The following is a 230,686-nucleotide window of genomic DNA, read 5'->3' as shown; positions in this document are numbered from 1 at the left end:
TTATTGATGGTTATCTTTTGTTCACTCATGATTAAGCTTTAGAATTTTCTTAATTAAAAATTTAGGATGCGCAATGTAATAAAATATGTCTTTTTTAAGATTACTAGTAGCTTTCCTTTTCGTTAGGAAAGTCGCCAGATTTAACATCTTTTACGTAATTGGCAACGGCTTCATTTACAATATCTCCCACTTGAGCATATTGCCTCAAAAACCTTGGTTTGAATTCTGCGGTGATTCCCAACATGTCGTGCATTACTAACACCTGACCATCTGTATGCGGCCCAGCACCAATACCTATAGTTGGAATTTTGATTTGTTCTGAAACTCGTTTGGCTAACTCGGCCGGTATTTTTTCTAAAACAATACCAAAACAGCCACACTCCTCTAGCAACTTAGCGTCAGAAATAAGCTTTTCTGCCTCTTCTTCTTCTTTAGCACGCACCGCATACGTACCAAATTTATAGATAGACTGTGGCGTAAGTCCCAAATGCCCCATTACAGGCACACCAGCACTGAGCACTCTGGTAATAGACTCTTTTATTTCAGCACCACCTTCCATCTTTACCGCGTGCGCACCAGACTCTTTCATTATTCTAATGGCAGAGCGCAATGCTTCTGAAGAATTACCTTGATAAGAACCGAAAGGAATATCTACCACCACAAAAGATCTGTCGACAGCTCTAATCACCGAGCTGGCATGGTAAATCATTTGGTCTAAAGTGATGGGGAGGGTAGTCTCATGGCCAGCCATTACATTTGAAGCCGAGTCTCCCACCAAAATAATATCCACTCCAGCACCATCTATCAATTTGGCCATAGAATAATCATAAGCAGTAAGCATAGAGATTTTCTCTCCTCGCTCTTTCATGCCTTGAATTTGGTGTGTGGTTATCTTCTTTATTTCTGATTTATGAATGGACATGCCTATAAAATTAAAGGGGTAAATATAATCATTCACCCCTTTGTGATATGTTTTGAATCGATGTTCTACTTTTCGTTATAAACGTGGACATCTCTTTGCGGAAAAGGGAAAGAGATACCTTCTTTATCGAACTCCAATTTTACTTTTTCTATCATATCGAAGTTCACATTCCAGAGTTCAGAAGTGTCTGTCCAGGCTCTTACCTGAATATCTACACTACTATCTCCAAGGTTTGTAACACGAACAAATGGAGCAGGATCTTTGTGAATACGCTCATCTGCAGCTAGCAGGTCTTGAATAATCTTTTTTGCCTTTTCAAAGTCATCAGCGTAGTCAATTCCAAATACCTTATCCCATCTCCTTTTTTCTTCATGAGAGAAGTTGGTGATATTAGAATTTGCAACAGAACCATTTGGAAGGTAGATAATCTTATTATCTGTGGTTCTAAGTATTGTATTGATGATAGTAACTGAATGAACAGTACCAGACTCTCCATTTACCTCCACAAAATCGCCTGCTTTAAATGGCTTAAGCGTAAGAATAAGCATTCCACCAGCAAAATTACCCAAAGAACCCTGTAGTGCTAAACCAAGCGCTAAAGACAAACCACCTAAAATGGCAACTAGGCCCGCTGTATCCGCTCCAAATCGCTTTACAACTGCTATTAACAGCACAGTGGTTAATCCAATTTTGACAACTCCGAGCAAGGTTGGGATTAGAGTAGGATCTACATTTTTCTTGGTTAAAATCTTTCTGAGAGTAGAAACCAACCTTTTGATAACCCATAGACCAACTATGAGTATAACGAAGGTTAAAAGTAGGTTTAAGGCGAAAGCAATTATTGCTGCGCTATGCTCATTCCAGAGTTCTTGTAAATCAAAGTCCATCTTATATGTTTTAGTTTAAGAAAAATTAGTACAAATAGGCGCCAAACTCCTCCTCTGTCAACTTCACGTGGATATGTTCTTCTATAGTTGTTCCCAACTCGAATCCTTTATAGTCTACAGCTACAGGAAAACGCTTATGAGTTCTGTTAACTAGCACGGCCGTCTGAATGTTCCGAACTGGCATTTTCAAGAAAGGATCGAAAGCATAAATCATGGTTCTACCCGAGTTCAACACATCATCTACCACAATTAGGGTGAAGTCTTGAACATCGGGTTCTGCAGAATAGCTTACAATGGGCTGACGCTTAGCATCTTTATCAATGTCTATTCTAATAAGCTCAACTGGTATCTCAGAAATGGCATTCATTTCTTTTTGAATCAGCTGGGCAATTTTCTCTCCATTGTTGGCTATTCCTGCTAAATAGATTTTTTCTGCATCGTGGTTATTCTCATAAACCTCATAGGCCATTCTTCGAATGATCTGCTCGATCTGAGACTTCTCCAAGATGCGCTTCTGATTTGTAGACATAAATGCTATTCTGGAATTGGCATTACCTTGCTATCCTTAAAGGTAGAGAGGATGACCATTGACTGCAAGTTGTCTACCACAGAAATATCACTCACTTTTTCTAGCATTAACTGCTGATAAGAGGCAATATCCTTGGCAATTACTTTCAACACAAAGTCGCCAGAACCTGTAACGTGATGACACTCAATAACTTCTTCGATTTTATTGATGGCCTCCATGAAAATCTCAATATTGGACTTGTTATGTCCTTTTAGAGTGGCATATACAAAAGTGCTCACCCCCATACCAATTTTGTCAGTATCTAGCTTGGCATGGTAGCTTTTAATAATTCCTGAATTTTCTAGCTTCTTCACCCTTTCTAAGGTAGGAGCTGGCGAAAGGCCAATTTCTTTCGAAAGCTGAGCATTCGTGATTTTAGCATTCGACTGTAAAATGTCGAGTATCTTTCGGTCGATTTTATCTAGTTTCAGATTCACGATTTATATAATTAGATGCAAAATATAATTCGGTACAAATGTATAAATATCGAAGAATATTTTATGCACTTCAAGAGATATTCGTCTCGCAGAATTATGTCCGTTTTTTGATTTCCTTCTTTAAGTCTCTGGCTTTCTCGTTAAGACTCTCTCTTCGCTTGGTGTTGTCGCGAATGATATCTATGCGGTCCATCGCGCTCTCATATTGACCAGATTCAACCTCATATTCGGCCAAATAATACTGAGAATACAAATAGTACCCAGAGTCTTCCTCATCTACCAGACTCTCTGTAAAGTTGATGACATTTTGAAAATGAGTAGCGGCAACATCATCGTGCTTTTTCATTTTGTTGAGATGCCCCAAGTAAAAACTTGCGTATCGTCCACTGATTTCTTCATACCCCGCTTGTCCTTGCTCTATTCTGTTTAGAATTTCGGTAGACTCAGCTGCGGCTTTGTCGTACTGACCAACGGTATAAAGCATTCTGGCATAAAACCGATGAAAGTAGGCGTTGTCCGGGTATTTTTGATGAACATATTCACCAAGTCTTAGCGCATCAAAGGTTTCATTAGTTTCAAAGGCCTTTATGCGCATTAGAAAATAAGTAGCCTCAATTCTCGTATAGAAGGCATTTTTGGCCACTTCATTGAGTTGCTTTAGGCCAAGCTCTTTGTCTCCTTTAGGAAAAAATAACAGCACAGGCCTTAACATAGGATAGGTTTCTCTGATCCAAATGGAATAATAATTAAAGAGCGCATCTCCAAAAAGAATCTCTGGGCTAAAGCTCTCATTACCCTGGGTTATTTCAAGGTACTTCAAGGCATTTTTGCCGGCACTAGCTGCCCTCATCCAGTTTTTCTTTTCTGAGTGATAGCGACCAACAAAACCGTGTGCTCCTGCCAAAAAGAAAGCTGCTTCTATGTTAGATTCATCTGCATCGTAAATAGCCTCAGCCTTGGTAATGGTAGTATCCATGTAGGCCAGAAATTCATCGCCTAAAGGTGACTCTTTATCCAAATTGGGCATCATTTGCCACCAAGTACTTATCCCGAACAGGAAGTATGGTAGTGGATGATCTGGGTAGTTGTACTTCATCCAATTAAACTCTACCTCAGCTTTGTGAAACTTGAAGTTGTACATATTGTCTACAGCATCTGTAATCTGAAGCTGCAGAGCCATATTCAACAACAGATATTGTGTAGAATCAGAAGATTGTTGAACAGTTGATGCCCGAGACACGCCTCCGCCCAGCAAACACAAAATCAGAAAAGACCTTAACGCTAAATTCTTCATACTCAATATTCAGGCAATATTACTGCCGCTTATTCCAATAGCCATACACTGACACAAATTTCTTATTGGCTTCGTCCTTAAATCGTACTTTTACTGCAAATAGTTTCGAATGCCAAGAGAATACAGCAAACTAGAATTACAGGTTAGAGAATTAACCAACTTCAACAGAGCCCTGTTTTTCATTGTGGTTTGTGCCATTTACTTCGTGCTAGTATACGTGCAGCAGACCTTTATAGTAAACGAGATTGCTGCATTTAAATTTTTAGAAGGACCACAAGCGCTCATCTTTCGAATTATAGCAGGCTTTAAGCTACTATCAATCCCCATTGTATATGGCCTGAAGTTTACTATTGTAGGTTTTATTCTTTGGGTGGGCTGTTTTATGTGGGGCTACAATGTGCCTTATAAAAAGTGCTGGACAATAGCTATGATTGCTGAAGTGGTATTCTTTGTACCTACATTAATCAAGATCTTCTGGTTTATGTTTGTACAAACCGACCCTAATTATTGGGAGTACACGGCCTTTTACCCTCTTTCTTACATGAGTTTCTTCGACTATAATGAAGTGCGAGAAAAGTACTGGTATGTGAACCAACAACTCAATGTTTTTGAAATCGTCTATTGGGTAGTACTGACTTATGGGGTAGATTTTGCCGCTCGTAAGAAAAAGTCTGTAGCCAATGCCATAGTGGCCACCTCTTATATTCCTCTGTTTTTACTATGGCTATGGTTCTACATTGGTGTTTACGAATAGTACTCTAGGGTTTTGGATTAATAATTTTTAACCGTTGCCCTATCATATTTTTACTATTTTCACGCCTCAAATAGCTTTTAAATGACAGATTTTAAGAAGACTAATAACCTTGTGGGTTGGGGTGTATTTTTGGTTTCCCTAATTACCTACGTGCTCACCGTTGAGCGAACCGCTAGTTTCTGGGACTGTGGAGAATTTATTGCCATAGCTTACAAACTAGAGGTGTCTCACCCTCCGGGAGCTCCGCTCTTTATGCTTATAGGTAGACTTTTCTCTTTTCTGTCTTTTGGTGATGTAACTAGAGTGGCTTACTGGGTTAATATGGCCAGTGTACTTTCTTCGGCCTTCACTATTCTGTTCTTGTATTGGACCATAGTGATGCTAGGTAGAAAGATAATTTCTGCAAAAATAGGTGAAGAGACTCCAACTCAGAAGTTGCTTTTATTGGGCTCTGGTGCTATTGGAGCCTTAGCTTTTTCATTTACAGACTCATTCTGGTTCTCTGCTGTAGAGGGCGAAGTCTATGCCATGTCTTCTTTCTTTACCGCAGTGGTATTCTGGGCTATTCTAAAGTGGGAATTGGTAGACGATGAAAGTAGAGCTAATAAATGGCTGCTTTTCATTGCTTATATGATCGGACTTTCAACTGGAGTTCACCTGCAAGTTTTAGTTACGCTTCCGGCCTTAGGTCTAGTATATTACTTTAAGAAATACAAGAAGCCTACTTGGACTGGCGGTATTCTGGCTTTAGCGTTTAGCTTGTTTCTAGTACTCTTCATCAACTCTTTTATTATTCCAGGGCTACCGAGTATTGCTGGTAAATTTGAGATCACCTTTGTAAATGCGTTTGGACTTCCTTTTGGTTCTGGTGCATTGTTCTTAACCATCATTGTTATTGCGCTCATCATATTTGGGCTCAGATATACTGTTAAGAAGGAAATGGTGAACCTGAACACACTCATTCTTTCCATGGCGTTTGTGCTCATTGGCTATACTTGTTACGCTGTAATTTTAGTTCGTTCTAGAGCAGATCCGCCAATTGACCAAAACAACCCTGAAGACGTAATGACCTTTGTGTCTTACCTAAAGCGGGAGCAATATGGAAGCCGTCCGTTAGTTCATGGTCAGTATTTTAATGCGCCAATCACAGACTACGTTGAAGGTGCTCCTGTATACTACAAGGCAGAAGACGGATACAAGATCTCTGACTACAAAATGGATTATGAATATGACCCAGCTTACACCACCCTCTTACCTAGAATGTGGAGCTCTGCCCCAGGTCATGACAGAAAATATATGGAGGTAACTGGAGTTACTCCAGGTGAAATCCCGAGCTTTGGAGACAATCTGAGGTTTATGTTTAGGCATCAGATTGGACATATGTACCTAAGGTACTTCATGTTCAATTTTGCTGGAAGAGAGAGTGATATTCAAGATGCAGATTGGCTCAGCCCTGTTTCTAGTAATAAGGGCGTTCCTGAAACTATCATCAATAACAAGGGTAGAAATCAATATTATATGATTCCGCTCATCCTTGGCCTAGTGGGCTTCTTCTTCCAATTCAACAGAGACCCTAAAGGTTTTTCGGCAACACTAATGCTTTTTGTATTAACTGGTGTAGCCTTAGTAGTTTACCTGAACTCTCCACCAATTGAACCAAGAGAACGAGACTATATTTACGCAGGCTCATATTACGCTTTTGCCATTTGGATTGGGTTATCTATGCTGGCCATAGGTGGCGCACTAGCCAAGCGAGGAAAAGCACTGGCAATAGGCACTTTAGCCCTCGGGGCTATAGCACCAATAATTTTGGCTGCTGAAAACTGGGACGATCACGATAGATCTAACAGATACTTCTCAGTAGACTCAGCGAGAAACTTCTTAGCCTCAGTGGCACCGAATGCCATTCTGTTTACTGGTGGAGATAATGACACCTTCCCGCTTTGGTACATTCAGGAGGTTGAAGGATTCCGAACCGATGTTCGTGTAGTAGTATTGAGCTACTATGCCACCGACTGGTACATTGAGCAGACAGCAACCAAGATGAATGAATCGGAGGCATTCCCTTACTCTTTGACTATAGATAACTATAGACAGGGAACCAACGATGTACTTTATGTAAACGAGCTACCGCAGTTTGCTGGCCAAGCCATAGACCTAAAAGAGTATATTGATGTGGTTAGAAGAGATGTTCCTCAATTCAAGAGAACTTTTGCTTCTGGAGCCGAAGTGATGCTAATACCTGCAGAAACTTTGACTATGCCTGTAGATACTGCTACGGTTTTGGAAAAAGGCCTCGTTCCTGAAAGCCTAAAACCTTATCTGGTAGATAGAATGTACTTCGACTTTAAAAGAAATTCTCAAGGAGAAGTTGCCTCTAGAACTGTAGATAAAGGCCAAATGATGTTGTTCGACCTGATTGCTCAAAACAACTGGGAGAGACCTATTTACTTCAACTATACTTCTGTGAACGCATTGAATTGGGAAGCAGAGCCTTATTTGGTACAAGAAGGTATGGCTTACAGACTTTTACCAGTTCAAAAGCCTCAAAACATGAGAGACTTGGTAAACACGGACCTCATGTACGATAACGTGATGAATAAAATGCAGTTCAGAGGTTTGGACGATCCTAGTGCCAACCTCAATGAAGACTACAGAGGTTTTGTTCAGAATCATAGATCAATGATTACCACTTTAGCTGAGGGCTTGATCATAGAAGGCGATTCTGCCAGAGCTAAAGAAGTCCTTGACTTTGGTATGGAGAAAATGCCTGTTGAAGCTGTACCATACGATGTATCTACTGTAGGTTTTGTAGAAGGATACTTCAAAATTGGTGAAGACGAAACAGCTCTGAAAATGGCTATGGAAATGGCCGAACAGTTCAATTCAGAGCTTACCTACTTGCAAAATAAAATGAGATACAACGACTTTAGTTTTAGGTCTAAATCTCAAGGTTTGAGATACATCCAATTACTATTAGAAGAGTTTGGTAAAACCGATGAAGCCACAAAAGTTGGAGACATGCTACAAGAGCAACAAGTACGTATGCAAATTGACAGAAGTACATTTTAATAGATAAGAATCAAAAAAAGGGTCTCTAGCTTGGCTGGAGACCCTTTTTTTATGTCTTTCAAACAACCCACCCTATTCGGAAGGTTCAGAAATACCATCTAGCTCGGTTTTCCAATATATAGCTGCATAACACTCAGAATGTAGCTGCTTATCGAAATTGAAGTTTTCAAAAATCATTGTGGCAGCATTCAGTGGTTCTACTCCATTTTCTAGCATTACCTGCTCAATTCTGAACCAAGCTTTGTGCAACACCTCTTCGGCTTTAGCCACTCCCAAATCTTGAACTAGCTTTTCGTAACAATCCTTCATAAGGTGAAAGGTTATTCTCGACTCAAAAGAGCTATATCCTTGGCCTTCACTTGGCTCCATTACTAAAAAACTCATGTGTGTATGATTTCTTTAACTAGTCTTTATTTAGCCCCATGGCCTCTAAACCTTTTTGAAAGATTAACCTTGCATAGTCTGATGAGGTTTTAGGCATAAGGCCTTCATTAACCAATCGCCTATTTTCACTCTTAACAAACTCTTCCATTGATTCTCGCTGGCTTTCATAAAGCTTAAGAACGAGCGGTTTACCGAGTTTTGTCTTCTCGCTTACTTCTTGATTTGCCATACCTGGGTGTTATCATAGAAATGTCTGTGGTGCTCATTTACCAGATGACAAGTTTTCTATGCCAATTTTGTATCATTGTATTCGTGTATTCAAACGATAAAGTTATAGATAATTATCTATGTTTTCAACCGTATTATAGATTTTTTTCTAAGTAAATTTCAATGTCAATCATAGTCAGAAGACTCAACGATTTCATAAAGTTTAAGAATCTATCGATCAGGAAATTTGAAATGGAAGTCGGTATGTCTAATGGCTCGTTGAGCAAAGCCATCAAAAATGACACTGATATTCAAACTAAGTTTCTAGAAAATATATTCGAGAAATATCCAGAAATAAACCCCAGTTGGCTCTTAACTGGTTCTGGACACATGACCGTTACATTAGATACTTTGAATGAACCAGAGGAAGTCTATTTCAAACCCGATAAAAATGAACGGCTATCAGAGATACTGTCCCTTCCGAGTAAAACCGAAGAAGAGCACATTCTGAAAACAGAGGTATTAAAACTCAGAGAAAATCTAGAACGAGCGCGGAATGCAAACGATGAAAAGTTGCTCAAAGCTTTGAAAAAACTCTTAGCGAAACAAAACTTGCAATAGGCTATTTCTCAAGAATTAGGAATAAATCTAGGGCAGCATCTCCATCTTCCATCATAACATAGTCGTTATGTGTAATCTCAGCCACTAGACCCGAATCCGAAGTATTGAGCTTGTTCCTATTAACTCTATTCAAGATGTCATACGGTATTCTAAGCAAAGGTGCTGGCAGTCTATATTGAAGGTTGAAAATATCGAAACGCGTAATTCTTCTCACCGACTCTTTATTCTGCTCGTAATACTTCATCACCTTCTCATTTCCTCCTACACCCTTCATGGTAACCTTCGGAAAAATCTGAGAAGCCAGCTGAGTAAGTTGTTCTGCTGTATATTCTCTTACATGCCAAGGGTTTCGAGTAAGAGTTTTTTTAATGTTCGGAGTAGTTAGCACCGCTATACCTCCGGGCTTCAGCACGCGATAAATTTCTTTTAAGAACGATTTGTCATCTTTTATATGCTCAATTACCTGAAAGCTCACTACAGAATCGAAGCTATTATCCTCAAGTGTTTGGAAAGGAGGAAATACTGCCTGTTGAAAATCTACCTTAGGGTGTTTCTCCTTTAACCTATCTATGACTTCCTGAATTTTATCTAGCGCTAAATAGCTTTGGGCCAGAGGACTCAAAAGCTCAACCCCTCTACCTTCTCCACAACCGAGCTCTAGCAAATCGCCCTTAACATAAGGTTTAGCCAAATAATAGGCCTGTAATAATCGTTGATGAATGGGATTATCTGAAGGAATACTGTCTGATGCTATTTCGGTAGTATAGGTAGCCATGTTGAAACTTTGGCCAAAATTAGGGGAATCTCTCGAATTCACTCAAATTTGTTCCTCAGAAGCTCATTTCTCTTAAATTTGAATAAGCTTAATTATGAAATTTTTCATCTCTTGTCTTTTATGTATTTGTAGCCTAGGTGCCTTTGCTCAGCAGCGCATGAGCTCTGGAGAGTTGAGCTATCTATATAATCAAGAGCATGAATTTTTAGTTAGACACCAAATAGCAGCCAAAGACAATCAGTATAAAGTATATTTTAATTTCATGCTGAATAATGGCAATGTTAGAATATCTGACTACCAATTAAGCTATGATTTACGCAGCAGCTACATAGATGAAAAAAGCCCTGGTAGCAGCGTAAGAATAGACACCTCTCAGGTAGTAGATGTAGATTTTAGACAATACACCTACGAGCTAGACTTCGAAAAAGGGGAGAATGACAATCTATTGGTGATAGATATTTATAATGGTGTTAAAGATGAACACTACTACTATGATATCCCGTTGGTAAATGGCGAACTTAAACCAACTCCTTTTCTAATATTCGAAAAAGAGAAAAACATACCCTTCTTCGCTAAATATATAAATAGAAACCACCCAATTCGCTTAATGAATCCTTTTGGCGATTCATTGAACTACGAAATCACTGGAGTTGAGAACAACAGAGCAGTGGCATTCCCACCGTTTTATGAAAACGAAACAAATGAGCCTAGCATTAATCCACTAGACACTCTATACGGAACTAATGAATGCGAAGTCTTTGAGTTCTACAACGAAGGGTACTATACAATAAAAGCCTCCAGCCATCCCGAGTTGCATTATAAAATTCTGGTTACCGATGAATACTTCCCATATTTTGGAGATTACTCAGCGCTCGTTCAGCCATTGATTTATGTAAGCACAACAGATGAATACAAAGAATTGAGAAGACCTGATGACACCAGGAAAGCATTCGAAGAATTCGTTAGCAACACACTCTCTAGCAATGAAAGGGTAGCCAAAGACTTTGTAAAGTACTACTATAGAAGAATCCGAAAGTCTGCCCGACTTTTTACTGAAGATAGAGCTGGCTGGAAAACCGATAGAGGCATGGTTTATCAGATTTTTGGTAACCCAATTCAGGTATTCAGAAATGAGAATACCGAGCTTTGGGTTTTCCCTTCAGAAGAAGGCGGAAGAATTCGTTTTATCTTTGACATCATCCAAGAGGATGGTATAACTAAATACAAACTCATTAGAGGAAAGCGCTACAAAGAGACATGGATGTATGCCGTATCTCAATGGCGAACTGGGAGAATTATTGAATGAAGCCAAATCAATCAGCTGATTTTATCTATGGCACAAGAGCCGTAATTGAGTCTATTGAAGCAGGAAAGGAAGTAGATAAAATTTTACTTCAGAAAGATCTTAAAAACGAACTCATCCTAGAGTTAATGAGTTTAGCCAAAGCTCATTCTGTTCCGGTACAAAAAGTACCTGTAGAAAAACTGAATCGGTTAACTAAAAAGAATCATCAAGGTGTGGTTGCCTACCTTTCATCGGTAGTGTATGCCTCACTAGACAATGTTATATCCGAAGCGTACAGCAAAGGTGAAACACCCCTTTTAATTATTCTAGATAGAGTAACAGATGTGAGAAACATTGGCGCAATTGCTAGAACAGCTGAGTGTGCTGGTGCTCATGCTATAGTTGTGCCAAGTAGAGGCACTGCTCAACTGGGGGCTGATGCTATGAAGACCTCAGCCGGAGCACTCAACCATATTGCTGTTTGTCGGGTTGAAAATCTGAAAACAACTATTAAAGAGATTCAGGCCAACGGTATTTCAGTCATTGCGTGTTCAGAAAAAGCCGATAAACTAGTATATGAGGCTGACCTAACAGCACCTACCGCAATAATGATGGGTTCAGAAGAAGATGGAATATCTCCTGAATATATGAAACTAGCTGATGGTCATGTAAAACTACCCATCAATGGGCAAATTGAGTCACTAAATGTATCGGTTGCCAGTGGAGTTATAATCTATGAAGTTCTAAGACAAAGAGGTTAGGAGCTTAGCCAAACTGAGCTCCCTTTTCTTTGGCATCACTTAAGAATTCTCTGAACTTTTTCTCAGCGTCCTTCTTACAAATAAGGATTACGTTATCTGATTGAGTGATTAAGTAGCCGTCTAAGTCTTGAGCTACAATTAATGTTTCTTTAGGCCCTTTTACATAGCAATTCTTAGAATCGTAAAGCAAGGCAGTCGCATCAACTACATTATTGTTTTTATCCTTGTCTTTTGTCTCGTGAAGCGAATCCCAGCTACCGAGGTCCGACCAGTCAAACTCTCCCTTGACCATGTAAACATCTTCGGCTTTTTCCATTAAGCCATAGTCTATCGATATACTTTTACACTGAGCATATGCCTCATCTATGAAAGATTGCTCATCAGAAGTATAATACTTGTCATTACCTTCTTCAAAAATGACAGCAACATCTTTCAGGTATCTATGAAAGGCTTTGGTGATGGTGTCTATAGACCATATAAAAATGCCTGCATTCCATACAAAGTCGCCACTCTCTATAAATTTCTGGGCCAGTTCAAGCTCAGGCTTTTCTGTAAAGGTCTTTACCTTTTTCACTTTTTCCTGAGGACTAGAATGGTACTGAATGTATCCATAGCCAGTCTCAGGTCTGCTTGGCACAATACCTAAGGTAATCAACTTCTGACTTCCCTTTGCAGCATCTATTGCAGTAGTCAGATTTTGCTCGAAAATGTTATCCTTGAAAACTACATGGTCAGATGGTGCAACAATCATTACACCCTCAGGATCTCTTTGTTTTATCTTAAAAGCAGGGTATGCGACTGCTGCTGCAGTATTTCTTCCTATAGGCTCAAGTAGAATCTGGTCATCACTCAGCTCCGGAAGTTGCTCTTTTACCAAGTCATAATAGCTCTTATTGGTAATAACATAAATATTTGAGCTAGGGCAAATATTTAAAAACCTATCATAGGTCATTTGGATTAAAGACCTTCCGGTTCCTAAAACATCTAAAAACTGCTTAGGTTTATTTGCACGACTATAAGGCCAGAACCTGCTTCCGATTCCGCCTGCCATGATTACTACATAGTTTTGTGTCATTTCTATACTATTCCCTCATTTAGAAGATCACTGATATGCAGAAAACCAACTACCTTATTTTGCTGGTCTACTACAATTAACTGGTTGATGTCATATTGACGCATCATGTTGAGCGCTCTTAAGGCATACTCTCCTGTATTAATAGTTTTAGGGTTGCTGGTCATCACTTCTCCTATGGTTAACGAAGAAAAGTCATCATGATTTTCCAGCATTCTGCGAAGGTCGCCATCCGTAAAAATTCCGACCAATTCATTTTGAGCATTTACCACTGCGGCTGCTCCCAATCTCTTCTTTGAAATTACTAAAATACTGGCTTTAACCAAGTCTGTTTCTTGAACAACGGGCAATTCATTCTTTGGATAGATATCATCTACCTTTAAGTATAGTTGCTTGCCAAGCGATCCTCCAGGATGATATTTGGCGAAATCCTCAGAAGTAAACCCTCTAGCCAATAGTAAACTCACCGCCAGAGCATCTCCAACGGCCATGTGAACCGTGGTACTTGTGGTTGGTGCCAAGTTGTTTGGATCTGCCTCTTCCGATATTATTGCTCTTATGCAACGGTCGGAGTGTTTCGCTACAAAACAATCTTCATTGCTTACTAAGCCAATAACTTTTGCTCCCGTTCTCTTTAATAAAGGAATAAGCACCTTTATTTCTTCAGTGTTGCCACTTTTAGAGATACACATAACCATGTCTTCTTCTCTAATCATGCCCATATCGCCATGAATGGCATCGGCAGCATGCATAAACATGGCGGGAGTACCTGTAGAATTTAGGGTAGCTACAATTTTATTGGCAATGATGGCGCTCTTCCCCACTCCTGTAATAACTAACCTACCTTTCATGGAAAGAATGTCATTGACAACCGCCTCAAATTCATCGTCAATGTAGTCTGCAACTTTTTTAATGGCCTCTGCCTCTTTGTAAAGAGTTTCTTTGGCTATTGTTTGAATATTTTTGCTTAAATTCAATTGAAACGCAGGTTAAATTTGTGCGACAAATATAAGTAATGGTCTCATTCCAAATGGGTTTAGACAGATTAATATGGTAAGTGTCGAAGTCTTAAGGTCGAAACTCAAAGAAGTTTTCGGCTACGATCAGTTCAGGGGAAATCAGGAAAAAATAATTCTAAACTTATTAGCAAGGAAAAACACCTTTGTGATTATGCCCACAGGTGCGGGTAAATCTATGTGTTACCAGATGCCAGCTATTGTGCAAGAGGGAACGGCCATTGTCATCTCTCCGCTGATAGCTCTGATGAAAAATCAGGTGGATCAGATGAATGCTGTAGGTGTAAATGCTAGATTCCTAAATTCCACCCTTTCAAAATCAGAAATTAATAGAATTAAAAAAGCCACCTTAGCGGGTGAGCTCAAGCTACTTTACATAGCTCCAGAATCATTGACCAAAGAAGAAAACGTTGACTTTCTAAGGCAAGCCAACATCTCTTTTGCAGCCATCGATGAAGCGCATTGTATTTCGGAATGGGGTCATGATTTCAGGCCAGAATACCGAAGAATCAAGTCTATCATCAATCATTTAGGTGATATTCCAATTATTGCGCTTACTGCAACAGCTACTCCAAAAGTTCAGCTAGATATTCAGAGAAACCTTCAGATGGAAGACGCAGACTTATTCAAGTCTTCTTTCAACAGAGAAAACCTCTATTATGAGGTTCGACCTAAAAAGGGAATCAAGAAACAGCTCATTAAGTTTATTCGAGAGAATCAAGGCAAATCGGGCGTTATCTACTGCTTGAGCAGAAAAAAGGTAGAAGAAATTGCCCAGTTCCTTCAAGTGAATGGCTTTAAAGCAGCACCTTATCACGCAGGATTCGATCCTGCCGTGAGAATGAAAAATCAAGACGATTTCTTGAATGAAGAAGTAGATGTGATTGTGGCAACCATCGCATTCGGAATGGGAATTGACAAACCAGATGTTCGATTCGTAATCCATTACGATGTGCCAAAGTCTTTAGAAGGCTACTATCAAGAAACTGGTAGAGCAGGTCGAGATGGGCTTGAAGGTCAGTGCGTCATGTTCTACAGCTACAATGATATTCTGAAGCTAGAAAAGTTCAATAAAGACAAGCCTGTAACCGAAAAGGAGAATGCAAAAATTCTTCTGGAGGAAATGAGTTCTTATGCCGAATCGGCTGTATGCAGAAGAAAGCAGCTGCTCCACTATTTTGGAGAGGAGTATGACGACACTGCCTGCAAGAAATCTGGCATGTGCGACAATTGTCGATATGAACGAGAAAAGTACGATGGACAGGAGTATGTAAAAACCGTTGTTCAGGCAGTAGAACAAACCGGTCAAAGGTTTGGCATTGGTCACTTGGTCAGTGTAATTCGAGGCTCTAGCAATCAATATGTAAAAAGTTATGGGCACGATAAGTTGCCTGTGTATGGTGTGGGAAAATCTGAGGATGAAAGTCTTTGGAAGTCTATAGTTCGTCAAACCTTACTTAACGAATTTGTTGAAAAAGACATTGAGAACATTGGCACACTGAAACTCAGTAAAAAAGGCCTCAACTTCTTAGAGAAACCTTATTACGTAGAATTTACCAAAGATTTAGACTATAGCGATGTAGACCAAACCGAAGAAGAAAGCAACGAAACACCGGCATCTCCAAATGCAGGCAATTCATTCGATAAAGTGCTTTTCGACTTACTAAAAGCCGAAAGAAAGAAAATAGCAAAGGAGAAAGACCTCCCTCCCTATGTAATTATTCAGGATCCATCTCTACAAGAAATGGCAACCACCTACCCTACCACCGATGAAGCATTGGCCAATGTCAATGGTATTGGAATGGGTAAGGTTCAAAAGTTTGGTCAGTCCTTCCTTAAGATCATCAAGCAATATGTTAAGGATAATGAGATTGACATTGAAGACGTAGTAGTTATCAAATCTTCTGGAAATAAATCCAAGAACAAGATTTACATTATCCAACAGGTGGATAGAAAGATCGACTTAGAAGAGGTTGCCGAACAGAAAGGATGGAGTATGTCTACTCTTATTGATGAAATGGAGATAATCTGTTTCGCAGGCACTAGGCTGAATCTAGACTATTACTTAGAGTCATTTATAGACGAAGATCTACAGGCAGACATTATAGACTACTTCTTAGATGCAGAATCGGACAGTATTGCGGACGCTTTAGATGAATTTGATGGTGAAGACATCACTGAAGACGATATGCGACTTATGCGTATTAAATTCCTTTCGGAGCATGCAAATTAATGTAAATAGCAAACTGCATTCTCTCTGATTAATTACCTTTGTTGCCTTTACAAAAAGCTGTATTCATGAGAATTCTTGTTTTAGGAAGTGGCGGTAGAGAACACGCCTTCAGTTGGAAAATTGCTCAAAGCCCTAAGTGTGAAGCCCTTTTCGTTGCTCCCGGTAATGCCGGAACAGCAGAGGTTGGTACAAACATCGATTTGAACGTAAATGACTTTGATGGCATTGGCAACTTTGTAAAACAAGAGAATATAGACTTAGTAGTTGTTGGCCCAGAAGACCCATTGGTAAAAGGCATTGCCGATTACTTTAAAAATGACTCTGAGCTTGCTAATGTTGGCTTAGTGGGTCCCTCTAAAGAAGGCGCTCAACTAGAGGGTAGTAAAGATTTCTCTAAGCAGTTTATGGAAAGGCATAATGTGCCAACTGCTCGTTCCAAAACCTTCACCAAAGAGAATTTGGAAGAAGGCTTAAATTACGTTTCTAGCCATCCGCTCCCTGTAGTACTTAAAGCCGATGGCCTTGCTGCAGGTAAAGGAGTAATTATAGCCGAAACACATGAGCACGCTAGAGAAACGCTCAAAGAAATGTTAGTTGACGCTAAGTTTGGTGATGCTTCTAGCAGAGTGGTGATTGAGCAATATCTTGATGGAATTGAGCTTTCAGTCTTCGTCTTGACTGATGGAGAAAATTACAAGATTCTACCTGAAGCCAAAGATTACAAAAGAATTGGCGAGCAAGACACTGGTCTTAACACTGGTGGTATGGGAGCTGTAACTCCTATTCCTTTTGCTAATGAAGAGTTTCTCTCTAAGGTGGAAGAAAGAGTGGTAAAACCAACCGTAAATGGACTAAAATCTGAAAACATAGACTACAAAGGCTTCATTTTCATTGGGCTGATGAATGTTGGTGGCGATCCATATGTGATTGAATATAATGTGAGAATGGGCGACCCTGAAACTCAGGTAGTGCTCCCAAAAATCAAGTCGGACTTGGTAGATTTACTTGAGGCGACTGCTAAAGGAACCCTTGGCGATATCGATTACACTACTCACCCTGAAGCTTTCACTACTGTGGTGATGGTTTCTGGTGGTTACCCAGGAAGCTACCCGAAAGGACTAGCCATTTCGGGAATTGATACTGTAGATACCGCTACCGTTTTTCATGCCGGCACCAAGTTAGACGATAGCAATACCGTACTCACCAACGGTGGTAGAGTGTTGGCCATTACTGGAAAAGCTGATTCGGTGGAAAAAGCACTGGAAAATGCTTATAATGGTGTCAACAAAATTTCTTGGCAAGACGAATATCACAGAAAGGATATTGGCCAAGACATTCTAAGATTAATCAATAATTAAGGTCTAAAGCCGTTAGGCAATACATATATGAGTTGTAGTTGTGGAACAAGTGTGGAAGGAAAAACAGCAGGTTGTAATAACAATGGTGGCTGTTCCACTGGCGGCTGCAATAAACTCAACACCTTCGATTGGCTCTCTAACATGCACGAGCCAGCTCAGGAAAAATTCAACATTGTTGAAGTTCGTTTCAAGAATGGCCGCAAAGAGTTTTTCAAAAATGAAAACCACCTAGAACTAGTTACAGGTGAAGCTGTAATTGTAGACGTTCCTGGCGGACACCATTTAGGGCATGTTTCTCTTCAAGGCGAATTGGTTCGCTTACAGATGAAGAAAAAGGGTGTTGAAAATAATGACGATATCAAGCAAATCTATAGAAAGGCTACTCTTAAAGATCTAGAGAAATTCGATCAGGTAAGGAAGAGAGAAATGCCTGCTCTATATAGAACTCGAAATATTATTCTTGAACAGAAGCTCAACATGAAACTCACCGATATTGAGTTTCAAGCGGATAATACCAAGGCTACTTTCTACTACTCGGCCGATGACCGTGTAGACTTTAGAGAACTAATCAAGGTATTGGCTTCCGAGTTTAAGATTCGAGTAGAAATGAGGCAGATCAGCCTTAGGCAAGAAGCCAGTCGTTTAGGTGGAATAGGCTCTTGTGGAAGAGAACTTTGCTGCTCTACTTGGTTGACTGATTTCAAAAGTGTTTCTACCTCTGCTGCCAGATATCAGAATCTTAGTCTTAATCCCAGCAAGCTTTCCGGCCAATGTGGAAGGCTGAAATGCTGCTTGAACTACGAGCTAGACACATACATGGAAGCTCTGGAAGATATTCCGGAGGTAACCAAGATTAAGACTAGCAACGGAGAAGCCAGACTTCAAAAGACTGATATCTTCCGAAAAATCATGTGGTTTAACTATGGTGATGAAAACACATGGCATCCAATCCCTGCTAACCGAGTAAAAGAAATTATTGAGCTGAATAAGAAAGGAGAAACTCCTGATACACTTACTGAAGACAAATTAGAGTTAGCTCCTGCGGAGACCTCAATTAATAGCGACTTAGAGCGAATGGATGAGCGCTTTAAGAAGAAAGACGCTAGAAAGAAAGGCAATAAACGCAGAAAAGGAAAAGGTACTGGACAAGGACAAGATGCTCAGCAAAAGCAGCAGGGTCAACCCCAACAACGTAAAAGGAAACCTAACCCACAGCAAAAACAGGGACAAGCCAAAGGAGCACAACCTAAAGCTGAAAATAAAGGACAAGGGCCAAATCAGGGGCAAGCCAAAAGCCAAAACAAGCGAAGAAAGAATCGCAACTTCAAAAAGAAGAACAATCCGAATAATGACAAAAGCGCATAAGATTCTATTCCTCTTTTTATTGGCCGTTGTTTGGTCTTGTGACTCGGAGCGAGTTTTTGAAGACGATCAGAGTTTAGAGAATCACTCTTGGCATATGGATAATATGCCTCAATTCACTTTTGAGATTGACGACACAAATGGGAAAAACATCTATTTCAAAATGAGGAATGATCTGGAGTACCCTTTTCAGAACATCTATCTCACCTACTACTTGTTAGATGAAGCAGGCGAAGAAATAGCCAGCGAATTAGTCAATATTGAGCTCTTCGATGAAATAACCGGAAAGCCACAAGGTAAGGGAAACAGTATCTATCAAAGTTCAGAAGCTATTCTCACCAACTACTCATTCCCTAAAGCAGGAGAATACACCTTGAAGTTCGCTCAATATATGCGAAGTGAATCCCTAGCCGGAGTTCATTCTGTGGGGGTAAGAATAGAAGAAGGCCTTTAGCCCATGGTTTAAAAGACGGGCTTAGCCATCGTTGGTGTTGTCACCAACGAGTTGAAAATGCGATCACCCCTCCACCAACTCAATAAATCGACTGATTTTGTCTTTAACATTCGCACCGTTTTGCCAGTAATCTCGGGAATGCATTAAGCGATACGGCCATGATTTAGCACTGAGTTGGGCAGGCCTATAAACAAATGTCTCCTTCACCGAAGTACTGATGTAGAATGAGTTATCATCCGTGAAAATCAGACCCAAATATTTATTCCTTCGCATTAGAGCAATATCCGCATAAACAGAATCTGACTTCATTTTTACTGGTAACTCAGACTCTAACGCCATCAACTTATTCTTTAAATACCACTCTTGTTCAAAGCCTTTGTCAATCATTAGGGTGATATCCATTTCTTTATCAGAAACTTGCTTGGCATATTTCAAATAAGCTTTAAGTAGCTTCGGCCCCTCATTTTTAGTATCCTCCACTTTCAGCTGACTTGGAGAAATAGAAGTAATTACAATTACTTTCTGCCTAGCTCTACTAATCGCTACGTTCAACCTATTCTCTCCACCAGCCTGATTCAGACTACCAAACTGCACATTGAATTTGCCTTTGGCATCGGGTGCATAAGCCGTAGTGAAAATGATTACATCGCGTTCATCGCCCTGAACATTTTCAATATTCTTGACGAAGAGATTGGCTTCGCCCATAATCCCTTCCTCTTCCAGCAAATCAATAACCAAGCCTTGTTGAACTGCATTAAACGTGACTACACCCAAGCTGTACTCCGTTCGCTTTCTCAGATATGATTTAACTACTTCAACTACTTGCTGCGCTTCCACCAAATTGCTTTGCTTCTCCCACTCGCCCTTCACCTTAATGTACTCAATAGAAGGTTCCGTGCCATTTGCTACTTCAAAATGAGGTAGCATGCTCAGTTTATTCTGGTAGAAATGTTGATTCGAAAACTGAATCAACTCCTGAGATTGGCTTCTATAATGTCCTCTTAAATGGACTTGCATCAAGAAGTTTCTACTCAACTCTAGAAGCGATTCCACCTCCATGGCCATATCTTCAGATTCATCTTCCCAACGCACCCGATATAGATCATTAGGTCTTAACTGCTGATCGTCACCGGCAATTACCACTTGCTTTCCACGGTAGATTGCAGGCAATCCTTTTTCTGCAAAACACTGGCTGGCTTCATCGAAAATTACCAGATCGAAAACTGGCTCCATTGGGAATATAGCCGAAACGGATTCAGGAGATGCCAACCAACAAGGCACAATGTTGAAGAGCTCTTGATAGAAGTGGTTAATGACTCTGCGAATAGGCCAAATTCTCCTCTTCTTGGTTACCTGATGAAGTAAATCGCGATAAGTAACCATGTTATTAAGTCGATTGAACTCAACTCCTTCGTAGGTTCGTTCCTTTGCCTTTTGTAAGAGAATCTGATTACTGGCCTCGGCCTTTAGCTCTACCGCCTCTTGCAACTCAGAAATTAGCTTGTCGAATTTCAAGGTCGAAACAGCTCTGAGAATTGGGTTCTTACTCTCAATATGATCGATCCAAGCAAGTCTTAAGCTATTATCGAAAATCCTTAGGACTTCCTTCTTATTCTCTAAATGAAGATCTACTAACCGATCTACAATAGCTAGTTCATGTTCAGAGAATGATTCTCTAAGTTTATCCAACTCACAAAGCGTTTCAAAATCTCGTTTAATGGATTTCCGAAGCGATTTTAAAAAGTCTTCATCCTGTAAGAGCCTGTCAATCTGTGGCGGCTCAATATATTTATTCCATTTCTTGCGCTTGCCAGGCAAAGACTCAAGTGCTTCTCTAAGCTCCTTAATTTTCGACCTAAACTCTTTAGCAGAAAGCTTATTCAGTTTGAAATATTCATTGAAGTTGGCGAATGAATTGAACCTCAACTTTCCATTGATCGCCATTTCCAAGTTATCAATCCACTGATTGATTTCTTCTTGAGAAAGCGTTTTCGGAACCGAATCAATCCAGCCCACACTTTTCAGCTTGGTGAGTTGGTGTTGAAGATTTAATCGGTTATCAATTCGTTCGGTAAGCACCTGCAACGCGGCCTTATCATCGCGCAAACCATTGGCCACTAAGATTCTCGCAAGCCTTAACTTTTCCTTAGAGAACCTCCATTTGAAAGACTTCCAAGCCGATGCCTTAGCATCAGACCTTTGTTTTAATATTTGCTGAACTTCACCAATCTCATCTGCCGGAATAGTCTGTTCTACTCCATTTCCCTCGAAGCACTTATTCAACAGGTTTCGTGTATTCTTCAACCAAAGCAATTCCGTTTGAGCATTCGGAAAAGCAGTCATTGGCTTAAACAGCTTATAGATCTCTTCGTTCTTCAGGTAAGAATTGATCTCCTTGAGTCTTTCCAAACTCTCACTAATGGTTCGGCAAGCATCATAATCAACTTCCTCTCCTATGATGGTAGAAACCTCCTTCGCCAGGGCCTTCGCTTCCTTAGGAATCTCTTCAAGGTAAACCAGAATCTGTTGAAGATCACTCGCTTTAAAGCCAGCAAAACTCACCCTATCCGACCATGGATGTTCGTCAGAATCGAGCTCATTGGCATAATCAAAGTACAAGTCGAGCTTATTCAGAAACTTGTCGAGCTGTTTAAAATGGAAGTTCGAATACTCCTGAACCATGGAGATGCTGGCTTCCTCTGGACTGGAAGTCAGGTAAAGCTCCTTCACCGAAAGACCACACTCAGACTCATCGAACAATGCCGACTTATATTCTTCCAGCTGATCAGCATTTTCCTCGATTGTCAGACTAGCCTGCCTAAATTGCCTATCGAGTTGAAGCGCATCCAGGTTATTATTACTCCGTTTGTACTCTTGCAGCCTGTCAATCTGCCGAGCAATTTTGTCGTAAATCTCCTTTCGATCTGACTTAAAATCATGAACTAATGCAGCAAATTCATGAATATCATTCTGCTTTAGCCGATTATAGACTACGTCCAATGCCGCTCGTTTTTGACTGACCACCAACACCTTCTTGCCTCTAGCGATAAAGTCAGCAGCCAGATTACAAATAAGCTGAGATTTTCCTGTTCCTGGAGGTCCCTGAACCACAATTGAATTACCCTTCTTAACGGCCTTCAGGGCATTTTCTTGATAAGCATCCAAGGGGAAAGGCGTGTAGGTTTCGTCTTCCTTAACAGAATGCAGAAAAAAGGATTCCGGATCGAAGTCATTGGAATCAGCAACCTGAGTACTTAGAATTCTGTCTTCAAAAAAACTATCTAAAGAATCATATTGACTCTCTTCTAGCATAAAATCATAGTCAGGAACTAAATAAGAATCGGCCTGAGGGAAAAGCCCGAGAACAGCCTGCATTTTAAGCCCTAACTCACCGACATCGTAATTCTGAAGTAACTGATCTTTCACCAAATTGGCGAAAGGTTCTAGCTGTTCAGCATAAAACTCTCGGCTAAATGGAATATCTATACTGCTGCCTGAAATCTGTTCGTAAAGCTGATTTTTGAAAGTAGTAGCATGCCTGTCGTAGTCATCAAAACTATGTTCTACCAACTCTTCTTCTAGCTTAATTTCATTGTAATGACTGAAAGCCAACAACAAACTTTTGTTGAAACTGATATTAACATCCTTCTTTAGGCTCAATGTCCAATGCTCCTTTTCAAGCTGAAGCTCTACCGGAAAGAAGCAAAGTGGGGCACGAAGGATTGTTCCATCATTGAATTTACCTTCTACAAATGGCCAGCCTACATACATATCTCTTGCACCAGATTCCTCAAAGAGAAATTTCTCTCTACGATTGAGCTTCTTCAGTCGGCCAGCTATTTTGTTGGAAAGCTCATCTCTGGCGTCAGACTGAGGCACCAGCTTCACCTGATTCTTCTTGGTGATCAGCTGCTCCATAATTTGCCAGGAAGGCGCTCCATTGACATGGTCGAGATCGTGCAGGTCGATAAACTGCTCTACATTCAGCTTCAGCAATAACAACGACCTGTTGTTCCCAGAAAGGTTAGTGAGTCTTTTAAGGTACGATTGGAGGATTTCCTTCATTGGTGCTGTTAATGGAGTTACAGACTTATCCGAAAATAGGGAATTATCGGTGATTAGTTAATCAGTTAATCAGTTAATCGGAAAACGGAAAGAGGTTGGTCTATCCTAATTTCTTACTATTTAAATAATAGGAATAATATCCCCCTATGATCTGAGCTGTCTTGTGAATATCTGGCCCAACCCCTGTTAAAAACACCTGTTTCTTTTCACCATACTTATCAATTGCAGTTAACCTGTAATCCATGCTGTGTTTAGTTGGAACCTCTTCGATATACATATTGACAACATATTTGAAAGATATATAAGTATTCTTAGATTCAATACCCATATGATTGATAATGACCTTAGGTCTTTTGTCTAGTAAGGGAAGTGCAATGAATCCGCAAATACCCAGCATAATTAGCCCTAGCCAGACCAAATCAATTAAAACCACATTATGCCCCAGAATAAATTTCGCCAAAAAGAAAACCACGGCAAATAAATACATTGCACCTATGACCTTTACTCCATTAAGTATGTACTTCTTTGAATTATACAGTCTTATCTGTTTAGGTTTAGAATCTACTGAAAGGTCTACTGGGATTTCTATATACTTAACTCCGTTAATTTTATCCCAAAAATTTCTATCTCTTCCCTCTAGCATTGATTCATTGCTACACCAATTGACTCTTGACAGAGATCCAGCTTTCTAATTGAGGCTCATTCAACTCTAAAGAGGCCAATCTATCCTTTAAAACCTCCTTTTCCTCATAAGTGAGATGTACCGAATGACTTCCTTTGAGAATAGTGTGAACTATTTGCAGCGTGCTTTGATCTGCATCTTCCAATAACAGCTTAATTTTTTCCTGAATTTCTGCTCTAGACATATTGTGGTACTTTCTACTAAGATAGTGATTAGTCTTCGGTGAATCAGTTAAACGGAAAACAGAAATCAGTGATCAATGTCTTACTGATTTCTGATCAACTGTTCAACTGTTTACTTCTCACCAAAAGGCGAATCCGGTTCTTTGGCGAAGACGTTAAAAACAATCTTATCCATTCTGCCCGGCATCCACTTATTGAGGAAAACAGCGAGCTTTCCTTGAGAGGTAAAGACGATGTCTCTTTTTCTTTTCTGAATGGCTCTGATGATACCATTTGCTACTTCTTCAGCAGTCATCATTTTGCCTTCATCTCGGGGAGATTCACCCTGAGAGGTGCCGTCTGCCGTAAGGGCTGCATTGCGGATATTGGTTCCAGTAAAGCCTGGGCAAGCGACTAAAACATGAACCCCTCTGTGCATTACTTCGGTGCGAAGCGATTCAAAGAAGCCGTTCATAGCATATTTAGAAGCCGTGTAGGCAGTTCTGGCCGGAGTACCGCGATAACCATTGATAGACGAAATACCGACTATCGAACCTTTAGATTTGAGAATATGAGGTAAGGCATATTTGGTGGCGTAAAGTGTTCCGTAGAAGTTAATATCCATCACCTTTTTGAAGACATCGAGTTCAATTTCTTCTAGCAATGCCCTCATACTGATTCCCGCATTGTTGATGAGGATATCCAAACCTCCGAATTCTTTGACAGTTTCATCGATTAAGAACTTGTTGTCAGCCTCGCTGGCAACATCCAGTTTCAGGCAAAGATTAGGTGCATTCAGCTGATCAAGTTCCTCAGCTACTTCATTCAACCTAGCTTCATTGCGCCCCGTGATTACGACCTTACTTCCCATTTTTGCAAACGAAACTGCTAAGGCCTTTCCAATTCCCGATGATCCACCTGTGATGATGACTACTTTGTCTTTCATGATTTGTAGTTGAATTACAAAGATATTGTCAATCTTTAGACTCGGGCAATTTATGCCGCAGTTGTTATTCTATTATGAGGTTGAAATATCTGACTTGCTTCCTTTTTATTCTTCTTGCTCAGGAGGCATTTGGGCAAATCATTATTAGAGGAAGGGTCATAGCATCCGATGATGGATTGCCACTACCCCATGTTGCCGTATTTAGTGATTCCATAAAAAATGGCACCTTAACTAACATACATGGTGAGTTTGATATACAAATGGAATTAGGTGACATTCTGATATTTGACTTTATTGGATTTGAAAGGCAAAAAATCCAAATAAAGGAGAATAAGTTCTACGAAGTAATTCTAGTACCCGATTGCATTATAGATCATTTTGACAATAAACTACTCCATTTCGGCAGTGGACTTGATCTGGCCAATGATCAGTTCGGTCTCTCAATGGACTATACGAGCCGATTTCAATTACCTATTGATCTCAAAGCATCAGCGTCATATTACTGGAATAGTCAAAGCAGTAACCTTAATACAAATCTTTCCATTCTAGACATAGTCCATAGCTGTGAGTTTGAATTAGAGGCGAATTTCAGATACCAGGCGGTAGACATAGACAATTATAAATTTCAAAATTCGACTGCTTCAATTGAACCGAGGTTTGATCTTTGGGCTCCAAGTATTGGCTTTGGAATTAATCAGTTTCAAAATGAGGGTTCACTTTCAAGCAACGCAGGCATACTAGTTGGTCTGAAGAGAGAAATTTTCATAGGAAGAAAATATATTCCAATAAGCCTATCTACAACCTTCTGGCAGAATAAGCCTGAAGTCAATATTTCGGCCGAGTACTATTTCTTCAGAAATATCAGATTTAAAGTCGGTTATCAAGGGTATGGCGACTTCAATTCAATAATAGGATCGCTTGGTATTAATATAAGAACTTGGACAAAAGCCTTTTAACCCTCAGCAGCTTTATACTTATTGAAGTTGTCTATGGCAACGAAGTAATCTGGATCTTCAACTACATTGACATCGCAAATGCTTTCGGCTTTCTTGATCATTCGGATACAGTCTTGGCTCAAATGCCTTAGGTGAAGGTTCTTACCCTCTTTCTGATACTTTTCAGCTAGTTTATTGATGGCTTCAATAGCCGACTGATCCATAATTCTGGATTCCTTAAAGTCTATGATAACCTCATTTGGATCTTCCTTCACCTCGAACTTTGAGTTGAAGAGACTTACCGAGCCGAAGAATAGTGGCCCATAGATTTCGTAATGCTTAATACCGTGCTCATCGATAGATTTTCTAGCTCTAATTCTAAGTGCATTTTCCCACGCGAAAACCAATGCAGAAACAATCACTCCAGCAAAAACAGCGATAGCTAAATCGAAGAGAACTGTCAAGCCTGTTACCAAAACAATCACAATGACATCCGACTTCGGTACTTTATTGACAATCTTGAAGGTACTCCAAGCGAAAGTGCCAATAACCACCATAAACATCACCCCTACCAAAGCAGCGATTGGAACCATCTCTATATATTCGGACCCGAAAAGGATAAACGCCAAAAGCGCAACAGCAGCCACCACTCCAGAAAGTCGGCCTCTACCTCCAGATTTCACATTAATGATACTCTGACCGATCATGGCGCAGCCTCCCATTCCACCAAAGAATCCGTTGGTTAGGTTAGCCAAACCCTGAGCAATACATTCTCTGTTACCGTTTCCGCGAGTTTCGGTCAGCTCGTCCAATAGGTTTAAGGTCATTAGAGACTCAATCAAACCAATAGCCGCTAGAATTAGTGCATATGGAAATATGAACTGAAGTGTTTCCCAGTTCAAGGAAATTAAAGGAACATTAAAAGTTGGTAATCCTGCTTTGATACCATCTCCCCCACCATCTTGAATAAAGCTTTTTACGGTTGCGGTTTCAACACCACCAAAAATTACAATGGCAGAAACCACCAAAATAGCCACTAGAGCAGCCGGAATACCTTTATTGATTCTCGGTAGCACAACCATGATGGCCATGGTGAGCAAGACCAAACCTAGCATAATCAATAGAGAGCTACCTGTAAGCCATTCGCCACCAGATTTGAACATGCCCAACTGAGACATGAAAATGACAATGGCCAAACCGTTCACAAAGCCCATCATTACTGGGTGAGGCACCATTCTGATAAATTTTCCGAGCTTAAAGACACCAGCCGACATTTGAATGATACCCGTAAGAATTAGCGTAGCGAAAAGGAATTGCAATCCTTGCCCTTCTCCCATGGCTTCTCCTTCGGCCACCAGGCTCACCATTACTACAGCCAAAGCTCCTGTAGCTCCAGAAATCATTCCTGGGCGACCACCGAAAACTGCTGTGATTAAGCCCATCATAAAGGCTCCGTAAAGACCGATGATTGGAGAAATACCTGCCACAAAGGCGAAAGCAACTGCCTCAGGCACAAGCGCTAACGCAACAGTAAGTCCTGAGAAAATATCGCTCTTCGCACTTACTCTATTCTTATCAATGATTGAAAATGCCTCTCTGAATGTCATGCCTCTGAATTTGAACCTGCAAAGGTATGGCTTCTTGTGGGAATCACAGCCCTGAGTGTAAAGACTTTGTGAAAACGATGTCACGTCTAGGTCGTGAGCAGGAAGAAGAAAGTCTGGAGCTGACTTGAAACCAAGCAATTACTTCTTTCCTTTTTAAGCGGAGATGAATACGGCTTGTTATCTTTGCACACATGAGTAAAGGGAGAGGAAATAACAAGTTTGTTAAACGTGGAGAAATACTTGAAATTTTGATCAAGGATTATGCTTTTGGTGGAAAAGGCATAGGTAAAATTCAAAACGAACATGGTGAATTTGTGATTTTCGTACCTAATACTCTGCCGAGCCAAAAAGTAAAAGCTCAAGTTCAAAAGGCGAGCAAAACATTTGCTGAGTGTAAGTTACTAGAGGTTCTGGAATCATCTCCCGATGAAACTGAAGTGCCATACCAAGAAATACCAGGCGCACCATATATAAAATTACCGGTAGATCTTCAACACAAATACAAGAAACAAAGTACGCTTGAACTCTTTAGGAGAATTGGTAAGGTTGAAAGCATAGAATCTTACTTCGATGAATTCGTAAGCTCACCAAGCAACTTTCATTATCGTAACAAAATGGAGTATGCATTCTCCGCCATTGGATATGATCATGAGAAAAAAACCGATGTAGACGAGTTTACATTGGGGTTCAAAAAAAGAGGAACTTGGTGGTGTGGAGATGACCTCAAGAAAGACTCTGGTTTGTTCGATGAAGCTTTAGAGAACAACCTGAAGTTCATAAAAGAGTATTGTCAAAAAACTGGCCTGAGCCCGTGGCACGGCCCAAAAAAGGAAGGGTTTTTCCGTTTCCTTGTGGTTAGGAAATCATTCAAGACCAATCAACTGCTATTCAACCTGGTTACTACTTCAACTGAATTAGAGCGTTTCGACTTAAAGCAATTTGCCGAATTCTTGGTTTCCCTTTTTGGCGATAGAGTTGCAGGCCTTTTACACACTACAAACGATGAGGTTGCTGACAGAACCATAGCCACAACGGGTGAAATAAAGTTGGTTTATGGAGAAGATAAAATTGTGGAAGAACTGCTCGGGCTAAACTTCGAGATTAGTATGAAGAGCTTTTTCCAGACAAATCCTCAGTCGGCCGAAAAGCTCTACTCAAAGGTTCTAGAATACGCTCTTGAACGCAAGGACACTATCGATGGCCATATTGTACTCGATCTTTTTTGCGGCACAGGCACCATTGGCCAAATTCTCGCCTCCAAAAGCGATAATGCGCAAATAGTTGGAGTCGACATTGTTGAGTCTGCTATTAAGGATGCCCGAGAAAATGCCAGCAGAAATAACATAAGCGGTCTTAAATTCCATGCTTCTGATGTTGGGAAATTCCTAAAAGAGCATCCAGAATATCAGAATAAGATTGGCACTGTAATCCTAGACCCTGCAAGGGCTGGAGTTGCTCCAAAAACCTTGAAGAAGATTATTGATCTTGGTGCCAAAAGAATGGTTTATGTTTCGTGTAACCCAGCTACTCAAGCCAGAGATATTGAGCAATTAGCAATTGCTGGCTACGCACTACAAAAATTCAGCTTAGTAGATCAATTTCCTCACACCAGCCATGTGGAGAGTGTGATGTTGTTGGAGAAACAAGCCTAAAACAATACCGTTAAATGCTTTTTTGCACCACAGGGTAATTACTTGATTCACATTTCACCGAACTCATCATCACTCAGCTTAGTTAATAGACAAACCATTATTAATTATGAATCAACTTACTTTTAGAAACGGAGATAAAATAGATGCAATTGGTCTTGGCACATGGAAATCTGAGCCAGGAGATGTTTATAAAGCTGTTAGGGAAGCCATTAAAATAGGTTATAGACACATTGATTGCGCATGGATATATCAAAATGAAGCTGAAATTGGACAAGCATTTAAGGATGCCTTTGCCGATGGTGATGTAAAAAGAGAGGAGCTCTTTATTACTTCTAAGCTGTGGAATACCTTCCATCACCCAGACGATGTGGAGAGCAATATTCAAGAAACCCTAAAGAATCTTCAGCTAGACTATTTAGACTTATACTTGATGCACTGGCCAGTGGCTATGAAAAAAGGAGTTGGATTTCCTGAAAGTGCCGATGACTTTGTAAGCTTGGAGGAAATTCCTCTCATTGACACTTGGCAGGCCATGGAACAGCTAAAAGCCAAAGGGCTAACCAAACACATTGGTGTGTCTAACTTCAACATACCCAAAATTCAAGGGCTAATAGATGCAGGTGGCTCTGTTCCAGAAATGAATCAAGTAGAATCTCACCCTTTACTCGCTCAAAAAGAGCTCTTGGAGTTCTGTAAAAAGCATGAGATTCTGTATACCGCCTACTCGCCACTTGGCTCACGAGATAGACAAGGCCAGTCTGGCAATGAACCAGATATGTTTGAACTTGCTGTGGTAAAGGCTATTGCTGAAAATCACGATGTACACCCAGCACAGATCTTAATTAAATGGGCCGAGGGAAGAGGCACTATTGTAATTCCTAAATCAGTTAATCCAAAAAGACTTAAGGCCAATCTAGAATCTGCGAATATTCCGTTGAGCGAGCTAGAAATGATGGAATTGAATAAACTGGACAAAGGCTACCGCTTCATTGACGGATCTTTCTGGGAAAAAGAAGGTGGCCCGTACACTGTTGATAGTCTATGGAATGATTAATTGACACTTCATGGCACGAGGTTTGGCTTTCATTAAGCATTAAAAAAACCTTTTTAGTCATGAAAACATTTAGCAAAAAGCTTTTTTCCGCTTTAATAGCTTGCTTGATAGTATTTTCAAGCTGCTCTGAAGATAATGGGGAGTCTAATCCAACAGCTCCCCAACTTCCTCCCCAACAATCTATGTCTGCCAATATGGGAGGTTTTCCGTCAAATGGAGAAGGTTCTATGGCCAACAGTGGTGAAGCAAGAACTCACTTCAATTTTGCCGCAGGTAATGTATTATTCTGGCAAACGCTTCTTAATGTACAGCTAGCCATACCAGTTGCTGCATTTCAAGAGGCATTCAATCATTCATTTGAATATCTTGACTCTGATGGTATATGGAAATCAGAATATGATGTTTCCGTAGCTAATAAGAGCATAACAGCCACACTTTATGCTGACAGATCTGGAAACCAGATAGAGTGGGAAATGTACCTTTCTTTACCTGGAGAGTTCGACAACTTCCTTTGGTTTAGCGGAGAATCAAACCTAGATAATTCTGGAGGGACTTGGGTGTTATACAGAAGCCCTTCTGAACCTAGAGCCGCCTTACAAATAGATTGGCAGAAGGAAAATGATGCTGTTATCAAGTCAACTTATACATTGATAGATACTCAGGCTGATAAGTCGGGAAGCTTCATAGAATATGGATTGAGTTCTGAAGCAGCCTTTACTCATTATTATGAAGTATCAGTAAAGAGCGAGAGCTCGGAAGACTATGACGCATTGATTTACTATAACCAAGAAACCAGAATCGGTAGCGTTACTTCGGTTTCTTACTTTGGAGACAATGGCAAAAGGTGCTGGAATAGCAGCTTTGAAAATACCGATTGCCAAAACTAACCTTCCCTTACTACCTTAAAACAAGAACCCCTGACTAGACAAGTCTAGTCAGGGGTTGGTAATCAAAAATCTATAATTCTTTTAACTATATTTTCTTGACATTCACGGCATTAACGCCTCTTCTGCCTTCTTCAGTTTCGAACTCAACTTTATCGTTCTTGTCGATGGCATCTACTGTACCAGACACGTGAACGAAGACATCTTTTCCAGTTTCATCGTCAACGATAAAGCCAAAGCCTTTGTCTTCGTTGAAGAATTTTACGGTACCTGTTTTCATTGTAACTTGTAATAAATAAATTAATTAATGGGTCAAAGCTAGTAATTAGTTTGACTCTGCCTACAAAATGTTGATGAAAAGACTGTTAATTGTTCGTCATGCCAAGTCAAGCTGGGACTTTCCGCATCTGTCTGATTTTGAGCGCCCTTTGAATAACAGAGGCAAAAGAGATGTGCCAGACATGGCTCAAAGACTGGCTAAAACAAGTCTTAAACCCCAACTTTTAGTATCGTCCCCAGCGAACAGGGCCCTGACGACAGCCAAGGGTTTTGCAAGCCAGTTAGGCTTTTCAAGCGGTGAAATTATTCAGAATAAAGAGCATTATCATGCTTCAAGCCGTGAATTGAGAGCTTTAATCAGAGAATTTGACGATCGATACGATTTTATCATGATGTTCGGTCATAATCCTGGACTTACCTATTTAATCAACGAATTATCTGGTGTTCAACTTGATAACCTACCAACCTGTGCTATTTGTGGAATTGAGTTTGAGATAGATTCATGGCAAGAGGTAAAGAGAGGAACTGGAAAGAAGTTTTATTATGATTTTCCTAAGTCATAAGAACCCTGAATTTAACAATTCCAAATTGCTCCAGTTAGATCAAGTATTAACAAGCTTTATTGCATCCAATATTCCTATTCACAGAAATATTTTCATTAAAATGGGGTGACTTTTTAATTTTGTAATCACTAATAGGTAGTTAACCTATTTTAAACAAAAAAACATAACATGAAACGACTTCCATTAAACCTCATTTTATCCCTCCTCTTACTATTTTCTGTAGTCAATTGCGAGGACAGACAAGAGGATGAACCAATTATTCTCAATAAAGAAAATTATCAGGCTTTTGCTGATATCTATTCACAAAACTTGAATACCATAGCTTCTCGTCTGAGAGCCGCTAGTTCAACATTTGCTGATTCCAAATCTGTTATATCGGTAGTTGAAAACAACTTAGAAGAAGATGTCATAGCAAGCTTCAGAAACAACTATGTGAATTATATCTCTGATAATGACAGATCTTCAACTGAAGGGGGTTCAACTCAACAGTTCAACTTGGAGAACCTTAGTGAAATTCGAAGAGAATATGTCCAAGAAATTTTGGGTTCGGTTGAAAACTATAATAATCCAGAAGACTATATTGCTTGGTTGGATAATAAATTCCATGAAATCTATGACTCTGAAGATTTAGAGTTAGAGGATAAAGACTTTCTCTTGACTTATATAACAGTCTATAATATTTCTTTGTCTTTTTTAATAGATAACCCAGATCTTATCCCTCAGACAACTAATGGAGAATCTGCAGTAAGTCCATTTCACCTAAATGATCCCAGATCAGGTTTCAGAGATTGGTTGGATCGAAATCTTAAATGTGTTGCAGGTGTTGCAGGATCAGCCATAACTGTTGGACTTGGGGGTTGTGCTGCTCTGGGTCAAACATTAGGAGGAGTGGGTGTGCTCGGTGGACCAGCAGGTGCTGCAAGTGGTTTCGCTACTGGATGCATAATCGGTGGGGCTATTGGAGCCATTGGTGGAGGACTTGTAGGTTACGCTACATTTTGTTAAATAACAAAGGTTATTATTATGAAAAATTCAACTGTTAGAATTCTCAAACTTCTTTTACCATTCATTTGGTTACTGGCGGTTGTTTTATTTGTATCGTACAAATTGATAACAGAATATAACGAGTTGGAGAGTTGGAAAATAATATGTCTTAGTGTTGGAGGAACACTCATATTATCTATGCTCCTTGCCTTTGTTGGATTAAACATTTTTTTTAAGAAGAAAGGAACATCCTGACAACTATATGGTTTGCAGGCAATTATGTATTCGGGTTATTCAACTAACCCGAATACATAGTATTACAAAATAAACTCGCTCAAGTCCTTGTTCTGCACAAGACCATTCAACCTTTCCTGAACCATTTCTTTGGTCACTACCACCTTAGCATTAGGTGGAATTTGTTCTGGAATATCAAAGAGGATGTCATTCAACAGCCTACTCATTACCGTGTGAAGTCTTCTGGCACCAATATTTTCAACCTCCTCATTAATATGGAAGGCAATTCTAGCAATCTCTTGTAGGGCTTCATCTGTATATTCTAAGCTCACGTCTTCCGAGCCAATCAAAGCCATGTACTGCTTGGTAAGCGCATTCTTAGGCTCCTTCAATATCTGATAAAAATGCTCTTGAGTTAAACTATTCAATTCAACTCTGATCGGGAATCTACCTTGAAGTTCAGGTATAAGGTCAGAAGGCTTTGCTACATGAAAAGCCCCGGCAGCAATAAAGAGAATGTGATCAGTATTGATTACCCCATACTTGGTATTCACTGCACTTCCCTCAACAATTGGAAGTAAATCTCTCTGCACACCTTCTCGGCTTACATCAGGCCCACTGCCTCCTCCTTTTTTCGATGAGCCAGCAATTTTATCAACCTCATCGATAAATATCATTCCAGTGTTTTCAGCCTTCTTAATGGCTTCATCCTTCACCTCATCCATATCGATAAGCTTGGAGCTCTCCTCTTCTAAGAGAAGCTTCTTGGCCTCTTCAATGGTCACCTTACGCTTTTTGCTGCGCTTTGGTAACATATTCTGAAGCATGTCTTGTAGGTTAATCATGGAAGCTTCGTCCATGCCTCCACCAACCATACCCAGACCATTGGCCTGCGGTGCCTGAATTGAAATTTCTATTTTTCGATCATCAATTTCACCAGAACGAATCTTTTCTCTGAACCGCTCTCTAGTTCTTTCATTCAGTTCAGCATCGGTCATTTTCTCTGCCTCTTCAATCTCCCCATTAGGCTGAGTCACTGAAGGACGAGAGTTTCTTACTGGCGGAATAAGTGCATCGAGAATAATGTCTTCAACAGCTTGTTCAGCCTTTACCTTAACCTCTGCCTTTTTAGTTTGCTTAACCAGTTTCACCGACTGCTCAACTAGGTCACGAACCATGCTTTCCACATCTCTACCCACGTAGCCTACTTCGGTAAACTTAGAGGCCTCCACTTTGGTAAAAGGAGCATCCGCAATTTTGGCTAATCGTCTGGCAATTTCTGTTTTACCAACTCCAGTAGCACCAATCATCAGTATGTTATTCGGAACAATTTCGCGCTGCATATCGCTTTTCACGTGCATTCTTCTCCACCTATTCCTTAGCGCAATGGCCACATTTTTTTTAGCCTCATTTTGGCCAATAATATATTTATCAAGCTCCGCCACAATTTGACGAGGCGTTAGAAATTTCTGATCAATCATTTGTTTTCTTTTTAATTAATCCGTTCAAATCCATATTGATTTGAAGTGTATTGCTGCCACCTGCAGCATGATAAAGTGCCCTACTAAAGGCGAATTCGAACCTTTTGGTTCGGAACATAAAGCCAAAGGAAAAACCAGCCCCTCCATTAACTCCATTCTGATTCTTTAGCTCTTGCCTTATTAAATGGTTGTAGCCAAAGCGCGCCTGAAAATTGGGTGAAAGCAACAACTCTGCCCCAAACACCAGCCTTCTGAATAATTCTTCAGAAAAGCCCGGTTCGTTGTCTTCATCGCCCAGTATAGTATTACTGGAAGCATCATAATAAACTACGTCTGCGCGGTTTAAGTTGCGCGCTGCCAAAGAAAACCTAAAGGGCATAAACTCTGGTTTATAGCTTAGACCCAATTGAACATCTAGCGGCAATTGACTATTGTTTTCATCTAGATAATCAGACATCAAAAAGCCCAAATTTCTTACCAAGAACCCAACCGTAAAGTCTCTTTCAGGGTGCTTGAAAGTTCCACCCAAATCTAACAGCAACGCACTAGCTTGATAAGAAGCGAGATCAGAGGCGGCTACTTTTAAATTACCCCCTACAGAAAAGGGACCGAATTGCTGTGAGTTCCCAATTGAAACCACATATTCATGGACTTTAAAATCACCATTTAAAAAGCCGTCTTCATCGTAGCTTTCTACTTCTCCATAATTGAGGTAGCCAACGTTTAAAGACCAAGTTCCATAATTTTCGAAGGTTCTAACATAACTCACAGAAGTGTTGGCTATATCAGAAAAGTATCCCAAACGGGAAACCACCAACCTATTATGCATCTCCTTATCTAGAAAGGCAGGGTTATAAATGGCTTGGGCGGCATCTTCCCATCCAGAAGTAAGGTTAACACCCCCCAAAGCAGACAATCTAGCATTAGAAGGTAAATTGAGATATTCAAAGGCACGTGTTCCTCCCAACTGAGCCATTGCCCATTGAGGAGCAATAGAAAGTAAAGCTAAAAGAAGGAACAGGCGTTTATTCATATCGATTGATTAACGCAAAATACGCCTTTCTCAGTCTTCTAATACAAATTGCATTGGTTTAGTAACTTTCTGATCTAGCAAAGCTATTTCTAGCACCTCTTCGGCTTTTTCTACAAAATGAAAGCTAAGCCCTGCAATGTACTGCTCACCAATTTCATCAATGTCTTTTTGATTTCTCTCAGAAAGAATGATTTCCTTGACTCCAGCCCTTTTTGCTGCCAAAATCTTTTCTTTTACTCCACCAACCGGAAGCACATTTCCTTTCAGAGTAATCTCACCGGTCATAGCAATTTTATTTTTCACCTTTCTTTGGGTGAACAAAGAAGCCAATGCAGTAAGCATGGTAATACCCGCACTTGGACCATCTTTAGGCACTGCTCCGGCAGGAATGTGAACGTGTAAGTCGTACTTCTCAAAAACGCGGTAATCAATACCCAAATCTTCAGCATTAGATTTAAGGTAAGAAATGGCCGCCATGGCCGACTCCTTCATCACATCTCCCAATTGCCCTGAAAGAATAAGTTTGCCTTTTCCTCTGCTCAAGCTAGATTCAATAAATAAAATCTCACCCCCAACAGCAGTCCAAGCTAAGCCCGTAACCACTCCGGCAGACTTATTATCTTGATAAATTTCCTTATCAAAACGCTTCCCTCCGAGTACCTTTTCTATAAACTCAGGGGTAGCCTTCTTAGGATATTCTTCTTCCATTGCCACAGATTTGGCCACGGAGCGAACTACTGAGCCAACCACTCGTTCCAAACTTCTCACACCACTTTCGCGCGTGTAGCCTTCAATAAGGAACTGAAGGGATTTTTTATCGAAGTTGAAATCTTTGGCCTTTAAGCCGTGTTCCTTCTTCTGCTTAGGAATTAAGTGCCTTTTGGCAATTTCCATCTTCTCTTCAATGGTATAACCACTCACTTCAATAATCTCCATCCTATCTCTCAAAGCAGGCTGAATGGTATCTAATGAATTAGCAGTAGCAATGAAAAGCACCTTTGATAGGTCGTATTCTACCTCGAGGTAGTTATCTACAAACTCTGCATTCTGCTCAGGATCCAATACTTCTAGCAATGCAGAAGAAGGATCTCCTCTAAAGTTTGAATTGACCTTATCTATTTCGTCTAATACAAAAACAGGGTTGCTGTATTTTGATTTCTTGATGTTCTGGATCACCTTACCCGGCATTGCACCTACGTAAGTTTTTCTGTGACCACGAATCTCAGCTTCATCATGAACGCCACCAAGTGACATCCTGACATATTGTCTACCTAGTGCTTTGGCAATTGATCTACCCAAGGAGGTTTTTCCAACACCTGGAGGGCCATACAAACAAAGAATTGGCCCTTTCAAATCGTTCTTCAATTTAAGAACTGCTAGGTATTCCAAAATACGATCTTTCACCTTCTCCAGACCGAAGTGATCGTTATCCAACACCTTCTTAGCCTTCTTCAGGTCAAGGTCATCTTCAGAATATTCTTGCCATGGCAAATCAACCATCATCTCAGCATAATTCATGGCAATTGGGTACTCCGCTGCCATGTGATTCATGCGTAGAATTTTGTCTAATTCTTTGTTAAAGTGCTTACCTATTTTTTCTGGCCAAACCTTCTTTTTACCTCTTTCTCTTAGGGCTTCAACTTCACGCTCAGGACCATCTTCGCCCAACTCGTTTTGAAGCACTTTCATTTGCTGGCGCAAGAAGTAATCGCGCTGTTGCTGATCTATATCGGAATGTACCTTATTCTGAATTTCACTCTTTAATTCCAGCATTTGCATTTCCTTCATCAGGTATTGCAAAAGCTTAGTAGCACGTTCTATTCCGTCATTAATTTCCAGTAAAACCTGCTTCTCCTTAGCCTCAGCATTGATATTTGAAGAAAGAAAGTGCACCAAGAAACTTGGCTTCTCTATGTTTTCTAGGGCTACCTGAGCCTCTTTCGGAATTTCAGGGTTAAGCGCCATTATCCTATTGGCCGAATCTCTTATGGACTGAATGATAGCCTTTACCTCCTTACTCTGGCGCTTAGGAAAGTTCTCATTAAGATACTCTACCTTTGCTTTGAGAACTGGGCTTTCAGATACTAACTCTTTTACCTCAAAACGTTGCTTACCCTGCACGATGATGGTTGTATTACCATCGGGCAGAACCAACATTTTCACCACTTTGGCAACCGTCCCTACGCTAAAGAGGTCAGTACTTTTTGGGTCATCTACCTTAGGATTCTTTTGAGTAAGAATACCTATTATTTTATCGCCCTTATAGGCTTGTTTAACTACTCTTATAGATTTTTGACGACCAACAGTAATTGGTATCAAAACACCTGGAAACAGTACAGTATTTCTAACGGCAAGAATTGGTAATTCATCAGGCAAGTTCATGCCTTCTGTAGATTCATCCTCATCTGGGGCTATCATTTGAATTAGCTCCTCTCCGTCTTCCGTCATTTCAGCAGCAAGAATGTTTCCTATCATTTGTCGGTCTATCTTCATAATCAGATGTCAACATGACACGTTGTGTCATAGAATTAAAGGGCATACCCAAATTGCAAGCGCTATGCCAAAGCAGCTTTTGGCAGTATACAGCCTTTTGATTGTTCTAAAATGCTACGTATCTTACATATAAATACTTTCGCCAACACTCGACTAAGGTTCCATTATGATTAAACGAGGTTCTATTCTTGTACTCGTTTTATTCTGCTTTACCCCTTTAGCAGTTAATGGGCAATTCTTCGGTAAAAAAAAGAAGCGCAAAACAGAAAAGGTTGAGCTTAGCTCAGACTCCGTAAGCATTGACATCACCAATCTAGTTTTCAAAAACATCAATGGCGACCCAGTATACTATGATAAAAAGCTTCAATCGAAAATTGAAGAGTTAGATAAAGCCCAGAAATGGGAAGAACTCTACCCACTACTCACTGAATACGTGTCTAACTTCGGCACACAGAATTTTGCCCATCAAACTTATTATCTCTGGCGGCTGGCCAAACTCACAGAAATTTTCGGGTCTCCAGCACAAGCTAAACCGCTCTATGCTCTTGTACTAAAGCACCACAGAAAAGGCTTGAACATTTCTGAAGTACTCGCTAGATACGACTCGCTAGACGGAAACAAAAAACAGTATTTTGTGCCACTAGACTATTATTACGACTTAGTTGAATTTAGAAGGCAAGTTGACACGCTGATTCCACCAAGGGGAGTTTTAACTACTATGGGACCTATGGTCAATTCAGGCCATGAAGATTATGCACCTATGGTATCTAAAGGAGACTCTTTGCTAATTTTCACTTCAAAGCGGAACAGTGTTAATACGGGCATTAACAAATACATTAATGAAGACATTTTCATTACCAGCCTACAGAATAACAATTGGGGAAAGGCCGAAATGTTCGAGCGTATTAACTCCAGATACAATGAAGGGTCTGGCTACTTAACTAGAAGTGGAACTGAGTTATTTTTCTCCAGGTGCGAATCTCCCGAAGGCTTTGGTAATTGCGACCTTTACTATTCGCAACTTCAAGGAGACACTCTTTGGACCGAACCTGAAAACCTTGGAGAAACAGTAAACTCTGACGGCTGGGATTCTCACCCTACGCTAAATGTTACTGAAGACACACTCTATTTCTCTTCAGACAGAAGAGGTGGTTTTGGGCTAGCAGACATTTACTACTCGGTAAAAAGAGGAAAGGGAAAATGGAGCAAAGCCATGAATTTAGGCCCAATTGTAAATACAAGACTTAATGAGGTAAGTCCGTTTTTCCATCCACAGCACAATGTGCTCTATTTTAGCTCGAATGGTCACTTATTAAACTTCGGTGATTACGACATATATAAAAGCTACAAAATTGAAGGAGCTTGGTCCGAGCCTGTCAATATTGGGCCACTTGTAAATGGAAAGGGCACTGAGTTTTACTTCTCCATAGATAACAAATCTGAATACATTTATTATGCTCGGTCTGAAGAGGAGAGCATGAAAAATCTAGATCTATATTCTTTTCCACTGCCAATGGAAGGACAGCCCTTGGCCACCACTCGGTTTACTGGCAAAATACAGACGCTAACGGGTAAAATTCCTCAAAATGCGGTGGTATCCATTATAGATTTAGATGAAGGAGTGGAAGTAGCACCCAAGTTTGCCAGAGAAGATGGCACCTTCGAATTCGACCTTATTAATAATAGAAATTACCTACTCATTGTTCAGGGTGATGATATTTTCAGACTGGAAAAGCTATTCTTTCTAGATGGAGATATGGAATACACCGGAATTGTTGAAAGAGTGGCCAGCACCATTGAGTTTGCCTCATTAGAATTTAAGAATGGAAGTGCTGAAATTCTTCCAGAAATGCACACTGACCTTCAGAAGGTGATTGACTTCCTAATAGATCACCCAACTTTTAATCTAAACATTTCTGGCCACACAGATTCTAGCGGTAATGCACTGCTTAACCTGAAGCTTTCTCAACAGCGAGCGGATGCTATCAAGCGCTACATTTCAAATACTGGAAATATTGAAGAAAGCAGAATCTTTGCGATTGGTTACGGAAGTGAAAAACCGATTGTGAAGGAAGAAAAAACCGATGAAGACCGTAAACTAAATAGGCGAGTCGAGTTTGAAATATACCGCGACCCGCCTAAAGATCAAATAAACTCAACGGGAAATTAAATCTGATTATCCGTAATTAGTTATAAGCCGTAGCACCTACAGTAACCAACCTATAAAAGAGCCCTTCGCCTTTTCTATGTAGCTGGAACACAATGCGAAACACCCTTTTTCCACATAGCGCCCCTTCAATAGCATGGTGAGTATTTGGTCTTCCTGAGGCCTTATACTTTACAAGAAAGGATAGGTTCTAGGCTTTTATGATTGAGCCACTGCGAAGTGGTGTTCTGCTCCTACAGCTATTTATCCAAAAATGCTGGTCTTGAACTCAAAGCAGACATTTTACCCCAATCTTGTCCCGTTCTACTTCGAAGTCGTCCAAACAAAATTTTCCCACCGTTCAATTTACTTTTAAAATATTCATGATAAATAAAACAACTATTATTAATAAATAACATTAAAACAACACTTACTTAAATTTCATGATCTGTACGTATAACTAGAAAACTTCTTTTTGATTGGCTTATAATCATTTTTGGATGCGTATGACAATAACAGGCCTATTTGTAAGTGATTTATTTTCATAGATAGACAATAAAGTAGGTATTATTATTAAAAAAAATCATACTACTATTGCTATCATACAATATTATAAATAAATTTAATGACCATTAAACAAAATTTACAATGAAAAAAATCCTATCAATCCTGCTATTATTCTGTTCTTGCACATTGGTTTTTGCTCAAGCTGAGCTTAAGAAGGCTGAAGATGAGATTGAATGTTCCTTACCCGATAACTGGAGATGTGGATCTAGAATGGCTGATATACTCGATGGAATAGACTACCATGCTATGACCATAGTTACTCACAAGGAATGTATAAATAGTAGTCCTGCAAATGCATGTAATACTAGCAATCAGGATTTACTTTAATTTCTCACTAAAAATTTTAAAAATGAAAAAACTCTTATCAATTACTTTATCAATTGCTCTAGTCATTATCTTTTCGATCAATACATCAAATTCCGAGGAATATGACACGGATTGGCTAGTTGGAACATCAATGGCAAGGTCAATGTATTTTGGGGGTAATGGGGGGCTGCTTGGAATCATCAACTTTCAGAACTGCTGTGCTCCAACTTCAAACGACAATGCATGCGCACTGAACGCACAATCAGATGCCGAAGGTTGTAATAGCGCTAGGATGCGGGACGATCTTATTCAGCTACGCTATGTCGACTAAGTATTCAGTTAAAGGCCTCAAATGAGGCCTTTATATTATTCGTAAAAATCTTACCAAAAAATTCAATACTGGCTTATGAAACACCTTATAACTGCAATGATTATTCTCTTCATCCTTGGCTGCAATCAGAATAGTTCAAAAAACGTTCTTGATTCTTCAGTTCAAGAAATTGATATTGATTTGACAGCTGTAAAAGACTTTTATCTTCTGTCTAATATAATTTCATCCATTGAATACCTCCCATTAAAAGTTCCGCAGGATCATTTTATAGGAAGCATTGACAAAATAATATTCCATAATTCTGAGTACTACCTGTTAGACAAAATGCGTCAGTCTATCCACGTGTATGACCAGGAAGGTCTATTTAAAAGAAGGGTATTCAATCAAGGGCCAGGTCCAAAAGAATATTCCAGAATTGACTTCTTTGATATAGATGATAAGTCCGATCAACTGGAGATCATGGATATTGGAGCCAGAAAGGTTGTCACGCTTGACTTAGAAGGCAATTTTCTAGAGACTTTCAGAGCTCCGATTGTATGCAGGGATTTCGTAGTTACTCAAAACAGTGGTTACCTTTTCTATTGTCCAGATGAAAGCAATCATGTAAATAATGTAGATTATCCACCAGGGGTCTATTATTTAGATTCCAATGGATCAAAATTTGAACATTTGGTTGATATTGGGGGAATAGACTTTAGCCCCTTAATCACCCCTAATTCCTTTTTCAAAAATGAACATCATATTGAATTATTTAGTCCATACTCAGATACGACCTATCAATTTCACGATAACCAAATAATTTCAAGATCATTCATTGATTACTCTTTAGACAGTGACTTTGAAATGTTAAAAAATCCTAATTGGACAAATCAACTCCAAGAAGTTAATACACCCTTATTAAAAATATATCCAATAAGCTTAGGTGATTTTAAGAGTTATTTGTTTTCAAATAATGGCGAAATGAATTTTATGATTTTTGATGGCAACGAGCCAGTTTTATCCAAAGAGTTAATCAATGATATAGATGCCGGACATCCAATTTTAGTTGACTCATATTATTTAAATAGCTTCACTCTAATAGGTCACTTATCTGAAAAAAATATTGAGGCCATTGATGATTTCTCTGGAAAAAGCCAGAACTATCTACATGAACGCAATATGACATTGAAAGAAGAGAGAGCTCTAGACAGAAAGCGAGCCATTTCTTATTTAAACTCAACACTAAATGACAATCAATACATGAGTCCAGTCTTGGTTATTTCTAAGTTAAATATTGAATAATTTCAGAATATCATTCCCAAAAACAAGTACCATTAAAACCAGCAAGAAGATCATTCCCACTTTCTGAGCACCTTCTAAGAATTTATCAGACGGAGCATTACCAGAAATCATTTCGTAAAGCAAGAACATAACGTGCCCACCATCTAGCGCAGGAATTGGCAACAAGTTCATAAAGGCCAGAATCATTGAAATAAAGCCTGTAGTGTACCAGAATTGGTTCCAGTCCCAAGTTTTAGGGAACATGTTTACAATTCCGATTGGTCCGCTCAATGAACGCGGATTTACATCTCCACCAAACATTCTACCTAAGGCTTTCGCGTTCAAAATCACCGCGTTAAATGCTTTGCTAGTTCCTCTAGGTATGGCTTCACCTATAGTGTAATCATCTCTTTGGTAAGGGTTGGTCAAAACAAAACCAATCTGACCTCTCTCATCTACAGGCAAATCATACTCAAATGATTGTCCATTTCTCAAAATTTCAAAAGTAGCTGTCTCTCCAACAAGTGCTTCTAACTTCACTCTTAAGTCACTCAAGAAAAGAACTTCTTCTCCATTCACACCCACAATCCTATCTCCTTTTTCTAAAGGAATATCAAACCCATCTTGTAAGCCTTCCACTTCAATAGCCCTTCTAGGCTCAATGAAGTTCAGCTCGAATGTTTCATCATTCAACTTGTTGATAAAACCATCTGGCACAGGAAGATCGAAAACCTCTCCATTTCTTTCTACAGTCCAATAGGCATTAGAAGCCAATAGCGTCTCACCACTCCAGATATCAGAAACTCTGTCGTAATCTTCGCCATTAACTTTCAAGATTTTGTCTCCCGTTTCAAAGCCAGCTTCTTGAGCTATCTCTCCTGCAATAATGCCCTCTTGCTTGGTTAGATCTGCTGGCAAGTAGGTTTCGCCCAAATTATAGGTAAGAATAATAAAGGCAATTACACCTGCAATTACATTCACTATAATTCCGCCTAGCATTACAATAAGTCTTTGCCAAGCTGGCTTAGAGCGAAACTCCCACGGCTGTGGTGGCTGAGCCATTTGCTCTTTATCCATAGACTCATCAATCATTCCTGAGATTTTCACAAAACCTCCTAAAGGAATGGCACCAAGTCCGTATTCTGTTTCACCTTTCTTAAATGAGAAGAGGGTTGGCGGGAAACCAATGAAAAACTTCTCCACCTTCATTCCAAACATTTTGGCTGTGAGCATATGCCCGCCTTCATGTATCCCTACTAATATTGATAGTGCCAGCAATAGCTGAGCTACTTGAACTATGGTTTCCATTAAATATTAAATGCTTTTGCTAATTCTCTAGTTTGTTTGTCCGAGAGGACGTAATCATCATACGAAGGCTTTTCAATAAAAGATACCTTTTGCATGCATTCTGCAATCAAGTCAGACATTTCCAAAAAGCCAATTTCGTCATTTAAAAACTTCTCAACTGCTACCTCATTGGCGGCATTGAGAATACAAGGCATATTACCACCTTTATTCATGGCATCGAATGCCAACTGTAAATTTCTGAAGGTTTTAGTATCTGACTGCTCAAAGGTTAACTCAGGATAATCTAAAAAGTTGAACCTTGGAAAATCAGACTTCAACCTCTCAGGATAACCCAAGGCGTATTGAATTGGCAGCTTCATATCTGGCAAACCCATCTGAGCCTTCATGCTTCCATCTTCAAACTGCACCAATGAGTGAATTATAGATTGTGGATGCACAATCACCTCAATCTGATCATGCCTCAGGCCGAAAAGCCACTTGGCTTCAATCACCTCAAGACCTTTGTTCATTAAGCTTGCTGAATCGATAGTGATCTTAGCTCCCATTTCCCAGTTAGGGTGTTTGAGTGCTTGAGCCTTAGTAACATTAGCCAATTCCTCTCTGGTCTTCCCTCTAAAAGGGCCACCAGATGCAGTAAGGATAATTTTTTCAATCGGGTTATGAAATTCGCCCACTAGGCACTGAAATATTGCCGAGTGCTCAGAGTCTACTGGGTAAATATTCACCGCTTTCTGTTGTGCTAAGCGAGTAATTAAATCACCCGCCACCACCAAAGTCTCTTTGTTGGCTAAGGCAATGTGCTTACCAGCTTCAATAGCAGCAATAGTAGGCTTTAGCCCAGCATAACCCACCAAGGCAGTTAGTACCATGTGTACCGACTCCATCTGAACTACAGAACAGAGTGCTTTGGCACCAGCATATACCTTTATATCTAAAGAGTCGAGGGCATTGAAAACTTTATCATAAAGGTCATCATTACCAATAACAACCACATTAGGCTTAAAAGCCTGCGCTTGTTGAATCAGTAAATCCGCATTATTTCCAGCCGTCAGTACTTCAACTTCAAACTTATCTCTATGAGCGCTAATTACCTCTAGGGCTTGTGTACCAATGGAGCCAGTTGAACCCAATATGGCGATGTGTTTTTTCTCTGAAGTCAAGGAGAAGAATTTTATCTTATAGTTTTATGCTGCCTTCATTTGGTCTAAAGACTTTAGCAGCCCTGCAAATTTAGACCTTTTTCAAAGTGTACCAAACCTGATTGAAAACCAGCAAACACCAACCCTTATCTGATGGTTATTCCTTTAACCTTAATTAACAGCAACCTGAAATCCTTACAGTGACGGGTGCGTATTTTTGATTGTTATGGCATAAAAAACTTACAAAATGTCAGCTTCATTGGCCTTGTATGTTTTTTGTGAATTGAAGCGAGAGAAAGGAAAAAACATTATGAAAAATAACTTCAAAATTATTCTGATTGCCTTCCTAAGTGGTTTAGGAGGAGCATTTCTGTATCAACAGATTATACAGACCAATGAAGTAACAGAAGTAATTCGTGAGGTTCCCACTTACCAACAGGTAAGTAATAACACTATGGATTACGAGCCCAGATACTCAGATAGGGCTGCACTTCCGGTAGACTTCAGAAGCGCGGCAGAAAAGAGTGTACACAGTGTGGTATATATTAAAAATCTTCAGCGCGGAAGAAGAAGCACTTCATTCATGGACTTCTTCTACGGAAGAGAGTCTACATCTAGTGAGGTAGCAGTAGGTAGTGGCTCGGGAGTCATCTATTCCGAAGACGGATACATAATTACCAACAACCATGTTATTAAAGGAGCTGATGAAATTGAGGTTCAGCATGAAAAAAGAACCTACAGAGCCGTTTTAGTTGGAACCGACCCTGATATGGACATTGCTGTTCTAAAAATTGACGCTAAAAATCTTCCTGCTGTAGACATTGCTAGAAGTAGTTCAGTAAAAGTGGGTGATTGGGTTTTAGCAGTGGGTAATCCATTCAACCTAACCTCTACTGTCACCGCAGGTATTGTAAGTGCACTAGGTGGCGATGCTAATGCAGTGCGAGAAAACTTCCCAATTGAGCAATACATTCAAACTGATGCTGCCATTAACCCAGGTAACTCTGGTGGTGCTTTAGTAGATATTAATGGAGACTTGATTGGCATCAACACTTCTATTATTTCTAGAACTGGGTCTTACGCTGGTTATGGGTTTGCAGTACCATCAGACATTGTGGTAAAGATTGTTGAGGACCTAAAAAAGTATAAGGTGGTTCAGAAAGCCTTTACTGGTGCCGAAGTGCTAGATATTGATGAAGACTTAGCAGACAGAGTAGGCACAAGAAACTTAAAAGGTGTGCTGATCGAAAATATTAGAAGAGACGGTGCTGCCGATGATGCAGGCTTAAGATCTGGAGATATTATTAGAAAAGTGGACAACAAGACTGTTGGCAGCAAATCTAGCTTTGAAGAGGTTATCTCTGCTAAGTCACCTGGAGATAAAGTTGCTGTTCAGTACGAAAGAAGCGGAAAGCTGTATGAGACTGACATGGTGCTTGAAAATGTATATGGCGACACTGAAATTCTTGGTGCAGACGCTCTATCTAAAGAAGATTTCTACTTCTCTAATTATTTGGGAGCAGAATTAAGAAGGCTTACCACCTCAGAGAAAGAAAGTTTACGAGCCAGAACGGGGGTTGTAGTTTCAAAGATTGATAAAGAAAAAGGCTTTATGAGAAGATTAGACCTTAATGAGGGGGATGTAATTCTTGCCATCAATAGAAGAGGCGCACAAGACCCTGAAGCCGTAGCCAAGTATATTCAAAACTACTATGGCAGAATCTACTTCGAGATAATCGACAACAGTGGAAATCAGAGAACATTGACTTATAGGTTTCAATAAGTCATAGCAATCAAAAAAACCCTGATCATAAATTATGGTCAGGCTTTTTTATATGGTTAAGAATCTACCCTTCGACAATTATATTCTTAAACTCCTTTCTATAGGCCGAGGGGCTTTTGCCAGTAAACTCCTTAAAGGATTTATTAAAGTGAGAGAAGTTATTAAAACCACTCTCAAAACTAACTTCAGTGATTTGTAGAGAGGTTTCGGCTAGGAGTTTTGAGGCATGAACCACCCTATATTCATTCACGAATTTGGTAAAGGTCTTTCTAGAAATCTTCTTGAAGTATCTACAGAAGGCAGGAACCGTCATGTTTACTTCTTCAGCAATTTCATCGAGTGAAATATGTTCTTTATAGTGCTTTCTCACATAACCATAAACTTCATTCATTCTGTCATTATCCTTTGCATCTACCGTCATGGCCACACCATCTGCATTGAGCACCGTATATTCTTTCGAAAGATAAAGCTCCTGAAGGATGTTAATAAGTCCCATTAGTCTACCAAACTGATCTTTATGAGCAAGATCCTCAATCTTTTTCCCTACCTCTTCTTTGGTGCCACCATGAAAAGCCAATCCCTTTTTAGAAAGCTCCAAGAGCTTTTTTATGCCATTCATTTCAGGTATTTCAAAGAATGTATCTCCTAAAAAGTCTTGCCTGAATTGAACAACCGTTTCAGAGCTATTCCCTGTAAGTCTATCAGTAAAACCGTAGTGAGGTAGGTTCGCACCCATTAACACCAAGTCACCATCATTGAAGTAAGACATGTGCCTACCAATATGACGCTTTCCTGTTCCTCCCTTCACATAGATAAGTTCAACCTCTGGATGAAAATGCCAGTTGGCCAAAGTATTCTCACAAGACTGATTATACTGCCGAACCAAAAAGCTACTCCCAAAAGCTGGGTTAATCTGTTCTAAAGATGGTTTGTTTGGCATAGACGTACTCGTTTCCTAAATAACTATACAAAATTACTCAATAGCCCTTCAAGCAATATATGCTAATTTAACTCTTTTATGTGCTAAAATCACAATACCCTGATTTCAAAACATTCATTAGGTTAATTTAGAACATAAACACACCAATCTGGCAGTAGTCTAGCCCAGCTCAGCGCTATACCTTTGTAATCGTAATTGGTTTAAAACTGAAAACAATTAGCAAAATGAAGACAATAAATAAAGTAATGTTGACAATTGTAATGGTTATGATTTCAACAATTGCCATAGCTAATGAGAGACCAACTGTTAAGGTAAAGAGTGTAGAAGCGAAAACCATAGCAGTATTGGCTACTGGTTATGGAGAGGTAAAAACAGATATCACGCTTAAAAGCGGAAACGGTAGAGTTTTCTATAGAGAAACTGTAAAAGGTGGTGAAAACTATGCTAAAAGACTAGATATGTCGGAAATGCCGAACGGTGAATACACCTTAGAAATAGAGAACAAAAATTCTTTCACGGCCATTCCAGTAAAGCTAGAGCTAAACACTGCAGTAGTTAATTCTAAAGATGAAGTCACTATTGTAAAACCAACCCTTAATGTTGTAGGAGATAAGCTCAACGTAGCTTTTGCTGACCAAAACACTGAAGAAGTTTGGGTTTCAATCTTTGACAACAACTCAAACAGGTTGGCATATGAAAAAGTATCTACCGAAAACAGGAAAAGATTCGACCTTTCTAGATTAGAAAAGGGCGACTATACAGTTCTCATGTTTACAAAAGGGAAGAAATTCATACAATCAGTATCTCTAGAGAAATAATCGAAGAGATTTTTAAAACGAAGAAGGGGCTCAAGAGCCCCTTTTTTTGTCTTAAACCATTTTCATTTTCATCTTCTTCTTGAGTTCCTCAATGGCCTGGCCAAACTTCTGGTCTATGTCCATCATGTCACTCACCGATTGCACAGCATGAATGACTGTACTGTGGTCCCTGCCTCCAAAGTGGTAACCAATAGATTTTAATGAATGATTGGTGTATTCTTTACAAAGATACATGGCCACCTGACGGGCAATTACAATTTCCTTCTTACGGGTCTTATCCTTTAGGTCTTCAACACTAATCTGGAAGTACTCTCCTACCGTTTTCTGAATGTAATCTACGCCAACTTCAGACTCAATATCATGAACAATATTCTTAAGCGTCTGCTTGGCCAACTCTAAATTAATGTCTGTCTTATTCAGTGTGGCATGTGCAATTAAGGAAATTAACACACCTTCTAGCTCACGAACATTGGTATCTACAGAATAAGCCAAATACTCAACTACATCATCCGGAATATAGATTCCGTCCGACTGCATTTTACGCATGATGATGGCCATTCTAGTTTCGAAGTCTGGCATTTGCAAGTCAGCCGTCAGTCCCCACTTAAACCTAGAAAGCAATCTGTCTTGCAATCCTTTCAAGTCTCTAGGAGCTCTGTCGGAAGACATGATGATTTGCTTGCCGTTCTGATGTAAGTGATTGAAGATATGGAAGAACATCTCCTGCGTTTTTTCCTTTCCAGAAAAGAACTGCACATCATCAATAATCAAAGTATCTACCTGCAGGTAATAATTGGTAAAACTCTGAATACTGTTGTTCTTAATAGCATCAGTGAATTGCGTGGTGAACTTTTCTGAAGAAACATATAAAACGAAGTTTCCAGAAGTAGCCTCACTTACCTTATTTCCTATGGCTTGCACCAAGTGGGTTTTTCCCAAACCAACACCACCGTATATCATCAATGGGTTAAAGGAAGTTATACCCGGCTTTTCTGCCACAGCAATACCAGCCGATCGAGCTAGCCTGTTACAGTCTCCTTCTATATAATTGTCAAAACTGTAGTTTGGGTTAAGATTGGAATATCTTGAGTTTTTATCCAAAGAAGGCATTTCGAATGGATTTACCACCTCTTGCTTACCATTGGCATTATCCCAACTATTGTTTTTATGCTGTCTCTGGTTTGGTAGAGTCACTGAGTATGCCTGATTCTGCATACTTCCACTATCCACAATAACCGAATACTCTAGTTTACCCCCAGGTCCTAATTGATTTTGTATACACTGCCTCAACAAGTGCACATAATGCTCTTCTAAGTATTCATAGAAAAACTGACTTGGAACCTGAATAGTAAGGGTTTCTTGGTTTAAACTCAATGGTCTTATAGGCTCAAACCATGTCCTAAAGCTCTGATCGCCAACCTGTCCTCGAATAAAATCGAGGCAATCATCCCATACCGAAGTTTCGCTTTTTACCATCAACAATTCAAACTTATGACCCTCATTTTCTTTTGAAGGGGAACAAAATTGAAAAAAAACAGACAGAATGGAAAGCTGATTAGAGCTTTGGGCGGAAAATAGTTTTCCCCACTAATCCACATGTTATCCACATTTCGTTTTGTTAATAACTGACACTGAGATAGTCATCGTACAATTCCTATCCACAAAATCACCCATCAGAAAATTTTAGTCCGCTAGCTTAAAAAACGTATTTTCGCACAAGTAAAGTGTGATATATGAGTAGTGGATTATTTCAAGAATTTGAAAAACAAACTGCTGAAGATTGGACGGAAAAACTTCGAGGCGACCTACGCGGACAACCAGTAGAGTCGTTATTGTGGAAAACCCAAGGAATCTCTGGCAGGCCTTTTTATACGGCAGAAAACCTTGACTTCGAACCATTTAATTACAGCCGCTTCAGTGATGAGCCCACCCTTTTTGGCGATCGCTACTGGGTCAATTATCAGCCAATTGTGGTTGAAGACGACAAAGCAGCGAACCAAAAGGCTTTGGGTGCATTAGAAAATGGCGCAACCGGAATAGTCTTTCAGCTTTCTGCAGCACCAGACTGGGGCTTACTGCTAAAAGATATCCAGCCTGCTTACTGCAGTCTGTCTTTTGTTTTGTCAGAAGCAATTCAAACAGCAGATTTCATAACTTCTTACAGTCAATACTTAAGTAAGGCCGATGTAGATATAGAGAAGGTTTCAGGCTTCATTTCAACTGCTCATTCTAGATTAGCTTCTACAGGGAAGCTCAAGTCTTTAGAGGTTGCCGTTGTTAAAGAAGAAAACACAGCCCTATCACTAGCGCTAACTTTAGCTGAACTCATTGAAAAGGTAGATCAGCTAACCAGCAATGGGGCTCAGGTAGAAGATTGTGTCAGCAACACTTTTTTTAGACAGACAATTTCAAACGATTTCTTTCTGGAAATTGCCAAACACAGAGCACTGAGAAAGCTTGCCCAATCGGTTATTTCAGCCTACGGAATTAATGAGCCATCGGTACAAATCATTAGCCAAGCTGGCCCTTGGACCGCAGAAATTGACGACCCACATAGTTTTATGCTGCATGCTACTACCCAAGCCATGTCGGCCATAATAGGAGGAACGGACGGGTTGATCGTTCAGCCATTCTATAACATCTTCCCAGAAAAGCATTCTCTGGCAGAAAGAATAGCCAGAAATATCTCTTCCATTCTGAGCGAAGAGTCTTACCTCAATAAAATGGTAGATCCTGCCGCTGGCTCTTACTATATAGAAGAGCTAACTCACACTTTATATAATGACGCACTGACTCTTCTACAAAAAATTGAAGACAATGGCGGATTGAGCAAAACGGATGTAGAACAGTTGAAAAGTGAAGCCCAATGAGACCGGATTTAAATAACATTAAGCCAACCCAAAAATCTGCTAAATCTACTGAAGTGTGGAAGTCTGCCGAAGGAATTGACATTCCTTCGAGCTTAGAAGGCATTGAATTCAAGTCCATTGAACACCTTGGCTTTGGAGCAGGGGTTCCGCCCTATTTGAGAGGGCCATATAGCTCCATGTATACCGTTAGACCTTGGACAATCCGCCAGTATGCTGGTTTTTCTACAGCTGAAGAATCAAACGCATTCTACCGAAGAAACCTCGCTGCTGGCCAGAAAGGACTTTCTGTAGCCTTCGATTTAGCCACTCATCGTGGTTACGATTCAGACCACCAAAGAGTAGTGGGCGATGTAGGAAAAGCCGGTGTAGCCATCGACTCCATTTTAGATATGGAAGTCCTTTTCGACCAAATTCCGCTAGATAAAATGTCGGTTTCCATGACCATGAATGGTGCGGTAATTCCGATTATGGCCTTTTACATTGTGGCTGCCGAAGAACAAGGCGTGAGTAAAGACAAACTTTCAGGCACCATTCAGAATGATATTCTGAAGGAGTTTATGGTGAGGAATACCTACATCTACCCTCCCCTGCCTTCTATGAGAATTATTGGAGATATTTTCGAATACACCTCCAAGAACATGCCTAAATTCAACTCTATCAGCATTTCTGGCTATCACATGCAAGAAGCTGGAGCAACTGCAGATTTAGAGTTGGCTTATACTTTGGCCGATGGTCTTGAGTATTTGAGAACAGGTATTGAGGCAGGCTTAGATGTAGACGAATTCGCTCCAAGACTTTCATTTTTCTGGGCTGTTGGCATGAATCACTTCATGGAAATAGCCAAAATGAGAGCAGGCCGATTGCTTTGGGCAAAAATTGTGAAGCAATTCAACCCAAAAAATCCTAAGTCTATGGCTTTGAGAACGCATAGCCAAACTTCTGGCTGGTCGCTAACGGAGCAAGACCCTTTCAATAACGTAGCCAGAACCTGTGTGGAAGCCTTAGCCGCAGCCATGGGCCATACGCAATCGCTACACACCAATGCTTTGGATGAAGCCATTGCTTTACCGACAGATTTCTCCGCAAGAATTGCTAGAAACACACAAATCTACTTGCAGAAGGAAACTGGAATTACAAGAGTAATTGACCCTTGGGGCGGCTCTTACCATGTTGAATATTTGACAGATCAGCTAGTGAAGAAAGCTTGGGCACTGATTGAAGAAGTAGAAGAAATGGGCGGAATGGCCAAAGCCATTGAGCAAGGTCTTCCAAAGATGAGAATTGAAGAGGCTGCCGCTAGAAAGCAAGCCAGAATTGATTCTGGAAAAGACACCATTGTGGGTGTAAACAAATATGCGGTAGATGAGAAAACCGATATTGAACTACTTGAAGTAGACAATACTGCAGTTCTAAAATCTCAAATTGCCCGCCTCGAGAAATTGAGAAAAGAACGTAATTCTGATGAGGTAGAAGCCGCACTTTCAGCCATTACCCAATGTGCGGAGACAGGTGAAGGAAACTTATTAGAGTTAGCAGTGGAGGCCGCCAGAAAAAGAGCTTCGCTTGGAGAAATCTCCATGGCCATGGAAAAAGTATTCGGCCGACATAAAGCTGTAACACAAACCATTTCGGGTGTATATTCGAGTGAAGTGAAAGAAAACGAAGACTTTATTAAGGCCAGAGACTTGGCAGATAAGTTTGCCGAATTAGACGGCAGAAGACCAAGAATCATGGTGGCCAAAATGGGGCAGGACGGGCACGATAGAGGAGCCAAAGTAATTGCTACCAGCTTTGCCGACATGGGCTTTGATGTAGACATAGGGCCACTTTTTCAAACTCCTGCCGAAGCGGCAATGCAAGCTGCTGAGAACGATGTGCATATTATAGGCGCCTCTAGTTTAGCCGCAGGCCATAAGACTTTAGTCCCACAGCTAATTGAAGAACTTAAGAAAATTGGCAGAGAAGATATTATGGTGATTGCTGGTGGAGTAATTCCTCCGAATGACTATGACTTCCTTTTTGAATCTGGGGTTTCGTTTGTTTTCGGTCCGGGAACGGTCATCGCCAAAGCAGCTCAGGAAATTCTTGAGAAACTAATTGAGGAATGAGCCGAATAATTGACAAGCTAGCCTGGATAGAAATAGTTGACGGAAAGATTTTGGTAGCTCGCTCCATTGGTAAGAATGTATTTTACATTCCTGGAGGTAAGCGAGAACCAGGAGAGAATGATGATGAAGCGCTGTTGAGGGAGATAGATGAGGAACTTTCTGTAGCGCTTCTTCCAGCTTCTTTAGAGCACTTCGGTACTTTTGAAGCGCAAGCTCATGGTCAACCTCTTGGCGTTCAAGTGCAAATGACTTGCTATTGGGCCAAGTATACAGGGACTATTCAACCGGCAGCCGAAATTGAAGAAGTAAGATGGTTCAATTATAAAGACAAACCATTGGTCTCTTTTGTAGACCGAATTATCTTTGATGAGCTTCAGAAGAAGGGGCTCTTGAGCTAAATATTGGTGCTTCCATTTTCAAGTATCACAAATAAAGGATTTCTTTGTTGCTAGCATCGGAATTTGGGTTTTATGCAGATATCAGAAGTCAAAAATAAGGATCAGGAAAAAGCATTTCTAGACGTAGCTAGGGCGCTATACAAAAACGATCCGGAGTGGGTTTGTCCACTGGATTCCGATATTGACGCAGTTTTCGATCCTTCCAAAAACACTTTCTACCAACACGGTGAAGCCACTCGCTGGATTCTTAAAAACGATCAAGGCTCAGTTATTGGCAGAATAGCCGCTTTCATCAATGAAAAGAAGGCCAATTATGGCGACAAGAGAATTGGAGGCATAGGCTTTTTTGAGTGCATTGATGATTCAGCAGCAGCCAACTTAATGTTCGATACGGCCGTTGAGTGGCTAAAAGAAAGAAAAGTAACTACTGTTGATGGCCCTATTAACTTTGGAGAGAACGATCAGTACTGGGGACTTTTGGTAGAAGGTTTTACTCAACCATCTTACGGAATGGCTTATAACCATCCTTATTACCAAAAGATGTTTGAAGACTATGGCTTTTACGTAAAGATGGAGCAAATAACCAATGAGTTTAACCTTGAAAAAGGTTTAAGCCCAAGGTTTGTAAAAATTGCAGAATACGTAATCAAACGTAGACCAAACCTGACCACAAAGCCATTCGATCCGTCTAAAATCGATCAGTTTGCTGAAGATTTTATGGACATCTATAATTCGGCATGGGCAGAGTTCGAAAACTTCACGCCTATCAAGAAGGATTACGTGATAGAGACATTCAGAAAAATTAAGCCAATTGTTGACCCTGGTGTTATTCAATTCGCTTATGTAAACGATGAGCCTGCCGCCTTCGTGATGTGTCTTCCTGATGTGAATCAAATCTTCAAGAAGTTCAACGGCAAACTCAACCTTTGGAATAAGCTTCGTTTCCTTTACCTGAAAAAAACGAATTTCATTACTCGCGTTAGAGTGGTAGTAATGGGCAGTAAGCCGAAATTCCAGAACATGGGGCTGGAGTCTGTGTTGACCTATCGTGCTTTTCAGCATACCATTAACAATACCAACGTAAAAGACATTGAACTTTCATGGGTAGGAGATTTTAACGATAAAATGCTGGCCATTCACAAAGGCTTAGGTGCCGAACCATCTAAGAAGCATATTACCTATAGGTTGGAATTAAACTAACCACTAGCGATTCCTTAGTCCCTATTGGGACAGAATATTGGTAAAATCTCCTAGCAAACTCTTTCGTTTGTGCCTTTAGGTACAAAACACCCTTTTCTTCTGTACCTAAAGGCACAGCTATGAACTGATGTAAAAACAAACTGGCTACCTACATTTAGTCTATAACGGGACGTTAACCTCTGAACTAAGACTCTCGAGAAGGCAAACTAAACAACCATTTGTTGAGCCTTACCCCAAAGATTTCGAGTAAAACAAATACAGCGAGAATACCATATTCAATCATTACTACATCAATCCGATCTTGATATTCTCCGCCCGAGTAATTGATATAGGTAAGGAAGATAAGGTATGACCAGAGAAACGGAAAACGCACGTTAGAGAATACACTGACTGCCAATAAAGGAATAGCATACCACGGGTGAACGGTAGTGGCAAACAGCAAGTACAGCAGCCAAACCCACACCATTTGCCTTGGCCAATCACCACTCTTTTTAGCGGCTAAAGAGTAGATTATGATGCTTACGAAGGTAGCCGCCATCATCCATTTCCCTGACTGTTCAATGATGTTATGGCCGAAGGCTTCGAACCCATACCACCTAGCCAAATAATAGAAGCTGCCATTAAACTCAAACTTCTGGAAGTAAAGCGACATGCTTTCCCAAATGGCCCAAGCATGAGCAGTGTTAATCATCGGTAGAAAAGTAACAGCCAACGTAGCAACTACAATCAGGCCGTAAATCAGTGTTTTTTTGAATCCAATCTTTCTGATCAACAAAGGCAGAGCAATTAATGGAATGAATTTAGTGGCTACGGAAAGCCCGAAAAATACAGCCGACCAATTCAATCTATTTCGTTCGAAATACCACACCGCCTGTAGTAAGAAGAAAATGACAATGGCTTCAAAATGCAGATTTCCAGTCAACTCTAAAATCACCAGCGGATTCAAAGCATAGATTAATCCGTACTTCTGCGGAAGTCCATAATGAGCCAGGAGCTTTTGAATCAGGCGAATGTTACCTAGTTCAAACAGCAGCAGGATGATGCGAATCACAACAGTCGACCAAAACACTGAATTAGGCGAAAACAGAGCTCCAATAAAGAAAATCACCTGATTAAGCGGTGGATAAACGCTGAAATATTCCTTAGAGTTGAGTTTGGCAAATAGCGCCTGATCAACACCTTCAATATTCTTATCTAAAAAGTAAGCCGGCAAGTGCTTATATGGATCTTCCAGCGAAGTAAGCAACCTGCCATCCCACACAAAGCGGAAAATATCGTCAGAAAGCTTAGGCACCGAGGCAATAAGCAAAACCCGAAGCAGCATGCCCCAGTAATAGGCCAGCTCTTCTTCACCATTATCTAGTTTTTTGCAGATGACAACAATGGATGCGAAGAAAAGTGTGTAGGCCGAAATGAGTTGAACCGTGGATTCCCTAGGAACAGAGTAGCCAATGTAAATGGTGAGTGCTGCGCTGAGAATGAAGGCCGTATTCAGCCAATAGTTTTGCTTAGGCATGGCGAGTGTGTTGTACCGAATAGTAGAACACAAGCAAGAAACCTAAACTCAACAAAATATGAAAGGGCAGCAGAGCAAAATCATTGAAGTAAAATGCAAGCCCTAAACCAGCAAAGAAATAGAGACTCAACAAGCCTTCAATTACTGTTAAAGGATTGATTTTTTTACTGAAGTAAATATTTCCTTTCCAGCTATCTTTCTTGTCTTTGATGTTAAACTTCGGGGTTCTGACAAAGGGGCTCTTTTTACCCATTAGCCCTTCAAAAACCGCTAGCGCATTATGGACAGATAAGCCCAAGAAAACTGAAAGTAGCATAAACATTTGCGGAGCAAACGTCTTTAAATTCTGCCAAAAACTGAGTTCATCATCTTTGAAACCATTCCAATAAAAGATGACCAAGAAGACATAGCCCATCAAAAACATCATGGAAATGTCCATGAGCAATTCCCAGCTATCCGACTGATTTCTAATAAATAAAACGGGGACGCTTAACAGAGCGGTGATAACGATACAGATAAAAACGGCCGAATTGAGCAAGTGGAAAGTAGCATGAAATTTAGTACCCAAAGGCAGCGGTGCCTTCAACACTTTTGGCAAGAGCTTTCTACTGGTTTCTGCAGCTCCTTTTGTCCAGCGATATTGCTGTGATTTGATGGCGCCCATAGCCGCAGGCAATTCTGCAGGTGCCACAATTTCTGGGGTGTAAAAGATTTTCCAGCCATTGAGCTGAGCACGGTAGCTTAAATCAAGGTCTTCGGTTAGTGTATCAGCTTTCCATCCGCCAGCATCTGCGATGCAGGTTCTTCTCCAAATACCTGCAGTACCATTAAAGTTGAGAAAGTGACCTCCTTGTGCTCTACCATTTTGCTCCACTCTAAAGTGTGTATTCAAACCAAAAGCCTGAAGCTTAGTGAGCATTGAATACTTTTCGTTGATGTGGCCCCAACGGGTCTGAACCACTCCAATTTTTTCATCACTATCGAAGTGTGGGACGCTGCCTTTCAAGAAATCTGGCTGAGGCACAAAGTCAGCATCAAAAATAGCTAAGAACTCCCCTTTGGCAATGCTTGTTCCGTACTGAAGCGCACCTGCCTTAAAGCCTTTTCTATCTTCCCTTCTTATGTGTTGAATATCTAGTCCTTTGGTTTTCCACTCATTTACTTTAGCCGCAACGAGCTCAACAGTTTCATCATTAGAGTCATCAAGTACCTGAATTTCGAGTTTATCTTCTGGCCACTCGAGTTTGGCCACCGCATCGATTAATCGTTCAACTACATACAGTTCGTTATAAATGGGCAACTGAACCGTAACAATAGGACATCTATAATCTTCTGTAACCTTGGCAGGTTGTTTAATTAAGCCCTTTCTAGATGCTTTTCGGTACTGATACACCAAAGAAAGTTGCGAAATACTGTAAAGAAAAATGAACAGTAGCGCACCTGTGTAGCAAGTAAGAATTAGTAGTTCTAGCCAGTACATTATAGATACTTAAAAATGGTGTATAAAATTTTATATCCGGCCATAACCGTGCCCTTCACTGTTCCAGACACTTTGCTAACCCCAATTCTTCGCTTATAGTTTACAGCTACTTCGGTACACTTGAGTTTATGCTTGGCAGCCTTAAGCTGCATCTCTACAGTCCAGCCGTAATCTCGATCTACCATCCCGATCTCCATCAGCTTGTCATACTTGATAGCTCGAAAAGGCCCTAAGTCTGTAAACTTGACACCGTAAAACCATTTAAGCAAAGTAGTAGCCAGCCAGTTACCGAATACTTGGGGAACAGTCATGGAGCCTGATTCTCTCCTGCCTAAAGCTCTGGAACCAATTACTAAGTCGAAATCTCTTTCAATAATGGGACTCACCACCTCTGGCAACTGTTGTGGATAGTCAGAATAATCGCCATCTAAAAACACCACAATATCCGTAGTAGGACGCTCTTTGGTTATGTATTCTATTCCTTTGAGACAAGCATTACCATAACCAGGAATCATTTCGGTGAGCACTGTTGCCCCTGCTTGTTGAGCAACCTCCACTGTATTATCTGTTGAAGCATTGTTCACCACAATCACCTCTTCCACCCATTCTGAAGGAATATCCTTCACAACATGAGCTACCGACCTTTCTTCATTGAAAGCCGGAATTATTACTCTGATTTCTGGTTTCTCTCTCTTCAAAACAAAGCGCAAAGCTAAAAAATATAGTCTTGTAGAAAGCTAAAGAGTTGAAGCTAAGTTCCATCTTTAAATGATTGCTTGATTTGATGTCGGCTGAAAAACATTTCGTCAAATCGGATTGCAGTGAGTTCTACCCTTTTCCGCTCCCCTCCCAAAACCTCGGTAGAGAGGGGCGACAATTGCTGTAAGAATCAGACAAAATTGCTCTTTCCTGCACTTGGTACTGTCTTCCTCCTACGGGGGAAGAGACGAGATGGGGGCTTTCAAGTAGATTTCAGACATTTAGATGATTTACAAAAGAACAGTCTTAAGCCCCCTATAAGAGCCAATTCTCCCAACCTCTTCCGGTGCCCCGAGACTTCGGGGCGGAACGCCAAGGAGGAGTATCCGTGCAAACATCGTTTGGCAGAGTTTCATAGATGTGCCACTTGCTAGGAAGTTACTCTTTAAAGGGGATGTGACCGGAGTCCGGAGGATTCAAAAACCCAAGGCGTCATTCCGGAATTTTTCTTCTCAACTTGATTTGTGAGAAGAAAAATATCCGGAATCTTATTAATTGAAGAATTTAGATACCGGATAAAATTGTCCCTTTCTTAAATTAGGGACAATTTTTCCGGCATGACGTTACTAATTCTATTCTACCAATTGAACCGAATTTCAAGCTAATGAGTTTAATACATGTACATACATAGAAATAAAAGAAAGGATTCAAAATGAAAACTGTAGTACATAAATCTGATAGTCGCGGTTATGCCAACCACGGATGGCTGAAAAGCCGTCACACCTTTAGTTTTGCTAACTATCATAACCCTGAGCGCGTTCACTTTGGCGCATTAAGGGTATTAAATGATGATGAGGTGGCCGAAGGAATGGGCTTTGGCACTCACCCACATGAGAACATGGAAATTGTGTCTATTCCGCTACAAGGAGATTTAGAGCACAAAGACAGCACGGGAAGACATAAAGTGATTCGTCAAGGCGATGTACAAATCATGTCGGCAGGTTCTGGAATTAGCCACTCGGAGTACAATCATAACAAAGACGAAGAGGTGCACTTTCTCCAAATTTGGGTTTTCCCGAAAGAGAAGAATATTGAGCCGAGATATGAGCAAAAAACTTACGAAGTAGAAGACCGAATGAACAAGTTTCAGACGGTAGTATCTCCAGAAGGGGGCGATGCTTTGTGGATCAATCAAGATGCTTTTTTCAGTCTGGCCAATCTAGATGCTGGAACCAAACTGAACTATGATGTTAAAAAGCCAGGGAACGGAGTCTATTTCTTTGTACTCAATGGCGATATGGAAGTGGCTGGTGAAGCCCTAACCACTCGCGATGCGGTAGGTATTTCTGAAACAGACAGCTTTGAAGTGAAAGCCAAGTCTTATGCTGAAGTACTGGCTATTGAGGTACCAATGGAGTTTTGACCCCACTGTCTTTAGAATAGTAAGGTCGTCAGTCTTTTAAGGGCTGACGGCCTTTTATTGCCCCAATCTTTGACAAACTTTTATTAAGAGTGTTAGAATAAGCTTTCCTCTTTGTTGCTGTCTCGAACTTAAGTTTGTCAAAGGTAATCTGTGAAATGGTATGGAGACTTGAGTTTACATAGCCATTTTTTAGGTTAACAGTTTACTTTTCCGTCTGACCTATTCGGTGCTGACGGAAAGCCTCATCAGTACCGAATAGGTCAGATGGGAGGCCTAGCAACATACTGTCAAATCACAACAATCCCTTATAGTTTCTATGGAGGTAGTCTCGTACAACTTGATATTGAATTACCTTTTTTAAGAGGAAATGACCGCAGAACAGAGGGGTATTTTAACTATCATTGCAGCATGAGAACTGACTATAACCTTCGTGAAATTACTCTTCAAACTTTTGAGGAATTTTTAATGGTCGATGATAAAGATGCTGCGGTAAAACCTGCCCAAGATAAATGGTCAGCCAAGGAGATTTTAGGTCACCTGATTGACTCTGCCTCAAACAATCATGGCCGCTTTGTCCGTGCTCAGTTCTCAGACGACTTAATCGTAACTCCATACGCTCAAAATGACTGGGTTGAAGCTGCTGATTATCAGAATATGGATTGGCAAGACCTACTCATCACTTGGAGGCAAATGAATATTCTAGTTTCTAACATCATGTACAATACAACTCCTGAAGTTAGGGATAAGCAACGTACGGAGCATAACCTCCACAAAACAGCTATGGAGCCTATTGCCGAGGGAGCACCTACCACTTTAGGCCATTTTATGGAAGATTATGTATTTCACCTGAAGCATCATTTGGGGCAGATTAGAGAGGTTTTGAATACCGAAGAAGCATAAGGACACCTTCATCAATCTTTTTTAAGCCTGAGTAGCGACAAAATTATTTTTTTACTTAAGCCAAAGAGAACACTTAATCTGGCATTGACTTTGCCTTCGATGAGCAAACGTCAAAAACATGAAAAAACAACTTTTCTACGCCTCACTATTCTTTACTCTTCTAAGCTCTTGTGTCTCCCCATTGCCTATTAGCCGGTTAAGTTCTGAAGAACCTCAAGGGAAATGGGTGGCTGGTCGTAAATACGTAACTCAAACGCAAGGCGATTATAGCATGACCTTAAGTTTCTACAAAAGCGATGGAGATTTACTCCTTTTTGATGCGCTTTTCGAAAACCTAGATGGTAACGAAGTAGAGTTCTCCCCAATGCAGGCAAGAATTATTGCACTGAATTCAGAGAAATCGGTTATTTCAACGCTCTACCCTCTCGATCCAGAATCTAAGCTTTTAGAGTTCGATAAAAGTGAGTCTCGCGAAAGAGCCAGGCTAGCAAATCAGTCTATTTCAAACGCAGTGGCGACTACCTCAGACTTGGTTGCTACTGTTATTGAAGAAAGTGACCCCAATATTTCTCGACAGCAAGCCGATGCTAACTACAATCAACGAGAGTGGGACAGACAAAATAGGCTAGCTGATATGGACAGGCAAGAAGCTTATTTGGAGAGCATCAAAAACACAAGGCTATATTGGGAGGAAGCCCCGATAAGAAGAACCACTGTAGGCTCTAATGAATACATTGAAGGCCGAATGTTCTTTGAGCGGACTGAAGAAGCCTCTTTCTATACTATAACCTTCGATATTCCGAACGTTGGAAAATTTGAGTTCAACTATAAGCACGAGCTGATTACCCCTTATTAAGGTCTAACCTAAAGGTTAGTCATCAACAAGAGCTGTATTTATTGATGGCATATCAACGAATACAGCTCTTTTCCTTAATTTTCACCTAGAGTAGTTAGAATAGGAAGACTCTCTTATTTCGCTACTTCAATGCTTTCATTGCCCACTATAATAGCTGGAGCTTCAGTTCTGTTCTCATCAGGGCCATTTTCCAGCTTCAATACGCCTCTTGGACATACGGCTGAGCAGATGCCACAACCCACACAAGAAGCACGAACTATATTCTGACCTCTCTGAGCATACCAGCGTACATCAATACCTTGCTCGCAATAGGTTGAACAGTTTCCGCAAGAGATGCATTGCCCTCCATTGGTAGTAATTCGAAATTTCGACTTGAACCGCTGAATAATACCCATGTAGCCAGCCATTGGGCAACCAAACCTACACCATACTCTAGAACCTAACATTGGGTAGAAGCCAACACCAATTACTCCCGAAAAAGTAGCACCAATGAGAAATCCGTAAGGCTTCTGAAAATTGTTATAAATGTTTAATCCAAAGACTTCACCTGTATTCCAGAAATAGCCATAAATAGTAGCGGCTGTCATCACAAAAACAAAAATCATAACACTGTGAATTAACCACCTTTCCAATTTCCAGGCACTGAGCTTTTTAGAGGACAAATGCCGGAAAGGATCACCCGCAGTTTCGGCCAAGCCTCCACAACCGCAAACCCAAGAACAGTACCAACGCTTACCCAAATAATAGGTAAGAATTGGCGTGAAGACCAAAAACATAGCAATGCCTATAATCAGATATAAAATACCTACAGGTTGATAGGCCTCTTCTTGCATGGCATCTAAGTGCCAGTCATAAAAGTAGTCATAGTCTAAGGGCCAAGTGTTTTTGATGTCTGTATCGTAATAGCCAAGGTATTCACCTTGGGCATTAGTAGCATCATTGTAATTAAGCCCGGCCAATATTTCTGGAATTAGGTAAGCCAAAAATAGTTGTGCGGCAATAACCACTAAGGTTCTCTTGATCTGATAACTATTGCCTCTGTATTTAAGTAAAAATTTTATTCCCAGAGACAGAATAGCTAATGTGTACAGGGTTCCATACATAAACCATTGAGAAGCAGGTTTGCCTTTGAAAAATTGACTCAGCGGATCGAATAGAGCAACAAACCCTTCATTAGCGCCACTCTCTTTATATCCCAAATATTCAGGAAACCAATATAAAAGCACATAGAAAGCGGTAAGAATTACACCTACTGTCCAGCCAATTACTCCTCTGCTGGTCAAGCTTTTAAACATCACCCCATTGTTCTTGATACCTTCCGGCTCGTTCTTATAGAGCCTCCAAGAGTAAATAGTAGTTCCTATAATAATTCCGCCTAGCGCCACGGCTAAACCAAGCGCTTTTGGAATAGGCACATTGCCCCATGCTAGAAAAAAGGTAAGTAATCCTAGCCCTGCTAAAGCTAATCCTGCCTTCTGAATGGCATCTGTTTTATCAGGATGTGGATTGGATATTGATAAACTTGGGTCTGCTTGAGACATATTATTTGCTTTATGAGACAAAATCTAAAATTCGTTGCCAGCTCTTTTTCTTCAGCTTTAGCTGCGTTCCGTTTTCGGAATTAAACTGATGGATAATTTCTTGCTCGTGCTGTTTATAAAACTCTGGGTTGAAGTTGGCATCACGCAGGTGTTCTAGCACATACTCAACAGACCTCTCTTCTTTGAACCACTTATCTAAGGCATGGTGTCTGAGTCGGAAGCCAAAGTTATTCACCCCAGTAAGCTTGCCTGAGTCTGACTTCCAGCGAAGCCTTAGGCATATTTTACCCGACTCATGTTCCCAATAAAAATCAGATTCATCGTCTTTCTTTTCAGGCCAAACCCAACCATATGTTTGGTATTCAATATCAAAGAACTTAGCAGAATTGAACCAGTTTCCAGGTTTATATGCAGTTTGTTTACCAGCCAATGTTCGGCCTAAAACTTCTCCCATCATTCGTCCTGTATACCAGACCTGCTCTATTGGTTTTCGTTCACCATTCGGTTCACGGAACTCAGCACAATCTCCAGCGGCATATACATTTTCTATATTGGTTCGAAGAAATTCATCGACCAAAACTCCTCGGTTCAGCTCTATTTCTGAATTCTTGATAAAACCTACATTTGGAGAAACGCCAGCGGTTAAGCCTACAAACTGACAGACTATAGTCTCACCACTTTTAGTTTTCACCGCCTTAACTCTCCCTTGTTCATCGGCTACAATTTCATCTAGCTCTGTGCTTAACCTTAAATCTACATGGTGCTCCAATGCATGCCGGTTAATCATTTCTGATTCTTCCTTAGGCAACACATTACTCCAGAAACTTCTTTCACGAACCAAAAACGTAACCGGGATATTTCGCGACAGCAGCATTTCAGCCATTTCAATGCCTATAAGTCCACCACCAACTATCACCGCTCGTTTGATGTCTTTGGTATTGGCTTCCATCAGCTCCAAATCCTGATAGCTATATAGCCCCTGAACACCTTTAGAGTCTTGACCAGGCCAGCCAAACTTATTGGGCTTAGAACCTGTTGCAATCACTAGCTTATCGTAGTTCAAAGATGAACCATCCTGAAATTGTAGCTCATTTTTAGCGGTATCAACCGCAGAAACATAGGCTCTTTTCAGTTCGATTCTGTTTTTCTCCCAAAACCAGTCTTCATAAGGCTTGGTATGCTCATATTTCATGTGCCCCATGTAAATGTACATTAGGGCTGTTCTGGAGAAGAAATGGTCGGTTTCGGCAGAAATCACGGTTATCCGATCGTCACTCAGTTTTCTGAGGTGCCTGGCAGTGGTTATGCCTGCAATTCCATTTCCGATTATCACTACGTGTTGCATACAGAGGTTATTACACTAAATAAATCGAAACAGGTTTTGTTTCATTGTCACTTCAATGACCTGTTCTTTAAAATGATTCCAATTGCGTTAACTCTTGAAGAATTTATCGGCTACGATGCAACCTTCGGGAGCAACTCCTATCTTTAGTTCAGAATTTAAGTTTAAAATGATGAAAAAATTAATGGAAAGACGTTTGATGGGCATATTAATGATTGCAGGTCTATTGACTTTCGGTCAGCTTGCTTTCAGCCAAAGTAGAGAGAAACGTGATGTAAGCAACTTCAGCGCACTTTCTGTAAGCAGTGCCTTTAAGGTAGAAATTAGTGTTGGAAGCACTGAATCTTTAGAAATAGAGGCTGAAGACAGATATATGGATGACATTATTACTGAAGTAAGAGGTGGCACTTTGGTGATCAGAATTAGAGACTCTCGCGATACCAAAAGAATGAGAGACAGCCCAAAGGCCTACTTGACTGTTAAATCTTTAGACAGAATAAATGCTAGTGGCGCTGTGGTCCTAAATACCAGAGATGCCCTTAAGGGAAAAAAATTAGATCTAGAAATATCTGGCGCTACGGTAATAAACTTAGAAATGGAAGTTGAAGAGCTTTATCTCGAATCTTCTGGTGCGTGCGTAATCAGCTTAGAGGGTGTTGCTAAGGAGCAGGTAGTAAAAACATCTGGTGCTACTACATACCGAGCTTACGATTTAGAGTCTGTTAATGCAGACATTAGAGTAAGTGGTGCAGGATCTGCTAACGTATATGTAACCGGAAAACTAGATGTACACGCCAGTGGCGCTTCAAGCATCAGGTATAGAGGTGGAGCTTCAGTAAATGCAGACACATCTGGAGCTTCTAGTGTTAGAAAAGGAGAATAAAGGTTTTGGGGCAAGACCCAAACCTTAAATATCGATTAAACCCCGGCCGAATTGGTTGGGGTTTATTTTTGTCCCTTAGTCAGGATATCCAGACCAATGTCAAGCTTAAAATTTAGGCGAACATATGACCTTCCCACCTGACTTTCGATACTGATGGGTTTCCGTCAGTACCGAAAGTCAGACGGAAACTAAGGCTGAAAAGCCAAGAGCAAGTCAAAAAACATTTAACACATCATGTGCAGCGTTCAAAGCTGGGGTTTTGCCAGACTGAACTTCTTGAAGCTTTTCTTGATAGCGCTGCTGAACTTCAGGCTTTTTGAAGAAAGATATTTTCAACAACTCATTCAAGTTTTCTTTGAACCAGCTCACTTGCTGATTAGCTCTATTTTTATCGAAAAAGCCATTCCCTACCACTTGAGTCTGAAACTTCGTGAGCATTTCAAAAACTTCTTCCAAACCAGATTTATCTAATGCCGAACAAGTTTTCACTTGAGGGATCCAACCGCTAGGATTTGCAGGAAAAAGATGCAGTGCGTTCTGATATTCAGCTTTAGCCCGTTTCGCTTGCTTCAGATTATCTCCATCGGCTTTATTGATAACTACAGAATCGGCCATTTCCATAATGCCCTTTTTTATGCCCTGAAGCTCATCTCCTGCACCTGCCAACATCAGCAGCAAGAAGAAATCTACCATGCCATGCACGTGGGTTTCCGATTGCCCTACTCCCACCGTTTCAATAATAATAAAGTCGAAACCCGCAGCTTCGCAAAGCAGCATCACTTCTCTAGTTTTTCCGCTTACACCTCCTAAAGTAGAACCAGATGCAGAAGGCCGAATAAAGGCATTTGGATTTCGCGCCAGCTCTTCCATTCGCGTCTTATCACCCAAAATACTTCCCTTGGTTCGCTGAGAACTAGGGTCTATGGTAAGCACAGCCAATTTCTTTCCCTTTTCCGTCAAAAGCGTTCCGAAAGACTCTATAAAGGTACTCTTTCCAACGCCTGGCACACCTGTAATTCCTAGACGGAATGACTTACCTGTATCTGGCAAAATGGCCTGAAGTAAGTCTTCGGCCTGCCTCTGATCCTCTTCTCTATTACTTTCAATCAGCGTAATAGCACGACTCAAAATCACTCTATTTCCTGAGCGGATACCTTCTACCAATTCTTCTGTGCTGAGCTTCCTTCTTTTCATATTGCTGTTGCTCGAAAATAGTGATTTATTCACCAGCTATCGAAATTTCACCACTCTTGTCTATTATGTTCTAATCCGCACTTTGGCTACTTTGCGTATGTGTCTAAAAAAAGAGTGTTTTTGATAGCTACTGGTCTCACCCTTCTGTTTATAGCCTTTGGAGTATATGTCTTCCGTAATGGAGTTTATAGCTTTTGGGATTCAGATGTAAAACGCATCGACACCCAAGAAGCACAGCAAATGCTTCAGAAAAAAAGCTATGTGTTAATTGATGCTAGAGCTCAAGATGAGTTTGCTGTTAGCCACCTGAAAGGCTCAATGCTTTATGAAGAAAGCTTGGTTGATAAGCTCAATAAAAATGAACCTATTTTAATTTACTGCACTATTGGTGTAAGAAGTAATAGGATAGCCAAGCAACTGAGCGATATGGGATTTGAGGTCTATGATATGCAAGAAGGCATTCTAGGATGGGCCAACAATGAGCTGCCCGTAATAGACTCTGCAGGCAATACTACTAAGAACATTCACACCTATAACAAAAGCTTTGCCCCCTTGTTGAAAAAGGGCACTGCTGTTTACTAAATGAAAAAGAAGTTACTCTTCATATTCGTAAAAAATCCGAAGCTAGGAAGAGCCAAAACACGATTGGCTGCAACTGTTGGAGAAGAGTCTGCTTTAGCGATATACAAGCGTTTATTAGAAAAGACGAGAGATGCCACGGAACCGCTGCCTTTTGACAAAGTAGTTTATTACGATCAGTTTGTAGATAGGGAAGACTTATGGCCCAATAAGGGCTTCGAGAAGAATGTTCAGGTAGAAGGTCATCTGGGTGAAAAAATGGAAGATGCTTTTAACCGTGCTTTTGAAGAAGGCTATCAGCAAGTCTGCATCATTGGTAGCGATTGCTACGATCTGACCACAGAAATTATCATGACAGCCTTCCATACTCTAGATAAAACAGATGCTGTTATTGGACCATCTGAAGATGGTGGTTATTACTTGCTCGGGCTTTCCCAACCATGTACAGAAGCTTTTCATAACAAAGAATGGAGTACCGAATCTGTTTGTTCAGAAACTGAGAAGGATTTTGAGAGACTCGGCATGAGTTATGAAAAGATAGTTACACTCAACGACATAGACACCGAAGCAGACCTTGGTGAGTGGGCCGATGATTTAATATTATCTTAGCGCATGGTTACAATAAAAAGCTTACACATTTACCCCATTAAGTCATTAGGGGGTATTGAACTTGTTCAGTCGAAAGTTGAAAGAAGAGGCCTTCAGTATGACAGAAGGTGGATGCTTGTTGACGAGAATGGTCGATTTGTAAGCCAAAGAGAAAACTCGAAACTCGCACTCCTTCAACCTTCCATTAAGGACAATCTAATTTTTATTGAAGACAGAAGCGGCACCTTAAGCACCTTGGGTTTTGAGATGTCTGAACCCAGTTCCTCTCCCATGAAAGTAACCATTTGGGACGATGAGTGCGAAGCAAAACCTTTGGATATGAAAGTGAACCAATGGTTTTCGGAGTTTCTTGGCAAAACCGTTCAACTGGTTTACATGCATGACGATAGCCAGCGCATTGCAGATCAGCGATACGCTCCAGCTAAGGATGATGTAGTCAGTTTTGCAGACGGATATCCAATTTTGGCTATTAGCCAAGAGTCTCTAGACTTGTTGAATAGTAAGCTAGAAAAGGAAGTTCCTATGAATCGTTTTCGGCCAAATCTAGTACTGCAAGGTCTTGAAGCACATGAAGAAGATGCTTTAGCTCAAATTGAGATTGGTGCGCTAAAGTTATTCGGTGTAAAACCATGCGCCCGCTGCGTAATGACAACCATAAACCAGCAAACAGCAGAAAAAGGAGCTGAACCGCTTAAAACTCTAGCTAGCTATAGAAAAACTGGAAACAAGATACTTTTCGGTGAGAACTTTATACCAGAAACTGATGGCTGGCTAAAAGTGGGAGACGACATTAATATTAGAAAACGGAAAAAGGCGCTAGTTTAGCCCCATGAATCCATCGGTTTCTAAAAACACCCAGTTGCTAAAGCAAATGGCCAAAAACCATGGCTTCGATTTTTGTGGTATTTCCAAAGCAGAATTCCTAGAAGATGAAGCTCCTCGCCTAGAAAGCTGGCTAAAAAAAGGTGCTCATGGAAAAATGAGCTATATGGAAAACCACTTCGACAAACGCCTAGACCCTACCAAACTAGTACCAGGAGCAAAATCTGTGATTTCACTTCTGTACAATTACTATCCTGAAACCGACCTAGCCAAAACGTACCCAAATCAGAGCAAAATAGCCAAATATGCCTACGGCAAAGACTACCACTTTGTAATAAAAGACAAACTCAAAACGCTGCTTTTAGACTTACAGAAAGAAATAGGTGAGATTGAGGGGAGAGCTTTTGTGGACTCTGCACCCGTAATGGAAAGACAATGGGCCGAGAAATCCGGATTGGGGTGGACGGGCAAAAACACACTACTTATAACCAAAAATCAGGGCAGCTTCTTCTTTTTGGCCGAGCTTATTATTGATTTAGAATTAGAGGCCGATGGCCCTATAAAAGATTATTGTGGAACATGCACACGTTGCGTAGATGCTTGCCCAACTGATGCCATAACACCTTATGAGGTAGATGCTAGTAAGTGCATTTCTTACCTCACCATAGAATTAAAAGAAGGAATACCTGAGGAGTTTAAAGGAAAGATGGAAAACTGGGCTTTTGGTTGCGACATTTGCCAAGATGTTTGCCCTTGGAATCGGTTCTCAAAACCGCATCAAGAAGAGGCTTTTTTACCGCCCAAAGAACTTTTAGAGCTCCTTAACAATAATTGGCAAGATTTAACAGAAGAGGTTTTTGGCAAAGCATTTCGTAAATCGGCAGTAAAAAGAACCAAGCTTAAAGGCCTAGAACGCAACCTAGAATTCCTCAAAAACATTTAAGCCCATCGGTTAGGATGGGCTGGGTCTTTTTTAAAAATTATTGTGCTAATACGAACTGTTTTTCGATTATTGGGCCGTATACATGCCCAAACTTGGCATTACACCAGTTTTTCAGCTCTTGTAACTCATCTTTAATGAGTGACTTAATCGCTTTTCTCAACTCTTTTTCGAAAAGGCGGCCATCAAAGCTTACCTTGGCGAGAATAGTCTTGAAATACTCCAGCATGTTAAGAACGTTTTAGGGTTATGAATCTACTTTTTGTTTAGGTCGTACCTACCCATACGTAGGATAAATAATTCAGGTTATATGCTTTCAAAAATGAGTTTATCTTTGAAGACCTATTTCCTGAAAGGGAAACGAATATAAGAAAAAATTATGAGAAATTTTGGCGTTTTTTTATCTGTTCTTGCCTCAATCTTCTGCCTTTCCAAAGCAGCATTTGCTCAGGAAATTTCGGTGCAACTTGGGCCTAACGAAGTAGGTATGAATGAGTTCTTTACCATTACTGTTACCGTAAATAATGCAGCAATTAAGAACTATACTGATTTTCCTAATATCGATGGATTTGCAAAGCGAGGTACTTCTTCTTCGAGCAAAACAAATATTGTAAATGGTGAAATATCATCTTCGCAAAGCATTACTCAGCGCTACATGCCGCTGGAAGAAGGCACCTATACACTAGAGCCTTTTTCGCTTGAAGTGAATGGCACAGAGGTGAGCTCTCAAGGCAAAACTATTAAGGTTACGCCTCCTGTAGAAAGAAGACAGAACAACAGGCGTAGGTACGATCCGTTCGATGACTTGTTCGGCAGAAACAGGAATAACACAGAGTCTGAGTTTATGGATGTTAAGGAAGACGCCTTTCTGGCCCTAACTACCGACAAAGATGAAGTTTATGTGGGCGAAGGCTTTACAACAACCTTTGCTTTCTATGTGGCAGATGCCAATAGAGCGCCTCTACAGTTCCATGAGGCAGGCAAGCAGCTTTCCACTATTCTAAAAGATCTTAGACCTGAAAACTGCTGGGAAGAAAACTTCAGCATTGAGAATATTTATGGTGAAAGGGTTGAACTTAATGGCAAAAACTACACTCGCTACAAAATTTACCAGGCCACTTATTACCCTCTCAACCTAGAGCCTGTCGTGTTTCCTTCGGTTCCCTTTGAAATGATTAAATACAGAGTGGCTAAATCGCCCTCATTCTTTGGTAGAGACAGGCAAGAAGACTTCAAAACCTTCAACACTCGAGAAAAAACTGTAAAGGTTAAAGCCCTGCCTCCACACCCACTGAAAGACAAAGTAGCTGTTGGTCAGTTTGAGCTTGATGAAAAAATTAGCACCAACTCAGTAGAAACTGGAGAGAGCTTTTCTTATGAGTTTAATATTTATGGCGAAGGAAATATTTCTGGTATTCCTGACCCAAGCATACCAGACACAAAAGAGATGGATATTTACCCTCCTAACGTTGCACAAGACATTAACAGGGGCGCAGGCAGGGTTACAGGCTCTAAAAGATATAGCTACTTCGGTATTCCGAACGAGCCAGGAGAGTATGACCTAAAAGATTATTTCAGCTGGATATTCTTTAATCCTGAAACGGAAAACTACGACACATTAAAGTCTGAGGTGAAGCTGAGGGTTACAGGGGAAAGCAAAGAGAATGTATCAATTTCTTCAACAGATTTAGGCTCTTTCTATGACAACATAGATATTGCATCGAACGAATTACAAAGTCTGGATAAAAGCAATGCTACCCAGATAATTGCCAATCTGTTAATTGCTGCTCTTTTAGGAGCCGCAGCGTTTATGTTTATAAGAAAATAATGGGGAGTTCTTTCGGTAATATTTTCAAGATTCATACTTACGGTGAATCACACGGAGTAGCTTTAGGCGTAGTCATAGATGGTTGCCCAGCCGGCCTAGCAATAGATGAGTCTTTTATTCAATCTGAACTGGACAGGAGAAAGCCAGGCCAGTCCAAAATCACTACTCAACGGAAAGAAGCAGATGAGTTTGAAATTGTTTCAGGTGTTTTTGAAGGCAAATCTACAGGCACACCTATTAGCATTATCATCAGAAATGGAGACCAGCGCAGTAAAGACTACTCTCACATAGCCGATAAGTTCAGGCCATCTCACGCTGACTATACTTTTCAGGCCAAATATGGCATTAGAGATTATAGAGGCGGAGGGCGTTCTTCAGCCAGAGAAACAGTTGCTCGTGTAGCAGCAGGAGCCATTGCCAAACTATTGTTAAAACACTATGGTATCTCTTGTGATGCTTATGTTTCTCAAGTTGGGTCATTAAAATTAGAGAAGTCGTATACAGAATTAGACCTCTCTGAGGCCGAAAACAATATTGTTAGATGCCCCGACTCTAGTTTGGCAGAGCAGATGATTGCCCTGATTGATGAAACCAGAAAGAACAGAGACACCATTGGTGGAATAATTACCGGAGTAATTAAAGGCACTCCAGCAGGCCTTGGCGAACCAGTTTTCGATAAACTTCATGCAGAGTTAGGCAAAGCCATGCTCAGTATTAATGCAGTTAAGGGCTTTGAATATGGAAGTGGTTTTGAAGGAGTTAAGTTAAATGGCTCTGACCATAACGATGCTTTTTATAAGGAAGAAGAGCAGATTAAGACCAAAACCAACCTTTCTGGTGGTATTCAGGGTGGCATTAGCAATGGAGAAGACATTTATTTTAATGTAGCTTTCAAACCTGTGGCTACCATTATGCAAGATCAGGAAAGCATTAATGAAGCTGGCGAAAAGGTGACAGTCTCCGGAAAAGGTCGTCACGATCCTTGTGTGGTTCCTCGAGCAGTGCCCATCGTAGAAGCTATGTCAGCTTTGGTTATTGCCGATTATTTGCTAATTAGCAGGTCAAATCGACTTTAATAACCCTCTTTCCTATTCATGAAGAAGCTTCCTTTGCACATTAAAATCATGTTAGGCCTAGTAGCCGGTGTGATCTGGGCATTTGTCTCTAGTTATTTAGGCTGGAATCAATTTACAATAGACTGGATAGACCCTTTCGGACAAATCTTTATCCGAATGCTAAAATACATAGCGGTTCCTCTAGTACTATTTTCCATTATTGGTGGAGTTTCTAGCCTTAAAGACATGTCGCAATTAGGCAGAATGGGAGGTAAAACGCTTGGCTTCTATATGGTAACTACGGTTACCGCTGTGGGGCTTGGCTTACTCTTAGTAAATGTACTTCAGCCAGGTAAATTTATTGATGAAGAGCAGCGCATAAAAAACAGACTACAATACGAAAGATGGGTACAAGCTACTGATGGTGTTGAGATTCTAGATGGTAAAAACCTTCTGAACGACCCAAAATATAATACTATAGATGCTGGTGAATTAGAACTTGATGAGGCCACCAAAGCTGACCTTGATGCCAAAATGCAGGTTGCCGAAAAGAATAAGGGTGCTGGTCCGCTTCAATTTATAGTTGATATGGTTCCAGAGAACATTGTTCTTTCCTTATCCAATCAGCAGCTCATGCTTCAGGTCATATTCTTCGCTATATTCTTCGGCATTACTATGGCCATGATACCTGATGAAAAAGTTAAAGGCCTTGCCGACTTTGTAAATGGCACCAATGAGGTATTCCTCAAAATGGTGGATTTGGTAATGAAAGCAGCTCCTTTCTTTGTATTTGCCCTTTTAGCCGGTATCATAGCAAAAATGGCAGACACACCTGCTGAGGTAATTGAGGTTTTCAAAGGACTTGCCAGTTATTCAGGCACACTTGTTCTGGGTTTACTCTTCTTAATATTTGTGTTCTACCCAGTAATTATCAAGCTATTCACTAACATTAATTACAGAGCCTTCTTTAAGAAAATGGGTCCTGCTCAGTTAATGGCGTTTTCAACCAGCTCTAGTGCTGCAACGCTTCCTGTAACTATGGAGTGCGTTGAAGAAAACATGGGTGTTTCTAAAAAAGTAGCCAGCTTTGTTTTACCTGTTGGAGCTACCGTAAATATGGACGGCACCAGCCTTTATCAAGCAGTAGCGGTTGTATTCTTAGCACAAATGCACATGGTAGAACTCACTGCAATTCAACAATTAACTATTGTGCTTACCGCCACTTTGGCGTCTATAGGTTCGGCTGCTGTACCAAGTGCAGGCTTAATTATGATGATTCTTGTACTTCAGTCTGTGGGGCTTAACCCTGCTTGGGTTGCTATTCTTTTCCCTGTAGATAGGCCATTAGATATGCTTAGAACAGTGGTAAATGTAACAGGCGATGCATCTGTTTCTACCATTGTGGCTAAAACAGAAGGAGAATTACAAGATGCCTAAGAACTAATCTTGTACCTTTGCGGTTAATACAGCGCAAAAGAGAATAGTTATGAGACCTGTTAATATTTACATGGAGGCCAATCCGAACCCAAACTCAATGAAGTTTGTGGTTAATTTTATGCTACTACAAGACGGTGTTAGTTTTGATTACCCTAATGTAGAAGCAGCCGATCAGTCTCCCCTAGCTCAGGAATTATTTAAACTACCTTATGTTGATCGTGTTTTTTACATGAGCAACTTCATTACCGTAACAAAGAAGGAAGAGGTAGAATGGCAAGAAATTCAGGATGAGGTTAAGTCGGTAATCAAACCTTATTTAGAAAATGAGAAGCCTTTACTTCTTGAAGAACTAGATAAAGATCCACTATTTGACGAAAACGATTCTGAAGTAGTGAAGAAGATTAAAGGAATTTTGGACGAATACATCAGGCCAGCTGTTGAGCAAGATGGTGGAGCCATAGGTTTCTCCTCTTTCAATGAAGGCATTGTAACCGTTAGTCTCCAAGGTTCATGTAGTGGCTGCCCAGCGTCTACAGTAACTCTAAAAAATGGAATTGAAAACCTGCTGAAACAGATGCTTCCTAATGATGTAAAGGAAGTAGTGGCAGAGGAAGGCTAAGAATTTTTAGCCCATAAAGAAAAAAATCCCTGATCTGAAGATCAGGGATTTTTTTTGACCCTTAAGCTGCCCTAGTTATTCAACTTCTTGCTAGCGAAGAATGAAGCAATAAAACCTGCGCCAATCGTAAGGAAAATACTTACAAAATAAGGCAATGGATCTCCTGAATGCCTAGACCATCCCCATTCATGAACTAGACTAGATAGGGCAAACCCGAGAATTATGCCTGTGCCAATAGATATGAATACGATACCCAGTACTACGGTAAAAAAGTAATTCTTCTTTTTGGGCTCCGTTTGAAAGAGCTTGGCATCTGCCCCTTTTTCAATAAGCATCATTCTTTCTTTATGTCTAGTGTGATAATAGTAGTAAACAAGACCAACTGTTCCTCCTATTGAGAACACAAAGAATAAAGCAGTAACTAAACCTCCGTCCATGATTTTTCAATTTTAAGTTCTACAAGCTTTGATGTCGAACAGTAGAATCAGGTTACACCCATTTTAAAAATTAGCCAAAAAAATTCTTCAGCCCGGTAACTATTAAAAAATGTAACTTGAACTGTAACCTAAAATATTAGCCTGTAGTCAAACCAGAAAAATGAAAGGCCACAATGAACGGTATGCAATGGAATTGATTATCGCTAAAGTAAAACAAGGCGATATGGTTGCATTCAATGCCCTAATTGATGAGTACAAAGCCATGGCTTTTACACTGGCGCTCAAGCTGATGAAAAACAGGGAAGATGCGGAAGAAGTAGCGCAAGATGCCTTTGTTAAGGCTTACAAAAACATTGGTCAGTTTGAAGGAAAATCTAAGTTCTCAACCTGGCTTTATACCATAGTGTACAATACTGCATTGACCAGACTGCGTAAAAAACAGCTCGATATACAAGATATTGATAGTCATTCTGTGGAATCTTCATCGGCCTTTTCTGAATCGGGAATGGAGTGGAGAAACCTACAAAGAGACGAAAGGAGCAGTTATATTAAACAAGCTTTAGAGCAACTCGTAGAAGAAGATCAGGTGGTTATTACCTTGTTCTACCTCAACGAAAACTCCTTAGCAGAGATCTGCGAGATTACTAATTGGGAATTATCTAACGTAAAAGTTAGATTGCACAGAGCTAGAAAAAGGCTTTTGATTGAACTTGAGAAATTGTTGGAAACGGAAGTGCGATCGTTGTTATGAGCAAATTTGAGCTATCAGATAAAGAATTAAAACAGCTACTTCAGAACGAAGGGTTGGAAGAGCCTTCTATGAGCTTCAACCGCATGATTCTGGAAAAGGCTCAAGCTTTTGAACAAACTCGTTCTATCAAAACACCGTTAGCCTTGAAAATCGCTTTTGGTGTCTTAATGCTCATTCCGCTTATTCTGATTTTCGTTGGAGGTGGAGTTGATCTAGGCTTAGTAGAGACCATAAAAGAACAACAAATAAGCATCCCATCGCCTAGCTTAGACTTTCAAGTGAATAGCTACTATTTCTACTTTTTAGCACTTACAGTTGGAGTGATTTGGCTCTCTGTTTTCTTTAACAAAGTGCTTTCTAACCAGAAGTAACACTCGGTTAAAAAGGGTTAATCATTTTCTTTCGGGTACACTTCTTTTCAATTTTAGTTGTCTAAACTAAAATGCGCTTAGTACTTACCCTTTTCTTACTCATTACTTGCTGCTTTTCGGCCATTGGCCAAGAAGAACTTTTGCGCGGAAAAATTGTAGACGCCAAGACTGGCTTTGCTGTACCTTATGCTAGCGTATTGCTATCCAATAAGTCTCAAGGCATGGGAGCTTCAGGAGAAGGTAAGTTTAGGTTCGAAGTAGAAAACGGAGATACATTGCAGATTTCATCCATTGGTTATGAAACGCTTCAGCTACTAATAGACCGTGACAAACTAGACTTTGATAAGGAAAATGTGTTCGAGTTGAAGCCAGCCGTTTATGAATTAGACAGCATTGAAATCATTCAACTTTCAGACAACTTCTACCTCAAAAGACCCAAACTAGACACACTAGAGTTAGGCATTTACAGGCCAAGAATTATTAGAGACTGGAACCAAATGCAAACAATTCCTTTTGCTCATGAAGGTCAAATGGGAATCACAATTTCTGGCTTTCTGAACTCTTTTGACAAGAAGATTCAGCAAGAAAAAATCATCAACGAATTTAAAAAGTCTAAAGAGTTCAAAAAGCAACGGCAAGCTGAACGCGAAAAGTACTTCAACAAAGAACTAGTAAAGCGGGTGACCCGAATAGATGATCGTGTGATCGATGAATTTATGGAGTACTGCAACTTCCTCGATGGGCAGATTATCGGCAAAACTGAGTATCAAGTCACTTTGCTTATTCTCAAGAAGTATAAAGAATTTTTAGTTCGCTAGAGCATTGGTTTAAGGTATTCCCAAACTGTTTCGGCCACTATTTCATGCCCTTTTTGGTTCGGATGGATGCCGTCTGAAAGGTTCAGTTTTGGGTCTCCTCCAACACCTTCTAATAGAAACGGAATCAGTTTGGTGTTCATCTCTTTTGCCACATCTGGAAACAGCGACTTGAATTTAGAAGTGTACTCTTGCCCCAAGTTTGGCGGAATTTGCATGCCCGCCAGAATAATCTCGGCCTTAGGGTTCGCCTTTCTCACTTTCTCTATCATGGCCTTTAGGTTCTTCTCAGATTCCTCCATGCTCAAACCTCTAAGACCATCATTCCCTCCCAACTCCAGTACAAACACATCTGGCTTCGACCTTAAAATCCAGTCGATTCTGTTTAATCCTCCGGCAGTAGTTTCTCCACTAAGCCCAGCATTGATGACCTGATAATCTAGGTCTGCCTCCTCGATTTTCTTTTGGATCAGGGCAGGAAAAGCACTTTCAATCGGAATCCCATAACCAGCGGTTATGCTATCGCCAAAAAAGACAATCCTTTTGGGTTGATCTTGAGACATCGGAAAGAGATTAAACAAACTAAAGAGGGCAATGAAAGCGAGTCTAAACATTTCGAGCGTAAATTTCTTTATACATTCAGAACCAGTGAACTTATTTTTGGTTCTTGCGTCTTTTGAATATAAATCATCAATTCAATTTATATGCCTAATATTCTGGAGGTTTCTCAACTTTCTAAAACCTACCAAAGCGGAACCAAAGCATTAACGGTACTTTCTGATATTAGTTTTTCCATAGAACCTGGAGACAAACTGAGTATTGTTGGCTCTTCAGGTAGTGGAAAAACTACGTTGCTTGGCCTTTGTGCAGGTTTAGACAGAGCCTCTTCTGGTAGTGTTATTTTGAATGGCACCAAGTTGGATTCGCTCAATGAAGATGAAAGAGCCAGAGTTAGAAACCTGCATGTGGGCTTCGTATTCCAAAATTTCCAACTTCTTCCAACACTTACAGCCCTTGAAAATATTATGGTTCCTATGGAATTGAGAGGCGAAAAAGGCATTAAAGACCGAGCTATGGATTTGCTAGCGAGAGTAGGTTTGGCCGAAAGACACGACCACTACCCTACTCAACTTTCAGGTGGTGAGCAACAAAGAATTTCAATTGCGAGAGCCTTTTCAAACAGACCAAAAATCCTATTTGCCGATGAGCCAACTGGTAACCTAGATGAAGAAACCTCGGTGAAAATTGAGTCCCTACTCTTCGACCTGAACAGAGAATTGGGAACTACACTTGTGCTAGTTACCCATGATAATGAACTGGCCAAGAAAACCGACCGAGTGATTCAGCTTAAAGGAGGAAGAATCATTAGCAACAGCTTAAACCAAGCTCTAGAAGTCTAATGGATAGTCAGTCGAAAACAGATTGGAAATGGCTATTCAAAATGGCCTGGCGAGATAGTCGTAGAAGCAAATCGAGACTCTTCCTCTTTATTTCGTCTATCATCATTGGCATTGCAGCCTTGGTGGCCATTAATTCCTTCAGCGATAATTTGAAGGATGATATTAACAGTCAGGCGAAAGAACTGCTCGGTGCCGATTTAGAATTAGGCAGCAATGACTCTACCTTCAATTATGGCTTAGTAGACACATTGGCTCACGAAGTTTCTTACGAAAACAGCTTTGCCTCCATGGTTTTCTTCCCGAAGAATCAGGAAAGCCGATTGGTTGATGTAAGAGCTTTGGAAGGTGACTTCCCTTACTACGGAAAAATAGAAACAGAGCCTGCCAATGCTGAGGCTACCTTCAGAGATGGTGAGAGAAAGGCTCTGGTAGACCAAAGCGTGATGATTCAATTTGATGTGGAAGTTGGAGATTCCATCCGCATTGGCTTGGTCAATTTCAAAATTGAGGGTTCATTAATTTCTTCTCCATCACAATCACTGGGCGCTACCTTAGTAGCTCCTGCCGTCTACATTCCTTTAAAATATTTAGACGATACCGAACTGATTCAAAAAGGCAGCAGGGTATACTACAGAAGATTTTACAAATTTACCGACCCACCAGAAGGCTTTGATATTGAAGCTCAAATCCGTGAAGACAGTGACACCCTCCGCATTCAAGACATTAGTAGCGAAACCATAGAAGAGAGAAAGGAAGAAACTGGAGAGACCTTCGATGATCTAGCTGATTTCCTTAACCTAGTAGCCTTTGTTGCGCTCCTTTTGGGTTGTGTTGGTGTGGCCAGTGCGGTTCACATCTATATCAAAGACAAAATTCGCTCGGTTGCCATACTTAGGTGTTTAGGTGCTTCTGGAAAAGATACCTTCCTCATTTACCTGATTCAAATTGGTGCTGCAGGTTTTATTGGATCGTTTTTAGGTGCACTTGCGGGAACCTTCATTCAGACCATTCTGCCTAAAGTATTTGGCGAATTTCTTCCTGTCGAAGTAAACATTGCGCTTTCGTGGCCATCTATATTAGGCGGTTTGCTCACTGGAATTTTTGTTTCAATTCTTTTCGCGCTAGCACCTTTAGTGAGTGTACGAAAAGCTTCGCCATTAATTACCTTAAGAGGAATTGAAGCGGACAATAATGCTTTGAAAGATAAGCTCAAATGGCTTATCTACGTAGGGATACTGTTGTTTGTAATCGTCTTCGCTTTCATCCAAATTGGCAGTTTAGGAGACAGTGTTGTATTTACGCTTTTCATTGCTTTCTCATTCGGCTTTTTGGCATTAGTGGCCCGATTCAGCATGTGGCTGGTGAAAAGATTTTTCCCGGCTAGTTGGAGCTACATTTGGCGCCAAAGTCTAGCTAACCTATACCGACCAAACAACCAAACTTCGGTGCTCATTGCCTCTATCGGTTTGGGAACAGCGCTGATCACTACGCTCTACTTTATTCAGGCTCTATTAATTAGTCAGGTAGAAATAACTACGGATAATGACCGTCCTAATCTGATGGTGTTCGACATTCAAAGTCATCAGGTAGAAGAGTTGGCTGAACTGACTAAGTCTTATGATCTACCAGTACTTCAGCAAGTCCCTGTAGTCACCATGAGGATTGAATCTATTAACGGGCTGACTTTGGAGGACGTTGTAAGTGATACCACAGAAGACAACAGAAGGCGCAGCAGCCCTTACAGAAGAGAATGGCGAGTGACCTATCGTGATAGCTTAATTGAATCTGAAAAGATAGTACGTGGAGAAATTACAAAACCCAATAACATAGATGAACTGCCTCAAGTGAGTTTAGAAGATGAATATGCCAAAAGAAATAAGATCGAAATTGGCGACACCATTGTCTGGAACGTTCAAGGGGTGCCAATTAGCACTACACTAGGCAGCACCAGAGAAATAGATTGGGAGAGAGTTCAAACCAATTTCTTAGGGCTATTTCCGAGTGGAGTATTGGAACAAGCTCCACAATTTCATGTACTGATTACACGTGTAAAAGATGTTGAAGAAGGCGCTCTCTTCCAGCGAGAAGTAGTGAAGAATTACCCGAATGTATCCGTAATTGATGTTGGGCTCATTCTAAATACCTTAGACAACATTCTGAGCAAAATCTCCTTTGTCATCAGATTCATGGCGCTATTTAGCATACTTACAGGACTCTTGGTTTTAGTGAGTTCAGTCATCCTCTCCAAATTTCAGCGTATAAAAGAGAGTGTATTATTGAGAACCATGGGCGCGAGCAAGAGACAAATCTTCAGCATAAACAGCCTTGAGTATTTCTTTTTAGGTAGTCTGGCATCCTTATCAGGGATTATACTATCGTTGTTAGCAAGCTGGGGCTTAGCCTACTTTACCTTCAACTCCACCTTTGTTCCTGATCTATTGCCAATTGTTCTGGTCTATATTTCTATTACTAGCATCACCATTCTTATAGGTTTAGCCAACAGCAGAGGTATAGTAAGCAAGCCACCCTTGGAAGTTCTAAGAAGCGAAATTCAATAGCCATTTCTTTAACATAGAGAAGTAATTTTAACTTGATGAAGGCCACATTTGGCTTTGGTACAATTTTCGTACTTTCGATTCCAAATTCAGAAATCATGAAAGCTGTATTGACACTATTATTCGGAATTATCATGCTTCTACCTCAAGAGGTAGACAAGGGTGATGTAATAGGCAACTGGGAAGGAAAAATTGAGGCTCCAGGCGTAGATTTGAAAATCGTATTCCATATCACCTATCTTAATAAAGAGCTTGGCGCCACTATGGACAGCCCAAGCCAAGATGCTTTCGGGCTCAAGATGGACGAAGTAAAATACACCGAACAAGGCTTAGAAATGACCATCAAACAATATAATGGCACATTTAAAGGCAAAGCCAAGGATGGCAAAATTATTGGAAAGTGGACTCAAGGAGGTCAAACCTTCGATCTAAACTTAACAAGAATAAAAAGAACAGGAACGAGTTAAGCCCTGCTTATAAAAGCATTATTGTTAAAGGTTGACGAAATCAATATCTTGAATACGTCAACCTTTAATTTTATGAAGAAACTCACCTTACGCCTTTGCTTCTTGGCTTTGGCACTCGTCTCATTCCACCTCTCCTATTCCCAAATAGAGAAAGCCCCTCCCAGAGCAGAGGGAGAAGGACCTTTTCAAAAACTAATTATTCGTGGCGTAACTCTCATTAATGGGAATGGTGCACCTCCCACAGGCCCTGTAGATATTGTGGTAGAGCAAAACATTATTAAGGGTATTTATAACGTAGGATACCCCGGTTTACCTATAGAAGAAAGAAGTAGACCAAAAGCCAGTGCAGGCGATAAGGTTTTAGATGCTGAGGGCATGTACCTCTTACCTGGTTTTATAGATATGCATGGCCATATTGGCGGTACGGGGCAAGGCACGCCTTCAGAATATGTATTCAAACTATGGTTAGGCCATGGAATTACTACCATCCGTGATCCTTCGGCTGGCAACGGACTAGATTGGGTGCTCGAACACAAAGAAAAGAGTAAGAAAAACGAAATTACAGCTCCTAGAATTTTTGCCTATACCGGTTTTGGACAAGGCGCAAAAGAACCCATTTCAACCCCAGAACAAGCCAGGGAATGGGTAAGACAGAACAAGGCTAATGGAGCTGATGGCATTAAATTCTTTGGTGCCGCGCCAGACATTATGCAGGCTGCATTAGAAGAAAATAAGAAATTGGGGCTACGGTCAGCTATGCACCATGCACAAATGGACGTGGTAAGATGGAACGTATTAAATTCTGCCAGAGCAGGGCTCACTTCAATGGAACATTGGTATGGTTTGCCTGAGGCAATGTTTACCGATAGAAAAATTCAGGATTACAGCGTAGATTATAATTACAGAAACGAACAAGATAGGTTTGGTGAGGCTGGTAAGCTTTGGAAGCAAGCGGCACCTCCTTACTCGGAAAAATGGAATGAGGTAATGAATGAGCTCATCAGTCTAGATTTTACCTTAGATCCAACTTTTAATATTTACGATGCTAACCGCGACCTCATGCGCGCTTATGCGGCCGAGTGGCACAACCAATATACGCTACCGAGTCTTTGGAATTTCTACCGACCGAGCAGAAGGTCGCACGGTTCTTATTGGTTTTCTTGGGGAACCGAGCAAGAAGTGGCCTGGAAAGAAAACTATAGGCTGTGGATGACCTTTGTAAACGAATACAAAAACCGTGGTGGCCGAGTAACAGCCGGTTCGGATTCTGGTTTTATCTATCAACTCTATGGCTTTGGGTTTATTCGTGAGTTAGAATTGCTTCGCGAAGCAGGTTTCCATCCGCTAGAAGTAATAATGTCTGCCACACTCAATGGTGCTGAAGCGCTTGGAGCAGATGACATGTTAGGCTCGGTTGAGATTGGAAAATATGCTGACTTTGTAATCCTTGAAGAAAACCCCTTAGCGAACTTAAAAATGCTTTATGGAACCGGATTCATAAAACTGAATGAAGCCAACGAAGTAGAACGAGCAGGTGGAGTAGTCTACACCATAAAGGATGGAATTATTTATGATGCCAAAAAACTATTAGAAGATGTGAGAAGAATGGTGGAAGAGAAGAAAGACGGTTTAAGATTAAAACTAACGAATAAGTAAATGCATAAATCAACATTAAAAGCCCTTGCACTCTCTTTGATCATTTGCCTTACTGCGTGCAGCAATGAGCCAAAAGAAACTCATTATGAGCTGAAAGAATTTCAGACTATTTCTCTTTTAGGAGACAGCCTGAAAATACCTCAAAGATCTGAAGCCGCATTAAAAGCACTCAATGATAACCTGGAACAGGCTAAAACAAACTTTGAAGCAGATCCGTCAGAAATGAACACTATCTGGTTGGGGCGTAGATACGCCTATCTATCCGATTACCAGAAGGCTGTTGAGGTCTTTACTGATGGCCTCCAGAAATTCCCCGAGTCTTATAAGCTTTACCGCCATAGAGGGCACAGATACATTAGCCTAAGAGAGTTTGACAAAGCCGTTGCCGACTATAAAAAGGCCTATGAATTGATGCCAAAAGGAGTGGTAGAAATTGAACCAGATGGAGCACCGAATAAGCTTAACATCCCGCTTTCAAATACACAGTTCAACATACTCTATCATTATGGTTTAGCGCATTACTTGAAAGGAGAGTTTGAGCAAGCCGAAGAAATATACAAAGAGCTTCTAAACAACTATTGCGATAATCTGGACCTCTTTGTTGCTACAACTGATTGGCTTTATATGACACTGATGAGACAGGAGAAAAAGGAAGAAGCTGAGAAGTTACTCAACAATATTCTTACTGAAATGAAAGTACTAGAAACTGCTAAAGAACTTACGGAAGTAGCAAATGCGATTATGCTCGATAAGATTCTCGACTACAAAACAGAAATAGTAGAAAACGATAGCTATTACAAAAGGCTATTAATGTACAAAGGTGAGTTGGCTGTAGAGGAGCTTTTTGAAACCGATAATGATGATGTAGCTCTAAGTTTAGCTACCCAAGGCTATGGTGTGGCCAATTGGTATTTATACAACGGTGATTCAGACAAAGCCAAGGAGATCCTTGAAAAGGTATTAGATGGAACTAGTTGGGCTGCCTTTGGATACATTGCCGCAGAAGCGGATATGAAGAGGTTGCAGTGAAGTTTCCATAAAGCATGGTAGCTACTATTTGCACGTTATTCCCGCTTTTTGAAGAGGGGGCTAGGGGCGATTAGCAATAAAAAAGAATGTCTGAATCTATAATAGATTCGTCATTCCCAGCTTGACTGGGAATCTCAAAAGAGACTCAGAGTATATTTTGAGATTCCCGCATACGCGGGAATGACGGTTAACCTAGGAATGATGGTTAATTCGTGAATGACACAGTTAACTAAAACAAAAAAGGCGGTTTTTCAACCGCCTTTCTTTTATCCTTTTTTCTTAGTGGCCTGAATCTGATCGGCCAATAGTCTGATACTTTCTTTGAGGTAAGGATCTTTCAAGTCGTCTAATGAGCGATCTTTTACCTTATTCGCCTCTAGCTCTGATAGTGAAGCACCAACCTTTACTCTAGCTGCTCTTCGCTGCTCTAAGTCTTCTTGCTCCTTTTTTCTAACATCATAGTTCAAAGAAACTTCTTTTCTGGCTCTAGACTTTTTCAATTCATTAATGTCAAACTGAAGGTCTAATAACAACTGATCCGTCTTCATTCTTTGATTATGAAGCTTCTTCAATGAAGCAAGCATTTGATCATCTACATAGTTGAGTGGCTTGAAATTAGTTGCGTCAATTTTATCCCAAGGCAAGGCACTCGGCTGAGAACTCTCTCCAAATTCTTCAGCGCTATAAACTGAAGGGAATTCAATATCTGGAGACACCCCTTTATGCTGGGTGCTACTTCCTGTTACTCGGTAAAATTTGGCTATGGTATATTTCATTAGCCCTAATTCTTCTCCCGTAGACTGTCTTAAAAACTCATTGAGCCCTCTAACTTGCTGAACTGTACCTTTTCCGTAACTCTGTTCGCCAACAATAACTCCTCTTTTATAATCTTGGATGGCACCAGCAAAAATCTCAGAGGCAGAAGCCGAGAATCTATTAATCATCACATTCAACGGTCCATCATAGAACATTTCAGTGCTTTCAGAGTCCATTACATCTTTTCTATTTTGCGGGTACTTCACTTGTACCACAGGCCCTCCAGGAATAAACAGACCTGACATGTTGATGGCTTCATATAGGGCACCACCGCCATTATTTCTAAGGTCTAGCATAACACCATCTACACCTTGAGCCTCTAAGTCTTTGATGAGCTTTTTTACATCATTGGTTGTGCTAGCATAATCATCTGGTTTGGTTTCCATTTCCTCTGCATTGAGGTAAAAGTCTGGCACAGTGATTACACCTAAAGTATACTTCTGACCATTCTCGGTCATCTGAATTACTTCGCTCACAGGTTTAGCATCATCTAGGTTAATTTTGTCTCTTACTAGCGTCACAATTTTAGTTTCAGCACCAGCGCTTGCTCCGGCAGGTAAAAGCTCTAGCCTAACCAAAGTCCCTTTAGGCCCTCTGATTTGGCCAGCAACCTCGTCAGATCTCCAACCAATAGTGTTGATCATTTCGCCATCTGCTCCTTGAGCAATTCCCACAACTCTATCGTCTTTGTTAACTTCACCACTTTTGAAAGCAGGGCCGCCAGGTCGTAGCTCAACTATTTTTGTATAATCATTGTCTTGCTGAAGCGTAGCACCAATTCCCTCCAAAGACTTTTTGCTGTTCATTTCAAAATCTTCAGCATTTAATGGGGTAAAGTAATTGGTATGCGGGTCGAAAGCTTCAGTCAATGAATTCATGAAAATTTCAAAAACATCATTGCTGTTATATTTCTCTACATTGCTCTGAAATCTTTCATAGCGAGTAGTAAGTACCTCTTTTATTTTTTCGTCTGTAGAACCACTGAGTTTTAGGCTTAAAGCTTGGCTCTTCAAAACCTTTCTCCAAAGTTCGTCTAGCTCATCTTCAGACTTCGCATAAGGCTCGTCCTCTCTATCTATCATGAAGGACTCATTCTTCTGAAAGTTGAACTTATCACCTGCATGAGCTAAGGCATAGTCTAGCCTGGACTCAATTCGGTTTTTGTATATGTTGAATATGTAAAAAGCAGGAACTAGATTTCCTCGCTTCAGGTCTTCGTCTAAAGTGAATCTGTATTTCTCAAAAGACTTAATATCACTCTCTAAAAAGTAGTTTTTATTACCATCCAAAGACTCAATGAAATTGTCGAAAATGACTGAAGAAAGAGAGTCATTTAGGTCAATGTCGCGGTAGTGCACAAAATCGAGAATCTGAGTTATGATTCTCGCCTCTTTCATGTGCGATTCTGTTGGTTGTAAATATTGGGTACTATCTCTCTCTGCCCAAGCAGCCTGAACGGCTAATATCATTAGGGCAAACATCATCAGCTTTCTCATCATCTTCATTTCAACGCGGTTATCTATCAAACGTTTTCCAAAGGCGGGTATTCAATGTATGAATTTCAATCGAATTCTCACGGCCTATTTTTAAAAGGGGTACAATTATAATACCATCCACTGCACTACTAGTTTCAACGGACGGTTTATAAGATGTTAAAATTTGCAAACTATTCGTATCTGAGCGATTTAGACGGGTTTATTGAAGCAGCCCTCACCGACTGATAAGTGACGGTGCTTAGTGCAATAAACAGTGCCACTATTGCCGAAATGACAAACCATGTCCAATTAATATCTACTCGATACTCATAATCGCTCAACCACTGACTCATTAAATAATAAGCCACAGGAATGGCCAGTACTATAGCCACAACAATGAGTTGAGAGAATTGCTTAGATAACAATAACACAATGCCGCCCACGCTTGCTCCTAGCACTTTTCTTACACCAATTTCTTTAGTTTTCTGTTCTGCGGTAAAGGCAGAAAGTCCGAATAAGCCGAGGCAAGCTATGAAAATGGCTAACCATGTGAAGCTGAAAACCAACTTGCCAAAGCGTTCATCTGAAGCAAATTGTTGACCGAATTCTTCATTAAAGAATCTATATTCTAACGGACTGTTAGGAAAAACTTCATCCCAAGAAGACTGCAGAAAAGATATGGTTTCACTGGTATTACTAGCATTAAACTTTACTGCCAAGTTTCCTCCTCCGGTTGGGTTAAAGAACATGGCCAATGGTTCAATCTTATGGCGCATATTGGCAAAATGAAAATCTTTCACCACCCCAATAACTGTTTGCTCTTGTTGGCCGAAAGTCAGTTTTTTACCCACTGGTTCATCCCAAGTAAGCTCTTTAGCCATGGCCTCATTAATTAAAACTGCCTGCTGCTGATCTGTTTGCATGTCTATATTGAACCCTCTTCCATCAACAACTTCCATATCCATCAAATCCATAAACTTCTCATCGAAATTGAGCACCGAAACAATCCATGTATCTTCTTGAGAAGCTCCTTCCGGAACCATGCCTCTTCGGCCAAAAGTTCTACCAGGCATACCTCCAGTTCTGGCCGTACTTAGAATATCAGGACTCTGCTCTAGCTTATTGATTAGCACAGGTAGCGACTGTTGCAAGCTAGGATGACCAACATTTAAAGTGACCACTTGCTCTGGGTCGAAACCTTTATCAATATTTCTCTGATGCTGAAGCTGATCGTAAACGATAGCCGTTCCAATAATCATGATGATTGAAATGGTGAACTGGAAAATCACCAACGACTTTCGAAGAACTACCCCTTTAGAACTGGTTTTGAATGAGCCCCTAAGAATAGCAATAGGATTGAAACTAGAGAGTAACAAGGCAGGGTAGCTTCCCGAAAAAATGCCTAACAGTAAGACAAAAAGCAAAGCTCCGCCTAACCATTGAGGGTTACTCAAAAAGTATAAAGCTAAGTTCTGTTCTATTGGTAGATTTACTAAACCTCCGGTCAGGCTCACCAAAACCAGCGCGATTAGAAAAGACACCACACAAAGTACTACAGATTCAATCATAAACTGATTGATGAGTTGTGCTCTAAACGCTCCAAAAACCTTCCTTACCCCAACTTCTTGTGCTCTGTTGGCCGATCTGGCAGTAGACAAATTCATGAAATTGAAGGAGGCAATAAGGATCACAAACAGCCCAACAGCCGCTAAGGTGTAGACATAGCTGATGTCTGTCTTATTCAGATTGTAATTCTCGAATAATATTCCGCTAGATTTTAGATGTACATCTGCCAAAGGCTGAAGAGTTACCTTGAAGTTTTCTCCAACATCGTTGGCTCGAATCAATTCCTCCATCTTAGTTTCCACATTATCTTCAGAAGTAGGGTTGGCCAATTCAACATAAGTCACCATACTGATACTCTGCCAAGAGCGTAGAAATTGCGCAAAGCCAGAGGTAGTATCTGACTGCTGCATAGAGACAACCACATCGAAATTAAGGTGAGAGTTTTGAGGCACATCTTCCATAATGCCTACTACTTCCAAACCCGACTGATTGCCAATATCTATTCGCTTTCCAATAGCTGGTTCGCCAGCAAATGTCTTTTCGGCCATTGCTTGAGACATCACTACCGTATTGGGTTCTGTTAAAGCCTTTTCAGTATCTCCATCAACCAATTTAAAGTCGAACATGGAAAAGAGTGTTGGCTCTGCATAGGCGAAATGCTCCGTGTAAAACCCTTGCTGTTCGTAGTTGATCAGCTGTCGGCCCTGAGGAATCATTCTTACCCGTTGAACCACCTCTGGAAAGTCGTTATCCATGGCTTCACCCAAAGCTGGAAGGGTAATTCCTACCAAATTACTACTCACTCCAAGTGCTTCATCTATGGTAAGTACCCTAAAAATGCTATCGGCTTTCGAATGAAACTTATCATAACCCATTTCATTCTGAACGAATAGAAAAATAATGATGCAGCAGGCCATTCCTATGGAAAGACCAACAATATTGATTACTGAGGTACCTCTACTTTTCAGGAGGCTTCTTAATGCTACTTTGATATAATTTTTAAACATGACCTTTGTTGTGATGAGTTTGACAAATACACGTTGTAAGCGATGCTAGTCTATAGAACCACTTACTTATTTTGGTTGGTTGATATAGTCACCTTTGCTAGCTCTAGAGCCCTACTCAATGCCTCATCGGCACTTACCTTTATATGTGGCTCTACACCTATACCTTCCCAATTGGTTTCGGTTACAGGATTGATGGCTCTTCCCTGAGGCACATTTACATAAAAGCCTTGGTTGATAACCATGGGGCCACCAGGATGTGCACCACCACCAGTAGTTTCTCCGATTATTGTTGCTCTTTCTAAGTTTTTGAGATCGTAGGTAAATTCTTCGGCAGCAGAAAAGGTATAGTTACTGGTAAGTACAAAAACAGGTATATCTTCTTTGGTTTTACTCACTAACGATGGATCAGTCCATGTTTCTGAATAGCGATCTGAAGGCCTCCAATAAAAAGTATTGAGGTGAGTAGGCTTATCGAAAAGGTATCTGCATATGAACCGAATCATTGAAGGCGATCCTCCTCCATTTTTCCTCAGGTCGAAAATAATAGCATCAGCTTCAATTAGCTTATCCATGGCAGGCACAGCAACTTCTTCGGCATACCGAATTTCCATAAACCCTCTCAGATCTAGATAACCGATATTTCCATCTAGAATTTCTACGCTTTCAAAACCGTAATTGGCCGGAGGTTTTCGACCACCGTTAGGATCAGAATTCTGAATAGCGCTTACTCTTTTTTCATCAAAAGCGACTCTAATATGTTTGTCGTTAATAACAGATCTCAAATCGGCCTGAAGTTCAGCGGCCAACTCCTTTTTGGTGCTTATTTGATCGTACTGTCCTTCTTTCAATTTGGCTTGGAGGAGTTCTTTCATGGCCTTGCCTTTATCGGGGTAGACGTAATTTCTATCCATAACTTGGGCAAGCTTGCTTACTACTTTGGCTTTGTCGAAGTCCTGACCAAGGACTACTAGGCTACAAAGCAGCAGTAATGTTGTGAATTGAGTTTTCATAGCATTCTAATTACGTAAGTGCTTACATAAAATGCAATAGCTAGTCTATCTCATTAACAGACATTTACATAAAAAGCAGGATTAACAAGGTGAAGGCTTCACGCAAAAACAAACTTTTCCCAGCTGAGCGAAACCAATGATTATGAGGGGAAACACCTGCTTAGCCAATTCAAGTAGAGAAAGATATTAGGGCTTGGTTGATCCCTCGGTAAACTTGGGATGAAAAACAGGCGCCAGCTCACTTTTCTATGTTGAGGGGAGTCGAAACATCTGCCTAGCCAATTCAAGTAGAGAAAAATAATAGGGCTTGGTAGTTCCCTCGGCAAACTCGGAATGAAAAACAGGCCTTAACTCGTTTTTCTATGTTAAGCGATCACGATACTTATAGGTAGAAACATCTGCCCGACTAAACCGGGTGGAGCAAATTTGAGCTTGGCTGATCCCTCGGTAAACTCGGGATGGAAAAACAGGCAACAGCTCATTTTTCTATGTTGAGCGAAGTCGAAACATCTGCCCAGCTAAATCAAGTAGTGAAACAATTAGGAATTGGTTGATCCCTCAAACTCGGGATGAAAAACAGGCCACAACTCTTTTTTCTATGTTGAGCGGAGCCGAAACATCTGCCTAGCCAATTCAAGTAGAGAAAGATATTAGGGCTTGGTTGATTCCTCGGTAAACTCGGGATGGAAAACAGGCAACAGCTCACTTTTCTATGTTGAGCGATCTCAATATTTGTCAGGAAAAACATCTGCCCTGTTCAATCCTTATAAAAGTCACCTCTATGAAAAGGATCAATAGGTGGCCATTCCATTAGCTCTGAGTTTAGAAATCTCCAGTCTGGGTTAGTTTCATTGATCAAGGCTTCTTTTTTAGATCTTCGCCACCCCTTCAACTGGTTTTCTCTATCTATAGAATTCAATACATAGGGTGTCTCTTCATAGTAAAGAAGGTTGTAGCAGTAATACCTACCAGCAAAGGTCTCAGGTTTACCTCGATTTAGATAGTGTTCAGTGATTCTCTGTAATAAATCATCAGGTTCTACCTACGTAGAGAACAGATCTGTTAGGGTTTGTTGTGATATAAGTATAGAAAGTCTTATTCATTGTGTGTATTGCTAATCAAATCTATCAAAATTTTAAATTTGGCAGATCCCTCGGTAAACTCGGGATGGAAAAACAGGCAACAGCTCATCTTTCTATGTTGAGCGGAGTCGAAACATCTGCCCAGCTAATTCAAGTAGAGAAACATATTAGGACTTGGTTGATCCCTCGCTAAACTCGGAATGAAAAACAGGCGCAGCTCGTTTTTCTATGTTGAGCGGAGCCTCAAGTTGTCAGTAGAGGGCTCTGGCTAAGAGCATTTATATCTTAATCACAGCCTTTCCTTTATTGATTTCTTGTCTAAGGCGTTTTCAACAGCCTCCAAACTCGCTAGAATATTCTTTGACTGTCTGAGTAATTGATCGTTGGCCTCTTTAATCTTGGCCCAAAGTGGCTCCATATCTGCTGCCAACTGAAGTCCCTTCTTTGAAAGCTTAAGCAGTCTCTTTCGTTGATCTAGCTTATCTTTTCGTTCAACCACCAACCCTTTTTTAACCAATACGTTAGCTACCTGATTAACAGCAGGGTGTGACTGCTGCAACATGCTAGACAGCTCCATAACTGCAAGCTCGTTCCCATCTTTCAGCGAATAGAAAACTGCAAACCATCGCGGCTCAAAATCAAAGTCGGACTCTTTGTATATCTGAGCTACATCCTTAGCCAAATGGTCACTCAGGTTTTTCAGTCGCGTGGCAAGCGCTAGACTTCCCAGTTCATTAATGATGTTTCTTTCCAACTACTTCTTCTTTTTAGGGGCAATAAATGGCACCTTCTCAACCCTGAGATACTCCGTCAGCTCTTCAAGCTTTCTGTTCACATCATTGGCCTTAGCCATTGCTGCTTTTGCCTCAGAAATAACATCAGCAGCACGTTTCTTTTGCCCATTGGTAACGGGAGGTTGAATACCATCTATGGTACCATAAATATGTAGCAACTGTGCTTCAACCTTATTAGGGAAATTGATTACATCTTGAAATGTCTTTTGATTCGGTTGAATCAGCTTTTCTTCCAAACCGTCTATTTCAGCAATAAGCGCATCGGCCAGTTCATGCACCTTTGCATACTCGTCTTCATCTACTCTAGTTTTCAAGTCGCTCACCTGACTCCTTACCGAACGGATATCTGAGGCCATCTCTTGCAGTTCATCAATCTGGGTGCGTAAAGAAGATAGCAACCTTTGCTGCTCAGCATATTGAGCTGTGGTAGCCTCCCAGCGAGGGTCTGCCAATACTTCTACCTGCTTGGTTATTGTTTGGCTACCATAAGTAGCCTCTACAGTATATTGTCCTGGCGCAACTCGATGCCCTCCAGCACCCAATCCCATAAACACGCCTTCAACTCCGTCAGGATTAGTCATTGAAAGATTCCAATTCAATCGGTTCATGCCCGATTTCTTTCTCAGCTTTTCCTGATTCTTATCTGCCGAACTAGAGAAATGTCTTACCACATTGCCTTGAGCATCTTTAAAATCAATGGCTAAATCGACTGAATCGACATTCTCTTTGAGGTAATACATTATGGAGAAACCAGGATACGGGTTCTGCCCCATAATTGTGCTTCCAGTTCTAAATGCATTGTCTCTGATGGCATTCTCTGGCTCAAAGACATAGAAGTCTGAATCTTTAGCTTTTGCCAGCTCATAAAGCGGATTCAGATCGTCCATAACCCAAAATGCTCTACCCTGAGTCGCTACAATCATATCATTGTCTTTGATCATCAAGTCGGTAATTGGCACTATTGGTAAGTTCTGCTGAAACTTGTTCCACATTAACCCGACATCGAAAGAAACATACAGCCCAGTTTCCGTTCCTGCATAAAGCAAGTCTTTCTGATTTGGGTCTTCACGCACAACGCGCACATGAGCATCAGCATCTATTCCACTCACCAGTCTATTCCAAGTCTGGCCATAATCGGTAGACTTGAAAATATGTGGCGTAAAATCGTTGTACTTGTAACGGTTATAAGCCACATAGACCGTTCCTGGCGTATGAGGAGAAACTTCAATTTGGTTGACCATTCCCTCTTCAACATTTGGAATAGAAATATTAGACCAGCTCGCTCCACCGTCTTTGGTTACGTGAAGCAGGCCATCATCGGCACCAGTATAAATTACATCAGGCGTATGCGGAGATTCCGCTACATAATAGATCGCGTGATAGATTTCTCCACCCGCTCCTTCGTTAGTAATTGGGCCACCTCCCCAACTGATGTGAGTAGAATCATTTTTGGTTAAATCTGGGCTAATTTCCTCCCAAGTAATTCCTCTATTAGAAGTTTTTAAGAGCTTATTTCCTGCATGATAAATCACTGAAGGATCATGCTTTGAAGTCACAATCGGAGCATTCCAATTGAATCGATATTTTACATCGGCCGGGTTGGTGCCAAGGCCCTGAAAAGGATAAGCCATTACATCTTTCGTCTGCTTAGTTTTAGCGTTCCACTCATCGATAATACCCTGATAGCAGCCTGAATACACATATTTTGGATCGTTTGGATCGTTTGGATCGAAAGCTGAATAGGCGCTCTCACAACCTCCTACAGGGAAGAAATCTTCGTTGGAAATACCTCCACCATCCACTCGCGAAGCAATGGAAACGGAGCTATTATCTTGCTGACCTCCATAGATTCTGTATGGAAACTGATTGTCTACATTTACTCTGTAGAATTGTGCTGTCGGTTGATTACTCTGAGTAGACCAATTCTTACCTCCATCGATAGAAACATTTGCACCACCATCATTGGCATTGATCATATATTCAGGGTGAACTGGGTTTACCCAAATCTGATGATTGTCGCCATGAGGCGTATTGAGGTTCACAAAGGTTTTACCGTTGTCCGTAGATTGCACCAAAGGGGCATTCATAACAAAGACTGATTCTTCATCGGTAGGGTGCGCTTGAATGTGCATATAGTACCAAGATCTAGCACGCAATAACCTATCTGGGTTGATCAGTCTCCAGTTTTTACCGCCATTATCAGATCTATAAAGCCCTCCATTATCGGCCTCTATAATTGCCCATACCTTGTTCGGGTTAGCTCTGGAAACCGAAACACCTATTTTACCCATTACCCCTTTCGGCAAACCTTCGGTCAGCTTATTCCAAGTAACTCCACCATCCACCGATTTCCAAATACCGCTACCAGGCCCTCCGCTTTGTACTTTCCATGGAAACCTTCTATGATCCCAATAAGCTGCATAGACGATTCTTGGGTTGGTCATATCCATGCTCAAATCACTCACTCCTGAGTTTTCATCTACATAGTGAACCTTAGTCCACGATTCACCACCATCTTCCGACCTGTAAATACCTCTATCTTCAGTAGCAGCATAGGGGCTTCCTTGAGCACCAACAATGAGTACCTCTGGATTACGTGGATCTACCACAATTTTGGAGATTTGGCGTGTTTTCTCCAGCCCCATGTGTTTCCAAGTCTTACCAGCATCGGTCGATTTATACACACCATCACCATGAGAGGTCATTACCCCACGGACAGGTGCTTCGCCCATGCCCACATAGACCACATTGGGATCTGATTCAGACACAGCAATAGCTCCCACAGAAGCCGTTTTCATAAATCCATCAGATACGTTGTACCAACTTTCTCCCGCATTATCTGTCTTCCACACTCCACCTGTAGCTCCCATGTAGTAGGTCATAGGGTCTTGAACCACCCCAGCTACCGCAGTGGCTCGGCCTCCTCTGAAAGGGCCAACCAGCCGAAACTCCATGGCATTGAACAGTGATGACTCATAGCTGATGCCGGTATTAGATTGTTTTCGGTTTCTGCGCTGAGAGAAAGATTCAACAGATAAAAGTGCTAAGCAAAGCAGCGTTACGCACAATAGGCGGATGGTTCTCATGGTGAGCTATTTAAGGTTGAATCAGTAAGATAAGCAGGTAATCTGTTATTTACCAAAGCCAATTTGATGACCGTATTTGTATATTGGGAAGTATACAGTAGAGCAATACATTTTTACTTTCGTTAAAGTCTATGAAAGTTATGGTTGCTCTTGAGGTATTTCACCCTAACCCTAAAGGGGAACGGTTGCCCAAATAACAGTCCCTTTAGTGAATAAAAAGGGTGAAATTTAAAAAATTCATAGCCTTTAACTTTATTAAATTTTGAACACATATTACTCTTAACTGCAGCCCTTCCCTTATGAAATCAAAGATCGTTACCCTAGCCCTACTAGCACTGTTCTGTTTCTCTTGTGAAATGGAAGTCGATGACCATCAGGAAACAAGCAAAGAAGTAACCCGATTCGACAGGGAAGATTCATCTATTCTGAAGGGCGTAAAGGTGCCTGCCGGAGCTGATATGTATTTTGCCAGCGGCATTGTGGCCTATCCTAAAGATGCCAGCAAGCCAGCTGGAGACCGAGAGCGTTTTGGCGACACCTATGAGCAAAGCGTAAGCGCCCTAAAACGTATTGAAGAATATTTGGGCGAAGAAGGCCTGAGCCTTAAAGATGTGGTAGCCATGAAAGTATATGTAGCTCCCGACCCGCTGAATGACAACAAACCAGACTTTGATGGCTGGTTCAAGGCCTATGCTGAATTCTTCAATAATGAAGGGAACCCTAATAAAGTAGCCCGCTCAACCATTGGCGTATATACTTTGGTAAATCCAGATATGTTAGTGGAAGTTGAGGTGAGGGCGGTTTATCCTTAAAGGTTTATAAGAAAGTGACAAAGCCAATTAGCCTACTAACATATAAGATAGTGACATTGCCCTATATTCAACAAATTGACGTTAATGAGAGTATTGATTGGGCAATCGAAATGATTGAGTTGGGTTATGAAAGCCTAACATTATATATGCTTTCAAGCTTCAGTAAACCAGCGAATTACTTCGAAATAATTAAATATGTAACAGAAACTGTTGACGAGCTAGGGCTGACACTTAAGGATGGGGAAGAAGCAATATTAAGTTACGCTGGTTATTATGTCTATCAAATTGCTAAAGGACATAAAGTCAGAGAGAACTTAACAGAGATTTACACATTTTGTCAGAGCAGAAATTATGAAGGTTTAATTTATGACTTCCACCTTCTCCATTGGGCTTGGGATCAACTTGATTACGAGGATAGTAAATTCAATCATTACTGGAGTGGAGCAACAAGAGCGAATATTGAAACAATCGTAATTGAAGAGTCAAAAAAATGGCTTAAAAAAAATGAAATGCATTTTGCTCAATCAATCACTTAGCTTTTCATCCAGAAATCATTTCTCCGTGCAAAAAAAGACCAACATTACGTTACAAACTAAAACCCTATTTTAGCAAGCCTAATCTCTAATTGAGGTCGAAGTCAAAACAAATATTATGAAAAAACTACTGCTTACTACTTTACTAATCTCCTGTCTCACCAGTTTCCTTATTTCTCAAACATACAACGAATACGAGGTGTCTTTCGACAATCGTGTTCACCATGAGGCAAACATCAAAGTCACTTTTAGCAACCTCGAAAACAAGGTGCTGGAAGTACGCATGAGTCGCAGCTCTCCTGGCCGATATGCCGTGCATGAGTTCGCTAAAAACGTGTATTCTGTGAAAGCAACTGACGGAAAGGGTAAAGAATTGGCGGTTACCAGATCGAACCCTCATCAGTGGGATATTGCCGGCCATGACGGCACCGTAGTTTTTGAATATACCTTGTTCGCTAATCGTGCGGGAGGAACCTATTCTGGAATTGACGAAACTCACGCTCACCTGAACATTCCTGCTACCTACGTTTGGGCAAGAAATTATGACCATCGCCCAGTAAAAGTCAAGTACAATTTACCAGCCGGTTCAAACTGGAAAGTAGCTACTCAAATGAAGGATTTGGGCAACGACACCTTCTATACTCCTAACACTTACTACTTTATGGATAGCCCAACGGAAATTGCCGACTTCCATTTAAGAGAAAGAATGGTAGATGGCCAGAATATTCGTTTAGCACTTCACACCTCCGCCACCGATTCGGAAGTAGATGCTTATTTCGAAGAGTTAATTGGCATTGTAGAACAACAGGCTGCTGTTTTCGGTGAACTTCCAGATTTCGATTTTGGTGAATACACATTCCTTTCTTGTTACGTACCAAATGCCAGCGGTGATGGTATGGAGCACAGAAATTCAACCTATGTTGTTTCTGGTAAACCAAACGACCGACCATTGGGCAGCACTTCAATGGGTACTATTTCTCACGAGTTTTTCCATGCTTGGAATGTGGAGAGAATCCGTCCTGCTTCTTTGGAGCCATTTAGCTTTGAAGATGCTAATATGAGTGGCGAGCTTTGGTTTGCCGAAGGTTTCACCAGCTATTACACCAACTTGATCAGAGCCCGCTCTGGTAGCATTACAGCCGAGCAATACGTAAACGGATTGGGTGGTGCTGTTAGCTATGTAATCAATGCTCCGGGCAGAAAATACTTCAACCCAATTGAGATGAGTTACCGCGCTCCGTTTGTAGATGCCGCCAGCTCAATCGACCCAGACAACAACTCAAACATCTTCATCTCTTACTACACTTATGGTTCAGTGCTTGGTTTGGCGCTAGATATGTCACTCCGCACTATGGACAATGGCAAAAACCTAGACGACTTTATGAAGCATGTTTGGAAAACTCAGGGTAAGCCAGAAATTCCTTACTCTGTGCGTGACCTTCAGGCCAGATTAGCTGAATATGCTGGGGAAAGCTTTGCGAATGAATTCTTCAGCAAACATATCTTCAAAAGTGAGATGCCAGATTATGAGCGCTTATTCAAGAAAATGGGCGTAGTTTTCCAAAACCCAAATGCAGGAGCTCCTACCTTAAATGCTTTTGTTAGGGTAAGAGAAGGAGTCGGACAACTAGCACAAAATGCCATTGTTGGTACTCCGCTTTATGAAGCAGGTATTGAGAAGGAAGATAAAATCTTAAGCATTAACGGAACAGCGCTTTCAACTTTTCAAGGTAGAAGTGTGGATGAACTGATTGCCGACAAAAAACCAGGCGATGTCATTGAAGTTGAAATCGATCGATGGGGCACGAAAATGACCAAGAAAGTGACTATCGCTGAAACTCAAAATATGCGTTCTAGCTGGGATGCCAATGCGAATGCTGCCGCTCAAAAAAGAAGAGAAGAGTGGTTAAAGGCGAAGTAGTGGGTATGAGTACATAGACTTTAGTAATTAGTACATAGATATTAGACAAAGAGCTCTGGAGTGATTCAGGGCTTTTTTGTTACTCAAATAATCTCCGCAGATTTTGCGGAGATTGGGAGAACTATTCTCCGCATAAAATGAAAGCCGCTCGACTTCGCTTAACTTCCATTGTATAAGTAAGGAATCATTATGATGTTTTTCATGCTGAGCGAAGCCGAAGCATCAGCCAAGAATACTACTTGGCCGATCCCTCGGTTACACTCGGGATGAAAAATGGTTGAATAATTCATTAAAGCAAAAAGGCTCCGAAGAGCCTAAAAAGTCGTCTGACCACTTCGAGTGGTCTGACGATTAACCTATACTAGTAACTAATTCCCCTCCTTTTTTCAAGGTGGGGCTAGGGGTGGTTACAATTCCTCCACCTTCTCAGACCCCTTCCAATCCTTCCCCTTAAAAGGGGAAGGCCACAGCATGCGAGTTACTTACCTAAGTAATCATCACTTTTGGTAGAATCGGCCGGAGCTTCAACGTTCACAAACTCAATCTCCTGATCAGGGCTGAGCTCAACGCTTACCACAGAATCCTTGGTGATTTTATCTGCCAGAATCTGCTTACTCAGCTCGTTCAGCACTTTTCGCTGAATCACTCGCTTCAATGGTCTGGCTCCAAACTGCGGATCCCAACCAAGTTCTCCGAGGTAATCGAGCACCTCATCTGTTGCTTCAATCTCAACTCCGTTTTCATGCAGCTGCTTTTGAATGAGTCCGAACTGAATTCTTACAATCTGACGGATGTTCTCCTTATTCAATGGCATGAACATGATGGTCTCATCAATTCTGTTCAGGAACTCTGGTCTCACTGATTTCTTCAGTAAGTCGAACACTTGAAGCTTAGTCTCATCGATTACCTCCAGCACATTGTCTTCATTGATCTTCTCAAAATTGTCCTGAATCAAACCAGAACCAATATTGGTAGTCATGATGATGATGGTGTTCTTAAAGTTCGCCACGCGACCTTTGTTGTCAGTCAACCTTCCATCGTCAAGCACCTGCAAGAGAATATTGAAAGCATCAGGATGCGCCTTTTCAATCTCATCCAAAAGAATGACTGAGTAAGGCTTTCTTCGAACTGCTTCAGTCAACTGACCACCTTCATCGTAACCGACATAGCCCGGAGGCGCTCCAATCAATCGAGATACCGCATGACGCTCCTGATACTCTGACATATCGATTCGCACCATGTTGTTCTCATCGTTGAAGAGATACTCTGCAAGAGCTTTGGCCAGCTCTGTTTTACCTACACCGGTTGTTCCTAGGAAGATGAATGAGCCAATCGGACGTTTTGGGTCTTGCAAACCAGCACGGCTTCTTCTCACCGCATCAGATAAGGCTGCAATGGCTTCTTTCTGCCCAGCTACTCGTTTACTCAATTCTTCTTCGAGATGAAGCAATTTGTCACGCTCCGACTGAAGCATTTTAGAAACCGGAATGCCCGTCCACTTGGCTACTACTTCAGCAATATCCTCCGAGTCAACCTCCTCTTTCAGCAAGGATTTCTCTCCTTGCATCTCCTTCATTTTCTGCTTGTACTGCTCCAGTTGCTGCTCAGCTTCTGTTATTTTTCCGTAACGAATTTCTGCCACTCTCCCGAAATCGCCTTCACGTTCGGCTTTCTCTGCTTCAGATTTATATCTATCGATATTCTCTTTTTCAGCTCGAATACCAACAATTACTTCCTTTTCATTCTCCCACTTGGCTTTAAGATCATCACGCTTCTCAGAGAGGTCAGCAATTTCCTTGGAGAGTACAGACTCTTTGTCTTTGTTTTTCTCTCTACGGATGGCCTCACGCTCAATCTCCAATTGCATGATTTTACGGTTTAGCTCATCCAACTCTTCAGGTAGAGAATCGATCTCAATCCTCAACTTAGAAGCTGCTTCATCCATTAAATCGATCGCCTTATCAGGTAAGAAACGATCTGAAATGTATCTGCTGGAAAGCTCAACGGCAGCGATAACCGCATCGTCCTGAATTCTCACCCCATGGTGAACTTCATACTTCTCTTTAATACCACGAAGGATCGAAATGGCATCTTCTTGATTCGGCTCATCTACAATCACCGACTGGAATCTACGCTCAAGCGCCTTATCCTTCTCTATGTATTTCTGATATTCCTTTAAAGTAGTCGCACCGATGGCATGCAACTCACCTCTGGCTAGGGCAGGTTTCAGCAAGTTGGCTGCATCCATAGCTCCTTCTCCACCACCGCCTGCACCAATCAAGGTGTGAATTTCATCGATAAAGAGAATGATCTCTCCGTCAGAATCTTGCACCTCTTTGATCACGGCTTTCAGCCTTTCTTCGAATTCACCTTTATACTTGGCGCCTGCTACTAGCAGACCCATATCTAGCGAAATCAAAGTCTTACTTTTCAGATTTTCAGGAACGTCACCATCTACAATTCGCTGAGCCATTCCTTCCACTATAGCTGTTTTACCGACACCTGGTTCACCCAAAAGAATTGGGTTGTTTTTGGTTCTCCTCGAAAGAATTTGAAGTACCCTTCGAATCTCTTCATCTCGACCAATTACTGGGTCAATTTTTCCAGACTTAGCCAGCTCGTTCAAGTTTTTAGAATAACGATTGAGAGACTGGTATTTTGACTCGGCATTTTGATCAGTGACCGAACTTCCTCCTCTCAACTCTTTAATGGCTGTAATCAGTTGCTTTTCGGCAAAACCAAGCTCTTTGAGTAGGCCACCTACTTTTTCCTTTCCTTTTAACAAACCTAGAATGATGTGCTCAACCGCTACGAATTCATCTCCAAATTCTTTAAGATAATCCATAGACCTGGTCAAGGCTGCGTGTGCATCGTTCGATAGGTAAGGCTGCTGACCACTGACCTTCGGATAGCTATTCACTATCTCATCTAGGCGAATGTCTAGCTGCCCTTTGTTTACTCCCAATTTCTTCAATAAGAATGAAATTACATTCTCATCGATGAGCAGAATGGCCTTCAACAAATGGCCTGGTTCAATAGCCTGCTGTTGGTTTCCGCTGGCTATCTCGGCCGCCTTCTGAATGGCTTCCTGCGACTTGATTGTATATTTCTTAAAATCCATTGTTTTATGTTTTCTCCTTTGAGGCATTTCTGCCGCAGAGCATTAATCAAAACATAATCCAACTCTATTTTTCGGAAATTATGGCTGCATTTTCATGGATTGAACCACGTATTCGGCCATTTTGTCCTAGATTGCAACAAAAATTTATATGGCCAGAATTAAGTTAGACCTACCAGAACAGTTCATTTTTGAAACTTCCATCAAAGTTAGGATTGGAGATATAAACTATGGAGGTCACTTAGGAAACGATGCGGTGCTAAGCCTTATGCATGAAGCCAGGTTTCGCTTTTTCAATTCACTTGGTTACAAAGACGAAATCAGCATTGATGGTGTCGGCACTATTCAAGCCGATACAGCCATTGTTTACAAAGGAGAAGCTTTTCATGGCGATGAAATCTCCATTAAAATTGCGATTCAGGATATCTCAAGAAAGAGTTTTGATGTCTTCTACTTGCTAAGCTGTGGTGGAAAAGAAATTGCTAGGGCTAAAACGGGAATTGTTATGTTCGACTACGGCCAAGGTAAGGTCTGCAGCATCCCTGAAAACTTCCTAACAAAGATTCAAAACTAGAGTGCTACCTTTGCAGCATGGAGGCACAGGTAAAGAAGCAGGATATTAGAAAATTGAGTCTGGAAGAAATTCAGGACTTTTTTGTTTCCATTGGCGACAAAGCATTTCGCGCCAAGCAAGTTTATGAATGGCTATGGAAGAAATCGGCTAAAGATTTCGACCAAATGACCAATATTTCTCTGCAAACCCGTGAGCTTCTGAAAGAGCATTTCGCTATCAATCACATTAAGGTAGATGAGATGCAACGGAGCTCTGACGGTACCATCAAAAATGCGGTAAAACTGCACGATGGAATGATAGTGGAGTCAGTACTCATTCCGACAGAATCTAGAATTACTGCGTGTATCTCTTCTCAGGTAGGTTGTAGCCTCGATTGTAATTTCTGCGCGACTGCACGTCTTAAGCGCATGAGAAACCTTAATGCCGATGAAATTTACGATCAGGTAGTAGCCATTAAAGACGAAGGAGAACTTTACTTTGACCGCCCATTGACCAACATTGTATATATGGGAATGGGAGAACCTCTGTTGAACTACAAAAACGTTCTCGAATCGATTGATAAAATCACTTCTCCCGATGGTCTAGGTATGTCTCCAAAGCGTATTACGCTCTCTACAGTGGGTATTCCTAAAATGATTAAGCAACTGGCTGATGATGAAGTGAAATTCAACTTAGCGGTTTCGCTTCACTCGGCTATTGATGAAACCAGAAGCAAAATGATGCCTATCAATGATAAAAGTAATTTGGCTGAGTTGGCTGAGTCACTTCAATATTGGCATCGAAAAACTGGCAGAAAAATCACTTTTGAATACGTGGTGTGGAAAAACATCAATGACGATGAAAGACATGCCAAGGCTCTAGCTAAATACTGTGGAAAAGTGGCTTCTAAGGTGAACATCATTGAATATAACCCCATTGATGATGGCGAATACCAACAAGCTGACCCTAAAAGTCTAGATATGTATCAACGTATTTTGGAGGCTAAAGGAATTATAGTAAACGTTCGTAGAAGCCGAGGTAAAGATATTGATGCCGCTTGCGGGCAGTTAGCGAATAAAAGCTGACCACCCCTAGCCCCTCCTTGAAAAAAGGAGGGGAATTAGTTTAGATGAATCTTTAAGGCTTAGTCCTCCAATTGGTAAGGGGAGGTTATCGAAGACTACAGACTGGAATTTGCCTCTCCGTTTTCCAATTAACTATTCAACTGATAACTGACCAAAAGGGTCAATCTTTGCTGGCGTTAAAAAGCTTCTGCTTTTCTTCTTTGCTTAATGCATCGTAGCCTTTTTCTGAGATCTTATCTAGAATAGCATCTATTTCATCTTGAGAGCTTTTTGATTTAGCCTCTGCTTTGGCTTTTGCCTTGGATGAAGATCTTCCAGAAGTAGTTTTAGCCTTTTTATAGCTTACCTTAATCTTGGGTTGCGGCTTGAATAGGCTTTTCACCCAAGTGATAATGCTTACAATTGGTTTACTCCAGTCGCTTCCTCGCTGTAATTGCTTAATACTCAAGTAGCCAACCAATGCACCACCTAGGTGAGCAATTTCGCCCCCAGCATTTGAGCCAGTACTCTGAATAAAGGAGATAAATACCGTTACAGCTGCAATGTACTTGAGCTTCACGGGACCTAAAAAGATTAAATTAATCGCAAAGTTTGGTTGAAAAGTAGCTGCACCAACCACTATAGCCACTACTCCGCCAGAAGCACCTAGCAGATAAGAACCCATTACCTGATTCTCAAAATAAGGCATTACGTTGTAGGCCAAAAGATAGAGCAACCCTCCACCAATCACACCCCACACATAAAGTCCTAAAAGCTTATTCTGGCCTAGATATTCAGAGATAATTCTTCCAAACCAATACATATACAACATATTGAAAAGTATGTGGAAGAAGCCTTTGTGGAAGAAGCCATAAGTAATCAAAGTCCACGGCTGAGTGAGCAAGGTGCTTAGGTTCGAAGGCAACATGAGGTAATTGCCAATAGCATCGAAAGTTGCTCCCTGACCTGCAAAAGTGAAGAACACATTGATTACAGCAAAGGCAAGAAAAATCACCACATTCACTATGATGATTTGATTTAACACATTGCCTGTTTTAAAGGCCAGTTTAAAATCGTCTAAAATACTGTTCATTCTAGTAGAAATTATTCCGCTGTTTTTTCCAAACCCTAACTAAGAAGAAGGCAATAATTGCACCTCCAATATGTGCCAAGTGAGCAACATTATCGCCTGGAGCACGCTGTAATTCGGCAAAAACCTCGTACAAAATATAGACTGTCACCAGATACTTCGCCTTGATTGGAAAAGGAATAAAGAGTAAGAAAAGTTCTGTATTGGGGAAGAATAGAGCGAATGCTGCTAGAATGCCAAAGACAGCACCAGAGGCACCAACCATGTTATAATTTCCCTGAATATCATAAAGCCTTTGTGCCAAACTTACTGAATCTCTTTTAAGCTCAGCAGAGTTAGGGTTTCGAGAATACTGATCGACAAACTCATAAATCTGAGGGTTTAGGTTCGAGCCATGATCTATTAAAAGCCTATTAAAATCATCAGGATTAGGGTCTTGAACGTAAGCTTCAACATCTCGCTGAACAGCACTCACCTCTACATAATTTACGGCAGTATAGAAGAGTCCTGCTCCTACTCCTGTTACCATATAAAGAATCAAAAACTTCTTAGGTCCTAAGAACTGTTCTAACAGTGGGCCAAAAATAAAGAGGGCAAACATGTTTCCGAATATGTGCATAATGCTTGTTGTACTATGCAGGAACATGTAGGTAACAAACTGATATGGCTTAAACTCAGGAGCCGAAACGTAATATAGGCCGAAGTAATCGCCTAAATCTAATTTAAAAAATCCCTGGAGCAGAGCTATACCAACATTGATAATCAATAGGTTCTTTACCAGAGGTGTAAGTCTTCCAAACATATAGGTTAGTTAAAAAACTGGTCTACTTTATCTAATTCTAGAATGAAGGTAGTCTTTTTACCTTCAGGAGAATAATTCGGGCTTTTGCAGGCAAACAGCTGATCTATAATTGAGCTCATTTCTTGAGCACTCAAACTTGTCCCTACCTTCAATGCCGAACGCTTAGCAATTGCTCTAGCAATATTCTCGTCATTTGATATACTCAATTCCGACTGATTAAGTTTAAACTGTTCGATAAAGCCCTCAAAAAGAGCCTTTTCATTAACAGATTTAAGATCGGCTGGCACCCCATTAATTACAATGGAGTTATCGCCAAAGTCGGAAAACTCAAAGCCAATGGCATTCAGCTCTTCACGAATATCATGGATAAGACTGAAGTCTGCAGAATTAAGTTTCAGGCTTTGCGGAAATAACGCTTGCTGAGAAGCTCCGCTTCTTCTGGAAATTTGGTTTAAAAATTTCTCATAGAGAATACGCTCATGAGCCGCTTGTTGAGCTATTAGCATCAGCCCAGACTTCACATGGGTAGCAATGTATTTCTTATGAATCTGGAAATAAGAAGCATCTGGCTTTTGACTGACCTTCTCTTCAGAAACATTTGCCGCACTACCTAGCGTAATGGTACTTTGCGCTTCTGGGTGAATTTCCATTTGTCTATTCGACTCTTCTTGCTGAGAAATCTCTGTCTTCAATCCTTCATAAAGCTTCTCCCAGTGACTTGTATCTTGTTTTCTTTCAAAAGTCTTGAACTGAGAATAATCTCTATCTGCGGCAGATGTACTTTTTACTGGTTCGGATTTGGGTGCAAAGTTGGCGAAGTTCACATCTTGACTAAAGTCTATTGCCGGTGCTATATTGTGAGTTCCTAAGGCTTGCCTTACGGCTGCTCTAATTACAGCATAGACGGTTCTTTCGTCATCGAACTTAATTTCCGTTTTAGTCGGATGAACGTTGATATCAATATGCCTTGGATCTATCTCAATGAACAAGGTATAGAACGGAAAACTACCCTCGGGAAGTAGGTTCTCAAAAGCGGTCATCACCGCATGGTTTAGGTAGTTGCTCTTGATGAATCGGTTGTTCACGAAGAAAAACTGCTCTCCACGAGTCTTCTTTGCAAACTCCGGCTTACCTACATAACCATAAACCTTCATCAGGTCGGTTTCTTCTTCGCAAGCCGCCATTTGGTCTTGGTATTTCTTCCCAAAAATACCGACAACCCGCTTGCTCAACTTACCTGATGACAGCTGGTACATCTCCAAATCGTTCTGATATAGAGACATGGCTACTTCAGGATTCGCTAGCGCTACTCGCTGAAATTCATCAACGATATGACGCATTTCAACCGCGTTCGACTTTAAGAAATTTCTTCGGGCCGGAACGTTAAAGAATAAATTCTTTACGCAGGTTAAAGTACCTACAGGAGTAGAAACGGGTTCTTGCTTTTTTACTTCCGAAGCCTCAATCTGAATAAGAACGCCTAATTCATCTTCTTCTCTTCTCGACTTTAATTCTACCTGAGCCACCGCGGCAATAGATGCCATGGCCTCTCCACGGAAACCCATGGTTTTAATAGCGAAAAGGTCTTCAGCAGAACTAATTTTAGAAGTTGCGTGGCGCTCAAAGCACATTCTGGCATCGATATGCGACATACCTTTGCCGTTATCTACCACCTGAATCAATGCTTTTCCAGACTCTTTAATGATGAGCTTTACATCGGTAGAGCCCGCATCGATTGAGTTTTCGAGCAATTCTTTAACAACAGAAGCAGGCCGCTGAACAACCTCACCGGCAGCAATCTGATTCGCAATGTTATCAGGAAGTAATTTTATTATATCGGACATCTAAAATTGGTCGTCACTTTCTTAAGCGCTTCCAAAGATAGAATGGAATGGCTAGCAAGACCAGATAAAATATTTCTTTACCTACGTACAAGTAGCCGCCAATCATAAAAATAAGGATGACCATAATGATTAGACGCAACACAATTGTCTGATCCACACCATTTCCCGTGGCATGTTTCATGTTTTTGCGGAAAGAACCTTCAATTCTAGAGCGATAACCAGGATCTACAGTTTTAGCATCAGACATACCCATTTCTGCCTTAATTCGGGAAGTACGATTTTCTATGTCTTCCTTCACCGGATCATAATATCTCGGCTCAATGTGAAATCTCTGATATCTAGCTTTTTTGAATAGTCCTGGTAAATTCATTATATCAATACTACCTATTTGGCGTTCTGTTAATACGTAAATTTATAGTTTATTTGCTCTTACTAAAAGCCTAACGCCCTGATGTTCAAAAAAGTTACCTTATTCACTACTTTCTTAGTTATACTAACCAGCTCGCTCTCAGCCCAAAAATTCTATCATAAAATAGATACCGTGGCTCAAAAGCAATGGGCCGATAGTGTATTTAATGCGTTAACGCCTGAGGAAAGATTGGGGCAACTTTTCATGGTAGCTGCTTACTCTAACAAAGACCAAAAGCATGTAAACGAAATTAAAGAGCTCGTTAGCAACTATCATATTGGAGGGCTCATCTTCTTTCAGGGCGGACCTTACAGGCAGGCAAAGCTCAACAATGAATATCAGGCATTAGCAAAAGTACCTTTGGCCGTAGCAATGGACGCTGAATGGGGCATTGGTATGCGTCTAGACAGCGTTTACGACTTTCCCAAGCAAATGACTCTCGGGGCTATTCAGGATAAAAAATGGATTTACGAAATGGGGAAAGAGGTGGCCAACCAATTCCACGCGCTAAATATGCATATCAATTTCGCCCCTGTGGTAGATGTTAATGTAAACCCAAATAATCCAGTAATCGGATATCGTTCTTTCGGAGAAGACAAAGTGGAAGTAGCTCTAAGAGGAAGTGCCTACATGAAAGGACTGCAAGACCATGGCATTATGGCCAACGCCAAGCACTTCCCTGGCCATGGAGACACTGGAGTAGACTCGCATTATGACCTCCCAGTAATTAAGCATTCTAAAAGTAGAATGACTGAAACCGAACTCTACCCTTTCAAAGAACTCATGCGCGATAGCCTAATGAGTGTAATGGTGGCTCATTTGCAAGTACCTGCCTTCGATAGTGCCAAAAATACACCTACCACCCTGTCTAAAAATGTGGTCACTGACCTTCTAAAAGGTGAACTTGGCTTTGAAGGCTTAGCTTTTACCGATGCCATGAATATGCAAGGAGTGGCCAAATATTACGAACCTGGAGAGGCAGATGTAAAGGCGCTACAAGCAGGAAATGACATTATCCTTTTTCCTTTAGATGTGCCGAAGGCCATGAAGCAAATTGAGAAGGCACTCAAGAAAGGAACACTTACTCAAGAAATGCTAGATGAGAGAGTGCTGAAAGTTTTGAAAGCGAAATATTGGTTCGGACTGAATGAATATGAGCCAATTGAAACAGCCAATCTAACTAAGAGAATCAATAACGACTATGCGAAATACCTTAACCGAATTCTCTACCAAAAAGCCATAACGCTTGTTGATAACACCGACTTATTGATCCCTACCATTCAGTTGGAAGACACCAAATTTGCTTCCTTGAGCTTAGGAGGAAATGACAACCAAATCTTTGAAAACATGCTGGGCAAGTATGCCAAGTTCGACCACCTAAAGATAGACTCACTAAACGAAGCAAGCCTAGAAAAGGCAGCCCAGTTCGACAAGGTGGTTATATCTGTTCATGGCATAACCAACTCGCCAAGAAAACAGCATGGAGTTAAAACCGAAGAAGTTGAGTGGATTAAAAAGCTTCAGCAAAAAACGCAGGTGATTGTTGTGGTAATGGGCAATGCTTATTCACTCAAATATTTCGAAGGGGTTAAGAATATTATTTGCACTTACGAAGACAACGAAATCACTCAAGAGGTAACTCCACAAATCATTTTTGGTGCTTTAAAGGCTGAAGGTAGGCTTCCTATTACTGCAGGGAAAAGCTTCAAAGCAGGTATGGGAATTGAAACCCTAACCACTAACCGACTTAGCTACGGAATGCCAATAGAGGCAGGAATGAGTATAGATTCTTTGAGAAAAATTGACCAGATTATTGAAGATGCTATTAAAGAGAAGGCTACTCCTGGTGCTCAATTTTTAGTAGCCAGAAAAGGCAAGGTTATATATCAGAAGAACTATGGTCACCAGACCTACCAAGAGGAAAAACCAATTACTGACCAAACCATTTACGACATAGCCTCAGTAACTAAAGTGGCTGCAACCACGCAAATATTAATGAAGCTTTATGACGAAAAGAAAGTAGACATTAACAAACCCATTGGCTACTACTTGGAAGAACTGAGAGGTACTAATAAGGAAAATCTTCTTTTAAGAGATATCCTTACGCATCAAGCTGGCTTAAAACCTTACATTCCTTTTTGGGAGAAAACAGTGACTAAAGGTGAATTAAACACCGACTATTTTAATGATGCTCCCGGCCCAAACCATAATTACAGAATTCAAGAAAAAAACCTTCCTGTTGCTTTGGCAGATTCGGTATGGAAATGGACCATCACTTCTGATCTTCGGTCTATGCCAAGAGGTAAAAAGAAGTACGACTACCTTTATTCTGATCTCGGTTACGAAATTATTTTCCACCTCATTGAAAGCATTATTGAGGAGCCAATTGAGACCTACCTCATTAAAGAATTTTACCAGCCACTAGGCATGAGCCGAACCATGTATTTGCCTAATGAAAAGGGCTATTACTCAGAAGTGGCTCCTACAGAAGTAGATGCTTATTTCAGAAATACCATTGTATGCGGAACGGTTCACGATCAAAACGCCACATTAATGGGCGGAGTAGCTGGCCATGCCGGTCTCTTTAGCAACGCCAATGATTTAGCAATTCTTCTTCAGATGAATATGCAAATGGGTCAGTATGCCGACAAAAAGTACCTAAATGCTTGGACCATACCAATTTTCACAACTCCACAGAGCATGGAAAACCGAAGAGGCTTGGGCTGGGACAAACCAATTACTGGAACAGAAGACGGCCCAACAAGTAAGTATGCCTCGGCTAGCACATTTGGCCATACGGGCTTTACAGGCGCATCTGTATGGGCAGACCCGGCAGAAGAGCTTGTTTTTGTTTTCCTCTGTAACAGAACTTATCCAGATAGTGAAAACTTTAAGCTGATAGAAGAGAACGTAAGAACTAGAATTCAAGACATGGTCTATCAGTCAATCTTGGAACCTTAGCAGGAGTTTCTGAGTTTAACCTCCAACATGACTTTTAATTAATGAAAATAGGTATTGTTTGTTACCCTACGTTTGGGGGAAGTGGTGTGGTAGCCACAGAATTGGGAAAAGGATTAGCAAAAAATGGACATGAAGTACATTTTATCACTTACTCTCAACCCACTAGGTTAGACTTTTTTAATGAGAACCTATTTTACCACGAAGTGAACATTCGTTCTTACCCACTTTTTAAATATCCACCTTATGAGTTGGCTTTAGCCAGTAAAATGGTAGATGTAGCCAAGAATGAAAAGCTAGACTTACTGCACGTGCATTATGCCATTCCTCATGCTTCGGCAGCGGTTTTGGCAAAGCAAATTTTAAAAACAGAAGGCATTCAAATTCCAGTAGTAACTACACTCCATGGAACTGATATAACATTAGTAGGAAAAGATCCTTCATACGAACCAGTGGTTACCTTCAGCATAAATCAATCTGATGGCGTTACGGCTGTTTCTGAAGACCTTAAAAACGATACTTATAAGCACTTTAATATCACCCGTGAAATTAAGGTAATTCCTAACTTCATAGATTTAGAGAAGTTTCAGCGTCAGCGCAAAGACCATTTCAAAATGGCCATTTGCCCCAACGGTGAAAAGCTCATTGTGCACACCTCTAACTTCAGAAAAGTAAAGCGTGTGGACGATGTGGTTAGAATCTTCAAGAAAATCTCTGAGACCATTCCGGCCAGATTACTTCTTGTAGGCGATGGCCCCGAAAGAGGCCATATTGAAGGTCTTTGCAGAGAGTTAGGTATTTATGACGAAGTTAGATTCTTAGGGAAATTAGAGGCGGTGGAAGAAGTACTTTCTGTTGCCGATTTGTTCTTAATGCCTTCAGAAAAAGAAAGCTTTGGTTTGGCAGCTTTGGAAGCTATGGCCTGTCAAGTTCCGGTAATTTCGTCTAACGCTGGGGGAATTCCTGAGCTTAATGTAGATGGAGTAACTGGCTTCACAGCAGATATTGGTGATGTAGAAACCATGACGGAAAAAGCTCTCTTCATTCTAAGCGAAGAAAACCTCGATAACTTTAAGAGAAACGCCCTAGAGAGAGCAAAAGAGTTTGATATAGACAAAGTACTTCCGCTTTATGAAGCGCATTACAATCAGGTTCTGGAGTCTGTTTTAGAAGCACATTAATGCAGGTAAGTATAATTGGTTGTGGTTGGTTGGGGCTTCCTTTAGCTAAAAGCCTAATTCAAAAAGGCCATGAAGTAATCGGTAGCACCACATCTGCTGATAAGCTTAAACAGCTAAAAGAAGCAGGAATCACACCTGTTCAATTCAAGCTAGAACCCATGCCAGTGGGCGAAGATTTCAACCTATTGTTTGAATCAGAATTGGTGATTATTAATATTCCTCCTGGCCGGAAGAAAAACCCACCACACTTTTATGCTGAACAGATTAAGTACCTGAAGTATCAGCTGCAAAACTCAAAGGTCAAGAAAGTCATTTTCATCAGCTCTACCTCCTTCTACCCTAATACCAATAACACCGTAGACGTAAACACCAATTACGATTTTGCCAACGGATCATCTAAAGCTGTTGTAAAAGGAGAGGAACAGATATCGGCTATTTCTCAAGAGCTTATTATTCTCCGCTGTGGAGGACTAATGGGTGATGATAGAATTCCTGGAAAATGGTTTGTGGGCAAAGAGACACAAGGAGCAGACACACCAGTTAATTATGTGCATAGAGACGATGTTATTGCTACAATTGAAGGCCTTATTGAAGGTTGGCCGCAAGCACAAAAAGTCTTCAACCTAGTTTCAGATGATCATCCGACTAGAAAAGAAGTACACGAGAAAATGGCTGAGAAATACGGGTTTGAACTACCCAAATGGGTGGAACCTTCAACTATTCAGTCAAAAGTAGTAGAAAGTAGCTTTAAGGAGTCTGGGTTAAAGTCTCCTCTAAATTTTTAGGCTGCATCTATCAACTCTAAGAAGCCTTCGCCTCTCTTCAACTGCTGATACGCTTTAATTTGATTGAGCCTTTTCTTAACCTGCTCATAGTGTTCAAACTCTTGAAGCGCTTTTTGAAATCCTTGTTGGTATACTTCCGGTGAAAGTACTGCCTTCTTTGTTGTTGTCGGAATCATGGTTTGTTAAACTAGAATAACTTCTATTAAGTTTTACCTAGCCGCTCAACGAAACAAGACTAAAAAAAGGTTCACGATCATTAAAATAAATATTTAGGCTACTGTAAAAACCACTTCATACAATAGCCTAAACAACTAGTGCCAAGCACCTAAGATTATACCAACAATGGTATAAGCAATGATGTGGTAAAAGGAATCGATAAGCATTAAGGAAGCAGACTTTCTGGCAAAAAGATAGTTCATACAGGTAGAAGGTAGTATAAAGAAAATACCCGTCATTAGACCATACATAGCGCCCATTGTAGCATCCATAGGGTTTTCGGGGTCGGTGCCAAAGCCAAAGAAAAAGATGGCCATACCTACAGAAATGATTAGAGCAAAAACGAAAGCCGACCCAAAGAGTTTGCCCATGTTGGCGTTCTTCATTTCATCATCGGACAAGCCGACACCTTTTTGCCAAGCCTTTCCAAAAACAGGGCCGTACCAGATGGCTCCAAGAGCAAAAAATGCAACAGCAGCAACGAGCACTGCAATCCAATTAATAGCAGAAAAATCCATAGTTATTTGATTTGGTTAAAATCAGTCTACCTTTTTAATCTGTACACCAGAATAAAAATCATCTTCTTGGCCATCTGTATCCCAATCGAGATATCCTTCAAAAAGCCCCTTTCCCTCTTGCCATTGAAATAAATAACCTGTTGTTTGCCCCTGCTCAGTAAAGTATAACGAATCCTTTTTGAGCTCCCACTTTCCGGATGTCTTCTGCAAAACCGAACCATCTAAATTATAGTAGATAGATTCGAAAGTTCCATCTGGCTTGTATGTGGTATTAATTGGTTTAATCTGAAGAATTTCTTCCCACTTACCTGCTGGTACAGAAAAGACAGAGTCTATTTGTCCGTCTAGCGCATCAATATCTACCCGAACAGATTCATTGTACCATTCTCCTAGCAAATATTCTTCATTATTTTTTGTTGAGCATGATACTATACTAAGCACCAAGAAACATATGAGTGTTGACCTTTGACCCATTACTAAAGTTTTAGTGAAAGATAAGAATTAATACCGATTATACCGTATTTACTCCGTTAACATTTCAATTAGGTCTTCTACCTCAGAAATAAGCCGAACATTCTTCGGAAAATCTAGCTCATCCATAAAGTATGGATTGCCACTGATTAGTATTTTTTTCTCTTCGAACTTTTCAGACAACTCATAAACGTATGCTTGGGTGTCGATTTTAGAAGCTGGTGCTTTTACAAAGGTCAGAAGTACATCTGGTTTGGTAATTTCAGTTACCTGTTTTAAATCTCTGAAGGGAATATCTGCGCCAAGATAAATACACTGGCGACCTCTATTTTTAAGCAAATAGGTAAAGAGAAGAATGAGTAGATCGCTGAACTCTGATTTAGGTAGGAAAAGTAAGTACTTTTCGCCTGTCTTTTTTCTGTCTATCAATCCATCTATGGCTACTATCACCTTCTGGCGAATGAGCTGATAGATAAAGTGCTCCTGAGCAGTTGACACCTCTCCTACTCTCCACATTACCCCAATGCGCTTCAGAAAAGGGTAAATTATCTTGGTAATTGTTTCTTCAAAACTGCGTTGCAGTAAGCTACCGCTAATAATTTTTTCAAACCTTTGCTCGTCTAGCTCAAGCATGGCAAGAACGAGCTCATTTACCGCTACACTCAGATGATTATCCTCTTTGGTTTGAAGGCCTTTCTCCGCTACCTCTTTTAGGTTTTTGTTGAACTCCTCATCAGACATTGAGCAGATATGAGATATTCGGAAGCCATTTTCTACCAACAGGGTAACATTGAGCAAATACTTCAACTGACTTTCATCGTAATAGCGAATGTTGGTCTCAGTTCTTTTGGGTGTAAGCAGTTGATACCTCTGCTCCCAAATACGTATAGTATGAGCCTTTATTCCCGAAAACTTTTCTAGATCTTTGATTGAGTATTTTACCAAGGTGCCTCACTTTACTTCGAAAGGTAATAAAAATAGACTCCTTTTGCACTGCCTGGCAGCAGCAACCCTTGCTAATTAGAATCGAGCGTAAAAGTAACCTTGAGCTTTAAAAAGTCTTCTTGGGCTTCTCCGGAATATGTGGCTGGCTTCCAGTTTTTATATTGCTTAATTACTCTAATGGCTTCTTCGTCAAAATATCTACCTAATGACTTACTTATTTTAAAGTCTTCTGTCTCTCCTTTTCTATTCACTTTAAAACGAACCTCAACGAAACCCTCAATGGAGTCGTCTAGTAATTCTTTTGGATACTCTAGTTCGCGATCTACAAACTGCAAAAAAGCTTCAGTAGAAGGTAATGGACTGGCTCTAACTAACAAATCTTCATAATGCAAAGGAGATGACGTGAATTCATCGTTTACTTGATCTAGTTGTTCAACCTGCCCCTTAATCTCAGCCCTATCTAAGCTATCTATATGAATTTGACTGTTTTTTTCTAGTTGCTGTTCTATTTTTGTGTCTTCATTCACTGGTTCCTTCACCGGAAACGGATTAACACCAAGCACCCCAAAACAAAGCGCACTTCCACTAACTAATATACCTACCGAACCCAACACCAGAGACTTTATTGTCACTCCCCCCTTTAAAGCCGATGAACTTATACCAAACTCGCTAAAGCTCTTAGATGCTTCCAGAGCTTCATTAAAATTCTTTGCTGATTCTATACGCTCAGCAGAGGGAGTCTCAGATTTTCTTACAAACCTATAACTCATCTCACAGTACGTTTAAAATGTTTTTTCATCCTCTTCAATACTCTATAAGTTCTGGTCTTAGCATTACCTTCTGTGATGTCTAAAATGTATGCTATTTCTGCAAAACTTTTCCCCTCAAAAAAACGTAACTCTACCAATTCCAATTCTCTTGGCTTTAGTTTACCCAAAGCTTCAGGAAGTAAGGCCAGCCATAATTCCTTATCACTTTCTTCCAACTCTACCTCAAAAGCTAGGTCATGAGTAGCATATTTTTCCAAACTCACGGTTCTACTCTTCTTTTGAGCTCGGAAATAATCATAACAACAATTAATAGCAACTCTAGTGAGCCAAGCAGAAAACGGATAACCCTTATATTTAAACTTTTCAATATTCACTAAAGCCTTTCCAAAAGACTCTGAAGTTATTTCGGCTGCTAATTCAAAATCTTGTACTCTATTAAAAACTGTCCTGAATACTTGTTCGAAATACTTCTCATACAAAGGCTCAAAGAACCTTTTATCTTGCTTAGATTTCTCTATCAGTTCAATTTCTGTTAAAGCACTATACTCTTTTTTGGCTAAAGTTTCGATGTTAGAGATTATTAAGTTATTGAATCATTAACGCTTTCAGAGGTAAAAGAAACAACTTACACCATAACACATTAAAAAAATGGGTTCAGGAATTAACACCAAGTTAAACCAATTTTATCACTGTCGCGTTGTGTAGGTGCTCATGAAAGGATACCGCTTCTCTAAATTCATTCCGCAAAAAGCGCAAGGCGAATCGGCCTTCGATAATTTGTTAAACATTTTCCTTCAGTTGGTTAGTATTACTGGTGGAGATGTTTCTGAGGCATTAGCTTGGCTTACCAACCTAGACAATCAGTATAATCTAACTGATGGTCAATATGGAATTGGCGACTTCATTGATGACCTAAAAGAGAAAGGTTATATCTCAGAAGAAAACCAAGAAGGCAAGTTCGATGTAACAGGAAAAACAGGTCAGCAGATTCGAAAATCAGCCCTTGAAGAAATTTTCGGTAAGCTAAAAAAGTCAGGAAAAGGCCAACACAAAACCAACTTCTCAGGAACTGGTGATGAAATGGGCACCGACCGAAGACCTTTTGAGTTTGGCGATTCGCTTCAGCAAATTGCCATGACAGACTCCATCAGGAATGCTCAAATCAACAATGGTTTCGGAGATTTCATGATGACAGAAAACGATCTGGAAGTACAGGAAACGGAATTCAAAACGCAGACCTCCACGGTACTGATGATTGATATTTCTCACTCCATGATTCTGTATGGTGAAGACCGAATTACTCCAGCCAAAAAAACGGCTATGGCTTTGGCAGAACTCATCACCACTAAATACCCAAAGGATACGCTAGACGTGATTGTTTTCGGTAATGATGCTTGGCAAATAGACATTAAAGATCTGCCTTACTTACAGGTTGGCCCTTACCATACCAATACCATAGCCGGACTAGAGCTAGCCATGGATATTTTAAGGCGAAGAAAGAATGCGAACAAGCAGATTTTCATGATTACCGATGGCAAACCAACTTGTATGAAAGTGGGTATCAAATACTACAAAAATGCCTTCGGCTTAGACCCAAAGATTCTCAATAAGACACTCAATTTGGCAACTCAATGCCGAAGACTACATATTCCGGTAACTACTTTTATGATTGCATCAGACCCATACCTGAAACAGTTCGTACAAGAGTTCACCAAAACTAACAACGGCAACGCCTATTACAGTAGCCTGAAGGGCCTTGGCCACCTAATATTCGAAGATTATAAACGAAATCGCAGAAAGAACTTCTAAGATGAAATACGACCAATTGACCTCCGATCAATTATTAAAAATAAAGACCATTGGCGAACTGAAAGCCGCGGGTTACGAGAGTAAATCAGTAAAGCAAGAACTGAGAGACAACCTAATTACCAAGCTCAAAGCTAAAGAGCCTACTTTCGAGGGCATCTGGGGCTATGAAGACACTGTAATTCCAGATATTCAACGAGCCATCCTGTCTATGCACAACATGAACCTTTTAGGTTTGAGAGGGCAGGCAAAAACAAGGATTGCCAGACAGATGACGGCCTTGTTAGATGAATACATTCCCTTCATTAAAGGCTCAGAATTGAATGATGACCCTTTGCAGCCCTTGAGCCGATTTGGTCACGATCAGGTTTCTGAACATGGTGATGATACTGAAATTGCATGGCTTCACCGTTCGGAAAGATATGCCGAAAAACTGGCTACTCCAGATGTATCTATTGCCGACCTTATTGGAGATGTCGATCCAATCAAAGCAGCTTCTCTCAAGTTGCCTTATTCCGATGAAAGAGTGATTCATTACGGGTTAGTGCCAAGGTCTCACAGATCTATTTTCGTGATCAACGAATTACCTGATTTACAGGCGAGAATTCAGGTGGCACTTTTCAACATTCTTCAAGAAGGCGATATTCAGATTCGTGGTTTCAAATTACGTTTGCCATTAGATATTCAGTTTGTGTTTACCGCTAACCCGGAAGACTATACAAACAGAGGAAGTATTGTAACTCCGTTAAAAGATAGAATCGATAGCCAGATCATTACACACTATCCAAAAACGCGCGAAATCAGTAAGCAGATCACTGTCCAAGAGGCGAAAATTAAGGAGCCTCAGAAAGAGCTAGTGGTTGTCAATGAGCTTGCTCAAGACCTAATTGAACAAGTAGCTATTGAAGCAAGAGACAGCGAATATGTAGATGAGAAAAGTGGTGTTTCGGCACGCCTGACTATTTCAGCCTATGAAAACTTGATTAGCGCTGCCGAAAGAAGAGCCTTGCTCAATGGTGAATCGCAAACCTATGTTCGAGTTTCAGATTTCATAGGAGTGATTCCAGCCATAACCGGAAAAGTTGAGCTGGTCTATGAAGGTGAACAAGAAGGTGCTGGCATTGTAGCTCACAATTTGGTCGGAAAAGCAGTTCGTACTCTTTTTACAGACTACTTCCCTAAGCCAGACGACAAAGACAAGAACAAAGAGCAGAAGGAAAATCCATACAAAACCATTATTGAATGGTTCGGTGAAGGATTCACCTTAGATCTGATAAACGATCTGACTAACGAGCAGTACGAACAGGCGCTCAATGCAGTTCCAGGTTTGGCAGATTTGATAGAGTCGCATCACAAAAAGGCCAGTAAGCACGAAAAGCTATTTTTAATGGAGTTTATGCTTCATGGTTTGGCCGAGTACAGCAAGCTTAGTAAATCTCCATTAGATACTGGCACTCGCTTCAAAGACCTTCTTAGCAGCATGTTTTCTATGCCTGACTTTGGAGAGTTTGAAGATGAGGACGAAGATGACGATCAGTAATATTTAGCAGTAATTCAATTGACTTGGTATGACTTTAAGAGACTTGGAAAAGTTGACAGCACAAGGTGAGTCTGCCACGCTTGAGTTCAAAAAGAAAGCCAATCATCCTGAAAAAATAGCGAAGGAACTGGTGGCCTTTGCCAATACAAAGGGTGGCAGCTTGCTACTTGGGGTAGATGATAATGGAGACCTTTCTGGCACGAGAGATATTGAGGGCGAAGCGTTCATTCTGGAAAAAGCTATCCAAGAATTAATTCGCCCTAAAATCAATTACTCTGTTGAGTATGTTCACCTTACTGAAAAAAAAGGCATAGCAATTTTCAGAGTACAAGAGAGCTACAAAAAACCTCATTTTGTAAGAGAGCACGCCAATACCAGAAAGGGTACAGCCTACGTTCGGTTTAAAGACGAGAGCATTCAGGCTAGTCGAGAAGTGAGGGAAATTATTCAAAGAAGACTAAAGAATAAAGACATTCAGTTCACATACGGTGAAAAAGAAAAAGTGGCTGTAAGCCATTTAGATTTGCATGAAAAAATTACAGTCTCTGAATTTTCTCAGATCGCGAAAACGCCCAAATTTATTGCCTCAAAAACACTTATTAGACTGGTTTTGGCAAACATTTTGGACGTAGTTCCGAATCCAAAAGGAGACTATTTTATACTTAAAGAAGAATCATATGAAAACTAAAATTAGCCTACTACTTGGCTTTATATTATTACTAGGAATCAATCAGGCAGAAGCTCAAAGAAAAAGAAAAAAAGAGAAGTACGATAAAGCGGCTGCTGCAGAAACTATTGTAGAATTTAAGAAAGTAGATTCAGGCATTGCCGAGTTCTTTGAACACGCATATGGCTATGCTGTATTTCCTTCCATTGGCAAAGGAGCCATAGGAATTGGTGGCGCTGCTGGTAAGGGTGTGGTTTACAAAGATGGCGCAATGACAGGCGGGGTAAATATGACCCAAATCTCAGTAGGATTCCAATTTGGTGGACAAGCTTACAGCGAAGTCATTTTCTTTGAAAATGCTGGAGCCTACCAACGATTCATTGAAAACGAATTTCAGTTTGCCGCGCAAGCCTCAGCTGTGGCATTAAAATCTGGAGTTTCGGCCAATGCTAAATACTCTAATGGCGTAGCGGTATTCACCATGGCCAAAGGAGGCTTGATGTACGAAGCCTCAGTTGGCGGACAAAGATTTAAGTTTATCCCGCCTAGCGAAATGAAATAACAACATCAGTCTTCAGACCACTCCAAGTGGTCAGACGACTAAATACTAGATATAACAAAAGCCACCTTTTCGGGTGGCTTTTCAGATAGAAAACACTTGTTATTCTTACTAGACTATAGAATTCCCAAGTTTCTTAATACGTAACGGCAGTTCCACTTGCTGTAACCATCAGCATGCTACCGTTGTGACCAATTGTTTCATAATCCAAATCAATGCCCACTACAGCATTCGCGCCCATGTTCCGAGCGTTATACTCAAGCTCCTTGAGTGCGTTGTCTTTTGCTTCGCGAAGCACTCTTTCATAAGTGCCCGAACGACCACCAACTAAGTCGGTAATACTTGCAAAAATGTCTTTGAAAAGGTTGGCACCAATGATTGCCTCACCAGTTACCACGCCATGATAAGTGTTGATGGTATGTCCATCGATAGTGTTAGTTGTTGATAGTAGCATATTTCAATTTTGAATTTAAATGTGCTCGACCTTTGAGCTACCCTTAGTTATTCGTGAAGCGCCCAATTAGAGTTTGGTGCTGCGGATAAGCGGATGATAGCTCGGTGCGATCGGCCAATTCAAAATCTTCAAACTCAAAACCTGGAGCTACTGTGCACCCTACTAGAATGTAATCCCCATCAACTACCTCTGCTGCAAACCAAGTGTCTTTAGGAATTACCACCTGTAAGCTTTGGTCACGCTCTAAGTCTGAGCCAATCAAATGCTCGGAATGCGCTCCCTGCTTATCGATAAAATGAATTTTAGCAGCGCCTCCAGTATGGAAATGCCAAATTTCGTCTGAGTTCAACCTGTGAAAATTAGAAACACTTTCCGTGGTTAGCAGAAAGTAAATGGACGTTCCGAAAACTCTGGGAGACTTGTAACGATCTGGAAGTTTAGACTCATGCAGCCTGTCTTTAGATCGATAAGTTTCAGCATAAAAACCTCCTTCAGGGTGCTGCTGAAGGTTAAGTTTCTCTATCCAATACTGGGCGTTTTTCATAATACTAATTGTAGAAGAAGTGCGAAAGATGCTAAATGCATTGAAGATATACTATGGCAAAATCTCGATAAAACAGTGACAGCTACCTTTGGGGTAATTAGGCTATAGCCTCTGACATCAGCTCCAATATCTTGAGCTGATTTCTAGCTCTAACTAAATTTTCACCTTCAAAAGTGACCTTGTAATAGACATCTCCATTAAGGTAATCTGTTAGAAAACGAACCGCTGTAATGTATGTCATGCAAAGGCCACCAAGAGGAAGTGTTTCAATTTCCACAGGGGTTAAGGCATGAGAGCATTCCTTTAGATACGAATTCAAAATAGTCTCGAACCGCTTGTTGTCAAATGCCAGTCCGCTCAGGTTTGAATCATTTTCGGGAATATTGAAAAGCATAGACCTTAGCATATCGCCCATATCGAACATAGCATACCCTGGCCCAACCGTATCAAGGTCTACCACCTTTAAAAATTGGCCTGAAGGCTGAGCTAGTAAGCAGTTGGCAGCTTTAGTATCATTATGGCACACCCTGTGAGGCAAACCCGCCTCCACCAAATTATTGAAACGATCTTCCACCCATTGAAAGGATAAAACAGCCTCAATTTCTGACGAAACTTTGCTTTTCCTACCAGCTTTATCTTTCCTCAAAGCTTCCTCAAACTGGTTCAAACGATGTGTCAGGTCAAGGAACTTTGGAATAGCCTCTACATAATCGCTCAGGTTTTCAGCAGAAAAAGAGGCGGTAAACCTCCCATAGCCTTTGGCTATTTCTTCTAGCTCATTCAGGCCGAGTTTTTCTGGAGCATAGCTATCGGCTACAAATTCTTGTAGCCTCCAAAAGCTTTCACCATCGAACTGATGATACTTTCCGTTTTTCCCTAAAACATGGTGAGCGAACAATTCAGGAGCTAAGCTGAGAATTCTTCTTAGGTTATTTTCAACAACTTCTGGCTTAGGAAACACTGCGGTATTTAGGCGCTGTAGTAAATACTTTTTACCTTCTGCCATTACAACGAAAGAATCATTAATATGCCCTAAACCGAAAGGAGCTACCGAATCGATAGCTCCTTTAATATTGTATAGCTCAAGTGCTTTGGCAGCAATAAGCATTATTTTACCTCTTGCGGATATTTACCATCGGCAATCATCTGATTGATTCCGGCAACCACATGCTCTTTATCTTCTTTGTAAGTTACTCCTAACCATGATGCAGAAGTAGGAATTACTTTAACAACAGCCTTACCTTCTTCCATCAGGTTACCCACTTCAACAGGAATGAAACATTCTGCTTTTGGATCTTCATTATTATCCTTTACAAAATCCACAAACTTCTCCTCAAGCAAAGGCAAAATTGAAGGTGGGAATGCAAAGAAGTTCATAGAAACATAAGTCTCTGGGCTCAGCTCAACAGGCTGATCGTTCTCCATGTATGAGATAACACCATCATTCTTACCGATAGAAAGTGTCTCTTTAATGCCAACCAAGTGCATGTTCTCATCAACCTGGCAAACACCTCTGTTTACTGTTCCATGATCGGATAGTGTGTTCTCTAGTCTATATCCCATAATGAGGTACTCATTCTCCTTCATCATATTGATAGCCTTCACCACCTCTTCGAAAGACTCCTGACCGTAGTAATCATCGGCATTAATCACCACAAATGGCTCATTAATTAAATGTTTAGCGGCTAAAACGGCATGCGTAGTACCCCAAGGCTTTTTACGATTAGGCTCATATGGTGCAGTGTGCTCAGTGTATTCGTTTTGGTAAGCAAACTCCATTTTGATTTTGCCTTTGAAACGCTCGGCATAATGGTTTTCGAATGCTTCTTTTATATCAGTTCGGATGATAAAAACCACTTTGGTAAATCCGGCATTGATTGCATCGTGGATGGAATAATCCATAATGATTTCACCATTTGGGCCAATTCCGTCAAGTTGCTTATTGCCTCCGTAACGGCTACCCATTCCTGCTGCTAATACCACTAGTGTCAAATCCATAATATCCTCTTAAATTTTTCTATTATTGTTGGTTCGAAAATGAACAAAAACTTCAGACAAATCAATTTAACTTTTCATTAAGTATGAATATTTCTTCGCTCGATTGGATCATCATTCTCCTATTCTTCACTGTTTTTTTAATTATCGGTCTGATTGTTTCGAAAAAAGCGGGTTCATCTTCTAAAGAATTCTTCCTCTCAGGGAGAAATATGCCTTGGTGGCTACTGGGAGTATCTATGGTAGCCACTACCTTTTCTGCTGATACCCCCAACTTAGTAACAGATATTGTCCGCCAAAATGGAGTTGCTGGTAACTGGGTTTGGTGGGCATTTTTGATTACCGGTATGTTAACCGTTTTTGTTTATGCCAAGCTGTGGAGAAAGTCCGGAGTTTTAACTGATTTAGAGTTCTACGAAAAGAGATATTCAGGCAAAGAAGCAGCTTTTCTGAGAGGCTTTAGAGCCATTTACTTAGGCGTATTCTTCAACATTATGATAATGGCCTCGGTCTCATTAGCCGCCATTAAAATTGGTGAAGTGATGTTCGGATTAGAACCATGGAAAACCGTGGTTTACGCCTCCATAATTACTGTGGCCTATAGTTCCCTCGGTGGCTTAAGAGGTGTTATACTGACTGACTTCCTTCAGTTTTTAGTAGCTATGGTAGGTTCCGTGGCTGCGGCTATTTACATCATCAATTTACCAGAAGTTGGTGGTCTTGATGCCCTCTTAACCAGACCTGAAGTTGCTTCAAAATTAGACTTAATTCCAAGTATCGATAATAGAGAATTGTTTATCACCCTATTGATTATCCCTATTGCTGTGCAATGGTGGAGTGTTTGGTATCCGGGTGCTGAGCCTGGAGGCGGAGGATACATTGCCCAAAGAATGCTCTCTTCTAAAAATGAGAAGCATGCGGTTTCGGCAACCTTCCTTTTCAACATCACTCATTATGCACTAAGACCTTGGCCATGGATTTTGATCGCTTTGGCATCCTTGGTGGTTTACCCTGACTTGGCTTCTATTAAAGAGGCGTTTCCAGGAATAAGCGAAAGCAAAATAGGTCACGATTTGGGCTACTCTGCCATGTTATTGACGCTGCCTAAGGGCCTTCTCGGAATTGTGATTGCCTCATTGATTGCAGCCTATATGTCTACTATTTCCACTCACCTCAACTGGGGTTCTTCTTACGTAGCATTCGACTTTTATCAAAGATTCATTAAGCCAGAAGCTACTGAGAAAGAATTGGTGAACGTAGGTAGAATCTCCACAGTGATTCTCATGGTATTTGCAGGCCTGTTTGCCTTGGTGCTCACCAGTGCATATGATGCCTTCCAGATTCTGCTTTCTATTGGTGCAGGTACTGGTTCTATCTTCATTTTGCGTTGGTTCTGGTGGAGAATTAATGCTTATTCTGAAATCGCAGGTATGGTGGTTTCATTCATTCTGGCACTGCTTTTCAAGTTCGGACCAGAAAGCCTCACCTCCATTTCTAGTGAATACCAACTATTACTAAGTGTTGGAGTAACCACGGCTGTTTGGGTGCTAGTTACTTTAATGACCAAACCGACCGACTATAAAACACTGGTTTCATTCTTCAACCTTGTAAAACCTTATGGTAAGGGATGGAATGGCTTGAGAAAGCAAGCACAGGCAAAAGGTGAAAAACTGGAGCCAGGCATTGGCCGATTCAGCGTTGACTTGCTGGCGATGTTTGCAGGTACTGTGCTTATTTACGCTTTGCTCTTCGCTACTGGAATGTTCGTCTATGGTAACATAGAGTATGGATTAATCTGGTTAGCGATTGTTTTGATAAGTACCATTACTCTAGTTAAGGCTTGGAAAAAGTTGACCTTCTGACCTCCTCGCTTCGCGCGTCCTCCTAGTTTAGGAGGACTAGATAAGTTTGAAGTCTACGTTCCTTATTCACGACTCTTGGATAGAGTAAAACAGCTCCATGCCTAAGGGTATTGTCACTGATTTTAGTAATTTGATTCTTATCACACACGGCAAATGAGAATCAATAATCTGAATTATCTTAAGGAAAGAAGAAGGGAGCTTCGGAATAATCCAACTAAGTACGAGGAGTTGCTTTGGAAGCGGTTGGCGAACAAGAAACTTAATGGCATAAAGTTCAGGAGACAACACAGCCTCAATCACTATATCGTAGATTTTTATTGCGCTACTTTTAAACTCATTATCGAAGTAGATGGTGAAATTCATAATAAGCCTGAAAACTATGATAATGACCAAATAAGAGATCGGGAGTTGGCTGAACTTGGCTATAACACCATCAGATTCACCAATAGACAAGTTGAATTCGAAATTGAAAATGTAATCGAGGTAATTCAAAATTACATCGCGTCACGAGTCTAGCCTCCTCCTTGGCAAGGAGGAGGTTGGTGGAGGTCAAATTAATTCTGTGTTAATAATCTCCCTCACTCTCTTTTGCCCCGAATATTTACTAATTTAAAACAACGTTCTATTCATTATTGAACCCCAATTAGTAGTATGCCGAGAGCGAAGAAGACTGACCGGAAGATTTTTGTACTAGACACCTCCGTTATCCTTTACGAACACATTGCACTGATGAATTTTGAGGAGCATGATATTGGCCTCCCAATCACTGTGCTCGAAGAATTAGACACTTTCAAGAAGGGCAACGATACCAAAAACTTTGAAGCTAGAGAGTTCACCCGCTTGCTAGATAAGCTGGCAAAGGATAAGTCTCTGCAAGACTGGATTCCACTTAATGGGAAAACGCGTGGAAGCTTTAAAGTGGTGATGGAGGCCGGAAGTGGTGAAAGTCAGCACGATGCCAATGAGGTTTTTGGTGAAAGAAAAAACGACCACCGAATTCTTAATGCCGCACTTAGGTTGAAAGAGGAAAACCCGGGTAGAAACGTAATCTTGGTTTCTAAAGACATTAACCTTCGGTTGAAGGCGAAATCGATGGGGCTACCTGCCGAAGACTACGAAACCGGAAAAATTAAGAATGTAGACTCTCTTCGCAAAGGAAAGATTGAAATTGAGAAGATTGATTCAGACCTCATCAACCACCTTTATGAAGATGGCACCTTGGCGCCAAAAGATGTTCTGAAGAGAAAGAAGGCTCAGCCGAATCAATACTTCATTCTTAAGAGCGATAGAAACTCCGTACTTGCATACTACAACTCGATTGACGATACCATTGAAAAAGTGGACAAGCGTCCTGTTTCTGGGGTGAAACCAAAGAATGCTGAACAAACTTTCGCTATTCATGCCATCATGAATCCTGAGGTTAAGTTAGTGACCATTCAAGGGGTTGCAGGTACTGGAAAAACGCTCCTTACCCTTGCCGGAGCTTTGGAACAACGCAGAGAATTCAAGCAGATTTATTTGGCTCGACCGATCGTGCCATTGAGCAATAAAGACATTGGTTACCTACCTGGCGATATCAAATCCAAGTTGAACCCTTATATGGAGCCACTTTGGGACAACCTGAAGTTTATCCAAAACCAGTACAAGGAGACCGACAAGGAGTTTAAAGCCATCACCGAAATGGTGAATAAGGAAAAGCTGTTGATCACTCCTCTGGCTTATATTAGAGGTAGAAGTTTGTCCAACATCTTCTTTATTGTGGACGAGGCTCAAAACCTCACTCCGCATGAAATTAAAACCATCATTACCAGAGCTGGAGAAAACACCAAGATTGTCTTTACAGGAGATATCCATCAGATTGATACACCTTATTTAGATTCTCAGTCTAACGGCCTTTCTTACCTGATAGACCGAGTGAAAGACCATCCGCTTTACGCGCATATCACACTAGAAAAAGGTGAGAGATCTGAGCTAGCTAATTTGGCGAATGAGTTGTTGTAAAAGGGGGTTGATTTTAGCAATCACCTCTCCATCAGTATCTTCAGCACTACTTGTTCCGAAGTATCTAAATGTTGATACTTCTTGGCATTGGAAATTCTCGGCATTTTAAACTCCGGTTGGGCAACAGCTTCTAGAACTTTCGGGTGGATATAGTAGTCTCTGCAAATGCTGACTGTGTTGCCCAGCTTTTTGGCTACTCGCTGAACCAAGGCCGTTTCAATCTTTCTTCTCGGGTTCTCTTCAACATCCTTTTTTGCGTCTTCTAGGTAATCGATGGAAAGGCGACTGCCTCCCCATGTTCTGAAAACCTTAGCTGTAAAATCGCCTTCCGATAGTTCTTTGATGTATTCGTTCACATCGCTAGAATCTATTGTTTGAGACTTACCATCCTCATCAATATAGCGAAACACTTCGTAACCCGGTAGATCGGAAGTTTCTCGAATCAGTTTAGCTAAGGTTGGGTTAGAGACCGATACATTTCTATACTTTCCACTTTTGGCCTTATAGGTCAGGCTAAGGCTTTTGCCATTATCATTCAAATGCTTGCGCCTAAGTGTGGTGAGCCCATAGGTTTCATTATTCCTTTTATAGTTTAGGTTACCGATTCGGAGATAATACTCATCTAACATTTTCACTGTTAATGCCAGAACACGCTCTTTTGGCCAACCTCTTTTACGCAAATCAGCAGCTACTCTTTCCCTAATTATTGGGAGCCTTTCAGCAAATAATGGAAGCTGAGAAAACTTATTCTGCTGCCTATACTCACTCCACTTAGGGTGATAAATATATTGCTTCCTGCCTTTCAGGTCGTAACCAACGGCCTGAACATGCCCTTTAGCATTCTTACAAATCCACACATCTTCCCAAATAGGTGGAATTACCAGTTCATCGATCCGCTTTAAAATGGCTTTATCTCTAACCGGCTTTCCTTGCAAGTCCAAGTATTCAAAGCCATCGTTAGTCTTCTCTCTTTTGAAACCTTCTTGGTCAAAAGAAGACACATAGACGAGCTCTTTTGGTATATCTGCTTTCTGCATATTTATTGATGACATATAGCTTAACTAGCCAGTCTTGGTTTCGTTCGAAAACTGTACACTTTTCACTCACATGGCGTACGTTTTTAGTACACTTTATTTCGTTCAAAATCGTACAACAAATTTTAAACATCTGAATTACTGATACTTACACGTATTGGCACAAGGCTTGAATAATTATTGGCACATTCAAAAACGAAACAACAACATTAAACAATACGGTCATGAATAGCCCAAAGGTCAAAGCTCGAAACAACTCAAGAAGAAGAATCAAAAACTTAAGTACTGCAATTGCCATAATGTTAGCGATGGTCACGCTTTTTCAGGCAAGTGCTAAAAACAACCCTGATTCAGAAAGAAGAATCTCTGCGATGGAAGCCAAAGAATTGGCCGAAATTGAAGCCTACTTTATGGATAAAGATGAGATGAGTCTTGAAGAGGCTATTCTGTTCGAAATTGAAGAAGAAGTAATTGAGGAAGTAAAAGTGTTCGATAGCCAAGGTGAACTAGTGGCATCTGGCACCCCTTCTACAGACTCTTCATTAAGAAGTTTAGTGAATCAGGCAGATTACCTTACCAGTTTTGGTAACAACAAATATTACCGCTTAGCGGAATAAAATCAACAGTTTTAGTTAGGGTTAATTTTGGTTAGAGCCGGTTTCTGTAAAAGGAATCGGCTTTTTTATTCGGCAACATCAAACAAATTATGTGAAGGCCAATTCTTAATCTGCTTAATCGCCTCTCTAATTGCCCAACGACTAGTGCTCGGAAAGCTCCCCCTTCTGGGCGTAGTATTAGACACAACCACCCATGAATAGCCCTTTTCATCTCTAGTCAACAAAGCCGAGGTTCCACTTAAAGTTCCAGTTCTCCACCAATGCTCTCCTCTTACACTTCTCCAGCCAAGTGGCTGATTTATACCTCCAACACCACCTGTCATTTTCTTTATCAGGTCTGCACTAAGAATATCTTTGTAGCGCTTAGAATAACCATCTACCATTACTAAAACGCGCATTAAATCTACAGAATTGGCCACCCAGCCTCCGGCCGGCCCTAGCATAGTTACATCGTCTGCACCGTAAGGTTTATAAGCCATTTTGCCAGACCCGGTAAAAGACAGCTGTTGATTATCTACACTATAGTCGTAGTATTTCACCTCATTTCTCAATCTGTCTTTCTCAAAATTGCCAGCAATGGCCATGTTCTTTACTCCATTAGGCGCCAGAATATGATCTATAACCCACTCTTCGTAATCATCGCCCGTAACTTTTTCAATTACACTACCCAAAAGACAATAGCCGAAGTTCGAATAATCGAAGCGCGTTCCTGGTCGATAAGGCAAATGTCTGGTAAGGACAAATTTCACTACATCATCGAACTCTATTGGGTAGCTCACCTTATCCATTTTATGGATCTTATGCGGAATAAACATAGGATCTCCATAAGTGATCAAACTCCAACCAGCTGTATGATTGAGTAAATGCTTCACTTTAATCTGATAAATGTTTCTATTAGAAACCTTGTCGTACGGCTTACCCTTCAGTATTCCTCTTTCACCAAAAACATAATCGTCTAGCGTAATTTTGCCTTCGTCTACCAACTTGAGCACTGCAATGGCAGTAATAAGCTTTGAAACAGAGCCAATTCTGAATCTGTGATATGGTTCAACTTTTACTTTACCTTCTTTATCTGCATAGCCAAAGCCTTTTGCATAAACCAACTTCTCGTCTTTTACTAAAGCCACTGTTGCCCCTTCCAATCGAAGGTTACGTATTACTCTATTCATCATAGAGTCTAGCGGTTTTAGGCTAGGCAAGTCTGAATGCTTGTTAGTAAGCTGGACACCCTTAGGCAAATGTGCCTCTTCCGTAGCTGGTGAGTGAAATTTATCACCTGCAGAGAAGGAGGTGAACAATAAGAAAGTGATTAAAAGGAAGGCTGACCTCAGCCAGTTTTTATAGTACATATACTGTTTCGACCTTTTCGAAAGCTACAATTATAAGAAATTAATAACGAAAAAAAGGCCGCAGTTCTTGCGGCCTTTCTCACATTGTATTGGTCTACTTTTTATTTGTCTGAATCGTTCAAAGACCAGTCGTAATCCATATTGTCTACATCGGCATTTGAGCTGATTTTAACTTTTGAATACTTGTTTAAAAACTCAATGAGTGTTTGCCCATTAGTGAAGTCGCCTTTGAACCAACTGAAGATTTGAGAAATCTCTACCTGGTTTTTAGAAATTTTATTGCGGACCTCATCATTGATGAATTCTTTGGCTTGCTCGTCTAATTGAGCATCTAGCTTTTCGGCTATGAATGCTTCGTTTCTTAAAGGCGGGCAAGAGAATGAGGCGCAATTCACTGCAAAATGTATTCTTGGTTCATCGAACTCTTTTCGGATAATTTTGTGCTCTATTCTGTCTAAACTAAAGTCTTCGCCCCCTATTTTAAACCATTTTTTCGTCCAAACGGTGTTTACCGTAGGAATGGCCAAACCCGGATTCAGATCTTTTATACTTTCTACAGGGTAGTTCTCTACAATCAGTTTTACCGTAAAAGCATTGTACGCGTTGATCCAATAAGCCAGTTTTTCATCATCAGACCAGCTTTCTTGAGGTGGGTTGGCAGATAACTCGGAGGTATAGGCATTCAGCATATCCTTATCGTTAATCATACCTTTATAGTCTACAAAACCTTTGCTATCTACGTGCTTTTGAAGCAAATCTGTCCATTTAGAATGGTCTGGTTTACCCGCGTCTACATTAGCAAAAGTGGTATTTCCGCTAGAGCAGGAGAACAAAACAGTTAGAATAACTAAGAGTAAATATTTATATGATTTCATGTTTTCGCTTTAACAACTAACCTATATACGCACTACTTGTTAAAACAGACTATTTAGGGATCGAATAAATGACATCTACAAGACCAACTAAGGCATAATAATTTTAAACTCTATTTATATACTCTACCTGAGGTTGACCAAACTTTACACTCACCATACTGACTCCACCAAAGGATTGGCCTATGCCAAATAGCTTTTGAGGTGGAACGCCCAATACTTCACCCAAAATGCATCGGATTGGACCAGCATGAGCACAAATAGCTACTTGCTGATACTTTTGACTGGTTAGGTTTTCCCAAAAGTTCAGCGTTCTTGAAAGTAAATCTATGAGCGACTCGCCTTCTGGAGGGCGAACATGAACAAAGTCATCCATCCACTTATTCAGCTCTTTTGAATTGATGCCAGACCATTCTTTCATTTCCCAAAGGCCAAAATTCACTTCTTTCAGTTCTTCAGCAAACAGAATGTCTTCAGATAAATGATGGGCAAGTTGAGAGCACCTCTTTAGTGGACTAGAATAAATGGCATCGAATGAGCTTGGCAATAGCCTTTTTACTTGAGCAAACTCTTCTCTGTAGCTTTCAGCCAAATCCAAATCTGTTTGTCCGTAGCATACACCTTTAGCTACTTTAGGTTTGGTATGTCTGATTAAATAAACTTCCACAATATGAGTAGAGTAAGATAAAAGACTACTTCTGTAATCTGTTGAGTTGCACCAAGGCAGTCTCCAGTATAACCATCAATCCATTTCTGAAAATAGCGACCAAGCCTCCACTTGACCACATAAAGCGGAATAACACACAGAAATACTATGGGGGTTTGAAAAAGCAAGAGAGGCAAAAGGCCAAAAAAAGCAGCCGTAAGAAGCTCAGACCAAGACATTTTTTTACCGACAGGTTTTACCTTAGAAGTAGCATCGTCTCGAGAATATTCATGGGTGAAAATAAATGTAGCGGTAATAAAACGGCTGATACTATGACCTGAGATTATTGTGGCTGCCATAAGTAACAAGCCATTTTCAAAAACCTGAGTGAGTCTGAAAATCAAAGTGAACTTGAGAGCAAATAGCAGAAGAAGGCCTATCAGTCCGTAGGCTCCCACTCTACTATCTTTCATTATGTCCAATATCTTTTGCTTGGTCCAGCCTCCGCCAAAACCATCACATACATCTGCGAAACCATCCTCATGAAAAGCCCCAGTAATCCAAACGCTTGCTATCATAGAAAAGACAACAGCCAAGGCTGGTTCATTGAGCCATAAGCAAAGTGAAAAAAAGGCAAAAGCAAAGCTTCCTATTATCCAACCCATTAAGGGGAAAAAGCGGGTGGCTTTATTAATGTAGTCTGGTGAATGATCTACCCATTTTGGACACGGTATTCTTGTGTAGAACATTAGTGCTGTAAAGAAAATACGTACTTGTTCTCTCATTTACTTGTTACTTACTCCGGCTGATTCGAAGCTAGCCATGTCGTTCAAAAAATTGGCTGCCGATTGAATTATGGGGAAAGCTACAGCACAGCCAGTGCCCTCTCCTAAGCGCATTCCTAAATCTAAAATTGGTTCTGCATTTAAGTAGTCAAGTAGAAGCGTGTGTCCTTTTTCTTGACTCTTGTGACAAAATATGGCGTAATCTCTCACTTCTCTATTAAACTGAGACGCCATCAAAAATGCTGAGGTAGCTATAAACCCGTCTACCATAATTGTCATTTTCAGTTCGGCAGCTTTAAGCATTGCTCCGCACATCATAGCGATTTCAAAGCCTCCAAAAGTGCTTAGCACGTCCATTGGGTTCGCTTTCTTACCATGAAAATCTAAAGCCACCTCAAGAACAGTTCTCTTTCGCTCCAAACCATTATTGTCTAAGCCTGTGCCAGCCCCAATACAGTCTCTTAATGGAATATTTGTAAGCAAATGCATGAGCATAGAAGCAGAAGAAGTGTTGCCAATGCCCATTTCTCCAAAACCGATAATGTTGCAAGCGTCTTCAAAAGCCTCTTCTACCAAATTGCCCCCCTCATTGAGGGCCGCTATACACTGCGCTTGAGTCATAGCAGGCTCACTAACAAAAGACTTAGTACCGAAATCAATCTTTGCATCAATCAGACCATCCGCTCCCGCAAAGTTGTAATTCACTCCGGCATCTATCACCTTCAATTGGATATTATGCTGGCGAGCAAATACATTAATGGCTGCTCCCCCATTCAGAAAATTCATCACCATTTGATAGGTGACCTCTTGAGGGTACGCACTTACGCCAGCCTTGGCAACTCCGTGGTCGGCAGCAAAAACTAAAATCTGCGGATTACGCAACTCAGGGTTCAAGCTTTGTTGAATAAGTCCAAGCTGTAGCGCTATGTGCTCAAGCTGGCCGAGCGCACCAATTGGCTTAGTCTTTAGATCTATCTTTTGCTGAAGTTCTCCTTCAATCTCCCGATTTATAGGGGCAATGTTCCAGTTCATATCAAATCTTGAAACCAGTATGTAACCGTTTCACCTGTTTCTTTAGAGAGTTTATATTCTTTGCCTACAACCTCACCACGTTCAAACCGAATTGGCTTTTTAAAGATTGGCCCTTCGAAAACAAAGCTGTGGAATTCTCCATTTTCTCCACAGGGATCTACGTTTTCTGGCAAATCATTCAGAAAGCTCTCATCAATAATTCTACCTACAAAAGACTGGTCTAGCTTGCTTCCGTCTACTGAGACCACAATGGTTTTAAAGCCTAGGCTAATGAATTCATTGACCAACTCTTTTGTGTTTCTCTGCCAAAGGGGAAAATCTCCCTTCAAGCCTACTTGCGCTAGTTTTTGTTCTCGGTATTGCTTTAAGTCTTCAAGAAAAATATCTCCAAAAATGGAGGTTGATATGCCAGCATCTAAAAACCCTTGCATTTTATCAGCCATCAGCTGATCATATTCATCCATAGATATCTCTCCCGGAAGCGAAAGCAAACTCAAGGGTATGCCAATGCTTTCTGCCTGTTTTTGCAACAGGCTGAGCCTTACTCCATGCATTGAAATTCTATTGGTCTCTGAATTTACCGAAGTGAGTAAATGTTTTACTTCAAACTGTGAGTTTCTTAAGGTGTGGTAAAGCGCCAGCGCACTGTCTTTGCCTCCACTCCAATTGAACAATGCTAATTCTGCCATTATTTGAGTTTCATGGGAATGCCGGAAACCATTAACCAAGCTTGGTCTGATTTTTCAGCAATAAATTGATTCATCCACCCTTGTAAGTCAGTAAACTTTCTGCCAATCTCGGTATGGGCGTGTGTACCCATTCCAATCTCATTACTGATAAATATAAAATCGGAATTTTGTGTGGTCAGCCCATCAAATTCGCTTTTTGCTAACTGTAAGCTTTGGTCTACATCGTTCTTAGTGTCTACAAAAAAGTTAGTAAGCCAAAGGGTGACACAATCTACCAGCACTACTCTTTGATTGAATACTAGCTTACCTATGTGCTTTTCTTCTTCAATGTTTGTCCAGCGCTCATCTCTGTCCGCCTTATGTCTGTCTATGCGCTTTTCATATTCACCATCCCAATGGCGAGAAGTTGCCAGATAAACTGGGTTATCAGAGAGGCTTAGAGCTAGTTTTTGCCCAAAGCTAGATTTCCCTGACCGCTGCCCTCCTGTGATGTAGTAAATCATAAGCTAAGAAATAGCGATAGGTTTCTTGTTCTCATCGATAGCGACAAAAGTAAATTCACCAGAAATGGCTTCTTCTCGAACATCAGAATACATCTCTTCTATGTAAATTTTGACTTTTACCTTTAGACTGGTGTTGCCCAAGTAGGTCACTTTTCCTACCAGTTCTATAATTGTTCCGGCAGGTATTGGCCTGTTAAAATCTATTCTATCACTATTTACTGTAACCATGCGCATTCTGCTAAACCGAGTAGCGGTAATAAAAGCTACTTCGTCCATCAGCTGCATGGCAGTACCTCCAAAAAGTGTGTCGTAGTGGTTGGTTGTATTCGGAAAAACAGCTTTAAAAATTCTGGTTTCCGATTTTTCAATTCGTTCTTTTAGATTCACGTAACTTCTTTTTCAATTGCTAAAAAATGGGTGGTGCGTAATGCTGCGTTCTTAAGTGGAAGAATTGAGATTTTGCATTTGTAAGGATTGCCACATTTACGGTAATTAATGAGGGTGGCACAGGCATCTCTTTCTTCATGAATACCCGTTCTTAATCTTCTTTTTGCTAATTCGGAAGTTTTAGGGCCTTGTAGAAACCCAGGTCTTCTGCCCACTGACTCTTCTGCCGAATAACCTGTCATTCTTTCGAATCCGCCATTTACCCACTCAATTACTTGGTTGAAGTTTGTAAGCACCAGTGCGTCATAATCTTTACTTACAATTCTATCTAAATCTAATGACCAACAATATTCTTGATTCAGTGCCTCCAATTGTTCTAAGTCATTTCTATAAATTTTCCTCTGATTTCTCATTCGTAAATCTGTTGAAATGACATCCCAAGAATGTAGGTACTTATGTAGCATATTATTTTGGTTCGGTTAGAAAATTCAAAAAAGCATACGTGTTGTGCACACTATAATCAGAGAATCTAACTGTTGAAGGAAATTGTTGTAGTGGTCCGTTTACTACAAAAGTATGATACTCGCCATTTTCGCCACAAGGGTCTATCCCTAGCTCTTCAAACTCCGTTAACAGCTCTCTAGTAATGATTTTTCCAATTATAGCATCGGCCAATTCTTTTCTACAAGACACAATTAAACACTGCATTCCTGCATCTATCATGGCCTCTACCAGAGTTCGCCTATTCTCCTGCCAAATGGGCAAAACTGCTTTTACATCTGCTGCGGCAGATACTTTTTCTTCCCATGCTCGGTGTGACTCTATGTCAATATCGCCAAAAACGGTGTGACTAAAAGCATACTTCGCCTTTAGCTCCTTAAGTTTTTCAATGTAGTTCGCTTCGTAATTGGCCCACGTAGTTTGAATAAACTCTATGGGCAAACCTACCGACTCGGCTTGTTGCTGAAGCAGCTCTTTTGGAATACCATGAGACCGAGATCTTTCACCAAATTCATTGAGCGTATTTAGCAGTACAGCAGGCTTTAACCCCTGCTGCAATGCCCGATAAAAAGCAAAATAGCTGTCTTTACCTCCACTCCAAGAGCAGAGAAAAAGAGGGCTAATATTTACCTTTCTGCTTTCCAAACTAGAACTTAGCTGTTAACCCTACAGTGAAATTGATTGGTCTTGTGGTGTATCCGTAAACTCCCACAAAGTCTTCGTCCAATAAATTTCTGATTGAGCCAGAGAAAATTAAATCACCATTGAATAAAGCATGAGAAACGTTAAAGTCTACCATGTTGTAGCCCTCTAACTCTACTAAGAAAGGATCTGAGAAAATGGCTGCCTCTCTGTCGCCAAAGTAATTGTAAGTAACTCCAAGCTGGGTATTACTTGCAATTGTATACTGACCACCCAAGCCGTATTTCTGATTCGGAATTCTGTAGAATTGACTAGGGTCACCAAAGTTGTAATCTGCAAAATGAGCTGTAAGATTCAAGTCGTTAGTTACGCTCCAAGTAAGATCTACCTCCAAGCCTTCAATATTTCTTTCTCCTTCTACATTGTCATATCCGCCACCAACGTAATTACCTTGTCCATCAAATATGGAAACAAAGTCTATTGCGTTTTCTTCCTTTCTATCAAAGTATTCGGCATTCAGGGTAAGCTTATCAGACAGGTAAAGAGAAACCCCAAACTCTAAAGATTCGGTAGATTCTGCCTCCAAATCTGGGTTTCCATAAAATTCAGCAAATAATTGATAAAGGCTTGGCGCCACAAAAGCAGTAGAGTAGCTACCAAAAAGCTTCAGCTGGGCATCTTCACCTAACTGAAAAAGGTAAGATGGGTTGAACATGTAGACGAAATTGGAACCATACTCACTGTTGTTGTTCAATCGCACACCTGCATTTAAGGTAAGGGCATCGGTTACATCGGCCGAAACATTTAAATAAGGATCGAAATTCGACTGATTAGGCTGCTCATCTCCACTCTGAAATTTGTAAGACTGGAACTGAACACCTAAAATGGTTTTGATATTGCCATTAAAGACTTTCTGGTTGTTTAAATCGGCCTGAAAGTTCTTGCCTTTGGCAGTTGAAGGGAATGCAGAAACGAACTCTCTTCTTATCTGGTTGAAATTAGTGTTTAAGCTTAGTTTACCGCCATTGTAGTTCCATTCAGGGCTTAAACCTACGCTTACTTGGTGAATTAAGAATTCGTTGTCGCCATCTGAGAAGGCACTATTGTCATAATCTGCCTTTAGGTCTTCATAAGACAAATTTGCGCCAAGTTTAAAGGCTTCCGAAAACTTATAGTTCAGCTTGGTTCTACCTGTATATCTAAAGAAACCATCGTTGCCGAATTCTAGCGTTGGGTCGTTGTCTTGCGCAGCAGAAATACCATCACTTATAGATACAGATGCTCCAGCTAAATAGCTCAACTTGCCTGTTCTGCCTTGAACATCGGCATTGGTGTTCATGGTTTGAAATGAGCCTACATCTTGAGACAAGGTAACCTGAGGCTCATCTGTAGCAGCCTCTTTCAATTTAATATTGATTACACCAGAAGCGGCATTTGTACCATATAATGTGCTCGCTCCTCCCTTAAGCACTTCTATGTATTCAATGGCATTGGCGTTTAAAAGCCTCAGATCATAATCATTAGAAATGGCAGAAGCATCGTTAATTGGAAGACCATCGATTAGTACGAGCGTATGTCTGTTTCTACCTCCACGAATGCTGTAGTCCAAGTTGGTTCCTGGAGTTCCGAATGCACCGTCTACATTAATGCCTGGTAGGGTGTTTAAAAGATCGGCAACAGTTCTGCCAGGCAATTTTGCAATCTGATCTTGGGTGATTTTATAAATCACCTTTCCCGATTTCTCAATAGGAGTTTCAAATCGGTTGCCAGTTACCACAACCTCACCGAGGTCTTTGGCTTTTTCTTCTTGGGCAAAAGTTGCCCCACCGAAGGCTGCCAATGTAATGCTTAGAGCTAGTGCTCTATTCCATCTCATTTTCATAAGTGTTGAGTTTTGTAAGTAGTTCTTCTATAGTTGTTATTTCTAATTGATTGTTGAGAATCCACTTTCGCGTTGAGCCATCATCAAATACCTCAATAGTAACTTGAGGCAAATGCTCTACTGGCTGAAACCCTGCTCTCCTCAAAGCACTTTCAGTCCAATAGGCGCTTAGTGAACTCCCTTTAATCAATACTTTTAAGCCATTATTATTTATTGCCTTTTCGAACCTCCCCAAGCTGTAGTTGAAGGAAAGACCTTCTTTGGTAAACGCCTTTTCCAGCCTTCCATCCAACACCAAATCTTCTGGTGCCCCTTGACTGATTGATTGATTCGCTACCAGCCAAAGCTTATCTGCATTGGCTATGGCTGTGTCTATATCGTGGGTAGAAATTAGAATGGCCCTATGGCCTGACGAAACCAATTCTCGGAGCAGGTGGAAGATTTCAATTCTATTGGGTGAGTCTAAATGGGCTGTTGGTTCATCTAAGATGATAAGGTCAGTTTGTTGAGCAAGAGCTCTAGCAATCATCACCTTTTGTTTCTCGCCATCGCTCAATTCACCAATATGTCTATTGGCAAACTGCATAGTACCAGTAATTTCTAAGGCCCACTGAATTACATCTTTATCTTCGCCCGTAAGGCTTCCCATCCAGGTGGTGTAAGGAAAACGGCCGAGAGAAACCAATCCGTAGACTGTCAGATTGCCAGGAGTAACTCTGTCAGTAAGCACCAAACTCAACTGCTTAGCAAGAGTTTTTGGAGATACTTCTCTGAGGCTTTTCCCTTGAAGAGTAACCATGCCTAACAGTGGCTTCTGAATACCTGCAAGCGTTCGGATTAGTGTAGATTTTCCGCTTCCGTTAGGCCCAAGTAAACAGGTAAGTTGCCCTTTATTAAGGTTCAAATTCAGTGAACTCAAAACAGTTCGGTCTTTATAACCAACTGAAAGATTTGCGGTATGTAGAATCTTATCAGACATGGTTAAAAACTCGATTTTAGATTTCTACGCTTTACAATTATCCATATTACTATGGGTGAGCCAATCATGGCTGTAATTGCGTTCACCGGTAGTACTGTCGTGCTTCCTGGTACCTGAGAAATGATATCACAGAACAACATTAGAATTGCTCCAACCAACACGCAACTTGGAATTAGAAGTCGGTGATCTGAGGTATTCAAAAAGCTTCTGGTTAAGTGCGGCACTGCAATACCTACAAAACCGATGGGACCACAGAAACCTGTAATGGCTCCAGCTAGAATGCTTGTTACCAGAATAATGAGCATTCGAGACCGCCTGATGTTCAGCCCCATACTTTGGGCATAGTCTTCGCCCAGAAGCAGTGCATTTAATGTCTTAGAAAGCAAGAAGGTGGCTACAATTCCGAGGCCTACTATGAGTCCAAGCACACCTAACTGATGATTAGTTACACCTCCAAGGCTTCCGAATGTCCAAAGAATGTATTCTTGAATTTGCTCTGGGTCAGAGAAGTACTGCCAAATACTAACCACGGCAATAGTGATATTGGCCACCATAATTCCTACAATGAGCATTACCACATTGTCTCTAATACGATAAGAGATTGCCAAAATGATTAGAAGTACTAAGAATGCTCCAACCGAAGATGCTAGCACAATTAGCCAACTTCCGCCTATTCCTAATGAACGAATGGCAAAAGCAGTAGTAGCGCTGCCAGCAGCCAACATAATAGCTGCCACACCCAAACTTGCCCCGGCCGTAATTCCCAATACAGAAGGGCCTGCCAAGGGATTTCTAAAAAGCGTTTGCATTTGTAAGCCACCAATTGAAAGTGCTGCACCCACCAAAACCGCAGTCACGGTTCGAGGCAAACGAATCTTTAGAATAATGTTTTGCCAGGCTGTATTCTCTACATCTTGACCGAGTAATATTTTTGCAACCTCATCTACAGGTATTGTAACTGAGCCCAAACCCAAATTGAGCAAAAACAATCCTAGCACTACCAAAAAAAGTAGTACAAAGGCCTTTACACTAAGACTTGTAGATGGAGTATTCACGAAAAAAGTTTAAGGGGTTTACTTCAACCTGGCGTAATACACCAACTCATGATCTGGCAATAGTTCGGGATGAAATATGCGAACTACATCTTTGAGAATGATATGCGGGTTTACAATGCCCGACTCATAGTAATCATTACCTCCGCCTTCTGTATAGCGGCCATAAATGTTGTAGATGTTCTTGTCTTGATAAGACTTAAAGTCTTTAAATCTACTATCTCTCTGAAGAATCTCTTCAAGGGTTTTTGCACTACCTGGCACCATCCAATAGTCAGATTTTAGACCATATTCATAAACAGTTTCAAAATCCAATTTCAAGCTACCTGTAGAAGTATCGTCACTCCATGGATATTGAACTTTAGCTGTTTTAAGTACATGGTAGCCAAAGCTTTTACCGCCAGAAACAAACCAAGCGTCACCCTGAACCATACCAGTAATAGTCATTGGCCCTTCGGTTTCCTTTTGCTCAACCAATTGTAGCACTTCATTATACTCTTGCTCAATTTCGGCAAAGGCCTCATTTACCTCCTTCTCCCTATTCAGCAATAGGGCTATCATTTTCACCCATTCGGCTCTTCCAAGTAAATCGAGCTCTTGCCAGTCAGCGTTCAGCAATACTGGAATACCCGCATTTTCTAATTCTTGATAACTATCATTTTGAGAGTTGGGATAACCAACCCCCATTAACACTTCTATTTCTGAAGCTAAAACTAATTCCGTATTCAATGTGCCAGCAGGGGCCAACTCTGTAATTTTTTGCTGGTTCACTAGGGCTCGAACCTCATCACTAGAAATGTAACTTGCCGTTTCCACTCCTTTCAAATGATCTAAAGCATCTAACATTTGAAACATACCCAAATGTGTTGTAGAAAGTGAGCCTACCTTTTCAACCGGAATTTGAATAGTTCGTGTAGCTTCAAAACCATCTGGGTTTGGCGTACCCCTTTGAACTAGCGCAAAGCTAACAGTGTCTACAAAATCATTATAGTGCCTTAACAGCTGAAGCTCCTTCCAATGATTATGGTATACCACATCAAAACCAATGGCATGATCTATAGAAACACGATCTGGAAAGTAATTCCGATTTGGATCGAAAGTAGAAGTATCTTCCGATGCTGAATTTGATGACGAACAGCCGACTAAAATAGTCAGGGCTAAAGACCACAGCAAAGCAATTCCGGCTTTACGGCAGCTGATTTTTACATTCTGCTTTTTCATACTAGTGGCTTTTCCTCAGAAAGCGGTTTAGTGAACGATTGCAATGGCAGGTCTTCTGACTTTCCCTGTCGATCTGAGCCTTCCCGACCAATTCCGAATTATCGGAAATAAGGCAGTGGCAAAATTCAGTCGACATAAAAATGGGATTACAGCAGCTGGGACTGTTCAGGACTTTCACCCGATTCCCTTTTAATCCCCGACAGCGTTGTCGGGAAACCCTTGCGGTAGGGCAAAGGTAGAGAAATAAATTTTAGATTTGGAAATGCAACGATTCTTGACGCTCTCAATATTGATTATTTGCCTTATTCCAACCCTTTCTTTTGGCCAAAAAGTGGTAGAACGCTATGAAAACGGACAAAAAAAGTATCAGGGAAGAACCAAAGACAATGTGAATATTGGTACCCACACCTATTGGCATGAGAAGGGAGAAAAGTGCAAAGAAGAAAAATACAATGACTTGGGAGCACTTTTACGACTCAGAGAGTGGGATGAATCTGGTGAACTAACGAAAGACGAAAGACCAGAAGAAGCATTAGAAATTTTGAGAAGAGAGCAGTTCCAAAATATGCGATGGATTGCCAAAGATGGTATTAGCTTTCACAAGTTAAGAGGCAAAAACGATCTTCAGCAAAAGACAGATCACCAAAGATTAGTAATTCACTATGCTACCTACCTAGAAAATGGCAAAGAGATAGATAATACGTTCAGGAAGAAAGTACCATTACCTGTAGATATGATGGCCAGATCTCTCATTGAAGGCTTTATTCGCGGGCTTAGTTACTTTGAGCTCAAAGATAACGGGTACATAAAAGTTCCTTATGACTTGGCTTATGGTAAAGACGGTGCTACGGGAGTACCGGGCTACTCAACCATATATTTTCACGTCTTAGTTCTTCGAGCCGAGTAACTCTTTAACCAACAATTCTACTTGGTTTTTTAATGCGGGTAGCGCATCTACAGGCTCAGTAAAGTCAATATCATGAACTTGCCAGTATTCAATACTATTGGCAAATTCAGGATAGTCTTTCTCCATCATTGGCCTATGCTCCTCCTCATCCATAGCAATCACTCTCACGCCTGTCTCTAAGTGCCTCTGTTCTATTTGCTCAGGAAATTTCATTTTACCCAAAGGCAAACCTTCGCTTTCTAAGTAATGCAAAGTATGTGGGGAAACCATCCCTTCATTGCTCTTCATATAAGCTAGAAGGCCTTTGGAATCTGCAAGAGGCAACTTGCCTTCTGTGAGCAGGTTGAAGTAAATCTCACAGAATCGGCTTCGGTAATAATTACCCGTGCAAACAAACATCACAGAAGGCAATTGAAAGTTTAAGTCTGACGAAAGCCAATGGCTTAGGACTGCTAAGCTTTGTGAATCTATAATCTTCCCTTCTTTAATGAACTCCTTTACTTGTGGCTTGCTCAGCCATTCTATTTCATGTTCAGGAACACTAGTTTGCTCTAATACTTCCGCATAAAATACTGAGATCATCTCATTGGAGTAACCCACAGAAGGTTTTATACTTTGAAAGTGAAATGTATAACCTAATTCATAGCCAGTCTCTTCCCAAAACTCTCTTCTTGCGGCCTGTTCATGAGTTTCTCCAAGGTCACACACACCTCCTGGCACTTCATAAGTTTTGAATGGGAAACCGGGTCTTTCTAGATAAACCAGTAAAACCTTATCTTCTTTTATTCCTAGTACCGTACCTGAACCAGGGTGATCTATAATATGATGAAAATCTGAGCGAGCGATAAGTTTTGTCATGGAATGAAGCAAACTTTTAAGTGTCTAAAGAGTTGATTTCGTATACAACAAAGACGATTATAAGATGAAATACATAACTATATACCTTTTTAGCTTAATAACATCCAATAACATTGCGTTAAGCTTTTTGCCCCAGGGCTCACTCATTAAGCCTGATGACCCAGATGAAACCGACTTCCTTTCTAGTAACCCAAACCTTATTTGGGGCATTCTTATAGGTGTTTTCTTAATTACTTTTATTGGCTATCTCATTTACTCTTCTAAAAAGAAGAAAGAAAGAGAAGACAACAAATAACTGGCAGTCAGTTGGTAATGTAAATTCTAGCTTCTGAAAAGAGGTCATATACTGCAATAGTTGAGCTATGGCCTCCTGCTTCGCCCCAAAGGGGGTATTTGGCAATCTGACTTCGATTCTCTACATACTCAGGGTGATAGTCGGCCTCAAGGTCGTCCCAAACCACTAGCATGTATTCATAGCTCATTTTGCTCTCTCTCCCGGCTTCTAACCAAGTTTCGAACAAGTCTTCACTAAGTGATTTAGGATATTCTTTGCTATCGAACATAAATTGATTTAGAGTAAAAGCTAAGGGCTCAAAAGTAAGAAAAGCCGAATGAATAAATTAAAAATAAACCCCGAAAGAGGATTTCGGGGTTATACACTTACACGCTAACTCATAAAGCTCTACTGAGCCTAACTGTATGAGGTTAATTGCTACAAGATCTTGTTAATCAGATAAATACTCAATACCCGATTGTGGGTATTCTCAGTTGAAAAGTAGTCTCGCTAGTTATTTTTAATAACTTATTGAATTACTGTAAAACAAAGTGACAAACTTAACGAAACAAATTAAGGTAGTCTTTGAAGAGATACGCTCTACCTCGTTGCCCCCCTGTGAATTCATTAAGTATTTCTAGCTCTTCCAAATCACTTATAAGCTTATAACAGGATGGCATTGAGATACCTGTTATCTCTTTGACAATCTCAGCATTGAGATATGGCTTCTTATACAGATAATTCAGTACCTTTTGGCCGTTAGCCGCCCTACTTCCGAGTGACTGAACTTTTGCCTCTGCAGTTTTCTGTAGTTTTAATACCTGATCAAAAGTATCTATTCCATTCTTGGCTGTCTCAATTACTCCAACCAAGAAGAATTTCATCCATTGAGTTATATCATTGGTATCCCTCACTACTGTAAGGTTATCATAGTACAACTTCCTGTTTTTCTCAAAAAAGTCAGATAAATATAGAATTGGCCTTTTTAGTATTCCTCTACTTACCAAGTATAGTGGTATCATTAGCCTCCCCACCCTTCCATTACCATCGAGAAATGGGTGAATGGTTTCAAACTGATAGTGAACTAAGCCTATCTTCATTAATTCTGGAAAGTAAACTTCTTCATTATGGAGAAAACTCTCTATATCTCCCATGAACTCTGGAACCGTCTGGTGAGTAGGGGGAATGAAAGTAGCATCATTAATACTAGCTCCTCCAATCCAATTTTGGCTGGTCCTAAACTCCCCAGGAAGCTTTTGTTCACCCCTTACCCCTTGTAAAAGAATTTTATGAGTATTTCTTATTAACCTAGACGAAAATGGCAAATTATCCAATTCGGCTATAGCCCAATTCATTGCTTCTGAATAGTTTTGGACTTCCTCCCAATCATCACGTTTATCCAGCGGAACATCCTCTTTTTCTAAAAGAGCTTCTTCAATATTAGTCTGTGTACCTTCAATTTTGCTACTCTGAGTGGCCTCTTTTAGTACATGCATGCTTATAAACAAGTCTATATTGGGGACATACTCAGAATACATATCTAAGCGCCCTAATTGCCGATCAGCTTTACTTAAAAGACTAACAAGCTCCATGTCTTCAATCTGCCATTCTCTATTAATCGGATTGGGTTGGAAGCTCTTATAATAGCCTTGATTTACATATGTACCAGCTTTGAATTCCTTCATTAAGTAAACTTAAATAAAAACATCCTTATTTAAGATTTTCGGCAAAAACTTAAATAAGCCCTGGCACTAATTAAAATTCTTCCGACTTTCTTAAATACGCCCTTAATTTCCTCCATACAGAATCATCGCAAACGTTCGGGCGAACGTAGCAGATAGCGTTCATCTTAACCCCAAACAATGGCTAAAGCAAAAACACTGTTTAGGAGTGGAATGATTGAAACACGAAAAGTAGCCCCGCTAGGAATCGAACCTAGATCTAAAGTTTAGGAAACTTCTATTCTATCCATTGAACTACGGGGCCATGCTTGTTTGCTACACACTATCCTACCGATGCCTCGGGAGATGTTTAAAACCAAAAAAACGATTCAGTTTTTAGCAATCAAGACTAATAATGGGAATCATTTAAATAGTTTGGAAAGATAGTAAAGTGACGCTTTTTCACCTTTTCCATCAACACTTCTTTAAACTCCTCCATATTGGTTTTGTTAGTAGCTGAGATAAATACTGAAGAGTCCTCCCCCTTTCCGATGTAAGTATTTTTCAGTTCATCTAAAGTAGGTGGCGGATTGTTCATTTCTTCGCGCACTTCCTCATCTACAATCTTCAATTGATCTATCTTATTGAAAACTAAGATCGTTGGCTTATCGGTAGCACCAATATCAATCAAAGTCTGATTAACCGTGGCCATCTGATCTTCAAAGTTAGGATGCGAAACATCAACAACATGTAAAAGAATATCAGACTCCAAAACTTCTGCCAGCGTAGACTTAAACGACTCAATTAGGTGAGTAGGTAGCTTTCTAATAAAGCCAACAGTATCTGAGAGCAAGAACGGTATTTGGTCTAGCACCACTTTTCTGACAGTAGAATCTACCGTTGCAAACAGCTTGTCTTCTGCTAAAACATCGGCCTTTGTAAGTAATCGCATCAAAGTAGACTTCCCAACGTTAGTATATCCAACTAAAGCCACCCTAACTATTGTACCTCTAGACTTACGCTGAACCGCATTTTGCTTTTCAATCTTCTCTAGCTTACCTTTTAAAACAGTGATCTGATTCCTAATGGCTCTTCTATCTGTTTCAATTTCTTTTTCACCAGCTCCACCACGAGTTCCAGTACCTCCACGCTGACGTTCAAGGTGCGTCCACATGCGTGTAAGCCTCGGAAGCAGATAAGCTGATCTGGCCAATTCTACCTGAGTTTTAGCCTGAGCTGTTTGAGCACGCTTCAAGAAAATATCTAGTATCAATAAACTTCGGTCGTAAATCTTAACCTTCAGTTCCTTTTCAAGATTTCTAAGTTGAGAAGGAGAAAGGTCATCATCAAAAATGATTACCTCAATTTCTTCTGCCTTAATATAGGTTTGAATCTCCTCAAGCTTTCCTTTTCCTACAAAAGAACGAACATCTGGCTTGTCCATCTTTTGAGTGAAAGACTTTACCACATTCAACCCCATGGTTTCAGCCAAGAAAGCCAATTCATCCAAATACTCAACCACCGTGTCTTCTGGTTGCTCACGGTTAACCAGAGCCACTAGTACGGCTCTGTCATCTTCTTTCGGTGTTGTTTCGAATCCTCCCATAAATAGCTAGCAAGTTACCATTTATCGCATCATTTGTAAAACAGGTCTTATAATTAGGTCATTTATCGAAGATTTACTGATGTTTAAAAAATTGGAAATAGCTTTGCTGCTATTCAATCGAGAATGAACATATTTGAAACTACAAGGCTATGAAGGTAATAGAGACAGGATTTGATGGCTTATATGAATTGGAGCCAAAAGTTTTTGGAGACCAAAGAGGATATTTTTTTGAATCTTACCGAAGAGAGCTTTATCAGGAACTCGGTATTCAAGAAGATTTCGTTCAAGACAATGAGTCATTCTCTGTAAAGGGAACCTTAAGAGGACTGCATTATCAGCAGACACCACACGCTCAGGCTAAGCTAGTAAGAGTAGTTAAAGGCAAGGTCTTAGATATAGCATTAGACATTCGCAAAGATTCTCCTACCTTTGGCAAACACCACACTGTGTTACTAGAGGCCGAAAGGCATAATATGTTCTTAGTGCCTGCCGGTTTTGCCCATGGCTTTGTAGCCTTAGAAGACTCCGTGTTTTTCTACAAATGCTCAAACTATTACAACAAAGAATCTGAAGGTGGAATTCTCTGGAACGATCCTGCTCTAAATATTGATTGGGGAATAGAGAATCCAATAGTTTCTGAAAAGGATCAGGTTTTACCTACCTTTGCCTCTTATAAAGAGAAACCCGCATTTTGAGCATCTTTTCTTTCTTTAAAGGAAATAAAAATTCAGCCCCAGATATAGGATATCTCCAAACAGATATCCATTCTCACCTCATTCCTAATATCGATGATGGTATTCAATCTATTGAAGAGGGCATCTCTATTCTTAGGGAAATGGAATCTTTGGGTTATACTAAGGTTATTACATCACCTCACACCATGTGGGGCACCTATGATAACACTGCAGAAACCATTCTCTCTGGGTTAAAGCAAATGCAGGAAGCCATTTTAGAAGAAGGCATCAACATAGAATTACAAGCTGCAAGTGAATATTATTTAGACGAACACTTTATGCAGCGTATTCACTCAGACGAAGAACTACTTACGTTCGGTCAAAACCACATTTTGGTTGAAACAGGTTTTATCAATGAACCGCCTGAATTAAAAGAAGCAAGTTTCCACCTAACTATGAAGGGGTATAAAATGGTTTATGCTCACCCTGAGAGGTATCTTTACCTGCTGGAAAAACCTTCGCTAATTGAGGAACTTTTAGACCGTAATATCATTTTTCAACTTAATGCGGTTTCATTAACAGGTTGCTATTCAAAACCTGTTCAGAAATTAGCGGAGAAATTGATAGATATGAAGGCTATTAAGCTGGTTGGTACAGATTGCCATAACATGGGACATATTAACCTGCTTAAAGAAGCAACGACAACTAAGTATTGGAAAAAGCTTTTAGATCTGGAGCTGTTGAATAATCAGTTATAGTAGAATGAAAGTATTTGTTACCGGAGCTACCGGTTTGCTAGGAAGTTTCATATGTAGAGAGCTTCTTGACAGAAATCATCAAGTTAAGGCTGTTAAAAGAAACTCTAGCAAAATGGATTTGTTAGAGGGTATTGCCGACCAAATAGAATGGGTTATTGGCGATATGAACGACACCGCTTTTTTAGAAGAAGCCTTAGTTGGAATAGATGCTGTAATTCATGGCGCTGCCATTATCTCATTTGATAAGAGATATGTGAATAAAATGTATGAAACCAATGTTCTAGGTACGGCAGACTTGGTAAACACCTGTCTTAAACTCGGAATAAAAGACTTTATACACATCAGCTCGGTAGCAGCCATTGGCAGAAAGGCTGGTCAGAAAAAGATTACAGAAAAAGACCGATGGGAAGACTCCAAATACGACTCCATCTATGCTAACTCAAAACATGCTCAAGAGCTTGAAGTATGGAGAGGCGCTCAAGAGGGGTTAAAAGTCAAAATACTGAATCCATCGGTTGTTCTTGGCCCAGGAATTTGGGGACAAGGGGGTAGTACCTCAGTATTTGAGTATGCTTATAAGGAAAGAAGCTTCCATCCAGAAGGAAACACCAACTTTGTAGACGTGCGAGACGTAGCAGAAATAGCTGTAAAGCTGATGGAATCGGACATTAAGGGAGAGCGCTTTATAGTAAGTGCTGGCTCTTTACCATACAAGCAGTTCTTCCAAACCTTGGCCAACGCATTTGGAAAAAAGGCGCCAACAAAAACAGTTCAGCCTTGGATGCTTAAACTTGTAGTTGCTTTAGAATTTCTCCGATCTAGAATAACCGGCAAAGAGGCACTTATCACTGCAGATACGGCTATTTTGAGTCGCACTAAATTTAACTTTGCCAATGATAAGGTAAGAAAGGCACTAAATTTCGAATTTCGCAGTTTAGAAGAGTCGGCCAATTGGACAGCAGCAGAGTTAAAAAACCGTTACAACCTGTAAATCAACTGATTGAAAATATCTAACATGTATTCAATTAATTTTTACTAAAACCAAGTGGTTTTAATGTTGGCTAATTCGTATTTTAAGAAAACCGATTGACGTAATGCAGGAAGACTATCCGAGTAGAGAAGAAGAACGTGGGTTGATCAGTAAGTTTGAAGAGCTTCTCAAAAACAAAGGTTTTCATTTCTTCGACCTAGAAGAATACGAAACTATTATTCATTACTATCTAGACCGTTTACAGTTTGGCAAAGGGCTTAAGGCCTGTAGAATGGCGCTCGACCAATACCCATTTAGCTTAGAGATCAGCATATTGACCTCTCAATGTTTGGTGGGAAAAGAAAAGTATGACGAAGCACTAAAGGTGATAGAAGAGGCAGAGAACCTTCACCCTAACGACCCTGAGTTATTGACAGTAAAGGGTAATATATTCTCAATTTTAGGCGAGTTTGAAAAGGCTGTTGAAATTTTACTCACCACACTAGAAGGAGCCGAAGACAAAGCTGAGGTTTATTATAACATCGGCCTCACTTATCAAACTAATGGCAAGTATGATACTGCCATAGATTACTATAAGCAAGCTATAGAAACAGACATCAACCACGAGTCGGCCCTGTATGAGTTGGCTTACTGTTTAGATGTTACCGGAAAACTAGAAGATAGTGTTTCCTATTATAAAGAATTCATAGACCGAGATCCTTATTCGACCTACGCATGGTACAATCTCGGAATAGTCTACAACAAGCTAGAAAAGTATGAAGACGCTGTAAAGGCCTATGACTTTGCGCTTGTCATTGACGATACATTCTCTTCAGCTTGGTTCAACCTAGGTAATTCTTACATGAATCTTGAGAAATATCAAGATGCTTTAGAAGCTTATAAAAACACCTTAACTAATGAAGGGCCTTCTTCTGAGGTCTACTGCTGTATTGGAGCTGCTTATGAAAAGATGGAGCAGTATGAGTATGGCATAAAATACTACAGAAAAGCTTCTAAAATAGACCAATTCTATGAAGATGCATGGTATGGTATAGGTTGCTGCCTTTCGGCTCAAGAAAAGTACTATGAGGCCATCCATTTCTTGAACAAGGCGCTTAAACTAGACCCTGAAAATACCAACTATTGGATGGCCATTGCCACCGCAGAATATAACATTGACAATATAGTTTCGGCCATTGAGGCATACCAAGAAGCAGCCATTTTAGAACCTACTAATAACGAAATTTGGCTCGATTGGTCATTTATTTTTTATGAGCAAGGCGAAATGAAAAAGGCCATAGAGCTCGCTGAGAGAGCTTTAGAGGAGATTCCAGACGATGCTGAGCTCATGTATAGGATGGTTGTATACCAAATCACGGCAGGACATTACCGCGAAGCCTTTACATATCTAGAAAATGCCTTAATTTTGGATTTTGAAAAACACGAAGTTCTCTTCGAATTTTTCCCTAAACTGGAAACGCAAAAAGCGTTATTCAAGATTATAGACCAATACAGAAGTAAGAATTAAATGCATTACTTTTTAACCGATGTGCCCGAAAGGACACAAAAGCCAAGAGACAAAGGATTTACTATGGCCATGGACAAAGGCCTTAGTGTTAGACAGGCAGAAGATTTCGTCAACGTTTGTGGCGAATATGTAGATATTGTAAAACTTGGCTGGGCCACTTCTTATGTGACCCCAAATTTAGATGCCAAACTGAATGTTTACAGAGAGGCGGGTATTCCTTTTTATTTCGGAGGAACACTCTTTGAAGCCTTTATAGTAAGAGATCAGTTTGATGATTACCGCAAGGTGCTAGACAAATATGAAATGCCATTTGCAGAAGTTTCTGATGGCTCAATAGAACTAGACCACGACAAAAAGTGCGAATACATTACCAAGCTTTCTGAACAGGTGACCGTACTTTCAGAAGTAGGCTCAAAAGACGCAGAAAAGATCATCCCTCCTTATAAGTGGATTGAGCTAATGCAAAAAGAGCTAGACGCTGGCGCCTGGAAGGTAATTGGTGAGGCACGTGAAAGTGGAAACGTTGGCTTATTCCGTTCTACTGGCGAAGTTCGTTCAGGACTGGTTCAAGAAATTCTAACTAAAATTCCTTTTGAGAAAATCATTTGGGAAGCTCCACAAAAAGCTCAACAAGTGTATTTCATTAAGCTAATGGGCTCTAATGTAAACCTTGGAAACATTGCTCCTGAAGAAGTAATTCCATTGGAAACACTTAGACTAGGCTTAAGAGGAGATACTTTCGATCACTTCCTAGGTCAGAAAGGATAATAACATGCGTAAGTTTATCGATTACTTTTTGCTCTACCTCAAAGGTATTGCCATGGGCAGTGCCGATGTTGTCCCTGGTGTTTCTGGAGGAACAATAGCCTTTATAACAGGCATATACGAGCAATTGCTGAATAGCATCAAAAGTGTCGATGCACAAGCGTTAAATTATCTGAGAAGGTTTGAATTTAAAGCCCTTTGGGAACACGTTAATGGAACATTTCTGCTAGTTCTTCTAGCAGGAATTGCCACTAGCGTAGTAACACTGGCTAAGGTAATTACGCACTTATTGGGCGAGTATCCAATTCCGGTGTGGTCTTTCTTCTTTGGGCTCATTGTCATTTCCGCCCTCATAATCTTAAGAGAAATAAAGAAGTGGAGTTTTGGGGTTATTATAGCTATTGTATTAGGAATAACAGCAGCTTACTTCATTACCTCATTAACACCAGCAGAAACACCAGACGCTAGCTGGTTTCTTTTCATAGCAGGTGCTGTAGCTATTTGTGCTATGATTCTACCCGGTATTTCTGGAGCTTTTATTTTGCTTATGTTCGGTAAGTACGAGTACGTACTTACTGCAATTAAGGAGCTTAAAATTGCCGATATACTAATTTTTGGAGCTGGTTGCGTGGTTGGCTTGTTAAGTTTTGCTAGGATAGTAAGTTGGCTTTTCAACAAATTCCACAACTTGACAGTTGGTGTATTGTCGGGCTTTATGATTGGTTCGCTTTACAAAGTTTGGCCGTGGAAAAAGGCAATTGAGACTTATGTAGATAGACATGGCGAAATTAAGCCACTATACGAAGTCAATGTTATGCCAAACGAATACTTGGCCCAAACTGGAATTGAACCGCATTTTATTGAAGCGCTCGGATTTGCTGCAGGAGGATTCCTGTTAGTCTTAGCTATTGACCGACTAGCAGCGTTCTTAAAACCAGGAAATTAATATGAAGCGATTTGGACTGATTGGCTACCCACTGGGTCACTCTTTCTCCAAAAAGTATTTCACTGAAAAGTTCGAGAAAGAGGGGATTGAAGATTGCGAATACGAGCTTTATCCTCTGGAGGCTATCGATGAACTTCCAGACCTAATTAAATCTGAAAAGGGTTTAGTTGGCTTGAATGTTACCATTCCTTATAAGGAGCAAGTCATTAAATTTCTGGATGAAGTTGACCCAAAAGCGGAAAGCATTGGGGCAGTTAACACCATAAAAGTTCAAGGCAAAAAACTCAAAGGTTACAATACGGATTACATCGGGTTTAAAGAATCATTGGTGAAGTTTGTTGGGCCGAACCCAATGCCTGAAAAGGCACTTATTCTAGGAACTGGTGGGGTATCGAAAGCAGTAAAAGCAGCACTGGAAGACCTTGGTATCGACTACCAATTCATTTCGCGCAATCCTTCAGAAGGCGAATTGAGTTACGGAGCTCTCAATACTCATGACTCAATACTCAATACAGCGAAGCTAATCATCAACACGACTCCACTCGGTACTGCACCCAACACAGAAGCTTTGCCAGACCTGCCCTATCACCAACTTACAGAACAGCATTACCTTTACGACTTAGTCTATAACCCACTAACCACTGCTTTTATGCAGAAAGGAATTGAAGCCAGATGCTGGGTAAAGAATGGGCTAGAAATGCTCCACGGACAGGCTGAAGCGGCTTGGGAGATTTGGAATGGCTAGACTTGTATAGCTGTTTTTTTTGGCATAATTATTTCTATATTCTGCTCATCTAAAAAACACACATATGAAAAAGCTATTGATTTCCGCCTGTTTATTGCTGTTTATTCTTACTGCTTCACAAGCCCAACATACATTTGAGCTAAATGTAAATTACGGTGTTGCTGGAAACTTTCAATTGGATTATGAACAGCCACAAAGCGAAGTTCCAGGCGGTTTCGTCTCCTTTTATAACAAGAACTTTTTGGGATCTATTGGCGGCATAGAATTTCAATGGAACATAAAAGATAGTAAGGCATCAATTGGCGTAAGTTATGATCGCGAATCGCACATTGGCGAAAAAAACTACAGCCAGTTAATAGGTAATGACACCTACCTTGAAATTATCGATTTCAAACTCCGTCACATCAACGAGATGTACAGCGTTTTTTATAAAAGAAGACTAAGTGAAAAACTACTATTAACTGGCGGTGCCTTTTTTGTTAACCCAAAAATGCAAGAGATTGAATACCTCACTAATGCCTTTATAAACAGTACACAAACAATTGCCACACTCGTTTCCATACAAGAAAGAAATGGATCTAACTCAAACTTGGTGGATGCTGGATTCTTTATTGGGGCAGAATATTACTTTTATAAATCAGGCAATTTTCAGCTTGGCATTCAATCTCGTTTATTTCACACGACAAGTTTGGGGGAATTCGAATCTATTACGCTGACTCCAAAACTTAGATATACTTTCTAACAGTATATTCAAAGCAGAAAATATATCCTGCTTTTTATTTCCACAGTTAATAAACTCAAAGTTGATAATTGATGTTAGTTTTAATCTATGGACTTCAAAATTACTTCTGAGTTTGAGCCAACGGGTGATCAGCCCAAGGCTATTGAAAACCTAAAGACCTCTATTGAAGCTGGCGAACCGTATCAGGTATTACTGGGTGCTACTGGTTCTGGTAAAACCTTTACCGTTGCCAACGTAATTCAAGAGACTCAACGTCCTACCCTGATTTTGAGCCATAACAAAACCTTGGCGGCTCAGCTTTATGGAGAGTTCAAACAGTTCTTTCCAGAAAATGCAGTAGAGTATTTCATCTCCTATTACGATTACTATCAGCCTGAAGCATTTATCCCGAATAGCAATCTATATATAGAGAAAGACCTTTCCATCAATGATGAGATTGAAAAGCTGAGGTTGAGCGCCACCTCCTCCCTGCTTACAGGAAGAAGAGATGTAATTGTGATTGCTTCGGTTTCCTGCATCTATGGTATTGGTAACCCAGATGAATTTGGAAAGAATGTAGTTCGTCTTCAGGTGGGTGATATTGTTCCGAGAAATCAGCTGTTGTTTGCCTTAGTAGACATTCTTTATAGCAGAACAGAAGCGGAATTTAAGCGGGGAACTTTCAGAGTTAAAGGTGACACCGTAGATATCTTCATCGCTTATGGCGACTTTGCTTATCGTATTTACTTCTGGGGAGATGAAATTGAAGCCATTCAGCAGATTGATCCTTCTACTGGAAAGAAAATTTCTGATGAAAAGATTATCACCATTTTTCCTGCCAACTTATTTGTAACGGGGAAAGATGTACTGCATACTGCCATCAAAGAAATTCAGGACGATCTGGTTCAAAGACTAGAGCAATACGAACAGGAAAGACGCTTCTTAGAAGCCAAACGACTGAAAGAGCGTACCGAATTCGATCTTGAAATGATGCGAGAACTCGGCTATTGTTCCGGAGTGGAGAACTATTCTCGCTACTTCGACAGACGTCAAAAAGGGCAAAGACCTTTCTGCTTGCTCGATTATTTTCCTGAAGACTACCTTTTAGTTATTGATGAAAGTCACGTTACAGTTCCACAAGTTAGAGCCATGTGGGGTGGTGATAGATCGAGAAAAGAGAATCTAGTAGAATACGGGTTCAGACTTCCTTCGGCACTAGATAATAGGCCACTGAAGTTTGACGAATTCGAGGCGCTAAGCAATCAAATCATATATGTTTCCGCAACACCTGGAGATTACGAACTAAGCAAAACCGAAGGCGAAGTGGTTGAGCAAATCATTCGACCTACCGGCCTTCTCGATCCTATCATTGATGTTCGCCCTAGCGCTAATCAGATCGATGATCTATTAGAAGAGATTGATGACAGAGTAAAGAAGGAAGAACGTGTTTTAGTTACCACTTTAACCAAAAGAATGGCCGAAGAGCTCACCAAGTATTTGGAAAGAGCCAATGTGAAAGTACGCTACATTCACTCTGAAGTGAATCCTTTAGACAGGGTTGAGATTTTACGAGAGTTAAGGCTGGGTGTCTTCGATGTACTTGTGGGAGTCAACTTACTTCGTGAAGGGCTAGACTTACCTGAAGTTTCACTAGTTGCGATTTTGGATGCCGATAAAGAAGGTTTCTTGAGAAATCAGCGTTCCTTAATTCAGACCATAGGACGGGCAGCCAGAAACGAAAATGGCCGTGTAATTATGTATGCGGATACAGTGACCAGATCGATGCAGGAGTCTATTGATGAAACCAATCGTAGACGAAGCATCCAAATGGCCTATAACGAGAAGCATGGAATTGTGCCTCGAACGGTTCGCAAGTCTAAAGAAGCCATTATGAGCCAAACCAGTGTGGCCGACTCTAAAAAGAACAAGAAGAACTACTATGCCGAACCAGAAGAGCATTCTGTAGCGGCCGACCCAGTAGTAGCTTACATGAGTAAGCCTGGCCTAGATAAGATGATCCAGAAAACGCAAAAGGCGATGGAAAAAGCAGCCAAAGAGCTAGATTTTATTGAGGCGGCCAGATTGAGAGACGAGTTGAATGAATTGAAGAGCTTATTGGAGAGCAAAAAATGATAAGGTTAATAAGCACACTCTTTGTATTCTTCCTATTCATACCCTCTGTTTACTGCCAAAGTTTTTGTCCAGATTATTCAGCAAAAGATGCTGAAGAGATCAAGAGAGAGTTAGGCCTTTTTGAACTTGAATTAATAAGCAACGGCTATTTAAAAGGAACAAAACCCAGTTACTTTATCGATTTCTATAAGGAATATGCCCCTACTGGTTTTGAAACGCTTCGAAGACAGGATAGACCTTACTTGGAAGAACATGTAACAAAACTAGTGCTCGGTCAATGTCAATACAAGATTGAAAGTGAGGAAGACCAGCAAAAATTGAAAGCATATTCGGACCGAATTAAAAACGAGTTTCCACCCATAGAGGGCGATATCTCTCCAAATAAAATCGCAACTGAGATCTCTAGACTCTTGAAAGTGCAAGACTTGAAAAAAGAGGTTATTAAAAGGTCTTACCTATTGAGCCTTTATGCCATTATTTGGTCGGAGGAAATGGAGTTAACTCTTTTGCCTCTACTTGAAGAAAGTGAGAATCCTCAAACTGAATTCTCAACTAAACTCATGATCAATGAAAAGGACGAATTCTTTGTAGACAATATTAAATCCGACTCAAGCTATTTAATCAATTATCTGATAGAGAAAATTGAAACTCATGGCAATGAACTAACAATCATATTAGAGGCAAACAGAAAGACTTCTTACAGCGCTTTTATAGAGGGCCTAGACCTTATAAATGCCGCTTTTAAAGATCGATTCAATGAATTAAGTAAAACAATCTACAACAAAGAGTTTGACGATTTATCCGAAGCCGAGCAAGCCGAATTAAAGGACAGCTTGAAGAAAAATGTAACAATAAAGAGCCCTAATAACTGATAGCTGTAAAGTTGAATCTTTCAGTATTCTAAACTCAAAAAATATTTCTCTTTAAACATGTGACCTTTCGAAACTCAAGCGTCAAATGCCTGAATTTTGAATTAAACATGAAGAATTACCTAATTATCTCTTTCGTAGCCATCATACTAATGGGCTGCAGCCAAGAGAAGCAAATGTTGGAAGCTGAAAATGCGACCTTAATAACCAAGCTAGACAGCGTTTCTGCTGAATTGGAGAGCACTCAAAAAGCCTCGGTTACCCTTATGAGTGCTATGAGTCTGATGGACTCTATCAACTTAAGTAGACAAATGATGAAGGTTACCTTGGAAAGCTCAGATCAACACGCTGACTTTTTAGCGCAGATGACAGATTTGAAGGCTTATGTTGAACAAACCGGCTTACAGATTAGTAAGCTAGAAAAAACAGTTAAGGAATCTAGAACAGCCCAAAGCGCTTATGCTCAAACCATAAAGACACTTAAGTCTGACCTTGAGAGCAGAAAAGCTGAAATTGCTTCTATGGAGACACAGCTAAAATCTGTTGAGGACAATAATCAAAAACTAGTTGTAATCAATAAATTGCAGTCTGAAACAATCAGCAGTCAAGACGCAGAAATTGCTGCCAAACTACTAGAGCTTGAAATGCTGAATCAGCAGATAACTGACTTAAGAGTAAACTTTAAGTTAAGTGAGGCCGATGCTTACTACACACAGGGCGAGGCTTACGCCTTGGCTGCACAAAGAACTAAGTTAGCTCCAGCAAAAAAGAAGACCAGTTATCAACAAGCCTTGACTGCTTATCAAAAGGCCTTGGATTTAGGTAAGGCAGAAGCCCAGCCAAAAATTGAGGCCATACAGGCTAGACTGAAATAGGTTTAGCCTTAAACTCTTTACAACGTCATTCTAGCAAGGTTGCTTTTTGCAACACGGGGTAATTGGACACACCAATCTCCCACTTGTTCAGAATGACGTTTTGTTTTACACCATTTTTCAATCGTTTTACTTCAAAATAGTTCTGATAAGGGTCATTTCACACCCAGTTTGATTTATATTTCATGTTTATAAGACAGAAACACTATTTTTTCATTCCCATAAATCAAACTAACAAGAAATGAGTAAAAAATGGATTCCAGGTTTTACCCTGCTAATAATAGTTGCACTAGTCTCTCTATTAGACACTAGCTCTTTAAATGGCTTAAATGACCCTAACATTAGCGGAGCAGACACCGCTTGGATGTTAGCAGCTACAGGCTTGGTACTCTTGATGACTCCTGGCCTCTCTTTTTTCTATGGCGGTATGGTTAGCAGAAAAAATGTGATTTCTACCATGCTTCAAAGCTTCATCTGTATGGGGGTTATTACCTTAGTATGGGTCTGTTTTGGGTTTAGTCTAGCTTTTGGAGACTCTATTGGAGGCTTTGTAGGTGATCCGCGAACTTTTACCTTTTTCAAAGGAGTTGGTGCGGCTACGCAAGCGGAATTGGCTCCCACCATTCCATTTGTTCTATTTGCACTCTTTCAGATGAAGTTTGCTATTATTACTCCAGCCTTAATTACTGGTAGCTTTGCAGAGCGAGTAAGGTTCTCTAGCTTCTTATTCTTTATCATACTTTTCAGCATATTTATCTATAGCCCTTTGGCTCACATGACATGGCACCCCGAAGGATTCCTTAGAAAGTGGGGAGTATTAGACTTTGCAGGAGGAACGGTAGTTCACATGTCGGCCGGATTTGCAGCTATTGCAGCAGCTATAATTTTGGGTAAGCGAAAAACACACGGTACAGCTCACAAGCCATATAACGTACCATTTGTTTTACTCGGCACTGGGCTTCTTTGGTTCGGCTGGTTTGGTTTTAATGCAGGCTCCGCTCTAGGAGCTAATGGTGCCGCGGCAATGGCTTTTGCCACAACAACCGTAGCCTCTGCCGCAGCCATGCTAGCTTGGGTGCTCTATGATGCATTTATGGGGCGAAAAATATCAGGAATGGGTGCATCTATTGGTGCTGTAGTCGGGCTAGTGGCCATAACTCCAGCCGCGGGCTTTGTAACTATAGGTCAAAGTGTGTTTATAGGTGTAGCCGCAGCCATTGTATCTAATATTGTAGTTTACTATAAAAACAAAACAGGCATAGATGACACCTTAGATGTTTTTCCGTGCCACGGAGTGGGTGGAATAGTAGGAATGATTCTTACAGGAGTATTTGCCCAAGAGGTTGGTCTTATCTATGGAGATACCAGCACATTCTTAAAACACTTGGCAGCCGTTTTCTTGGTGGGGGGCTTTACTTTTGGTCTATCATATCTATTCTTTAAACTAACCAATATGATAATACCAATGAGAGTAAATGATAAAGCGGAAGAGTACGGTTTGGACATCACTCAACATGCAGAGAGTTTATCAAAAAGCACTACTCCAGAACAGATATCTGAAATGATAAAAGCTTCTAACTAGCAGAAATAACAACTATACTACTAACTATTTGTAGACCCCGCTATCGAAGTCTCGATAACGGGGTTTTTCATTCTTTATTGCTTGGTTCTCATTTTCAATCTGACGATTTCATTCTCGATATGAAGAATTGCGATATTCTATTTTATTATTTTTTTTATTGAAAATATGATTTTTATAATCAAATAATTGATTTTTAGCCAATTTTCACAAGTGGCAAGGTCTTGGGCACTTAAGAAGGCAAAAACCAAAATTTGAAAATCATGAAAAAGATAATACTACTTACATTACTGCTAACCTGCACATCGCTAGTCATGGGTCAAACCAGCTGGGATAGGGTTAGGTATGAAGTTGGTGCAACCAACATGGGACTTGAACTAAGATATAATGACGGACTGTACAACTTCAGTGACGTTGAAAACTTTGGAGTAAAAGTGGGCGCTCATTATTACATTAACCCAAGTTTAAACACTTCTTTAACCTATTCAAGAGGTAAACTTAAGCACGAAAATGAATTTAGAGGAACAGTACAAGACGCGGTACTAAGATTAACCTACAAGTTCAATAACGGATACATAATGAAAGAAGATGCAGTATTTGCTCCGTTCTTATCTTCTGGATTTGGTGTAACTCACCTACAAGACCAAGAATTCTTCTTTTCAGAATTTGAAGGTTCTCACGCCATGGTACCATTTGTAGCTGGTTTCAATTTAAGAGTAAATGATAAAACCGACATTCTTACTCAAGCTGCATTCAACAACTCGATAGACGATACTTATAACTACATACAATATAATGTTGGTGTAAAATTCTCTCTTAAAAGAGACAAAGACTCAGATGGTGACGGTGTAATTGACAGAAAAGATCAGTGTCCTGACGTTGCTGGACCTTCTACTAACAACGGATGTCCTTTAGACGATGACGATAATGACGGTGTTCCTAACCTATATGATGCTTGTCCTACTGTACCTGGTACAATTGACGGATGTCCTGATGCTGACGGTGACCAAGTGCCAGATAAGTATGATGCTTGTCCTATGACTGCTGGTTCTCCTGAAACAGGTGGATGCCCAGATGCTGACGGTGACGGTGTAATTGATTCACAAGACCCATGTCCTGAAACTTACGGAACAATGAACGGATGTACTATGGAGCAGTTCAACAACATGTCTCCTGACTCTGAAGGATCAGTAAAAGTGAAACTTTTAGAAGCCGCTGAAAACATTCTTTTCGAATTAGATAAGTCTACTTTGACTGAAGGATCTTACGAACCATTGAATGACATTGTGAAAGTGTTGAAGGCTAACCCAGAAATTAAATTAGATATTAATGGTCATGCTGATAGCACTGGATCTGCAGAGTATAACTTAGCCTTATCAAGAGAAAGAGCTAACACTGTGAAGCAATACTTCATTAAGCAAGGTATTTCTGCCAATAGATTGATGTCTGAAGGTTATGGAGAAAGAGCTCCAAGAACTGACAATACTACATCAGGTGAAAGAGCCTTAAACAGAAGAGTTGATATTGACTTCGTAATCTCGAATAAATAATATAAATCTGGATTAGACTACTGAAAGTCCGCAGTTTACTGCGGGCTTTTTTTGTGCTTTCAAACCTTACTTATCAAACCAGTCTGCACACTCCACCTACAAGAAAAAAGTACCTTTTTAAATAAACACAATTCTCTTTCACACATAAAATAAATATGTTTACCCTCAAATTAATTACAATAAATACTCTTGAGGCATTCTCCATTGTTAGGCAAAACTCTCCTTGCGAAACACTTTCGCCAAATGGTATTGTTAACAATACTTTTCCTAACGTCTCCGCGCTTTTCTTATAGTCAAGGAAAACCAGTCATTGTTAATGAGGTCATCAATAGCTGTATAGGCAATATCTCTATTGGAATAACCGATGGTGATGCTCCTTACACTTTTACTTGGACAGATAAAAATGGCATTATACTAACCACCAGTACTGATGATCCAAATGGGGCATCATCAATAGACAACCTATCTCCAGGAGATTATACTGTCGTTGTAACTGATAAAGATGGTGAAACTGATTCGAAAACTTGGAGAATCACAGACCCTCCTGGTCTGACAAATACATATAACCTAATAGATGTTGCTTGTTGGGGAGATAAAACCGGGAGAATTGATGTAAACATGACCAATGGTGTATTTCCTTTCACTTGGGAAATTAATGGTACTAATTATTCTAATTCAGGAGTTTCTACTCAAAAAAACTTTGAAGTAACCACCCTCGCTGCAGATAATTATATTCTAGATATTACCGATTTTTTTGGATGTACAGGACAAATCAACTTTACTATCTCCGAACCCCCTACTCCTGTATCTATCAATGTACTAAGTGAAAACGACCCATTATGTAATGGTGATAGCACTGGAAATATCTCTGTTCAAGCTGTCGGTGGTACGGTAGGAGCCATAGGCTATACTTATTCTTGGTCATTAAGAAATTCCCCAGGAACTGAAATTGCCAACACACCCCAATTAAACAATGTACCCGCTGGGCGCTACAGAGTAAGAGTGACAGATGAAAACGGGTGCAGTACATTTCAAGATTTTACCCTAGAAAACCCCGATCAATTAGTTATTACCAATTCTTCCATCGTAAATGCAAGCTGCCTGGGTTCTTCCGATGGCTCTATAGATGTAACCGTAGAAGGAGGAACAGGAATACTATCTTATAGTTGGGATAGTGGAGAAAATACAGAAGATATCTCCAACCTAAGTGCTGGAGCCTACACCCTCACTGTCACCGACCAAAACGGTTGTACGATTCAAGAAACCTATACAATAACAGAGCCTAGTGCTATTGTAGCCGTAGAAACTATCACGAACATTAACTGTAGAGGAGAAAACTCTGGAAGAATTAACCTATCCGTAACTGGGGGAAGTGGTGGTTATTCGTATAGCTGGACAGATGGCCCAACGAGTCAAAACCGTACCAATCTAGTTGCTGGCAGCTATGAAGTAACCATTACGGATGCCGCAGGTTGTGACATATCTGCCATATATAATATCACAGAACCCAATGATGGGCTCAACAATGATGGATTTGTACAAAACAGCCCAACGTGTTTTGGCGGAAATGATGGCTCTCTTTCTATAAATGTTTCCGGGGGAGTTTCTCCATACACATACCAATGGAGCAACAATGAAACTACCCAAGCTATTTCTAACCTTATATCTGGTGATTATCAGGTAATAGTTACTGATGCCAACGGCTGCACCATTACCGCAAATGTAACATTAGCCGACCCTGTAGCTATCTCCGCCAGCCCTACAAAGACACTCCCTTCATGCCCTGGAAATTCTGACGGAAGCATAAGCATTGCCCCAGTTAATGGTGATGGCCCATACAATTTTTTATGGGATAGTGGCGAAACAACTGCAACCATAGAAAATCTTTCTGCTGGAACATACAGTGTTACAATCACTGATTCTAAAGGGTGCCAAATAGTAGAAAGTATTGAGTTGGAAGACCCCGCTGCTATTGATGGAAATGCAACAGTTAATAATGTTAGCTGTAACGGAGAAAGTGATGGATCAATACAGCTTAATACAACAGGAGGCACAGGAAGCTATACGTATTTATGGACCTCTGGAGAAACAACGGACAACATAATAAACCTTTCACCAGGCAATTATGAGGTGACAATAACAGACACCAATGGCTGTACTTTTTCAAAAAGCTATACAATCACCGAACCTGATATTCTGGAGCTGAACTATACCAAAACTGATGTTCTTTGCTTTGGAGAAGCAACAGGATATGTGGATATAAATATAAAGGGAGGGACAACTCCTTATAGCTTTGCATGGGATAACGGAATCACTACCGAAGATCTAACAAATATTACCGCGGGTAACTATACTGTAGATGTAACAGACGCCAATGGCTGTACAATTTCTCAAACCATCCAAATTGAACAACCCAATGCCCCTATTGCTGTTACTGAAAACATAGTAAATATCTCTTGCAATGGAGATAATACTGGCTCGATCGCTTTAGAAGTATCTGGTGGAAGAGGCCCGTATGATTACAGTTGGAGCAATGGAAGTACAAACAGAGACATAAATCAATTAACATCAGGAGATTACGAGGTCACTATCACCGATGCAAATGGGTGTTCACTAGTTGAGACGTATACTATTTCGGCTCCAAATTCATTAACTATTACCCCCAACATTACAAATAACTCATGTTTTGGGGAAAGTAATGGAGCAATTGATCTCAACATAAGCGGAGGCACTGGACCTTACACAATCAATTGGGCCAATGGAGAATCAACAGAAGATTTAGCAAACCTTGTTTCAGGCACCTATAGTGTCACGGTAAGTGATGCCAATGGATGCAGCATAAATTCAGGTTTCACCATTACAGAGCCAACTGAACTTACTATTGAAGGCACAGCTAGTGGAGTGAGTTGCTTTGGCAATAGAGATGGTGAAATTCAAATAGAGGTGTCCGGTGGCGTGGCGCCATACACCTATCAATGGTCAAATGGCAGCACCAATAAAGACTTGACTAACTTGGATGGTGGGGATTATATCTTGACTGTGACGGATGCCAACGGCTGTCAAACAGTGGAAACTATTACAGTACCAGCACCCACTGAACAATTATCGGCAATAGGAACTACAACAGATGTTGCCTGTAGTGGAGGAAGTAGTGGAGAAGTTATTCTCAACGTTACTGGGGGCACGGAGCCATATAGTTATGTATGGAGTAACAACAGCAGGTTAAAAGACCTAAAGAATGTTCCTCCTGGAGATTATGATGTAACTATAACAGACGCTAACAATTGTACTTTTTCAGCATCATTCAATTTATCTGAATCCACTCCCCTCTCGGCCTCCATAACCCCAAATGAACCTACTTGTTTTGGAGACTCCAACGGAAGCATACTTCTGGATGTCACCGGAGGAACAGCCCCTTACACTTACGTCTGGAGCAATGGAAGTACAAGCAAAGATCAATTCAACCTAAGTAGTGTTCAATATACAGTAACCATTAGAGATGCCAACAATTGCACATTGACCCAATCTATAGATCTAGCTGGCAATAGAGGACTAGATGTCTCAATAAACAAAACAGATATTGACTGCAAGGGACAGTCGTCTGGAGCGGTTTCGCTTGATGTATTTGGAGGATCTAGCAACTTCAGTTACTTATGGAATAACGGAGCAACCACCAGAACCATTAGCGGACTCTCTGCGGGAGTCTATGAGTGCACAATTACTGACAATGAAGGGTGCGACAACACCGTAACCGTGGTAATAGCTGAACCTTCACAAAACTTGGGTGCTGAAATTGAATACACTAATAAGCTTACTTGCTTTAATGGTAACGATGGTCTGGCAAGTGTAACTCCTAGTGGTGGCACCGCACCATACAACTACCTTTGGAGTACTGGTGAAAGAAGCCAGAGCATCAACAACCTTGTTGCAGGAAACCACAATGTAATTGTCACCGATGCAAATGGCTGTACCTATCAAGAGAATTTTACCATCACAGAACCAGATTCGCCAATCACCATAACCTCAACAGGGAAGCTAATGCTAGACTGCCAAGGAGATATGGACGGAACTATTAATACAACCATATCTGGAGGAGAAGGTCCTTATAACATACTATGGAGCAACGGGGCTTCGAGCAGCAACCTAACCAATCTAAGTGCAGGAGACTATATTCTTCGGGTTACCGACAACAGAGGTTGTGTTCATGAAGAGTTAATCACGATCAATGAACCTGAGACTCTAGAGGTGGTTAGTTTCAATGTTAATGACACTCAGTGCTATGATGACAGAACAGGCTCAATAGAGATTGAAGTTGCAGGAGGAACCGAACCTTATACTTATTTATGGAGTAATGGCTCAACCTCCAAGAACTTAATAGGTGTGGGAGCTGGCAATTATAACGTACTCATAACCGACAACCACGGCTGCACCCACGAGAAACACTTTCAATTAGGCAGCGCCCCAATTTTCGAATTGAACCCTACCCTATCTCCAATAAGTTGCACTGGCGCAAATGATGCGTCCATATCCCTTAACATAACAGGAGGCTCAGCTCCTTATAGCATTAACTGGAATAATGGTGACGTTAATGAAGCAATTAATGGACTCAGCCCTGGTCTCTATGAAGTAGACATAGTCGATTCCAATGGATGTAGTTTAAACCAAACTTTCAATATTGTTGAACCCTTACCTCTTACTGTCGATGCCACTGTTGAAAATGCCAATGCATGTGATAATCCAGAAAGTGGATCAATTGCTTTAATTGTTTCAGGAGGCACAAAACCATATGAATACGAATGGTCGAATGGGATGACCTCACCTACCCTAACAAATATAACTGCAGGTCAATATGTTGTAACAGTAACGGATAGTTTTGAGTGCTCCTTTCAAAAAGTCTTCACCATAACACAACCACCTCCCTTAAGTATTGAATTGACTCCAGAATTAATTATAGATTGTGAAGCGCAGTCAGCTAGCGCAAAGATTGAAGCTAAGGTTAAAGGAGGATTTGGCAATTACGAATACTATTGGAGCGGAGGAAGCAGTAGCACCTCAACCGTAGAGATAAAAAGCAATGGTAGACTATCACTACTTATCACGGATGAAAGAGGATGCCAAAGACTGGAGGAGATAGATATTGAACTACCTAGGTTCGGAAAAGCCGATTTCTCCTTTACCTCTGAATCGTTAGAAAAGTATGATTCTCTAGCAATAAATGACCCTATCTTCTTCAGCGACAACTCAGGTGACAATATCGTAGAATGGGAATGGGATTTCGGAGATGAATTCAGCTCAAATGAGAGAAATCCGCAGCACACTTATGCTTCTCCAAATAAATACTCCATAAGACTAACTACAAAAGATGAAGCTGGCTGTATTACGGAAGCCATCAGGAATATAGAAATTCTGCAGGGCTACAAGCTCATGATCCCCAATGCTTTCCGGCCTGATGATGATGGCCTAAATGACTTCTTTAAGCCAAAATTTGTCGGTTTCAGAGAAATCAGTTTTCAGATTTTTAATAAGTGGGGCGAGTTGATTTATAGTACTTCTGATCTACTAACAAACGGCTGGGATGGAACTATAAATGGAAGGCCTGCGCCCAACGGCAATTATGCCTATACCTTTTCGGGTATAACCTTTAACGGAGTATCAGAAAATAGAACAGGGGTCTTGGGATTGTTACGATGAAGAAAATACTAAATAAAGTAATTCGACCTACATTTGTTATCAGGAGTATTCTAATAACCACCTGTATGGCTGGCCTTTTTTCAACTCTTAAAGCTCAAGACCCTCATTTTTCTCAGTTCTATTCAGCCCCCATCTATATAAACCCAGCACTAGCAGGACAAAATGGGAAAGGCAGTTTGAACCTTAATTCCAGACAACAATGGACAAACCTTAATAGCACCTTATTTTCAAACTCATTATCTGCCGATCACTTTTTACCTAAGTACAATAGTAGTATAGGAGTAATACTCAATTATCATCAAGAAGACTTATTAAATTTAATCTCATTTGACATTGGAACAGTTTATTCCTACAGTTTAAAGATTAATGAAACTCTCAATTTCAGAGCAGGCCTCCAAGCGTCATACTTTGTAAGGGATGCAAACTTTAGCAATCTTATTTTTGGTGATCAACTAGATATAACTACAGGAACAACCAACCCTAACTCTCAAGAAAACTTAGAAGGGATCGATAAAAAGATAGGGAATGTTAGCTTTTCCACAGGTGGTATGCTTTATAGAAAGAAGCAAAGACGTAGAAATAGGAACATTGGAGCTAATCAAGGTGATTGGTGGGTAGGCACTGCTTTTCACCATATAAATGAACCAAATCAGTCAATAATAGAAAATGGAAATGACGATTTAAGTCTAAAAATGGCTATTCAGACAGGGATAGTTTTATCATCGAAGAAAGGTCCTAGCGATGCCAGAACTACAGCTTCAGATTATTTAGAAAGGTCATGGACTTTCATTGCCAATTGGAAAAAACAAAGAAACTTTTCGCAACTAGACTTAGGCCTACAATATTTCTGGGAGCCAATCCTGCTTGGAATTAATTATAGAGGAATGCCCACAAAGAATTTAGAAGGCATTACCAATCAAGAGTCACTAATCTTAATTGTAGGAGTAGACTTATCCTTAAACACAACAGTGGGGTTTAGTCATGACTTTCCAATATCAAAATTAAGTGGAGAATCTGGCGGATCGAGTGAAATTTCTCTAAGCTTGGCTTTCAGCCTTTCATCAAAGCCCAGTAGAAAACGAGTTAAAACAGAAAGGGTATGTGCTAAAAGATAAAAAACCCCAACCTATTCGGCAGGGGTTTCAACTCTTATTTAAGCGGGGAAATTACTTCCCGTTAGCGTAACGCTTGCTTACTTCTTCCCAGTTAATAACATTGAAAAAAGCTTCAATATAATCAGGTCTTCTATTTTGATAGTTCAAGTAATATGCGTGCTCCCAAACATCTAAACCAAGAATTGGGTGACCACCACAACCTACATTTGGCATTAGGGTGTTATCTTGGTTGGCAGAAGAACAAACTTCTACCTTTCCTCCTGGGTGAACACAAAGCCATGCCCAACCAGAACCAAACCTAGTAGCAGCTGCCTTAGAGAAAGCATCTTTAAAACCATCGAATGAACCATAAGCTTCATTGATAGCATCGGCTAATTCTCCTGAAGGAGCACCACCACCATTTGGCGACATAATAGACCAGAATAAAGAGTGGTTATAGAACCCACCACCATTGTTTCTTACTGCGCCATTATCGCTGTGGTTTGCCAATAAATCTTCAATACTCTTACCTTCCATTTCTGTACCGGCAATAGCATCATTTAACTTACTGGTGTAACCTGCGTGGTGCTTACTATGATGTATCTCCATTGTTCTTGCGTCTATGTGCGGCTCTAGCGCATCATAGGCATAAGGTAATTTTGGTAATTCGAATGCCATTTTTTCTCTGATTTTATGATTATACAAAAATTAGACTTTTATCTAAGCCTAGCAAAAAACTGCCTCAACAGTTCTTCGCTTTGGCTTTTTAACAAGCCATGGTCTGTTTCTGTTCGTGGATGCAAGATTTTTTTAGGATGAAGCGAAAAGCCTCTTTTGGGGTCTTCCGCAGCATACACCAATCTTCCTAACTGAGCCCAAAATAAAGCTCCTGCGCACATCACACATGGTTCTAAGGTAACATATAAAGTACACTCATTCAGGTATTTTCCGCCAATGGCATCGAAGGCCGCTGTAATGGCCAACATTTCTGCATGAGCTGTCACATCAGTGAGTTGCTCAGTCATGTTATGCGACTTAGCAATTATTGTATTTTCCACAACCACTACCGCACCCACAGGAACCTCCCCCTTTTCATAGGCCATTTCTGCCTGTTTGAGGGCTTGTTTCATATAGTGTTCGTCTGAATGAATACTGAGACTCATAGAATTTGTTTTCAGTTCAATATTAAGCCCAATTGCTAAAACTATTACTAAATTTACCACTCATTTTTAAGACAAGAGTATGCTGAGATCACACAACTGCGGAGAGCTTAGAGAAGATCATGTAGGACAAGAGGTGACCCTTTCCGGTTGGGTTCAAAAAATTCGCGACAAAGGAGGCCTTATGTGGGTAGACTTAAGAGATCGTTATGGAATTACTCAGCTCACCTTTGAAGAAGGTAGAACCAAAGCAGAAGCCATTGAAACTGCGCGAAAGCTAGGCCGAGAATTTGTTATTCAGGTAAAAGGTAAAGTGGTTGAACGCTATGCGAAAAATGACAAAATACCTACTGGTTCTATCGAAATAGATGTTGAAGAACTCACCATTCTAAATGCCGCCAAAACCCCTCCTTTTGTAATTGAAGATGAGACAGATGGTGGTGAAGACTTAAGAATGAAGTACCGCTACCTCGACCTAAGAAGAGGTACAGTAAGAAGAAAGTTAGAATTAAGGAGTCAGTTGGCCATTGCTGTCAGAAATTACCTTTCAAATCAGCAATTTGTTGAAGTTGAAACGCCTGTCTTAATCAAATCTACTCCAGAAGGGGCAAGAGACTTTGTAGTTCCTTCCAGAATTAACCCAGGAGAGTTTTATGCTCTTCCACAGTCGCCACAGACCTTTAAGCAGCTGCTAATGGTTTCTGGCTTCGATAGGTACTTCCAAATTGTGAAGTGTTTCAGAGATGAAGACTTAAGAGCAGACCGTCAGCCAGAATTCACACAGATTGACTGTGAAATGTCTTTTGTTGATAGAGACGATGTGCTTGACACTTTCGAAGGGATGACTCGTCATTTGTTCAGCTCTATTAAAGAGGTAGAGCTAGGCCAATTCCCAAGAATGAGCTATGCCGATGCCATGAGCAAATATGGTAGCGACAAGCCAGATGTTCGTTTCGGAATGGAATTCGTTGAGTTGAACGATGTAGCCCAAAACAAAGGCTTCAACGTTTTCGATCAGGCAGAATTAGTTGTCGGAATTTGTGCGAAAGGCTGTGCTGAATACACCAGAAAGCAACTCGATGCACTTACCGATTTTGTTAAACGTCCGCAAATTGGCGCCAAAGGTTTGGTATATGTGAAATGCAATGCAGACGGAACATTCAAATCTTCTGTAGACAAGTTCTATACTCAGGAAAACTTAGCAGAATGGGCTCAAAAAGCTGGAGCAGAAGCTGGTGACTTAATGCTTGTGCTTTCAGGCAACACCAATTCTACCAGAAAGCAAATGAATGAGCTTCGTTTGCATATGGGTTCTGAACTTGGCCTAAGAAACCCAAATGAATTCAAGCCTCTTTGGGTAGTAGACTTCCCGTTATTGGAGTGGGATGAAGAAACCCAAAGGTTCCATGCCATGCACCATCCTTTCACTTCTCCGTTGAAGGAAGACATCAAGAAATTAGATACTGACCCAGGAAGTGTACGAGCCAATGCTTACGACTTGGTTATTAATGGTGTTGAAATTGGAGGTGGTTCTATCAGAATTCATGATAAGGCTACTCAGCAATTAATGTTCAAACACCTAGGTTTTAGCGATGAAGAAGCAAAAGCTCAGTTTGGTTTCTTAATGGATGCCTTTGAGTTTGGAGCACCTCCACATGGCGGTATTGCCTTCGGCTTCGATAGACTTTGCGCTATGTTTGGTGGTTCAGAAACAATTAGAGACTACATTGCCTTCCCGAAAAATACTTCTGGCAGAGATGTAATGATAGACTCACCTTCTGAAGTTGCCGATGAGCAATTAGTTGAGCTAGGCTTGCGTTTACGCTAAGAACTTTACAAATATTAACCGAAAGGTTTAATTTGTAACTTCGGCCGAACATGTCAAAAAGCTTTAAACTTACACCGAAGTTCTACATGAGACTCAGTATGGTACTGGCCATACTGCTATGGCTCATTGTATCGCTTATTGATGTGCTCCAACTACTAGCTCTCAAAAGCGGAGTAGACCTTGGCATTACTAGAGAAGTCCCTATTCTTTTAATGGACTTCTTCTTTGTTTTTGTGGTCATATACTACAGAATACGCATTCGTGAAGAAGATGGAAGTAATTTCGTAGACCTTCTGTGGCGGGTATTCGCTACAGGTTTAGTTACCACCATTATCTCCCTATTCTTTAAACTATTCTATTCCAGTATTGGAGATTCGGCATTAGGGCAAAATGAGTTTCTCAGAATCTTTACCCTTGGCGTTAACCAAGCTATTATCTCCATCTTCCTGATTTCAACATTTACCATTTGGAAGAAACTCATCTTATATCAAAAGTCTCGAAGACTCATAGTCTATTGGAATACCTTTGAGTGGCTAGTAATTGCCTCAATCTTCTTTAACCTAACAGGCTATACCCTTCAAGGCAGTCTCGTATTCGAAATTGTTTTTGCAGTAATGACCTTAATGGCCATTACGCTTTCCGGAAATCTTAAATGGGTTGCCTACCTCAACTTTAAACAAAAGTGGAAGTCTATTCTACTTATCATACTCATTACCATTTACGTATTTTACTTCTTTGCAGAATTGTACGTTACACCAGAAGAGGCTGCCACTTTCTTTAGTCCTATAGACAGTCTCTTCACCATAATTCTCTTCACTTTCCTACTCTTCTATAGTGTATTCTCACTTTTGGTTATTCTCTTTAACCTACCTACCTCATCCGTTTTCGAAAGAAAGATGGAAGAAGCCATCAACTTTCAACGGCTTAGCCAGTCTATTCAGACAGGAGAAAGTGAAGAACAAATTTTCGACATTCTCCTTACTTCTTCCATGAATGCGGTATATGCCGATGCCGGCTGGATTGAAGTCAACAAAGATGAAAATAGCACACAATTCATCAACAAAAACATCAGTAGAGAGAGCATTAATAAAATCAAAGAGCAGATTTTCAGCAGTAAGAGTCGCACGGTTATGAAAAACCCTTTGAGCAGCTCCAACTCAGAAACTGATAGGGTTTTAGTAACCCTTAAGCGCTCCAATTTCAAATCAGTGTTTGTTGTACCGCTAACCGTGCAGAACAAGGTAAGTGGCTTCATGTATTTGCTCAATGAGGTAAGTGACGGCTTCAATAAAGAGATGATCAACATCATCAACACCTTTGCCAGCCAAGCAAGTGTTTCTATTGAGAACTTTAAGCTGATGGGTGAAGCCATTTCAAATGAGCGATACAAAGAGGAACTAGACATTGCCAAAAGAGTGCAGCGCGCGTTATTGCCCGATGCGCTAGATCATGACGATAGATTCAGCATACATGCCTTTACCATAGCAGCAGCAGAAGTTGGTGGAGATTATTATGACACCTTTAAACTGAGCGACCACAGGTTTGCTATTGTAATTGGCGATGTTTCAGGAAAAGGCACCTCGGCTGCTTTCCACATGAGCCAAATGAAGGGAATCTTTCAGTCTTTGGCTCAAATGGATTTAAGCTCCGATGAATTTTTATTTCGAGCCAACAAGGCGTTGAGTCAATGTTTGGAAAGAACTTCTTTCATTACTCTCACCTATTTTATTCTAGATACCAAGAGCAAGAAACTAGAGTTTGCCAGAGCAGGTCATTGCCCCACATTATATTACGATAATAGTAACAAAACTGCGGAGTACTTTCAAAATAAAGGGCTTGGCTTGGGTATTCTGAGAAATGACAGCTTTAAGAAATTCATTCATGTGAATGAATTAGAGTTCGATAAAGACGACATTCTAGTGCTTTATACCGATGGTATTTCTGAAGCTAGTAATGCTGAAGGAGAAGAGTTTGGATTCGATAGAATGAAATCTCTATTAGAGAAAAATGCTCATTACGACCCCGTGATGATCCAGAAAATATTTATAAGCAAGCTCTATGAGTTTTGCGGAACAAAAGATTTGAACGATGACTACACCATGGTGGTGATCAAGTTTAAGTGAATTACGTAAGTAAAAGAGAGATGATTGAGATTAAAAAAGAGCAGCACAACAATTACCTGCAACTATCCGTAGAAGGAGAAGCAGATGCGAGCTCGGCAATAAACCTGGACAAAGCCATTAGAGACGCATTTGATGAAGGTCACCAAACCATATTAATCGACTGCACCAATCTTAACTATATATCTTCAGCAGGGCTTGGCGTATTCATGTCCTACATAGAAGAGATATCATCCAACTCAATCAACTTTATACTTTTTGGGCTATCCGATAAAGTTTTGAAAGTATTCGGAATCTTAGGGTTAGACCAACTACTAACAATAAAAGAAAATAAAGAAGAAGCTCTACAGGCATTCAATGGCATATAGTTTCGACATACCGAGCAGTAAAAACAAGCTTAGGCTCATGCGTAAGTTCGTCACCGAAGTGTTGAATTCTCACGACATTCCGGAGATTGAAACCAACATGATGGTCTTGGCCGTAGATGAAATTTGTGCAAATATTATCATTCACGGTTTGCAGTCTAACCCTTTAGAAAGCGTTAGGTTAGACATCAGCTTTTCTTCAGATGGAGTTTACTTTGAGATAGTAGACCGTGGTGATGGGTTCGACATAATCAATTATGACGAACCTAACATTGAGGACCTCATTAAAAAGAAGAATAAAGGCGGCATTGGAATTATGCTAGTAAAGAAAATCATGGATAATATTGAACTAAAAACCTCTCCTGAGGGAAATACTTTAAGATTGTTCAAAAAAATTGATGCATAACAGTAATGAAAACTTCAGTTTTCGGAGTCATACTTTTAGCCTCCTTTTTATCCCTAGCCAACTTTTCTAGTGCTCAGGTAGTAGCTACAATAGATGGTGAAGCAATTGGTCAAGATGAGTTCCTTTATGCTTTTAAAAAGAACAGAAAAGAAAATGAACCCATCAATAGAGACTCACTTGAAGCCTACCTTAATCAATTCATTAATTTCAAGCTTAAGGTAAGAGCAGCACGTAGATTAGGTTTAGACACGTCTTTGGTATTTCAGAATGAATTGGAGGGCTACATATCTCAAATAAGAAAGCCGTATTTGGAAGATGACAGTGCCGAAGAAACTCTGTTAAGAGAGATTTACGCTCGCATGCAGAGCGATATAAATGCATCTCACATCCTACTCAAGCTAGATGCAACGGCTTCTCCTAACGACACTCTAAAGGCTTATAATTTTTTAGATAGCCTTAAACAAACCATAGGCTCCAAACAAGAATTTGAAGAAATGGCCAGAAGATTCTCTCAAGACGGTAGTGCAAGGAATGGAGAGAATTTAGGTTGGTTCACAGCTATGCACATGGTGGCTCCTTTTGAAGAAGGAGCATACAAAACTGCACCGGGCAGAGTTTCTGATATTGTCAGATCTAGCTTTGGCTACCACCTTATATTCGTTAATGATAAACGCCAAAATAGAGGTAAAATAAAGACCTCCCACATCTTCTTCACTAAACAAAGAGGGCGAGAGGAAGCATTTCAGCGTGCTCAAATGGTCTATGACTCACTTAAAAACGGTGGTGACTGGAGCACTATGGTTAGCCAATTCTCTGATGATAATGGAACAAAACACAATGATGGATCTTTGCCTTGGGCAGGTATAAAGCAGCTTCCAGATGACTTTCTAGATATTGCCCACGCAATAGATACAGTAGGAGAATATACCAAGCCTAAAGAAACTCAATTTGGTTGGCACATTGTAAAACTAGAAGGTTTACAGCCCTTAGAGCCTTATGAAATAAAGAAAACCGAAATTGCTCAACTCCTTAAGCGGATGGGAAGAAATAATCTGGCAGAAGAGGCTTTGCTAAAAAAGCTCAAGGAGGAAAACAACTTCAGCCAAGATGCAGAAAGTCTTAACAGTATTATCCATGAAATAAGTCAAGCCAGCAGAAGTACAGCCTATGAAAGTGAGCTAAAAGAGAGGGTAATCTTCACTCATGGGCAAAACCAAGTGAAAACAAGCGCCTTTTTAGAGTCTCTTCCTGGATTCAACATAAAGTACACCAGGCCTCAGCTTATAGAATTCTACCGAAAGTTCGAGAAAGACTACGTTATAGCTTACGAAGATTCTATTGCACCAGAGAAATACCCAGAGTTCGGATTTCTTATGAATGAGTACGAAGAAGGACTTCTTCTTTTTGAGGTAATGCAAAGAAAAGTATGGGATAAAGCTGCCCAAGATAGTCTCGGCCTTCAATCATACTATCAGAATCATCTCAATCAGTATGTCGAGGGTGAAAGAGTAGAATGTCTGTGCACAAATAACAAATCGGAACAACTCAGAAGTGAACTTTCTGAACTATCCATTCCTTTAGATTCCTTACCGAGAGCCAAACCATACATTTCAAAAGAAATGGGAGATTCTAAAACTGAGGAGTTAAATTTTGCTAAAAGAACTCTATTGGTAAGTGATTTAGCTAATTTTGAAATGGGAAAACCTCAGATAGGAAAGTGGTTTGAACCATCAAGTTTAAATGCTTACTGTTTGGTGCAAAATATTTTACCCGAAGGGCCACAGCAGCTCAATGAGATAAAAGGAATTGTTATGTCAGACTATCAGGAAGAATTGGATAGCCAATGGATAGAAGAACTAAGAGATTCCGCCAAAATTAAAATAAACAAGAAGGTACTTAAGGCCATCAGCAATCGTTGAAAAAACTCTTTTACATATGCATCGCTGTATCGACTCTCCTGAGTTCGTGCGACTACTTTGTGAGTGACTCTAACCAGAGTACTGGCAACAGTGAAACGCTGGTAGCGAGCGTTGGTAATTCGTACCTTTTTGAAGCTGATGTGGCCAACCTTATTGAGCCCGGCATGTCTGCAGAAGATAGCACTTCCATTACAACTCAATATGTACGTAACTGGATTAAAAAAGAGCTTTTGGTAAAGGAGGCCACAAGTAATGTTCGAATAGATCAATCAGAAATAGAAAGAAAAGTAGCTGATTATCGTTATACGCTTCTTTCTTATGAATATCAAAAGCTAAGAATTCAGCAATTACTCGACACGGCCGTTACAGAAGAAGAGATATTCGAATACTACTCCAACAACCAAGACAATTTCGCCTTGAGACAAAATATTTTTAGGGGTAGGTTTTTAAAAGTGAATCAACAAGCCCCCAAAAAGACTGATATTAGACGCTGGATTAAATCTTCTCGCCCACAAGATCTAAACGCTCTAAAAGACTATGCTTTTCAGTTTGCCAACAACTATTCTCTAGAAGACTCTACTTGGATAAAGTTTGATGACATAACAAAGAATTCACCTTTCTCCACCATAACCAACAAGATTCAATTCCTAAAAACCACCCGCTACACTGAAGAAACAGATTCTCTATATCTTTACCTCCTCAAAATTGATGACTACAAAATTTCGGAAGAAATCTCTCCGTTGGAGTTTGTAAGAGAAGATATCAGAAACATAATTCTGAATAAGCGAAAAGTAGAGTTGGCAAAGAGCCTTGAAAATGAAGTTTTTCAAAACGCAAAAGAAAATGAAGATTACAAGATATATCGCTAGTGCAGCAGTTATGCTCCTTATGTTTTCTAACGTAAGAGCACAAGAAGGTGAAGTAGTAGATAAAATTATTGCTAAGGTAGATGACAAAATCATCTTAAAGAGCGATTTAGAATCGTCTTATCTCCAATTTTTGAGTAGCCCAGCTGCTGTTCAGTTCGATGGTGATGCTAGATGTTTATTACTCAAGGACATGGTAGAAAGTAAGGTAATGCATGCCATGTCAGAGATAGATTCGATAATTGTTGACCCATCTAGAGTTGATTACGAGATGCAAGGTAGAGCTCAAAATATAATGCAGCGCTATGGTTCTGAAGAAGCTATTCGCCAGGCCTATGGAAAATCGCTAGACCAAATAATGGAAGAGTTGCGCCCTGATATTCAAGAACAACTTCAAATTCAGCAACAGGAACAAAGTATTCTAGCCGATGTTTCAGTGACTCCAAACGAGATAAGAAAACTATATACAAGTATTCCCAAAGACAGTTTACCTCTCTATTCTACAGAATATGAAATAGGTATGATAATTAAGAACCCAGAGGTAGATGATTCTGTAATAGATGAACTTAAGGATAAACTGAGAGGAATCAGAGAAAGGATTATTAATGGTGAGAGTTTCGAAATTATGGCAACACTTAACTCTGATGGCCCTACTAGTGCAAATGGCGGAAACCTTGGTTTCAACCAAAGAGGCACTATGGATCCGGCTTTTGAAGCGGCTACCCTTTCTCTTAAACCAGGGGAAATTTCAATGCCTTTTGAATCTTCTTTTGGTGTTCACATCTCTCAGCTTATAGAAAAAAGAGGAAACGAGTATAACAGTCGCCACATCATACTTATTCCTAAGCCAACCCAAGATGATGTTCAGGAAGCCGTTAATTATTTAGATAGCCTTAGAGAGGAAATTATTGCTGAAAAAATATCGTTTGAGCAAGCAGCTAAAGAATACTCAGACGATGAACGCACTAAATCTAACGGTGGTTTTATGTCTGGCCAATTCGGCTCTTTGAGAGTACCAGCTAGCGAGCTTGATCCAGAGCTTTACTTCGAAATAGATAAAATGAAGGAAGGTGAAATTTCAAAAGCCTCTACCATACAAGTAGGTGCTGAAGATGAGTTGGCCAGAATAATTTATTATAGAAAAAAGGTTGCTCCTCACAGAGCCAACCTTACCGAAGATTACGAAAAATTGAAGGCGGCTACCATTCAAATGAAAAAAGACCGAAAACGACAAGAATACCTTCAAGACAAAATGAAAGAAGTCTATATTGAGATAGCTCCGGAATATAACCGTTGCGGTATCATCAATAACCAATAAGTATGAGCAACCCTTCAGATGTGGCCCTTGCCGATAAGTTCTTCGAAGACTTTAAAAGACTCAAGGCAGAAATTTCAAAAGTAATTATTGGACAAGAAGAAACGGTGAACCTTCTTCTTACCTCAATCTTTTGTCAGGGGCACAGTCTTTTGGTAGGAGTTCCAGGCTTGGCTAAAACACTTCTGATTCAGACTATTTCATCGGCCTTAGATTTAAGTTTTAAGAGAATTCAGTTTACGCCTGACTTAATGCCGTCTGATATCTTAGGTGCAGAAACCATAGATAAGGATCGTAACTTCAAATTTATTCAAGGCCCAATCTTTGCCAATATTATTTTGGCAGATGAAATCAATAGAACTCCACCCAAAACGCAAGCTGCTCTTTTAGAGGCTATGCAAGAATACTCGGTAACTGTGGCGGGGCAACACTTCCCTCTTGAAAGACCTTTCTTTGTATTGGCTACCCAAAACCCGATTGAACAAGAGGGAACTTACCCACTTCCTGAAGCTCAACTCGACCGTTTTTTATTCAACATAACACTTACATATCCATCTTTTCAATCTGAAGTAGACATAGTTAAAAACACTACTAGTGACAAGTCTAAAACAGTTAACCATGTATTAGGAGCAAAAGAGGTGATAGAGTATCAACATTTGGTGAGAAAAGTACCAATTGCCGATAATGTTGTTGAGTATGCTGTAGACTTAGTTCACAAGACAAGATTTGAGAGCGATAGAGCTCCTCAAATAACTAAAGATTATATAGAATGGGGCGCAGGACCACGAGCATCCCAAAGTTTGGTTGTTGCAGCTAAGTGTAATGCATTAATCAATGGAAAATACTCTCCAGATATTGAAGATGTTCAGGCCGTGGCTAAGCCTATTTTAAGGCATAGAATCGTAAGGAACTTTAAAGCTGAAGCAGAGGGATTAACTATAGATAAGTTGATAAACAACCTACTTTAGTCATATTCATAAAAGCCCCTTGCCGATTTTCTTCCATGATGACCTGCATCTACTTTTTGCTGCTGAATACGTGATGGTCTAAACTTGGAGTCTTGATGAAATGCATTAAACATAGACTCTGTAACCGAATAGTTGGTATCTACACCAATTAAGTCCATCAGCCTAAATGGCCCCATTTTGAACCCACTAGATTCAACAAGCCTGTCGATGCCATTAACATCAGAAACACTTTCTTCTAAAACCTTAAGCCCTTCTACATAAAAATGCCTAGCCACTCTATTCACGATAAACCCAGGAGCATCTTGGGCATGAACAGGAACTTTACCTAGCTTTTTAGCTAAGTCATATACAGTTTGAGCAACTACCTTATCTGTTGCTGCACCACTAATAACTTCAACTAGCTTCATTATATGAGCTGGGTTAAAAAAGTGCATCCCTACAAAGTTTTGTGGGCGCTTAAGGCCAGCTGCAATTCTTGTAATTGGTATTGAAGAGGTATTCGAAGCAAGAATTGTATGCTCAGAATTAATAGCTTCTAGCTTCTGAAAAAGAGATTGTTTAATCTCTAGCTTTTCTACTATTGCCTCAATAATGAGGTCAGCCACTAATAAATCTTCAGAAGAAACCGTTGTTAGTCTTGCAAGTGTATCATTTTTAAGCTGCTCACTTACCTTTCCCCTCTCTATTCCTTTATCTAAATTCCTTTCCACCGATACCAAAGCTTTGGCCAACATGTCAGAATTGAGGTCATAAAGAATCACATCTAAGCCTGCCATGGCACAAACCTGAGCAATTCCTTGCCCCATAGTACCTGCACCAACAACTGCTACTTTTTTAATACTGCTTAGTTTGCTCATAAGCTATTGAATTGCTTTAGGAATCTAACATCGTTTTCTGTAAAGAGCCTTAAATCCTTAATACCATACCGTAACATGGTAATTCTTTCAATTCCCATTCCGAAGGCAAAGCCGGAATACTCTTTTGAGTCAATACCACAATTTTCAAGAACATTAGGATCTACCATACCAGAGCCTCCAATTTCAACCCACCCCGTATGCTTACAAATATTACAACCGTCTCCATGGCATATTTGGCAGGAGATATCGATTTCGGCACTTGGCTCAGTAAAAGGGAAATAACTTGGCCTAAACCTGATTTGCGTATCTCTATCGAACATCTCTTTCACAAAGTGATAGAGCGTTTGCTTCAGATCAGCAAACGAAACTCCTTTATCTATATAAAGCCCCTCCATTTGGTGAAAAACACAATGAGCTCTTGCCGATATAGCCTCGTTTCTAAAAACCCTTCCAGGTGAAAGCGTTCTGATAGGAGGCTTTTCATTTTCCATTACACGAATTTGAACACTAGACGTATGCGTTCTTAAAGCTATATCAGGATTCTTCTCAATAAAGAAGGTATCTTGCATTTCTCTAGCAGGGTGATTCTCTGGAAAGTTTAAGGCTGTAAAATTATGCCAATCATCTTCTATTTCTGGCCCATTAGAAACGTTAAAGCCTATCCGTTCAAATATCTGAATAAATCGGTTTCGAGTAGCTGTTAAGGGGTGTATAGACCCAAACTCCGTAGATATCGGAGGTAATGTTAAATCAGGATGTTTTTCATCTCCGCCAGATTGACTACTCAAACTATCGATCAAAGACTGAAACTTATCTTTTGCTTGGTTCTTTAAGTCATTTACTGCTTGTCCAAAAGCCTTCTTTTCTTCATTCGGAACATTTTTCATTTCAGAAAAAAGATCGGCTATCACATTTTTTCGGCCAATAAACCTTAATCTATATGCTTCTAGTTGCTCTTGTGACTCTGCAACAAAAGAATCAATCTCTTGTGAAAGCTCCTTTACTTTGTTATTCATGAACTCTTCTTTCCTGATTTTTACACAAAAATAACAGGAGTTAATAATTAACTGGGTTTGAAAAGCTATTTTTGACCATGCACAACAATATTCTAGTTACTGGTGGAGCTGGATACATAGGTTCTCATGTGATTGTGAAACTGCATGAAGTAGGATACAACCCTATTATCCTTGACAACTTCTCTAATTCAGCGAAATCCGTTTTAACAGGTCTTAAAAATATTACTGGGAAAGATTTCACCTGTTACGAAGGAGATATTCTTGATGAAGAATTACTTGGGAGAATATTCAGTGAAAATAAAATTGATGGAGTAATTCATTTCGCTGCAAAAAAAGCGGTAGGTGAATCGGTAGAAAAACCACTTTACTATTACAAAAACAACGTATCTGGTCTCATCACGGTTTTAGAAAGCATGATTGAGCATGATTGTCAAAACTTAGTATTCTCGTCTTCTTGCACAGTATACGGTCAACCAGATGAACTACCAGTAACAGAAAAATCACCAAAAAAACCTGCTAACAGCCCTTATGGCAACACCAAGCAAATTGGCGAAGAAACCATAGAAGATGTTGTTGTTAGCGGCAGTAAAATCAAGTCCATTGCTCTGCGTTACTTCAACCCTATAGGAGCCCACCCTTCTGCAGAAATTGGTGAGTTACCACTTGGCGTACCTAACAATTTGGTACCATTCATAACCCAAACAGCTGCTGGGGTAAGAGAGAAATTAACTGTTTTCGGCAGTGACTACAATACTCCTGACGGCACATGTATTCGTGACTACATTCATGTAATGGATTTGGCGGAAGCCCATGTACAAGCAATAAAAGCACTTGAATCCGTCAATGAAGTTTCGCACTTCGATGTGATCAATATAGGTACAGGAAGAGGAAATACAGTTTTAGAAGTCATCAATGCTTTTGAAAAGGTGACTAACAAGAAACTTAAGTATGAAATTGGACCTAGAAGGCCTGGAGACGTAGAAAAAGTATACGCACAAGTCGATAAGTCTACTGCAGTATTAGACTGGAAAACAAAACATTCACTTGAAGATTCCATGCGCGATGCATGGAACTGGCAACAAAAAATCTCGAATTAAACAGAGAATTATCACCGTTAATCGAAAGAAGATTGCTTTTAATCGAAGCTCAAACTTCTAATTTTGGAGAGAAATTAATTTTATTGAAAAGTTAAGCTATGAAAATAACAATTGTAGGAACTGGCTATGTAGGTTTAGTAACTGGTACATGCTTTTCTGAAGTGGGAATTAATGTAACCTGTATAGACATTGACCAAAAGAAAATTGAAGGTCTTAAAAATGGTGTTATGCCTATTTATGAACCAGGCCTTGAACCTATGGTTAAAAGTAACCTAGAAAAAGGCAGACTACATTTTTCAACAAGCTTAAAAGACAACCTGAAAGATTCGGAAGCAGTATTCATTGCTGTTGGAACACCTCCAGGTGAAGATGGAAGTGCTGACCTAAAATATGTTCTTGCCGTAGCAAGAGAAGTTGGGCAGCACATGGAAGACTACATGGTTGTGGTTACTAAGAGTACCGTTCCTGTAGGCACTGCAAAAAAAGTTAAAGCTGCAGTACAAGAAGAACTAGATAATAGAGGGGCAAATATTGATTTCGATGTAGCATCTAATCCTGAGTTCTTAAAAGAAGGAGCTGCCATTCAAGACTTCCTAAAGCCAGATAGAATTGTGGTAGGCGTTGAATCGGAAAAGGCACGAAAAATCATGGAAAAGCTGTATAAGCCTTTCTTACTCAATGGCCACCCAACTATTTTCATGGATGTTCCTTCAGCTGAAATGACAAAGTACGCAGCTAACTCTATGTTGGCTACTAAAATCAGCTTCATGAATGATGTTGCCAACCTTTGCGAAATCATGGGAGCAGATGTAAACATGGTTAGGAAAGGTATCGGAAGTGATTCAAGGATAGGCACTAAGTTCATCTACCCAGGGGTTGGTTATGGAGGATCTTGCTTCCCTAAAGATGTAAAAGCGCTTATTAAAACTGCTGATGAGAATGGTTACAAAATGCGTGTTCTGACAGCAGTAGAAGAAGTAAATGAGGCTCAAAAATCAGTAATGGTTGCCAAAGTCAAAAAACACTTTGGAGAAGACCTTTCAGGAATGACCTTCGGAATCTGGGGACTTTCGTTCAAGCCAAAAACTGACGACATGAGAGAAGCTCCTTCAATTGTAATAATCAATCAATTAATGGAGGCTGGAGCAAAAGTAAAAGCTTTTGACCCTGTTGCTATGGAAGAAGCTCATAGAGACTTAGGAGACTCCATTACTTATGCCAAAGATGAATATGACGCGATAGTAGACACCGATGCGCTTCTTCTGGTTACGGAATGGCCTGAGTTCAGAATACCTAACTTTAACGTAGTTAGCAAGCTTTTGAAAAACAAGGTGATTTTTGATGGAAGAAATATTTATGACAGAGAAGAGCTAAGAAGCTTAGGGTATACTTATTACGGTATCGGACTACAATAAACAAAACAAGCAATGAAAAGAGTATTAGTTACTGGAGCGGCTGGATTTTTAGGATCTCATTTATGCGATAGATTTATAAAAGAAGGCTTCTATGTTATCGGTATGGACAACCTCATTACTGGTAATATGGAAAATATAGAACATCTAATGGCGTTAGAAAATTTTGAATTCTACCATCATGATGTCTCTAACTATGTACATGTCCCTGGTAATCTAGACTATATTCTTCATTTTGCTTCACCCGCTAGCCCGATAGACTATTTAAAAATCCCTATACAAACATTAAAAGTGGGTTCACTCGGAACCCACAATCTTCTAGGTTTAGCTAGGGCTAAAAGTGCCAGAATGCTTATCGCGTCTACCTCAGAAGTTTACGGAGACCCATTAATTCATCCGCAAACAGAAGAGTACTATGGTAATGTAAATCCGGTTGGACCTAGAGGTGTTTACGATGAGGCAAAAAGGTTTCAGGAAGCTATTACAATGGCTTATCATACTTTCCATGGCCTAGAAACTAGAATAGTAAGAATATTTAACACATATGGCCCTAGAATGAGACTGAATGATGGTAGAGTGTTACCAGCATTTATCGGTCAGGCTTTGAGGGGTGAAGATTTAACAGTGTTTGGAGACGGAAGCCAAACAAGGTCTTTCTGCTATGTTGATGATCAAGTAGAAGGAATCTATAGGTTGCTGATGTCTGACTATCCTCACCCCGTGAATATTGGAAACCCTGATGAAATTACCATATCTCAATTTGCAGAGGAGATTATAAAACTGACCGGAACTGATCAAAAGGTAATTTATAAGCCTCTACCGAAAGATGACCCGATGCAAAGACAGCCAAATATCACCAAAGCCAAGGAGATACTCGGATGGGAACCAAAAGTAGATAGAAAGGAAGGTTTGAAAATCACTTATGATTACTTCAAATCTCTCCCAGAAGAGAAACTATACAAGAAAGAGCATAAAGACTTCTCTAAATACAACAAGTAGTTAGTAGGCCTTTTCTTGTCCTTTTGCTATTCCAAAAATTGTTAGAAAGATAATTTTTAGGTCTAGAAAAAATGACCAATTCTGAAGGTAAAAGCGGTCTAGCTTAACCCTTGAGCTCATCTGGAAAAAGTCTGTGACTTCTCCTCTATACCCCATAGCTTGAGCCAGCCCAGTTACACCTGGCTTAGATTCGTGTCTCTTAGCAAACTTCTGTACAGAATTCTTATACTGATCATTTAGTGATATTGGATGAGGTCTGGGGCCAACTACAGACATTTGACCAAGGAATACATTTAGAAATTGAGGAAACTCATCTAAAGAGGTTTTTCTAAGGAAGGCCCCAAATCTAGTAACCCTTGGGTCGTGCTTTGTAGCCCATTGAGTATCTGAGTCCCGATTAAGAATCATCGTTCTAAATTTCAAACACAAGAAATGCTCCCCCTCTTGCCCTTCCCTCCACTGCTTGAAAAAAACAGGGCCTTTGCTTTCAAGTTTAATGATTAAAGCAAACAATGGATACATCCATGACAAAACGAATAAAATAACGACAAGTGAGAAAGATAAATCAAACGCCCTTTTGGCTAACCTATTGCCCCAACTGTCTAAAGGCAATCTATTAATATCTATTACAGAAATAGAGTCATACCTTCTTAGAACAAAAGTCTTTAATACGTCCGTTTTTATCTCTGGCAGCAACTTTACTTTCTTGGCATTCTCATCTGCCGCTCTAACTATTCTATTCTTTAATTCTCTGGGTAAATAATCACTGAGATAGATGAAATCGTAATTCTTGAACCCATCATCTATTAAAACATCAAGCTCACCTAGCACTGGGTATTTATGTTTTTTATTTTGGCCATTGTTCTCTGAATAAATGCCTTCACATCTAATCCCATAGTGCGGCTTTCTCTTAAACAAGTCGTATAAATTGAAACCTAATTTATCATATCCAATAATAGCAGCATACCGAATATTCCCTCCAAAAGCTCTATACCTATCGAGAACTAAGTGAACAAAAACTCTGTAGATCGTAAGCCAGACAAAAAGAAACAATACAAGGGCCATCATAAAATGGCGATTAATCTCTTCCTCTCCGGCCACAAAAATCCACAAAAGGGAAATCAGAGAAACGAAAATAAAAACACTCGTGAACGCCTTTTTGAAAGTATTATAGTAGCTCACTGCTCTTCCTATCTTGTAATCCTTATTGAAATAAGAAAAGACAGGCCAAGAGCATATATAAATCAGAAAAGCATATGAATAAGGTTTTTCTAGATCTACTGATCCAAATGCAACAAAAAGAGAAACAAAGAATATTGTTGCCAGAATAATAAGCTCTCCCAGAATAAAGAGATAAGGAAAGTATCTATTAAAACGCTTTTTCACGTGTGCTTTTATGAATGTTTGCAATTACAAAATTAAACGATTCAATCCTTCTAATCCTGTTAATTCTTTACAAAAGAATAACTAAATGAAATTTCTGCTCCTGTATTTGTATATAATTCTCCTGAATCAAAGGCCAACATGATGTTTAAATCAATTGGTTGATTTCTAAAAGGCTTATTAAACTTGATATCCAAAAGTGAATAATACTGCCTTTTCCCATTTCGGAAAACGTAATCATAGTTTGGATCAAGAGCCACTCCCCCCCAGTTGAACCTCCCCTGATAAAGCCCTGCATATGTTCCGAAATTCTTGGAAGACACCAATTGCAACCTATATTCAAGCACCCCGGACAACTCTCCTTTTACTCCCAAAGTCAGAGCAACTATTCTGTTATTTGAAAAAAGAGCGTTGTAACTAGGGTATGGTTCTAAGAAATTTTGAGTCCAGTCATAAGTTAAGAACAGAGCATTTCCCATAGACATTCCATGATATGAGTAGCCAGATCTATAAAGATAATTATTGTGATAATCATCTCTGCCACCAAATTCTCTTCCGAAATTAGAAGCCTCGTCTGGAAAATGAGGAGCAGGATCGGGCAACCCTGGGCCTGACTGCCTTTTGCTTTTTGTAAATTCAACCATTACCTCTTTTATCAACTTACTCTCATTGGGCAGCAACCACTGAAATGCTAAAAGGTAGTTCTTTAGACTGATCATTTGCATACTACCTTGATCCTCAAAAGGCGATTGGTAATCCAAATTCAGTCTATGATCTCCAAGATTTTTCTCAAAACCAATCTCAATCATCCCTAAATGATTTCCAACAGCATTTGACTCACCAGCAGTCCCCCCAAGTTCATTGGGAATACCTTGACCAAAGAAGACCTTCATAAAATCATCAAAACCGCTTGGCTGTTGGTTTCCCATAGGATCAGTTCCACCATATTGAGCAAAATGTATTAAGCCAGAAGAAACCTTTAAGCCAATTTCACGCTCTAAATTAATCCTAACAAAAACATCTTTGCTATGCATTCTTGCTCGTGAGATGTATCTGTCTGTCTCTAGCCATCGCTGTCCAATATGCGCTTTAAATTGAACGTAGCCATAAGTAAAAGGAACATCAAAATAGTTATTCATTCCTAACTCAATCATTGGAACTGGGCGAGCATTTCTCCCTAAACCGTAACTAACAACCCCTATATCAGAAGCCAATCCTCCTAGCTGTTCTTTATATGCACCTAATCTCAGATAAAGAATATCATAGTTGGCTGCTGCATAGTAACTAGAGAATATCTCATTTCTAAAGGAGAATCCCGATTCAAAATTCCAATTATCATTTAAGCTATAAGAATAGGCCAGCTCTCCTGCCGAGAATACAGTTTGTTCATCACCAATTTCTCCCCATCGATTATGCACTAAAAAAAATGGTGCGAATTCATCCGAGTACGCCATTGCTCCTAGAGTAGCTGAAAAAGACAGGCTATCACGATTAATATTGTCTTGAGCAATGCTTTGAATTACAATTGTTAACAGAAAACTGAGAGCAAGAAATAGTTTTTTCATTAGGAAATGGAAGTTCCAGTAAAGAAACAAAACTAAACTTATACATTATTATTTTAGAATGGGGTAGGGCAAAATTACAATTACATTAGAATCTTACTTCTACATATAAAAAAGACCTATTGCTTCTAATTTTAATGTTAAGTTTAAGTCGTCTTTGTACATAATGTTTCTCATGTCAAAACACATTAAATTTTATCCGCTCATTTTCCTTATACTTTCAGCACATGGTTGTAGTCAGAGACTAATTGATGAGCAAGTAATTTTCTGGGATGATTATGAGCAAAACAGTAGACCTATCATTGGTACTGACAGTAGCTTCTATATTTTCCATAATTCCGCAGAAAGATATTTTGAATTTAACGATTCAAGGAACCTTGGTCGTTTCGAGCGTGGGGGTATTACCTTAAACTTAGGCGGCATACCAGAGCATGACTACATTAGAGTAAGCTTCGATTTGTACATTCATGATAAATGGGAAGGTGATGGGGAACGAGGTAATGGAGAGGATGTCTTTATTATGAATATTGATAGTTCCACTCTTTATTTTTCCTCAATTATCAACACCAAGTGTCAGAGCCAAGATTGTGAAGCGATTCAAAGTTTTCCGGATATTATAAATATTCGTCATAACCCAGAGAACGCGGAAGTTAAAGATGCTTCTTTACCAGGTGTTTGTCACTTTAAAGGGGAACGAGGAGGCAGTAAGCTTATTGAAATTGCTAGGCAATATCCCCATGGATCAAGCGATTTACGTTTGAACATTGCTGCAGACATTAAAGATGCTGGACCAGATTTATGCTTAAAGAGCTGGTCAATAGATAATCTCAAAGTAACTATTGTTGAACTACCCGAGATATAATCCAAATGCCCCGAATAATACTGTCTCTTTTTCTTTGGTTATTTTCCCTTAAGACAATTTTTGCTCAAGGACAGCTTGCAATAGGCTCTGCTGGAATTGAAGACTTTTATAGAAGACAACAAGTTCTCGGGAGGTTTGACAGCACGGTTTCTTTTATGATTAGACCTATTAGTAATAATATTTTTAAGTCTAACAATCCATACTCGTTTAATGATTCAACTAGTAAAAAGAGCAAACTTATTGTTTTACCTCTAATCTCCCAGTCAATATACACTCACAAACAACCTTACAGCTGGAATGATGGGACATTTTTACCAGTAAGTGGTTATCAACAACTTGTTTCTGGAGGGATTGCTGCTAAGTTTGGACCTTTGAATATTCAGATAAACCCAGAATTCCACTTTGCTCAAAATCTAGAATATGAAGGTTTTCCGTTAGATGGAGGCACCACTTTATGGAGCATCTATTATGGACGACAGCTTAATTATATAGACACACCTGAATCCTTCGGCAACGAGCCAATTCATAAACTTAAATGGGGTCAGAGCTCAGTCAAGTTAGAGTTGGGGCCTGTTTCTGCGGGGTGGTCAAATCAAAACATCTACTGGGGTCCTGGAAAAAAGAATGCCTTGGTCATGTCCAATAACGCTACTGGCTTTCAACACCTTACACTGAATACAAACAAAGCTATAAAAACACCAATAGGCCATTTTGAGGCTCAAGTGATAGCAGGAAAACTTGAGGGGTCTGGTTATGATCCTCCAAGAGCCAACATGGTTGTTAATGGGCAGTTTATTTACAGGCCGAGAAGCGATGACTGGAGATACTTATCCGGTATCGCAATGACCTATCAACCTAAATGGATACCAAGGCTATCACTCGGTTTTACCCGGGTAGTTCAGCAGTATAGCGAAACAGCAAAAGAGAATAATGACTATTTGCCAGCATTTTCTAACCTTTTCAGAGATAATGACAAGTTTGATGATATCGTGAGAGATCAGCTAGCATCTCTATTTTTCAGGTACTTCTGGACATCTACTAAAAGTGAATTTTATTTTGAGTTCTCACGAAACGATACTTCAATAGATTTTAGAGACTTTTTCTTAGAACCTGGCCACGCAGCTGCTTACCTCGTGGGTTTTAGTAAACTCTTTAACTTCAAAGGTAGCAATAAGGAATTCATTGAATTTGACTTGGAGTGGACAATTTTACAACAAGGGTCTGGTAGAATAATTCGGGACGCCAGTACTTTTTACATACATAGCAGAGTGAGGCATGGCTACACTCACAAAGGAGAAATATTAGGTGCTGGCATTGGTCCAAGTGCTAATGCTCAAACAATAAACGTTAACTGGGTCTCTAAGATGAATAAGATTGGGATTCAGCTAGAACGGTATGTTCATAACAATGACTTGTACATAGACCTTTTTAAGCACATAGGTAATTACAGGAGACATTGGATTGATATCAGCGCATTTGCAACAGGTTCATGGCAATTTGATGATCTTATAATAGGAGGAAAATTTGGTGTAATTAAATCCCTAAACTACCAATACCAATATTATACCACTCCCTCTTTTCAAGTTGGCTTTGTTGACAAATATAACTTCACGGCTAGTTTTGATCTCATATATTTGTTCTAATGTCTATAAAGAAAAATTATGGATTTAATCTCCTTAATTCTCTCTTAAACATCGTCTTTCCGATTGTCACTTTCCCTTATGCTGCCAGAATACTTTCTCCGGAAGGTATTGGTGAAGCTCAATTCATTTTTTCATTTGCTCAGTATTTTGCAATTCTCGCTGCGTTTGGCATACCAATATACGGGGTTAAAGCAATAGCGGAGGTCAAACACAACAAGGAGCTCTTATCCAAAGTCACAACAGAGTTGCTGGTGATATTATCAATGTTAGTTGCTGTTGTTCTTGGTGTCTATAGCTTGGTTATTATCAATATCCCAGATCTAAACGCAAATTGGCCAGCACATGCAATTGCCGGTTCCATAATTTTTCTGACTGTATTTAATGTAGATTGGTTTTTCAGCGGAACTGAGCAATTCAAAATATTAGCACTAAGATCTGCTTTTGTCAAGGGGTTAAGTTTGATAATACTTTTCACGTTCGTCAAAACCCAGCAAGATACTTTAGAGTATTTATTCTTTTTGGTATTTCTTTATATAGGAAATTACTTCCTAAATTTTCTCTTTCTTTTCAGAAGCATCAAAATTTTTTCATTCGCCAAAATTGAAGTGAGTCGTCACTTTAAACCATTACTCCCAATCTTTGCAATGATTGTGGCAACTACAATCTACACCACTTTAGATACTGTCATGCTAGGGTTTCTGAATGATGAAAAAGAAGTTGGGTTTTACACCTCTGCCGTAAAGCTAGCAAAAGTAAGTATTCCAGTTCTGACTAGTATGGGCGTGGTTATGATTCCAAGAGCAACTAAGTATGCTCAAGAGAAAAACATGGCTGGACAACTATCACTATACGGAAAGTCATTTTCGTTTTTGGTTTTATTAGCCATACCAATGTCATTTGGGATTTTCCTACTAAACAAGGAAGCTATTCTGATTTTCTCAGGCCCACTATTCCTTAAGGCGGTCTCCGATGTCAGAATTTTAGCATTTCTTCCATTGCTCATAGGACTAGGGCACCTAATTTCTTTTCAGATTTTAATCCCACACAATAAAAATCGAAGTATATTTTATTCAACCCTGATTGGGATGTTTGTATTTCTGATACTCTCAATCATGTTAATTCCCTCTATGGGCAGCACTGGAGCAGCCATTGCCAACACAGCAACCGAACTTATCGTCACTATAGGCTATTGTATTTTTGTGCCTAGTCATATTCTTAAAGCATTACCATGGAAGGCCATTTACAAAGCCTTAGTAAGTGTTGTTTTATTCATTCCTATAGTTTTCTCTTTACAGGAACTTCTAAAAGGAAACCCTATTTTAATTTTTTCTCTTTCGATAATAACCTGTGGGACATCTTACTTTCTAATACAACACCTATTATTCAAAGAGGAGCTCATAAAAGAAATTATGATCACAATGAAGAAAAAAATTTATGGGAGCTAGCGTCAGCGTAGTCATGATTACTTTCAATGGTGATCTATTCTTCCAACAACAGCTTAATAGCATCCTTTGCCAAAAGTATCTAAAGGAAGTACATATCTATGATGACAATTCATCGAGCGATTTTAAAAGAATATTACGAGAAGCCGCAAATGCTCATGGAATTATCACTTTACATGAGAATAAAGGAAATCTTGGGGTTATCAGAAATATTAAAAAAGGACTTCAGGAGAACTATTCGGCTGATTATATAGCTCTTGCAGACCAGGATGATGTATGGTTAGAAGATAAATTAGAGCTCTGTCTGAAAGAGATGTTAGAATTAGAAAAAGGGGATAATGATATACCCACCCTCATATATCATGATATGAAGATCATCGATGAAAATGATCAATTACTACAGGGAACTTTTTGGCAGAACAGAAGACAGGATATTTATGAACATAGTTTTCAAACAAACCTCATCGTTAATCTGGTTACTGGTTCCGCATCTTTGATGAACAAAGAGCTTACAAAATACGCCAAAGACATTCCTGAAAATCTGGAAATTTATCATGATGCCTGGCTAGGAATGGTTGCTTATACCATGGGTCGGGTAAAGAGCATTAAAAAACCTTTGAGTGCCCATAGAAGTCATGAGAAAAGCCTGACATTTAATCAGAAAAGGAGTAATAGTTTACTCAAAAGGGTACGTAATAACGTCATGCAGTTATCTGGCAAAGAAGAACCTCTTAAACATCAGTTTCAGTTTATTGAGTGCTTTCTGGAGACGTATGAATCGAGACTGGAAACTACCTATAGGCTAAATCTACAAGAATTTCTTTCTCTAAAAGGCAAAGGTTACCTGACCCAGAAAAAACATATCTGGGAGGCTCAGAACAAGTCACTGTTCTCTTAATTTTTGCAGATTTCTTGAAATACCTGAATATACTGATCGGTTATACAATCCCAATTGTACTTATCGGTTATTCCTTCCCTCGATATATCTTTCATTCCTAAAACAAGATCTTTCTCATTATCGATATCATTAATCAGTGAGCAGACACTTTCTTCGTCTTTATCAAAAAATTGACCATACTTCCCATTTTGAAGTACTTCTCTATTAAAAGCTGTATCAAGGGCAATAATGGCCGAACCAAAACTCAAGGCTTCTAGCATTGTAGGGTTTGTCCCTCCAAATTCATGCCCATGCATATACACATAAGCATTGTGAAATAGTTCTGCAACTGCATCCCTGTTCGTCACAAGGCCTGTAAAAACTAAACGATCATCTATCTCAGCCAATTTTTTGAGATTAGCCGAATAGTCATCTTTATATGGGACATCACCAACTATCACCAATTTTCTTTTAGTCCTACTTTTTCGAAACCCTTCAATCATAATACCCCAATTATTATCGGGAATAAACCGACCAACAATTAAGTAGTATTCATGTGCTGTTAGCCCCCATTCATTAATTAGGCCTGGTTGAGTCGAGTATTTTATATTTCCCCCGTAGGCAATAACCTCAGAATCTCTACCAAAAAGATCTAGGTAAATTCTACGCATTTCATCTGCATCATTTATAATAGTATCGTACCATTTGGTGGCTTGTCTAGAGGCCCACTTAAAGTATGCTGCCCCAAGGCCCTTCCATTTTGGCCTTAACCACTCCAAACCATCTACGTTTATGGCTGTCGGTTTGCCGAAAAGTCTACTTATCATTCCAAAAGGGCCGTTGGCAGAATTAACTGCAAAAATCACATCAGCTTTCGAAAAGGAAGCATGAATCATTGAAAGAGAAGAATGCACCAGTTGACTCAAGGCTTTGGTCTCAATAGTGGGTATATAAACTAGTTTGACACCATTTACCTTCTTAGGGCGCTTACTGAAAAGATTCCGATGACAATACACTACTACTTCAACATCCTTTTTAACCAACCGCTCTACAAGTTCCTTAATAAAGGTTTCATACCCACTATAAACATAAGGGTAACCTCTTGTTCCTATAATCGCTACACGCATCTATATGGCATTTATCAATTTTATAATTTCTTGCTCGTGCCTCTTGAGTGAAAAGATGTTCTTAACCCTAAGTTCGCCAGCTTTTCCCATTTTTTCTCGCAAACCAGTATCGATAATAAGAGAGTCAATTTTGTTAGCCGCTTCAATAGCATTATTCCATGGTATCAAAAATCCTGTTTCTCCTTCCTTAAGCATTTCAGGAGCACCGCCATGATTGGTAGCTATAACAGGCTTTCCACTAGACATTGCTTCAATAATTGTTGTTGGCAATGGATCTGGTTGAATAGATGGTAAGATGAAAATATCCAGATCGTACAAAATACGTGTAATATCTTCACGATAGCCTAGGTCAATAACATCCTCTTCCAGTTGATGAAAATTAATTCTAGTCCTTATTTCGTCATATAAATATTCATAACCCGGAAACGCATCACCAACCATTATAAACTTTAGATTAGAATGTCTTGACTTAAGCTGGGCAGCAATATTAAGAAAATAGGTTTGTCCTTTCCAAAAATGAACTCGGGCCACCATACCAATGAGAATTGTATCGCTCTTAATATTGAATTCCTTTTTCAACCAACTTGTCCCATCGTAAGCTTCTAAGTCAAAGCCATTGTAGACCCTCACTATATTAATCCTCTCATTGACCTTTAACCAATGGTCTTTAACTGCATCTGAAACGGCTATAACGACATCAGAATATTTGGATAACAGATGGCCATAAAACTTTAAAAGCCACTTAGGCCCAGGAGTAATCTCATGAACATGCCAAAGATGCCTTAATCGAGTTCTCTTAGCAAAGATAGCCCCAGTCAGAATTCCTGTTGTATTGGTATAAATCAACTCTATTTTATGTTCATCGGCTACCCTTTTTAGAGCCTTTAGCGACTTTCGGTAAACATAAAAACGATTGAGAATACCTCTCAGATTAAAATACTCTCTTCTTACTGTAGCTAAAGGTATGATGTTTACTGAGCACCCTAGATCTCTTAATATATCACACAAAGGCCCTTCACGAGACATGCAGATTACTACATTATGGCCATTCTTTATGAGAATCTTAATATCCTCCAATGCTACCTTACCCGCACCATACAAATCAGGAGAACTATGTAAGAATAGAATGTTCATGTATTTAAATGATTTGGTTGCAAATTCAATTTTTCTATTAGGCAGTTAAATACAAACTCAGGTCTTATTTGGTTTATCTGACAAAATGTATAAGTCAAACCACCTATCCTTTCAAAATCGATTTTTTCATCTGCATAAATAGCTGTTTGGCCAGGGTTTAAGCTATATACTGGGTTTGTAGGGCCATATAAAATGATAGAGGGAATACTGAAGGCTCCTGCAGCTTGTTCACCAAAAGAGTTAACTCCTAAAAAAAAAGAAGAGTATTTAATCAGTAAAAATGATTCTTCCAAACTAGTTCTTCCACGAAGATCAATAACTCCCGAAAGTAAAGGATCTAGTTCTAGTCCTAGGTGGTATATTTGATAGCCAAGGTTGCTGATTCTAGAAATTAACTGCTGCCAATTTTCAGTTGACCAGTTCTTCTCTGAATTCCAGTGACTAGCATAGGGCTGAATAACAATATACTTTTTATTGCTGACCATGTTTTCCAAAAATCGAGCATGCCTCTTCTCATCAATATGAATAGAAAGCTGAAACTGATTATCATGAGATTTATAACCAATAAACTCGCTTATAATGTGGGGTATGGATCTATCCGTTTTTCTCCATATCCAAAAATCGTAATGTTCATACATCAGCCAGATTACTGGAAAGTCTGTCCATGAAAGTTTATGAGTCGTATGGTAGGTGTCATCAAAAACCTCTTTATAGTTCGTTACTATCGAAATATCGGTTTCAGGGTGTTCATTTCTAAATTGGCTTAGGGCATATGTACTCATAATCACATCGCCTATTCCATACCTTCTAACAAATGTTACTTTACGCTGACTTATATACTTAAAATACCATAGAGAAGCTATACTAATAATTCGCTGTACATTTATTGCCAATGCACTCTTGAAGCTATACTTCCAATTTGTCCTCATCTCATCCTCTCTACTCTATATTGACATTACCTATACTTGAGTTTCTGATAGCCTATAACTATTGGATAACCTCTCTTTGGTTACATTGGAATAGTTTTGATAAAGAGTTTCACTACTTCCCACTAACCACCAAGAAAATAAGGCAACAAATAAATATATTTCAACATTAGAAGTAAATAATGGCAATAATAAACCAAACTTTACGCTCGATGCAATAAAAGCAACTCTTTTCTCGAATAGGCTACTTGAGCCCCTGAAGGTTACCCAACCATTTCTAATACTGTAGAACAACATTGCTAAGTATAATATAAGACCTAAAAAGCCTAGCTGTACTCCAAAAATCAAATACTGATTCTCCCCCCCTACTTGAAGATCTGAATCAACGCCTCCTGCATTACCACTAGTGGCTAGACCAATACCCATAGGGTTAGCCAACATACTTTCCCAAGCTTCTAGCCATTCTAATACGTGGGCTACACTTGATGCGTTTTGAAATAGAATTGTATCCTGAACAAAATATCTAAGATCATCTGGAGCAATAAAAACAATGTATACACCCATTAAAGCAGCAATTATACCAAATGCTACAATCAGTTTATAAACTCTAAGCAAAAATGCCATGTATACCAGCATAATGAAGAATGAAACGAAAGTGGCTCTCGAATATGCAAGCAAGACACATAAAATCACCACCCCGAGTAGTATTAGATAATTTATTTTATTAGCCCTACTTTTTGATGAAACCAGATATACTATTACGATCGAAAAACTGATCAGCATAGAAGCTGCAAATTCTAATGGATTTGCAAAAAAGGACCCATATCTTGGTTGTCCTCCCTGAGCCTGAAAAGTATATCTTAAATCAAACAATCCTTCAGGCTCAATTTGTAGTATGTCTGAACCATATTTAACAAAGCCAATTTGAGAGTGAAAATGAGTTGCGGTTACTTTCTCAAGTATCACAAGAAAAAATGCAGCAACAGTCACATGAAGAACTAATTTGAAAGTTGAATGCCATTCTTGGGGCGAAAATGGTATCTGTCTTCCAAGAAAGTATGCAATGCCAAGCAAAAGAAGGTTTTTAAAATAGTTTGCCTTATTCACAAATGATGCCTCTCCAATAGGCAAAACCATAAAAACAAAACACATTGTTAAAAATGCAATAAACACCTTATCAAGGGTCGTAAGGCAAAAAGACCAATTAATAAGGCTAGCCTTTCTCCCAATTAGCCAAACAGCCAAAGCATATATGAATACAAGTTCTTTTGAGTATTTGATAAACTGTGTAAGGGGCACAATCTCCAAAAAAGCATAAGTAAAAGAGATGAAGACAGTGTATATGGGTAAAAACGAAATTAGATAAACAAGTACATACCAGAATTTACCTTGACTAATTGCATTAAGCACAAAGCCTAGATAACATAAATAGAATATTACGAACAATATGGCAATAAGCGTGGCCATCAAAAAAACAAATGCCTTTTATGGTACCTAAAAAATAAACTCATATAAGCTGATCAGCCGTTGTTAAAATCTATTTCTTTATAGGGGCTAAAACCATCTTTGACCCCTCTCAATGTGAATCTAAATTTCTTCCAACGGCCTCGCAACAGGTAATAAACTAAGAATCCTGATATTTTATAAATCTGATAGATAAAAGCTGTTGGCCAATATGGTAGAGGTAAATTCTTCCTTAAAAAATAGAGATGGTTTCTAATATTAATATACTGGCGAAAAGGCGAACGAAACCCCTCCTTACCTTTTACTCTACTAACTGCCGTAGCACTTTCAAAATGGTATATTCTGGATTGTGGAACATATTTCAGCTTGTACCCCTTTGTCCTGCATCTAAGCGACCAGTCCGAATCCTCGAAAAGGATAAAAAAATTATCATCAAGGTAGCCTATTTCGGAAATCATTCTTGCCGGAAAGACCATTGCACAACCTGTAATCCAGTCCACCTCCATTTGAACATCAAAGGAGGGGTTGTCTTTGGCTCCTGAACCAATTGTTTTTGTTAAGCCTAACCATTTATTAAACTTGCCACCTGCATTCCAAATAGTATCTGGCGGATCCATGGTATAAATCTTAGGTTGCACAGCCCCAGTGCCCTCATCAAAACCATTAATTAATGGTTCGAGAAATCCTGGCTCTACTATCGTGTCATTATTAAGCATCATTAAATAATCATAACCATGCTCAAATGCATACTTCAACCCTATATTATTCCCCCCAGTAAAACCGTAGTTCTTATCATTCTCAATTAGCTTTATGCCCGCAATCTCTCTCAGTTTCTCAACCTCAGAATTTTCACTTCCATTGTCCACTAAAACAACTTCTGCATTATTATAGGTAATATCTCTAAGAGACTCAATACATTTAATTGTGTGATTAAATCCATTCCAGTTCAACAAGACGATAGCTACGGAAGCCTCTTTTTTGCTCATCAATTCCAAATACTAAGGTTCAAGTCAAATTTTGTGGCCAATTCTTGATTAAATGGGACAAAGAACTTTTTTAGTCTAGATATATCATCTTGAAAGTCTAGATCTTCTGTTGTGGGGGCATGTTGAAGCTTGATATAGAGACTCTTTATAGAACTTTTAAATGGAACTCTATAACCAGCCATTGAAAAAGCCTTGTTTAGAATATAATGAATAGACTTATTCCTTACAGAAATCGATTGGTTAACCTTTTCCGATCCCTCTTTCAATCTCTCAGCTTTAATTCCGAGAAATTCACAAATTTCTTTAAGTGTTAATTCATGGTTTCTATTCATTTCTTCAAAGAGAATCACCATCATATTTTCTTTACCAACAGCCCTTTCCCAAAGACTCAAATATGAAATATAGCATGAATACCTAAGCTCATGAGTTAGTGAAAAAGCTGCCTTTTCGTTTTTACAGGAATCGATTATTACCCTATGATTAGGCTCAAGAAGACTATCAACATATTCAGAAAAAGATAATCTATTGACAGCTGCTAGGTTGTTTGACGTATATTGAAATGAGGAAAGAATCCTAGATGCAGGCTCCCTTAATATAAACAAGACCTTAGGCTTCTTAGGCATGTCATTAAACTGACTCAGTAACTCCTGCTGATAAATGGTTTGAGAGGTTCCGTCTAAATGCAAGCAACCTTCATGAAGAGGCTTATAAAAGTCTAAGTATTCCCTCCTAAATATTCCTCTAGTAGTTTGTCTATATGGGTTTCCCTTATCTATAAAGAAAAATGGCTCTTTGGGATGACACCCCTGAATTTGTGAATGAGCAGCTAATAAATCAAAGAGATAAGTTGTCCCAGACTTTGCGGCTCCTGCCAAAAACACATCAGGGTAGTATTGTTGATTCCAAAGAATCATTAGACAGTTGTTTTAGATGACTCTTTAGAGTTCTTCCAAAAATCATAGATCCCATTTTCCAACTCATATTCAGACCATCGGAAACGATCTCTTTGCGGTTGTTTCTGTGCCCAATCCCACATAATAGAAAGACCAGAACGCAAATCAGTTTTATCCTCAAACCCTAAGACCTTCACAGACTTTCTCCAAGTAGGATGGGCATGCTTAACCTCATGCCTTTGCTCCTGAAAGAGAACTTCTCCTCCTTCCATCACTTCCCTCAGAATCTCACTTGCTTCCAGAATCGAGTATTCTATTGCAGACCCAAGGTTTACAATCTGTTTACTTGCCTGAGGAGACACCCCAGCTTGCCATAATGGAGAAAGGCAATCATCAATAAAACTGAAAGCTCTTTTTTGCTTACCATCTCCAAATATTGTAAGTGGTTGGTTATTCAAGTGTTGATACATCCAGATACCCAAAACGTTTCTGTAAGTATCCCAGATATTTTGCTTTATTCCATAAACATTATGAGGACGAATAATGCACCAATCCAAACCATGTTGCTCACCTGCAATTTGAATATCCATTTCGCAAGCATATTTGGCCACTCCATATGGATCAATAGGTGAAGGCTGATCAGATTCATCGAAAGGGGGATTCCCAGCACCATAAACAGCCATTGAGCTAGTGAAAACTAGGCGTTCTACATTTTGGCGAATACTCTCATTAATAATATTGGCTGTAGCCAATAAGTTATTTTGATAGTTGAACTTTCTAATAAATGGAGAAAGCCCTTCAGCCGCATAAGCTGCAAAGTGATATACCAATTTTGGTTGATGCCTTTCGAAAATTAACCTTATTTCTGCAGAGGCACAATCAGTGTTATAAAATGTTATTCGGGAATCTATATTCTCGATGTAGCCTCCACTTAAATTATCTATTCCAACTACCTCATACCCTGGAAAATTAGAAAGTAACCAGTCTGCCATTCTACTTCCTATTAACCCAGCAACACCTGTTATAACTATGCTCTCATTCATTCTTTATACTTAAACTACAAATATGTACTTGATTCAAGGCTTAGCAATAGAAAATCAGTTTTTTCTTAAGCGATCCCTTTCTAACTCAACAACGCATTAAAATGATAATATAACTTATTCAATAAGCACCAACCGAAACGTAATCCCTTCCTTTTTCCGTTTACAGTTATAAGAAGAGTAAATATGTAATTCAACAATGATATTGAAGCTTACAACGAGTGGTTTACTTAAATCTCCAATATTGCTCTATCGACAACCTCCTTGATCAAGAAGTACAAGGTCATTAGACATAAACCCACAAAACCACCAATTACAAGTGCCTTGAAAAGGCTCCATTGATTATCGGGCAATGGTAAAATTGGTTTATCAATAACCTGAATTAACGGCATTTGATTTCTATGGGCAACTTTTGCCAATTCCAACTGCTTTACTACCTCTTGATAAATTGAACTATTCGCCTGCACATCAATCATTGCTTTCTGATAAGGTACTTGAGATGTTTTATATAGCGGGTTAGGATTAGGCATGGTTTCATCAATTCTGGCAAGGTTCAGTAGGGACTCATCTAAAACCCTTTTTATACTATCAGCTTGATTCTGAAGTATACGAAGGTTGGCCAGGCTTTTTTTAGTCTTGGTTTCCAAATAAAACTCATTGACATTTCTAACATGGGTTTCTGTGAATAGTTTTGCCAAAAACTCATCCTCATGCCTAAAGCCTATTTCAAGAATTGTAGTTTTTCGATTTGGTTTATCTATAAAGAGAAATTTCTCTTTAACTAATTTTATGGATTCCAGTAGTAGACTATCCTGCTTTCTAGTGAAAGACTCTCGGTCCGTATTAAACCTCGCTAACTCAACTCCCTCATCTAACCATTTATTTGTAAGTTTATTAGACTCAGCGAACCTATTGATCAAAAGTACTTTCTCTCTATCAATAATGATTGGACTCAACAAAGTCTTCTCTAACATTCGATTTGATCGATAAAGTTCTTGAATATTATCGATCTGAAACAGGATTCCTCCTTCTGCAATGCCACCGACATTAATGCCAGCTAAAGAAGCTATAGAACCTAAATCTCCTAGTCCACCAGAACTATCATTGTCTAGAACAAACGTAGCTTTTGCTGTAAAAACTTTAGGCTTCAGATAATTGTAACCAACTACTAATAGCAGAACTACCACAGTACCGAGTCCAATTTTCAGCCACTTAGACAAAATAAAGAGAACCCAATACCTGAGCCTTTGGATCAAATAGCCCAAAGAAATTTTCCCCTCTCCTATATAATTGTCCTGAGAATCCATCTTAATTATTCTGACTGATTTGACTAATAACTAAAGCCAATGTCGCTAGACCACTGGTAATTCCTATTACATCTTGTAGCCTTATTGGAATCTTTAAAGGTTTGGTAGGTACAATGACTTCTGCTCCCGGAGCAGCCTTTGGATAAAACTTCATAAAAAGTAAGCTCTTGGTTCTTGCTACTTCCCCATTCGCATAAACCACATAGGTCCCCTTCTTCTTAGCTCGATAGTCAAAGCCTCCTGCATTGTTGATGTAATACTTTAGAGATTTACCTTCAACAAACCTGCTTGTTGTTGGGTAAAGTAGCTTTCCTCTCAACCTTACTGTTTCGGACCTCTTAGGAATAACTAAAACGTCACCCTCTTCTAAAAGCAAATCAGATACAGAGCCAGGCCTATTTATTATTGATGGCAAATCTATGCCTATAGCTTCTGCTTGTTTCAACTGAATATTAGATGTCAACGCGTTTCTTTCGATTACCTCCTTAATTCGCTCTCTTTTAGCGAAGCTAGAAAGGCTCTGGTTGCTTTCCCTTCTTTTTTCTAGCTCTTGAATATCATCTTCTATTCGAGATATCATAGCCAACTCAGCTTCTGTTAATAGGTTCGGGTTATTTTCAAATTTCTCTTGTAACCTTATGAGGTCATCAATCTGCTTTTCAATGTCGGTAGGCTCCTCGTAAAACTCTGTTTTCCGAATTAAGGTAGCCCCTTCCACAAAAGCGAATTCAGTGATACCTCCCGCCCTATTAAGAATATCTGAAATTCTTTCGCCTTGATTCTTAATGGCATAAAGCCCTGGTGAACTAACCTGCCCTTCAACGGTCACTAACTGCTGTCTTCTGAAGTTTTGGCTTCTCCTAAATAAAACTTGATCGTACGGCTCTAACTCAAAACCACTTTCTCCTTCAATTTCTCCTTTCATATCGATTGGGAAAACATAGGTTTCAGATAGGCCAAGCCCGCCATTTTCTTCAGTAGATATTCTTCTAGAAATTTCAACATTACCTCCATATGCCGATGTAACTGTACCACCTACCTGCAACAAAACATCATCTAAGGTTAATCCTTTAGAGAAGCTAAACACTCCTGGGCTATTGACCTCCCCAAGAACCTCTACGAACGCTTCTTCTCGCAGCTCATTTCTCGAAAATACGGTTACAACATCTTCCTTTTGTAGATTAAAGGTTGTGGCATTCTTTAGGCTGATCGAAATAGATTCAGTAGTGAAATCTTCCCCAGTTCTAGTAATTAATATACGGTCTTGAAAAGCATCTGGCTTTAGGCCTTCAGCCTTGTTCAAAAGCCCTTGTAGGGTCAGTCCCTGACCAATTGAATAATCTCCAGGTCTAAAAACTGCACCCTTAACAATTACCCTATTTGTGAAGCGATCTAGCGCATATGACACCATAAATTCATCGCCAGTCTTAATTCCAAAAACCTCGAACTGGTCTGAATGGATATCGACCACTAACCGCTGACCATCATTAACCCGATATAACTTAATTGATTTTGTGTATGCGTTCTCAGCAAAACCGCCCGAGTATTTCATCAGATCCGCAACAGTTTCTTCAGCCTTTAGCTCAAACTTACCAGCAATCTTAGTGGCTCCTTTGAGTGTAACCCTGTTAGTATATGGTTGAACAAGTATTACGTCTCCATTTTCAATTCTCTTATCACCTATTGAATATCCATTTTGAAGAAACTCGTAGACATCTATAGTGGAAAGAAGTTCTCCATTCCTGAAGTGCTTGATCTCTCTTAGGGTACCATTTTCATTAACTCCCCCTGCTGCATAAAGCGCATTGAAAACCGTATTTAAGGCACTTAGATTGTATGTCCCTGGGAGTTCGACTTGGCCAATTACGTTTACGTTTACACTTCGAACTTGACCCAAAGAGAGTGAGACAAACGTATTGGGGTTAGTTCCATTAATACCATCATAATAACCTGCCAATCGAGATTTTACTTTTCCTCTAGCCTCGTCAATAGATAATCCACTAATGACTACAGGTCCAATATTTTCTAACAAAATAGTGCCATCAGGACTTATAGTACCCTGATAATAGCTCTCCGATGCTCCGTATACATCAATATAAACTTCATCTCCCGCTCCTAGTATGTATTCCTTCGGAGTTGGGGTATTTTGAGTGGTTTGAAAGGTAAGAAATGAGCTTTTCCTAAAAATATCTAAACCATAAATTTCAGATTTTTCCTTTGCAACTAAAACTTCCAAAGAATCGGTATAAGCTGATCTCAACCTGCTAGAAGTAGATGGACTTGTTCTAGACTTTGCTAAACGAGAAGATTCTACATTATTAATTCTCTCAGTTAATAAGGAAAGCTCATTTGTGCTCATCCCTTGTGATCTGGCTAAAGAGATAAGGTCAGTCTGGGAATAGCCCATAGCATTAGCCTGCTTCACATAAGCTTCAATCTGCTGATCAGAAAGACTCGATATGTTTATAGAAGAAAAGTCTGGAAGACTTTGACCGCTTAGGCTTGAGATGGTTATACTAAAGAAAAATAGTAGGAAGTAGGTAAAAAGGTGTGATCTCATTCTTGCTTTAAAACTTCAACGCAAGATAAGATATTAAAACAAACCTAGTAGAAATGTACTAGCAGAAATGACTATCCTGCATTTTTAGAAATGGAAACCACTTTAGCTTCATCTCTTGAAGCTCGGTTTCTTTCACGAAGTTCTTCTTTTCGCTTATCTATGGCCGCTCTAAAAATAAGATCTAGAATGGTCCCTAAAGCAATGACCGTTATAAGAATAGATGGAATTACGACTGAATCAGAGAATTCCTTTAGTACTAGAGCAAGTAAAACAAATATTACATTAACTGTAACTAGAATACCCGTTGCTTGCGCATGATTACACCCAAGCCGAAGAAGTATATGATGCACATGTGTTCTATCCGGGTGCATTGGAGATTTACCTTTCAAGACTCTTTTAACGAAAACTCTGAATGTATCCGCTAATGGCAATATGAGAATAGCAACTGCGGTACCTATGGAGCCTCCGAAAGCAAATTGTTGACCTACTATTGAATAGTTAAAGTCTATAAACTTTATAGTTAAAATGGAGAGGAAAAAGCCTATAAAAAGTGAGCCTGTATCTCCCATGAATATCTTAGAGGGTGCCCAATTATAATTAAGAAATGCTAGTAATGCCCCAGTTAAGGATAGGGACACTAATGCGAATCCCTCTTCCCCATTCAAAAAGAAAAAGAGACCAAAAAACAATGTTGCAATTATCCCAACAGACCCAGAAAGTCCATCAATACCATCAATCAAATTGTAGGCATTGGTAATTACTATAATTGTAAAAAGACTAAGCAAGTAACTTACTGCAAGGGGTATATCGCTTAACCCAAACAAGTTGTAAAGGGAAGTAAAGCGAATGTCACAAACAGCTATTATAATCATAGCCGCAGCGACTTGTCCTATCAGCTTTTGATAAGCTCTAAGATTTATCAAATCATCCCTAAAACCAATAATAAACATTATGGAAACCGCACTGAGCACATACTTGACATCTCTTAACACCTCAAAAGGAGCCCAAATCAAAATTGATATCGCAAACCCAATAAATATAGGCAACCCTCCCATAGCTGGTGTTTTGGCTGTATGAATCTTCCTTCCACCTGGATCATCTAAAAAATTCCTTCGCTTGAAAAATTTAATAAAGACAGGAAATACCAAGAATGTCAAGAGGAAAGATGTACCTGCTATGAGGAGGGTTCGTTCCATACTTTAATTGCAAAACTATGAATTAAACAGCAGAAAAAGGAGGGACCTCTAGTTGAAGATTTATAATTACTGGATAAAACAGTATTTAACTATCTCGAGTACTTTTTAACTCCATTAATAAAGTAGCAAACAAAACAGTAACAAGAATAGATAAAATTTAATCTCTCAACCTTTCTATAAATCTTCCATTGATATTTACTAGCAACAAACTTATTTCTAGAAACAGAACCCTCCCTAATCATATAAGTAGCTAATGGAACTTTGTATCCGTATGCATAGTCTGTAATTTTTAATAACTTCAACCAAAGTCCATAGTCCTGTCTTTTATCTATGATAGGCATATATTGTTTACCAAGCTTTTCGACATCATAAAGTGCAGTTAAACAAGATATTGGACATGTTTTCAATAGTGACTTATAATTTACCTTATTAGGAACGATAAAATCGCTTATATAGTGGTTATCTCTCTCAGAGAATCGTTTGTACGAAGCAAAAACGAAGGAATAATTGTTCTCTTTAATAAAAGATAGCATTGATTTTAAAAAGTCCACATTCCAAATATCATCGCTATCTAGAAAAGTAATATATCTACCCTTAGCTTCCTGAATTGATTTGTTTCTGGCTACGGCAGGGCCAGCATTTTCAGCAAGCTTAAACACTTTTATTCTGTCATCACTCTCAGACAAATCCGTTAGCAAATCCATGGTGTTATCGCGTGAACAATCATCAGTTATTAGCAATTCCCAATTTTCATATTTCTGGTTCAACACACTTTGCACTGTGTTCTTAACGTATTTTGCAGAATTGTATGAAGGCATAATAATGGATACTAACCCTTGTTCTTCCCTATCCATTATTTAGACTTTTATAAATTTCCATCGTATCTAATGATATACCCGACCAATTATATTTTTCTTTCATTAACTCAAGTGAATTAGAAATCATGACCTTTCTTTTTTCTGAATCTTGAGAGACCCCTAAAATAGCCGTAGATAACTCGCTGGAATTTCCATATTGAACAAACTCACAACTCTCTGAAAATTCCGATTTAAAAGTTGGCAAATCGGTTAAAATAGCAGCTTTGCCTGCACTTAATCCCGTTATTACTGCACCAGAAGTCGTAATTGCCCTGTAGGGGAAAATCAATAATGAAGCCCCCTTTATATACTTTTTCAACTCAGAAACATCTGCGTAAATGTTTTTATACTCTACGTTCATATCATCATGAATATGACTTAAAACAACCTCTTCATAAGAGTCTGGGCATTTTCCTATTATTTTTAAACGTAAGTTTGGATTTACTCGATTAACCTCTTTCCAAGCGCTGAGTAAAAAGTCAACCCCCTTGTAGGGTCGAATTAACCCAAAGAAAAGAGCGTAACTAAACTCATTGTTTTCTTCCGAATATTCTTCAGGATTAAAGAGAAGGCTGCCATGCCGAACAACTTCAATATTCGATTCAGCTATACTGTAATCATTTATTAACTCACATCTAATGTTTTCGCTATGCACTATTATTTTGTCCATAACATTATAAAGCTTCTTAAACCTCGATTTGAAAGTCAGATTTGAATCATGAGGAAGCACATTATGAATGGTTAGTACCAATTTATGCCCCCTTTTTTTTAGTCTCTTTAAGATGAACAACTCTAGCGATGTTTTATCAAATAACGGAAGCCATTGAAAGTGTAGAGTTGTTAAATGCTTCGATTTAAGAATTGACCTATAGAAGAATAAGTGATTTAAAAGAAGATTAATAAATTTAAAGTGTTTAAAAAGCAGCCCCTTCTTTTGAGGGAAATATTTCACGTAGCCCCACATATTAGATTTAAAAGTGGAGTCTACATACTCAGCTGAAGACCCATTTTCCTTAAGTGCTTTATGTAGCTCTTTGTTATAAGCAGGAGATCTTTCAGCTAAATCAATGATGTATATCTTTCTTTTCACTTGAACTTCCCTTTATTGTCTGTTGTGAAAATCGTACTGTAAGGAGTCAATGCTGACTTCTTTTCATTTCTTGTCGTCAATGAAATGTATGACAGGTTAAAAACTAATAAAATGAGACAGGCTGAAATAGATACTAATCTTTGAGGTTTAAAGGCCTTAACAACCAATGGCATAAGAGGAACAATAGATATCGAAAAATACTCGAACACCCTTATACCTGCATGGCCAAAAGAACCAAAAAGATTATAAAATAGAATTCCTAACGAAAATATTCCTACAAAAAAATGTACCTTCTCATTTAGCCTGTTCTGCAAAAATAAAAGGCCTAGTGCAACTCCATTCATTAGAAATCTTATTAGGTTACCACCGGTACCTTTAACACCTTCAGGGCTTAAATATGAGCTACTAAAACCAGAAATATCCAATAACATTAAAGTAATCTGACGACCAAATACAAATGTCAAAGCAACAAAAAAGGTAAAAACCCATGGCTTTATTTTAACGAAACACATCGGGATTAAAAGTATGGTTACAAAAGAACCAGAATGAATTAATCCAGAGATACAAACAATTATTATATAAGTCAGAAACTTCCTATTTATTAAAAAACTAATAGCGTAAAATATTATTGCTATAGCTAAATGTTGCCTGATTAAACTGAACGAGTCAATGAAGAATAAAGGGAACAGTGCGTATATAAAAAGTCCTATATGCAAGCTATCTGGCATCAAACGTTTTAACCCTTGAAATACGAAATAGACAGTTAAAAAACTGTAAATGAAAAATATGAGATAAGGCAGCTTGAACAGCCATACGGTAAAAACAATTATTTTACTTAAAAACTCAAACCTTAAGAACTCCCATAAAAAATCACCTTGTTGTGAAGCTACTTCATAGTAAACAGGATAGTCGAACCCTACATCATAACGAATAGCAGATATTATTGCTAAAAATATCGCAAAGGCTTGTGAGAACGCTTTTTTTCCATTGTCTAAAGAATCAGCGATTATCAAAAACAATACACTAATTAATGATAAGATTAAATAAAATATCATTTATAAAGTCCCTTGATTGTACCTGGGTTTTCTATATCTCTCAAAACTAAAGCGTGAGCCGCTAATTTTGAATTTGAGCAAATCTTTGACACTGAAAGTACCGTGACATTACAACCAAAATACACATTGTCTCCAATAACAGTTTCCACCTCTTTGACCTCATCTGAACCAATCGTTACGCCATGAAAAATGGTTACATTATCCCCTATTGAAGTGTTTTTTTTAATAATTATGTTATAGGGTTACTTATTTAGGCAGCAAAAGACTGCAAACCAAATACTTACAATTTAATCAAATTTAGAGCTACCCCCCTAAAAACAATTACTGGTTGCTTTAAAAGAGGGTTCATCTTTTTTGCTCTGCGATTTAAGTAAGTAACCCTATTATGTTATATGGATGAGGCACTCTTAGCCCTGACCCAATATTAACAGAAGAAGGCACTTCGGAGTTAAAAGCTATCGAAAAAAGAGAATTCCAGATCTTAAAAAGTAATCTAATCAATGAATATAATATGCCTTTTGGCCAGTTATACGTGTTACCCCTGACAATAAATAAAAATAGTCTTTGATTGAATCTTTTATTAACTCTAAAATCTGATTTAAGAATTTGAAGTAGCCCCATCAAAAATAATGTTATTGTAAATGTTAAAGACCTTTTTGGGCAACCGCTCAGCTTCAATGAAGAGCTTACCTTGCTCAGAAATTAATTCTCTGAGATTCTTATGGGTCAATAGCTTTATTAACTCTTGAGAAAAATCCTCTCCTGAAAAAAGCATACCTGTTTGACCATGATAGATATTTTCAACTATTCCTGGGATACGCGAGCCAATGCATGGTACTCCAACTGCCATAGCTTCTAGTAAAACGTTTGGCATACCCTCACTGTAGGAGGGCAAAACAAAAACTGTGGATGAAGAATAAAAATTTAGCAAACTTTCTTTCTCTAGTTTATCAAGAATAGTTATCCAATCACATGTTGCAAAATCATAAAATCTATCCAGCTCATCATAATAGGGCTTATCAGTAATTGGACCGATTATGGTCAGTTTTAGATTAGTCACGCCTACTTTTGCATTTCTACAAGAACTGAGCAAACGCTTTAATCCCTTTCTCGGGTTAAATTCTCCAACAAACAACACATTTGCTTCTTGAGGGCTTCTAGCTTTATTTATAAAAAATTCATCAACAGGATTAGGAATAAACTCAATATTAATTTCATTGCCCAACAACGTTTGTGCCTCTGTTTTAGATGCCTCACTTAGAACGATTATATTATGAAACCTTTTCGCTAACCATTTTCTCAAGGTAGAAGATCTAGAGTAAAAGCTTTTCAACTCATTGGCACAGACCCTACCAGTAAATGTTGAATTAGTTAATATAGAAACGCCTGCAATCAATAAGGAAAACAAATAAAGGTTGGGACAGAATACGGCTGAAACTTTTCTCCTATTGGCAAGAATAAAAAAACATGCATATAAGCTGAACCATAAACTTCTAATCCTATTGTTTTTTATAAAATCAAAAGGAATTATAGCATGAGGGATATCACTTTTCAATTCTGACCTAAAAGTTAGAACTACAACATTCTGGTCTTCTAAGTAAGGGATCATCCTACGGGTAAACTTAGCCCACCCTGCGTAGGTCTCTTCGAAAAATAAAGTCGGAATTAAAATCACTTAGCCTCTCGTAATTTCAATTTGTATAAAAGGACATACCCTAACTTTCCCAACATCAAGAAATAGCTTTCATAATTGACAAATAGATAGATTAATAGTTCTCTATTAGTTTTAGAGGCTAACGTTTCAAGTGATTTTTCTCTATTATTTGAACTTCTATTTATAAACTCATCTGAGACCTTCTTCTTTACAGCAAGAATATAGGCTGCCATGGCAATAAGTTTTTGTCGAGTGAAGTTCAGGAAAATTGATTTACATAATAAAAAAAATACCTCGCCATGAGTCGAGTTTCTTTTCGGCATTTCAACACCTCTTGGAAAAGCTTTAATAGCTCTATGACTCCCAAAATTAAACGCTTGTTCATCACTAGGATCCGGACAGTGTAAAATATACTTTGAAGAGGGTCTTGAGACTATCTCACTTTTTAGAACTGAGCTTGAGATTAACGTCCTATCGGTATATAGATTATCAGTATTTGCAGTCCATCTGACTCGATTACTATAAGCATTAACACCACTTATGTAATCTTCCAAGAAATAGTCCCATATATGAAAATGTAGCCAATCTAACTCTATATCATTTTCAAACTTTCCTTTAAGCCAATCAATAAACTGATCATCTGTTATGAACATGTCTGCATCTAGCTTCAGGAAAATGTCAAAATCATTTCTATTCTTATAGAAGGTCGAATAAAGCAAGTCATGTGCCTCATTCTTAGGCAAGTTATTGATTACAAAGTAGTCATCATTATCGGCCAAGTACCTTTGAAGCTGTTCTTTCAAAAAGTAGAACTGAGGCTCATCTACTCTAAGAATACCTACTAATAACTTCAAATTATCTTTCGCTTTGAATTTGCCTCAATTCATTAAATAAAGGCTCAGAAAAAACCGAAAAGGCTATAATTACCGACACAAACAAAAGAAAAACGATTTCAGCCAAAATAAATCTCTTGGTTATGCTTTGAGTGGCCTTATTAGGTATAGTGATTTCTTTAATTACGTAGAAGAAAGGCTTATCCTGTTCCATTTTAATCTTAGCCTGTTCCAAATCTGTAGCTAATTTTTGATAAACAGCACTAACAATAGAAAAGTCTGTTTGGAGATTCCTCAAACCTGACTGTCCTCTACTTGTTACCAGGTTAGCATTCATATCTTCATACTCTGCCAACTTTGCTTGAGCCATCAAATATTCACTTTTCTTTTTCTCAAAAAGACCTTTAATGAACTCGTAATCTCGCATAGCTTTTGCAGACTCGAATTCAGTTAGCTTATTTTTTAAAACTTCTAATAACGCCAAGGTCATTTGACTAGAAATCTCAGGATAATCTGACTCAAAACCAGCAGTCACTAATCGACTTCTTGAATCGATAGAAATAAATGCTTCAGATCTCATTCTATTGATAACCCCTTCATCTACTTTGGAAATAAAATTGACCTTATCCTCTTTCAGTTGATTGGCTTCATCATCTGTATTCTCCATCTCAGTATTTTCACCTGATTTAAATAATCTGATGATTTTTGAAGGTAATCCGAGAGAATACTCTCGGATTACTTCAACATAACTTGGCTTATAATATTCTAGAACATATTGCTTGTAGGTTAAAGAGTCATTACTGATATCACTTATCATTAATTTCTTATTGATCAACCTCAACTGAACTTCATGATTCTCTAGTAAATCTGGATATAGAGTAGAACTAATTCCAACAGAGTTTGAAGCCCCGCCTAAATTTAATCCAGCTGCGTTAGCCAAAGGTCCAAAACCTGCTAAATCTACACTAGAAGGCTGGTTATTAGTTTGAGGAAGAACAATTACATCAGATAGGTATTTCTTTGGGTAAAAGTAAACTAACAGGAGTATGACAAAATTGAGGGCAATCAACACCTTCCAGTTTCTCTTAATTCGGATGTAGAACCCATGTAGTAGTCTAATTATGTTTATGTCTTTAGCCATTTTTTAGAAAGAAAAATTCAACAGAACAAGAAAATATACAATTACCGAAATGAGTGATTGCAACTAACTAGATTAAACCTGAGATACGGTACTGATAACAAAAACTGTTTATACTTTTAACATTAATATTTAAGATTCTCAATTCAGATCTATACGTTTTTTTAGTCATTCTGTAAATACGAATTTAAACTACAAGAATTAATTTTTTTCAAATTAAATAAATCTTCATTCTCAATGATTTTTTCGATAGACCATTCCCACCATGCCATTGATTCCAATATGTCAATTGTCTCTCTATCAAACCTAAACTTTAAAACTTTAGCCGGTGTTCCTGCAGCAATAGCATAGGCAGGAATATCACCCACAACGACTGAGTTAGCAGCGATAATAGCTCCGTTCCCTATCTTCGCACCACTCAGGATAACGCATTGTGCCCCAATCCAAACATCATTACCAATGATAATTTCGCCTTTACTATGAATATCTAGACTTTTACTTTTACCGAAAATATTCTTATTAATTAAGTACGTTGATATTCCTGTGTAGTTATGATTAAACTCCTGGATATTAACATTCCTCGCAATGCTTGTAAAAGCTCCTATCCTAACAGAATTTATATAACAATGAATATCTGTATTCGGGCCATTAATTGCTGAATATCTACCGATTGTTACTTTTTTGGATTCAGAGTGTATTTGAACCCCTCCAGCTATTTTTACATTTTCTGATATCTCTATATTACCGAATAATTTACAACCAGATATTTTAGCAGAATTTGATATTTTTAAACGATCAGTAACTTGAATCACATTTCTTTTTGAAATAAATTCAAATATTTTAGTTAATAACCTCATTCAACTTCGAATTTTTCCCAACCGATTTTAAAATCTCGAAACCAAAAGAATAATTTTGGCCTTTGAACTATTAAATCACAAGCTCTAGAATCTAAAAAGTATGTTGGAATATTGAATTCTGCCGCTTCCAATGCAGTCCCAGAAAAGCAAGTAAAATGTACTGAAGTATTTTTTAGTATCTCCGGTAGTGGAAATTCATTTCCCTTATCTAGAAAAAAAGATTCATCATTCGTTATATGATTGATTAGTAACTCCTTAACAAAAGCATAGTCTAATAACGTTTGACGTGGATGAAATCTTATCCACCAGAAAACACCATCTCCAGCCGTTTTTGCCATAAAATTTAAAAAATCTGAAGGTATAGGTGTTTCCAATGGCTGTAGGCTCAATAAATATAACGAATTGGGTATAGCCATTTTTGAATTCTTATTCTTCCAATATTTAATCCAATCATTACCATAAACAACTGATCTGTGATATTCAGGATTTAAAGTAAAATCATTAATTGTTTTGGCAGACGATTCATCCCAAGTCCAAAATTCATTTGGCATTAAGTAATTATGATTCTTGAAAATGTATTTCCATTTACCGTAAGCTCCGTGTGTTGAAGTTTGTGGACCGTGTTGCAAATCTACTTTTTTAACCCCTATACGTGATGCCGCTAAAAAAGCTCCAAATACAGGATTACTATAATAGCACAATGCCACTACCTCCTGAGCCCTTGATTTCTTTAATAAGAAAGTAAATAAATTTTCCCATTTACCTATCGTCCTCAATGAAGTGAGAATAGTAGATTCAAAGTTTAAAAAAGGACAACCAAATCTCTTCGAAACAACATCTAGCAGACATCTTAACTTAAAAAGTTCAGCTTCCTTTATAGAATATTTATTATAACCTGAGAAAAAAGACCAAATTGGTAAAACCTCAAAGAGCTCAATTGTTTTAGAATAATAGTTTACATCCCTTTTTCCTGCATATTCTAGAAGTAAGCCATTCTTCGTTAATTCTGGATCAAAAAACCTATTAAAGCTACTGCCCTCATGATCTACTCTATGTGAATTAGCCCCGAGTAGTAACCTTTCATTTTTCTTTATAAAAAAACATTCAGCTATAGACCTCAGCCTTGAAGGTATTGATACAATTTTTTCAAAAATGGTACTTTTCCTTTCATCCTTAGAGGTGGACAAATTTTCTAAATTTTTAATTAATTGGGAGTATAGCTGTACACGAATTAATGGCCATAAGTCAATTTTACCAAGAATAGGGTGATTGATAAATACGGAAACATAATTTGCATTCAAAAAATCTATAATCTTTTCCCTATCCATACTCATTTTTAAGGCTTTTGGATTTGATATAAAAAAAAGAAATACATAAAAGAACAAATAGACTTATAACTAACTTAAATTCAACCTTCAAATCTCGGGCATAAAATACTCCAATAGTCAATAAGCATGTAACTAGAAACATGAAAATGGGATAGTAGTTAACAACCAACAACTCTCTAACAGTTCTAACAAAATAAAAACCATATCCCATCAGCATATAACTGATGAAAGTAGTTATTGCAGCCACTTCAAAACCAAAAATTGGAATTAATAACAGATTCAAAAACACATTAAAAGCACCGGCTGTAAATGTTAGTCTAGGCATCCAAGTCGTCTTCTCTTCAAACATCAGGCGTGCACTAGCTCCAAGGTACATAGGTCTGTAAGCATAACTCATAACTAAAACTATACCTACATCATATGTCTCAGCCAATTGATCATTATTGATTAAAAACATGAAAATCTCTTTTAACCATAATGCCAAACCAGCAGTTAGCAAGAGCATCAATTTTTGAGACGTTACAATTAAATTTCTCGCTTTGATATAATCGTTTTGTTTATAAAAATTATTTAGTAAAGGCCCTATAGCTAACCCCAAGGCATTTCCTAAACTGCTGACTACTCTAGCAACGGTATAAGCCACATTATATTTACCAATTGAAGGTGTCCCAACTCCCAAATTATCCATGACTACTTTATCAGAGCTTTCTAATAAAAAGCCTGAATAATAGTGTGGAACAAGTGGAAGGCTAATTCGTAAAGAATTTAGGATTGTTCCCTTTTTATAATTAAAAATTGGTGTCAGTTGGTGAGTAATTAGTACTGGAAAAAGATAAGAGAGGTTCAATAAAATACTAACTATACAAGTAGACCAAATCCAACCCATATAGCCCATTTTTAAAATGGCTATAAAATATAAATTAAGGAATACCGTAATTAAACCTGAACAAATAGTACGAATTGCGATTTGAATAGGTTCTTGTCTTAATTGGTAAAAATTAAACCCTATCAAATTTACTGGTCCAAATAAAACTAGAGGGAAAACTGAAAGACAAATGATTTTGAATTCATTTTGTCTAGCTTCAGGAGGTATAATGAAATAGAGTATAACTGCTGATAAAAAAGCAAATACAATGGACCATTGAATAAGGAATCCATAAACTTGTCTCCATAGCCATTTAAATTGACTTGGAGATTTAAAATAGGAATTAACTAAAACAACACGCAATCCAATAGTTGACAATACCGATAAAGCTGTTTGATATGCAGTTATAGTACCAAAAACACCATAATCTAATTCAGTAAGGTATTTTGTAATAATCGGGAGAATAAATATTGAGGCGATTTTGGAAACATGAGGAGATATTCCGTATAAAACAGTATGAGAAAGAAGCTTCTTAAGCATTAATTCAATATATAATGCAGTAATAACATATTATTTTAATGATTTATATAATATTTATAAAAATAAAATAATAAAAATCTATTAAATCAGATTTTTAACTCAGAACAATATAAATCAAGAATAAAGTCAATATACAAGTATACCCTTCTAACCCTTAGAAATTAATAATTCCGAAAATTTCCAATCTAAGATGTCATCGATGTCTACTGATGATTCTTTATCCATCTCAAAACCCGTAACTCTTTCAAACTGATGAATATCCCTTTCTTTCAATGAGTTAACATTTATGACATAGACCGCGCCATTATACTCCCACACGGTTGGCAGGTCTTGTCTTCGGGTTACATTTGAGTCTTTGGATTTCCTTAAGTATCCATGTTCATTTTCTTCAAACAGCACAAAATAGGGGTTGGACTTGGTCTTCTTGACAGAAACTACCATGTCCAAATCTGCATGGTACTTTTCAAGGGCCTCTTTAATGTGAACGGCCTGGCGAAAAGGGGAGGTAGGTTGCAACATGATCACTATATCAGGCTTCATACCATTGTTTTCTGCCCAACCAATGGCATGAAGCAGGGCCTCTCTAGAGGTAGACTGATCAGTGGCCAGTTCTGCCGGCCTGGTAAATGGTACTTTTAATCCCAACTCTTCGACAATATCCTTTATTTCCGAATCATCAGTAGAAACTAAAACTTGTTCTTCCTCAAACAGCTCTAGTGCTACATCTATGGTGTATTGAATTAAGGGTTTGCCCCCGAGTAGTTTTATGTTTTTCCTTTTCAACCCTTTGGATCCTCCTCGGGCAGGAATTACTACTAAAGCTTCATTCAAATTAATCACTGTTTTATTAACCTTAGTTTTTATGGTAACTTTAATAGCATTCTCTTTAAGATATTGTTAATAAAGAGAATAATATAGGTCAGCTCAAATCGAATTCACATGTAAGTAATTTAGAAATCGATTTTTTCTTAATAAGGAGTTGACAATCAATGAGATTAGAAAAAAGCCACGGATATCTTTTAACCTATTGAGCAAAAGGCTATTTAATCTCATACCTGTCTTAACTCATGTTCCATCATTATTCCCACTAACTCTTCAAACTTCACTTTGGGCTCCCAGTTAAGGAGTTTTTTTGCTTTAGTACCATCGCCAATCAATAAATCAACTTCTGTTGGCCTGAAGTACCAAGGATCTATGGCTACAATCACCTTACCCGTCTTGCGGTCTACTCCTTTTTCATCTACACCTTCGCCTTCCCAATCCAACTCAATTCCGGCATGACCAAAAGCGAGCTCTACAAATTCTCTGACAGAGTGGGTCTCGCCTGTGGCAATCACAAAATCGTCACCTTCGTGATGCTGAAGAATATGCCACATAGACTCTACGTACTCCTTAGCGTATCCCCAATCGCGTTTTGCATCTAAGTTGCCCAGATAGAGTTTTTCTCTCTCACCTTTTTTAATTTGCGATGCAGCCATTGCAATTTTTTTTGTTACAAAGCTGTTTCCTCTCCTAGGCGATTCATGGTTGAATAAAATGCCATTCGAGGCGAACATACCGTAAGCCTCCCGATAATTAACTGTTAACCAGTAAGCGTAAATTTTGGCCACACCATATGGACTTCTTGGATAAAAGGGTGTTTCTTCGTTCTGAGGGACGGCCTGCACCTTACCATAAAGTTCACTAGTTGAAGCCTGATATACTCTAGTTTTTTCGGTTAGCCCAGAAATACGAATAGCTTCGAGCACCCTCATTGTTCCAAGTCCATCAGCATTCGCAGTATACTCAGGAATTTCAAAGCTGACCCTTACATGACTTTGAGCCGCTAGATTGTATATTTCGTCTGGTTCAATTTGCTGAATTAAACGAGTAACATTCATTGAATCTGTGATGTCGCCATAGTGAACCTTGAAGTTAGATTTTTTATGTGGATCTTTATAAAGATGATCAATTCTCAACTTTTGTTCTAGACTAGCTCTGCGCACGAGTCCATGGACTTCATAACCTTTGTTTAAAAGAAACTCTGCCAGATATGATCCATCTTGACCGGTGATACCAGTGATTAATGCTCTTTTCATTTATTAACTACTTAAAAAGTCAATTACGCATTGACTTATATAATCGATTTCTTCATTTGTCAATTGAGGATAACTTGGTATGCTCACCCCCCTTTTAGAAATATCTTTTGACTGCTCGAAATTACCCGTTTCAAAGTAGGGTAAATCATCCATTGAGGTGAAAAATGGCCTAGTTTCAATTCCTTTACGTGACATGAAGTCTTCTAGACCTGACCTAGATACTCCATGAGGAAGACAAAATGAAACTAACCAGTATGAAGGATTTACGTGCTCTTTGGGCACTTGAAATTGAACATATTGACTCAAATTAGTATGATATCTTTTGTAGACTTCACGCTTTCTTTCGAGAATGGCATCCAATTTTTCTAATTGAGCCAATCCAATCGCAGCTTGAATGTTGGTCATCCGATAATTGTATCCCAACACATCATGATAATAGCGTTGGGTAGTTGAATTACCTTGATTTTTTAATTGTCGTGCTTTCTCTGCAAAGTCATCATCATCGGTAAGAAGGGCTCCACCTTCACCAGTGGTGATAGTCTTATTACCAAAAAAAGAGAAGGTAGATAATTCACCAAATGCACCCGAGTTCTGACCCAAATACTCCGCACCAATAGACTCCGCAGAATCAGCAATGATTCGAATATCGTACTTCTGTGCAATTTCTCTCAAGGCCCTGTAGTTAGCTGGATAACCATAAATATCAACAGCAATTATAGCTTTGGTATTTGAAGTAATTTGGTCTTCGATCTTGCTTACATCTATGTTCCAATCATCTTGAGTAATATCTACAAAAATGGGCTTAGCTCCACAATAGGCAACGGCATTCGCTGTCGCTACATAGGAAAAAACCGGCATGATAACCTCACTTTCTCCATCTAGGCCTAATAAAAGACATGCAATATGAAGTGGATGAGTACCATTATGCATACTTATGGCATGTTTGACACCTGCTATCTGGCACAGTTTTTCCTCAAACAGGTCAACATATTCTCCACGCGAAGATATCCATGAAGAGTCTAAGCAATTATTAACTAATTCCTTCTCCCGACTTCCTATGGAAGGCTGATAAATTGGATACTTTATCATTGCAATTGATCAATCAAATCGTAAGTTCTTTTTAAATCTTCTAAGCCAGAATAAACTTCTAATGTAACTGTTTTGCCTCTTAACTGAGACGTCTTAAGAATTTCATACATTTCTGAATCCTGGCTCACACCCTGATTGGAATCGGATAAACCATCATTATCACTTACGTGTACATAGTCTGTTTCTTTCACCAACCTGGAGGCCTCGTCTTCAAATGAATACCCCAAGGATTGGCAAGAAACCTTTAAATGAGCAAAGTCAAGTAATATCTTTAACTGAGGAATTCTTTCCTTGAGCTCAAAATATTCATCAGCACAGGTCAACATAAATGGATTCTCCCCATACTCATCGAAGTTAGCCTTGGAGACAACATTGTTCTCTATGTAAAGATCACCTATACCTTTAGAATATAAATTTGTAACGGTGCTTACAAATCGTTCAAAGGACTCTTTGCGGTCGTAAAGCACCCTTTTGGTGATAACCTTTCCCAACTCATCTGCTTCGATAGGAATGTAAAAACCTGCATGAACAGCATACTTTCCTAGGTTTAACTCTTCCGACAGTTTCAAAGAAGATTGAACATGAGACAATGAACGCTGAAATGTCTTCTCGTTAAGGGATGCCATATTTAGGACAAAATCCTTTTCAACCGGAGGAGAATAATTGTGAAGCTGCAAACTTACATCGCTTTGTTCAACTATATTCTTGATCTCTGAAATATTGGAACCTGAAAACTGGAGACCACCTGTGAGTTCTACAGAACGAAATCCTAATCGTTTCAATTCAAGAACATTTTTTTTAAGGTTTCTCTCCCTAATACAGGCTGATGATACAAAAATTGACAACTGTTAGCCCCCTCCTTTTATAATTCTATAACTTCATCCCGTTGAAAAGACCTCTTTGCTCTTCTACCAACTATTTGATCTACATATAAAGCTGGAATACCTTCTCCTCCAGTTCTTTTTGTATTTACGTGTTCTAAAGTCAAAATTTCTCCTTTTTGAATATCCATTGCTGCTACTATTGACTTTTGAAGTGAGGCTCTCGTGCCTAACTCACTGATTGTCGGAAACTTAATTGGGCTTCCAATAAATTTTTCAGCCTTTCTAACTTCATTAACAAACAGGGTAAGTTCATCGGGCTCAAGAGAGGCCACATGGTCAGGCCCAGGTAGATTCTTGTCGAGAGTAAAGTGTTTTTCAATAACTTTCACACCATACATTAGAGAATAAGGTGAAGCTCCTACTCCCTCTGTGTGATCACTAAATCCAGTTATAATTTCAAACTCATGATTAAATGACCTCAACACTTCAAGGTTCACTTCTTGAGGTGGAGTAGGGTAATTCGAAGTACAATGTAACAAAATAATATTCTTATTTATCTTCGAAATCTCCTCCAAAACATACCTGATTTCAGACATATAAGTCATACCTGTAGAAAGCAGCATTGGTTTGCCCTTTCTAGCAATCTTCTTTAGAAACATAAGATTTGTTGTATCTGTGGATGCTACTTTGTAAGCATCCAAATCACAGATATCCAGTGCATCTAGACTAACCTGATCAAAGGGCGTGGTGAGAAAAGTTATATTTTTGGAATCTGCATACAGCTTTAGCTCTAACATCTTTTCTGCTGACACCTCAAGTTGTTTCAACATTTCAAATTGAGACCCCTCCTTTTCTAAATTAATCTTTTGATAAGTGGCCATACCAACGTTGGATAAGATGAGTTCCTTTGCTATAAAAGACTGGAACTTGATTGCATCTGCACCGCAATTTATTGCAACATCAATCATTTCTTTGGCCATTGATAAATCACCATTGTGATTAACACCAGCCTCAGCTATGACAAAACATGGATTTTCTCCTCCAATTTGTTTATTACCTACCTCTATTATCTTACTAAACTTCATACTTTAATTAGTTAGACAGCCGATCTACTACCAAAGCAAGCGTAGCCACCGAACCAGCGGCCGCAATTATTGCTTGAAAATTAACAGGCTCCCTGTCCGGCCTTCTACTCACAAAAATCGTTGACCCAGGTTCGACTTTTGGGTAAAACTTAAAGAATAAAAATCTTCTCGTTTGTTTACTTCTGCCATTAGGATATTGTACATAGCTTCTTCCCTTCTTAGCTACAGCAGTAAAACCACCTGCATCATTGATATAATTTTTAAAGTCATAATCCTCATCGTACCTCACATTCAATGGAGATATGACTTCTCCAGCAATTCTTACTGTTTCCAGTTTAGGCGGAATGGAAATAACATCCCCCTCTTTTACAATATAGTCGTACTTGGAACCCGGTGCGTCTAAAATTTTCACCAAATCTAATACAGTAGGTTCCTCCTCTTTAATTTCTATATCTCGAATTAAAGAGTCTTGTTCTTGAATGTCCAAAATGTTTTCCTTTCTAACTCGAGAGCCTACCACATCTGCCTCATTATTTGGAGCAATCTTATTTTGTATCTTGTTCAACCGTTCAATCAACCTTGTTTGACTTATGTTTTTTAAAGCAGATTCATCGCTTAACAATTTTGACCTTAGTTGCTGTAAGTATTCTTGTGAAATTTGATCGTTTGTCTTTGATGATGAGAATTCCGTTTTTCTTACCAGAATAGCTCCTTCAGGGTAAGCATAGGTAGTCAAGCCTTGGGCTCTTTTCAATATATCAGAAATTCTTTCGTCCTTTCTACTAATAGAATAAGTTCCAGGAGCGATTACTTCTCCCTCAACTGTTACCTGTTGCTGAATAGTATAACCAGGTGTTTTCCGTATATAGATTTGATCAAAAGGCTGAAGCATAATATTTCTATCTTCAGCAGACAAAGAGAGTGACTTATCAACCTGAACAGTAATTATCTCAGCCATTGTATTTAATGAAGGGCTAGTATTTCTTCTAGAGATTTCAACCATAGCTCCAGATGCTCCCTCTGTCAAACCTCCAGCTAAAATTATGAGGTCTTGAACAGTCATTCGTCTAAAGAAAGGATACACTCCTCCTTCTAAAACCTCTCCTGAAATCTGTACAATATATTCCTCTCTTAAAGAGTAAATGGAACTAATACTCACTATATCCTCTCTTACCAAAAGAACATCTTCAATAGTACCATTCATTAGTTGCCCTAAATCTATAGGAATCACATCTTGAGAAAAGTCCTCATTCATTCTATAGATTGTAGCACGATTCATAAATACATCGCCTCTTAAGCCATCTGCTTTCTCAATCAATTTCCTCAATGTCAAACCAGGAGTTAATTCATACTCCCCCTCTCTGTAAACGGCTCCATCTATTTGAACTCTATTTCTATATCGGTCAAGTATTGGTGTGATTTGAAAAATATCACCATCCTTCGGTTCAAACTCATTAAACTCAGATGCATTAACATCTATTACTTCCCTTTCCTTAAGTCCATTTCTTCTAGCAGTAACCAAAGCTTTATATGCAGTATTAGTAAACCCTCCAGCGTAAGCTAGTAATTGCTCAAAAGTTTCACCGTCCAGAACTTCATAGTATCCAGGACGCTTAACCTCACCTTCCAATTCAACTCTCGATTCGAAAGGACGAACTATTACAACATCACCGCTTTTGATTCTCAAGTTATTATCTTGAAAGCCATTGATAAGAAAGTCATAGAGGTCAATAGTAGCTTTGAGCTTCCCATCTCTCACTAGCTGTATATTTCTAAAAGTACCTTGTTCATTCGGCCCTCCTGCAGCATAAAGAGAGGTAAAAACGGTGGACAAAGAAGATAGAGAGTAATTCCCCGGCTGGTTAACCTCTCCAACCACGGAAACATTAACAGTTCTAACATTGCCTAAACTAATCTGATAGAAAATGGACGGATTTTCTCCCTTTAAACCATTATAAATCTGGCTTAATCTATCGATGATTTTCTTTTCAGCATCTTTAATGGACAATCCATTTACATAAATAGGACTTAAATTATCTGGTCTGATAGTGCCTTCCGGTGAAACTTCAAGTCTATTATAAATTTGAGTAGCTCCCCATAAATCAACTACAATAATATCTCCAGCACCCAAAGTATAATCTTCAGGGGTAGGTATATTCAAGTTAGGTGCAAAATTGAGGTTTTCTCTTTGGAAAAGATCATAACCAAAAATCTTCTTCTGCTCCTCAGTTAAGTCCTCTTCCGGAATTTCATATGGGTCCTTGCCAAAGATATCAGAGCCTGTTTGTAGAGAGCCTTGTCTTCCGCTTGTGAGATTTTGACCAGTTTGGGACTCCGTACCTTGTTGGGACATTTGGAGCCTTAGCTGCTCCACTCTTCGTCTAAGTTTAGCGATTTGGGACTCAGACACTCCTTGCTGTCTAGCAATAGCCTCCATTTGTTGTTCAGTATACCCGCTACTTTCTGCTTGCTTCATGTATCTGAGAATCTCCTCATCGGACATCTCATCTACATTAATGGTTTTTAAATCCTGCCCCATGAAGGTTTGTCCATGCGAGTCGTTCAGATTAACTATTAATAACAAAAAGCAGATTAGGTGTAGTGCTCTTTTGAAAGTAGTTATTAACATAAATATCTATTAATCTGCAAGAATAAGCATTTTATATCTCTTGAACTTTTAAAACAGATATTTCTGCTTGTAAAGAATAATTCAAGGATAAAATATTGAGGATCACCCTATTTCCTTTCCTTTTAATTAGTTCGCCTCTTTCTCCTCTTAAAGGACCATCAGAAATCTCTAATTCCTGCCCATATTTAAGGTTTATGTTTTCAGCTTTTGCTTCAGGGTAATCTTCTAAGAACTCTCTTATTGCCTCAATCTCGTAACTTCTAATTACAACTGGTTTTTTAAGCCAAAACACGGAAGAGGCTACACCTTGGTCTCGAAGTATTTCTTGTCTTTCTAATTCATCAACATTCGCAAAAATGTACGAATTAAAAACAGGTTCTTTAACCTTCTTCTTCCGGTCCGACCATTGCTTAATAACAGTTCTTGTTGGACAATATATATCGAAACCTTGCTCCGAAAGTCTCTCAGCCACCTTTTTCTCATTACGTGGCTTAGTATAAAATGCTGTCCAATATCTTGAATCCGACTTACTCATTCCACAGCAACAGATACTTCTCCGACTCAAAATCTAAAGACTTAGCTTCTTCCTCGGTATAATTTAAATATTGGATTTTCTTATCGATCAAATCTTCAACTTTATCTACCAAGTGTGTTAAATAAACTCTATCGGGATTTCCAACAAAAACGAGGCTAATCACATTGGATTGTTTACCACAAGCTAAATCACCTGTTAAATAAACTGATCTTAAATCTCCTAACTTCTCTATGACTTCCTCTATAATAGAGCTAAGCCCAGTTTGCTTAAGTAATATGCTTCGAACCTCATTAAAAAGAGAAAAGCCCGTATTGGCCTTGTAGTACTTCTTGTTTCCCACCAGCTCACTTTCTACCATTCCTGCCTCCTCAAAACGAGAAAGCTCAAGCCTCACTGAGTTGGTACTTTCCTCGAACTCATCAGCTAAACCACGGAGATAAGACTTGCTCTCCGGGTTTAAGAAGAGCCTCAATAAAAGTTTAATTCTGGTTTTGGAAGAAATAAGAGCTTCTAACATTTAGCTATTTACAGCTTCGCCCGGTCGGTCACATTATGAGACCTAGCAATGAGTAGTAAATCTACTCATTCTTAAATAATCACAAAAAATAAGAGGAATATTTTTGCTCAGAAATAACTGATTAATTAAGCGGCTGGAATGATCCTAAAACTATCCTTGAAAACCATGTACCTTATCTACAATGAACTTAAGCTGTTCATCACTCATTTCTGTGTGGATAGGCAATGAAATGACTCTGGAACATAAATCCTCAGTGTTTGGCATGTCGCCTGTTTGGTACCCGAAATATGAATATGCCTTTTGCAAGTGGTTCGGAACAGGATAATAAATCATTGATGGAATTTCGAAAGAGGCTAAATAATCAACTAATCCATTTCTATCAATTCCATCAGACAACTTTAAAGTGTACTGATGATAAACGTGAGTACTGAATTGAGACTCATGGGGAGGAGTTATCCATCCAGCATTTGAAAAAGAGTCTGAGTAGCCATCAGCAACCTTATATCGTGCCGAATTGTACTCATCTAAATATTTGAGCTTTACGTTCAAAATGGCAGCCTGAATACTATCCAAACGCGAGTTAACCCCGATGGAATCATGATAGTATCTTTTACTTTGACCGTGATTAACAATCATTCGAAGTTTGGCAGCTAATTCATCGTCATTGGTCATGATAGCACCACCATCACCATAAGCGCCAAGATTCTTTGAAGGAAAGAAAGAAGTTGCCCCAGCATCGCCAATTGTACCCGCCTTTGCTTTCTCTCCATCAGAAAACGTATATTCTGCACCGATAGCTTGTGCAGTATCTTCAAAAACCTTTAGGTCATGAGTCTTTGCTACACTCATTAACCGCTCCATGTCAACACACTGTCCGTAAAGATGCACCGGTACAATTGCCACTGAATTTTCTGAAACCTTAGATTCCAAATCTTCAATATCGATATTGAACGTGTCAGGATAAACCTCCACAAAGACCGGTTTAAAACCAAGAAGGGCAATAACCTCTACCGTGGCTACATAAGTATAAGATGGAACAAGTATTTCTGACCCTTTTGGAAAATCATAGGCCATCATAATGATTTGAAGCGCATCGGTTCCATTGGCACATGGAATGACATGCTTAACATCTAAGTATTTCTCTAAAGAGGTCTGAAAATTATGAACTGCAGGCCCATTAATAAATGCTGCAGACTCAAGAATGTTATTAACCTCTTCTTTTACTTCGTCCTTAATTTTGGCGTATTGACCCACAAGGTCAACCATTCTAATTTCTTTCATGTTGATGCGTTGATTTGTTTAATTGTTGATTTGCGAGTTTCTTAAACTATTCAGTTTGTTCGTTACCCCTTCAATCTGAGATCTTGTTTCAGAATATTCTTGATCGTTTACAAATTCAAGGTCGAGAGATAAGATCAACTGATTTAAAAGCTCTAAAGCAGAACCATAAGACATTGTTGTAAAATGAGATTTGTCCTTCATTGTTCTTCTGGCTGTTCCTTCTGCCAAATTTGAAGCAATGGATATAGCACATCGTCTCATTTGAGAAACTAGGCCGAACCTCTCATCATCAGGATAGTTTTTTGTGAGTAAATAAACTGATTTAACCAGTGTGCGAGCATTTTGCCAAACTTCCAGCTTTTCAAAAGAATAGGTGTAGTTCATAGTTCTTACGTTTATACGTTGATTTGCAGATTACCCGAGTAATCGTTGAGGTGTTTATATGTTTAGGAAATACTGAACAAATCCACGAATAAACAGCTAAACGGAGTAAAAACTTCTGTACCACTTCACAAACTCTCCAACACCGAACTCCAAGCTGGTTTCAGGCTTATAGCCTAAATTATCAATCAAATCTTGAACATCGGCATAAGTTGCTGCAACATCACCCGCCTGCATAGGCATAAAGTTTTTCTTGGCTTCTATCCCCAAGCACTTCTCAATGGTAGAAACAAAGTCCATCAACTTAACTGGCGAATTATTCCCAATATTATAAACAGTATAAGGGGCCTTGGCGGTACCTGGATCTGGATTTTTACCGCTCCATTCTTTATTTCCTTTAGGGGGATTATCATTTACTCTAATCACTCCCTCCACGATATCATCAACATAGGTGAAGTCTCTCGACATTTCTCCATTGTTAAAAATATTGATTGGCTTGCCTTCTAGAATTGCTTTGGTAAATAAGAACAAAGCCATATCTGGCCTTCCCCACGACCCGTAAACTGTAAAGAACCTAAGCCCTGTGGTAGGGAGGTTAAATAAATGACTATAAGTATGAGCCATTAACTCATTGCTCTTTTTGCTAGCAGCATACAAACTGATCGGATGATCTACATTATGATGAATGGAGAAAGGCATTGTTTCATTCAACCCATAAACAGATGAACTACTAGCGTATGATAGGTGTCCTACTTTATTGTGTCTGGAGGCCTCTAAAACATTGACGAAACCAACAATATTACTATCAATATATGCTTGAGGGTTTTCTAAACTATATCTTACTCCAGCTTGGGCGGCCAAATTGATAACCCTATCGAATTGCTCTGAAGCAAAAAGTTTATTTAGGTTCTCAGCATCTTCTAACTTTAACTGAATGAATCGATAAGCAGGGTATTTGGAACTTTGGACTAATTTGCCGTAATGAACATCTTTAATGTCAATTCCAGTCTGATCCAATCGACCATGTTTCACACGGATATCGTAATAATCGTTGATGGAATCTAAACCAATTACCTGATCTCCTCTTTCTAAAAGCCTTTTAGCCAGATGGAATCCTATAAAACCTGCGGTACCAGTAATTAATATTTTTGCCATTACAATCTTGAGGTTACTTTTTCTCTTGGAAGAAACGATTTAACGTCATAAATAATTGAGTCTCCTGGAAGGTCATCAATAAATTGACCGCCAAACTCTTTGTGAGACACCGCCAAGACAACCCCCTCATATTCAGTATCAGACAGAACATCTTTTGATACTAAGTCAAGTCCATATTCATGCTTCACTTCGTTTGGATTTGCCCATGGATCAAAAACATCGACACAAACATCAAAGTCCTGTAACTCCTTAATGATATCAATAACTCTCGAGTTTCTAATATCAGGGCAGTTTTCTTTAAAGGTAATTCCCAGCACAAGTACCTTAGATTTATTGACAACCGATCCGTTTTTCATCAATAGTTTAACCATTGCACTGGCCACATAAGGTCCTATCGAATTATTTAATCTTCTTCCTGCTAACAAAATCTGTGGGTAATATCCAACCTTTTGAGCCTTTTGAGCTAAGTAATAAGGATCTACTCCTATGCAGTGTCCTCCTACCAAACCTGGTCTAAATGGCAAGAAATTCCATTTGGTACCAGCAGCTTCTAAGACATCTACGGTATCAATACCCATTTTATTGAAAATCATTGCCAATTCATTCACAAAGGCAATATTGATATCTCGCTGGGAGTTTTCAATTACTTTGGCAGCTTCTGCTACTTTGATTGATGCTGCTTTGTAAGTTCCTGCTGTAATAACTGATTTATACAGTTGATCGACCTTTTCTGCAATTTCTGGATTTGAACCAGATGTTACCTTAAGGATTTTCGTAACGGTGTGCTCCTTATCTCCAGGATTGATTCTTTCCGGTGAATAACCGCAATAGAAGTCCTCATTATACGCTAGGCCAGAAATTCTCTCCAATACCGGGACGCAATCTTCTTCCGTTGCTCCAGGATATACCGTTGACTCATATATAACAATATCTCCCTTCTTAAGAACCCTTCCGATAGTTTCAGAAGCCTTAATGAGTGGAGTTAAGTCAGGATTATAATCATCATCAATTGGGGTAGGGACTGTTACTATGTAAATATTACAACCCTTAACATCATCTAAAAGATTGGTGTTGTACAGCCCTTTAGAATCACCTTTAGCGCTTAAAACAGTCTTTAACAAGTTATCTTCAACCTCTAAGGTATGGTCATGACCACCATTCAATTCTTTAATTCTGGCTTCATTGATGTCGAAACCTACTACTGGGTACTTCTCTGCAAAAGCTACAGCAAGCGGTAGACCCACGTATCCTAATCCTATTATCGCGATTTTGTCACTCATGATTAATAAACCCTAAAGTATGGGTTGAGTAAGTTGTGTTTGTTATAAATTAATTCAACACCATGGGGAGTTTCTACCCTACCACCCAAAGAAGAAATAATTGCATGAGCAGCAGCGGTATCCCACTCCATGGTAGGAGCAAATCTAGGATAAATATCTGCTTTACCTTCGGCAATCATCATGAATTTTAGGGAACTCCCCATTGATACAATCTCTGGGGAATGTAAAGTATTTAGAAAATCTTCTGTCTCTTGATTCAGGTGAGACCTTGATGCTACTACCTTTAACTCTTTACTTTTGCTATCAAACGCTCTAATGGGATTCAATTTGTCCTCCACTCCATTAGTTGTTTTAAAGCCACCTTTTTTAAGAGTTCCATAGTACTGAATACCCAAAACTGGAGCTTCTACTACTCCAAGAATTGGTTTTTGGTTCTCAACAAGTGCAATGTTTACAGTAAACTCTCCATTGCGCTTGATGAACTCCTTGGTTCCATCTAAAGGATCTACTATCCAAAGCTGTTCCCAGTTTTTCCTTTCCTTGTAAGCAGTATGTTTACCCTCCTCGCTCAAAATTGGGATACCGGTTTGTTCAAGGTAAGAGCAAATGACTTCATGCCCTTTTCTATCTGCTTTCGTCAAAGGAGAAGAATCGGACTTCATGTCTACCCCGAAGTCTTCAGATTCATATATTTTCAGTATTTCCTTACTGGCATGGCTCGAAGCTTCTCGAGCTATTGCTAACAATTCTTCTAAGGAATACCCCATTACACAATCATTCCTGCAGCTACAGTTTCATTGGTAGATTCATCTACCAAAATTAGGGCGCCAGTAGATCGGTTTTTACGATAGCTGTCATTCATAATTGGCTTCGTAGTTCGCAAGGAAACCTTGATAATATCGTTAATCGAAATCTTATCATATGATTGCTCCTTGTGAAGGGTATTGATATCTAGCTTGTAATGAATATCTTTAACCATAGCTTTTACTTCATTGGAAGTATGGATAAGCGTGTGCTTAGATCTTACCTGAGGACCTTGTGGTGAGAACCAGCAAAGCATCACATCTACATCTTGAGAAACATTTGGCTGATTACCTGTCTTCACAATCATATCACCTCTTCCAAGGTCAATATCATCTTCAAGAGTCATTGCAACACTCATTGGAGCAAAAGCCTCCTCAATTTCTTCCTCCATTAAGTGAATCTGCTTCACTTTAGAAGTAAACCCTGAAGGCAAAACAGTTATTTCATCTCCCTTTTTGAAAATCCCACCAGCAATTCTACCAGCATAACCTCGATAGTCATGATACTCATCGCTCTTTGGTCTCAATACTGTCTGAACTGGAAATCTTCCATCAATGTGATTATAATCGCTTGCTATGTGAATGTTCTCGAGCGTATTCAATAAGGTAGCCCCTTCATACCAGGGCATATTTTCTGACCTGTTCACCACGTTATCACCATTAAGCGCACTAATAGGGATAAACCTGATATCCTTAACATCTAGCTTTGCTGCAAAATCTTTGTAATCGGACTTAATCTTCTCGAAAGCCTCTTCGCTATGATCCACCAAATCCATTTTATTCACACAAACAATAATGTGCGGAATTTGAAGCAATGATGCGATAAAACTATGTCTGCAAGTTTGCTCTACAATACCTTTTCGAGCATCAATTAGTATCAATGCTAAATTGGCTGTAGAAGCACCGGTGACCATATTTCTGGTGTACTGAATATGGCCAGGAGTATCGGCAATGATGAACTTTCTTTTAGGCGTTGCAAAATATCTGTAAGCTACATCAATCGTAATTCCTTGCTCACGCTCGTCCTTAAGGCCATCTGTCAACAATGCAAGGTCCGTATGACTGAGACCTCTTCTCTTACTGGAGGTTGCTACATGTTCAAGTTGATCCTCAAAAATTGATTTACTGTCGAATAGTAACCTACCAATTAGTGTGCTTTTCCCATCATCTACGCTTCCTGCAGTCGTGAAACGTAGTAGTTCCATATCTAAGTAAGATTTTTCCATTAGAAATAACCCTCCTTTTTTCTGTCTTCCATTGAGGTTTCAGAGCGTTTATCATCTGCTCTGTTGCCACGCTCTGTTTGGCGCGCAGCAGCCACTTCACCTATTATCTTCTCAATTGTATCAGCACCCGATTCAACACCACCCGTGATAGTAATGTCGCCCAAGGTTCTAAAACGAACTTGTTTGTTAATAACTTCTTCACCTTCTCTTAGTTGAATGAATTCAGACATTGGAAGCCAGGAGTTATTTCTCCAAATCACATCTCTTTGATGTGCAATATAAAGAGATGGTATATCGATGTTTTCGGCCAAAATATATTGCCAAACATCCATTTCTGTCCAGTTAGAAATAGGGAAAACTCTAAAATGCTCTCCGAAACTCTTTTTCCCGTTATACAGGTTCCAGAGCTCAGGGCGCTGATTTTTCGGATCCCATTGTCCAAAGTCGTCTCTATGCGAAAAGAAACGCTCTTTAGCTCTGGCCTTCTCTTCATCCCGTCTGGCGCCCCCCATTAAGGCATCGAACTGATGTTCTTCAATAGCATCTAGCAAAGTTGTAATCTGAAGCCAGTTTCTTGAGGCATCTTTTCCCGTTTCTTCTTTCACTCGACCTTTATCGATTGAATCTTGAACGGATGGTGCAATCAACTCTGCCCCCAACTTTTCAGCCAAATTATTTCGGAATTCGATCGTTTCAGGAAAGTTATGACCCGTGTCGATATGAACTAGAGGGAACGGAATTTTTGCCGGCCAAAAAGCCTTCCTAGCCAAATGGGTTACTACTATTGAATCCTTACCTCCAGAAAATAAAATTCCGGGTTTTTCGAACTGGGCAAACACCTCGCGGATCACATAGATCGCTTCAGCCTCTAGCTCTTTAAGGTGTGTCAAGTTATACTTAGACATTTTGTCTTATTGAGATTTTTGGTTCTACTATACTTAACAATTTGTGCAATGAATCTTTTGGATCCTCTTCTGCCGACTTTATAATAACATCAGGTTTTTGCGGAACTTCAAATGGAGAGGTTATGCCAGTAAAGTTCCTTATTTTTCCCTCCCTAGCTTTTTTGTATAGCCCTTTCACATCTCGTGCCTCACAAACTTCAAGAGGGCAATCAACAAAGACCTCAATAAAGTTGTCGGACCCCACTAAATTTCTTACTGCTTCTCTATCTTTCTCAAAAGGAGATACAAACGAATTCAGAACAATCACTCCAGAATCTAAGAACAACCTTGCTACCTCTCCAATTCTTCTAATATTTTCCACTCTATCTTCTTCAGTGAATGCCAAATCATTGCACAAGCCCTGTCTTATATT

Annotated in this window: 207 protein-coding genes, 1 tRNA gene and 1 riboswitch (2 of these 209 only partly in view); of the genes, 92 read left to right on the top strand and 116 right to left on the bottom strand. The window is 39.7% G+C overall.

Annotated elements, in window-relative coordinates; genetic code table 11:
• From icd to AWW68_RS06270, 6 genes are all read right to left on the bottom strand, one after another.
• Positions 1-29 carry the start of an NADP-dependent isocitrate dehydrogenase gene (icd, locus tag AWW68_RS06295; RefSeq protein ID WP_068218006.1) on the bottom strand. 1,198 nt of this gene lie to the left of the window's left edge, so only the first 29 of its 1,227 coding nucleotides appear in the window; the start codon lies at positions 27-29; the stop codon falls past the left edge of the window.
• A 74-nt stretch (positions 30-103) separates the two neighbouring features.
• The gene (panB, locus tag AWW68_RS06290) at positions 104-922 is read right to left on the bottom strand and encodes a 3-methyl-2-oxobutanoate hydroxymethyltransferase (RefSeq protein ID WP_068218003.1); all 819 of its coding nucleotides are present in this window, start codon (positions 920-922) and stop codon (positions 104-106) included.
• A 65-nt stretch (positions 923-987) separates the two neighbouring features.
• A complete protein-coding gene (locus AWW68_RS06285) occupies positions 988-1,809 on the bottom strand; it encodes a mechanosensitive ion channel family protein (RefSeq protein WP_068217999.1) in 822 nt (273 codons plus the stop codon).
• A 25-nt stretch (positions 1,810-1,834) separates the two neighbouring features.
• On the bottom strand, positions 1,835-2,338 hold the full coding sequence (locus AWW68_RS06280; protein ID WP_068217996.1) for a phosphoribosyltransferase family protein: 504 nt from the start codon (positions 2,336-2,338) through the stop codon (positions 1,835-1,837).
• Between the two features lie 5 nt (positions 2,339-2,343).
• Positions 2,344-2,814 (bottom strand): Lrp/AsnC family transcriptional regulator, encoded by a 471-nt coding sequence (locus AWW68_RS06275; protein ID WP_084375592.1) that lies wholly within the window; start codon positions 2,812-2,814, stop codon positions 2,344-2,346.
• Positions 2,815-2,908: 94 nt separating this feature from the next.
• On the bottom strand, positions 2,909-4,108 hold the full coding sequence (locus AWW68_RS06270; RefSeq protein ID WP_084375591.1) for a hypothetical protein: 1,200 nt from the start codon (positions 4,106-4,108) through the stop codon (positions 2,909-2,911).
• Positions 4,109-4,217: 109 nt separating this feature from the next.
• Here AWW68_RS06270 and AWW68_RS06265 point away from each other — a divergent pair, with 109 nt between their 5' ends.
• Complete coding sequence (locus AWW68_RS06265) at positions 4,218-4,862, top strand: hypothetical protein (protein ID WP_068217987.1); 645 nt, start codon at positions 4,218-4,220, stop codon at positions 4,860-4,862.
• Positions 4,863-4,943: 81 nt separating this feature from the next.
• Positions 4,944-7,934 carry a glycosyltransferase family 117 protein gene (locus AWW68_RS06260; RefSeq protein ID WP_068217985.1) on the top strand — a complete coding sequence of 997 codons (2,991 nt, stop codon included), beginning with the start codon at positions 4,944-4,946 and terminating at the stop codon, positions 7,932-7,934.
• Between the two features lie 72 nt (positions 7,935-8,006).
• Here AWW68_RS06260 and AWW68_RS06255 read toward each other — a convergent pair whose 3' ends face one another.
• Both AWW68_RS06255 and AWW68_RS06250 read right to left on the bottom strand, forming a co-directional pair.
• Positions 8,007-8,318 (bottom strand): hypothetical protein, encoded by a 312-nt coding sequence (locus tag AWW68_RS06255; protein WP_157717544.1) that lies wholly within the window; start codon positions 8,316-8,318, stop codon positions 8,007-8,009.
• Between the two features lie 19 nt (positions 8,319-8,337).
• Positions 8,338-8,547, bottom strand: coding sequence for a hypothetical protein (locus AWW68_RS06250; RefSeq protein WP_068217979.1), 210 nt, complete (start codon positions 8,545-8,547; stop codon positions 8,338-8,340).
• 161 nt (positions 8,548-8,708) lie between these two features.
• Here AWW68_RS06250 and AWW68_RS06245 point away from each other — a divergent pair, with 161 nt between their 5' ends.
• Positions 8,709-9,146 (top strand): helix-turn-helix domain-containing protein, encoded by a 438-nt coding sequence (locus tag AWW68_RS06245; RefSeq protein WP_068217976.1) that lies wholly within the window; start codon positions 8,709-8,711, stop codon positions 9,144-9,146.
• Position 9,147: 1 nt separating this feature from the next.
• Here the strand turns inward: AWW68_RS06245 and AWW68_RS06240 are convergent, their stop codons facing one another.
• On the bottom strand, positions 9,148-9,921 hold the full coding sequence (locus AWW68_RS06240; protein ID WP_068217973.1) for a class I SAM-dependent methyltransferase: 774 nt from the start codon (positions 9,919-9,921) through the stop codon (positions 9,148-9,150).
• Between the two features lie 94 nt (positions 9,922-10,015).
• Between AWW68_RS06240 and AWW68_RS06235 the strand changes: the two genes are divergently transcribed.
• Positions 10,016-11,227 (top strand): GWxTD domain-containing protein, encoded by a 1,212-nt coding sequence (locus AWW68_RS06235; RefSeq protein ID WP_084375590.1) that lies wholly within the window; start codon positions 10,016-10,018, stop codon positions 11,225-11,227.
• On the top strand, positions 11,224-11,967 hold the full coding sequence (gene rlmB / locus AWW68_RS06230; protein WP_068217968.1) for a 23S rRNA (guanosine(2251)-2'-O)-methyltransferase RlmB: 744 nt from the start codon (positions 11,224-11,226) through the stop codon (positions 11,965-11,967). Before AWW68_RS06235 ends, rlmB begins: the two co-directional genes overlap by 4 nt.
• A 4-nt stretch (positions 11,968-11,971) precedes the next feature.
• On the opposite strand, the gene AWW68_RS06225 is transcribed toward rlmB, so the two are convergent.
• The gene (locus AWW68_RS06225; protein WP_068217965.1) at positions 11,972-13,042 is read right to left on the bottom strand and encodes a mannose-1-phosphate guanylyltransferase; all 1,071 of its coding nucleotides are present in this window, start codon (positions 13,040-13,042) and stop codon (positions 11,972-11,974) included.
• 2 nt (positions 13,043-13,044) lie between these two features.
• Complete coding sequence (locus tag AWW68_RS06220; protein ID WP_068217962.1) at positions 13,045-14,016, bottom strand: KpsF/GutQ family sugar-phosphate isomerase; 972 nt, start codon at positions 14,014-14,016, stop codon at positions 13,045-13,047.
• Positions 14,017-14,089: 73 nt separating this feature from the next.
• Between AWW68_RS06220 and recQ the strand changes: the two genes are divergently transcribed.
• The 4 genes from recQ to AWW68_RS19995 all read left to right on the top strand — a co-directional run bounded on the left by recQ (position 14,090) and on the right by AWW68_RS19995 (position 19,462).
• Entirely contained in the window at positions 14,090-16,288 is a 2,199-nt protein-coding gene (gene recQ, locus AWW68_RS06215; protein ID WP_068217960.1) for a DNA helicase RecQ, read from the top strand.
• Between the two features lie 65 nt (positions 16,289-16,353).
• Complete coding sequence (purD, locus tag AWW68_RS06210) at positions 16,354-17,646, top strand: phosphoribosylamine--glycine ligase (protein WP_068217957.1); 1,293 nt, start codon at positions 16,354-16,356, stop codon at positions 17,644-17,646.
• 27 nt (positions 17,647-17,673) lie between these two features.
• On the top strand, positions 17,674-19,011 hold the full coding sequence (locus AWW68_RS06205; protein ID WP_068217954.1) for a PSP1 domain-containing protein: 1,338 nt from the start codon (positions 17,674-17,676) through the stop codon (positions 19,009-19,011).
• Entirely contained in the window at positions 18,995-19,462 is a 468-nt protein-coding gene (locus AWW68_RS19995; protein ID WP_068217952.1) for a gliding motility lipoprotein GldH, read from the top strand. The genes AWW68_RS06205 and AWW68_RS19995 overlap by 17 nt, the downstream gene beginning before the upstream one ends.
• A gap of 63 nt (positions 19,463-19,525) precedes the next feature.
• Here the strand turns inward: AWW68_RS19995 and AWW68_RS06195 are convergent, their stop codons facing one another.
• The 4 genes from AWW68_RS06195 to AWW68_RS06180 form a co-directional block, all read right to left on the bottom strand.
• Positions 19,526-23,527 (bottom strand): AAA domain-containing protein, encoded by a 4,002-nt coding sequence (locus AWW68_RS06195; RefSeq protein WP_068217938.1) that lies wholly within the window; start codon positions 23,525-23,527, stop codon positions 19,526-19,528.
• 100 nt (positions 23,528-23,627) lie between these two features.
• The gene (locus AWW68_RS06190) at positions 23,628-24,170 is read right to left on the bottom strand and encodes a hypothetical protein (RefSeq protein WP_068217936.1); all 543 of its coding nucleotides are present in this window, start codon (positions 24,168-24,170) and stop codon (positions 23,628-23,630) included.
• A gap of 10 nt (positions 24,171-24,180) precedes the next feature.
• Positions 24,181-24,393 (bottom strand): hypothetical protein, encoded by a 213-nt coding sequence (locus tag AWW68_RS06185; protein WP_068217932.1) that lies wholly within the window; start codon positions 24,391-24,393, stop codon positions 24,181-24,183.
• Between the two features lie 110 nt (positions 24,394-24,503).
• Positions 24,504-25,316: an SDR family oxidoreductase gene (locus AWW68_RS06180; protein ID WP_068217929.1), complete on the bottom strand. Its 813-nt coding sequence runs from the start codon at positions 25,314-25,316 to the stop codon at positions 24,504-24,506.
• Between the two features lie 74 nt (positions 25,317-25,390).
• Here AWW68_RS06180 and AWW68_RS06175 point away from each other — a divergent pair, with 74 nt between their 5' ends.
• A complete protein-coding gene (locus AWW68_RS06175; RefSeq protein WP_068217925.1) occupies positions 25,391-26,272 on the top strand; it encodes a carboxypeptidase-like regulatory domain-containing protein in 882 nt (293 codons plus the stop codon).
• Here the strand turns inward: AWW68_RS06175 and AWW68_RS06170 are convergent.
• Positions 26,269-27,858: a SulP family inorganic anion transporter gene (locus tag AWW68_RS06170; protein ID WP_068217922.1), complete on the bottom strand. Its 1,590-nt coding sequence runs from the start codon at positions 27,856-27,858 to the stop codon at positions 26,269-26,271. The genes AWW68_RS06175 and AWW68_RS06170 overlap by 4 nt on opposite strands.
• A 191-nt stretch (positions 27,859-28,049) precedes the next feature.
• On the opposite strand from AWW68_RS06170, the gene rlmD reads away from it, so the two are divergent.
• From rlmD to AWW68_RS06155, 3 genes are all read left to right on the top strand, one after another.
• Positions 28,050-29,510, top strand: coding sequence for a 23S rRNA (uracil(1939)-C(5))-methyltransferase RlmD (gene rlmD, locus AWW68_RS06165; protein WP_068217919.1), 1,461 nt, complete (start codon positions 28,050-28,052; stop codon positions 29,508-29,510).
• 106 nt (positions 29,511-29,616) lie between these two features.
• Complete coding sequence (locus tag AWW68_RS06160; RefSeq protein ID WP_068217915.1) at positions 29,617-30,564, top strand: aldo/keto reductase; 948 nt, start codon at positions 29,617-29,619, stop codon at positions 30,562-30,564.
• Between the two features lie 59 nt (positions 30,565-30,623).
• On the top strand, positions 30,624-31,451 hold the full coding sequence (locus AWW68_RS06155; RefSeq protein WP_068217911.1) for a hypothetical protein: 828 nt from the start codon (positions 30,624-30,626) through the stop codon (positions 31,449-31,451).
• A gap of 85 nt (positions 31,452-31,536) precedes the next feature.
• Here the strand turns inward: AWW68_RS06155 and AWW68_RS06150 are convergent, their stop codons facing one another.
• Positions 31,537-31,728, bottom strand: a complete 192-nt coding sequence (locus AWW68_RS06150; RefSeq protein ID WP_068217908.1) for a cold-shock protein — start codon at positions 31,726-31,728, stop codon at positions 31,537-31,539.
• Positions 31,729-31,801: 73 nt separating this feature from the next.
• Between AWW68_RS06150 and AWW68_RS06145 the strand changes: the two genes are divergently transcribed.
• Both AWW68_RS06145 and AWW68_RS06140 read left to right on the top strand, forming a co-directional pair.
• Positions 31,802-32,290 (top strand): SixA phosphatase family protein, encoded by a 489-nt coding sequence (locus AWW68_RS06145; RefSeq protein ID WP_068218517.1) that lies wholly within the window; start codon positions 31,802-31,804, stop codon positions 32,288-32,290.
• 168 nt (positions 32,291-32,458) lie between these two features.
• On the top strand, positions 32,459-33,295 hold the full coding sequence (locus AWW68_RS06140; protein WP_068217906.1) for a hypothetical protein: 837 nt from the start codon (positions 32,459-32,461) through the stop codon (positions 33,293-33,295).
• Positions 33,296-33,591: 296 nt separating this feature from the next.
• Here AWW68_RS06140 and hslU read toward each other — a convergent pair whose 3' ends face one another.
• The 3 genes from hslU to lon are packed head-to-tail and all read right to left on the bottom strand — an operon-like array spanning position 33,592 to position 38,515.
• Positions 33,592-34,989 carry an ATP-dependent protease ATPase subunit HslU gene (gene hslU, locus AWW68_RS06130; protein WP_068217900.1) on the bottom strand — a complete coding sequence of 466 codons (1,398 nt, stop codon included), beginning with the start codon at positions 34,987-34,989 and terminating at the stop codon, positions 33,592-33,594.
• Entirely contained in the window at positions 34,982-36,022 is a 1,041-nt protein-coding gene (gene porQ / locus AWW68_RS06125; RefSeq protein WP_068217897.1) for a type IX secretion system protein PorQ, read from the bottom strand. Before porQ ends, hslU begins: the two co-directional genes overlap by 8 nt.
• A 30-nt stretch (positions 36,023-36,052) precedes the next feature.
• Positions 36,053-38,515: an endopeptidase La gene (gene lon, locus AWW68_RS06120; protein WP_245660214.1), complete on the bottom strand. Its 2,463-nt coding sequence runs from the start codon at positions 38,513-38,515 to the stop codon at positions 36,053-36,055.
• A 166-nt stretch (positions 38,516-38,681) separates the two neighbouring features.
• Here lon and AWW68_RS06115 point away from each other — a divergent pair, with 166 nt between their 5' ends.
• The 3 genes from AWW68_RS06115 to AWW68_RS06100 all read left to right on the top strand — a co-directional run bounded on the left by AWW68_RS06115 (position 38,682) and on the right by AWW68_RS06100 (position 43,146).
• Positions 38,682-40,685: an OmpA family protein gene (locus AWW68_RS06115; protein WP_068217894.1), complete on the top strand. Its 2,004-nt coding sequence runs from the start codon at positions 38,682-38,684 to the stop codon at positions 40,683-40,685.
• 892 nt (positions 40,686-41,577) lie between these two features.
• Positions 41,578-41,865, top strand: coding sequence for a hypothetical protein (locus AWW68_RS06105; RefSeq protein ID WP_068217888.1), 288 nt, complete (start codon positions 41,578-41,580; stop codon positions 41,863-41,865).
• A gap of 75 nt (positions 41,866-41,940) precedes the next feature.
• On the top strand, positions 41,941-43,146 hold the full coding sequence (locus AWW68_RS06100) for a 6-bladed beta-propeller (protein ID WP_068217885.1): 1,206 nt from the start codon (positions 41,941-41,943) through the stop codon (positions 43,144-43,146).
• On the opposite strand, the gene rseP is transcribed toward AWW68_RS06100, so the two are convergent.
• Complete coding sequence (rseP, locus tag AWW68_RS06095; protein ID WP_068217883.1) at positions 43,132-44,433, bottom strand: RIP metalloprotease RseP; 1,302 nt, start codon at positions 44,431-44,433, stop codon at positions 43,132-43,134. The genes AWW68_RS06100 and rseP overlap by 15 nt on opposite strands.
• Positions 44,433-45,593 carry a 1-deoxy-D-xylulose-5-phosphate reductoisomerase gene (locus AWW68_RS06090; RefSeq protein WP_068217880.1) on the bottom strand — a complete coding sequence of 387 codons (1,161 nt, stop codon included), beginning with the start codon at positions 45,591-45,593 and terminating at the stop codon, positions 44,433-44,435. Before AWW68_RS06090 ends, rseP begins: the two co-directional genes overlap by 1 nt.
• Before the next feature lie 226 nt (positions 45,594-45,819).
• Between AWW68_RS06090 and AWW68_RS06085 the strand changes: the two genes are divergently transcribed.
• Entirely contained in the window at positions 45,820-47,355 is a 1,536-nt protein-coding gene (locus AWW68_RS06085) for a S1C family serine protease (protein ID WP_068217876.1), read from the top strand.
• Positions 47,356-47,419: 64 nt separating this feature from the next.
• On the opposite strand, the gene AWW68_RS06080 is transcribed toward AWW68_RS06085, so the two are convergent.
• Positions 47,420-48,295 carry an AraC family transcriptional regulator gene (locus AWW68_RS06080; protein WP_068217873.1) on the bottom strand — a complete coding sequence of 292 codons (876 nt, stop codon included), beginning with the start codon at positions 48,293-48,295 and terminating at the stop codon, positions 47,420-47,422.
• A gap of 224 nt (positions 48,296-48,519) precedes the next feature.
• Here AWW68_RS06080 and AWW68_RS06075 point away from each other — a divergent pair, with 224 nt between their 5' ends.
• Positions 48,520-49,113 carry a hypothetical protein gene (locus tag AWW68_RS06075; protein ID WP_068217870.1) on the top strand — a complete coding sequence of 198 codons (594 nt, stop codon included), beginning with the start codon at positions 48,520-48,522 and terminating at the stop codon, positions 49,111-49,113.
• Between the two features lie 51 nt (positions 49,114-49,164).
• Here AWW68_RS06075 and dnaA read toward each other — a convergent pair whose 3' ends face one another.
• Positions 49,165-50,589: a chromosomal replication initiator protein DnaA gene (dnaA, locus tag AWW68_RS06070; RefSeq protein ID WP_068217867.1), complete on the bottom strand. Its 1,425-nt coding sequence runs from the start codon at positions 50,587-50,589 to the stop codon at positions 49,165-49,167.
• 257 nt (positions 50,590-50,846) lie between these two features.
• Between dnaA and AWW68_RS06065 the strand changes: the two genes are divergently transcribed.
• The 4 genes from AWW68_RS06065 to AWW68_RS06050 all read left to right on the top strand — a co-directional run bounded on the left by AWW68_RS06065 (position 50,847) and on the right by AWW68_RS06050 (position 55,689).
• On the top strand, positions 50,847-51,983 hold the full coding sequence (locus AWW68_RS06065; protein WP_068217864.1) for a methylmalonyl-CoA mutase family protein: 1,137 nt from the start codon (positions 50,847-50,849) through the stop codon (positions 51,981-51,983).
• The gene (gene scpA, locus AWW68_RS06060; RefSeq protein WP_068217861.1) at positions 51,980-54,091 is read left to right on the top strand and encodes a methylmalonyl-CoA mutase; all 2,112 of its coding nucleotides are present in this window, start codon (positions 51,980-51,982) and stop codon (positions 54,089-54,091) included. The genes AWW68_RS06065 and scpA overlap by 4 nt, the downstream gene beginning before the upstream one ends.
• Positions 54,088-54,489, top strand: coding sequence for an NUDIX hydrolase (locus AWW68_RS06055; protein ID WP_068217858.1), 402 nt, complete (start codon positions 54,088-54,090; stop codon positions 54,487-54,489). The genes scpA and AWW68_RS06055 overlap by 4 nt, the downstream gene beginning before the upstream one ends.
• 72 nt (positions 54,490-54,561) lie before the next feature.
• Positions 54,562-55,689 carry a hypothetical protein gene (locus AWW68_RS06050; RefSeq protein WP_068217855.1) on the top strand — a complete coding sequence of 376 codons (1,128 nt, stop codon included), beginning with the start codon at positions 54,562-54,564 and terminating at the stop codon, positions 55,687-55,689.
• 184 nt (positions 55,690-55,873) lie between these two features.
• On the opposite strand, the gene AWW68_RS06045 is transcribed toward AWW68_RS06050, so the two are convergent.
• The 3 genes from AWW68_RS06045 to AWW68_RS06035 are packed head-to-tail and all read right to left on the bottom strand — an operon-like array spanning position 55,874 to position 59,383.
• Positions 55,874-57,205, bottom strand: a complete 1,332-nt coding sequence (locus AWW68_RS06045) for a hypothetical protein (protein WP_068217853.1) — start codon at positions 57,203-57,205, stop codon at positions 55,874-55,876.
• Positions 57,198-58,685 (bottom strand): cellulose synthase family protein, encoded by a 1,488-nt coding sequence (locus AWW68_RS06040; protein ID WP_068217850.1) that lies wholly within the window; start codon positions 58,683-58,685, stop codon positions 57,198-57,200. Before AWW68_RS06040 ends, AWW68_RS06045 begins: the two co-directional genes overlap by 8 nt.
• On the bottom strand, positions 58,685-59,383 hold the full coding sequence (locus AWW68_RS06035; protein ID WP_068217847.1) for a glycosyltransferase family 2 protein: 699 nt from the start codon (positions 59,381-59,383) through the stop codon (positions 58,685-58,687). Before AWW68_RS06035 ends, AWW68_RS06040 begins: the two co-directional genes overlap by 1 nt.
• 713 nt (positions 59,384-60,096) lie before the next feature.
• On the opposite strand from AWW68_RS06035, the gene AWW68_RS06030 reads away from it, so the two are divergent.
• The 3 genes from AWW68_RS06030 to AWW68_RS06020 all read left to right on the top strand — a co-directional run bounded on the left by AWW68_RS06030 (position 60,097) and on the right by AWW68_RS06020 (position 62,563).
• Positions 60,097-60,807 (top strand): pirin family protein, encoded by a 711-nt coding sequence (locus AWW68_RS06030; RefSeq protein ID WP_068217844.1) that lies wholly within the window; start codon positions 60,097-60,099, stop codon positions 60,805-60,807.
• A gap of 408 nt (positions 60,808-61,215) precedes the next feature.
• Entirely contained in the window at positions 61,216-61,707 is a 492-nt protein-coding gene (locus AWW68_RS06025; protein WP_068217841.1) for a DinB family protein, read from the top strand.
• A gap of 118 nt (positions 61,708-61,825) precedes the next feature.
• The gene (locus tag AWW68_RS06020; protein WP_068217838.1) at positions 61,826-62,563 is read left to right on the top strand and encodes a hypothetical protein; all 738 of its coding nucleotides are present in this window, start codon (positions 61,826-61,828) and stop codon (positions 62,561-62,563) included.
• 113 nt (positions 62,564-62,676) lie between these two features.
• Here the strand turns inward: AWW68_RS06020 and AWW68_RS06015 are convergent, their stop codons facing one another.
• On the bottom strand, positions 62,677-64,104 hold the full coding sequence (locus AWW68_RS06015) for a 4Fe-4S binding protein (protein ID WP_068217835.1): 1,428 nt from the start codon (positions 64,102-64,104) through the stop codon (positions 62,677-62,679).
• A 10-nt stretch (positions 64,105-64,114) separates the two neighbouring features.
• The gene (locus AWW68_RS06010) at positions 64,115-65,449 is read right to left on the bottom strand and encodes an NAD(P)/FAD-dependent oxidoreductase (protein WP_068217832.1); all 1,335 of its coding nucleotides are present in this window, start codon (positions 65,447-65,449) and stop codon (positions 64,115-64,117) included.
• Positions 65,450-65,615: 166 nt separating this feature from the next.
• Between AWW68_RS06010 and AWW68_RS06005 the strand changes: the two genes are divergently transcribed.
• Positions 65,616-66,329, top strand: a complete 714-nt coding sequence (locus AWW68_RS06005; RefSeq protein ID WP_157717543.1) for a head GIN domain-containing protein — start codon at positions 65,616-65,618, stop codon at positions 66,327-66,329.
• A 213-nt stretch (positions 66,330-66,542) separates the two neighbouring features.
• Here the strand turns inward: AWW68_RS06005 and meaB are convergent, their stop codons facing one another.
• Complete coding sequence (meaB, locus tag AWW68_RS06000; RefSeq protein ID WP_068217818.1) at positions 66,543-67,523, bottom strand: methylmalonyl Co-A mutase-associated GTPase MeaB; 981 nt, start codon at positions 67,521-67,523, stop codon at positions 66,543-66,545.
• A gap of 99 nt (positions 67,524-67,622) precedes the next feature.
• On the opposite strand from meaB, the gene AWW68_RS05995 reads away from it, so the two are divergent.
• From AWW68_RS05995 to queG, 4 genes are read left to right on the top strand one after another with little or no spacing between them, the layout of a single operon-like run.
• Complete coding sequence (locus tag AWW68_RS05995; RefSeq protein WP_068217815.1) at positions 67,623-68,105, top strand: rhodanese-like domain-containing protein; 483 nt, start codon at positions 67,623-67,625, stop codon at positions 68,103-68,105.
• Complete coding sequence (locus AWW68_RS05990; protein WP_068217811.1) at positions 68,106-68,711, top strand: TIGR04282 family arsenosugar biosynthesis glycosyltransferase; 606 nt, start codon at positions 68,106-68,108, stop codon at positions 68,709-68,711.
• A 3-nt stretch (positions 68,712-68,714) separates the two neighbouring features.
• On the top strand, positions 68,715-69,536 hold the full coding sequence (locus tag AWW68_RS05985; protein ID WP_068217807.1) for an MOSC domain-containing protein: 822 nt from the start codon (positions 68,715-68,717) through the stop codon (positions 69,534-69,536).
• 4 nt (positions 69,537-69,540) lie between these two features.
• Positions 69,541-70,476: a tRNA epoxyqueuosine(34) reductase QueG gene (gene queG, locus AWW68_RS05980; RefSeq protein WP_068217804.1), complete on the top strand. Its 936-nt coding sequence runs from the start codon at positions 69,541-69,543 to the stop codon at positions 70,474-70,476.
• 37 nt (positions 70,477-70,513) lie between these two features.
• Here the strand turns inward: queG and AWW68_RS05975 are convergent, their stop codons facing one another.
• Positions 70,514-70,702 carry a hypothetical protein gene (locus tag AWW68_RS05975; RefSeq protein WP_068217802.1) on the bottom strand — a complete coding sequence of 63 codons (189 nt, stop codon included), beginning with the start codon at positions 70,700-70,702 and terminating at the stop codon, positions 70,514-70,516.
• 150 nt (positions 70,703-70,852) lie between these two features.
• Between AWW68_RS05975 and AWW68_RS05970 the strand changes: the two genes are divergently transcribed.
• The 4 genes from AWW68_RS05970 to AWW68_RS05955 are packed head-to-tail and all read left to right on the top strand — an operon-like array spanning position 70,853 to position 75,412.
• The gene (locus AWW68_RS05970) at positions 70,853-72,301 is read left to right on the top strand and encodes a BatD family protein (protein WP_068217799.1); all 1,449 of its coding nucleotides are present in this window, start codon (positions 70,853-70,855) and stop codon (positions 72,299-72,301) included.
• On the top strand, positions 72,301-73,377 hold the full coding sequence (gene aroC, locus AWW68_RS05965) for a chorismate synthase (RefSeq protein ID WP_068217796.1): 1,077 nt from the start codon (positions 72,301-72,303) through the stop codon (positions 73,375-73,377). Before AWW68_RS05970 ends, aroC begins: the two co-directional genes overlap by 1 nt.
• A gap of 18 nt (positions 73,378-73,395) precedes the next feature.
• Entirely contained in the window at positions 73,396-74,793 is a 1,398-nt protein-coding gene (locus AWW68_RS05960; RefSeq protein WP_068217793.1) for a dicarboxylate/amino acid:cation symporter, read from the top strand.
• Positions 74,794-74,842: 49 nt separating this feature from the next.
• The gene (locus AWW68_RS05955; RefSeq protein WP_068217790.1) at positions 74,843-75,412 is read left to right on the top strand and encodes a NifU family protein; all 570 of its coding nucleotides are present in this window, start codon (positions 74,843-74,845) and stop codon (positions 75,410-75,412) included.
• 71 nt (positions 75,413-75,483) lie between these two features.
• Here AWW68_RS05955 and AWW68_RS05950 read toward each other — a convergent pair whose 3' ends face one another.
• Positions 75,484-75,849: a DUF6249 domain-containing protein gene (locus AWW68_RS05950; protein ID WP_068217787.1), complete on the bottom strand. Its 366-nt coding sequence runs from the start codon at positions 75,847-75,849 to the stop codon at positions 75,484-75,486.
• 160 nt (positions 75,850-76,009) lie between these two features.
• On the opposite strand from AWW68_RS05950, the gene AWW68_RS05945 reads away from it, so the two are divergent.
• The 3 genes from AWW68_RS05945 to AWW68_RS05935 all read left to right on the top strand — a co-directional run bounded on the left by AWW68_RS05945 (position 76,010) and on the right by AWW68_RS05935 (position 77,789).
• On the top strand, positions 76,010-76,600 hold the full coding sequence (locus AWW68_RS05945; RefSeq protein WP_068217783.1) for an RNA polymerase sigma factor: 591 nt from the start codon (positions 76,010-76,012) through the stop codon (positions 76,598-76,600).
• A complete protein-coding gene (locus AWW68_RS05940; protein ID WP_068217780.1) occupies positions 76,597-76,971 on the top strand; it encodes a hypothetical protein in 375 nt (124 codons plus the stop codon). The genes AWW68_RS05945 and AWW68_RS05940 overlap by 4 nt, the downstream gene beginning before the upstream one ends.
• A 71-nt stretch (positions 76,972-77,042) precedes the next feature.
• Positions 77,043-77,789, top strand: a complete 747-nt coding sequence (locus AWW68_RS05935; RefSeq protein ID WP_068217777.1) for a carboxypeptidase-like regulatory domain-containing protein — start codon at positions 77,043-77,045, stop codon at positions 77,787-77,789.
• On the opposite strand, the gene AWW68_RS05930 is transcribed toward AWW68_RS05935, so the two are convergent.
• Positions 77,786-78,349 carry an arylesterase gene (locus tag AWW68_RS05930; RefSeq protein WP_245660213.1) on the bottom strand — a complete coding sequence of 188 codons (564 nt, stop codon included), beginning with the start codon at positions 78,347-78,349 and terminating at the stop codon, positions 77,786-77,788. The two genes, AWW68_RS05935 and AWW68_RS05930, sit on opposite strands and share 4 nt — an antisense overlap.
• 141 nt (positions 78,350-78,490) lie before the next feature.
• Here AWW68_RS05930 and AWW68_RS05925 point away from each other — a divergent pair, with 141 nt between their 5' ends.
• The 5 genes from AWW68_RS05925 to AWW68_RS05905 all read left to right on the top strand — a co-directional run bounded on the left by AWW68_RS05925 (position 78,491) and on the right by AWW68_RS05905 (position 84,893).
• The gene (locus AWW68_RS05925) at positions 78,491-79,186 is read left to right on the top strand and encodes an ABC transporter ATP-binding protein (protein ID WP_068217769.1); all 696 of its coding nucleotides are present in this window, start codon (positions 78,491-78,493) and stop codon (positions 79,184-79,186) included.
• Positions 79,186-81,744, top strand: coding sequence for an ABC transporter permease (locus AWW68_RS05920; RefSeq protein ID WP_068217766.1), 2,559 nt, complete (start codon positions 79,186-79,188; stop codon positions 81,742-81,744). The genes AWW68_RS05925 and AWW68_RS05920 overlap by 1 nt, the downstream gene beginning before the upstream one ends.
• A 95-nt stretch (positions 81,745-81,839) precedes the next feature.
• A complete protein-coding gene (locus tag AWW68_RS05915; RefSeq protein ID WP_157717542.1) occupies positions 81,840-82,208 on the top strand; it encodes a hypothetical protein in 369 nt (122 codons plus the stop codon).
• A 72-nt stretch (positions 82,209-82,280) separates the two neighbouring features.
• Positions 82,281-83,864 carry an amidohydrolase family protein gene (locus AWW68_RS05910; protein ID WP_068217760.1) on the top strand — a complete coding sequence of 528 codons (1,584 nt, stop codon included), beginning with the start codon at positions 82,281-82,283 and terminating at the stop codon, positions 83,862-83,864.
• Entirely contained in the window at positions 83,865-84,893 is a 1,029-nt protein-coding gene (locus AWW68_RS05905; RefSeq protein ID WP_068217757.1) for a tetratricopeptide repeat protein, read from the top strand.
• 266 nt (positions 84,894-85,159) lie between these two features.
• On the opposite strand, the gene AWW68_RS05900 is transcribed toward AWW68_RS05905, so the two are convergent.
• The 6 genes from AWW68_RS05900 to AWW68_RS05875 all read right to left on the bottom strand — a co-directional run bounded on the left by AWW68_RS05900 (position 85,160) and on the right by AWW68_RS05875 (position 95,729).
• On the bottom strand, positions 85,160-87,235 hold the full coding sequence (locus AWW68_RS05900) for a carboxy terminal-processing peptidase (protein ID WP_245660212.1): 2,076 nt from the start codon (positions 87,233-87,235) through the stop codon (positions 85,160-85,162).
• Between the two features lie 140 nt (positions 87,236-87,375).
• Positions 87,376-89,757 (bottom strand): ABC transporter permease, encoded by a 2,382-nt coding sequence (locus AWW68_RS05895; protein WP_068217751.1) that lies wholly within the window; start codon positions 89,755-89,757, stop codon positions 87,376-87,378.
• 62 nt (positions 89,758-89,819) lie between these two features.
• Complete coding sequence (locus AWW68_RS05890) at positions 89,820-90,767, bottom strand: S41 family peptidase (protein WP_068217747.1); 948 nt, start codon at positions 90,765-90,767, stop codon at positions 89,820-89,822.
• Between the two features lie 757 nt (positions 90,768-91,524).
• Positions 91,525-91,782 (bottom strand): GIY-YIG nuclease family protein, encoded by a 258-nt coding sequence (locus AWW68_RS20250; protein WP_317038748.1) that lies wholly within the window; start codon positions 91,780-91,782, stop codon positions 91,525-91,527.
• A 356-nt stretch (positions 91,783-92,138) separates the two neighbouring features.
• The gene (locus tag AWW68_RS05880; RefSeq protein ID WP_068217744.1) at positions 92,139-92,603 is read right to left on the bottom strand and encodes a MarR family winged helix-turn-helix transcriptional regulator; all 465 of its coding nucleotides are present in this window, start codon (positions 92,601-92,603) and stop codon (positions 92,139-92,141) included.
• A complete protein-coding gene (locus AWW68_RS05875) occupies positions 92,604-95,729 on the bottom strand; it encodes a VPS10 domain-containing protein (protein ID WP_068217741.1) in 3,126 nt (1,041 codons plus the stop codon).
• A gap of 299 nt (positions 95,730-96,028) precedes the next feature.
• Here AWW68_RS05875 and AWW68_RS05870 point away from each other — a divergent pair, with 299 nt between their 5' ends.
• The 3 genes from AWW68_RS05870 (at position 96,029) to AWW68_RS05860 (ending at position 98,995) form a co-directional block, all read left to right on the top strand.
• Positions 96,029-96,541, top strand: a complete 513-nt coding sequence (locus AWW68_RS05870; RefSeq protein WP_068217738.1) for a RidA family protein — start codon at positions 96,029-96,031, stop codon at positions 96,539-96,541.
• A gap of 50 nt (positions 96,542-96,591) precedes the next feature.
• Entirely contained in the window at positions 96,592-97,077 is a 486-nt protein-coding gene (locus tag AWW68_RS05865) for a hypothetical protein (protein ID WP_185101208.1), read from the top strand.
• Positions 97,078-97,192: 115 nt separating this feature from the next.
• Entirely contained in the window at positions 97,193-98,995 is a 1,803-nt protein-coding gene (locus AWW68_RS05860) for a M61 family metallopeptidase (RefSeq protein ID WP_068217732.1), read from the top strand.
• Positions 98,996-99,473: 478 nt separating this feature from the next.
• Here the strand turns inward: AWW68_RS05860 and clpB are convergent, their stop codons facing one another.
• Positions 99,474-102,116 (bottom strand): ATP-dependent chaperone ClpB, encoded by a 2,643-nt coding sequence (gene clpB / locus AWW68_RS05855; protein ID WP_068218510.1) that lies wholly within the window; start codon positions 102,114-102,116, stop codon positions 99,474-99,476.
• A 148-nt stretch (positions 102,117-102,264) separates the two neighbouring features.
• Here clpB and AWW68_RS05850 point away from each other — a divergent pair, with 148 nt between their 5' ends.
• Positions 102,265-102,687, top strand: a complete 423-nt coding sequence (locus AWW68_RS05850; RefSeq protein ID WP_068217729.1) for an acyl-CoA thioesterase — start codon at positions 102,265-102,267, stop codon at positions 102,685-102,687.
• A 17-nt stretch (positions 102,688-102,704) separates the two neighbouring features.
• Positions 102,705-103,751, top strand: coding sequence for a 23S rRNA (adenine(2503)-C(2))-methyltransferase RlmN (gene rlmN, locus AWW68_RS05845; RefSeq protein WP_068217726.1), 1,047 nt, complete (start codon positions 102,705-102,707; stop codon positions 103,749-103,751).
• Between the two features lie 160 nt (positions 103,752-103,911).
• Here rlmN and AWW68_RS05840 read toward each other — a convergent pair whose 3' ends face one another.
• The 4 genes from AWW68_RS05840 to AWW68_RS05825 are packed head-to-tail and all read right to left on the bottom strand — an operon-like array spanning position 103,912 to position 107,836.
• Positions 103,912-104,823, bottom strand: coding sequence for a rhomboid family intramembrane serine protease (locus AWW68_RS05840; RefSeq protein ID WP_068217723.1), 912 nt, complete (start codon positions 104,821-104,823; stop codon positions 103,912-103,914).
• A gap of 1 nt (position 104,824) precedes the next feature.
• Positions 104,825-105,622, bottom strand: coding sequence for a rhomboid family intramembrane serine protease (locus AWW68_RS05835; protein ID WP_068217720.1), 798 nt, complete (start codon positions 105,620-105,622; stop codon positions 104,825-104,827).
• 5 nt (positions 105,623-105,627) lie between these two features.
• Positions 105,628-107,466 (bottom strand): DNA mismatch repair endonuclease MutL, encoded by a 1,839-nt coding sequence (mutL, locus tag AWW68_RS05830; RefSeq protein ID WP_068217716.1) that lies wholly within the window; start codon positions 107,464-107,466, stop codon positions 105,628-105,630.
• Between the two features lie 13 nt (positions 107,467-107,479).
• A complete protein-coding gene (locus tag AWW68_RS05825; protein WP_068217713.1) occupies positions 107,480-107,836 on the bottom strand; it encodes a hypothetical protein in 357 nt (118 codons plus the stop codon).
• An 81-nt stretch (positions 107,837-107,917) separates the two neighbouring features.
• On the opposite strand from AWW68_RS05825, the gene AWW68_RS05820 reads away from it, so the two are divergent.
• From AWW68_RS05820 to AWW68_RS05810, 3 genes are read left to right on the top strand one after another with little or no spacing between them, the layout of a single operon-like run.
• Complete coding sequence (locus tag AWW68_RS05820; RefSeq protein ID WP_068217711.1) at positions 107,918-110,836, top strand: glycoside hydrolase family 3 N-terminal domain-containing protein; 2,919 nt, start codon at positions 107,918-107,920, stop codon at positions 110,834-110,836.
• Positions 110,837-110,877: 41 nt separating this feature from the next.
• Entirely contained in the window at positions 110,878-112,014 is a 1,137-nt protein-coding gene (gene bshA / locus AWW68_RS05815; protein WP_068217708.1) for an N-acetyl-alpha-D-glucosaminyl L-malate synthase BshA, read from the top strand.
• Positions 112,014-112,799 (top strand): NAD(P)-binding domain-containing protein, encoded by a 786-nt coding sequence (locus tag AWW68_RS05810; protein WP_068217705.1) that lies wholly within the window; start codon positions 112,014-112,016, stop codon positions 112,797-112,799. The genes bshA and AWW68_RS05810 overlap by 1 nt, the downstream gene beginning before the upstream one ends.
• Here the strand turns inward: AWW68_RS05810 and AWW68_RS05805 are convergent.
• The 6 genes from AWW68_RS05805 to AWW68_RS05780 form a co-directional block, all read right to left on the bottom strand.
• Positions 112,796-112,975: a hypothetical protein gene (locus tag AWW68_RS05805; protein WP_068217702.1), complete on the bottom strand. Its 180-nt coding sequence runs from the start codon at positions 112,973-112,975 to the stop codon at positions 112,796-112,798. The genes AWW68_RS05810 and AWW68_RS05805 overlap by 4 nt on opposite strands.
• Positions 112,976-113,110: 135 nt before the next feature.
• Complete coding sequence (locus AWW68_RS05800; RefSeq protein WP_068217698.1) at positions 113,111-113,533, bottom strand: DUF1761 domain-containing protein; 423 nt, start codon at positions 113,531-113,533, stop codon at positions 113,111-113,113.
• 21 nt (positions 113,534-113,554) lie between these two features.
• Positions 113,555-114,007, bottom strand: coding sequence for a hypothetical protein (locus AWW68_RS05795; protein ID WP_068217695.1), 453 nt, complete (start codon positions 114,005-114,007; stop codon positions 113,555-113,557).
• 48 nt (positions 114,008-114,055) lie between these two features.
• Positions 114,056-114,949: a MerR family transcriptional regulator gene (locus tag AWW68_RS05790; protein ID WP_068217692.1), complete on the bottom strand. Its 894-nt coding sequence runs from the start codon at positions 114,947-114,949 to the stop codon at positions 114,056-114,058.
• Positions 114,950-115,020: 71 nt separating this feature from the next.
• On the bottom strand, positions 115,021-115,719 hold the full coding sequence (locus AWW68_RS05785) for an energy transducer TonB (protein WP_068217690.1): 699 nt from the start codon (positions 115,717-115,719) through the stop codon (positions 115,021-115,023).
• A complete protein-coding gene (locus AWW68_RS05780) occupies positions 115,716-116,198 on the bottom strand; it encodes an RNA polymerase sigma factor (RefSeq protein WP_068217687.1) in 483 nt (160 codons plus the stop codon). Before AWW68_RS05780 ends, AWW68_RS05785 begins: the two co-directional genes overlap by 4 nt.
• A gap of 232 nt (positions 116,199-116,430) precedes the next feature.
• Here AWW68_RS05780 and AWW68_RS05775 point away from each other — a divergent pair, with 232 nt between their 5' ends.
• From AWW68_RS05775 to AWW68_RS05760, 4 genes are read left to right on the top strand one after another with little or no spacing between them, the layout of a single operon-like run.
• Positions 116,431-117,528, top strand: a complete 1,098-nt coding sequence (locus tag AWW68_RS05775; RefSeq protein WP_068217683.1) for a vWA domain-containing protein — start codon at positions 116,431-116,433, stop codon at positions 117,526-117,528.
• Between the two features lies 1 nt (position 117,529).
• A complete protein-coding gene (locus AWW68_RS05770; protein ID WP_068217680.1) occupies positions 117,530-119,065 on the top strand; it encodes a magnesium chelatase in 1,536 nt (511 codons plus the stop codon).
• A 28-nt stretch (positions 119,066-119,093) separates the two neighbouring features.
• Positions 119,094-119,753 carry an AlbA family DNA-binding domain-containing protein gene (locus AWW68_RS05765; protein ID WP_068217676.1) on the top strand — a complete coding sequence of 220 codons (660 nt, stop codon included), beginning with the start codon at positions 119,094-119,096 and terminating at the stop codon, positions 119,751-119,753.
• Positions 119,743-120,294 carry a lipid-binding SYLF domain-containing protein gene (locus tag AWW68_RS05760; protein ID WP_068217673.1) on the top strand — a complete coding sequence of 184 codons (552 nt, stop codon included), beginning with the start codon at positions 119,743-119,745 and terminating at the stop codon, positions 120,292-120,294. The genes AWW68_RS05765 and AWW68_RS05760 overlap by 11 nt, the downstream gene beginning before the upstream one ends.
• A 133-nt stretch (positions 120,295-120,427) precedes the next feature.
• Here the strand turns inward: AWW68_RS05760 and AWW68_RS05755 are convergent, their stop codons facing one another.
• The 4 genes from AWW68_RS05755 to AWW68_RS05740 form a co-directional block, all read right to left on the bottom strand.
• Complete coding sequence (locus AWW68_RS05755) at positions 120,428-120,745, bottom strand: heavy metal-binding domain-containing protein (RefSeq protein ID WP_068217669.1); 318 nt, start codon at positions 120,743-120,745, stop codon at positions 120,428-120,430.
• Positions 120,746-120,788: 43 nt separating this feature from the next.
• A complete protein-coding gene (locus tag AWW68_RS05750; RefSeq protein ID WP_068217667.1) occupies positions 120,789-121,289 on the bottom strand; it encodes a cupin domain-containing protein in 501 nt (166 codons plus the stop codon).
• 97 nt (positions 121,290-121,386) lie between these two features.
• On the bottom strand, positions 121,387-122,397 hold the full coding sequence (locus tag AWW68_RS05745) for a phosphotransferase enzyme family protein (RefSeq protein ID WP_068217664.1): 1,011 nt from the start codon (positions 122,395-122,397) through the stop codon (positions 121,387-121,389).
• Complete coding sequence (locus AWW68_RS05740) at positions 122,397-123,287, bottom strand: nucleotidyltransferase family protein (protein ID WP_068217661.1); 891 nt, start codon at positions 123,285-123,287, stop codon at positions 122,397-122,399. Before AWW68_RS05740 ends, AWW68_RS05745 begins: the two co-directional genes overlap by 1 nt.
• Before the next feature lie 83 nt (positions 123,288-123,370).
• Here AWW68_RS05740 and AWW68_RS05735 point away from each other — a divergent pair, with 83 nt between their 5' ends.
• The 3 genes from AWW68_RS05735 to AWW68_RS05725 all read left to right on the top strand — a co-directional run bounded on the left by AWW68_RS05735 (position 123,371) and on the right by AWW68_RS05725 (position 127,147).
• On the top strand, positions 123,371-125,146 hold the full coding sequence (locus AWW68_RS05735) for a sodium:solute symporter family protein (RefSeq protein WP_068217658.1): 1,776 nt from the start codon (positions 123,371-123,373) through the stop codon (positions 125,144-125,146).
• Positions 125,147-125,299: 153 nt separating this feature from the next.
• Positions 125,300-125,662: an endonuclease domain-containing protein gene (locus AWW68_RS05730; RefSeq protein ID WP_068217653.1), complete on the top strand. Its 363-nt coding sequence runs from the start codon at positions 125,300-125,302 to the stop codon at positions 125,660-125,662.
• Positions 125,663-125,797: 135 nt separating this feature from the next.
• Positions 125,798-127,147 carry a PhoH family protein gene (locus AWW68_RS05725; protein WP_068217650.1) on the top strand — a complete coding sequence of 450 codons (1,350 nt, stop codon included), beginning with the start codon at positions 125,798-125,800 and terminating at the stop codon, positions 127,145-127,147.
• 20 nt (positions 127,148-127,167) lie between these two features.
• Here AWW68_RS05725 and AWW68_RS05720 read toward each other — a convergent pair whose 3' ends face one another.
• Positions 127,168-128,184 (bottom strand): DNA topoisomerase IB, encoded by a 1,017-nt coding sequence (locus AWW68_RS05720; RefSeq protein ID WP_068218507.1) that lies wholly within the window; start codon positions 128,182-128,184, stop codon positions 127,168-127,170.
• A gap of 221 nt (positions 128,185-128,405) precedes the next feature.
• Between AWW68_RS05720 and AWW68_RS05715 the strand changes: the two genes are divergently transcribed.
• Positions 128,406-128,798: a hypothetical protein gene (locus AWW68_RS05715; RefSeq protein ID WP_068217647.1), complete on the top strand. Its 393-nt coding sequence runs from the start codon at positions 128,406-128,408 to the stop codon at positions 128,796-128,798.
• Between the two features lie 65 nt (positions 128,799-128,863).
• Here AWW68_RS05715 and AWW68_RS05710 read toward each other — a convergent pair whose 3' ends face one another.
• The 14 genes from AWW68_RS05710 to AWW68_RS05645 all read right to left on the bottom strand — a co-directional run bounded on the left by AWW68_RS05710 (position 128,864) and on the right by AWW68_RS05645 (position 141,338).
• The gene (locus tag AWW68_RS05710; protein ID WP_068217644.1) at positions 128,864-130,147 is read right to left on the bottom strand and encodes a serine hydrolase domain-containing protein; all 1,284 of its coding nucleotides are present in this window, start codon (positions 130,145-130,147) and stop codon (positions 128,864-128,866) included.
• Between the two features lie 101 nt (positions 130,148-130,248).
• The gene (locus AWW68_RS05705; RefSeq protein ID WP_068217641.1) at positions 130,249-131,022 is read right to left on the bottom strand and encodes a DUF547 domain-containing protein; all 774 of its coding nucleotides are present in this window, start codon (positions 131,020-131,022) and stop codon (positions 130,249-130,251) included.
• A gap of 103 nt (positions 131,023-131,125) precedes the next feature.
• A complete protein-coding gene (cobC, locus tag AWW68_RS05700) occupies positions 131,126-131,686 on the bottom strand; it encodes an alpha-ribazole phosphatase (RefSeq protein ID WP_068217637.1) in 561 nt (186 codons plus the stop codon).
• Positions 131,671-132,450, bottom strand: a complete 780-nt coding sequence (locus AWW68_RS05695) for an adenosylcobinamide-GDP ribazoletransferase (RefSeq protein WP_068217634.1) — start codon at positions 132,448-132,450, stop codon at positions 131,671-131,673. Before AWW68_RS05695 ends, cobC begins: the two co-directional genes overlap by 16 nt.
• Positions 132,451-133,482 carry a nicotinate-nucleotide--dimethylbenzimidazole phosphoribosyltransferase gene (cobT, locus tag AWW68_RS05690; protein ID WP_068217631.1) on the bottom strand — a complete coding sequence of 344 codons (1,032 nt, stop codon included), beginning with the start codon at positions 133,480-133,482 and terminating at the stop codon, positions 132,451-132,453.
• Positions 133,479-134,171, bottom strand: a complete 693-nt coding sequence (locus AWW68_RS05685) for a Dph6-related ATP pyrophosphatase (RefSeq protein WP_068217628.1) — start codon at positions 134,169-134,171, stop codon at positions 133,479-133,481. The genes cobT and AWW68_RS05685 overlap by 4 nt, the downstream gene beginning before the upstream one ends.
• Entirely contained in the window at positions 134,171-134,674 is a 504-nt protein-coding gene (locus AWW68_RS05680; protein WP_068217626.1) for a bifunctional adenosylcobinamide kinase/adenosylcobinamide-phosphate guanylyltransferase, read from the bottom strand. Before AWW68_RS05680 ends, AWW68_RS05685 begins: the two co-directional genes overlap by 1 nt.
• A gap of 3 nt (positions 134,675-134,677) precedes the next feature.
• Complete coding sequence (locus AWW68_RS05675; protein WP_068217623.1) at positions 134,678-135,061, bottom strand: acyl-CoA thioesterase; 384 nt, start codon at positions 135,059-135,061, stop codon at positions 134,678-134,680.
• Positions 135,058-135,525 carry a PAS domain-containing protein gene (locus AWW68_RS05670; protein WP_068217619.1) on the bottom strand — a complete coding sequence of 156 codons (468 nt, stop codon included), beginning with the start codon at positions 135,523-135,525 and terminating at the stop codon, positions 135,058-135,060. The genes AWW68_RS05675 and AWW68_RS05670 overlap by 4 nt, the downstream gene beginning before the upstream one ends.
• A 1-nt stretch (position 135,526) precedes the next feature.
• Positions 135,527-136,207 carry a Dph6-related ATP pyrophosphatase gene (locus AWW68_RS05665; protein WP_068217616.1) on the bottom strand — a complete coding sequence of 227 codons (681 nt, stop codon included), beginning with the start codon at positions 136,205-136,207 and terminating at the stop codon, positions 135,527-135,529.
• A gap of 1 nt (position 136,208) precedes the next feature.
• Positions 136,209-138,080, bottom strand: a complete 1,872-nt coding sequence (locus AWW68_RS05660; RefSeq protein WP_185101206.1) for a TonB-dependent receptor plug domain-containing protein — start codon at positions 138,078-138,080, stop codon at positions 136,209-136,211.
• Entirely contained in the window at positions 138,067-139,065 is a 999-nt protein-coding gene (locus tag AWW68_RS05655; protein ID WP_068217609.1) for an ABC transporter ATP-binding protein, read from the bottom strand. The genes AWW68_RS05660 and AWW68_RS05655 overlap by 14 nt, the downstream gene beginning before the upstream one ends.
• A gap of 2 nt (positions 139,066-139,067) precedes the next feature.
• Positions 139,068-140,120 (bottom strand): FecCD family ABC transporter permease, encoded by a 1,053-nt coding sequence (locus tag AWW68_RS05650; RefSeq protein WP_068217606.1) that lies wholly within the window; start codon positions 140,118-140,120, stop codon positions 139,068-139,070.
• An 18-nt stretch (positions 140,121-140,138) separates the two neighbouring features.
• Complete coding sequence (locus AWW68_RS05645) at positions 140,139-141,338, bottom strand: ABC transporter substrate-binding protein (RefSeq protein WP_068217603.1); 1,200 nt, start codon at positions 141,336-141,338, stop codon at positions 140,139-140,141.
• 28 nt (positions 141,339-141,366) lie between these two features.
• Positions 141,367-141,574, bottom strand: a riboswitch (cobalamin riboswitch).
• Between the two features lie 26 nt (positions 141,575-141,600).
• Between AWW68_RS05645 and AWW68_RS05640 the strand changes: the two genes are divergently transcribed.
• On the top strand, positions 141,601-142,245 hold the full coding sequence (locus AWW68_RS05640; protein WP_084375584.1) for an FKBP-type peptidyl-prolyl cis-trans isomerase: 645 nt from the start codon (positions 141,601-141,603) through the stop codon (positions 142,243-142,245).
• Here the strand turns inward: AWW68_RS05640 and AWW68_RS05635 are convergent.
• A complete protein-coding gene (locus AWW68_RS05635; RefSeq protein WP_068217596.1) occupies positions 142,225-143,103 on the bottom strand; it encodes an NUDIX domain-containing protein in 879 nt (292 codons plus the stop codon). The genes AWW68_RS05640 and AWW68_RS05635 overlap by 21 nt on opposite strands.
• Positions 143,104-143,167: 64 nt before the next feature.
• On the opposite strand from AWW68_RS05635, the gene AWW68_RS05630 reads away from it, so the two are divergent.
• A complete protein-coding gene (locus AWW68_RS05630; RefSeq protein WP_068217593.1) occupies positions 143,168-143,398 on the top strand; it encodes a hypothetical protein in 231 nt (76 codons plus the stop codon).
• 7 nt (positions 143,399-143,405) lie between these two features.
• Here the strand turns inward: AWW68_RS05630 and AWW68_RS05625 are convergent, their stop codons facing one another.
• The 4 genes from AWW68_RS05625 to hflX form a co-directional block, all read right to left on the bottom strand.
• Positions 143,406-143,666, bottom strand: coding sequence for a hypothetical protein (locus AWW68_RS05625; RefSeq protein WP_068217590.1), 261 nt, complete (start codon positions 143,664-143,666; stop codon positions 143,406-143,408).
• 271 nt (positions 143,667-143,937) lie between these two features.
• Entirely contained in the window at positions 143,938-145,062 is a 1,125-nt protein-coding gene (locus AWW68_RS05620) for a Fic family protein (RefSeq protein WP_068217588.1), read from the bottom strand.
• Between the two features lie 229 nt (positions 145,063-145,291).
• A tRNA-Arg gene (locus AWW68_RS05615) sits at positions 145,292-145,363 on the bottom strand.
• Positions 145,364-145,447: 84 nt separating this feature from the next.
• Positions 145,448-146,644: a GTPase HflX gene (gene hflX / locus AWW68_RS05610; RefSeq protein ID WP_068217584.1), complete on the bottom strand. Its 1,197-nt coding sequence runs from the start codon at positions 146,642-146,644 to the stop codon at positions 145,448-145,450.
• 149 nt (positions 146,645-146,793) lie between these two features.
• Between hflX and rfbC the strand changes: the two genes are divergently transcribed.
• The 15 genes from rfbC to AWW68_RS05535 all read left to right on the top strand — a co-directional run bounded on the left by rfbC (position 146,794) and on the right by AWW68_RS05535 (position 167,560).
• Positions 146,794-147,339 (top strand): dTDP-4-dehydrorhamnose 3,5-epimerase, encoded by a 546-nt coding sequence (rfbC, locus tag AWW68_RS05605; RefSeq protein WP_068217581.1) that lies wholly within the window; start codon positions 146,794-146,796, stop codon positions 147,337-147,339.
• Positions 147,336-148,076 carry a tyrosine-protein phosphatase gene (locus AWW68_RS05600; RefSeq protein ID WP_089082266.1) on the top strand — a complete coding sequence of 247 codons (741 nt, stop codon included), beginning with the start codon at positions 147,336-147,338 and terminating at the stop codon, positions 148,074-148,076. Before rfbC ends, AWW68_RS05600 begins: the two co-directional genes overlap by 4 nt.
• A gap of 4 nt (positions 148,077-148,080) precedes the next feature.
• Entirely contained in the window at positions 148,081-149,067 is a 987-nt protein-coding gene (locus tag AWW68_RS05595; protein WP_068217575.1) for an SDR family NAD(P)-dependent oxidoreductase, read from the top strand.
• A 103-nt stretch (positions 149,068-149,170) separates the two neighbouring features.
• On the top strand, positions 149,171-150,574 hold the full coding sequence (locus tag AWW68_RS05590) for a tetratricopeptide repeat protein (RefSeq protein WP_068217572.1): 1,404 nt from the start codon (positions 149,171-149,173) through the stop codon (positions 150,572-150,574).
• Positions 150,575-151,342 carry a phosphosulfolactate synthase gene (locus AWW68_RS05585; RefSeq protein WP_068217569.1) on the top strand — a complete coding sequence of 256 codons (768 nt, stop codon included), beginning with the start codon at positions 150,575-150,577 and terminating at the stop codon, positions 151,340-151,342.
• Between the two features lie 4 nt (positions 151,343-151,346).
• Positions 151,347-152,285 (top strand): DUF368 domain-containing protein, encoded by a 939-nt coding sequence (locus tag AWW68_RS05580; RefSeq protein WP_068217567.1) that lies wholly within the window; start codon positions 151,347-151,349, stop codon positions 152,283-152,285.
• Position 152,286: 1 nt separating this feature from the next.
• Positions 152,287-153,030 carry a shikimate dehydrogenase family protein gene (locus AWW68_RS05575; RefSeq protein ID WP_068217563.1) on the top strand — a complete coding sequence of 248 codons (744 nt, stop codon included), beginning with the start codon at positions 152,287-152,289 and terminating at the stop codon, positions 153,028-153,030.
• Between the two features lie 64 nt (positions 153,031-153,094).
• On the top strand, positions 153,095-153,772 hold the full coding sequence (locus AWW68_RS05570) for a hypothetical protein (protein ID WP_068217560.1): 678 nt from the start codon (positions 153,095-153,097) through the stop codon (positions 153,770-153,772).
• A gap of 87 nt (positions 153,773-153,859) precedes the next feature.
• A complete protein-coding gene (gene uvrB / locus AWW68_RS05565; protein ID WP_068217557.1) occupies positions 153,860-155,884 on the top strand; it encodes an excinuclease ABC subunit UvrB in 2,025 nt (674 codons plus the stop codon).
• A complete protein-coding gene (locus AWW68_RS05560) occupies positions 155,881-156,756 on the top strand; it encodes a hypothetical protein (RefSeq protein WP_068217555.1) in 876 nt (291 codons plus the stop codon). The genes uvrB and AWW68_RS05560 overlap by 4 nt, the downstream gene beginning before the upstream one ends.
• 107 nt (positions 156,757-156,863) lie before the next feature.
• Complete coding sequence (locus AWW68_RS05555) at positions 156,864-157,628, top strand: hypothetical protein (RefSeq protein WP_068217552.1); 765 nt, start codon at positions 156,864-156,866, stop codon at positions 157,626-157,628.
• 238 nt (positions 157,629-157,866) lie between these two features.
• Entirely contained in the window at positions 157,867-159,207 is a 1,341-nt protein-coding gene (locus AWW68_RS05550) for an ammonium transporter (RefSeq protein ID WP_068217550.1), read from the top strand.
• A 260-nt stretch (positions 159,208-159,467) separates the two neighbouring features.
• Positions 159,468-160,754: an OmpA family protein gene (locus AWW68_RS05545; RefSeq protein WP_084375583.1), complete on the top strand. Its 1,287-nt coding sequence runs from the start codon at positions 159,468-159,470 to the stop codon at positions 160,752-160,754.
• A gap of 243 nt (positions 160,755-160,997) precedes the next feature.
• Positions 160,998-166,445: a T9SS type B sorting domain-containing protein gene (locus AWW68_RS05540; protein WP_068217544.1), complete on the top strand. Its 5,448-nt coding sequence runs from the start codon at positions 160,998-161,000 to the stop codon at positions 166,443-166,445.
• Positions 166,442-167,560, top strand: a complete 1,119-nt coding sequence (locus AWW68_RS05535; RefSeq protein ID WP_084375582.1) for a PorP/SprF family type IX secretion system membrane protein — start codon at positions 166,442-166,444, stop codon at positions 167,558-167,560. The genes AWW68_RS05540 and AWW68_RS05535 overlap by 4 nt, the downstream gene beginning before the upstream one ends.
• Positions 167,561-167,611: 51 nt before the next feature.
• Here the strand turns inward: AWW68_RS05535 and AWW68_RS05530 are convergent, their stop codons facing one another.
• Positions 167,612-168,217 (bottom strand): superoxide dismutase, encoded by a 606-nt coding sequence (locus tag AWW68_RS05530; protein WP_068218504.1) that lies wholly within the window; start codon positions 168,215-168,217, stop codon positions 167,612-167,614.
• Between the two features lie 38 nt (positions 168,218-168,255).
• Positions 168,256-168,702 (bottom strand): nucleoside deaminase, encoded by a 447-nt coding sequence (locus AWW68_RS05525; protein ID WP_068217536.1) that lies wholly within the window; start codon positions 168,700-168,702, stop codon positions 168,256-168,258.
• Between the two features lie 79 nt (positions 168,703-168,781).
• Between AWW68_RS05525 and aspS the strand changes: the two genes are divergently transcribed.
• Genes aspS through AWW68_RS05485 form a run of 8 tightly spaced genes read left to right on the top strand, consistent with a single transcriptional unit; the run spans position 168,782 to position 178,486 of the window.
• Positions 168,782-170,527 carry an aspartate--tRNA ligase gene (gene aspS, locus AWW68_RS05520; RefSeq protein WP_068217532.1) on the top strand — a complete coding sequence of 582 codons (1,746 nt, stop codon included), beginning with the start codon at positions 168,782-168,784 and terminating at the stop codon, positions 170,525-170,527.
• A gap of 50 nt (positions 170,528-170,577) precedes the next feature.
• A complete protein-coding gene (locus AWW68_RS05515; RefSeq protein ID WP_068217529.1) occupies positions 170,578-172,650 on the top strand; it encodes a GAF domain-containing SpoIIE family protein phosphatase in 2,073 nt (690 codons plus the stop codon).
• A gap of 20 nt (positions 172,651-172,670) precedes the next feature.
• Positions 172,671-173,015, top strand: coding sequence for an STAS domain-containing protein (locus tag AWW68_RS05510; protein WP_068218501.1), 345 nt, complete (start codon positions 172,671-172,673; stop codon positions 173,013-173,015).
• Positions 173,005-173,418 carry an ATP-binding protein gene (locus AWW68_RS05505; RefSeq protein ID WP_084375581.1) on the top strand — a complete coding sequence of 138 codons (414 nt, stop codon included), beginning with the start codon at positions 173,005-173,007 and terminating at the stop codon, positions 173,416-173,418. The genes AWW68_RS05510 and AWW68_RS05505 overlap by 11 nt, the downstream gene beginning before the upstream one ends.
• A 5-nt stretch (positions 173,419-173,423) precedes the next feature.
• Positions 173,424-175,337 (top strand): peptidylprolyl isomerase, encoded by a 1,914-nt coding sequence (locus AWW68_RS05500; protein WP_068217523.1) that lies wholly within the window; start codon positions 173,424-173,426, stop codon positions 175,335-175,337.
• Between the two features lie 59 nt (positions 175,338-175,396).
• Positions 175,397-176,206, top strand: a complete 810-nt coding sequence (locus AWW68_RS05495) for a hypothetical protein (protein WP_068217520.1) — start codon at positions 175,397-175,399, stop codon at positions 176,204-176,206.
• The gene (locus AWW68_RS05490; protein ID WP_185101204.1) at positions 176,181-177,521 is read left to right on the top strand and encodes a peptidylprolyl isomerase; all 1,341 of its coding nucleotides are present in this window, start codon (positions 176,181-176,183) and stop codon (positions 177,519-177,521) included. The genes AWW68_RS05495 and AWW68_RS05490 overlap by 26 nt, the downstream gene beginning before the upstream one ends.
• A 2-nt stretch (positions 177,522-177,523) precedes the next feature.
• Complete coding sequence (locus AWW68_RS05485; protein WP_068217512.1) at positions 177,524-178,486, top strand: AAA family ATPase; 963 nt, start codon at positions 177,524-177,526, stop codon at positions 178,484-178,486.
• Here the strand turns inward: AWW68_RS05485 and AWW68_RS05480 are convergent.
• The gene (locus AWW68_RS05480) at positions 178,483-179,343 is read right to left on the bottom strand and encodes a 3-hydroxyacyl-CoA dehydrogenase NAD-binding domain-containing protein (protein ID WP_068217509.1); all 861 of its coding nucleotides are present in this window, start codon (positions 179,341-179,343) and stop codon (positions 178,483-178,485) included. The two genes, AWW68_RS05485 and AWW68_RS05480, sit on opposite strands and share 4 nt — an antisense overlap.
• Complete coding sequence (pheS, locus tag AWW68_RS05475) at positions 179,340-180,359, bottom strand: phenylalanine--tRNA ligase subunit alpha (protein WP_068217507.1); 1,020 nt, start codon at positions 180,357-180,359, stop codon at positions 179,340-179,342. The genes AWW68_RS05480 and pheS overlap by 4 nt, the downstream gene beginning before the upstream one ends.
• Before the next feature lie 77 nt (positions 180,360-180,436).
• On the opposite strand from pheS, the gene galE reads away from it, so the two are divergent.
• The 3 genes from galE (at position 180,437) to AWW68_RS05460 (ending at position 183,867) form a co-directional block, all read left to right on the top strand.
• On the top strand, positions 180,437-181,456 hold the full coding sequence (gene galE / locus AWW68_RS05470; RefSeq protein ID WP_068217504.1) for a UDP-glucose 4-epimerase GalE: 1,020 nt from the start codon (positions 180,437-180,439) through the stop codon (positions 181,454-181,456).
• 98 nt (positions 181,457-181,554) lie between these two features.
• Positions 181,555-182,871: a UDP-glucose dehydrogenase family protein gene (locus AWW68_RS05465; RefSeq protein WP_068217501.1), complete on the top strand. Its 1,317-nt coding sequence runs from the start codon at positions 181,555-181,557 to the stop codon at positions 182,869-182,871.
• A gap of 12 nt (positions 182,872-182,883) precedes the next feature.
• Positions 182,884-183,867 carry a UDP-glucuronic acid decarboxylase family protein gene (locus AWW68_RS05460; protein WP_068217498.1) on the top strand — a complete coding sequence of 328 codons (984 nt, stop codon included), beginning with the start codon at positions 182,884-182,886 and terminating at the stop codon, positions 183,865-183,867.
• Here AWW68_RS05460 and AWW68_RS05455 read toward each other — a convergent pair whose 3' ends face one another.
• Together AWW68_RS05455 and AWW68_RS05450 are read right to left on the bottom strand one after the other, a co-directional pair.
• Entirely contained in the window at positions 183,868-185,277 is a 1,410-nt protein-coding gene (locus AWW68_RS05455) for an exopolysaccharide biosynthesis polyprenyl glycosylphosphotransferase (protein ID WP_084375580.1), read from the bottom strand.
• Positions 185,278-185,312: 35 nt separating this feature from the next.
• Complete coding sequence (locus tag AWW68_RS05450) at positions 185,313-186,815, bottom strand: capsule assembly Wzi family protein (protein WP_068217491.1); 1,503 nt, start codon at positions 186,813-186,815, stop codon at positions 185,313-185,315.
• A 172-nt stretch (positions 186,816-186,987) separates the two neighbouring features.
• Between AWW68_RS05450 and AWW68_RS05445 the strand changes: the two genes are divergently transcribed.
• From AWW68_RS05445 to AWW68_RS05430, 4 genes are all read left to right on the top strand, one after another.
• Positions 186,988-187,674, top strand: coding sequence for a hypothetical protein (locus tag AWW68_RS05445; RefSeq protein ID WP_157717540.1), 687 nt, complete (start codon positions 186,988-186,990; stop codon positions 187,672-187,674).
• A 155-nt stretch (positions 187,675-187,829) separates the two neighbouring features.
• The gene (locus AWW68_RS05440) at positions 187,830-189,317 is read left to right on the top strand and encodes a capsule assembly Wzi family protein (RefSeq protein ID WP_157717539.1); all 1,488 of its coding nucleotides are present in this window, start codon (positions 187,830-187,832) and stop codon (positions 189,315-189,317) included.
• Positions 189,317-190,762, top strand: coding sequence for a flippase (locus tag AWW68_RS05435; RefSeq protein WP_068217482.1), 1,446 nt, complete (start codon positions 189,317-189,319; stop codon positions 190,760-190,762). Before AWW68_RS05440 ends, AWW68_RS05435 begins: the two co-directional genes overlap by 1 nt.
• Positions 190,752-191,657, top strand: coding sequence for a glycosyltransferase (locus AWW68_RS05430; RefSeq protein ID WP_084375579.1), 906 nt, complete (start codon positions 190,752-190,754; stop codon positions 191,655-191,657). The genes AWW68_RS05435 and AWW68_RS05430 overlap by 11 nt, the downstream gene beginning before the upstream one ends.
• Here the strand turns inward: AWW68_RS05430 and AWW68_RS05425 are convergent.
• The 36 genes from AWW68_RS05425 to cysC form a co-directional block, all read right to left on the bottom strand.
• The gene (locus AWW68_RS05425) at positions 191,654-192,763 is read right to left on the bottom strand and encodes a DUF1972 domain-containing protein (RefSeq protein WP_068217476.1); all 1,110 of its coding nucleotides are present in this window, start codon (positions 192,761-192,763) and stop codon (positions 191,654-191,656) included. The two genes, AWW68_RS05430 and AWW68_RS05425, sit on opposite strands and share 4 nt — an antisense overlap.
• On the bottom strand, positions 192,764-193,897 hold the full coding sequence (locus AWW68_RS05420; RefSeq protein ID WP_068217473.1) for a glycosyltransferase family 4 protein: 1,134 nt from the start codon (positions 193,895-193,897) through the stop codon (positions 192,764-192,766).
• On the bottom strand, positions 193,894-194,826 hold the full coding sequence (locus AWW68_RS05415) for a glycosyltransferase family 9 protein (protein WP_084375578.1): 933 nt from the start codon (positions 194,824-194,826) through the stop codon (positions 193,894-193,896). The genes AWW68_RS05420 and AWW68_RS05415 overlap by 4 nt, the downstream gene beginning before the upstream one ends.
• 30 nt (positions 194,827-194,856) lie before the next feature.
• Positions 194,857-196,233 carry an O-antigen ligase family protein gene (locus AWW68_RS05410; protein WP_157717538.1) on the bottom strand — a complete coding sequence of 459 codons (1,377 nt, stop codon included), beginning with the start codon at positions 196,231-196,233 and terminating at the stop codon, positions 194,857-194,859.
• A gap of 110 nt (positions 196,234-196,343) precedes the next feature.
• Positions 196,344-197,273, bottom strand: a complete 930-nt coding sequence (locus AWW68_RS05405; protein WP_068217465.1) for a glycosyltransferase family 2 protein — start codon at positions 197,271-197,273, stop codon at positions 196,344-196,346.
• Positions 197,273-198,187 carry a sulfotransferase family protein gene (locus tag AWW68_RS05400; protein WP_068217462.1) on the bottom strand — a complete coding sequence of 305 codons (915 nt, stop codon included), beginning with the start codon at positions 198,185-198,187 and terminating at the stop codon, positions 197,273-197,275. Before AWW68_RS05400 ends, AWW68_RS05405 begins: the two co-directional genes overlap by 1 nt.
• The gene (locus tag AWW68_RS05395) at positions 198,187-199,209 is read right to left on the bottom strand and encodes an NAD-dependent epimerase/dehydratase family protein (protein ID WP_068217460.1); all 1,023 of its coding nucleotides are present in this window, start codon (positions 199,207-199,209) and stop codon (positions 198,187-198,189) included. The genes AWW68_RS05400 and AWW68_RS05395 overlap by 1 nt, the downstream gene beginning before the upstream one ends.
• A 227-nt stretch (positions 199,210-199,436) precedes the next feature.
• Positions 199,437-200,513, bottom strand: a complete 1,077-nt coding sequence (locus tag AWW68_RS05390; RefSeq protein WP_068217457.1) for a GumC domain-containing protein — start codon at positions 200,511-200,513, stop codon at positions 199,437-199,439.
• Position 200,514: 1 nt separating this feature from the next.
• Positions 200,515-203,073, bottom strand: a complete 2,559-nt coding sequence (locus tag AWW68_RS05385; protein WP_068217454.1) for a polysaccharide biosynthesis/export family protein — start codon at positions 203,071-203,073, stop codon at positions 200,515-200,517.
• Between the two features lie 71 nt (positions 203,074-203,144).
• Entirely contained in the window at positions 203,145-204,269 is a 1,125-nt protein-coding gene (locus tag AWW68_RS05380; protein WP_068217451.1) for a glycosyltransferase family 4 protein, read from the bottom strand.
• 89 nt (positions 204,270-204,358) lie between these two features.
• Entirely contained in the window at positions 204,359-205,123 is a 765-nt protein-coding gene (locus AWW68_RS05375; RefSeq protein ID WP_068217448.1) for a glycosyltransferase family 2 protein, read from the bottom strand.
• Entirely contained in the window at positions 205,116-206,216 is a 1,101-nt protein-coding gene (locus AWW68_RS05370; protein ID WP_068217445.1) for a glycosyltransferase, read from the bottom strand. The genes AWW68_RS05375 and AWW68_RS05370 overlap by 8 nt, the downstream gene beginning before the upstream one ends.
• Positions 206,213-207,271, bottom strand: coding sequence for an EpsG family protein (locus tag AWW68_RS05365; RefSeq protein ID WP_068217442.1), 1,059 nt, complete (start codon positions 207,269-207,271; stop codon positions 206,213-206,215). Before AWW68_RS05365 ends, AWW68_RS05370 begins: the two co-directional genes overlap by 4 nt.
• The gene (locus tag AWW68_RS20435; protein WP_157717537.1) at positions 207,268-207,420 is read right to left on the bottom strand and encodes an LbetaH domain-containing protein; all 153 of its coding nucleotides are present in this window, start codon (positions 207,418-207,420) and stop codon (positions 207,268-207,270) included. The genes AWW68_RS05365 and AWW68_RS20435 overlap by 4 nt, the downstream gene beginning before the upstream one ends.
• Positions 207,421-207,869: 449 nt before the next feature.
• Positions 207,870-208,826, bottom strand: coding sequence for a glycosyltransferase family 4 protein (locus AWW68_RS05360; protein ID WP_157717536.1), 957 nt, complete (start codon positions 208,824-208,826; stop codon positions 207,870-207,872).
• A 116-nt stretch (positions 208,827-208,942) separates the two neighbouring features.
• On the bottom strand, positions 208,943-209,779 hold the full coding sequence (locus AWW68_RS05355; RefSeq protein WP_068217436.1) for a hypothetical protein: 837 nt from the start codon (positions 209,777-209,779) through the stop codon (positions 208,943-208,945).
• 1 nt (position 209,780) lies between these two features.
• The gene (locus AWW68_RS05350; RefSeq protein WP_068217433.1) at positions 209,781-210,899 is read right to left on the bottom strand and encodes a hypothetical protein; all 1,119 of its coding nucleotides are present in this window, start codon (positions 210,897-210,899) and stop codon (positions 209,781-209,783) included.
• Between the two features lie 161 nt (positions 210,900-211,060).
• A complete protein-coding gene (locus tag AWW68_RS05345; RefSeq protein WP_068217430.1) occupies positions 211,061-211,753 on the bottom strand; it encodes a CatB-related O-acetyltransferase in 693 nt (230 codons plus the stop codon).
• On the bottom strand, positions 211,750-213,081 hold the full coding sequence (locus AWW68_RS05340) for a hypothetical protein (protein ID WP_157717535.1): 1,332 nt from the start codon (positions 213,079-213,081) through the stop codon (positions 211,750-211,752). The genes AWW68_RS05345 and AWW68_RS05340 overlap by 4 nt, the downstream gene beginning before the upstream one ends.
• Positions 213,074-214,486, bottom strand: coding sequence for a lipopolysaccharide biosynthesis protein (locus AWW68_RS05335; protein ID WP_068217424.1), 1,413 nt, complete (start codon positions 214,484-214,486; stop codon positions 213,074-213,076). The genes AWW68_RS05340 and AWW68_RS05335 overlap by 8 nt, the downstream gene beginning before the upstream one ends.
• Positions 214,487-214,633: 147 nt before the next feature.
• Positions 214,634-215,326 carry an acylneuraminate cytidylyltransferase family protein gene (locus AWW68_RS05330; RefSeq protein ID WP_245660210.1) on the bottom strand — a complete coding sequence of 231 codons (693 nt, stop codon included), beginning with the start codon at positions 215,324-215,326 and terminating at the stop codon, positions 214,634-214,636.
• 209 nt (positions 215,327-215,535) lie between these two features.
• Positions 215,536-216,564 (bottom strand): GDP-mannose 4,6-dehydratase, encoded by a 1,029-nt coding sequence (gmd, locus tag AWW68_RS05325; protein WP_068217421.1) that lies wholly within the window; start codon positions 216,562-216,564, stop codon positions 215,536-215,538.
• Positions 216,565-216,567: 3 nt separating this feature from the next.
• Complete coding sequence (locus AWW68_RS05320; RefSeq protein ID WP_068217418.1) at positions 216,568-217,653, bottom strand: DegT/DnrJ/EryC1/StrS family aminotransferase; 1,086 nt, start codon at positions 217,651-217,653, stop codon at positions 216,568-216,570.
• Positions 217,650-218,435 (bottom strand): TIM barrel protein, encoded by a 786-nt coding sequence (locus AWW68_RS05315; RefSeq protein WP_157717534.1) that lies wholly within the window; start codon positions 218,433-218,435, stop codon positions 217,650-217,652. Before AWW68_RS05315 ends, AWW68_RS05320 begins: the two co-directional genes overlap by 4 nt.
• Positions 218,436-218,515: 80 nt before the next feature.
• Positions 218,516-219,562, bottom strand: coding sequence for an N-acetylneuraminate synthase family protein (locus tag AWW68_RS05310; RefSeq protein WP_068217412.1), 1,047 nt, complete (start codon positions 219,560-219,562; stop codon positions 218,516-218,518).
• 7 nt (positions 219,563-219,569) lie between these two features.
• Positions 219,570-222,101, bottom strand: a complete 2,532-nt coding sequence (locus AWW68_RS05305; RefSeq protein ID WP_221405968.1) for an SLBB domain-containing protein — start codon at positions 222,099-222,101, stop codon at positions 219,570-219,572.
• A gap of 121 nt (positions 222,102-222,222) precedes the next feature.
• Entirely contained in the window at positions 222,223-222,726 is a 504-nt protein-coding gene (locus tag AWW68_RS05300; protein WP_068217406.1) for a UpxY family transcription antiterminator, read from the bottom strand.
• A complete protein-coding gene (locus tag AWW68_RS05295; RefSeq protein ID WP_068217403.1) occupies positions 222,719-223,243 on the bottom strand; it encodes a winged helix-turn-helix domain-containing protein in 525 nt (174 codons plus the stop codon). The genes AWW68_RS05300 and AWW68_RS05295 overlap by 8 nt, the downstream gene beginning before the upstream one ends.
• Positions 223,244-223,393: 150 nt before the next feature.
• A complete protein-coding gene (locus tag AWW68_RS05290) occupies positions 223,394-224,524 on the bottom strand; it encodes a DegT/DnrJ/EryC1/StrS family aminotransferase (protein WP_068217400.1) in 1,131 nt (376 codons plus the stop codon).
• An 18-nt stretch (positions 224,525-224,542) separates the two neighbouring features.
• Complete coding sequence (locus tag AWW68_RS05285) at positions 224,543-224,908, bottom strand: four helix bundle protein (RefSeq protein WP_068217397.1); 366 nt, start codon at positions 224,906-224,908, stop codon at positions 224,543-224,545.
• Positions 224,909-225,004: 96 nt separating this feature from the next.
• A complete protein-coding gene (locus tag AWW68_RS05280; RefSeq protein ID WP_068217394.1) occupies positions 225,005-226,060 on the bottom strand; it encodes an NAD-dependent epimerase in 1,056 nt (351 codons plus the stop codon).
• Positions 226,060-227,340, bottom strand: a complete 1,281-nt coding sequence (locus AWW68_RS05275; protein WP_068217391.1) for a nucleotide sugar dehydrogenase — start codon at positions 227,338-227,340, stop codon at positions 226,060-226,062. The genes AWW68_RS05280 and AWW68_RS05275 overlap by 1 nt, the downstream gene beginning before the upstream one ends.
• A gap of 2 nt (positions 227,341-227,342) precedes the next feature.
• Positions 227,343-228,107, bottom strand: coding sequence for a 3'(2'),5'-bisphosphate nucleotidase CysQ (gene cysQ, locus AWW68_RS05270; RefSeq protein WP_068217388.1), 765 nt, complete (start codon positions 228,105-228,107; stop codon positions 227,343-227,345).
• The gene (locus AWW68_RS05265; protein WP_221405967.1) at positions 228,107-229,348 is read right to left on the bottom strand and encodes a sulfate adenylyltransferase subunit 1; all 1,242 of its coding nucleotides are present in this window, start codon (positions 229,346-229,348) and stop codon (positions 228,107-228,109) included. The genes cysQ and AWW68_RS05265 overlap by 1 nt, the downstream gene beginning before the upstream one ends.
• Positions 229,349-229,368: 20 nt before the next feature.
• The gene (gene cysD, locus AWW68_RS05260; RefSeq protein WP_068217382.1) at positions 229,369-230,274 is read right to left on the bottom strand and encodes a sulfate adenylyltransferase subunit CysD; all 906 of its coding nucleotides are present in this window, start codon (positions 230,272-230,274) and stop codon (positions 229,369-229,371) included.
• On the bottom strand, positions 230,267-230,686 hold the end of the coding sequence (gene cysC / locus AWW68_RS05255) for an adenylyl-sulfate kinase (protein WP_084375576.1). Its footprint extends 429 nt past the window's final position; the window shows 420 of its 849 coding nt (coding positions 430-849); its start codon lies off the right edge, out of view; its stop codon occupies positions 230,267-230,269. The genes cysD and cysC overlap by 8 nt, the downstream gene beginning before the upstream one ends.

Source organism: Roseivirga spongicola (genome assembly GCF_001592965.1).
Lineage (GTDB): Bacteria > Bacteroidota > Bacteroidia > Cytophagales > Cyclobacteriaceae > Roseivirga > Roseivirga spongicola.
This window is presented reverse-complemented; position numbering and strand designations above follow the sequence as displayed.

Bases quoted from the DNA above. Each gene is read 5' to 3' on its own strand.
- panB (WP_068218003.1), bottom strand. From the start codon at position 922: ATGTCCATTCATAAATCAGAAATAAAGAAGATAACCACACACCAAATT.
- AWW68_RS06285 (WP_068217999.1), bottom strand. From the start codon at position 1,809: ATGGACTTTGATTTACAAGAACTCTGGAATGAGCATAGCGCAGCAATA.
- AWW68_RS06280 (WP_068217996.1), bottom strand. From the start codon at position 2,338: ATGTCTACAAATCAGAAGCGCATCTTGGAGAAGTCTCAGATCGAGCAG.
- AWW68_RS06270 (WP_084375591.1), bottom strand. From the start codon at position 4,108: ATGAAGAATTTAGCGTTAAGGTCTTTTCTGATTTTGTGTTTGCTGGGC.
- AWW68_RS06265 (WP_068217987.1), top strand. From the start codon at position 4,218: ATGCCAAGAGAATACAGCAAACTAGAATTACAGGTTAGAGAATTAACC.
- AWW68_RS06260 (WP_068217985.1), top strand. From the start codon at position 4,944: ATGACAGATTTTAAGAAGACTAATAACCTTGTGGGTTGGGGTGTATTT.
- AWW68_RS06255 (WP_157717544.1), bottom strand. From the start codon at position 8,318: ATGAGTTTTTTAGTAATGGAGCCAAGTGAAGGCCAAGGATATAGCTCT.
- AWW68_RS06250 (WP_068217979.1), bottom strand. From the start codon at position 8,547: ATGGCAAATCAAGAAGTAAGCGAGAAGACAAAACTCGGTAAACCGCTC.
- AWW68_RS06245 (WP_068217976.1), top strand. From the start codon at position 8,709: ATGTCAATCATAGTCAGAAGACTCAACGATTTCATAAAGTTTAAGAAT.
- AWW68_RS06240 (WP_068217973.1), bottom strand. From the start codon at position 9,921: ATGGCTACCTATACTACCGAAATAGCATCAGACAGTATTCCTTCAGAT.
- AWW68_RS06235 (WP_084375590.1), top strand. From the start codon at position 10,016: ATGAAATTTTTCATCTCTTGTCTTTTATGTATTTGTAGCCTAGGTGCC.
- rlmB (WP_068217968.1), top strand. From the start codon at position 11,224: ATGAAGCCAAATCAATCAGCTGATTTTATCTATGGCACAAGAGCCGTA.
- AWW68_RS06225 (WP_068217965.1), bottom strand. From the start codon at position 13,042: ATGACACAAAACTATGTAGTAATCATGGCAGGCGGAATCGGAAGCAGG.
- recQ (WP_068217960.1), top strand. From the start codon at position 14,090: ATGGTAAGTGTCGAAGTCTTAAGGTCGAAACTCAAAGAAGTTTTCGGC.
- purD (WP_068217957.1), top strand. From the start codon at position 16,354: ATGAGAATTCTTGTTTTAGGAAGTGGCGGTAGAGAACACGCCTTCAGT.
- AWW68_RS06205 (WP_068217954.1), top strand. From the start codon at position 17,674: ATGAGTTGTAGTTGTGGAACAAGTGTGGAAGGAAAAACAGCAGGTTGT.
- AWW68_RS19995 (WP_068217952.1), top strand. From the start codon at position 18,995: ATGACAAAAGCGCATAAGATTCTATTCCTCTTTTTATTGGCCGTTGTT.
- AWW68_RS06195 (WP_068217938.1), bottom strand. From the start codon at position 23,527: ATGAAGGAAATCCTCCAATCGTACCTTAAAAGACTCACTAACCTTTCT.
- AWW68_RS06190 (WP_068217936.1), bottom strand. From the start codon at position 24,170: ATGCTAGAGGGAAGAGATAGAAATTTTTGGGATAAAATTAACGGAGTT.
- AWW68_RS06185 (WP_068217932.1), bottom strand. From the start codon at position 24,393: ATGTCTAGAGCAGAAATTCAGGAAAAAATTAAGCTGTTATTGGAAGAT.
- AWW68_RS06180 (WP_068217929.1), bottom strand. From the start codon at position 25,316: ATGAAAGACAAAGTAGTCATCATCACAGGTGGATCATCGGGAATTGGA.
- AWW68_RS06175 (WP_068217925.1), top strand. From the start codon at position 25,391: ATGAGGTTGAAATATCTGACTTGCTTCCTTTTTATTCTTCTTGCTCAG.
- AWW68_RS06170 (WP_068217922.1), bottom strand. From the start codon at position 27,858: ATGACATTCAGAGAGGCATTTTCAATCATTGATAAGAATAGAGTAAGT.
- rlmD (WP_068217919.1), top strand. From the start codon at position 28,050: ATGAGTAAAGGGAGAGGAAATAACAAGTTTGTTAAACGTGGAGAAATA.
- AWW68_RS06160 (WP_068217915.1), top strand. From the start codon at position 29,617: ATGAATCAACTTACTTTTAGAAACGGAGATAAAATAGATGCAATTGGT.
- AWW68_RS06155 (WP_068217911.1), top strand. From the start codon at position 30,624: ATGAAAACATTTAGCAAAAAGCTTTTTTCCGCTTTAATAGCTTGCTTG.
- AWW68_RS06150 (WP_068217908.1), bottom strand. From the start codon at position 31,728: ATGAAAACAGGTACCGTAAAATTCTTCAACGAAGACAAAGGCTTTGGC.
- AWW68_RS06145 (WP_068218517.1), top strand. From the start codon at position 31,802: ATGAAAAGACTGTTAATTGTTCGTCATGCCAAGTCAAGCTGGGACTTT.
- AWW68_RS06140 (WP_068217906.1), top strand. From the start codon at position 32,459: ATGAAACGACTTCCATTAAACCTCATTTTATCCCTCCTCTTACTATTT.
- hslU (WP_068217900.1), bottom strand. From the start codon at position 34,989: ATGATTGATCAGAAATTTCTAACGCCTCGTCAAATTGTGGCGGAGCTT.
- porQ (WP_068217897.1), bottom strand. From the start codon at position 36,022: ATGAATAAACGCCTGTTCCTTCTTTTAGCTTTACTTTCTATTGCTCCT.
- lon (WP_245660214.1), bottom strand. From the start codon at position 38,515: ATGAAGATAGACCGACAAATGATAGGAAACATTCTTGCTGCTGAAATG.
- AWW68_RS06115 (WP_068217894.1), top strand. From the start codon at position 38,682: ATGATTAAACGAGGTTCTATTCTTGTACTCGTTTTATTCTGCTTTACC.
- AWW68_RS06105 (WP_068217888.1), top strand. From the start codon at position 41,578: ATGAAAAAACTCTTATCAATTACTTTATCAATTGCTCTAGTCATTATC.
- AWW68_RS06100 (WP_068217885.1), top strand. From the start codon at position 41,941: ATGAAACACCTTATAACTGCAATGATTATTCTCTTCATCCTTGGCTGC.
- rseP (WP_068217883.1), bottom strand. From the start codon at position 44,433: ATGGAAACCATAGTTCAAGTAGCTCAGCTATTGCTGGCACTATCAATA.
- AWW68_RS06085 (WP_068217876.1), top strand. From the start codon at position 45,820: ATGTCAGCTTCATTGGCCTTGTATGTTTTTTGTGAATTGAAGCGAGAG.
- AWW68_RS06080 (WP_068217873.1), bottom strand. From the start codon at position 48,295: ATGCCAAACAAACCATCTTTAGAACAGATTAACCCAGCTTTTGGGAGT.
- AWW68_RS06075 (WP_068217870.1), top strand. From the start codon at position 48,520: ATGAAGACAATAAATAAAGTAATGTTGACAATTGTAATGGTTATGATT.
- dnaA (WP_068217867.1), bottom strand. From the start codon at position 50,589: ATGGTAAAAAGCGAAACTTCGGTATGGGATGATTGCCTCGATTTTATT.
- AWW68_RS06065 (WP_068217864.1), top strand. From the start codon at position 50,847: ATGAGTAGTGGATTATTTCAAGAATTTGAAAAACAAACTGCTGAAGAT.
- scpA (WP_068217861.1), top strand. From the start codon at position 51,980: ATGAGACCGGATTTAAATAACATTAAGCCAACCCAAAAATCTGCTAAA.
- AWW68_RS06055 (WP_068217858.1), top strand. From the start codon at position 54,088: ATGAGCCGAATAATTGACAAGCTAGCCTGGATAGAAATAGTTGACGGA.
- AWW68_RS06050 (WP_068217855.1), top strand. From the start codon at position 54,562: ATGCAGATATCAGAAGTCAAAAATAAGGATCAGGAAAAAGCATTTCTA.
- AWW68_RS06045 (WP_068217853.1), bottom strand. From the start codon at position 57,205: ATGCCTAAGCAAAACTATTGGCTGAATACGGCCTTCATTCTCAGCGCA.
- AWW68_RS06040 (WP_068217850.1), bottom strand. From the start codon at position 58,685: ATGTACTGGCTAGAACTACTAATTCTTACTTGCTACACAGGTGCGCTA.
- AWW68_RS06030 (WP_068217844.1), top strand. From the start codon at position 60,097: ATGAAAACTGTAGTACATAAATCTGATAGTCGCGGTTATGCCAACCAC.
- AWW68_RS06025 (WP_068217841.1), top strand. From the start codon at position 61,216: ATGAGAACTGACTATAACCTTCGTGAAATTACTCTTCAAACTTTTGAG.
- AWW68_RS06020 (WP_068217838.1), top strand. From the start codon at position 61,826: ATGAAAAAACAACTTTTCTACGCCTCACTATTCTTTACTCTTCTAAGC.
- AWW68_RS06015 (WP_068217835.1), bottom strand. From the start codon at position 64,104: ATGTCTCAAGCAGACCCAAGTTTATCAATATCCAATCCACATCCTGAT.
- AWW68_RS06010 (WP_068217832.1), bottom strand. From the start codon at position 65,449: ATGCAACACGTAGTGATAATCGGAAATGGAATTGCAGGCATAACCACT.
- AWW68_RS06005 (WP_157717543.1), top strand. From the start codon at position 65,616: ATGATGAAAAAATTAATGGAAAGACGTTTGATGGGCATATTAATGATT.
- meaB (WP_068217818.1), bottom strand. From the start codon at position 67,523: ATGAAAAGAAGGAAGCTCAGCACAGAAGAATTGGTAGAAGGTATCCGC.
- AWW68_RS05990 (WP_068217811.1), top strand. From the start codon at position 68,106: ATGAAAAAGAAGTTACTCTTCATATTCGTAAAAAATCCGAAGCTAGGA.
- AWW68_RS05985 (WP_068217807.1), top strand. From the start codon at position 68,715: ATGGTTACAATAAAAAGCTTACACATTTACCCCATTAAGTCATTAGGG.
- queG (WP_068217804.1), top strand. From the start codon at position 69,541: ATGAATCCATCGGTTTCTAAAAACACCCAGTTGCTAAAGCAAATGGCC.
- AWW68_RS05975 (WP_068217802.1), bottom strand. From the start codon at position 70,702: ATGCTGGAGTATTTCAAGACTATTCTCGCCAAGGTAAGCTTTGATGGC.
- AWW68_RS05970 (WP_068217799.1), top strand. From the start codon at position 70,853: ATGAGAAATTTTGGCGTTTTTTTATCTGTTCTTGCCTCAATCTTCTGC.
- aroC (WP_068217796.1), top strand. From the start codon at position 72,301: ATGGGGAGTTCTTTCGGTAATATTTTCAAGATTCATACTTACGGTGAA.
- AWW68_RS05960 (WP_068217793.1), top strand. From the start codon at position 73,396: ATGAAGAAGCTTCCTTTGCACATTAAAATCATGTTAGGCCTAGTAGCC.
- AWW68_RS05955 (WP_068217790.1), top strand. From the start codon at position 74,843: ATGAGACCTGTTAATATTTACATGGAGGCCAATCCGAACCCAAACTCA.
- AWW68_RS05950 (WP_068217787.1), bottom strand. From the start codon at position 75,849: ATGGACGGAGGTTTAGTTACTGCTTTATTCTTTGTGTTCTCAATAGGA.
- AWW68_RS05945 (WP_068217783.1), top strand. From the start codon at position 76,010: ATGAAAGGCCACAATGAACGGTATGCAATGGAATTGATTATCGCTAAA.
- AWW68_RS05940 (WP_068217780.1), top strand. From the start codon at position 76,597: ATGAGCAAATTTGAGCTATCAGATAAAGAATTAAAACAGCTACTTCAG.
- AWW68_RS05935 (WP_068217777.1), top strand. From the start codon at position 77,043: ATGCGCTTAGTACTTACCCTTTTCTTACTCATTACTTGCTGCTTTTCG.
- AWW68_RS05930 (WP_245660213.1), bottom strand. From the start codon at position 78,349: ATGTCTCAAGATCAACCCAAAAGGATTGTCTTTTTTGGCGATAGCATA.
- AWW68_RS05925 (WP_068217769.1), top strand. From the start codon at position 78,491: ATGCCTAATATTCTGGAGGTTTCTCAACTTTCTAAAACCTACCAAAGC.
- AWW68_RS05920 (WP_068217766.1), top strand. From the start codon at position 79,186: ATGGATAGTCAGTCGAAAACAGATTGGAAATGGCTATTCAAAATGGCC.
- AWW68_RS05915 (WP_157717542.1), top strand. From the start codon at position 81,840: ATGAAAGCTGTATTGACACTATTATTCGGAATTATCATGCTTCTACCT.
- AWW68_RS05910 (WP_068217760.1), top strand. From the start codon at position 82,281: ATGAAGAAACTCACCTTACGCCTTTGCTTCTTGGCTTTGGCACTCGTC.
- AWW68_RS05905 (WP_068217757.1), top strand. From the start codon at position 83,865: ATGCATAAATCAACATTAAAAGCCCTTGCACTCTCTTTGATCATTTGC.
- AWW68_RS05895 (WP_068217751.1), bottom strand. From the start codon at position 89,757: ATGTTTAAAAATTATATCAAAGTAGCATTAAGAAGCCTCCTGAAAAGT.
- AWW68_RS05890 (WP_068217747.1), bottom strand. From the start codon at position 90,767: ATGAAAACTCAATTCACAACATTACTGCTGCTTTGTAGCCTAGTAGTC.
- AWW68_RS05875 (WP_068217741.1), bottom strand. From the start codon at position 95,729: ATGAGAACCATCCGCCTATTGTGCGTAACGCTGCTTTGCTTAGCACTT.
- AWW68_RS05870 (WP_068217738.1), top strand. From the start codon at position 96,029: ATGAAATCAAAGATCGTTACCCTAGCCCTACTAGCACTGTTCTGTTTC.
- AWW68_RS05860 (WP_068217732.1), top strand. From the start codon at position 97,193: ATGAAAAAACTACTGCTTACTACTTTACTAATCTCCTGTCTCACCAGT.
- clpB (WP_068218510.1), bottom strand. From the start codon at position 102,116: ATGGATTTTAAGAAATATACAATCAAGTCGCAGGAAGCCATTCAGAAG.
- AWW68_RS05850 (WP_068217729.1), top strand. From the start codon at position 102,265: ATGGCCAGAATTAAGTTAGACCTACCAGAACAGTTCATTTTTGAAACT.
- rlmN (WP_068217726.1), top strand. From the start codon at position 102,705: ATGGAGGCACAGGTAAAGAAGCAGGATATTAGAAAATTGAGTCTGGAA.
- AWW68_RS05840 (WP_068217723.1), bottom strand. From the start codon at position 104,823: ATGAACAGTATTTTAGACGATTTTAAACTGGCCTTTAAAACAGGCAAT.
- AWW68_RS05835 (WP_068217720.1), bottom strand. From the start codon at position 105,622: ATGTTTGGAAGACTTACACCTCTGGTAAAGAACCTATTGATTATCAAT.
- mutL (WP_068217716.1), bottom strand. From the start codon at position 107,466: ATGTCCGATATAATAAAATTACTTCCTGATAACATTGCGAATCAGATT.
- AWW68_RS05825 (WP_068217713.1), bottom strand. From the start codon at position 107,836: ATGAATTTACCAGGACTATTCAAAAAAGCTAGATATCAGAGATTTCAC.
- AWW68_RS05820 (WP_068217711.1), top strand. From the start codon at position 107,918: ATGTTCAAAAAAGTTACCTTATTCACTACTTTCTTAGTTATACTAACC.
- bshA (WP_068217708.1), top strand. From the start codon at position 110,878: ATGAAAATAGGTATTGTTTGTTACCCTACGTTTGGGGGAAGTGGTGTG.
- AWW68_RS05810 (WP_068217705.1), top strand. From the start codon at position 112,014: ATGCAGGTAAGTATAATTGGTTGTGGTTGGTTGGGGCTTCCTTTAGCT.
- AWW68_RS05805 (WP_068217702.1), bottom strand. From the start codon at position 112,975: ATGATTCCGACAACAACAAAGAAGGCAGTACTTTCACCGGAAGTATAC.
- AWW68_RS05800 (WP_068217698.1), bottom strand. From the start codon at position 113,533: ATGGATTTTTCTGCTATTAATTGGATTGCAGTGCTCGTTGCTGCTGTT.
- AWW68_RS05795 (WP_068217695.1), bottom strand. From the start codon at position 114,007: ATGGGTCAAAGGTCAACACTCATATGTTTCTTGGTGCTTAGTATAGTA.
- AWW68_RS05785 (WP_068217690.1), bottom strand. From the start codon at position 115,719: ATGAGTTATAGGTTTGTAAGAAAATCTGAGACTCCCTCTGCTGAGCGT.
- AWW68_RS05775 (WP_068217683.1), top strand. From the start codon at position 116,431: ATGAAAGGATACCGCTTCTCTAAATTCATTCCGCAAAAAGCGCAAGGC.
- AWW68_RS05770 (WP_068217680.1), top strand. From the start codon at position 117,530: ATGAAATACGACCAATTGACCTCCGATCAATTATTAAAAATAAAGACC.
- AWW68_RS05765 (WP_068217676.1), top strand. From the start codon at position 119,094: ATGACTTTAAGAGACTTGGAAAAGTTGACAGCACAAGGTGAGTCTGCC.
- AWW68_RS05760 (WP_068217673.1), top strand. From the start codon at position 119,743: ATGAAAACTAAAATTAGCCTACTACTTGGCTTTATATTATTACTAGGA.
- AWW68_RS05755 (WP_068217669.1), bottom strand. From the start codon at position 120,745: ATGCTACTATCAACAACTAACACTATCGATGGACATACCATCAACACT.
- AWW68_RS05750 (WP_068217667.1), bottom strand. From the start codon at position 121,289: ATGAAAAACGCCCAGTATTGGATAGAGAAACTTAACCTTCAGCAGCAC.
- AWW68_RS05745 (WP_068217664.1), bottom strand. From the start codon at position 122,397: ATGCTTATTGCTGCCAAAGCACTTGAGCTATACAATATTAAAGGAGCT.
- AWW68_RS05740 (WP_068217661.1), bottom strand. From the start codon at position 123,287: ATGGATTTGACACTAGTGGTATTAGCAGCAGGAATGGGTAGCCGTTAC.
- AWW68_RS05735 (WP_068217658.1), top strand. From the start codon at position 123,371: ATGAATATTTCTTCGCTCGATTGGATCATCATTCTCCTATTCTTCACT.
- AWW68_RS05730 (WP_068217653.1), top strand. From the start codon at position 125,300: ATGAGAATCAATAATCTGAATTATCTTAAGGAAAGAAGAAGGGAGCTT.
- AWW68_RS05725 (WP_068217650.1), top strand. From the start codon at position 125,798: ATGCCGAGAGCGAAGAAGACTGACCGGAAGATTTTTGTACTAGACACC.
- AWW68_RS05720 (WP_068218507.1), bottom strand. From the start codon at position 128,184: ATGCAGAAAGCAGATATACCAAAAGAGCTCGTCTATGTGTCTTCTTTT.
- AWW68_RS05715 (WP_068217647.1), top strand. From the start codon at position 128,406: ATGAATAGCCCAAAGGTCAAAGCTCGAAACAACTCAAGAAGAAGAATC.
- AWW68_RS05710 (WP_068217644.1), bottom strand. From the start codon at position 130,147: ATGTACTATAAAAACTGGCTGAGGTCAGCCTTCCTTTTAATCACTTTC.
- AWW68_RS05705 (WP_068217641.1), bottom strand. From the start codon at position 131,022: ATGAAATCATATAAATATTTACTCTTAGTTATTCTAACTGTTTTGTTC.
- AWW68_RS05695 (WP_068217634.1), bottom strand. From the start codon at position 132,450: ATGAGAGAACAAGTACGTATTTTCTTTACAGCACTAATGTTCTACACA.
- cobT (WP_068217631.1), bottom strand. From the start codon at position 133,482: ATGAACTGGAACATTGCCCCTATAAATCGGGAGATTGAAGGAGAACTT.
- AWW68_RS05685 (WP_068217628.1), bottom strand. From the start codon at position 134,171: ATGGCAGAATTAGCATTGTTCAATTGGAGTGGAGGCAAAGACAGTGCG.
- AWW68_RS05680 (WP_068217626.1), bottom strand. From the start codon at position 134,674: ATGATTTACTACATCACAGGAGGGCAGCGGTCAGGGAAATCTAGCTTT.
- AWW68_RS05670 (WP_068217619.1), bottom strand. From the start codon at position 135,525: ATGCTACATAAGTACCTACATTCTTGGGATGTCATTTCAACAGATTTA.
- AWW68_RS05660 (WP_185101206.1), bottom strand. From the start codon at position 138,080: ATGAGATGGAATAGAGCACTAGCTCTAAGCATTACATTGGCAGCCTTC.
- AWW68_RS05655 (WP_068217609.1), bottom strand. From the start codon at position 139,065: ATGTCTGATAAGATTCTACATACCGCAAATCTTTCAGTTGGTTATAAA.
- AWW68_RS05645 (WP_068217603.1), bottom strand. From the start codon at position 141,338: ATGAAAAAGCAGAATGTAAAAATCAGCTGCCGTAAAGCCGGAATTGCT.
- AWW68_RS05640 (WP_084375584.1), top strand. From the start codon at position 141,601: ATGCAACGATTCTTGACGCTCTCAATATTGATTATTTGCCTTATTCCA.
- AWW68_RS05635 (WP_068217596.1), bottom strand. From the start codon at position 143,103: ATGACAAAACTTATCGCTCGCTCAGATTTTCATCATATTATAGATCAC.
- AWW68_RS05630 (WP_068217593.1), top strand. From the start codon at position 143,168: ATGAAATACATAACTATATACCTTTTTAGCTTAATAACATCCAATAAC.
- AWW68_RS05625 (WP_068217590.1), bottom strand. From the start codon at position 143,666: ATGTTCGATAGCAAAGAATATCCTAAATCACTTAGTGAAGACTTGTTC.
- AWW68_RS05620 (WP_068217588.1), bottom strand. From the start codon at position 145,062: ATGAAGGAATTCAAAGCTGGTACATATGTAAATCAAGGCTATTATAAG.
- hflX (WP_068217584.1), bottom strand. From the start codon at position 146,644: ATGGGAGGATTCGAAACAACACCGAAAGAAGATGACAGAGCCGTACTA.
- rfbC (WP_068217581.1), top strand. From the start codon at position 146,794: ATGAAGGTAATAGAGACAGGATTTGATGGCTTATATGAATTGGAGCCA.
- AWW68_RS05595 (WP_068217575.1), top strand. From the start codon at position 148,081: ATGAAAGTATTTGTTACCGGAGCTACCGGTTTGCTAGGAAGTTTCATA.
- AWW68_RS05590 (WP_068217572.1), top strand. From the start codon at position 149,171: ATGCAGGAAGACTATCCGAGTAGAGAAGAAGAACGTGGGTTGATCAGT.
- AWW68_RS05585 (WP_068217569.1), top strand. From the start codon at position 150,575: ATGCATTACTTTTTAACCGATGTGCCCGAAAGGACACAAAAGCCAAGA.
- AWW68_RS05580 (WP_068217567.1), top strand. From the start codon at position 151,347: ATGCGTAAGTTTATCGATTACTTTTTGCTCTACCTCAAAGGTATTGCC.
- AWW68_RS05575 (WP_068217563.1), top strand. From the start codon at position 152,287: ATGAAGCGATTTGGACTGATTGGCTACCCACTGGGTCACTCTTTCTCC.
- AWW68_RS05570 (WP_068217560.1), top strand. From the start codon at position 153,095: ATGAAAAAGCTATTGATTTCCGCCTGTTTATTGCTGTTTATTCTTACT.
- uvrB (WP_068217557.1), top strand. From the start codon at position 153,860: ATGGACTTCAAAATTACTTCTGAGTTTGAGCCAACGGGTGATCAGCCC.
- AWW68_RS05560 (WP_068217555.1), top strand. From the start codon at position 155,881: ATGATAAGGTTAATAAGCACACTCTTTGTATTCTTCCTATTCATACCC.
- AWW68_RS05555 (WP_068217552.1), top strand. From the start codon at position 156,864: ATGAAGAATTACCTAATTATCTCTTTCGTAGCCATCATACTAATGGGC.
- AWW68_RS05550 (WP_068217550.1), top strand. From the start codon at position 157,867: ATGAGTAAAAAATGGATTCCAGGTTTTACCCTGCTAATAATAGTTGCA.
- AWW68_RS05545 (WP_084375583.1), top strand. From the start codon at position 159,468: ATGAAAAAGATAATACTACTTACATTACTGCTAACCTGCACATCGCTA.
- AWW68_RS05540 (WP_068217544.1), top strand. From the start codon at position 160,998: ATGGTATTGTTAACAATACTTTTCCTAACGTCTCCGCGCTTTTCTTAT.
- AWW68_RS05535 (WP_084375582.1), top strand. From the start codon at position 166,442: ATGAAGAAAATACTAAATAAAGTAATTCGACCTACATTTGTTATCAGG.
- AWW68_RS05530 (WP_068218504.1), bottom strand. From the start codon at position 168,217: ATGGCATTCGAATTACCAAAATTACCTTATGCCTATGATGCGCTAGAG.
- AWW68_RS05525 (WP_068217536.1), bottom strand. From the start codon at position 168,702: ATGAGTCTCAGTATTCATTCAGACGAACACTATATGAAACAAGCCCTC.
- aspS (WP_068217532.1), top strand. From the start codon at position 168,782: ATGCTGAGATCACACAACTGCGGAGAGCTTAGAGAAGATCATGTAGGA.
- AWW68_RS05515 (WP_068217529.1), top strand. From the start codon at position 170,578: ATGTCAAAAAGCTTTAAACTTACACCGAAGTTCTACATGAGACTCAGT.
- AWW68_RS05510 (WP_068218501.1), top strand. From the start codon at position 172,671: ATGATTGAGATTAAAAAAGAGCAGCACAACAATTACCTGCAACTATCC.
- AWW68_RS05505 (WP_084375581.1), top strand. From the start codon at position 173,005: ATGGCATATAGTTTCGACATACCGAGCAGTAAAAACAAGCTTAGGCTC.
- AWW68_RS05500 (WP_068217523.1), top strand. From the start codon at position 173,424: ATGAAAACTTCAGTTTTCGGAGTCATACTTTTAGCCTCCTTTTTATCC.
- AWW68_RS05490 (WP_185101204.1), top strand. From the start codon at position 176,181: ATGAAGATTACAAGATATATCGCTAGTGCAGCAGTTATGCTCCTTATG.
- AWW68_RS05485 (WP_068217512.1), top strand. From the start codon at position 177,524: ATGAGCAACCCTTCAGATGTGGCCCTTGCCGATAAGTTCTTCGAAGAC.
- AWW68_RS05480 (WP_068217509.1), bottom strand. From the start codon at position 179,343: ATGAGCAAACTAAGCAGTATTAAAAAAGTAGCAGTTGTTGGTGCAGGT.
- pheS (WP_068217507.1), bottom strand. From the start codon at position 180,359: ATGAATAACAAAGTAAAGGAGCTTTCACAAGAGATTGATTCTTTTGTT.
- galE (WP_068217504.1), top strand. From the start codon at position 180,437: ATGCACAACAATATTCTAGTTACTGGTGGAGCTGGATACATAGGTTCT.
- AWW68_RS05465 (WP_068217501.1), top strand. From the start codon at position 181,555: ATGAAAATAACAATTGTAGGAACTGGCTATGTAGGTTTAGTAACTGGT.
- AWW68_RS05460 (WP_068217498.1), top strand. From the start codon at position 182,884: ATGAAAAGAGTATTAGTTACTGGAGCGGCTGGATTTTTAGGATCTCAT.
- AWW68_RS05450 (WP_068217491.1), bottom strand. From the start codon at position 186,815: ATGAAAAAACTATTTCTTGCTCTCAGTTTTCTGTTAACAATTGTAATT.
- AWW68_RS05445 (WP_157717540.1), top strand. From the start codon at position 186,988: ATGTCAAAACACATTAAATTTTATCCGCTCATTTTCCTTATACTTTCA.
- AWW68_RS05440 (WP_157717539.1), top strand. From the start codon at position 187,830: ATGATTAGACCTATTAGTAATAATATTTTTAAGTCTAACAATCCATAC.
- AWW68_RS05435 (WP_068217482.1), top strand. From the start codon at position 189,317: ATGTCTATAAAGAAAAATTATGGATTTAATCTCCTTAATTCTCTCTTA.
- AWW68_RS05430 (WP_084375579.1), top strand. From the start codon at position 190,752: ATGGGAGCTAGCGTCAGCGTAGTCATGATTACTTTCAATGGTGATCTA.
- AWW68_RS05425 (WP_068217476.1), bottom strand. From the start codon at position 192,763: ATGCGTGTAGCGATTATAGGAACAAGAGGTTACCCTTATGTTTATAGT.
- AWW68_RS05420 (WP_068217473.1), bottom strand. From the start codon at position 193,897: ATGAACATTCTATTCTTACATAGTTCTCCTGATTTGTATGGTGCGGGT.
- AWW68_RS05415 (WP_084375578.1), bottom strand. From the start codon at position 194,826: ATGAGGACAAATTGGAAGTATAGCTTCAAGAGTGCATTGGCAATAAAT.
- AWW68_RS05405 (WP_068217465.1), bottom strand. From the start codon at position 197,273: ATGAGCAAAAAAGAGGCTTCCGTAGCTATCGTCTTGTTGAACTGGAAT.
- AWW68_RS05400 (WP_068217462.1), bottom strand. From the start codon at position 198,187: ATGATTCTTTGGAATCAACAATACTACCCTGATGTGTTTTTGGCAGGA.
- AWW68_RS05395 (WP_068217460.1), bottom strand. From the start codon at position 199,209: ATGAATGAGAGCATAGTTATAACAGGTGTTGCTGGGTTAATAGGAAGT.
- AWW68_RS05390 (WP_068217457.1), bottom strand. From the start codon at position 200,513: ATGGATTCTCAGGACAATTATATAGGAGAGGGGAAAATTTCTTTGGGC.
- AWW68_RS05385 (WP_068217454.1), bottom strand. From the start codon at position 203,073: ATGAGATCACACCTTTTTACCTACTTCCTACTATTTTTCTTTAGTATA.
- AWW68_RS05380 (WP_068217451.1), bottom strand. From the start codon at position 204,269: ATGGAACGAACCCTCCTCATAGCAGGTACATCTTTCCTCTTGACATTC.
- AWW68_RS05375 (WP_068217448.1), bottom strand. From the start codon at position 205,123: ATGGATAGGGAAGAACAAGGGTTAGTATCCATTATTATGCCTTCATAC.
- AWW68_RS05365 (WP_068217442.1), bottom strand. From the start codon at position 207,271: ATGATATTTTATTTAATCTTATCATTAATTAGTGTATTGTTTTTGATA.
- AWW68_RS05350 (WP_068217433.1), bottom strand. From the start codon at position 210,899: ATGGCTAAAGACATAAACATAATTAGACTACTACATGGGTTCTACATC.
- AWW68_RS05345 (WP_068217430.1), bottom strand. From the start codon at position 211,753: ATGAGGTTATTAACTAAAATATTTGAATTTATTTCAAAAAGAAATGTG.
- AWW68_RS05340 (WP_157717535.1), bottom strand. From the start codon at position 213,081: ATGGATAGGGAAAAGATTATAGATTTTTTGAATGCAAATTATGTTTCC.
- AWW68_RS05335 (WP_068217424.1), bottom strand. From the start codon at position 214,486: ATGCTTAAGAAGCTTCTTTCTCATACTGTTTTATACGGAATATCTCCT.
- gmd (WP_068217421.1), bottom strand. From the start codon at position 216,564: ATGAAAAGAGCATTAATCACTGGTATCACCGGTCAAGATGGATCATAT.
- AWW68_RS05320 (WP_068217418.1), bottom strand. From the start codon at position 217,653: ATGATAAAGTATCCAATTTATCAGCCTTCCATAGGAAGTCGGGAGAAG.
- AWW68_RS05310 (WP_068217412.1), bottom strand. From the start codon at position 219,562: ATGAAGTTTAGTAAGATAATAGAGGTAGGTAATAAACAAATTGGAGGA.
- AWW68_RS05305 (WP_221405968.1), bottom strand. From the start codon at position 222,101: ATGGGGCAGGATTTAAAAACCATTAATGTAGATGAGATGTCCGATGAG.
- AWW68_RS05300 (WP_068217406.1), bottom strand. From the start codon at position 222,726: ATGAGTAAGTCGGATTCAAGATATTGGACAGCATTTTATACTAAGCCA.
- AWW68_RS05295 (WP_068217403.1), bottom strand. From the start codon at position 223,243: ATGTTAGAAGCTCTTATTTCTTCCAAAACCAGAATTAAACTTTTATTG.
- AWW68_RS05290 (WP_068217400.1), bottom strand. From the start codon at position 224,524: ATGAAAGAAATTAGAATGGTTGACCTTGTGGGTCAATACGCCAAAATT.
- AWW68_RS05285 (WP_068217397.1), bottom strand. From the start codon at position 224,908: ATGAACTACACCTATTCTTTTGAAAAGCTGGAAGTTTGGCAAAATGCT.
- AWW68_RS05280 (WP_068217394.1), bottom strand. From the start codon at position 226,060: ATGGCAAAAATATTAATTACTGGTACCGCAGGTTTTATAGGATTCCAT.
- AWW68_RS05275 (WP_068217391.1), bottom strand. From the start codon at position 227,340: ATGAGTGACAAAATCGCGATAATAGGATTAGGATACGTGGGTCTACCG.
- cysQ (WP_068217388.1), bottom strand. From the start codon at position 228,107: ATGGGGTATTCCTTAGAAGAATTGTTAGCAATAGCTCGAGAAGCTTCG.
- AWW68_RS05265 (WP_221405967.1), bottom strand. From the start codon at position 229,348: ATGGAACTACTACGTTTCACGACTGCAGGAAGCGTAGATGATGGGAAA.
- cysD (WP_068217382.1), bottom strand. From the start codon at position 230,274: ATGTCTAAGTATAACTTGACACACCTTAAAGAGCTAGAGGCTGAAGCG.